This window comes from Thiovibrio frasassiensis, assembly GCF_029607905.1.
GTDB classification, from domain to species: Bacteria; Desulfobacterota; Desulfobulbia; order Desulfobulbales; family Desulfurivibrionaceae; genus Thiovibrio; species Thiovibrio frasassiensis.
The window spans coordinates 1-229,055 of the sequence record NZ_JAPHEH010000001.1 but is presented as its reverse complement, the minus strand read 5'-3'; the positions used below and the strand labels follow the sequence as shown (position 1 = coordinate 229,055).

Annotated in this window: 198 protein-coding genes, 1 tRNA gene and 1 rRNA gene (1 of these 200 running past the window's edge); 98 read left to right on the top strand and 102 right to left on the bottom strand. The window is 57.0% G+C overall.

Features of this window, described 5'->3' with window-relative positions; genetic code table 11:
• On the top strand, positions 1-645 hold the 3' portion of the coding sequence (locus OLX77_RS01000) for a GGDEF domain-containing protein (RefSeq protein ID WP_307631716.1). 387 nt of this gene lie to the left of the window's left edge; 645 of the gene's 1,032 nt are visible here — the last part of the coding sequence; its start codon lies beyond the left edge, outside the window; the stop codon is at positions 643-645.
• 346 nt (positions 646-991) lie between these two features.
• Here the strand turns inward: OLX77_RS01000 and OLX77_RS00995 are convergent, their stop codons facing one another.
• The 4 genes from OLX77_RS00995 to OLX77_RS00980 form a co-directional block, all read right to left on the bottom strand.
• On the bottom strand, positions 992-1,432 hold the full coding sequence (locus OLX77_RS00995) for a hypothetical protein (protein ID WP_307631715.1): 441 nt from the start codon (positions 1,430-1,432) through the stop codon (positions 992-994).
• An 86-nt stretch (positions 1,433-1,518) separates the two neighbouring features.
• Positions 1,519-1,935, bottom strand: coding sequence for a YkgJ family cysteine cluster protein (locus OLX77_RS00990; RefSeq protein ID WP_307631714.1), 417 nt, complete (start codon positions 1,933-1,935; stop codon positions 1,519-1,521).
• 155 nt (positions 1,936-2,090) lie between these two features.
• The gene (locus OLX77_RS00985; protein WP_307631713.1) at positions 2,091-3,137 is read right to left on the bottom strand and encodes an FRG domain-containing protein; all 1,047 of its coding nucleotides are present in this window, start codon (positions 3,135-3,137) and stop codon (positions 2,091-2,093) included.
• Positions 3,138-3,521: 384 nt separating this feature from the next.
• The gene (locus OLX77_RS00980; protein WP_307631712.1) at positions 3,522-3,965 is read right to left on the bottom strand and encodes a hypothetical protein; all 444 of its coding nucleotides are present in this window, start codon (positions 3,963-3,965) and stop codon (positions 3,522-3,524) included.
• Positions 3,966-4,244: 279 nt separating this feature from the next.
• On the opposite strand from OLX77_RS00980, the gene OLX77_RS00975 reads away from it, so the two are divergent.
• Positions 4,245-5,654, top strand: coding sequence for an MBL fold metallo-hydrolase RNA specificity domain-containing protein (locus OLX77_RS00975; protein WP_307631711.1), 1,410 nt, complete (start codon positions 4,245-4,247; stop codon positions 5,652-5,654).
• Between the two features lie 132 nt (positions 5,655-5,786).
• Here OLX77_RS00975 and OLX77_RS00970 read toward each other — a convergent pair whose 3' ends face one another.
• Both OLX77_RS00970 and OLX77_RS00965 read right to left on the bottom strand, forming a co-directional pair.
• Entirely contained in the window at positions 5,787-7,121 is a 1,335-nt protein-coding gene (locus OLX77_RS00970) for a mechanosensitive ion channel family protein (protein WP_307631710.1), read from the bottom strand.
• A gap of 45 nt (positions 7,122-7,166) precedes the next feature.
• Positions 7,167-8,408 carry an SLC13 family permease gene (locus OLX77_RS00965; protein ID WP_307631709.1) on the bottom strand — a complete coding sequence of 414 codons (1,242 nt, stop codon included), beginning with the start codon at positions 8,406-8,408 and terminating at the stop codon, positions 7,167-7,169.
• Positions 8,409-9,087: 679 nt separating this feature from the next.
• On the opposite strand from OLX77_RS00965, the gene clpB reads away from it, so the two are divergent.
• The 3 genes from clpB to OLX77_RS00950 all read left to right on the top strand — a co-directional run bounded on the left by clpB (position 9,088) and on the right by OLX77_RS00950 (position 13,541).
• Positions 9,088-11,676, top strand: a complete 2,589-nt coding sequence (gene clpB / locus OLX77_RS00960; RefSeq protein ID WP_307631708.1) for an ATP-dependent chaperone ClpB — start codon at positions 9,088-9,090, stop codon at positions 11,674-11,676.
• A gap of 283 nt (positions 11,677-11,959) precedes the next feature.
• Positions 11,960-12,499 carry a C-GCAxxG-C-C family protein gene (locus OLX77_RS00955; RefSeq protein ID WP_307631707.1) on the top strand — a complete coding sequence of 180 codons (540 nt, stop codon included), beginning with the start codon at positions 11,960-11,962 and terminating at the stop codon, positions 12,497-12,499.
• Positions 12,500-12,542: 43 nt separating this feature from the next.
• On the top strand, positions 12,543-13,541 hold the full coding sequence (locus tag OLX77_RS00950; protein ID WP_307631706.1) for a tRNA dihydrouridine synthase: 999 nt from the start codon (positions 12,543-12,545) through the stop codon (positions 13,539-13,541).
• Here OLX77_RS00950 and OLX77_RS00945 read toward each other — a convergent pair.
• The 7 genes from OLX77_RS00945 to asnS form a co-directional block, all read right to left on the bottom strand.
• Positions 13,535-14,431 carry an HDOD domain-containing protein gene (locus OLX77_RS00945; protein WP_307631705.1) on the bottom strand — a complete coding sequence of 299 codons (897 nt, stop codon included), beginning with the start codon at positions 14,429-14,431 and terminating at the stop codon, positions 13,535-13,537. The two genes, OLX77_RS00950 and OLX77_RS00945, sit on opposite strands and share 7 nt — an antisense overlap.
• A gap of 150 nt (positions 14,432-14,581) precedes the next feature.
• Complete coding sequence (locus tag OLX77_RS00940) at positions 14,582-17,275, bottom strand: cation-translocating P-type ATPase (protein ID WP_307631704.1); 2,694 nt, start codon at positions 17,273-17,275, stop codon at positions 14,582-14,584.
• On the bottom strand, positions 17,275-18,096 hold the full coding sequence (locus OLX77_RS00935; protein WP_307631703.1) for a universal stress protein: 822 nt from the start codon (positions 18,094-18,096) through the stop codon (positions 17,275-17,277). The genes OLX77_RS00940 and OLX77_RS00935 overlap by 1 nt, the downstream gene beginning before the upstream one ends.
• Positions 18,097-18,137: 41 nt before the next feature.
• Complete coding sequence (locus tag OLX77_RS00930) at positions 18,138-18,770, bottom strand: YchE family NAAT transporter (protein ID WP_307631702.1); 633 nt, start codon at positions 18,768-18,770, stop codon at positions 18,138-18,140.
• Positions 18,771-18,971: 201 nt separating this feature from the next.
• A complete protein-coding gene (locus OLX77_RS00925; RefSeq protein WP_307631701.1) occupies positions 18,972-19,172 on the bottom strand; it encodes a cold-shock protein in 201 nt (66 codons plus the stop codon).
• A gap of 186 nt (positions 19,173-19,358) precedes the next feature.
• Positions 19,359-20,153 (bottom strand): class I SAM-dependent methyltransferase, encoded by a 795-nt coding sequence (locus OLX77_RS00920; RefSeq protein ID WP_307631700.1) that lies wholly within the window; start codon positions 20,151-20,153, stop codon positions 19,359-19,361.
• Between the two features lie 8 nt (positions 20,154-20,161).
• Positions 20,162-21,553 carry an asparagine--tRNA ligase gene (asnS, locus tag OLX77_RS00915; RefSeq protein WP_307631699.1) on the bottom strand — a complete coding sequence of 464 codons (1,392 nt, stop codon included), beginning with the start codon at positions 21,551-21,553 and terminating at the stop codon, positions 20,162-20,164.
• Between the two features lie 136 nt (positions 21,554-21,689).
• Between asnS and OLX77_RS00910 the strand changes: the two genes are divergently transcribed.
• From OLX77_RS00910 to OLX77_RS00880, 7 genes are all read left to right on the top strand, one after another.
• The gene (locus OLX77_RS00910; protein WP_307631698.1) at positions 21,690-22,253 is read left to right on the top strand and encodes an isochorismatase family protein; all 564 of its coding nucleotides are present in this window, start codon (positions 21,690-21,692) and stop codon (positions 22,251-22,253) included.
• 95 nt (positions 22,254-22,348) lie between these two features.
• Positions 22,349-22,723 carry a PilZ domain-containing protein gene (locus OLX77_RS00905; RefSeq protein ID WP_307631697.1) on the top strand — a complete coding sequence of 125 codons (375 nt, stop codon included), beginning with the start codon at positions 22,349-22,351 and terminating at the stop codon, positions 22,721-22,723.
• Positions 22,724-22,847: 124 nt separating this feature from the next.
• Positions 22,848-24,476 (top strand): protein phosphatase CheZ, encoded by a 1,629-nt coding sequence (locus OLX77_RS00900; protein ID WP_307631696.1) that lies wholly within the window; start codon positions 22,848-22,850, stop codon positions 24,474-24,476.
• Positions 24,477-24,723: 247 nt separating this feature from the next.
• Complete coding sequence (locus OLX77_RS00895) at positions 24,724-25,935, top strand: MlaE family ABC transporter permease (protein ID WP_307634053.1); 1,212 nt, start codon at positions 24,724-24,726, stop codon at positions 25,933-25,935.
• 6 nt (positions 25,936-25,941) lie between these two features.
• Entirely contained in the window at positions 25,942-26,691 is a 750-nt protein-coding gene (locus tag OLX77_RS00890) for an ABC transporter ATP-binding protein (RefSeq protein WP_307631695.1), read from the top strand.
• Positions 26,692-26,833: 142 nt separating this feature from the next.
• Positions 26,834-27,811, top strand: a complete 978-nt coding sequence (locus tag OLX77_RS00885) for an MlaD family protein (protein WP_307631694.1) — start codon at positions 26,834-26,836, stop codon at positions 27,809-27,811.
• Positions 27,808-28,428 carry a PqiC family protein gene (locus OLX77_RS00880; protein ID WP_307631693.1) on the top strand — a complete coding sequence of 207 codons (621 nt, stop codon included), beginning with the start codon at positions 27,808-27,810 and terminating at the stop codon, positions 28,426-28,428. Before OLX77_RS00885 ends, OLX77_RS00880 begins: the two co-directional genes overlap by 4 nt.
• A gap of 204 nt (positions 28,429-28,632) precedes the next feature.
• On the opposite strand, the gene OLX77_RS00875 is transcribed toward OLX77_RS00880, so the two are convergent.
• On the bottom strand, positions 28,633-29,973 hold the full coding sequence (locus tag OLX77_RS00875) for a DUF6178 family protein (protein ID WP_307631692.1): 1,341 nt from the start codon (positions 29,971-29,973) through the stop codon (positions 28,633-28,635).
• A 551-nt stretch (positions 29,974-30,524) separates the two neighbouring features.
• Between OLX77_RS00875 and OLX77_RS00870 the strand changes: the two genes are divergently transcribed.
• A complete protein-coding gene (locus tag OLX77_RS00870; protein WP_307631691.1) occupies positions 30,525-31,391 on the top strand; it encodes a YihY/virulence factor BrkB family protein in 867 nt (288 codons plus the stop codon).
• A 150-nt stretch (positions 31,392-31,541) separates the two neighbouring features.
• On the opposite strand, the gene OLX77_RS00865 is transcribed toward OLX77_RS00870, so the two are convergent.
• A complete protein-coding gene (locus tag OLX77_RS00865; RefSeq protein WP_307631690.1) occupies positions 31,542-31,757 on the bottom strand; it encodes a dodecin family protein in 216 nt (71 codons plus the stop codon).
• Positions 31,758-31,960: 203 nt separating this feature from the next.
• On the opposite strand from OLX77_RS00865, the gene OLX77_RS00860 reads away from it, so the two are divergent.
• Entirely contained in the window at positions 31,961-33,124 is a 1,164-nt protein-coding gene (locus OLX77_RS00860) for an amidohydrolase family protein (RefSeq protein WP_307631689.1), read from the top strand.
• 62 nt (positions 33,125-33,186) lie between these two features.
• Here the strand turns inward: OLX77_RS00860 and OLX77_RS00855 are convergent, their stop codons facing one another.
• The 3 genes from OLX77_RS00855 to OLX77_RS00845 all read right to left on the bottom strand — a co-directional run bounded on the left by OLX77_RS00855 (position 33,187) and on the right by OLX77_RS00845 (position 34,868).
• Complete coding sequence (locus tag OLX77_RS00855) at positions 33,187-33,729, bottom strand: pyrimidine dimer DNA glycosylase/endonuclease V (protein WP_307631688.1); 543 nt, start codon at positions 33,727-33,729, stop codon at positions 33,187-33,189.
• On the bottom strand, positions 33,713-34,429 hold the full coding sequence (locus OLX77_RS00850; protein ID WP_307631687.1) for a hypothetical protein: 717 nt from the start codon (positions 34,427-34,429) through the stop codon (positions 33,713-33,715). Before OLX77_RS00850 ends, OLX77_RS00855 begins: the two co-directional genes overlap by 17 nt.
• Positions 34,430-34,793: 364 nt before the next feature.
• Positions 34,794-34,868: transfer RNA gene (locus OLX77_RS00845), tRNA-Cys, on the bottom strand.
• A 54-nt stretch (positions 34,869-34,922) separates the two neighbouring features.
• Between OLX77_RS00845 and rnc the strand changes: the two genes are divergently transcribed.
• Both rnc and OLX77_RS00835 read left to right on the top strand, forming a co-directional pair.
• Positions 34,923-35,819, top strand: coding sequence for a ribonuclease III (gene rnc, locus OLX77_RS00840; RefSeq protein WP_307631686.1), 897 nt, complete (start codon positions 34,923-34,925; stop codon positions 35,817-35,819).
• Between the two features lie 3 nt (positions 35,820-35,822).
• A complete protein-coding gene (locus OLX77_RS00835) occupies positions 35,823-36,875 on the top strand; it encodes an elongator complex protein 3 (RefSeq protein ID WP_307631685.1) in 1,053 nt (350 codons plus the stop codon).
• Positions 36,876-37,417: 542 nt separating this feature from the next.
• Here the strand turns inward: OLX77_RS00835 and OLX77_RS00830 are convergent.
• The 5 genes from OLX77_RS00830 to OLX77_RS00810 are packed head-to-tail and all read right to left on the bottom strand — an operon-like array spanning position 37,418 to position 41,351.
• Entirely contained in the window at positions 37,418-37,621 is a 204-nt protein-coding gene (locus tag OLX77_RS00830; RefSeq protein ID WP_307631684.1) for a uracil-DNA glycosylase, read from the bottom strand.
• A gap of 5 nt (positions 37,622-37,626) precedes the next feature.
• Positions 37,627-38,298: an ATPase gene (locus OLX77_RS00825; RefSeq protein WP_307631683.1), complete on the bottom strand. Its 672-nt coding sequence runs from the start codon at positions 38,296-38,298 to the stop codon at positions 37,627-37,629.
• The gene (locus OLX77_RS00820; RefSeq protein ID WP_307631682.1) at positions 38,295-39,074 is read right to left on the bottom strand and encodes a hypothetical protein; all 780 of its coding nucleotides are present in this window, start codon (positions 39,072-39,074) and stop codon (positions 38,295-38,297) included. Before OLX77_RS00820 ends, OLX77_RS00825 begins: the two co-directional genes overlap by 4 nt.
• Positions 39,075-39,084: 10 nt before the next feature.
• Entirely contained in the window at positions 39,085-40,161 is a 1,077-nt protein-coding gene (locus OLX77_RS00815) for an LptF/LptG family permease (protein ID WP_307631681.1), read from the bottom strand.
• Positions 40,158-41,351 (bottom strand): LptF/LptG family permease, encoded by a 1,194-nt coding sequence (locus OLX77_RS00810; protein ID WP_307631680.1) that lies wholly within the window; start codon positions 41,349-41,351, stop codon positions 40,158-40,160. The genes OLX77_RS00815 and OLX77_RS00810 overlap by 4 nt, the downstream gene beginning before the upstream one ends.
• Before the next feature lie 341 nt (positions 41,352-41,692).
• Here OLX77_RS00810 and OLX77_RS00805 point away from each other — a divergent pair, with 341 nt between their 5' ends.
• From OLX77_RS00805 to OLX77_RS00790, 4 genes are all read left to right on the top strand, one after another.
• Entirely contained in the window at positions 41,693-43,240 is a 1,548-nt protein-coding gene (locus tag OLX77_RS00805; protein WP_307631679.1) for an ASKHA domain-containing protein, read from the top strand.
• Between the two features lie 61 nt (positions 43,241-43,301).
• Positions 43,302-44,384, top strand: coding sequence for a DHH family phosphoesterase (locus tag OLX77_RS00800; RefSeq protein ID WP_307631678.1), 1,083 nt, complete (start codon positions 43,302-43,304; stop codon positions 44,382-44,384).
• A 159-nt stretch (positions 44,385-44,543) separates the two neighbouring features.
• The gene (locus OLX77_RS00795; protein WP_307631677.1) at positions 44,544-45,806 is read left to right on the top strand and encodes a glucose-1-phosphate adenylyltransferase family protein; all 1,263 of its coding nucleotides are present in this window, start codon (positions 44,544-44,546) and stop codon (positions 45,804-45,806) included.
• Entirely contained in the window at positions 45,803-47,068 is a 1,266-nt protein-coding gene (locus OLX77_RS00790; protein ID WP_307631676.1) for a glucose-1-phosphate adenylyltransferase family protein, read from the top strand. Before OLX77_RS00795 ends, OLX77_RS00790 begins: the two co-directional genes overlap by 4 nt.
• A 91-nt stretch (positions 47,069-47,159) precedes the next feature.
• On the opposite strand, the gene OLX77_RS00785 is transcribed toward OLX77_RS00790, so the two are convergent.
• The 5 genes from OLX77_RS00785 to trpB all read right to left on the bottom strand — a co-directional run bounded on the left by OLX77_RS00785 (position 47,160) and on the right by trpB (position 52,255).
• Complete coding sequence (locus tag OLX77_RS00785) at positions 47,160-48,080, bottom strand: HDOD domain-containing protein (protein ID WP_307631675.1); 921 nt, start codon at positions 48,078-48,080, stop codon at positions 47,160-47,162.
• Between the two features lie 150 nt (positions 48,081-48,230).
• A complete protein-coding gene (locus OLX77_RS00780; RefSeq protein WP_307631674.1) occupies positions 48,231-49,199 on the bottom strand; it encodes a PAS domain-containing protein in 969 nt (322 codons plus the stop codon).
• Between the two features lie 217 nt (positions 49,200-49,416).
• Positions 49,417-50,268, bottom strand: coding sequence for a PAS domain-containing protein (locus tag OLX77_RS00775; protein WP_307631673.1), 852 nt, complete (start codon positions 50,266-50,268; stop codon positions 49,417-49,419).
• A 3-nt stretch (positions 50,269-50,271) separates the two neighbouring features.
• A complete protein-coding gene (gene trpA, locus OLX77_RS00770) occupies positions 50,272-51,036 on the bottom strand; it encodes a tryptophan synthase subunit alpha (protein WP_307631672.1) in 765 nt (254 codons plus the stop codon).
• A complete protein-coding gene (gene trpB, locus OLX77_RS00765) occupies positions 51,023-52,255 on the bottom strand; it encodes a tryptophan synthase subunit beta (RefSeq protein ID WP_307631671.1) in 1,233 nt (410 codons plus the stop codon). Before trpB ends, trpA begins: the two co-directional genes overlap by 14 nt.
• Positions 52,256-52,727: 472 nt before the next feature.
• Here trpB and OLX77_RS00760 point away from each other — a divergent pair, with 472 nt between their 5' ends.
• The 6 genes from OLX77_RS00760 to OLX77_RS00735 are packed head-to-tail and all read left to right on the top strand — an operon-like array spanning position 52,728 to position 59,423.
• Positions 52,728-53,123: a roadblock/LC7 domain-containing protein gene (locus OLX77_RS00760; protein ID WP_307631670.1), complete on the top strand. Its 396-nt coding sequence runs from the start codon at positions 52,728-52,730 to the stop codon at positions 53,121-53,123.
• A 3-nt stretch (positions 53,124-53,126) separates the two neighbouring features.
• A complete protein-coding gene (locus tag OLX77_RS00755; protein WP_307631669.1) occupies positions 53,127-53,747 on the top strand; it encodes a GTP-binding protein in 621 nt (206 codons plus the stop codon).
• A gap of 50 nt (positions 53,748-53,797) precedes the next feature.
• Complete coding sequence (locus OLX77_RS00750) at positions 53,798-55,225, top strand: hypothetical protein (RefSeq protein WP_307631668.1); 1,428 nt, start codon at positions 53,798-53,800, stop codon at positions 55,223-55,225.
• Between the two features lie 9 nt (positions 55,226-55,234).
• Positions 55,235-57,574 (top strand): GspE/PulE family protein, encoded by a 2,340-nt coding sequence (locus OLX77_RS00745; protein ID WP_307631667.1) that lies wholly within the window; start codon positions 55,235-55,237, stop codon positions 57,572-57,574.
• Positions 57,575-57,614: 40 nt separating this feature from the next.
• Complete coding sequence (locus OLX77_RS00740; protein WP_307631666.1) at positions 57,615-58,757, top strand: response regulator; 1,143 nt, start codon at positions 57,615-57,617, stop codon at positions 58,755-58,757.
• A gap of 15 nt (positions 58,758-58,772) precedes the next feature.
• Positions 58,773-59,423, top strand: coding sequence for a DUF8082 domain-containing protein (locus OLX77_RS00735; protein ID WP_307631665.1), 651 nt, complete (start codon positions 58,773-58,775; stop codon positions 59,421-59,423).
• Positions 59,424-59,489: 66 nt separating this feature from the next.
• Here the strand turns inward: OLX77_RS00735 and OLX77_RS00730 are convergent, their stop codons facing one another.
• The 3 genes from OLX77_RS00730 to OLX77_RS00720 form a co-directional block, all read right to left on the bottom strand.
• A complete protein-coding gene (locus OLX77_RS00730; protein WP_307631664.1) occupies positions 59,490-60,398 on the bottom strand; it encodes an OmpA family protein in 909 nt (302 codons plus the stop codon).
• 4 nt (positions 60,399-60,402) lie between these two features.
• Positions 60,403-61,272: a c-type heme family protein gene (locus OLX77_RS00725; RefSeq protein ID WP_307631663.1), complete on the bottom strand. Its 870-nt coding sequence runs from the start codon at positions 61,270-61,272 to the stop codon at positions 60,403-60,405.
• A gap of 99 nt (positions 61,273-61,371) precedes the next feature.
• Positions 61,372-62,535 carry a sensor histidine kinase gene (locus OLX77_RS00720; RefSeq protein ID WP_307631662.1) on the bottom strand — a complete coding sequence of 388 codons (1,164 nt, stop codon included), beginning with the start codon at positions 62,533-62,535 and terminating at the stop codon, positions 61,372-61,374.
• A 184-nt stretch (positions 62,536-62,719) separates the two neighbouring features.
• Between OLX77_RS00720 and OLX77_RS00715 the strand changes: the two genes are divergently transcribed.
• The 3 genes from OLX77_RS00715 (at position 62,720) to OLX77_RS00705 (ending at position 68,081) form a co-directional block, all read left to right on the top strand.
• A complete protein-coding gene (locus OLX77_RS00715; protein WP_307631661.1) occupies positions 62,720-64,387 on the top strand; it encodes a hypothetical protein in 1,668 nt (555 codons plus the stop codon).
• 265 nt (positions 64,388-64,652) lie between these two features.
• Positions 64,653-66,095, top strand: a complete 1,443-nt coding sequence (locus OLX77_RS00710) for an acetyl-CoA carboxylase biotin carboxylase subunit (RefSeq protein WP_307631660.1) — start codon at positions 64,653-64,655, stop codon at positions 66,093-66,095.
• Between the two features lie 75 nt (positions 66,096-66,170).
• Complete coding sequence (locus OLX77_RS00705; RefSeq protein WP_307631659.1) at positions 66,171-68,081, top strand: biotin/lipoyl-containing protein; 1,911 nt, start codon at positions 66,171-66,173, stop codon at positions 68,079-68,081.
• A gap of 103 nt (positions 68,082-68,184) precedes the next feature.
• Here the strand turns inward: OLX77_RS00705 and OLX77_RS00700 are convergent, their stop codons facing one another.
• The gene (locus OLX77_RS00700) at positions 68,185-68,625 is read right to left on the bottom strand and encodes a PPC domain-containing DNA-binding protein (RefSeq protein WP_307631658.1); all 441 of its coding nucleotides are present in this window, start codon (positions 68,623-68,625) and stop codon (positions 68,185-68,187) included.
• A gap of 11 nt (positions 68,626-68,636) precedes the next feature.
• Positions 68,637-69,239 (bottom strand): ribosome biogenesis factor YjgA, encoded by a 603-nt coding sequence (gene yjgA, locus OLX77_RS00695; protein ID WP_307631657.1) that lies wholly within the window; start codon positions 69,237-69,239, stop codon positions 68,637-68,639.
• A 264-nt stretch (positions 69,240-69,503) separates the two neighbouring features.
• On the opposite strand from yjgA, the gene OLX77_RS00690 reads away from it, so the two are divergent.
• Together OLX77_RS00690 and OLX77_RS00685 are read left to right on the top strand one after the other, a co-directional pair.
• A complete protein-coding gene (locus OLX77_RS00690; protein WP_307631656.1) occupies positions 69,504-70,676 on the top strand; it encodes an iron-containing alcohol dehydrogenase in 1,173 nt (390 codons plus the stop codon).
• Between the two features lie 69 nt (positions 70,677-70,745).
• Entirely contained in the window at positions 70,746-71,954 is a 1,209-nt protein-coding gene (locus OLX77_RS00685; protein ID WP_307631655.1) for a DegT/DnrJ/EryC1/StrS family aminotransferase, read from the top strand.
• 86 nt (positions 71,955-72,040) lie between these two features.
• Here the strand turns inward: OLX77_RS00685 and OLX77_RS00680 are convergent, their stop codons facing one another.
• Together OLX77_RS00680 and OLX77_RS00675 are read right to left on the bottom strand one after the other, a co-directional pair.
• On the bottom strand, positions 72,041-72,487 hold the full coding sequence (locus OLX77_RS00680) for an Lcl C-terminal domain-containing protein (RefSeq protein WP_307631654.1): 447 nt from the start codon (positions 72,485-72,487) through the stop codon (positions 72,041-72,043).
• 67 nt (positions 72,488-72,554) lie between these two features.
• The gene (locus tag OLX77_RS00675; RefSeq protein WP_307631653.1) at positions 72,555-73,142 is read right to left on the bottom strand and encodes a TetR/AcrR family transcriptional regulator; all 588 of its coding nucleotides are present in this window, start codon (positions 73,140-73,142) and stop codon (positions 72,555-72,557) included.
• A 153-nt stretch (positions 73,143-73,295) separates the two neighbouring features.
• Between OLX77_RS00675 and OLX77_RS00670 the strand changes: the two genes are divergently transcribed.
• The 4 genes from OLX77_RS00670 to OLX77_RS00655 all read left to right on the top strand — a co-directional run bounded on the left by OLX77_RS00670 (position 73,296) and on the right by OLX77_RS00655 (position 80,000).
• Positions 73,296-74,189, top strand: a complete 894-nt coding sequence (locus OLX77_RS00670; RefSeq protein WP_307631652.1) for a hypothetical protein — start codon at positions 73,296-73,298, stop codon at positions 74,187-74,189.
• A gap of 237 nt (positions 74,190-74,426) precedes the next feature.
• Positions 74,427-76,610, top strand: coding sequence for an HAD-IIB family hydrolase (locus OLX77_RS00665; RefSeq protein WP_307631651.1), 2,184 nt, complete (start codon positions 74,427-74,429; stop codon positions 76,608-76,610).
• Positions 76,610-79,006, top strand: a complete 2,397-nt coding sequence (locus tag OLX77_RS00660) for a sucrose synthase (RefSeq protein ID WP_307631650.1) — start codon at positions 76,610-76,612, stop codon at positions 79,004-79,006. Before OLX77_RS00665 ends, OLX77_RS00660 begins: the two co-directional genes overlap by 1 nt.
• A 67-nt stretch (positions 79,007-79,073) precedes the next feature.
• The gene (locus OLX77_RS00655) at positions 79,074-80,000 is read left to right on the top strand and encodes a mechanosensitive ion channel family protein (protein ID WP_307631649.1); all 927 of its coding nucleotides are present in this window, start codon (positions 79,074-79,076) and stop codon (positions 79,998-80,000) included.
• On the opposite strand, the gene OLX77_RS00650 is transcribed toward OLX77_RS00655, so the two are convergent.
• Together OLX77_RS00650 and OLX77_RS00645 are read right to left on the bottom strand one after the other, a co-directional pair.
• Positions 79,985-82,714 (bottom strand): hybrid sensor histidine kinase/response regulator, encoded by a 2,730-nt coding sequence (locus OLX77_RS00650; RefSeq protein WP_307631648.1) that lies wholly within the window; start codon positions 82,712-82,714, stop codon positions 79,985-79,987. The genes OLX77_RS00655 and OLX77_RS00650 overlap by 16 nt on opposite strands.
• 208 nt (positions 82,715-82,922) lie before the next feature.
• Complete coding sequence (locus OLX77_RS00645; RefSeq protein ID WP_307631647.1) at positions 82,923-83,711, bottom strand: class I SAM-dependent methyltransferase; 789 nt, start codon at positions 83,709-83,711, stop codon at positions 82,923-82,925.
• A 152-nt stretch (positions 83,712-83,863) separates the two neighbouring features.
• Between OLX77_RS00645 and kdsB the strand changes: the two genes are divergently transcribed.
• The 3 genes from kdsB (at position 83,864) to OLX77_RS00630 (ending at position 88,124) form a co-directional block, all read left to right on the top strand.
• Positions 83,864-84,637, top strand: a complete 774-nt coding sequence (gene kdsB / locus OLX77_RS00640) for a 3-deoxy-manno-octulosonate cytidylyltransferase (RefSeq protein ID WP_307631646.1) — start codon at positions 83,864-83,866, stop codon at positions 84,635-84,637.
• A gap of 249 nt (positions 84,638-84,886) precedes the next feature.
• A complete protein-coding gene (gene mdh / locus OLX77_RS00635) occupies positions 84,887-85,816 on the top strand; it encodes a malate dehydrogenase (protein ID WP_307631645.1) in 930 nt (309 codons plus the stop codon).
• A 58-nt stretch (positions 85,817-85,874) separates the two neighbouring features.
• Positions 85,875-88,124, top strand: a complete 2,250-nt coding sequence (locus OLX77_RS00630) for a gluconeogenesis factor YvcK family protein (protein ID WP_307631644.1) — start codon at positions 85,875-85,877, stop codon at positions 88,122-88,124.
• On the opposite strand, the gene OLX77_RS00625 is transcribed toward OLX77_RS00630, so the two are convergent.
• Positions 88,109-88,672, bottom strand: a complete 564-nt coding sequence (locus OLX77_RS00625; protein WP_307631643.1) for a hypothetical protein — start codon at positions 88,670-88,672, stop codon at positions 88,109-88,111. The two genes, OLX77_RS00630 and OLX77_RS00625, sit on opposite strands and share 16 nt — an antisense overlap.
• Positions 88,673-88,978: 306 nt before the next feature.
• Between OLX77_RS00625 and OLX77_RS00620 the strand changes: the two genes are divergently transcribed.
• From OLX77_RS00620 to OLX77_RS00595, 6 genes are all read left to right on the top strand, one after another.
• Complete coding sequence (locus tag OLX77_RS00620) at positions 88,979-89,641, top strand: hypothetical protein (RefSeq protein WP_307631642.1); 663 nt, start codon at positions 88,979-88,981, stop codon at positions 89,639-89,641.
• 77 nt (positions 89,642-89,718) lie between these two features.
• Positions 89,719-90,615, top strand: coding sequence for a hypothetical protein (locus tag OLX77_RS00615; protein ID WP_307631641.1), 897 nt, complete (start codon positions 89,719-89,721; stop codon positions 90,613-90,615).
• A 523-nt stretch (positions 90,616-91,138) separates the two neighbouring features.
• Entirely contained in the window at positions 91,139-91,528 is a 390-nt protein-coding gene (locus tag OLX77_RS00610; RefSeq protein ID WP_307631640.1) for a hypothetical protein, read from the top strand.
• Between the two features lie 142 nt (positions 91,529-91,670).
• Entirely contained in the window at positions 91,671-91,847 is a 177-nt protein-coding gene (locus tag OLX77_RS00605; protein WP_307631639.1) for a hypothetical protein, read from the top strand.
• Between the two features lie 75 nt (positions 91,848-91,922).
• Complete coding sequence (gene rlmN / locus OLX77_RS00600) at positions 91,923-92,957, top strand: dual-specificity RNA methyltransferase RlmN (protein ID WP_307631638.1); 1,035 nt, start codon at positions 91,923-91,925, stop codon at positions 92,955-92,957.
• A 46-nt stretch (positions 92,958-93,003) separates the two neighbouring features.
• Positions 93,004-93,534 carry a DUF2939 domain-containing protein gene (locus OLX77_RS00595; protein ID WP_307631637.1) on the top strand — a complete coding sequence of 177 codons (531 nt, stop codon included), beginning with the start codon at positions 93,004-93,006 and terminating at the stop codon, positions 93,532-93,534.
• Between the two features lie 134 nt (positions 93,535-93,668).
• Here OLX77_RS00595 and mscL read toward each other — a convergent pair whose 3' ends face one another.
• Entirely contained in the window at positions 93,669-94,082 is a 414-nt protein-coding gene (gene mscL, locus OLX77_RS00590) for a large-conductance mechanosensitive channel protein MscL (protein ID WP_371877478.1), read from the bottom strand.
• Positions 94,083-94,281: 199 nt separating this feature from the next.
• Positions 94,282-95,448: a PAS domain-containing sensor histidine kinase gene (locus OLX77_RS00585; RefSeq protein ID WP_307631635.1), complete on the bottom strand. Its 1,167-nt coding sequence runs from the start codon at positions 95,446-95,448 to the stop codon at positions 94,282-94,284.
• A gap of 160 nt (positions 95,449-95,608) precedes the next feature.
• On the opposite strand from OLX77_RS00585, the gene OLX77_RS00580 reads away from it, so the two are divergent.
• Complete coding sequence (locus OLX77_RS00580; RefSeq protein ID WP_307631634.1) at positions 95,609-96,145, top strand: hemerythrin domain-containing protein; 537 nt, start codon at positions 95,609-95,611, stop codon at positions 96,143-96,145.
• 14 nt (positions 96,146-96,159) lie between these two features.
• On the opposite strand, the gene OLX77_RS00575 is transcribed toward OLX77_RS00580, so the two are convergent.
• The 4 genes from OLX77_RS00575 to queD all read right to left on the bottom strand — a co-directional run bounded on the left by OLX77_RS00575 (position 96,160) and on the right by queD (position 99,159).
• Positions 96,160-97,617: an SDR family oxidoreductase gene (locus tag OLX77_RS00575; RefSeq protein WP_307631633.1), complete on the bottom strand. Its 1,458-nt coding sequence runs from the start codon at positions 97,615-97,617 to the stop codon at positions 96,160-96,162.
• Between the two features lie 52 nt (positions 97,618-97,669).
• Positions 97,670-98,071, bottom strand: a complete 402-nt coding sequence (locus OLX77_RS00570) for a pyridoxamine 5'-phosphate oxidase family protein (RefSeq protein WP_307631632.1) — start codon at positions 98,069-98,071, stop codon at positions 97,670-97,672.
• Between the two features lie 70 nt (positions 98,072-98,141).
• Positions 98,142-98,798 carry a radical SAM protein gene (locus OLX77_RS00565; protein ID WP_307631631.1) on the bottom strand — a complete coding sequence of 219 codons (657 nt, stop codon included), beginning with the start codon at positions 98,796-98,798 and terminating at the stop codon, positions 98,142-98,144.
• Positions 98,788-99,159 carry a 6-carboxytetrahydropterin synthase QueD gene (gene queD / locus OLX77_RS00560; protein WP_307631630.1) on the bottom strand — a complete coding sequence of 124 codons (372 nt, stop codon included), beginning with the start codon at positions 99,157-99,159 and terminating at the stop codon, positions 98,788-98,790. Before queD ends, OLX77_RS00565 begins: the two co-directional genes overlap by 11 nt.
• A 360-nt stretch (positions 99,160-99,519) precedes the next feature.
• Between queD and OLX77_RS00555 the strand changes: the two genes are divergently transcribed.
• Complete coding sequence (locus tag OLX77_RS00555; RefSeq protein ID WP_307631629.1) at positions 99,520-100,884, top strand: DUF1015 domain-containing protein; 1,365 nt, start codon at positions 99,520-99,522, stop codon at positions 100,882-100,884.
• Between the two features lie 9 nt (positions 100,885-100,893).
• Entirely contained in the window at positions 100,894-101,628 is a 735-nt protein-coding gene (locus OLX77_RS00550) for a tRNA1(Val) (adenine(37)-N6)-methyltransferase (RefSeq protein ID WP_307631628.1), read from the top strand.
• Positions 101,629-102,060: 432 nt separating this feature from the next.
• Here the strand turns inward: OLX77_RS00550 and OLX77_RS00545 are convergent, their stop codons facing one another.
• Together OLX77_RS00545 and OLX77_RS00540 are read right to left on the bottom strand one after the other, a co-directional pair.
• On the bottom strand, positions 102,061-103,809 hold the full coding sequence (locus OLX77_RS00545; RefSeq protein ID WP_307631627.1) for a YcaO-like family protein: 1,749 nt from the start codon (positions 103,807-103,809) through the stop codon (positions 102,061-102,063).
• Positions 103,810-103,936: 127 nt separating this feature from the next.
• A complete protein-coding gene (locus OLX77_RS00540) occupies positions 103,937-104,299 on the bottom strand; it encodes a diacylglycerol kinase (protein WP_307631626.1) in 363 nt (120 codons plus the stop codon).
• A 178-nt stretch (positions 104,300-104,477) separates the two neighbouring features.
• On the opposite strand from OLX77_RS00540, the gene OLX77_RS00535 reads away from it, so the two are divergent.
• Positions 104,478-105,011: a hypothetical protein gene (locus OLX77_RS00535; RefSeq protein WP_307631625.1), complete on the top strand. Its 534-nt coding sequence runs from the start codon at positions 104,478-104,480 to the stop codon at positions 105,009-105,011.
• A 30-nt stretch (positions 105,012-105,041) separates the two neighbouring features.
• Positions 105,042-105,224: a ferredoxin gene (locus OLX77_RS00530; RefSeq protein WP_307631624.1), complete on the top strand. Its 183-nt coding sequence runs from the start codon at positions 105,042-105,044 to the stop codon at positions 105,222-105,224.
• A gap of 60 nt (positions 105,225-105,284) precedes the next feature.
• On the opposite strand, the gene OLX77_RS00525 is transcribed toward OLX77_RS00530, so the two are convergent.
• The 6 genes from OLX77_RS00525 to OLX77_RS00500 all read right to left on the bottom strand — a co-directional run bounded on the left by OLX77_RS00525 (position 105,285) and on the right by OLX77_RS00500 (position 110,901).
• Positions 105,285-106,319 (bottom strand): rod shape-determining protein, encoded by a 1,035-nt coding sequence (locus OLX77_RS00525; protein WP_307631623.1) that lies wholly within the window; start codon positions 106,317-106,319, stop codon positions 105,285-105,287.
• Between the two features lie 94 nt (positions 106,320-106,413).
• Complete coding sequence (locus tag OLX77_RS00520) at positions 106,414-106,737, bottom strand: 2Fe-2S iron-sulfur cluster-binding protein (RefSeq protein WP_307631622.1); 324 nt, start codon at positions 106,735-106,737, stop codon at positions 106,414-106,416.
• Between the two features lie 18 nt (positions 106,738-106,755).
• Positions 106,756-107,577: a potassium channel family protein gene (locus OLX77_RS00515; RefSeq protein ID WP_307631621.1), complete on the bottom strand. Its 822-nt coding sequence runs from the start codon at positions 107,575-107,577 to the stop codon at positions 106,756-106,758.
• Positions 107,574-108,986 (bottom strand): CDP-archaeol synthase, encoded by a 1,413-nt coding sequence (locus OLX77_RS00510; protein ID WP_307631620.1) that lies wholly within the window; start codon positions 108,984-108,986, stop codon positions 107,574-107,576. The genes OLX77_RS00515 and OLX77_RS00510 overlap by 4 nt, the downstream gene beginning before the upstream one ends.
• Positions 108,987-108,992: 6 nt before the next feature.
• The gene (locus tag OLX77_RS00505; protein WP_307631619.1) at positions 108,993-110,288 is read right to left on the bottom strand and encodes a radical SAM family protein; all 1,296 of its coding nucleotides are present in this window, start codon (positions 110,286-110,288) and stop codon (positions 108,993-108,995) included.
• A 118-nt stretch (positions 110,289-110,406) separates the two neighbouring features.
• Complete coding sequence (locus OLX77_RS00500; RefSeq protein ID WP_307631618.1) at positions 110,407-110,901, bottom strand: ferritin family protein; 495 nt, start codon at positions 110,899-110,901, stop codon at positions 110,407-110,409.
• Positions 110,902-111,197: 296 nt separating this feature from the next.
• Here OLX77_RS00500 and speA point away from each other — a divergent pair, with 296 nt between their 5' ends.
• Positions 111,198-113,141, top strand: a complete 1,944-nt coding sequence (speA, locus tag OLX77_RS00495) for a biosynthetic arginine decarboxylase (protein WP_307631617.1) — start codon at positions 111,198-111,200, stop codon at positions 113,139-113,141.
• A gap of 113 nt (positions 113,142-113,254) precedes the next feature.
• Here speA and OLX77_RS00490 read toward each other — a convergent pair whose 3' ends face one another.
• Entirely contained in the window at positions 113,255-113,674 is a 420-nt protein-coding gene (locus OLX77_RS00490; protein WP_307631616.1) for a hypothetical protein, read from the bottom strand.
• Positions 113,675-113,866: 192 nt separating this feature from the next.
• Here OLX77_RS00490 and OLX77_RS00485 point away from each other — a divergent pair, with 192 nt between their 5' ends.
• From OLX77_RS00485 to epmA, 8 genes are all read left to right on the top strand, one after another.
• Entirely contained in the window at positions 113,867-114,490 is a 624-nt protein-coding gene (locus OLX77_RS00485; protein ID WP_307631615.1) for a ferredoxin-like domain-containing protein, read from the top strand.
• A gap of 548 nt (positions 114,491-115,038) precedes the next feature.
• Positions 115,039-115,770 (top strand): sulfite exporter TauE/SafE family protein, encoded by a 732-nt coding sequence (locus OLX77_RS00480; RefSeq protein WP_307631614.1) that lies wholly within the window; start codon positions 115,039-115,041, stop codon positions 115,768-115,770.
• Positions 115,771-115,803: 33 nt separating this feature from the next.
• A complete protein-coding gene (locus OLX77_RS00475; protein WP_307631613.1) occupies positions 115,804-117,285 on the top strand; it encodes a carboxypeptidase M32 in 1,482 nt (493 codons plus the stop codon).
• Positions 117,286-117,453: 168 nt separating this feature from the next.
• The gene (locus OLX77_RS00470; RefSeq protein ID WP_307631612.1) at positions 117,454-119,517 is read left to right on the top strand and encodes a LysM peptidoglycan-binding domain-containing protein; all 2,064 of its coding nucleotides are present in this window, start codon (positions 117,454-117,456) and stop codon (positions 119,515-119,517) included.
• 20 nt (positions 119,518-119,537) lie between these two features.
• Positions 119,538-122,174: an aminopeptidase N gene (pepN, locus tag OLX77_RS00465; RefSeq protein WP_307631611.1), complete on the top strand. Its 2,637-nt coding sequence runs from the start codon at positions 119,538-119,540 to the stop codon at positions 122,172-122,174.
• 76 nt (positions 122,175-122,250) lie between these two features.
• Positions 122,251-122,616, top strand: a complete 366-nt coding sequence (locus tag OLX77_RS00460) for a molybdenum cofactor biosynthesis protein MoaE (protein WP_307631610.1) — start codon at positions 122,251-122,253, stop codon at positions 122,614-122,616.
• A gap of 115 nt (positions 122,617-122,731) precedes the next feature.
• Positions 122,732-123,295 carry an elongation factor P gene (efp, locus tag OLX77_RS00455; protein ID WP_307631609.1) on the top strand — a complete coding sequence of 188 codons (564 nt, stop codon included), beginning with the start codon at positions 122,732-122,734 and terminating at the stop codon, positions 123,293-123,295.
• A gap of 236 nt (positions 123,296-123,531) precedes the next feature.
• Positions 123,532-124,434 (top strand): EF-P lysine aminoacylase EpmA, encoded by a 903-nt coding sequence (gene epmA, locus OLX77_RS00450; RefSeq protein ID WP_307631608.1) that lies wholly within the window; start codon positions 123,532-123,534, stop codon positions 124,432-124,434.
• Between the two features lie 72 nt (positions 124,435-124,506).
• On the opposite strand, the gene OLX77_RS00445 is transcribed toward epmA, so the two are convergent.
• From OLX77_RS00445 to OLX77_RS00425, 5 genes are all read right to left on the bottom strand, one after another.
• Positions 124,507-125,388: a hypothetical protein gene (locus tag OLX77_RS00445; RefSeq protein WP_307631607.1), complete on the bottom strand. Its 882-nt coding sequence runs from the start codon at positions 125,386-125,388 to the stop codon at positions 124,507-124,509.
• A 76-nt stretch (positions 125,389-125,464) separates the two neighbouring features.
• Positions 125,465-126,280, bottom strand: coding sequence for a uracil-DNA glycosylase (locus tag OLX77_RS00440; protein ID WP_307631606.1), 816 nt, complete (start codon positions 126,278-126,280; stop codon positions 125,465-125,467).
• A gap of 230 nt (positions 126,281-126,510) precedes the next feature.
• Positions 126,511-129,582, bottom strand: coding sequence for a ChaN family lipoprotein (locus OLX77_RS00435; protein WP_307631605.1), 3,072 nt, complete (start codon positions 129,580-129,582; stop codon positions 126,511-126,513).
• Positions 129,518-130,852, bottom strand: a complete 1,335-nt coding sequence (gene trmFO, locus OLX77_RS00430) for a methylenetetrahydrofolate--tRNA-(uracil(54)-C(5))-methyltransferase (FADH(2)-oxidizing) TrmFO (protein WP_307631604.1) — start codon at positions 130,850-130,852, stop codon at positions 129,518-129,520. The genes OLX77_RS00435 and trmFO overlap by 65 nt, the downstream gene beginning before the upstream one ends.
• Positions 130,842-131,489, bottom strand: a complete 648-nt coding sequence (locus tag OLX77_RS00425; RefSeq protein WP_307631603.1) for an adenylate kinase — start codon at positions 131,487-131,489, stop codon at positions 130,842-130,844. Before OLX77_RS00425 ends, trmFO begins: the two co-directional genes overlap by 11 nt.
• A 436-nt stretch (positions 131,490-131,925) precedes the next feature.
• On the opposite strand from OLX77_RS00425, the gene OLX77_RS00420 reads away from it, so the two are divergent.
• Positions 131,926-132,378, top strand: a complete 453-nt coding sequence (locus OLX77_RS00420; RefSeq protein WP_307631602.1) for an Hsp20/alpha crystallin family protein — start codon at positions 131,926-131,928, stop codon at positions 132,376-132,378.
• 48 nt (positions 132,379-132,426) lie between these two features.
• Positions 132,427-132,828, top strand: a complete 402-nt coding sequence (locus OLX77_RS00415) for an Hsp20/alpha crystallin family protein (RefSeq protein WP_307631601.1) — start codon at positions 132,427-132,429, stop codon at positions 132,826-132,828.
• A gap of 177 nt (positions 132,829-133,005) precedes the next feature.
• Here the strand turns inward: OLX77_RS00415 and OLX77_RS00410 are convergent, their stop codons facing one another.
• The 12 genes from OLX77_RS00410 to OLX77_RS00355 form a co-directional block, all read right to left on the bottom strand.
• Positions 133,006-133,203 carry a ferredoxin gene (locus OLX77_RS00410; protein ID WP_307631600.1) on the bottom strand — a complete coding sequence of 66 codons (198 nt, stop codon included), beginning with the start codon at positions 133,201-133,203 and terminating at the stop codon, positions 133,006-133,008.
• A 79-nt stretch (positions 133,204-133,282) separates the two neighbouring features.
• The gene (locus tag OLX77_RS00405; RefSeq protein WP_307631599.1) at positions 133,283-133,690 is read right to left on the bottom strand and encodes a bacteriohemerythrin; all 408 of its coding nucleotides are present in this window, start codon (positions 133,688-133,690) and stop codon (positions 133,283-133,285) included.
• 23 nt (positions 133,691-133,713) lie between these two features.
• A complete protein-coding gene (locus OLX77_RS00400) occupies positions 133,714-135,447 on the bottom strand; it encodes a methyl-accepting chemotaxis protein (RefSeq protein ID WP_307631598.1) in 1,734 nt (577 codons plus the stop codon).
• A gap of 317 nt (positions 135,448-135,764) precedes the next feature.
• Positions 135,765-137,375: a methyl-accepting chemotaxis protein gene (locus OLX77_RS00395; RefSeq protein ID WP_307631597.1), complete on the bottom strand. Its 1,611-nt coding sequence runs from the start codon at positions 137,373-137,375 to the stop codon at positions 135,765-135,767.
• Between the two features lie 134 nt (positions 137,376-137,509).
• Entirely contained in the window at positions 137,510-139,192 is a 1,683-nt protein-coding gene (locus tag OLX77_RS00390) for a prephenate dehydratase domain-containing protein (RefSeq protein ID WP_307631596.1), read from the bottom strand.
• A 231-nt stretch (positions 139,193-139,423) separates the two neighbouring features.
• Positions 139,424-139,849: a response regulator gene (locus OLX77_RS00385; RefSeq protein ID WP_307631595.1), complete on the bottom strand. Its 426-nt coding sequence runs from the start codon at positions 139,847-139,849 to the stop codon at positions 139,424-139,426.
• The gene (locus tag OLX77_RS00380; protein WP_307631594.1) at positions 139,846-140,397 is read right to left on the bottom strand and encodes a chemotaxis protein CheD; all 552 of its coding nucleotides are present in this window, start codon (positions 140,395-140,397) and stop codon (positions 139,846-139,848) included. Before OLX77_RS00380 ends, OLX77_RS00385 begins: the two co-directional genes overlap by 4 nt.
• 218 nt (positions 140,398-140,615) lie before the next feature.
• Positions 140,616-140,954 carry a chemotaxis protein CheW gene (locus OLX77_RS00375; protein WP_307631593.1) on the bottom strand — a complete coding sequence of 113 codons (339 nt, stop codon included), beginning with the start codon at positions 140,952-140,954 and terminating at the stop codon, positions 140,616-140,618.
• A gap of 262 nt (positions 140,955-141,216) precedes the next feature.
• Entirely contained in the window at positions 141,217-142,530 is a 1,314-nt protein-coding gene (locus OLX77_RS00370; RefSeq protein ID WP_307631592.1) for a hybrid sensor histidine kinase/response regulator, read from the bottom strand.
• Positions 142,531-142,560: 30 nt separating this feature from the next.
• Positions 142,561-143,982, bottom strand: a complete 1,422-nt coding sequence (locus OLX77_RS00365) for a sigma-54-dependent transcriptional regulator (RefSeq protein ID WP_307631591.1) — start codon at positions 143,980-143,982, stop codon at positions 142,561-142,563.
• A 26-nt stretch (positions 143,983-144,008) separates the two neighbouring features.
• Complete coding sequence (locus tag OLX77_RS00360) at positions 144,009-144,476, bottom strand: SH3 domain-containing protein (protein WP_307631590.1); 468 nt, start codon at positions 144,474-144,476, stop codon at positions 144,009-144,011.
• Positions 144,477-144,661: 185 nt separating this feature from the next.
• On the bottom strand, positions 144,662-145,321 hold the full coding sequence (locus OLX77_RS00355) for a DUF3047 domain-containing protein (protein ID WP_307631589.1): 660 nt from the start codon (positions 145,319-145,321) through the stop codon (positions 144,662-144,664).
• 154 nt (positions 145,322-145,475) lie between these two features.
• Between OLX77_RS00355 and OLX77_RS00350 the strand changes: the two genes are divergently transcribed.
• Positions 145,476-147,245: an HD domain-containing phosphohydrolase gene (locus OLX77_RS00350; protein WP_307631588.1), complete on the top strand. Its 1,770-nt coding sequence runs from the start codon at positions 145,476-145,478 to the stop codon at positions 147,243-147,245.
• Here the strand turns inward: OLX77_RS00350 and OLX77_RS00345 are convergent.
• The 4 genes from OLX77_RS00345 to cdaA all read right to left on the bottom strand — a co-directional run bounded on the left by OLX77_RS00345 (position 147,221) and on the right by cdaA (position 151,185).
• Positions 147,221-147,958: a TlyA family RNA methyltransferase gene (locus OLX77_RS00345; protein WP_307631587.1), complete on the bottom strand. Its 738-nt coding sequence runs from the start codon at positions 147,956-147,958 to the stop codon at positions 147,221-147,223. The two genes, OLX77_RS00350 and OLX77_RS00345, sit on opposite strands and share 25 nt — an antisense overlap.
• A gap of 26 nt (positions 147,959-147,984) precedes the next feature.
• The gene (gene glmM, locus OLX77_RS00340; protein WP_307631586.1) at positions 147,985-149,343 is read right to left on the bottom strand and encodes a phosphoglucosamine mutase; all 1,359 of its coding nucleotides are present in this window, start codon (positions 149,341-149,343) and stop codon (positions 147,985-147,987) included.
• Positions 149,344-149,449: 106 nt separating this feature from the next.
• Positions 149,450-150,418 (bottom strand): CdaR family protein, encoded by a 969-nt coding sequence (locus OLX77_RS00335; protein ID WP_307631585.1) that lies wholly within the window; start codon positions 150,416-150,418, stop codon positions 149,450-149,452.
• Positions 150,394-151,185, bottom strand: coding sequence for a diadenylate cyclase CdaA (cdaA, locus tag OLX77_RS00330; protein ID WP_307631584.1), 792 nt, complete (start codon positions 151,183-151,185; stop codon positions 150,394-150,396). The genes OLX77_RS00335 and cdaA overlap by 25 nt, the downstream gene beginning before the upstream one ends.
• A gap of 385 nt (positions 151,186-151,570) precedes the next feature.
• Between cdaA and rpsT the strand changes: the two genes are divergently transcribed.
• From rpsT to OLX77_RS00300, 6 genes are all read left to right on the top strand, one after another.
• A complete protein-coding gene (rpsT, locus tag OLX77_RS00325; RefSeq protein WP_307631583.1) occupies positions 151,571-151,843 on the top strand; it encodes a 30S ribosomal protein S20 in 273 nt (90 codons plus the stop codon).
• A 221-nt stretch (positions 151,844-152,064) separates the two neighbouring features.
• A complete protein-coding gene (trpE, locus tag OLX77_RS00320; RefSeq protein WP_307631582.1) occupies positions 152,065-153,564 on the top strand; it encodes an anthranilate synthase component I in 1,500 nt (499 codons plus the stop codon).
• A 32-nt stretch (positions 153,565-153,596) separates the two neighbouring features.
• The gene (locus OLX77_RS00315; RefSeq protein ID WP_307631581.1) at positions 153,597-154,205 is read left to right on the top strand and encodes an anthranilate synthase component II; all 609 of its coding nucleotides are present in this window, start codon (positions 153,597-153,599) and stop codon (positions 154,203-154,205) included.
• Positions 154,202-155,233, top strand: a complete 1,032-nt coding sequence (gene trpD / locus OLX77_RS00310; protein ID WP_307631580.1) for an anthranilate phosphoribosyltransferase — start codon at positions 154,202-154,204, stop codon at positions 155,231-155,233. Before OLX77_RS00315 ends, trpD begins: the two co-directional genes overlap by 4 nt.
• Before the next feature lie 103 nt (positions 155,234-155,336).
• Positions 155,337-156,119 carry an indole-3-glycerol phosphate synthase TrpC gene (trpC, locus tag OLX77_RS00305; protein WP_307631579.1) on the top strand — a complete coding sequence of 261 codons (783 nt, stop codon included), beginning with the start codon at positions 155,337-155,339 and terminating at the stop codon, positions 156,117-156,119.
• A complete protein-coding gene (locus OLX77_RS00300; protein WP_307631578.1) occupies positions 156,116-156,763 on the top strand; it encodes a phosphoribosylanthranilate isomerase in 648 nt (215 codons plus the stop codon). Before trpC ends, OLX77_RS00300 begins: the two co-directional genes overlap by 4 nt.
• 30 nt (positions 156,764-156,793) lie before the next feature.
• Here the strand turns inward: OLX77_RS00300 and OLX77_RS00295 are convergent, their stop codons facing one another.
• The 4 genes from OLX77_RS00295 to OLX77_RS00280 form a co-directional block, all read right to left on the bottom strand.
• Positions 156,794-157,552 carry a hypothetical protein gene (locus OLX77_RS00295; RefSeq protein ID WP_307631577.1) on the bottom strand — a complete coding sequence of 253 codons (759 nt, stop codon included), beginning with the start codon at positions 157,550-157,552 and terminating at the stop codon, positions 156,794-156,796.
• Between the two features lie 30 nt (positions 157,553-157,582).
• Positions 157,583-159,034: a DegQ family serine endoprotease gene (locus OLX77_RS00290; protein WP_307631576.1), complete on the bottom strand. Its 1,452-nt coding sequence runs from the start codon at positions 159,032-159,034 to the stop codon at positions 157,583-157,585.
• A gap of 324 nt (positions 159,035-159,358) precedes the next feature.
• A complete protein-coding gene (locus OLX77_RS00285; protein WP_307631575.1) occupies positions 159,359-160,168 on the bottom strand; it encodes an anti-sigma factor family protein in 810 nt (269 codons plus the stop codon).
• An 11-nt stretch (positions 160,169-160,179) separates the two neighbouring features.
• Positions 160,180-160,740 carry an RNA polymerase sigma factor gene (locus OLX77_RS00280; RefSeq protein WP_307631574.1) on the bottom strand — a complete coding sequence of 187 codons (561 nt, stop codon included), beginning with the start codon at positions 160,738-160,740 and terminating at the stop codon, positions 160,180-160,182.
• Positions 160,741-161,039: 299 nt separating this feature from the next.
• Here OLX77_RS00280 and OLX77_RS00275 point away from each other — a divergent pair, with 299 nt between their 5' ends.
• On the top strand, positions 161,040-161,411 hold the full coding sequence (locus OLX77_RS00275; RefSeq protein ID WP_307631573.1) for a hypothetical protein: 372 nt from the start codon (positions 161,040-161,042) through the stop codon (positions 161,409-161,411).
• Between the two features lie 12 nt (positions 161,412-161,423).
• Here OLX77_RS00275 and OLX77_RS00270 read toward each other — a convergent pair whose 3' ends face one another.
• A complete protein-coding gene (locus tag OLX77_RS00270; protein WP_307631572.1) occupies positions 161,424-161,600 on the bottom strand; it encodes a hypothetical protein in 177 nt (58 codons plus the stop codon).
• Between the two features lie 76 nt (positions 161,601-161,676).
• On the opposite strand from OLX77_RS00270, the gene thiL reads away from it, so the two are divergent.
• Together thiL and OLX77_RS00260 are read left to right on the top strand one after the other, a co-directional pair.
• Positions 161,677-162,669, top strand: a complete 993-nt coding sequence (gene thiL, locus OLX77_RS00265) for a thiamine-phosphate kinase (RefSeq protein ID WP_307631571.1) — start codon at positions 161,677-161,679, stop codon at positions 162,667-162,669.
• Positions 162,653-163,522 (top strand): RluA family pseudouridine synthase, encoded by an 870-nt coding sequence (locus OLX77_RS00260; protein WP_307634052.1) that lies wholly within the window; start codon positions 162,653-162,655, stop codon positions 163,520-163,522. Before thiL ends, OLX77_RS00260 begins: the two co-directional genes overlap by 17 nt.
• 111 nt (positions 163,523-163,633) lie before the next feature.
• On the opposite strand, the gene mtgA is transcribed toward OLX77_RS00260, so the two are convergent.
• A complete protein-coding gene (mtgA, locus tag OLX77_RS00255; protein ID WP_307631570.1) occupies positions 163,634-164,437 on the bottom strand; it encodes a monofunctional biosynthetic peptidoglycan transglycosylase in 804 nt (267 codons plus the stop codon).
• Between the two features lie 252 nt (positions 164,438-164,689).
• Positions 164,690-167,311 (bottom strand): glycosyltransferase family 2 protein, encoded by a 2,622-nt coding sequence (locus tag OLX77_RS00250; RefSeq protein WP_307631569.1) that lies wholly within the window; start codon positions 167,309-167,311, stop codon positions 164,690-164,692.
• 426 nt (positions 167,312-167,737) lie between these two features.
• Here OLX77_RS00250 and uvrB point away from each other — a divergent pair, with 426 nt between their 5' ends.
• Together uvrB and OLX77_RS00240 are read left to right on the top strand one after the other, a co-directional pair.
• On the top strand, positions 167,738-169,735 hold the full coding sequence (gene uvrB, locus OLX77_RS00245) for an excinuclease ABC subunit UvrB (RefSeq protein ID WP_371877449.1): 1,998 nt from the start codon (positions 167,738-167,740) through the stop codon (positions 169,733-169,735).
• The gene (locus OLX77_RS00240) at positions 169,726-170,418 is read left to right on the top strand and encodes a lysophospholipid acyltransferase family protein (protein ID WP_307631567.1); all 693 of its coding nucleotides are present in this window, start codon (positions 169,726-169,728) and stop codon (positions 170,416-170,418) included. The genes uvrB and OLX77_RS00240 overlap by 10 nt, the downstream gene beginning before the upstream one ends.
• Positions 170,419-170,546: 128 nt before the next feature.
• On the opposite strand, the gene OLX77_RS00235 is transcribed toward OLX77_RS00240, so the two are convergent.
• Positions 170,547-171,227, bottom strand: a complete 681-nt coding sequence (locus OLX77_RS00235) for an adenylate kinase (RefSeq protein ID WP_307631566.1) — start codon at positions 171,225-171,227, stop codon at positions 170,547-170,549.
• Positions 171,228-171,975: 748 nt separating this feature from the next.
• Between OLX77_RS00235 and OLX77_RS00230 the strand changes: the two genes are divergently transcribed.
• Entirely contained in the window at positions 171,976-172,962 is a 987-nt protein-coding gene (locus OLX77_RS00230) for a potassium channel family protein (protein ID WP_307631565.1), read from the top strand.
• Positions 172,963-173,092: 130 nt separating this feature from the next.
• Complete coding sequence (locus OLX77_RS00225; protein ID WP_307631564.1) at positions 173,093-174,535, top strand: flagellar assembly protein A; 1,443 nt, start codon at positions 173,093-173,095, stop codon at positions 174,533-174,535.
• A gap of 29 nt (positions 174,536-174,564) precedes the next feature.
• On the opposite strand, the gene OLX77_RS00220 is transcribed toward OLX77_RS00225, so the two are convergent.
• From OLX77_RS00220 to OLX77_RS00180, 9 genes are all read right to left on the bottom strand, one after another.
• Entirely contained in the window at positions 174,565-175,047 is a 483-nt protein-coding gene (locus OLX77_RS00220; RefSeq protein ID WP_307631563.1) for a DUF3124 domain-containing protein, read from the bottom strand.
• Positions 175,044-177,044: a monovalent cation:proton antiporter family protein gene (locus OLX77_RS00215; protein ID WP_307631562.1), complete on the bottom strand. Its 2,001-nt coding sequence runs from the start codon at positions 177,042-177,044 to the stop codon at positions 175,044-175,046. Before OLX77_RS00215 ends, OLX77_RS00220 begins: the two co-directional genes overlap by 4 nt.
• A gap of 24 nt (positions 177,045-177,068) precedes the next feature.
• The gene (locus OLX77_RS00210) at positions 177,069-178,244 is read right to left on the bottom strand and encodes a pyridoxine 5'-phosphate synthase (protein WP_307631561.1); all 1,176 of its coding nucleotides are present in this window, start codon (positions 178,242-178,244) and stop codon (positions 177,069-177,071) included.
• A gap of 7 nt (positions 178,245-178,251) precedes the next feature.
• Entirely contained in the window at positions 178,252-179,238 is a 987-nt protein-coding gene (locus OLX77_RS00205; protein ID WP_307631560.1) for a PhoH family protein, read from the bottom strand.
• Positions 179,235-180,122 carry a DsbA family protein gene (locus OLX77_RS00200; protein WP_307631559.1) on the bottom strand — a complete coding sequence of 296 codons (888 nt, stop codon included), beginning with the start codon at positions 180,120-180,122 and terminating at the stop codon, positions 179,235-179,237. The genes OLX77_RS00205 and OLX77_RS00200 overlap by 4 nt, the downstream gene beginning before the upstream one ends.
• Before the next feature lie 166 nt (positions 180,123-180,288).
• Positions 180,289-181,491 (bottom strand): (Fe-S)-binding protein, encoded by a 1,203-nt coding sequence (locus OLX77_RS00195; RefSeq protein ID WP_307631558.1) that lies wholly within the window; start codon positions 181,489-181,491, stop codon positions 180,289-180,291.
• Positions 181,492-181,522: 31 nt separating this feature from the next.
• Positions 181,523-182,618 (bottom strand): peptide chain release factor 2 gene (prfB, locus tag OLX77_RS00190; RefSeq protein WP_371877448.1). Its coding sequence is split into 2 segments (ribosomal slippage): positions 181,523-182,548 and positions 182,550-182,618, totalling 1,095 coding nucleotides; the frame shifts between segments, so codons are not numbered across the junction.
• Between the two features lie 87 nt (positions 182,619-182,705).
• Positions 182,706-184,268, bottom strand: a complete 1,563-nt coding sequence (lnt, locus tag OLX77_RS00185) for an apolipoprotein N-acyltransferase (RefSeq protein ID WP_307631556.1) — start codon at positions 184,266-184,268, stop codon at positions 182,706-182,708.
• Positions 184,268-185,116 (bottom strand): hemolysin family protein, encoded by an 849-nt coding sequence (locus OLX77_RS00180; protein WP_307631555.1) that lies wholly within the window; start codon positions 185,114-185,116, stop codon positions 184,268-184,270. The genes lnt and OLX77_RS00180 overlap by 1 nt, the downstream gene beginning before the upstream one ends.
• A gap of 533 nt (positions 185,117-185,649) precedes the next feature.
• Between OLX77_RS00180 and OLX77_RS00175 the strand changes: the two genes are divergently transcribed.
• The 19 genes from OLX77_RS00175 (at position 185,650) to fbp (ending at position 213,763) form a co-directional block, all read left to right on the top strand.
• Positions 185,650-187,056, top strand: a complete 1,407-nt coding sequence (locus OLX77_RS00175) for a biotin carboxylase N-terminal domain-containing protein (protein ID WP_371877447.1) — start codon at positions 185,650-185,652, stop codon at positions 187,054-187,056.
• A gap of 36 nt (positions 187,057-187,092) precedes the next feature.
• The gene (locus OLX77_RS00170; protein ID WP_307631553.1) at positions 187,093-189,348 is read left to right on the top strand and encodes an acetyl-CoA carboxylase carboxyl transferase subunit alpha/beta; all 2,256 of its coding nucleotides are present in this window, start codon (positions 187,093-187,095) and stop codon (positions 189,346-189,348) included.
• Between the two features lie 71 nt (positions 189,349-189,419).
• Positions 189,420-190,067: a hypothetical protein gene (locus tag OLX77_RS00165; RefSeq protein ID WP_307631552.1), complete on the top strand. Its 648-nt coding sequence runs from the start codon at positions 189,420-189,422 to the stop codon at positions 190,065-190,067.
• 165 nt (positions 190,068-190,232) lie between these two features.
• Positions 190,233-191,159, top strand: a complete 927-nt coding sequence (locus OLX77_RS00160; RefSeq protein WP_307631551.1) for a biotin--[acetyl-CoA-carboxylase] ligase — start codon at positions 190,233-190,235, stop codon at positions 191,157-191,159.
• On the top strand, positions 191,159-192,004 hold the full coding sequence (locus tag OLX77_RS00155) for a glycosyltransferase family 2 protein (protein WP_307631550.1): 846 nt from the start codon (positions 191,159-191,161) through the stop codon (positions 192,002-192,004). Before OLX77_RS00160 ends, OLX77_RS00155 begins: the two co-directional genes overlap by 1 nt.
• Positions 192,005-192,295: 291 nt before the next feature.
• On the top strand, positions 192,296-194,701 hold the full coding sequence (locus tag OLX77_RS00150; RefSeq protein ID WP_307631549.1) for a methyl-accepting chemotaxis protein: 2,406 nt from the start codon (positions 192,296-192,298) through the stop codon (positions 194,699-194,701).
• 309 nt (positions 194,702-195,010) lie between these two features.
• On the top strand, positions 195,011-195,574 hold the full coding sequence (locus tag OLX77_RS00145; RefSeq protein ID WP_307631548.1) for a PDC sensor domain-containing protein: 564 nt from the start codon (positions 195,011-195,013) through the stop codon (positions 195,572-195,574).
• A gap of 57 nt (positions 195,575-195,631) precedes the next feature.
• Positions 195,632-197,755 (top strand): HAMP domain-containing methyl-accepting chemotaxis protein, encoded by a 2,124-nt coding sequence (locus OLX77_RS00140; RefSeq protein WP_307631547.1) that lies wholly within the window; start codon positions 195,632-195,634, stop codon positions 197,753-197,755.
• A 293-nt stretch (positions 197,756-198,048) separates the two neighbouring features.
• Positions 198,049-199,848, top strand: a complete 1,800-nt coding sequence (locus tag OLX77_RS00135) for a methyl-accepting chemotaxis protein (RefSeq protein WP_307631546.1) — start codon at positions 198,049-198,051, stop codon at positions 199,846-199,848.
• Between the two features lie 180 nt (positions 199,849-200,028).
• Positions 200,029-202,158 (top strand): methyl-accepting chemotaxis protein, encoded by a 2,130-nt coding sequence (locus tag OLX77_RS00130; protein WP_307631545.1) that lies wholly within the window; start codon positions 200,029-200,031, stop codon positions 202,156-202,158.
• A gap of 114 nt (positions 202,159-202,272) precedes the next feature.
• Complete coding sequence (locus OLX77_RS00125) at positions 202,273-203,916, top strand: methyl-accepting chemotaxis protein (protein ID WP_307631544.1); 1,644 nt, start codon at positions 202,273-202,275, stop codon at positions 203,914-203,916.
• Positions 203,917-203,952: 36 nt separating this feature from the next.
• On the top strand, positions 203,953-205,620 hold the full coding sequence (locus OLX77_RS00120; protein WP_307631543.1) for a methyl-accepting chemotaxis protein: 1,668 nt from the start codon (positions 203,953-203,955) through the stop codon (positions 205,618-205,620).
• Between the two features lie 44 nt (positions 205,621-205,664).
• Positions 205,665-207,755 carry a chemotaxis protein CheA gene (locus OLX77_RS00115; RefSeq protein WP_307631542.1) on the top strand — a complete coding sequence of 697 codons (2,091 nt, stop codon included), beginning with the start codon at positions 205,665-205,667 and terminating at the stop codon, positions 207,753-207,755.
• Between the two features lie 80 nt (positions 207,756-207,835).
• The gene (locus OLX77_RS00110) at positions 207,836-208,390 is read left to right on the top strand and encodes a chemotaxis protein CheW (RefSeq protein ID WP_307631541.1); all 555 of its coding nucleotides are present in this window, start codon (positions 207,836-207,838) and stop codon (positions 208,388-208,390) included.
• 28 nt (positions 208,391-208,418) lie between these two features.
• On the top strand, positions 208,419-209,303 hold the full coding sequence (locus OLX77_RS00105) for a CheR family methyltransferase (RefSeq protein ID WP_307631540.1): 885 nt from the start codon (positions 208,419-208,421) through the stop codon (positions 209,301-209,303).
• Positions 209,300-209,806, top strand: coding sequence for a chemotaxis protein CheD (locus tag OLX77_RS00100; RefSeq protein WP_307631539.1), 507 nt, complete (start codon positions 209,300-209,302; stop codon positions 209,804-209,806). The genes OLX77_RS00105 and OLX77_RS00100 overlap by 4 nt, the downstream gene beginning before the upstream one ends.
• Before the next feature lie 9 nt (positions 209,807-209,815).
• Entirely contained in the window at positions 209,816-210,877 is a 1,062-nt protein-coding gene (locus OLX77_RS00095) for a protein-glutamate methylesterase/protein-glutamine glutaminase (protein WP_307631538.1), read from the top strand.
• Between the two features lie 115 nt (positions 210,878-210,992).
• Positions 210,993-212,579, top strand: a complete 1,587-nt coding sequence (locus OLX77_RS00090) for a response regulator (protein ID WP_307631537.1) — start codon at positions 210,993-210,995, stop codon at positions 212,577-212,579.
• Positions 212,580-212,737: 158 nt separating this feature from the next.
• Positions 212,738-213,763: a class 1 fructose-bisphosphatase gene (gene fbp, locus OLX77_RS00085; RefSeq protein WP_307631536.1), complete on the top strand. Its 1,026-nt coding sequence runs from the start codon at positions 212,738-212,740 to the stop codon at positions 213,761-213,763.
• 105 nt (positions 213,764-213,868) lie between these two features.
• On the opposite strand, the gene OLX77_RS00080 is transcribed toward fbp, so the two are convergent.
• Both OLX77_RS00080 and gltX read right to left on the bottom strand, forming a co-directional pair.
• Complete coding sequence (locus tag OLX77_RS00080; protein ID WP_307631535.1) at positions 213,869-215,554, bottom strand: glutamine--tRNA ligase/YqeY domain fusion protein; 1,686 nt, start codon at positions 215,552-215,554, stop codon at positions 213,869-213,871.
• A gap of 110 nt (positions 215,555-215,664) precedes the next feature.
• Complete coding sequence (gltX, locus tag OLX77_RS00075) at positions 215,665-217,143, bottom strand: glutamate--tRNA ligase (protein ID WP_307631534.1); 1,479 nt, start codon at positions 217,141-217,143, stop codon at positions 215,665-215,667.
• A 289-nt stretch (positions 217,144-217,432) separates the two neighbouring features.
• Between gltX and OLX77_RS00070 the strand changes: the two genes are divergently transcribed.
• Positions 217,433-217,768: a hypothetical protein gene (locus OLX77_RS00070; RefSeq protein WP_307631533.1), complete on the top strand. Its 336-nt coding sequence runs from the start codon at positions 217,433-217,435 to the stop codon at positions 217,766-217,768.
• Between the two features lie 66 nt (positions 217,769-217,834).
• Here OLX77_RS00070 and era read toward each other — a convergent pair whose 3' ends face one another.
• Entirely contained in the window at positions 217,835-218,734 is a 900-nt protein-coding gene (gene era / locus OLX77_RS00065; RefSeq protein WP_307631532.1) for a GTPase Era, read from the bottom strand.
• A gap of 241 nt (positions 218,735-218,975) precedes the next feature.
• Here era and OLX77_RS00060 point away from each other — a divergent pair, with 241 nt between their 5' ends.
• Positions 218,976-220,967: a ribonuclease catalytic domain-containing protein gene (locus OLX77_RS00060; RefSeq protein WP_307631531.1), complete on the top strand. Its 1,992-nt coding sequence runs from the start codon at positions 218,976-218,978 to the stop codon at positions 220,965-220,967.
• A gap of 48 nt (positions 220,968-221,015) precedes the next feature.
• Here the strand turns inward: OLX77_RS00060 and OLX77_RS00055 are convergent, their stop codons facing one another.
• The 4 genes from OLX77_RS00055 to ychF all read right to left on the bottom strand — a co-directional run bounded on the left by OLX77_RS00055 (position 221,016) and on the right by ychF (position 223,823).
• Positions 221,016-221,186, bottom strand: a complete 171-nt coding sequence (locus OLX77_RS00055; RefSeq protein WP_307634051.1) for a dual CXXC motif small (seleno)protein — start codon at positions 221,184-221,186, stop codon at positions 221,016-221,018.
• A 15-nt stretch (positions 221,187-221,201) separates the two neighbouring features.
• The gene (gene pyrE, locus OLX77_RS00050; protein ID WP_307631530.1) at positions 221,202-221,753 is read right to left on the bottom strand and encodes an orotate phosphoribosyltransferase; all 552 of its coding nucleotides are present in this window, start codon (positions 221,751-221,753) and stop codon (positions 221,202-221,204) included.
• 74 nt (positions 221,754-221,827) lie between these two features.
• Positions 221,828-222,712: a DUF4438 domain-containing protein gene (locus OLX77_RS00045; protein ID WP_307631529.1), complete on the bottom strand. Its 885-nt coding sequence runs from the start codon at positions 222,710-222,712 to the stop codon at positions 221,828-221,830.
• A gap of 16 nt (positions 222,713-222,728) precedes the next feature.
• Entirely contained in the window at positions 222,729-223,823 is a 1,095-nt protein-coding gene (gene ychF / locus OLX77_RS00040; protein ID WP_307631528.1) for a redox-regulated ATPase YchF, read from the bottom strand.
• A gap of 145 nt (positions 223,824-223,968) precedes the next feature.
• Between ychF and OLX77_RS00035 the strand changes: the two genes are divergently transcribed.
• On the top strand, positions 223,969-224,436 hold the full coding sequence (locus OLX77_RS00035) for a DciA family protein (RefSeq protein ID WP_307631527.1): 468 nt from the start codon (positions 223,969-223,971) through the stop codon (positions 224,434-224,436).
• 147 nt (positions 224,437-224,583) lie between these two features.
• Here OLX77_RS00035 and OLX77_RS00030 read toward each other — a convergent pair whose 3' ends face one another.
• From OLX77_RS00030 to OLX77_RS00015, 4 genes are all read right to left on the bottom strand, one after another.
• On the bottom strand, positions 224,584-225,270 hold the full coding sequence (locus OLX77_RS00030) for a PilZ domain-containing protein (RefSeq protein WP_307631526.1): 687 nt from the start codon (positions 225,268-225,270) through the stop codon (positions 224,584-224,586).
• Between the two features lie 153 nt (positions 225,271-225,423).
• Positions 225,424-225,873 (bottom strand): D-aminoacyl-tRNA deacylase, encoded by a 450-nt coding sequence (dtd, locus tag OLX77_RS00025; protein ID WP_307631525.1) that lies wholly within the window; start codon positions 225,871-225,873, stop codon positions 225,424-225,426.
• A 5-nt stretch (positions 225,874-225,878) separates the two neighbouring features.
• Positions 225,879-226,640: a 16S rRNA (uracil(1498)-N(3))-methyltransferase gene (locus tag OLX77_RS00020; RefSeq protein ID WP_307631524.1), complete on the bottom strand. Its 762-nt coding sequence runs from the start codon at positions 226,638-226,640 to the stop codon at positions 225,879-225,881.
• Positions 226,641-226,646: 6 nt separating this feature from the next.
• Positions 226,647-227,567 carry a 50S ribosomal protein L11 methyltransferase gene (locus OLX77_RS00015; RefSeq protein ID WP_307631523.1) on the bottom strand — a complete coding sequence of 307 codons (921 nt, stop codon included), beginning with the start codon at positions 227,565-227,567 and terminating at the stop codon, positions 226,647-226,649.
• 167 nt (positions 227,568-227,734) lie between these two features.
• Between OLX77_RS00015 and larB the strand changes: the two genes are divergently transcribed.
• Both larB and OLX77_RS00005 read left to right on the top strand, forming a co-directional pair.
• Positions 227,735-228,517 carry a nickel pincer cofactor biosynthesis protein LarB gene (gene larB / locus OLX77_RS00010; RefSeq protein ID WP_307634050.1) on the top strand — a complete coding sequence of 261 codons (783 nt, stop codon included), beginning with the start codon at positions 227,735-227,737 and terminating at the stop codon, positions 228,515-228,517.
• A gap of 475 nt (positions 228,518-228,992) precedes the next feature.
• A 16S ribosomal RNA gene (locus tag OLX77_RS00005) occupies positions 228,993-229,055 on the top strand; the annotation flags it as partial.

Sequence of the window (229,055 nt, the reverse complement as noted above, 5' to 3'; positions counted from 1 at the left end):
GGCGTTGACCCGGCTGGGGCAAACCAGGGTTGCCTGATGCTGCTGCGCCGGAGCCCCTGCATTGAAGCGGAAGAGGCCCAGATCCTGCACGATGCCTTGGAGGTTCTGGGGGAGCCCATGCAGCGCGCCCTTATGTATGAAGATCTCTTTGCCCAGGCCCGGCGCGACATGCTCACCGGCCTTGACAACCGGCGGGTTTTTGAGGAGCGCATCGGCGCCATGCTGGAAACCGCCCGTCGCCACGGACGGCCCATCACCGTGGCCAGCATGGATCTGGATCATTTCAAGCAGATCAATGATACCCTGGGGCATGCCGCCGGGGATAACGCCTTGCAGATGGTGGCCAAGACCCTGACCTCCATGGTGCGCAACAGCGATCTCCTGGTGCGCATGGGCGGCGACGAGTTTGTTCTCGTCCTGCCCGATACCGCCTTGGAGCCGGCCCGGCTGCTGGCCGAGCGGTTGTGCAGTGCGGTGGATGGGTTGGAACTCAATGCCGGCGACGGCAGCCGTCTGGGTGTGAGTATCGGTTTGGTGCAGTGGAGTCCGGAGATGAGCAAGGACGAGTGGCTGCAGCGGGCCGATGAAGTGCTCTACCAGGCAAAAAAAGCCGGGCGTTGCCGGGTGTGTGTCGAGGCGGCGTAACCGTTCCGGGTTAGAATCTGGTCATTGTAAGGGAGGAGGCCATGACGCAACAAAAAGCCATCCATATCCTCATGCAAAGCCCTTTCTATTTTAAGTTGGAACTGGTCGCCCGCAAACTGCTGATCAAGGAGTTCTGCGCCTTGCATAACGGTTGCTGAGCTGCACCACCCCGAGACAAGAGAAGCAATCAGGCCATGGCTGGCTGGCGCGGAGGAACAATCCGCGCCAATCGGGCATGGCCTTTTTTATTGGGGTTTTACGGTGCAAAAAGAAAGGTTGAATAGGTGCGTGGCTGTCCCCCCATTAAACCCAAGGCAAATAATCATTTCGCCCGCGAGTTTACGTGTTATTTGGCCCGTTCCAGTTCAAGCAGGCCGATTTTTGAATGCTGATTTTTGTCGCCGTCATTGATCATGATGAGTTCGATGGAGCCATCGGGCAAGATCTCGCCGAGAAGAATGTCTTCATCATGGTCAACGAGGTAGAGGCGGGTGCCGTCTCTGGAAATAACCCCGGAAAAACCTTCGGTGACGGACTTTGCCGGTTTCGTAGCTTTCTTGGTATACGAGCGTTCTCCGGAAAAGAATCGCCCCTGCTGCTCCTTGATGGTCCATTTGCCGTCGGCTTCCTTGTTCGAGAAAAAACCGGTTTTTTCGTGGTGGTGCGCATAGTTTTTGGACGTCCACTTGCCGGTTAAGTCCGGCATGGATGTTTCCGCCAAGCTTGATCCTGCAAAAACAAAGAGCACGGTTACACAGAGAACAAGCGCTGGAATCAATCGTTTCATAGCCCCCTCCTGTTTACTGGTAATAAGTTTTGCGGGTGATTGAGCATTGGGACAGCCACGAATCCATTATGTCATATTTTGCGCCCTTACGGTTCCCCTAAAAAACGGCAGGCATCGATCAGCTCCGTTTCCATAAACGCCGCTTCGTGGCGGGCATGGTATTCCGCCACCAGGGTAACGATCTCGGGGTTGGGCTGGCTTTCCAGCGAGTTTTCTTTGCAGAAATGGACCCGGCAGTCGATGGGCCGGACCGGATAGATCCGGCAGAGCCCGTCCTTGCCCAGGAACTTGCAACCATCTTCGCCCGCCTCATAGAAGCGGAATCCCTTCTGCTGTGCCAAAAAACCATTGATCAATTCTGCCTCCGGCGGGGTCACGCCCGGCACGCCGCCCATGATGGAGGGATGGCAGCAGTCGGCGTTGCACTTGCCGGGACGGCCGCAGTGCATGCCGGACTTGGCTTCGATTTCTGCCAGTTGGGTCCAGAGGGCTTCCAGGGTCATTCTTGTTTTTCCTTCATACAAGGTCATTGTTTAACGTCTGAATTCACCGGCTTGCGCGATTTTTCGCGCAGGTCCGGTGGAATGATGGGTTAGCCATTCTTGCTGAAAGTTCATAATGCTTTCTCGATACGCTTCAATGCCGAAGGAAACCGAGATCACTCAATCACCATATGGTCAGCTACCCCGCGTATGCGAATACGGCTGAAATAATCCAACTTTCGCACTGCCCACTCGTCCGCAGCAGCCTGCATCACGCTTTCGTCAATATCGATAGCACGGTATTCAACGGTATAACCGGCGGCCTTCAGCGCATTACGCGCGCCAGTAACGCCCTCCGGGTGCGCTGGCAGCAGTCCTTGTTCAATGCCAAACTCAAGGGCTTGCAGGGGCAAGGTGCGGTTGGTGCGTAACGCCGCAATGTGACCGTCGAAAGGGTTATCCGGGAACAACTTCTTCCCACCATCGAACATTTCAAAGTAGTGTCGAGAAAGCGTTGGTGTGATTTCAAGCTTCTGGTGCTGTACCCATGGCATATCGTTCAGGTTCTCACCCCGGCCCAAGCGCAAAGCGAGTGCGCGTTGCGCTTCAGGTCGAGGCAGCGGCTCCAGCCCTAGCGGTAAGAAACTGCTTTGCCCTCCACGCTGCAGAATCAGTTCCCGCAAATTCACCGTGTAGAGGACTGCGACACCAGATTGGAGAGGCGAAAAGGCATCCCCCGCTTGATCGGATACACAGGTTGCGAAGAACATCGCCACATCTCGCGACCGGGAAAAATCCAGTAGTTGCGTTGGATACTGGTAATGCTGCGCAATGGCCTCAATACTCAGCGCAAAATCCAGCCCTTCAATCTGATACGCCATCAAATCACTTGTTGCCGGGTGACGATCCATCACCGCTGAAAGTTCGATGCTCTTGGCTACCCAGTAAAGGGCATCAACGTCACTCATCCCCCTGAAGATTGAAGGCCTGCACCTTGGGTAAAACTTGTTCTGCCCACGATAAAGCCTTGGCGAGAACTCTGGGCCAGGCATAAAACGGTAGCGGCCAGCCGAGGTCGCAACCGGTGTCAGCAGGTCTATTCCAAGCTCAGACACGATGCCATAACGGTTAATCCACGATTCATCGTCAGGAAAATTCATCGGCATCAATGAGTACGCATACCCCATCACAGAGAGAAGGCGCTTGCCTTGTTCAATGAGCATCAGATATGCCAGCTTTCATCGCAGAACACATTGTTTTGGCACCGCTTCAGGCCACCTTCCACTATGTCTTGAATCAGATCAAGGCGCCAATCTTCGTCGAATTGGAGCAGCCATCCGGCAGTCTTGGTGGGCATGGCTATAAGAAGGGGATAAGGTGGCTAACAATAATATTATCGAGCTAGCTCGAGTTGTTTTTTTCTGCTCGATTTTCGGCCCTTTTATGGACCTTTTTGGGCGTATGCTGAGCATTTTTTCTTTTAAATAGCCACCTATCCACCCCGTATGGGGGTGTTATAGAGCAAGCTATATAATTCCGGCTAAAAATAATCGGGATGTTATCTGTCTACCTGACACTATGGAGCAATCCAAGAACTATATCCTTGCTTATTCCTTCGTGGCGTTTCGGCAGGCTTCATCGAGGCGGACCTCGATATAGCGGATACGTTCTTCATCCCGTTCTGCAATGTCGAAACAGACAGCATCTTCACCGAGCAGACCTCCGGGAACAACGTCGCCTTTTTCTTCCGGATCAGTAATCATTTCCCCGTAAAAGCAGACGGAAAGCCATCTGGGGTTGTCCTCAATCACGTCAACCATTACGAAAAGAGATCTTTTTTTCTGGGCGGCATGAACAGCCCGGAGAGAATAGGTGACTCCGGGCCGGGCTATGAACTGGAGAGTGACACCTTCTTTTTTGCCGAGGTATTCCCGCAAACGCGTAAACACCTCTCTGTTTTTTTCAGGCGTTTCTTCCCATTCATCAATAAAAGTATTCAGTTCCGAGTCTGTTTCCCTGCCCATGTCCAATTCCTTATTCGTTGAATTCATATAATTTCAAAAAAGTTCTGATGTGTCAGCTGTCCACGCAATTTAGTCCCGGCGTAAAATAGCCGAAAAGTTATCTGTCTACCTGACGCCATGGAGCAATTCAAGAATTATATTCTTTGCCTCCGACGGAGGGCAATAAACGGGAATGGGAATCAAGTCGGTTTCCTCATCGCACCCTCTGTGTTGGAAAGGCTATTCAAGGTAAATCTTTACTTCTGTTTTTTCAGCTCCCCTTGTATGCTGAGCTAAACTCATCTTTACCAGCAAGGGAGCAGACCCATGAAACTTACCTTCCACGGCGCGGCGAAAACCGTTACCGGATCACAGCATCTCCTTGAAGTAAACGGCAAGCGCATCCTCCTTGACTGCGGGCTCTTTCAGGGCAAGCGCAAGGAGGCTTTCGAGCTCAACCGCAGCGGTTTTTGCGCGGGCAAGGATCTTGATTGCCTGATCCTCTCCCATGCCCATATCGATCACTCCGGCAACATCCCCTGTCTGGTCAAAAAAGGGTTCACCGGCGATATCATCTGCACCTCGGCCACCCGCGATCTTTGCGCGGTGATGCTCATGGATGCCGCGCATATCCAGGAACAGGATGTGGAGTTTGCCAACAAGCTGCGCAAAAAGAAGAACCAGAAGGAGTTCGAGCCCCTCTACACCAAGGAGGATGCCGTGGCCGCCATGGACCAGTTTGTCGGCATCAGCTATAATCGCAAGCGGGAGATCCTGCCCGGGGTGCACCTCACCCTGGTGGATGCCGGGCATATGATGGGCAGCGCCAACGTGATTCTCGATATCCACGATCAGGAGAAGAACCGCGATGTCCGCCTGGTGTTCAGCGGGGATATCGGGAGGAGCGGGATCCCGATCATCAATGACCCGGCCGTATTGCGCGAGGGGGCGGATATTCTCATCATGGAGTCCACCTACGGCAACCGGCAGCATCCGCCCTACCCGGAGTCGGAAAAGGAGCTGGAGCGGATCGTCAACGAGACCTACCAGCGGGGCGGCACCCTCTTGATCCCCGCCTTTGCCGTGGGGCGGACCCAGCAGCTGGTCTATGCCCTGCACCGGCTCTATTTGCAGCGCGACATCCCCAATGTCCCCATCTATGTGGACAGCCCGCTTGCCACCCGGGTGACGGATATCTTCCGGTTGCATCCCGAGACCTACGACAGCGAGATCCGGGAATTTTTATTGAAGGACAACCACAGCAACCCCTTCGGCTTTGACACCCTGCGCTACACCCAGAGCGTACAGGATTCCAAGGAGCTGAATTTCTTGCGGGAGCCGGCGATCATCATCAGCGCCAGCGGCATGATGGAGGCGGGGCGCATTCTGCATCACCTGCGCAAGCGCATCGGCGACAAGAAGAACACCATCCTGGTTACCGGCTGGCAGGCCCCCAATACCCTGGGCCGCAGGATTGTGGAAGGGGAGGAAACGGTAAAGATCTTTGGCGAGGAATTTCCGCTGCGGGCCAGGGTGGAAACTCTCACCGGCTTCAGCGGCCATGCCGACCGGGATGGGCTGCTGGCCTGGGCCGGAGCCATGCAAAAGAAGCCGACCCGTACCTTCGTGGTGCATGGCGAGGAGGAGGTGGCCACCATCTTTGCCGAGTCCCTGCGCACGGAGCTGGGCTTTCCGCAGGTTGATATCCCGGAACCGCACCAGTCTTTCGAGGTGTAAGAGCAGTTCCCGTTCGCGCTGAGCCCTGTCGAGCCTCGGTTTTCCTGTGCCTGCAGGCCTTCGACAGGGCTTAGGCCGAACGGTTTATTGAAATCGTTTCCTGTTTGTCCCGCCTCTGCGTCACGCTCCGGACTAACGATCTTGCCGGTGCCCCTCCTCTTGTCCACCCGCCATGCCCCCTGTCCCGGGGGGCATGGTTCTGATGTGCACATCCCGCTGCGGATAGGGGATCTCAATGCCCTGCTCATGAAATGCATCCCAGATATTTAAGAGAACAGCACTCTTGACATTCTTGACCCCGTTGATCGGATCGTTGATCCAGACGCCCAGTTCAAGATCAACGGAACTCTCGCCAAAGGCGACAAGCAGGCACTGGGGCGGCGGCTCCTGGATGATCCTCTCTGTCTGTCTGGCGGCCTCTTCGCAGAGGGCCATGGCCTTGCGCACATCCGCGCTGTAGGCAATGCCCACCGGCATCTTCACGCACACGGTGCTGTTGCTGAAGGACCAGTTTTCCACCTGCTGGGTGATCAGATCCTCATTGGGGATCAGGAATTCCTTGCCGTCCGGGGCAATGAGCGAGGTATAGCGTGCACCCAGGGAGTTCACCCAGCCGTAGGTTTCGCCCACGGTGATGACATCGCCCGGCTTGATGGATTTGTCCAGCAGGAGGATGATGCCGCTGATAAGGTTGGAGAAGATTTTCTGCAACCCGAAGCCGATGCCCACGCCAACCGCGCCGGTGAAAATGGTAAAGCCGGTGAGGTCGAGGCCGACGCTCCGCAACCCCACCAGGATGGCAACGGTGATGAGGGTAATCTTTGAGAGCTTTACGAAAAGGACCTGGATGGAGGGAGAGAGCGACGCATTCCCCCGGATGCGCTTTTCGAGAAGATGGGAGAGGAGCCGGGCTCCCCACAGCAGCAGTACCACGGTCAGGAAACCTGTGAGTACGGTGAGGAGGGAAATCTGCAGCTTGCCAAACTTAAGGGAAAGACGGTCGAGCAGCCTGACGGCAGGTCCCAGCAGGTCCAGGATGTTGAGGGCGGCAAGGGTCCAGGCGATAACCGTAATCAGCCTGATCCAGGCGGTGTTGTTGAAAAACAGAGAGGCGGTTTTGATCACAATCCAGACGGCGAGCAGATTGACGACAATGGTGAGCAGATCGTGCGGCCATTCGGCTTCCATGGCGACCAGCAGCGAGATGATTTGCAGGAAAAGCCAGAGCAGAGGCGTGGCCAAGGGCAGCACGGCAACGAGGAGTTGGCCGAAACGTTTTTGGGGTAGTTCGGGAGTTGAAAATCTTCGTTTGATTCTGTTGCCGAACAGAAAGGCGATCAGTAGGGCGCAGGTGATGATCAATGCTTGGACAAGGTTGTCGTAGGTCAGGACATATCGGAGCAGCCAGTCGTTGAAGAGTTCAAGTTTTTTTTCGCTGATAGTAGTGGAAAGCCAGAGGCTTTTCATAGGAGATGTTTCCATGACAGAGAGGATTCGGGATGGATTTTATCCCTACAGGAGCATGAAGAAGCGGTGCAAGTATATCAGTAAAGCCATAATGAGCAGAGAAAAAAGCGTAATCGGGATACCAGTCCTGGCGTGTTCCTGAAAGCTGATCTCGATCCGGAATTTCCTGGCCTGCTCGATGACGATGAGATTGGCGATGCTGCCGATGATGACCAGATTGCCGGCAAAGGTGCTGGACAGGGCGAGGACATACCATTGTTGCGGCACGTTCGGGTCGAGAAAGTGGACCAGGAACATGACCGCGGGCACATTGCTGACCAGATTGCTCAGGATGGTGGAGAGGGTGGTGAGGGCAAGGAGGTTGCTGAGGGTTAGGCCCTGCTGGGCCATGGCTTCCATGAGCAGGGAGGGAATATTGCGGCTGGTGATGGGGTGGAGCACGATGAACAGGGAGCAGAACAGGGTGAGCAGCTGCCAGTCCACCAGCTCCAGGATCCTCCTGGAGTGGATTTTTCTGCTGCACAGCAGGATTGCGGCCACGGTGATGGCGGAAAGTTCGCGGGGGATGGGGGTGAAGAAAAGTCCGAGCAGAACCAGGATGCCGATGAGCCCCTTGCTGGTTTGCCGGCGATCGAAAGGGGGCCAATCGGGGGTGAGTTCGACCGCCTGGGGGAATGCGGACGCAGTAAAGTCCCCATTATAGATGCGGCAGAGAATGAGATAGGCGCCAGCCAGGGCGATAAGCGTTGGCGGTCCGCACCAGAGGAGGAACCTGCCGAAATGGAGTCGGCCGACCTGACCGATCAGCATGTTTTGCGGGTTGCCGATGATGGTGGCGGCCGAGCCGATATTGCTTGCCGCCGCCAGGCCGAGGAGAAAGGGCAGGGGGTTGAACCCTTTTTTCAGCAGGACGAGGCAGAGGACCGGGGTGAAAGCTAGGCAGACAATGTCGTTGGCCAAGAGGGCGGAAAGCAGGGCCGCCGCCAGCATGCTGCTGAGGAGGAAAAGCCGGGGGCGGTCCAACAGAGTGGTGGTGCGGCCGGCGACCCAGGTGTAGAAGCCGCCCAACCGGAGCTGGGCGGAAAGCACCATCAGGGCATAGAGCAGGATGATGGTGGGCAGGTCGATGGCCGCCATGGCCTCGCTGAGCGGCACCGCGCCGCTGGCGATCATGGCGATTGCCCCCAGCAGGGCGATGCCGGTGCGGTCCAGCATCAGGCCGGGGATGCGGCCAAGGGCGACGCCGAGATAGGTGATGATGAAAATGGGTACGGCGAGATCGGGCATGTGCTATCCTGAAGATAGAGTTCAAAAACGGGACAAGTTCTATATATCCCCGAGGGGTTGGATAAGGCAAAGGGTATGTGGGGGGGAAGGGGAAAAGGTTTGTCCGGGAATAAAAGCGATGATCTCTCTGCTGTTCTCTCTTTCTTCTTTTGCGTGCCCAAAAGAAGAAACAAGAAAAGGGCACCCCAGCCAGTCCTGGCCCTGCGGGCTTCCCTCACTTCTCGACGAGGGCGGGACGCAGAAAAACTCGGGCTTCGCCCTCAGACAGTTTCTGCGTCTTTTTCCGCCCCCGTCTGTGAGGCTCGGCAGGACAAATGGGGGATTTCCCATTGGCACGCAGCCGAGCACCGGAGAGGCTGCCGAAAAGGGATTTGCACTGTTTGAGGTACCCTTGCGGGCATAAACTCCGCGAGTTTGCAAAGCCCCGGCAGCATCGAGGAGTACCCCATGCGGGGCATAAACTCCGGGTATCCCGCCATAGGCGGGACAAGAGACATAGGGGGCCTTTTCTTTGGGCAAGCAAAGAAATGAACATACCAATTCAATATCACTTATAAGCCTGTCAAAAGTTTGACGTAACTCCCCTTGACAGCGGCTGAGGGCGAGCTTACGGTAGTTGCAGAACACGGCCGGGGGGGTGCCTGGCTGATCATCTTCTTTTGTTTAAGGAGCAACGGCTATGCAGTTTGATAAATTCACGGTGAAATCACAGGAAGCGGTGCAGGCTGCCCAGCAACTGGCCCAGGGCAAAGGGCATCAGGAGATCCAGCCCGAGCATCTCATGCGGGTGCTGCTCGATCAGCCCGATGGGGTGGTGGTGCCCATCCTCCAGAAGATGGGCGTGAGTCCGGCTCTGCTCCGCCAGGAGATGGACGATCTTTTGTGCAAGCTGCCCCAGGTCAGCGGCGGCGGCTACACCCAAGCCTATGCCGGGAAACGGTTCCAGGCCTTGCTGGACCGGGCCTTCAAGGTGGCAGGCGAGATGCAGGATGAGTACGTCAGTCTGGAGCATCTCATTTTGGCGGTGCTCGACGACAAGGATTCCCCCGCCGCCCAGGCCTTTAAACGAAAAGGCATAACCCGGGAGGCATTTTTGCAGGCGCTGGTCGCCATCCGCGGCAATCAGCGGGTCACCGACCCGAACCCCGAGGAGAAGTACCAGGCTCTGGAAAAATATGCCCGCAACCTCACCGATGTGGCCCGGCAGGGCAAGCTCGACCCGGTCATCGGCCGCGATGACGAGGTGCGGCGGGTGGTCCAGGTCCTTTCCCGGCGGACCAAGAACAACCCGGTCCTGATCGGCGAGCCCGGAGTGGGCAAGACCGCCATCGTCGAGGGGCTGGCCCAGAGGATCGTCAATGGCGACGTGCCGGAAACCCTGCGCAACAAGCAGGTGTTGTCCCTCGACCTCGGCGCCTTGGTGGCCGGGGCCAAGTACCGCGGCGAGTTCGAGGACCGGCTCAAGGCGGTCTTGAAAGAGGTGCAGAAACGGGAAGGGGAGGTCATCCTTTTCATCGACGAAATCCACACCCTGGTCGGAGCCGGGGCAGCGGAAGGGGCCATGGACGCCTCCAACATGCTCAAGCCCGCCCTGGCCCGGGGCGAGCTGCACTGCGTCGGCGCCACCACCTTGAAGGAGTACCGCAAATACATCGAAAAGGATGCCGCCTTTGAGCGCCGCTTCCAGCAGGTCCTGGTGCAGGAGCCGTCGCTGGACGACACCATCGCCATCCTGCGCGGGATCAAGGAAAAATACGAGGTCCATCACGGGGTGCGGATCAAGGATTCCGCCACGGTCGCGGCGGCGACCCTGTCCAACCGCTACATCACCGACCGCTTCCTGCCGGACAAGGCCATCGACCTCATCGACGAGGCGGCCTCCCGCTTGCGGATCGAGATCGATTCCATGCCCACCGAGATCGACGAGGTGGATCGCAAGCGGATCATGTTGGAGATCGAGCGGGAGGCCTTGAAGAAGGAAAGCGATGTTGCCTCCCGGGAACGGCTGGACAAGATCGAGGCGGAGCTGGCCGAGCTCAACGAGACCCTGACCAGTATGAAGGGCCACTGGACCCTGGAGCGGGACATTATCCAGAAGATCAGGAAGATCAAGAGCGATATCGACGAGGCGCGGGTTGCCGAGCAGCAGGCCGAGCGCCAGGGCGATCTGAGCAAGGTGGCCGAGATCCGTTACGGCAGGATCGTGGAGCTGGAAAAGCAGTTGGCCGCCGAAAACACCCATCTGGCCGAGATCCAGAAGGATCGGAAGATGCTCAAGGAAGAGGTGGACGAGGAGGATGTCGCCCAGGTGGTGGCCAAGTGGACCGGCATCCCGGTGGACCGTCTGCTGCAAGGGGAAAAGGACAAGCTGGTCCATGCCGATGTTGAGCTGGCCAAAAGGGTGGTGGGCCAGAAAGAGGCGATCACCGCCGTGGCCAACGCGGTGCGCAGGGCGCGGGCCGGGCTGCAGGACCCCAACCGGCCCCTGGGCTCCTTTATCTTTTTAGGCCCCACCGGGGTGGGCAAGACCGAGCTGGCCCGGAGCCTGGCCCATTTCCTCTTTGACACCGAAAAGGCCATGATCCGTTTGGACATGTCCGAATTCATGGAAAAACATTCGGTCGCCCGTCTGATCGGCGCGCCTCCTGGCTACGTGGGCTACGAGGAGGGCGGCTATCTCACCGAGGCGGTGCGGCGGCGGCCCTATTCGGTCATCCTTTTTGACGAGATCGAAAAGGCGCATCCGGATGTGTTCAACGTCTTGCTCCAGATCCTGGATGACGGGCGGATGACCGACGGCAAGGGCAGGACCGTGGATTTCAAGAACACCATCCTGATCATGACCTCGAACCTGGGCAGCCAGATGATCATGGAGATGGGCGAGGGGAGGCGGGCGGAGATGCAGACCCAGATCGATGCCATCCTCCATGCCCAGTTCCGGCCCGAGTTCTTGAACCGGATCGACGAGATCATCATCTTCCACTCCCTTGGCAAGGAACATCTTGCCCGGATCATCGATATCCAGGTGGGGTTGCTCACCAAACGGCTGGCCGAGCAAAAGTACAGCATCAGCCTGACCGAACCGGCCAAGGAGTACCTGATCGAGGTGGGCTACGACCCGAGTTTTGGCGCTCGGCCGCTCAAGCGCGCGATCCAGCGTTATGTCCAAGACGGCTTGGCCATGAAGATTCTCGATGGCACCTTTGTCGAGGGGGATACCATCGTGGTGGACCGGGACGAGGCAGGGCTTACCTTCGGCAGGGGATAGGAAAAGGTAAAAGCAGAAGGTGCGAGGCAAAAGGGTGACCGGGATTGTGGATGATCCGGTCACCCTTTTGTGGTATATGGGGGTGGTTGTGGAAAGGGTGGAATGGTTTGGATCTGGGATCTTTTGTGGATGCGTAAGAAAGAGCCCTTCGACAGGCTCGGGACGAACGGGAGTTGTCTTGAGTTCTTGACTCTTTCCGTTCGTGCTGAGCCTGTCGAAGCACCTGTTGTTGGGGGATTTTGTTCTTTTGCGCGCCTTTTATCTTTAGTCATGGGTAGAACATATGAAAAATCAGGAAAATGCGGCACGGGTCGTTGATCTGGTCGGCCAACGTGCGGCCAACATCTTTTCGGCCCGGGGCTACTGCTGCTCCGAAACGGTGATTGTCGTCATCAACCAGGGGTTTCGCGGCGATCTCAGCCCCGAGATGGCCGTTCGTCTGGGTTCTGGGTTCTGCCACGGCATGGGCGGCGCCGGCTGCACCTGCGGCGCGCTGGCCGGGGCGGAGGTGGCCCTCAGCCTTTTTCTCGGGCCGCGGCAACCGGGGGGGATGAAGGCCAAGGAGTTTGAAAAAGTGGCCAAGGAGATGCACGACCGTTTTCGGGCTCGGTTTGCCGCCACCTGCTGCCGGGTGCTGCTCAAGCGGCGCAAGGAGAAGAACGGCGCCACCTGCAAGGAGCTGACCGTGGGCGGGGCCGAGATCGCGGCGGAATTGATTCTTGCGCAGCGGCCGGAGCTGGCGGACAAGGTCGATCTGGATTTTCTCGCCCTTCGGGAATCAAAATTGGGGACCATGGCCAAAAAGCTGCTGGGCCGGGAATAAATCATGGTCTGTTTTTTTAAAGAAATGTGCTGGAAAGCCCTGCATGGATAAGGTGCAATCCATCCGGCTGAAGGGGCTGGAAATTTCCCCCCCGCTCTTTCTGGCCCCCATGGCCGGCCTGACCCATTCCGCCCTGCGGCGGCTCATTCTGGAGCAGGGCGGCATCGGCCTCTTGTCCACCGAGATGCTCTCCGCCAAGCGGCTGCCCATGGAAAACGCGGCCCTCTCCCCCTATCTGGTCCGTGCCCCCCAGGAAATCCCCCTGTCGTATCAATTGCTGGTCAGCCGGGTGGAGGAGGTCGCCCCTGCCATTGCCAAACTGCACGCATTGCAGGCAGAGGCCATCGATCTCAATCTGGGCTGTCCGGCGCCCACCGTCCGCCGCATGGGGGCGGGCAGCCGTCTCATGGAGGAACCCGCGCTGGTGCAGACCCTGGTGGCGGCGGCGAGAAAGCAGACCGATCTGCCCCTTACCGCCAAGATCCGGCTGGGCGAAAGCCTGGATGAGGACAAACTGCGCGATTTCTGCCGGATGCTGGAGGGAGAGGGGATTGAGCTGCTTTCGGTGCATGCCAGGCTGCGGGGCGAGCCCTTCGTGCGCAAGCCGCGCTGGCCGTGGGTCGGCAAGGTGAAGAGCTGGGTGAATATCCCGGTTGTGGCCAACGGCGGGATTTTTTCGGTGGAGGACGCAAAGAATTGCCTGGCCCAATCAGGGGCGGACGGGTTGATGATCGGCCGGGCTGCTGCCATGCACCCCTGGATCTTCGCCGAGCTGACCCGCGAGGTATACGGCCATGCCGTGGAAGTGCCGGTGCTGAATAAATTGGCGCTCTATCTGCGATTTGTCGAGCTGCTGGAGGAAAGTTTTTTGCCGGAGCGGCGCTTGGGCCGTCTCAAGGAGTTCACCCATTATTTTGCCAAGAACTACCCCTTCGGGCATCATTTGGCCTCGGCTGTGCAATCCAGCGCGTCCTTGGCGGAAGCCAAGGAGCGGGCCGCTCTCTTTTTGTCCAGATACGAAGCCCCGCCCGGGGATCACTGAGCGCCGAGCTGTTCGAAGATGGCATCCTTCAGGTCGATGAGATCGTCCGGTCCCATATGCAGTTCCTGCAGTACTCCCTCGTTGAGCTCGCTCCATTCCTCGGGATCCCATTCGCCGTCGATGACCCGATCCGCCATGCCGATGGAATAGCCGAAGGTGTAAGCGATGTAGTCGGCGACCTTGATCAGGGCAATGAGTTTGCCCGGCACCTTGCCCTGACCGGAGAGATCGGAGGTGTGGTGGTGGATGATGGTCTTGCATACCGCTTCGGGCAGCGACCAGGTCTTGGCCAGCAGCCCCCCCACCACGCAGTGGTCGGAGCCGACCAGTGCGTCTTCCTCCTGAATGATGTCGCGCTTATGGCTGAGGGCGGCATGGGTGAAGGCCTTATATTCCGGGGTGCGTTTCAGCAGCATCGGGATGGCGCAGTCATGGAACAAGCCGGTCATGTACGCCATGTCCGGGGTGATATTCTCGGCGCTCAGCACGCCGCGCATCGATTTGGCCAGGGACTCCGCCGTAACCGCGGTGTGCAGGGAATGATCCCAGAAAATCTTGTCGGCCGCGGTGCCGCCGCCCAAGGCATCCTGCAGGCAGGCGGTGAGCACCACCTTGCGGAAATTTTCCAGCCCCATGTAGGTGAGGGCCTTGACAATGGATTCACACTTGCTGGCCAAACCGAAGAACGGAGAGTTGATGACGTTGATCACCTTGGCGCTGATCGAGGCGTCCTGGGTGACGAGATGGGCGATGCGGGGAAAATCGGGATGTTCGGTGCGCATTTCCTTGTTGATCTCAATGACGATGGTGGGCTGGGCCGGCAGCTTGATCTTGTTGACGATCTGCTTGGCATGATCAAGACGCTGGGCGTTGAAGTCAATAGAAGTCATGGTTACGCATTCCTTGCGGTGGGTGGAAAAGCCCTTGGCGACAACAGGCCGAATATTTTGTTTCGGCAATGGTATCACGTTTCGCGAAGGTTCCAAGGAAAAAATGGGGCAAAACCGCAGGGAGATGCGTCTGGTTGAGGCTTGAGGGTGTTAGGTTGGGAGGAGGTCTCTGTTCTTCTTGCGGCGGCGCAGCCACTTGTAGAATTCATGTGCACAAAAGAGCAGAAGGGGGAAGGGCAGCAGAATCCAGAGATCGTTCAGCGGCACCGACGCGGTGTTGAACACTCTCTGTACTTCGGGCACGTTGAGAATGGCCCAGACCCAGACCAGCTCGACCGCCATGGCCCAGAGCAGCAACCGGTTGGAGAAAAATCCCAGGTTGAAGGCGGAGAATTCCCAGCTGCGCATGGTCCAGGCATTGAGGAGCTGGCAGGAGACAGCGCCCAGCAGGGTCATGGTCATGGCCTGGCGGTGCAGGAGGGGGTCGGCAAGATCCACGGTGCCGTACTGCCAGCCGTGGAGGAGCAGGAAAGAGAGAAAGGCGGCCATGGCGGCGGTGGCCTCGATGACCCCCAGGAAAAAATAGCCCCGCAGAAAAACCTCCCGGTCGAGGATTTTCTCGTTTCTTCTCACCGGCGGCCGGTTCATGATGTTCTTTTCCGGCCGTTCGCTGCCCAGGGCCACGCCTGGGAGGATGTCCGTGCCCAGATCGATGGAAAGGATCTGGATCACCGAAAGGGGCAGGGGGATTTTCAGAAAAAACTGCAGGATGTAGGGCACGATCTCCGGTGCGTTGGAGGCGAGCACATAGGTGACGAATTTCTTGATGTTGAAATAGACGTTTCTTCCTTCTTCGATGGCAATGACGATGGAGGAGAAGTTGTCGTCGAGCAGCACCATGTCCGCCGCTTCCTTGGCCACCTCGGTGCCGGAGAGCCCCATGGCAATGCCGATGTCCGCCTTTTTGAGGGCGGGGGCATCGTTTACCCCGTCGCCGGTCATGGCCACCACCTCCCCGTTGTTCTGCAGGGCCGTGGCAATCCGCAGCTTCTGGCTGCTGGCCATGCGGGCAAAGAGCACGGTCTCTGCGGCGAGCATCTCTTCCAGCGCTTCATCGTGCAGCGCCTCAAGTTCCGGGCCGGTGACGACCCGGTCGAAAGCCATGCCGATCTGATGGGCAATGGCCGCGGCCGTGCGCGGGTTGTCCCCGGTGATCATCATGGTGCGGATGCCGGCCCCTTTGCAGGTGGCTATTGCCGCAAATACCTCGCTGCGGGGCAGATCCATGATAGCAACCAAGCCGAGCAGGGTCAGCGCCTCCTCCCTGGCCTCTGTGCCGCTGGCGACGAGCAGGACGCGGAAGGCCTGGTTTTCGAAGGTTTCCGCCCGGGCCAGGGCTTCCTGCCGCTTGTTCTCGCTCAGCGGCTGTTCTTTGCCGTCATCCCCCAAAAAGGAGGTGCATCTGGGCAGCAAGACCTCCACCGCTCCCTTGGCAAAGATCTGGATCTTTCCGTCATCCTCAAAGACAGTGGACATCATCTTGCGTTCGCTGGTGAAGATGAACTCCTGCAATTTGGTCATCTCCGGGGCGGTAATTCCTTTTTTGCGGGCGGCGGCAACAATGGCCAGCTCGGTGGGATCCCCGCGCAATCGCTCCTCGTCGATGCTGGCCCTGCAGTTGAGGATGCCGGCAGTGAGCAGTTCCGTGAGGCGCTGCTCACTGCTTTCGTTGTGCCGGGAAAAGGAGAATTCGCCCGGCTCGCGATACCCTTCCCCCGAGATGGAAATCTCCTCGCCGCCGGCAAGCCAGAGGAGCTTGGTGCTCATCTCGTTTCGCGTCAGAGTGCCGGTCTTGTCGGTGCAGATCACCGTGGCGCTGCCCAGGGTTTGCACCGAATCGAGGTTCTTGACCAGGGCGTTGTGCCGGGCCATGCGCTGGCTGGCCAGGGAGAGGGAGAGGCTGATGGTGGGGAGCAATCCTTCCGGCACGTTGGCGACAATGAGGGCCAGGGCAAAGATCGAGGCCATGAGGATTCCCTTGCCCGAGAAGAGGCCCAGGGCGAAAAAGACGCAGCCCATGAGCAGGGCGATCCCCGTGAAGATACGGGTGATGTGGATGATCTCGCGCTGCATGGGGGTGACGGTCTTGCGCACGTTCTTGGTGAGGCTGGCGATGTTGCCGAATTCCGTGGCGTTGCCCGTGGCGCTCACCACCGCGATGCCGCTGCCGGAAAGCACGGTGGTTCCGGCAAAGACCATGTTCTTTGCCTCAAGGGTCCGTCTTGCCGTGTCGGGTTGCAGTCTGCGGGCCACGGGCGCTGATTCGCCGGTGAGGGAGGAGAGGTTGAGATAGAGGGAGTTTGCCTCGAGAATTATTCCGTCCGCCGCGACCTTGTCCCCTTCTTCCAGAAGCATGATGTCGCCCGGCACCAGATCTTCCGCCTCGACCTGCACCACATCGCCATCGCGCCGCAGCGAAACCCGGACGGGGATCAGTTTGAGCAGTTCCTCCATGGCCTTGTCCGCCCGGTATTCCTGCCAGAATGTGAAGGTGGCGTTGACGATCACCGCCCCGATAATCGCGTAGCCCAAGACATCGCTGCCCTGCTTGGAGTCATAATGGTCGGCGACAAAGGAGAGGAGAGCGGCTACCTCCAGGAGAATGGCAAAAAACTGGCTGTACTGCCTGGCGTAGGCGAGCAGGTAATTTTTTTTCGCCCCCTGTTCCAGGACATTGGGCCCGAATTCCCGCAACCGCCGAGCCGCCAAGGCGGAAGAGAGCCCGTTTTCCGAACTCTTCAGCCGCTGGAGCAGGGCTTCTTTCTCCAGAGTGAAAAGCTGCATTACTTTTCATCCCGTCCATAAAAGGCGATGGTGTTCACCGGGGTGTAGCGAAAGAGACGGGCAATGGGGTTTTCTCTGAACAACAGGGGGAAGGGGGAGAGCCTTCTGCCGCCGATGATCATCAGTTGGAAGTCGTGGTGCGCCAGATGGTGCAGGATCTGATCGATCTCGTTTTCGGCCAGGGCATGCTTGATCCGCAACGGCACATCCATGAGCTTGAAGGCTTTGTTGTAATGACTGAGGTGGGCGTTGATTTTCTGGAACAGCTCCTTGGTGGTGCCGATGTCCAGTCGGGCAAGGCGTCGGTTCCCTGCAAGGGTGATGCTGTAAATCTCGGTGGCCGCGTCGAAACCCTTGGCCATGGCGCTGAGAAAGACGAATTTTTTCACCGAGAGGCGGTCTTCTTTGATGGGCAGCAGGATATTTTCGGTGCGGGTAGTTGCGCCCACATGCGCCACCCGGACAATGGCCAGGTCGGCCGGCAGGTGCAAACGGGTCAGTTTTTCGCTGAGCGAATCCTCGAAAAAGCGGGTGCGCATCCGGGTGCTGCAGAAGAGGATGTCACCATTGGTTTCCTTGAGATGGGTCTGGATGGCCGGGGCCGGCTCTCCCTGCAAAAAGATGCGTTCGGTTTTTACCTGAAACTCTTCAGCCGCTTCTTCAATGGTGGTCATGCTCGCCTCCACCTCATCCCGACTGTCATCGGGGTTGAGAACGTGGAGCAGGCCCAGGGTGTAGTTGAAGAGCGCTGCGTAGCGCAAGGCATAGAGGGCGGCGATGTCCGAGGTGACAAGGCCGTTCATTGCCGCAATGACTTTCATGGCCGGGAATCTCCTGGTTGTGGCCTGGGAAGGCCTGGAGCTTAGGGCAGATTCTGGAAGATGTTTTTCAACCCGCTGGTGATGAATTCCACGGCAATGGCGGTGAGGATGAGCCCCATGATCCGGGTGATGATGTTGATCCCGGTTTTGCCGAGTTTTTTGGTAATGTAGGGCGCGGCCAGCAGGGAAAGATAGATGGCCAGGCCGATAAGGAGAATGCCCGCGCTGGTAATCAGATAAGCAGAAAGACTTTTTGCCTTGTAGGCGTAAACGATAACCGTGCTGATGGCGCCCGGTCCGGAAAGCAGGGGGATGGCCAGGGGCACGATGGCGATGGTTTCGCGGTCCGAGGTTTCTTCGGCCTCGTCACTGGTATGTGCGGCGCGGCTTGTCTTGGCCTGGAGCATGGAGGTGGCCATGAGCAACAGGAGAATGCCGCCGCCCACCCGAAAGGAATCGACGGAAATCCCGAAAAAACGGAGGATGAGTTCGCCGCTGACCAGGGTGGTCAGGAGGATGCCGACCACGGCGATGGGAGTGATCCGGACGATCCTGGCGCGGTCTTCCGGACGGTAGCCGTCGGTGAGGCTGATGTAGATGGGGATGGCGCCAATGGGGTTGACGATGGCGAAGAGGGAGATGACGAATTTTATGTGTTCCGAAGAATCGAACATGCGCTAAATCCTGTGCGGCTCGTGTTGAGCAGGCGTTTTTCGCTCTCAAGAAAAACGCCGGAGCTTTTTTTCATTGTATAGGGGAAATCAAAGCAGTGCAAACCAGGAGATGGGTTCAGGAAAAAAAGAGGGTGCTGGGGAATAAAAAAAGGGCCTGCGCGAATGCGAGAGCCCTTGAGTGGTCTAGCGTCGGTGTTGACTTTACAGCGGTTCCACATTGGCCGCGGCAGGGCCTTTCTGGCCGTCGACAATTTCGAAACGGACGCGTTCGCCTTCCGCCAAAGTTTTGAAGCCATTCTTGTTGATTGCGGAGTAATGGACAAAAACATCCTTGCCATTATCCTGTGCGATAAAGCCAAAGCCCTTTGCTTCGTTAAACCACTTCACTGTGCCTTCAAACATGATATTCCTCCGTTCCTTGCTTGGAACCCTAACTTGAAACCCGCAGTATTCCCGGCCCATTAAAGCAAAATACCGCACAACCATCTTCGGGTTTGTGCGGTAAACTTTTTAACAAAGCTAAAAAAAATACTGCACATTGCTTACTATTTTTTTTGATACCAAAAAGGTTTTGGAATAGCAAATAAATTATTCAGGGACGCGTGGTGCCTTGTGTAGCGCCAGCAGGAGGGTGGTATGGACTCCCGGAACAAAGGGGGCGAGATCATAGTCGCCGTAGGATGCGGTCAGGGAAAAACCCTGTTCGGCAAAAATCTCCAGCCATTGCCTAAAGTCGTGGCCAAGGATCTGATAGGTGTACTCCCATTCTTCGTTGGGGAGATCTTTCCGAAAGCGCAGGTAGTAGCGTTCGGTGATATCCACCAGGCAGGAATGCGGCGGGGTGGATTTGAGGATTTCCTTGATGACCTTTGCGCCGTCGGGTTGGTCGAAGATCTGAAACTGGAACCGTTTTTTCCCTTCCAGCCCGCGGAGTTCCCGGTCCGGGATATAGAGCTGCAGGAGCAGAATCCCATCTTCAGCAAGCAGATGGCGGAGTTGATTCAGGCACCCGCGCAGACCCTCCGGGTTGGTGAGGAGATTGAAGGTGTTGTATGGGGCGATGATCGCGGCAAAGGTGGTGCGAAAGGCCAGGGCGGTTATATCCATACAGGCATAGTGCGGCGTGGCTCCCTTTGCGGCGAGAGCAGCACCGGCCAGCATGGGGAAGGAGAGATCGACGCCGGTTAGGCGATACCCCTCTGCGGCCAGAGCCCGGCTGACTCGGCCGGTGCCGCAACCCAGTTCGAGAATGGTGCGGGGGGGAGCGGGCAGGTGTTGGCGATAAAAGGGGAGATCCGCGCGGAAATTTGCCAGCTCCAGGTCATAGAGGGCGGTGTACCGCGCGTGGCCATAGATGCGGTCGGCCCGGATGTCTTGGCTCACGTCTTGGCCTAGAGAGAGGCCGAGCCAGGGGTACGGGGAAAGGGGATTACTTCGCGGATGTTGGCCATGCCGCTGACAAACTGAATCAATCGCTCAAAGCCCAGGCCGAAACCGGCGTGGGGTGCGGTGCCATAGCGGCGCAGATCGAGGTACCAGCCGTAATCCTCCCGGCTGAGGCCCTGTTCTTCCAACCGGCCGAGCAGCTGATCGTAGCGTTCTTCTCGCTGGCTGCCGCCGATGATCTCGCCGATGCCCGGCACCAGGATGTCCATGGCGGCCACGGTGGTGTCGTCGTCATTGACCCGCATGTAGAAGGGCTTGATGGCTTTGGGATAGTCGCTGACGATCAGCGGCCGCTTGAAGACCTCCTCGCAGAGGTAGCGCTCGTGTTCCGACTGGAGATCCGCGCCCCAGGATACCGGGAAGTTGAATTTCTTCCCGCAGGTCGTAAGGCGTTCGATGGCCTCGGTGTAGGTGATCCGGGCGAAATCCTGTTCCAGCACCGCAGCCAGTCGACCCTTGAGCCCCTTGTCCACGAAATTGTTGAAGAGTTCGATCTCCTCCGGGCAATGCTCCAAAACATACTGCACCAGATATTTGATGAACGATTCCGCAACCTCCATGTCCTGAGCAAGATCGCAGAAGGCCATCTCCGGCTCGACCATCCAGAACTCGGCAAGATGCCTGCTGGTATTGGAGTTTTCCGCCCGGAAGGTGGGGCCGAAGGTGTAGACGTTGCCCAGGGCCAGGCAGTAGATCTCCGCCTCCAGCTGGCCGCTCACCGTGAGGCTGGCCTGGCGGCCGAAGAAATCCTCGCTGAAATCAGTCCGTCCCTCCTTGCGGGGGACATTGTTCAGGTCCAGGGTGGTGACGGTGAACATCTCGCCCGCCCCCTCGCAGTCGCTGGTGGTAATGATCGGGGTGTGGATGTACTGAAACCCTTGCTCCTGGAAGAAGCGGTGCACCGCAAAGGAAAGGGCGCTGCGCACCCGGGCCACCGCGCCGAGGCTGTTGGTGCGGGGTCGCAGATGCCCGATTTCCCTGAGAAATTCAAAGGAATGCCGTTTCTTTTGCAGGGGATAGGTTTCCGGGTCTGCCCAGCCGTACACCTCGACCTCGGCCGCCTTGAGCTCCACATCCTGACCCTTGGCCGGCGAGGCGGCGAGCTGGCCGCTGATCCGCACCGAGCAGCCGGTGGTGAGACGGAGGATATCTTCTTGATACCGGGGCAAATTCTCTTCGGCAATGACCTGAATGTTGGCTACGCAGGAGCCGTCATTGACCTCGAGAAAGGAAAACCCCTTGCTGTCGCGGCGGGTGCGGATCCAGCCTTTGATTTCCACGGCCTGGCCGAGGGGTTGTTCCTTGAGGATCTGGCGGATGCGGCGATAGTGGCTCATGGCAGTGGTATCCGGTTGGTGCTGAAGAGTTCTTGAGAATTTTCCTAAGTATGGATAAATAATGGTTCTTTGCAATACATTTTTCCAGGTACAAGGAAATATCAGGAATGATTTTTGACGGTGAAAGGAGAAAGTAATGAGAGAAACACTCTACCGTTTGGCGCCGGAACAATGCGCCCTCTTGGTCGTGGATATCCAGGAGCGGATGATGCAGGCCATTCCGGCCAGGGACGAGGTGGTGAAGAACGCGGCGCTGCTGATGAAGGCGGCCAACATCCTTGGGGTGCCGATTCTTGCCACGACCCAGTATGCGGCCCGGATCGGCGCCTTGCTCCCGGAGATTCAGGCGGAATTGGCCGGGGTCATCCCGCTCGATAAGCTGGAGTTCGGTTGTTTTGCCAACGGGCCCATTGGGGCGGCGGCGAAGCGTTTACCCAAGGAGATCAACACCATCGTGGTCTGCGGGGTGGAAACCCATATCTGCATCTACCAGACGGTGGCCGGCGGCCTGTTGCAAGGCTACCGGATGTGGGTGCCGGCCGATGGTGTGGCCTCGCGGGTGGAGAAAAACTATGCGACCGGGCTTGCCCGGATCAGCGAGATCGGCGGCATCGTTGCCAATACGGAGATGATCATCTACGAATGGCTGCAGAAGGCGGGCACTCCGGCTTTCAAGGCTATCCTGCCGTTTATCAAATAATCGGCAGGGGGGTTGCTTATTTCCGGGAAAAACAGGTAGAACAGGAGAGGTGGCCTTGGCTGGACCGGGATCAATATGCAAGGGAAGGGCGAACTATGATGGTGCAAGAGGAGTCGAGCGAGGAGCGGCGTCAGGATGAGCGGGTGGGCAAAAACCTGCGTGTTCGTTTTACCAGGCTGGAAGATCTCCTGGCGGATATTCCTTACCGGGAAGGACAATTGCTCGATATTAGCGGGGGCGGCCTCTGTTTTATGGCGGAGGAAGCGCTGCCCCTGGGCAGTCAGTTGGTGATGGTTCTTGAGTTTCCCGGCTGGCATGCGGTGGCAGAGGGGAAATGGATCGCCACCAAGGTGGAAGAGGATGTCGGGGTGTTGCGGGCCGTCGGCATGGTCTCCTGGGTGGCGAACAGCCGGAGCAAGCCGGGCGGCTATGAAACCGGGGTCAGTTTTTCCGGGAAAGTTTCGGCCTGAATGGGCTGCGCAGTGATACGGTGTAAAATATTCAAGAAAATTGGCACCTTGCCGATGGGGTAAGAGTACCCCTCTTGTGGGGCAGGCAGGGAGCAGGCAGAGGAACAGCAGCGGGAGGCTGAGCATGTCCATGGCGGGAAAGTCGGAAGTCAATCTTGAGATAAGCGCTGGATTTTTCAGGATAGCAACAGATACGGTGGTCTATAATATAACCGTTCTTGGCGGTCAGGAAACCGGGGCCGGTCAGGTGGTACGGCATATCCTGGCCGAGGAAAAGCCGCCGGTTCCAGCCCTTGCCGGACCCGAAGCGGCACAGGTGGATGTGATCTCAGCCGTGCAGTCCGGTGGGCTTGAAGGGGATGACTACTACAAAAAGGTTTCGACCGATATCTTTAATGATATCGGAAAGTTGGCAAAAAGCTTGAGCTCGACCATGGGGGAAATCCCCCTGGAAGACCGGCGCATGAAGCGGGTGGAGCTTGATGAGGCCGGAGAAAAGATCGAGGACGCAAAAAACCAGTTGCACGATATTGTTTCCATGACGGAACGGGCCACCATGGAGATCATGGATCAGGTGGAAAAGGTCCAGAACCAGACCGATGGCGTAAAGGAGCTGCTCCTCTCCCTGAAAACCCATAGCGCTTTTCAGGCCGCGGCTGTAACGGCTGGAGAGGAAGGCGCCCAGTCCGCCGAAGCAACCCTGCAGAGCCTGCAGGAAAAAATAAGCCAGGCCAATGCGCTGATTGTTGCCATGCAGGAAGAAGGTGGCGGTGCGGCGACAGAGGAATCCTCCGCGGAGGAGGTGCTCGATCTGGCCGAGGCCGCCCCGGAAATGGTCATCCGAACCCGTTATCTTTTTTCCCTGGATACGATTTTTCAGACCATGTACGAGCTGTGTACCAACGAAACGGTGAAAACCCATATCACCGCGGCCAGGAAGAAGGCCGAGGAGATCTTTGATCACAACGGTTTTGTTGAGGCCATGGGAGAGAAGATCAAGGATATCGCCCCGGACAGCGATAATTTCTTTACCGTCCCCTTAAGTGATGTCCTCGCCGCCCTGCTTTCTTCCTGTTCTGATACAAAGACCCAGAACCTTTTGAAGAAAATGGATCTCAATCAGGGGGAGATCTTTCTGGATCAGAGCCTGCCCTTGGAAGTGCCGCCCACCGAAGAGATTGAGGAGGCCGCTCCGGCCTCGGAAGCAGCTGAGCCGGAGGCAGTTCTGCCCGAGTCGGCTGGGCCGGAAAGCGCGACGCAGGGGACTGACCCGCGGGTTGCCGAGCTTGGGGGGATGCTGGCGGAAAGTCTTGTTATGGCTGGGGAGTTGACGGAGAATCTGGCGCAAATGCGTTCCGGTGAGATTTCCGGCATGGGCCTGATGACCATTGAAGACCAGAATGAAATCTTCCAAAAGATCGAAGATGCCTTCCAGGTGGCCTCCTCCATTACCGATGATATTTCGCGGATTACCGAGGCCTTGAGTTTTCAGGATCTCTCCGGTCAGCAGATCTTGAAGATCATCAAACTGCTCACCGATTTCCAGGTTCAGCTCCTGGCCATCGTGGTTTCCTTTGGCTCCCAGTTGAAAAACAAGGAGAAGAATGCCGGGGTTACCGTGGAGGAGAGCAAGCGGATCGCCCAGGAGGATGTGGACAAGTATCTCAACTCTATGACCACCGGGGAGGTGGGGGGGGAAGGTTCCCTGGATCAGGATGCGGTAAACGATCTCTTGAAGGGCTTGGGATTTTAACAGAAGAAGAGAAAATAAGGCGGAGAAAAGGCCGGCCCTGCGGGGTCGGCCTTTTTTTTTGAGGGAAGAAACGGAACGGGGCATGACGAATCGCCCCGCTCGCGGCGACCCCTTTCCCTGGATTCGCAGAGGTGTGCGGCTATATCGACCGTAGTTCTGTTGGCACAGGCAGGAACCGGCCCCGTGTTTTCCGGTTGACAGTGTTGGGGCGATTCTCCATGATATTTATAGGGAAATATCCTGCTTGATGCAATGGGCGGTGGTTGCTTGTTTCAAACAAATTGAGCTTGGCAATGGTGCGGATGTGGCCTTCAACCGACTCCATAACAGCGGCGAAAAAAAGTGGCAGCTCGATATGCACCGCATCGGTGGTGATCTGCTGCAGGTCTCTTGTGCCGGCCGCTGGTGCCTGGATCAGGATCTGCCCGCCGCCGGGGTGATTCTGACCGAGCAGGGAGAGGACTTGCGCCGCCTTTCCTTCGATACCACGCAGCTCTCCGCCTGGGACACCGGATTTCTCGCCTTTCTCCGGACTCTGCTCAAACTCTGCGCTGAACGCGGGGTCGGCATCGATCAGGAGGGATTGCCCCAGGGGGTTCGCCGGCTCCTGGAAATGGCCGGTGCCGTTCCCGAAAAGAAGGTGGTCAAGCACCGCAACGGCAAACGGAGCCTGTTTTTTCAGGTGGGCACGGCAACGTTGGAATTTTTCCGCGGCGCGCCCGCGATGCTCTATTTTTTAGGGGAGATCACCGCCTCTTTCGGTCGATTGTTGCGGGGTCGGGCCCGGTTTCGCTTGAGCGATCTCTGGTGGGAGATCGAAGAGGTCGGGCCCCGGGCCCTGGTCATCGTCTCGGTGATCAGTTTTCTCGTCGGGCTCATTCTCGCCTATCTGGGTGCGGATCAGCTCCGGCTGGTCGGCGCCCAGATCTTCATTGCCGATCTGGTGGCCATCGGCATGGTCCGCGAAATCGGTGCCCTGATGACCGGCGTCATCATCGCCGGGCGTACCGGCGCGGCCTTCGCCGCCCAGCTCGGGACCATGCAGGTCAATGAAGAGATCGACGCCTTCAAGGCCCTGGGCATCTCGCCGGTGGATTTTCTGGTCCTGCCCCGGATCTTGGCCCTGATGCTGATGGTGCCGATCCTCACCTTCTATGCCGGTTTTGTCGGGATGTTCGCCGGGATGCTGGTTTCGACCACCATCTTTGATATCGGCATGTTCGAGTATTACACCGAAACCCTGCGCGCCTTGTCGCTCAAACATATTTTGGTGGGACTTTCCAAGGGCAGCGTCTACGGGGCCATGGTCGCCTATGCCGGCTGCCTGCGCGGCATTCAGTGCGGGAGAAGCGCCGAATCGGTGGGCGAGGCGGCAACCTCGGCGGTGGTGACCGCCATCCTGCTGATCACCATTTCGGCTTCGATTATGACCATCATCTATTACCGATTGGGAATCTAACAGGCCATGACTATCGCGCCCCAGATCGAGATCCACGACCTGACCATGGCCTATGGCGAGTTCGTCATCCAGCGGGATCTTAATTTCGTGGTCAACAAAGGGGATATCTTCGTGATCATGGGCGGGAACGGCTGCGGCAAGACGACCCTGATGCGGGCCCTGATCGGACTGCAACGCCCTGCCAAGGGCACCGTTTTCTACGATGGCGAGGATTTTTGGGGGGTGGAGCCGGAAGATCAGGAGCGGTTGAAACGGCGGCTCGGGATCATGTTTCAGGGTGGAGCCCTGTGGAGTTCCCTGACCCTGGCGGAAAATGTCGCCTTGCCGCTGAAGGAGTACACCGCGCTTTCGCCGCGCCGCATTGCGGAGATCGTTTCCTTCAAGTTGGCCCTGGTGGGGCTGGCCGGTTTTGAGGAGTTTTATCCGGCCGAGCTGAGCGGCGGCATGAAAAAACGAGCGGGTCTGGCCAGGGCCATGGCCCTCGACCCGGATATTCTGGTGATCGACGAGCCTTCTTCCGGTCTCGATCCCCTTACCGCCAGGCGTCTCGACGACCTGATTCTCGAATTGCGCGACAGTCTCGAAACGACCATTGTGGTGATCACCCATGAATTGGCCAGTATCCTCGGTATCGGCACCAATTCGGTCTATCTGGACACCGAGCGCCACACCATGATCAACACCGGCAATCCCAAAGAGGCGCTGGTTTCGGGAGACGCAAAGGTGCGCCATTTTCTCACCAGGGGGGCGGCATGAGCAGGTTGCGGAAAAAGAAGGGAGAGAACTGTGCAGCAGCGCCGCAGATGCAAGGAAAAGGCCTGCGAAGAGTGCTATTGCACCTGAGTAGGGTGATGACACAGCAGATGTGGCGCTGCTGCACAGTTCTCAGGGGGGCGGCATGAGCAGGCAGGCAAATCCCACGCTTATCGGGGCCTTTGTTCTTGGCGCCCTCATTCTCGGGGCGGTGACCACCCTGCTTCTCGCCGGGGGGCAATGGTTCCAGAAGAAAGGCCAGCATATCCTCTATTTTGAGGGGGCGGCCCAGGGTTTGCAGGTGGGGGCGCCGGTGGTTTTTCTCGGGGTCAAGGTGGGCACGGTGAAACGCATCCAGCTCGGGCTTGATACCGAAAACCATCATTTTTTGGTGCCGGTCACCATCGAGGTCGAGCCCAATATCGTCCAATCCCGCAATGGCGATAAGGTCGATCTCAGGGACCGGGAGACGATCAAGAAACTGGTGGAGCGCGGATTGCGCGCCCAGCTCAAGATGCAGAGCCTGCTTACCGGTCAGCTGTATGTTGATCTGGATTTCCATCCCGACAAGCCACCCCGCTTCATGGCCAGCGATGTTCAGTTGAGTGAAATCCCCACCATCCCGACCACGGCGGAGGAATTTGCCACCAAGCTGGAGGGGTTTCCCATGGATACCTTTCTCGCCGATCTCGCCGCCATCAGCCAAGCGCTCAATGGTATCCTCTCCTCACAGGAAGCGAGGATGATCCCGGTGCGGCTGGAGGCGACCCTTGCCCATCTGGAATCTCTGAGCGCCAAGCTCGACCACGATGGCGCCCCCGTGCTCGCCGAGATGCGCAAGGCGCTGGAAGCGGTGCGGGATGCGATGCTCAAGGTCGGCGGGGTGGCTGAGGCCGGCTCCCCCATGGCGGTCAGCCTGGGCAAGGCCAGCGAGGAGTTGGCCAAGACGGCCCAGGCCTTGCAGGGATTGGCAGGGGAAGAATCGCCGACCGTGCAGCGCCTCAATACGGCCCTGCTGGAGATCACCCGTGCAGCTCGGGCTCTGCGACTTTTGGCGGAAACCCTGGAACAGCAGCCGGAATCCCTTGTGCAGGGAAAACGGTTGCAAGGGGAGGGGAAATGAAAAACAGATCTGGCAAGTGGCAGGGGAGCTGGTTGTTATTGTTGGTCGGCGGTTTGCTGCTGGTGGCGGGCTGCGCCCGCACAGCAGCGGTCAGCTATTATCAGCTCTCGTCTCTGGAAGTATCCAGCACAGGGAAGAATGCCGACGCGACGGGCAAGCTGGTGCTCGGCATCGGCCCGGTGCAGCTGCCGGAATACCTGGCCCGGCCCCAGATCGTTACCCGGCTGACTACCCAGCGGCTGCAACTGGCCGACAACCACCGTTGGGCGGAGCCGCTCAGCGAGAATATTCCCAGGGTGTTGGGGGAAAACCTCTCGCTGCTGCTGGTTACCGACCGCATCCTGCTCCACCCCTGGCCGGCCGGCAGGGCCACGGATTATCGGCTCCTGGTGGAGGTGCTCCATTTTGAAAACGAGAGTGACGGGGCGGCTCGGCTGGTTGTGCGCTGGGCGGTCAAGGGGCGAGACGGCGGGATCGTGCTGGAGGAAAGAAAAAGCAGCTACCTGATCCCCGCTGCGAGTCAAGGGAGGGAAGGGCAGGTTGCTGCCTTAAGCGAGGCGCTGGCGAGTTTTTGCCGGGAGATTGCCCAGGAAATGAAGCCGGTGCTGGGGAAATAATGCCGAACAGGATTGGAAGGGCATTGTTTGGTGGGCGGGGATGTATCGTTTGTAACGAATCCGGAACAGCGGCCTTTCGACAGGCTCACGGCGAACGGAAGTTATCGTAAATGAATGGATATTCCGCTCATGCTGAGCCCTGTCGAAGCACCTGTCTGAACCTGTTTCAAGCCGTTACGAGGCCATGAATATGGCGCATCGCCTTTATTTCTTGAAATGATCCACCAGCCGTTTGAGCCGGACTTGGGCCGCACTGACTTCGGCCAGGGTGGCAAAGGCCCGGACGGTCTCGGCGTTGCCCGGATCAAAGCCGCCGCGCAGGGGCTGCCGCTTGAGGAGTCCGGCGACAAAGGCGCGCTCCAGCCGATCGGCGGGTTCATCGGATTGCTCCGTGTCCGCCAGGTTGTACCACTCGGCGAAACGGGGTTCCGCCATGGCCTGCCGCATTTCCTCCTGCAAGACCATGGTCGCGCCATAGCCGTGCCGGAAGAGATCGGTCATGGGCCAGATCTCCAGCAACTCCGCCGCCTTGGCCGCGGCCTCGGCCACCTCCCTCTGGCAGGGTGGTTCCTGGAGCGCTAACAGGGATTCCAAGCCGAGGGAGATGGTATCCCGCACCCGCTTCACCGTATCGGTTATCTGTTCGATATCCTGTGGCTTTTCTCCGTAGGCAATGATCGCGCTGTTGATGGCCCAAACCAGTTCCTGCTGCAAGCGGGAGAGGCTTTGGGGGTCAGTCACCAGGGTGAGCGCCCGCTGCAAGAGGGTGGTTTCCAGCAAGGGCGCGGCATAGACCGAGGGCAAGCGGGTGACCGGGCTGTCCAGCGGTTCCTGTGGGCGGGGCATTGGCTGACGGCTGGGCGGTTTGGAGAAGAGCGTGCTTGCCTCGCCCGGGTCGGCAAAGCCCAGATCCTGCATGCGGCCGCTGCGGAAGCGCAGGGCTTCTTCCTCGATCTGGGTGGGCAGATCCACCCGGACCTCGCTCATCAGCCGGTGCGTTGCGGTGGGGTCGTATTGGTACATGGCATCCAGCAGTCCAAAGGGATGGACCTTTCTTGTCTGCTCGGGGTTTTTCAGCTCCAGGAGGTAGAAGCCGTCCGGGGTCATGGCCCGGGCAGTCGTCTCGCGCGTCTCGTCCTCCGGCGGTACCTGATCGGTATCCGGATCGTAGACCGTGACGGACTGGGTGAGAAAGAGGAGCTGGAGCACATAATCCAGGGAGAGGAAGGTCTGGGCCAGGGTTTCCGGGTCGATGGCCGCAAAGGGCGCCAGCCATTCATCGAGATTTTCCACGGAAAAATCGTAGCGGGTCCAGCAATCCAGATCCAGGCAGGCCTGCAGCTGTTCATGGCTCAGTTCCCGGAGGATGGGCAGGGCTTGATCCAGGCCGAGCTCCCGGATAATGTAATACGCTTCCAGGGGTTCCAGGGTGGCGACCTCGTCGGCCAGGTCGGCGGCAACCAGAAGCCGTTCGCCCCGCCGGGTGAGGGAACGGGCGAGATCGGCACGGAAAGAGGTCAGTTCGATGATGTTGCTTTCGGTCATTTTTATGTCCATTGACGGTAATTGAAAAGGCACCACCGTAGGGAAAGGGTATGTCGCAAGGGTGGATTTAAGGAGAGTATAATACCGCAAGAATAGCCTGACGGGTATCTAATTTCTGATTGCCAAGTAATCCGGTCGCTAGAGTAAGAGGCTTTGTTCTGCTGTTCATTTCTTTGCGGAACTTTATGCCCTTTAGGGTGTAAAGAAACGAACCAAAGAAAGGGCACCCTGTGTCTCTTGTCCCGCCGAAGGCGGGATACCCGGAGTTTATGCCCCGTAGGGGTACTCCTCGATGCTGCCGGGGCTTTGCAAACTCGGCTTCGCCTCAGACAGTGCAAATCCCTTTTCGGCAGCCTCTCCGGTGCTCGGCTGCGTGCCAATGGGATTTTACAGCCATGAAAGAAAATACTTGGCTGGGATTGCTTGGTAGCCAGAAAGAAAATTGCTTGAAATTAGTTGAATCGGTGGAAAATCTTTGAATTTTCAAGCGGTTATTATAGAATGAACCGCACCAGGAGGTTCACTCCATCTCTCCTGGTTACCGGAGGTATATGAAAAAGGTTCTGCTTGCATCGTTAAAGGCCTGGCTCGATCACCGTGGTGCCAGCAAGGGTGCGGCCCTGGCCTTTTACGCCCTGTTTTCCATGACCCCCATCCTGATGCTGGCCATCGCGGTGGCCGGCTATTTTTTTGGCACCAAGGCAGCCCAGGGCGAAATCATCGCCCAGCTTCCGGTCACGGTCGGGCCCAATGGCGCGCGGGCGATTCAGGCCTTGCTGGCCGCGGCGCGCGATCCCGTTTCCGGCAAGTTTGCCAGCCTCGTGGCCGGTGTGCTCTTGCTGGTTACCGCCACCAGCGTCTTTGCCGAGCTGAAGGACAGCCTGGATGAGATCTGGGGTGCCCCGCCGACGCACCATCCCATATTCCTCAGCCTCCTGCGCACCAGACTGCTCGCCTTTGGCCTGGTGCTGATTCTCGCGTTCATGCTCCTTGCTTCCCTGGTTTGCGGCGCAGCCTTGTCCGTGCTTGCCAGCACCGTGGGGGGGATGTGGAACAGCTCCGCCCCGGTCTTTTTCTTCTTTACCTCGCTCCTTTCCTTCGGGATCACCGCCTCTCTGTTCGCGGTGATCTACAAGATGCTGCCGGAGTCGCCCCCTTCCTGGCGGGATGTCTGGGTCGGGGCCGTGGTCACCTCGGGATTGTTCTCGCTTGGCAAATATGCGGTGGGCTTGTATCTGAGCAAGAGCGGGGTGGCTTCCAGCTTCGGCGCGGCCGGCTCCTTGATCGCCCTGCTGCTCTGGGTTTATTTCTCGGCGCAGATCTTCTTTCTCGGCGCCGAATTTACCCGGCAGTATGCCTTGACCTTTGGCAGCCTCAAGGACGAGGGCGTCGATGTGGAAAAAGAGCCAGGGGAATGAGCGGGGCTGGATAAGCTATGGGCGAGACAAGAAGTCGGCAAGGGCTGGAGTCGTTATGCTTATGGTGACCAACCCATAAGTCAGTGCCGACCCCAGGTCTGCCCTTGGCCGTTCCCGGCATCCCGGGAAGATCATTGTGCGCAAGGCGGGTCAGTCGGAAACGATCTTGAAAGAAACTTTCACCCTCGCCCGAAAAGTAGTTTCTTTGCCATCCTCGCCAATTTTCATATCCAGAGTGACAACCTCCGCAATGCGCAGATCGCGCAGGGTCAGCCCTGCGGATTTGACGGCGTTCTTGGTCGCCTCTTCCCAGGAAACCGGGCTTGATCCGACCAGTTCGATGATTTTGTAAACACTCTCAGTCATGGTATTCTCCTTGTTTAAGGTTCGGGGGGAACTTCCCTGAATACGCCTGCTTGTGAACGTTACTCGGTCTAATCTCGGTACATTGGCCAAAAATCTGGGTTTGCGGTTCTGGAAACTGGTCGGCGATGCCGAACCATTGCAATATTGTATCGTGTCGGGGTGGAAAACTGAAAGTGAAATGTATAAGAAAGGAAACAATCGTCATGGCTGCAACACGATTCATAGTGGCGGGAAGCTTTATCGACGGCAGCGGCGCCCCGGTGCGCCGGAATGTCTTTTTGGAAGTTACGGACACCATTATTACCGGAATCGGCTCCGCCACAGACCTTCCCCGTAATGGCGGAGCTGCAATCGATGACTTCTCGCACTGCATCATTTTGCCGCCGCTGGTTGATTGCAGCCTCTCCCTGTCACGATCGCCCTCGGTGGACAGTACCGTGCGGCTCTCCTCGGCAGAGGGTGATTTGGCCCAAAAAGCGATCATGGTGGCGCGGCATCTCCGCGACTGCCATGCCCACGGAGTTCTGGGGGTGGCCGACAGCGATGGTACTGACTCGGTGGCACTGTCGCAAGCGGGGATGGCAGAGGGGGGCATTATCGAGATCCGTTCCTCCGGTCCTCTCTGCCCGAGCGAGGATTTCGTCAAGGTCGCTTATTCCGCGAATATCGAAGACGAGGAGGGACCGGATCCTCGGCTGAGCTATGAAGATCTTTGCCGCATTCTCCAGGAGAAAGGCGGAAGAAAGGCGGTGGTGGTGGCCAATGGCAGGCAGCAGGTGGCGGAGGCGCTTGCGGCGGGGTGCGATGCCATCGAACAGGGCTACGACATGGGCGAGGACAATCTGAGAAAAATGGCGGAGAAGGGTGTGCTGTGGATTCCCAGCGTAGTGCGGGCCAAGAACGGTTTGGACGGCGCGAGCTCCGGCGGCTCTGTATGCTGCCGTTTCTCCACCCGCTATGTGGCGCCGGGAAAGCCGCTCCCCGGCGCGGAGGATTTTTGGAAAAAGACCCTCGCCAACCAATTGGCGCAACTGCGTCTGGCTGGAAAATTTGGGGTGAAAACGGCGGTGGGCACCGGGGCCGGGAGTGTCGGCATCCTCCATGGCGAGTCGCTGGGTGAGGAGGTGAAATTGTTTCTCAAAGCTGGTTATTCACTGGAGGAGGCCATCCGCTGCGCTTCGGAAAATGGGGCGAGATTCTTCGGCATGGAGAAGCTGGGGACGCTTACGGTCGGGCGGCAGGCAACATTCCTGATTGCCAGGGGCACGCTGCAACAGCTGCCGAGAAAGCTCTCTTATTTGGAAGGTATCTATGTTGACGGTGCACCCAGCAACGCGTATCGCAAGAATCCGGTTAAGACGGGGTGATTCTTTCGTATTTGCAATGTTGCCCCGCCAGAAAATCAGGCTCCGGCCCCTGTTTCTGCCCATCAAATAACTTCCCAATTTTCAACATTGCCACGAACCTTAGTAAATAACGGGTGAACTCTTATTCTTTTGGAACCGCGCATACTTTCATGCAAGCCTGGATCTCTGAACTTAAGTTTGTTTAACAGGTGATTGAATTCGTAATCAACCTGCCCGCTAGTAACAATAATTTTACTGTTTATCCTTTTGTTTGGAATCTTACTCTTGTCGAAGTTGTATCCTCTGCTCTCGGCTTCCTCTGCAATTGCCCTCAAGTAGCTCGCAATAGCACCAACCGGATTTGAGGTGCTTTTAAACCGAACCAATTGTGGATGGTTTTTGTATCCGACTGTTTTGCCTTCCAGTACGTTTTTGGCAAGCAGGGCTTCTCTCCAAAGGGCAACAAGGCCTTTCGAGTCTAGATAGCTTGGATTAATCGACCAGAGCCTCATTTCATTTCTTCCGCAACGCTTCGCTTGAGGGGCGCGGCCAATGAACTTGACCGCGTCAGCGCCGCATAAGTTTACCGCGTCCCTCTCTAAGCGTTTGTTATCTGATGACGTCATTATTATTTGCAAACATTCTTAGGGCTTTTAACATGCCACTGTATTTTTGATTGTAGGCATCTTTATAATTTTGAGTAAAATTATCAATTTCATTCTCGGACGGAACCATCCAGTAAAAGTAGAGATGCTTTGAGTCTCTTTGATTTTTAACAACTCTATTAAATGGCGGGGCGTCACTTGCTTCAACTAAAGTAAAAAGGTTGTTGTCTTGATTATGGTTAACAATGCGACATTGCCCCGGTTCCAATTTTGGTTTTCCTACTTCATTATCTAAATATGCCTCTAGGTAAGCATTCCCAAGCATGAGGTTTTTTTCTATTCCAACAAAATTTGCTCTTTCATGATAATCGAACTGTCCAAAAGAGATTGATGCTGTAAGCATAAAATTATCAGCTATCATCCGTTTTGAAATACTTTCTATTATTTCAAGAAGGTGTCCCAGAGCAATCACTTGATTTCGAGGGTTTTCAATATCCTGTCCATTGCATCGTGAAAACAGTACGCCACAGTCAGAAATAAAAATCCCATCAACTCTGTTAGGATTTATCCTGTTTGTTTCTGAGCCTAAAACATCGTAGCCAATTTGATAGAATCTACTCAAAGCCTTGTACGCATCCTCTCTGTTCTTCATCAAAGCTTTAAAGCCAGATATATCGACAAAGGCGACAAATGTTTCTCCGTGATAATCGTCTATCGGCATATCTTTCTCCAAAATTGATTAGGCAGATAACAATAATATTATCGAGCTAGCTCGAGTTGTTTTTTTCGGCTCGATTTTTGGCCCTTTAATTGATTTTTCTGGGCAATTTCTGGGTATTTTTTGCTTAAATAGCTACCTATCCACCCCGTATGGGGGTGTTATCGAGCGAGCTATATAATTCCGGCTAAAAATAGTCGGGATGTTATCTGTCTACCTGACAAATAGGAGCAATACAAGGGTTTATTGTTTCAAGACGGTGGGTTAGGGCGGAAAAGTAGACCTGTGTTTTTGCTTGGGTGGGGGAGGGGGATTTTCAGACAAAAAAAGGGCCAGCCGTAACTGGCTGACCCTTTTGGATGTTTAATGGAGGCGGCGAGCGGATTTGAACCGCTGAATAATGGTTTTGCAGACCACTGCCTTACCACTTGGCTACGCCGCCTTTTTGGTGGGGGCAATCTTAAACGCAGATCGTTTTTTTGACAAGGGAAAATGTGTGTTCCGCGCTGCCCTGCGGCAGGCAAGGAAAAAAGGGGGAAAGCCATGCGCCGGAGCGGCTGATCCGTTGCCCTTTTTCGGCGGTTGCGGTATGGTGTTTCGTTGCCGCAAGGGCCAGCGCCCTTACCGATTACTCTTAGCCATTGCCCTAGATATCGTGACCATCAATTCCCTTACGCAAACACCGCAACCAGACCTGTACCTGCTTGAGGAAAGTCTCGGCTACGCGTTCCGTGACCGCGTCCATCTTCAGATAGCGATGGTCCACAGCTCTTACGCCTTTGAGCAGGGGCGGCAGGGCCAGAAGGACAACGAGACCCTGGAGTTTTTAGGGGACGCGGTGCTCGATCTCACCGTCGGCTACGCGCTTTTTCACCATTTCCCGGAGATGCAGGAGGGGGATCTCACCAGGCTGCGGTCGGCTCTGGTCAACGAGCGACACCTGGCCCGGATGGCAAAAGATCTCGATCTGGGCAGATTTCTCCTGCTGGGCAAGGGTGAAGAGGCCAATCTCGGCCGGGAAAAGGCCTCCATCCTTTCCTGTGCCTTTGAAGCGGTGGCCGGGGCCATTTTTCTCGATGGTGGCTATGAGGCCGCCGCCGGATTTGTTGAGCGTCATTTTATTCCCTGGTTTGACGACCGCCAGCAGAGCATGTTCCTCGCCGATGCCAAGAGTTCGCTCCAAGAGCTTTTGCAGGAGCGGTTCAACGAAGGCCCCCGCTATGTCTTGGAGGGGGATGAAGGGCCGGATCATAACAAAACCTTCCATGTCTCGGTCCGTTTCCGGGAGGAAATTCTTGGCCGGGGCAGCGCCCGCAGCAAGAAGGAAGCGGAGCAGGAAGCTGCGGCCATGGCGCTCAAGAATCTCGCCAAGCCCGGGCAGGGCACCAAGTGAGCCGTGGTTTCAGAGCGTGCTTCTTCTAACGTCATGCCATCTCCCTTTGTCATCCCCATCTTCATTGCCCATCAGGGTTGTCCCCATCAATGCCTCTTCTGTAACCAGCGCAGTATCACCGGTGCCGCCGAGGGGATGGTCGGTGGCCGCGAGGTGGCGGAGACCATCCGCACCCAGCTTGCCTGGCCCCGCCGCCATCCCGAGGCCCCGGTGCAGGTCGCCTTTTACGGGGGCAGCTTCACCGGCCTTGCCATGGATCGGCAGCGGGAATTGCTCGGCGCGGCCCAGCCCTTTCTGGCCTCGGGACAGGTTCGGGAACTGAGGCTTTCCACCCGCCCGGATTACATAACCCCGGAAATCGCCGGATTCTTGAAAGAGCAGGGAGTCGGTATCGTGGAGTTGGGCGCCCAGTCGCTGGATGACCGGGTGCTCGCGGCCAGCGGCCGGGGCCATAGCGCGGCCCAGGTCGGCATTGCGGTTGCCTGTCTGAAAGAGGCAGGGATCCGGGTGGGGCTGCAGCTCATGCTCGGATTGCCCGGCGACAGTACGACAACGGCCTTGGCCAGCGCCAGACACGCTGCGGCATTGCGCCCGGATATGGTCCGGCTCTACCCCTGCCTGGTGATCTCCGGCAGTCCCTTGGCGGAACTCTACCGCAAGGGGGAGTATCGCCCCTTGTCTCTGTTGCAGGGGGTGGCCCTGGGTGGTCGGCTCTGGTCTATTTTTACGGCGCAGGGGATTCCGGTGGTGCGCATGGGGTTGCAGCCTTCTGCATCATTGGAAGAAACGATGCTTGCCGGCCCTTACCATCCGGCCTTTGGCGAGTTGGTGCTTTCCCGGCTCTTCTTCAACCAGCTCCGCGCCGCGCTTGGAGCCCGGCCGCGCCACCAATCCCACCGATTGTCGCTTGCCAAGGCGGACGAGTCCATCTACCGGGGCAAGGGCAACGCCAATGTCAAACGGCTTGTCGCCTTGGGACTGCTTGAGGGGGTGGAAACGGTGTTTAGTGCAGACCAGCTGCGGCAGAGTGTGGTTCTTATTTCTGTTGATTCGTAACATCTCTGAGTCACAACCATTCCCACCATTCTGAGAAATCGAGGGTATTCCTTTGTTCATTTCTTTGCGGAACTTTATGCCCTTCAGGGTACAAAGAAACGAACCAGCAGCGAAGCGGCGAAGAAAGGGCACCCTGTGTCCCTTGTCCCGCCGTGGGCGGGATGCCCTGTGCTCCTCGATGCTGCTGTGGCTTTGCAAACTCGCTTCGCTCAGACAGTGCAAATCCCTTTTCGGCAGCCTCTCCGGTGCTCGGCTGCGTGCCAATGGGAATTTATTTATTCTCCCCATTTGTCCTGCCGAGCCTCGCAGACGGGGGCGGAAAAGACGCAGAAGGTAAGCGAAGACTCCGACTGTCTGAGGGCGAAGCCCGAGTTTTTCTGCGTCCCGCCATCGTCGAGAAGTGAGGGGAGCCCGCAGGGCCAGGACTGGCTGGGGTGCCTTTTTCTTGTTTCTTCTTTTGGGCACGCAAAAGAAGAAAAAGGGAACAGCAGAAAGGTTCATTCAGAAATGCTGGGAAGATGGCATCACGTCAATATGTTCTTTTACTTATGCTCGGTTTGCGTCCGCCGGTTTTTCGCGGAAAAAACCTGGCAATGGATGCCGGAGCTGGCAAACACCACCATTGAGGGATACTGCAGGGATTTGAAGCCCAAGGCCCTGCAGCCGTATGGACGCGATGCTTCGTGGGTGATGTAGAAGTGGAGGCAGGCCAGGCAGTTTGGCCGCTCTGATGCGGGTGTAGGCACCGGTTTTACCTCGGCTCGGAGTCGGAGGAGGGTGTTGCCGCGCTCGCCTCCAAGCCGCGCAGGAGTACGAAGCGGCCCAGCGGCGTGACCTGGCAGGGAAAGCTCCCCATAAAAAGTGGGTTGTCGCAGAGCCCGCCGGAGAGGTAGAGCTTGGCCGGGGAACCGGCGAAGCGGTAGGCATTGATGGCGATTCCCTTGACAAAGCGGGCCACCGCCTCGGCCACCGGGACCCCGGAGATCACCGCGTCAAAGATATCGCTCATCCCCAAGACCCCGCAGGTCACGGAAAAGGTCTGCTCCGGGACCTGGAGGTGAGCATAGTCCAAGTCATAATACCGCTCCAGCAGCTCGATGGTGAAGCCCATCGATGCCCCGCATTCCGCGTTCCACCCCATGTCCGCCAGCTTGCCGTTCTGATACTTGATAAACTTGATGTCGCGGCTGCCGCAGTCGAGCAGCACGTATTCTTCATCTCTGATCAGGGTCTCGCCGCCCCTGGCCAGGGCAATCAGCTCGTTGATATAGCGGTCGGCAAAGCGCTTTCCGTTGTGGCCGGTGGCGAGATCCACCCGCAGGCCCTTGGGCAGTTCCTTGGTGGCCATGATGGTCGGCCCACCATTCGGTGCCGCGAGATCAAGAAATTTGCAGTAGGAGGTGCCGAAATCGCCCAGGATCATGGGTGCACCCCGGAAAGCTCGAGAAAGGCCTGGACCTTGGCCCGGGCACTGCTGCTGGTGTGCACATCCACATCCAGATAGAGGGCGTGGGGGTGTTTTTTCGCCAGATAGCGGGCCAGGGCGGTTTTGGCGCAAAAGGACTGGGCGAAGAAAACCGTGGGCACCTGGGGGTTGTACAGCGCTTCCAGCTCGTGATCGGCCGGGGTCTTGTTTTCCATGCAGCGGGCCCAGCCGTAGATGTGGGTGGTTGCCGGAAAGAGATCGAGGATCGAGAAATCCCTGGGCGGCACCCCCCAGAAAGCGGCGGTGGGCAGACAGGGCTGCATCGGTTTGTCGTAGGGGGCTGCGGATTTGACCCCTGCGGTAATGGCCACCATCCGGGCGGTGAGGGGCAGGCATGCCTGGCAGAGCGGGGTGCCGTAGGCAACACTGTCCATATTCTTGGTGGAGATCACCGGAATGGGTAACGCCTCGGCCAGGATCGTTGCCGTGTGCAGGGCGCAATCGCACTTGCCCGGGCCGGTGTCCACATAGATGGCATCGAGTTCAAGGTGCAGGGCGTTGACCACGGCGGTGCGGAGGATGGCGCAGTAAACCCGGGGGAGAAAAGGGCTGGCGGTCTCGAGATCTTCGCGGACCAAGGGCTCGTCCAGGTCGTGGATGACGAGGCCATGTTCGTTCGCCGTCCGGATCACGGCCAGGGGCGGGATGCCGATGATGCCGATCTTCCGGAAGCGGCTAAGGATGGCGGCTAATGGTGCTGAATCGTGGGCCATGTCGCGGGGGTTACTGGTTGTGTTTTTTTAAGAGGAAACAGCCGAGGCCGATGGTCAGCACATGGATGGACCAGGAGGCGATGCCCGGCGGCAGTACGGCGGTCGTGGCCAGGGACTGGGTGGCGCTCCAGCCGCCCCAGGCGGCAAAGGCCAAGCCGCAACTGACCGGGATGGCCAGCGCCAGATCGCGGCCCCTGGTTTTATGCACGGAGAGCAGCACCGGGATTCCCAGAAGGAGCAGGGGAATGCCCAGGAAGGCATAGGAGAGACGGCGGTGGAATTCCACCAGCGCCTCATGGTTGGAAGCCTTGCTGTCCCTGGCCTGCCGCAGCAGCTTGGTGTAGGAAAGCTCCTCGATTTTGTATGGCGGCACAAAGAACTCCTCCGGCGCTTCGGCAAAGCCGTGGGAGAGCGTTTTAAAAAGAGAGACGGAAAAGCCCCCCTTGTCGTTGCGTTGTTTTTGCTGGCCGTTTTTGAGCAGCCAATTGCCACTCTCCCAGCTGGCGCTGTCGGCGGTGAGCATGGTGATCAAGCCGTGTTCGGCATCAAAGGCGGTAAAGGAGAAGTTGCGGAACTCGTTTTTGTTCGGGTTGGGACGGACAAAGGAATAAATCCCTTCCGTGCCCCGGAAATAGGTGCGGCCATCGCGAATGATCCCCCTGGGGATTTCACGTTTGACCTCCTCGTACCAGATGCGGTTGGTCGCGGCGGTGGTGGGGGGAAGCAGCCATTGGCCGATGGCCAGGGTGAGCAGGGTGAAAAGAGCCGCCGCGACCAGCAGTGGGCGGATGATGCGGAGAACGCTGATCCCGCTGGCCATGAGGGCCATGAATTCAAGATGCTGATTGAGGATGCCCAGGGTGATGATGCCGGCCAGCAGGAGACAGACCGGGATGAGCTGCATGTACATGAAGGGCAGCTTGAGCAGCAGGAACTGGATCGCCAGGCCGATGGTCTTTTTTGCTTCCAGGAAGTTGTCCAGCCGCTCGAAAAAATCGACGAGCAGATAGATGGCGATCAGGGAGCAGATGACCAGCACCAGGTTCTTGGCGAACTGGGCCATGAGGTAGCGATCCAGCAGCTTCATGGCAGTTTCCCTCCGATTTTGCTTCCCGGCAGTCTGGCCAGCAGGGCCAGGGCCGGCCCGCTCAGGCGGGTGAGGAAGAGGGGGACGCTCTCTTTGGCCACCTGCCGGGTGAGCATGACGGTGAAAAAAGCCATCAGGATGTTGGACAGCCAGAGACCGAGGGCGACCGGGAGATGGCCGCTTTCGGCAATGGCCCGACCGGCGGTGAACAGCACATAGTAGAGGACGAAAAACAGCAGGCCCAGCGGCACCCCCACCGGCCTGCGGCCGGGCCGGGCCAGCATGGCCAGGGGCAGACCCAGAATGGTCAGGATGAAGCCGCCCGCCGGCATGGCCATGCGGACATGGTACTCCATGAGCATGCCCATGCCGATAACGCTTTTTGCCCCATGGCGAGTCACCTGTTCCAGGAGCTGCGCCTGGCTCAGGCCGTTTTTCCCCACCTCGCTCAGGGAGGTGCCGGCGATTTCGGTGGGTGCCTTGATGGGCAGGTTGACCTGGTAGCGGTCAAAGCGGATGGTCTGAGTGATATTTTCGTTGGCCCGGTGCAGGGTGCCGTCCGCCAGGGAGAGAGTGAGCAGCATCTTCTCCGGCTGGGCGGTGAGGGTGCCGGTTTTGGCGACGATGGTCATGGGGGTATCACCGTGCCGCATGTCGGAGACATAGACCCCTTGCCATTGTCTGGTTTGTGGATCAACCGCATCGATATACAAGACAACATTGGCCAGTCCTTCGCTGAACTGCCCGGGCTGCACGCCCTGATCGATTTTTTCCTTTGCCATCTGGATAAAAAGCGTTTTCATGGCCAGGGTGCCCTGGGGAATCAGGGTGACCGCGGAAAAATAAGTGAGCAGGGAGGTGGCGAGCGCGATGACGAAAACCGGCGGCAGCAGACGAACCAGGCCGATGCCGTTGGCCTTGAGGGCCATGATCTCATTGTCGTTCACCATCCTGGTTACGGCGACAATGACCGCGGTCATGCTGGCCATGGGAATGGAAAAGAGCATCAGGTTGGGGAGCATGTAGGCGCAGAGGCGGAGGAAGTCGCCGGAGCCGACGCCGAAGTCGAAGATCATGTTCAGCAGGGGGACAAGCTTGCCGAGAAAGAGGATGGCATTGATGATGAGAAAGCTCGCGAAAAACGGGGCCAGGATCTCGGTGGCGATGTAAGTATAGAGCAATAAGGGCATGTTATAACTGTCCTGCAGCAGCGCTCTGCTTCGCAGTCTCGCTGTGCTCGCTTGGCTGTTATCGGTTTAAACGCACCGATGTATAGCGCTTAGGCCTCTGTCGCGCCTCTGCGGCAGCAGCGAAGTGGCGCTGCTGAACAGTTACAGCTCTGAGGCTATTCGTAATTTTCGACCCTGATCTGGCTCTTTACCATTGCCCATCCTGAACGTCAAGCCTGTCGCTGTTCTGATGTGCTCGGGGCTGCCCGGTCCATTTTTTTAGGGACTTTTCCCGGCAGGAGGCATAGTATATCGGGCATGATACAGAAGCCCATGAAGAATCTTTTCGGAGTTGCCCGGTTATGCTGAACGCCTTGGTGCATACCATTCCCGTGGCCGCGCTCCCTCCCAGTCTTGGCGATAATACCGGCGATCTCGATCGCTTGAAAAAGGCGCTGGCCCCGCATCTAAACGGGGCAATACCGGTGGTGCCCTATCATCGTTTGGCCAAGGTGGCCGGCCGCTTCCGCGCCGCCGGCTTTCAGGGGAGTGCGATTATTAATGTGCTCCCCGGCCCTCCGGTGCTGGTTGATTTTCTCCCCCAGCCGGTGGTGATTCTGGCCGGGATGGCCCTCGATCTGGGGACCACCCATCTCGAAGCAACCCTGCTTGATCTGGGTACCGGCGCAATCCTGGCTCGAGCAGACCTGGAAAATGGCCAGATCCGCTACGGGGCCGATATCCTCACCCGAATCCATCATGCAGCCAAAGACGAGGGGCTGGCCGAGCTGCACCGGGCAATAATCGACTCGGTCAATCAGCTGGCCGCGGAGCTTGCCGGGGCGGCCGGTCTGGCGGTGGCCGAGATCCGGGCCCTTTCCGTGTCCGGCAATACCAGTATGGTTCATTTTTTTCTCAAGATCAATCCCTACCATCTCTGCCGCGAGCCATACATTCCCATGGTCAACGCTCCGGATCCCTGTCTGGCCGGAGAATTGAACCTGGCCATCCACCCGGCCGCGCCGGTTTGGCTTTTGCCCAGCGTGGGCAGCTATTTCGGCGGGGATCTGATCTCCGGCGTGCTGGCGAGCGGGTTGGACCAGCAGACGGAGACCTGCATGCTCATTGATGTGGGTACCAATGCCGAGGTCATTGTCGGCAACCGGGAGTGGCTCATCGCCTGTGCCGGCGCTGCAGGCCCGGCCCTGGAAGGCGGCGTGGCCCGGATGGGGATGCGGGCGGGCCCCGGCGCCATCGAGCATGTGCGGATCGATCCGGACAGCGGCGAGATCCGGTATGAAACCATCGGCAAGGGCAAGCCCAAGGGGCTCTGCGGTTCCGGGCTCATCGATCTGGTGGCGGAGCTCTATCTGACCCGGCAGATCGATATCCGGGGCAAGTTCCGGCCCCAGGCTGACGGCGATCGCTTGATTCCGGGGAGCGACGGCTACCAGTTCGTGGTGGTTCCGGGCAAGGATTCGGCGGATGGCCAGCCCGTGGTGCTGGGGCAGGTGGATCTCGATGCCCTCATGCGTTCCAAGGCGGCCATGTATGCCATCCTCACCACCCTGACCAACCAGGTGGGGGTCGCTTTTGTTGATCTGCACCGGATCTATGTGGCCGGCGCTTTTGGCCGCCATATCTCGCCGAGGCAGGCCATTGTTTTGGGAATGCTGCCCGATCTGCCCCTTGCCACCTATGAACCGGTGGGCAACAGCTCCTTGGCCGGAGCCCAGCGGATCCTGCTGGAAAGCGCGGCGCGGCAACGGTGCCTGGAACTGGTGAAAAAGATCACCTACATCGAGTTGAACGTCAACCAGGAGTTCATGCTGCGTTTTTCCGGCTCCCGCTTTATTCCCCACACCGAGCATGCGCTCTTCCCTTCGGTCCCGTTCTTTGACGGGGAATAGTTTGCGAAGGGCAATTTGAAATTTATCTTTGCATGTGGTATAGGGCATCGGTTGTTTGGCGATGCACAGATCTGGGCGGACGGTTTTCGGTCTGCTTTTCATGGGCGGCGGGGATGATGGCGTGGGCATGAACGGAAAGATTGAGGTTCCTAAAAAACCGATATCCAATAAAAAGAAGACCGCCAAGGATCGCTTGCTGGAGTTCTGGGGTCTTTTTAGTAAGGAGGATGAGGTTTTGGTGGTGATCAATGCCGACCCGGACGCCATTGCCAGCGCCATGGCGGTGAAGCGTCTGCTCCGCTACCGGGTCAAAAGCGTCACCATCGCCTATCCCAACGAAATCCGCCGGCTCAACAACGTGGTTATGGTGGATCTCTTGAAGATCCCCATGGAGCGTTTGCATACGGTCAAGATCGGGAGTTTCAGCAAGAAGGTGATGCTCGATTCCCAGCCCAGTCATCTGCCCTGTTTCGAGAATATCACCTTTGACGTGGTCATTGACCACCATCCCGCCACCAAGGGGTGGGTGGCTCCTTTTGTCGATATCCGCAAGGATTTTGGCGCCACCGCTTCCATGCTTGTCGAGTACCTGCGGGCCGCAAATCTGAAGCCCTCGGTGGCCTTGGCCACCGCCCTTTTTTATGCGATCAAGGTGGATACCCGGAATTTTGAAAAAAAGGCCACCTTGGCGGACGCCATCTCCTTCCGCTATCTCTTCAATATCGCCAATCCAAACTTGGTCCGCAAGATAGAGCAATCTTCCTTCCGACGTTCGGAGCTGAATTATTTTAAGACCGCCCTCAACGAAATGAAGGTGAGCAAGCAGCGGCTCTATGCCCATCTTGGTCGGGTTCCCAGCCCGGATATGCTGGTGCTTATCGCCGATTTCCTCAATCAGGTCCATGAGGTCGCCTGGGTTTTTGTTTCCGGCATGCACAACGATAAGCTGGTGGTCATCTTCCGTTGTGACGGCTACAAGAAAAATGCCGGCCGGCTGGCGGAGAAGATGTTTAATGCGATCGGTTCCGCGGGAGGACACCGGGAAGCGGCCAGAGCCGAGGTGCCGCTCCGTAATCTCCCTGTGGAGATGCAGGATTTCTCTACCAAGACCCTGATGCGCCTCACCACCAAACATCTGCTGTAACCTCTCCTCGCCTGTCCGCTTTGGTGCGATGGGCACCAGATCTTTTGGGAAATCTTGCTCCGTTCACATTCCTCTGCTTGCTTTTTGGCGCAACCCTTTCCATAATGGACTTGCAACCAGGAACTGAAGTAGCAATTCCCCTCTTTTTTCAGGCATTCCATGAAACTGAAACCGAAGGTTCTGGCCATGATCCTTGCCGGGGGGCGCGTTGATGAGTTGAACGTGCTCACCGCCTACCGGCCCAAGTCGGCTGTCCCCTTCGGCGGTTTTGCCAGGGTGATCGATTTCGCCCTGAGCAATCTCATGCATTCCGGCCTGGAACGGGTCGCCATTCTCAGTCAGTACCGGAGCTTTTCCCTGATCAATCATATCGGGGTCGGCGCGGCTTGGGACATGACCGGGCGGTACCGTGGGGTTTCCATCCTTCCCCCTTCCCAGGGCTCGGGCCAGAGCAGCTGGTACCGTGGTTCGGCGGATGCCATCCATCAGAATCTCGATTTTATTCAGTATCACGATCCGGAAACCATTCTGGTCCTCTCCGGCGACCATGTCTACCAGATGGATTACCGGGAGATCCTCCAGTACCATCGGGAGAAGGATGCCGACCTGACCATCGCCTGCCTGCAGGTTCCCATGCCTGAGGCCAGCCGTTTCGGGGTGGCGGAGATCGACGACGAGGACGGCGAGCGCGGCGGCCGCATCCTGCAGTACCAGGAAAAACCGGTCGACCCCAAATTCAACTGGGCTTCGCTCACCGTCTACTGCTTCAGGCCCTCCGTCCTCTATGAGGTCTTGGAGGCCAATGCCCGGGAGGACGATTCCTTTGAGTTCGGCCGGGATATCCTGCCCCGGATCATGGCAAGCCAGCGGCGGGTGTTCGGTTTTAAGTTTCGCGGCTATTGGGGATACACCCGGACGGTTGATGAATATTGGCAGACCAATATGGACCTCCTGGGTCCGGAACCGAAGATCCGCCTTGCAGACTGGGGCATCCGCACCAATCTGGAGCACCGGTCGGTCCGGGACTGCCAGCCTCTCAAGGTGGGGACCGGGGCCAGCATTGAGAACAGCCTGGTCTATAACGGCTGTGTCGTGGAAGGGCGGGTGGAGAACTCCATCCTCTTTCCCGGGGTTCATGTCAAGTCCGGGGCGGAGGTGAAGAACTCCGTGCTCTTTTACGACAATGTGGTGGGACACGGGGCCATCCTCGACACGGTGGTGAGCGATGTCAACGTGACCTTCGGCGCCCGGGTTCGGGTCGGCGGTGCTGCCGGGGTGCCCCAAGGCGAGAAGGTGACCGTGATCGGCTGGAACAACCATCTCCTCGACGGCATGGTGATCGGTTCCGGCTGCACCCTGCACCCCAATCTGCGACCGGAGCAGATGGTCGGGGAAATCGGCAACGGCGAGGTGGTCCGATGATCCTAGGCGACAATACCCTGGTTCTCCTGCTGGCCGGCGGGGTCGGCAGCCGCCTCAATGTTCTGGTGCAGACCAGGGCCAAGCCGGCCGTGCCCTTTGCCGGGTTCTACCGGATCATTGATTTTTCCTTGAGTAACGTGATGAATTCGGGCTTGAGTCAGGTCGGGGTGCTCACCCAGTACAAGCCCCTTTCCCTGATGCGTCATCTCGGCACCGGCGAGGCCTGGGATTTCACCGGCCGGACCAGGGGGGTGAAGATCCTCCCCCCCCGCACCGGAGCCCATGATTCCGACTGGTACAAGGGCACCGCCGACGCGGTGCGCCAGAACATCGATTTTATCCGCGCCCACCCGGCAAAGGAAACGATCATCCTTTCCGGGGACCATATCTACCGCATGGATCTCGACGATCTGCTCCGGTTCCATCGTCGGAAGCAGGCCCAGGTGACCATCGCCATGATGGTGGTGCCGCTTTCCGAGATCCATCAGTTCGGGGCCGGGATCACCAACGATGAGGGGCGTATCATCGAATGGGAGGAAAAACCCAAGGTGCCCCGCACCGATCTGGCCTCCATGGGAATCTATGTCTTTGATACCGAATATCTGCTGCGGTTGCTTGAGGAAAATCGCGAGGAGGTGGACTTCGGCATGCATCTCATTCCCAAGGCCATCGAGCGGGATAATGTTTTTGCCTATCCTTTTCATGGCTATTGGCGGGATGTGGGTACGGTCCAGGCATACTGGGAAGCGAACATGGATCTGCTGAAAGTCGATTCCGAGATCTCCCCGCAGGCCTGGGGCATCCGGCCAAACCCCTATGCGGATCGGTTGGCGGAGGACCGCTGTCCCGCCCGCTTTGCCCAGGGTTGTGTGGTGGAAGGCTCCATGATCTCGGCCGGCTGTGTTATTGAAGGAGAGGTGCTCAATTCCGTGCTCTCGCCCGGGGTGCGGGTGGGAAAGCATGTCCGGGTCAAGGACTCCATCATCCTGCACGACTGCATTCTTGAGGAGGGGGCGGTGGTGGATCTGGCCATTCTCGATAAACGGGTCCGGGTTGGGCAGGGGGTAGTGGTGGGGCAGGGTGAGGACAAGGCAACGCCAAACAAGTCATTCCCGAAGCATCTTTACACCGGGATCACCCTGATCGGCAAGGAGGCGGAGGTGCCGGACCGGACCGTGATCGGCCGCAACTGCGTGGTGACCCCCTCCCGCAAGGGTGGGGATTTCCCTTCCCTGAACATCGCCACCGGCGAAACCATCTGATTCGTAAGGTTCGTAGGGGAGAATTGCGGGGCTGGAGATCGTGGGGGCATGCGCCCTTTTTCTCTCGGCCCTGATTTCCCCCTGCGGGGGGTCAGGGGGAGGTTCCTGCTTTCTGCGCGATCCTGGTCCTGATCTTGAGCTTGGCCAAGCCGAAACGGATGATGTTGTCCGACATTGCTTCGGCGACCTCCAGGCTTCTGTTGGCCAGGCCGAAGGCCTCCTTTTTGCTGATCCCCAGGATTGGTCCGTAGTGCAGGAGTAACTCCCCGAGTTCCAGGCTTGAGCCGTAGCAGAGGATCGAGGTCAGGCGGTTGCAGAAGGCCGCGACATTGAGGAGGTAGAGCTGGGAGTCGAATTTGTTGGTCGGCTGGGGCGGGTTCTGCCCCATGCTCAGGACGATCTTTTCGGAAAAATTCCAGAAGCGAGCGATTTCCATGCCCACCGAGGAGAAGGTGAGGTCGTTCAGCACCGTTTTCGCGGCAAATTCATCCGAGTAGCCCCGGTCGATGAGATCCTGGGCCTTGCGGTACAGCTCCGGGAGATAGACCAGGATGATGAGTTTGCCCAGCTGGTGCAGCAGGGTACAGATAAAGACCTCTTCTTCCTGCACATTGATTTTCTTGGCCCGGCAAAGAATCTTTGCCTGGGAGGCGCTGACGAAGCAGAGGGCCAGGAGCTTGCTGATCTCTTCCTTTTCAACGCCGGCCTTCAGGAAATCTTCAAACAGGGCCAGGCTGACGGCCAGTTCCTTCAGGGTGGTAAGGCCGAGGGTGGTGATGGCCCGGCTGATGTTGGAAATGGGGGCCGACCGGCTGTAGAAAGCCGAGTTGACCACCTGCAACAATTTGGTGGTCAGGGAGGCATCCTTGAGAATAACCGCAGCGATTTCTTCGGCGCTGGATTCGTCGCTGTTGAGGAGCTGGAGGAGTTCTTCAACATGGTCGGACATGGCAGGAAGCTCGCTCATGTTGACCTTGCTGAATATCTCCCTGAGAGTTTTGTCTGGGCCCATGGTTGGTATCGTATTTGTGGCGGGGTAGCGGTCTGAGCTCGGGGTGCGGCCGGATGCCGTTCTCTCTATTATAATAAATCTACCCTGTCTGCCAGGGAACTGTAAAACAAAATGTAAAAAAAAGAGCTGCGGACCAGAAATTGGCTGCGTTTACTTTTTCTTGGGGAAAACCTGGGGATGGTGTTGTTCTCCGCATTCCTCGCAGATGCCGTGGCTGAACTCCACCTCGGCGTGACTGCGAAGATAGCTCTCCAGTTGTTGCCAGGACCCGCTCTTATCCTTGATTTTTTTGCAGTAGGAACAGATGGGCAGAAGGCCGTTGAGTCTTTTTGTCTTGGTCAGGGAGGATTGTAGCTCTCGGATGAGATGTTCCTTGCCCTTCTCCGTCATCTTGCGGATGGTTACATCGTGGGTGATATTCACCACGGCGGTGACCTGACCGGTATCATCTTTTAACGGTGCCGAGGTGATCTCCAGGTGGCGTTCGCTGCCATCAATGCGGGCCACTTTTTCGTTTTTGTGGATTTCCCCGTCGTTAAAAACTTCCTCGGCATGACACGATTCGCAGCGGCTCTGTCGGCCATGGTAGATGGTGTAGCAGTTTCTGCCAAAGTTGGAGCCCCAGAGTTGCTTGGCTGTTTCGTTTTCGTAGAGAATGCTGAAGTTACGGTCGATGATGGTGCATGGCTCCCCCAGGCTGGCAAGAATCACTTCGGCCTGGGAGCTGACCATTGCCTGTAAGGGTTGCGTATTGCGGATGGCTATGATCAGCAGCTCCGGGCAAGGGAGATGCGCCTGGAGGGTGCAGATCCGGCCGGGCCCAAGAAGAAACTCTTTGTGTATTTGTGGTGTTACGGAGAGGGTGAGTTCGTGCAGCAGTGCAGGCAGAGCCAGGGTTTGGCTGAGGGATTCCGGCAGTGTCTTTCCTAGGATGTCGCCTTCTTTCAGCGAGAGTAATTCGCACAAAAGCTGGCTGGCAACCCTGCCCACAAATTCCGTGGGAGTGCCGAAGTCGTCCCTGCGGATTTCAATAACACACACAGCGCAATGGACGTCATCCAGGATTGGGTTGAAAAGCAAGGGGAGCAGGGTTAGGGGGATGTTTCCGGGGGTATTCAAGCTATACGCTCCTGTTGTATTTCTGCTTTCAATTGTACTCATGCCGGAACGTTGGAGCCGAAATTTTAGGCCGAAAGTGTCAGGCGGAAAGGGCGGTTTTTTTGCCACCGTTCCCCCCGGTTTGGTGGCAGGCTGCCGCTACGGCAGAGTTTTGCTATTAATGGAGTTGGACGTCAATAGCAATACGGGAAAAATACTGGGTCAGTGGGAATGCGTGTCAGACAAGGGAAGAGAGGTATGAGCGCAGATTGATTTTTTTACATTTGAGGCCGAGTTTAACGCGAAGTTTATCGCGGTAAAATTCTACGGTTCGGCTGGAAATATCAAGGATAGCGGCCATTTCCTTGGTGGATCTGCCTTGTTTGGTCAGTTCCGCAATCTCCAGCTCCCGGGGGGTAAGTCCGTCCAACCTGGTGGAGAGCGCCAGGCTGAAGGTGGAGGTGATTTTTTCAAGATTGTTTAATGCCACCCGTAGGTAGAGCTGCAGTTCCTCGTCCTTGGCCCGGTCCTGTATTTTGTCGAGATAGGGGATTACCAACCGTTGGAGATTGTCATGAATTCTGCGTTCGTGCTCGGCTCTGGCTTCGGCGGCTTGATGGAGGAGAAGGGTGAGGGCGTTGTTGACTTCTGTGAGTTCTCGGGCCTTGTGCTCGAGGCGGAGTTCGAGTGCCTGTAATGCACTGATGTCTCTGGAGATGCCGCGGAAACCCACCACGGTTGTTCTTGCCAATAGGGGCAGGCAGTGGGTTTCGATGGGGATGACGGTGCCGTCTTTCCGAACTCCCCGTCGCCGCCAGCCGTTTCTAGGTTTTTTGCTCAGGCGGATCTTTTCCAGGATTTGTCGTTGGGTCTCCCGATCTTCCGGGGGGATGAGCGTTTCGATGCTGTTGCAACCCAGGAGTTCCATGGGCTTATAGCCATAGAGCACAGTACAGCTTGGCGAACAATAGGTGAAATTGCCCTGTGCATCTGTTTCCCAGGCCCACTCAAGGCACAGGGCCGCAAGTTCATGGAGACGGGAGGTCTCGTTTGTCAGCGTTTTGTCGGCATCTGAGGGGCCGGCTTTCATCGTCTAGCGGAGCCCGGCGATGAAAGGGCCCACCGCCGCCGCCCCTTTTTCTTCCACCAGCCGGATGGTAGCGGTGCCGATCACGGCCAGATCGGCCTTGCCGGTCAGGATTTGCACGTCTTCCCGGCTGCTGATGCCAAAGCCCACGGCGAGCGGCAGATCCGTTGCCTTGCGGCAGCGGGCCAGGTAGTCGTCGAAGGAAGCGTCGAACTCGGTCTTGCTGCCGGTGACGCCCCGCCGGGCCACGCAGTAAATAAACCCGTCCCCATGTCCGGCCAGGGTGCGCATCCGTTCCTCGGTGGAGGTGGGGGCGAAGATCTGGATCGCGGCAAGATCAAACTCCTTCGCCAGCCGAAGATATTCCTCGCCTTCTTCGGGGGGGAGATCAGGGATGATGAAGCCTCGGATGCCGATTTCCTTTGCCTTGTGCAGGAACTCCCGCACGCCGTATTTGAAGAGGATATTATAGTAGGTCATGAACAGGAAGGGGATCTTGTGTTGTGCCGCCATCTCCGCAGCAAATGCGAGGCAGTCTGCGACCGTGGTCCCGGAGGCGATGGCTTCCTGGTTGGCCTTGATGATCATGGGGCCGTCGGCCATGGGTTCGGAAAAGGGGATCTGGAGTTCGATCACGTCCACGCCGTTTTCTACCATCTGGTGAATTACCTCACGGTTTGCCGCAAAGGATGGGTAGCCCAGCACCAGATGGGTCATGAGCAAAATATCTTTTTTGCTCCGGGCTTCCCGGAGCTGCTCAGCGAGTTGCATATTCCTCTCCTTTCTTCCGGATAAACTCCTTCCAGGACGGATCATCAAAGGCATGGGCAATGGTGAAGATGTCCTTGTCGCCCCGGCCGGACTGGTTGATAATGATAGCCTGATCGCTGGACAGCTCTCCCGCTTCCTTAAAGGCCTGGACAAAGGCATGGCTGGATTCGAGGGCCGGGATGATCCCTTCCTTTTTGATGGTCAGATCCAGCGCCGCCATGACCTCCTGGTCGGTGGCCGCGGTAAAGCGGACCCGCCCTTTTTCCCAAAGGTCGGTGAGCAGGGGAGAGACCCCGATGTAGTCAAGACCTGCGGCCACCGAATGGGTGTCGAGCATTTGACCATCGGAATCTTGGAGAAACATGGTTTTGTAGCCTTGGGCCACGCCGGGCGAAGCGTCCTGGCTGGCGAGGCGTGCTGCATGCTGGCCGGTGTCAATCCCCTTGCCGCCTGCCTCCACCCCGATCAGTTCTACCTCGGAATCAGCCAGGAAGCCCTGGAAGATCCCCATGGCGTTGGAGCCGCCGCCCACACAGGCGTAGATCCGCGCCGGAAGTTTCCCGTGGGAGGCGATGATTTGTTTCCGTGCCTCTATCCCGATGATGGACTGGAACCAAGCGACCATCTCCGGGAAGGGGTGCGGGCCGCAGACCGTGCCCATCACGTAGTGGGTGGTGTCCATATTGGAAACCCAGTCGCGGAAGGCCTCGTTGATCGCGTCCTTGAGGGTGCGGCTGCCGGTGGTGACCGGGACCACGGTGGCGCCCAGTTTTTCCATCCAGAAGACATTGGGCCGCTGGCGATGGACGTCTTCCTCGCCCATGTAAATGGTGCAGGCAAAGCCGAACTTTGCGGCCATGGTGGCGCAGGCCACCCCGTGCTGACCCGCGCCGGTTTCGGCAATGACCCTGGTCTTGCCCATCCGCTTGACCAGCAATCCTTGGCCCATGACGTTGTTGGCTTTATGCGCCCCGGTGTGGTTGAGGTCCTCGCGCTTGATGAAGATCTGGGCACCGCCGAAGTGACGGCTCAGGTTGTCGGCGTGGGTCAGGGGGGTGGGGCGGCAGGAGTACGAACTCATAAGCGCGACATATTCCTGCCAGAAGGCTGGATCTGCCTTGGCCTTGGCGTAAACCTCTCGCAGCTCCCGGAAGGTTTCGTACAGCACTTCCGGAATATAGGCGCCGCCCCATTGTCCAAAATAGCCTGGTTTGTTCATGATGAAGATCCTTGCCGCCTAACCGGCTGATTCTTTTATTTTTTCCAAAAAAGATACGATACTCCATTTTCAGGGGGTTCGACAAGGAGAGAAGAGGAGGATTGTCTAAAAAAAACAGGCGCTGTTTCCAGGTGTTCCCTCTTGCAATGCAGCAAAACGGTCTCTTTTTTTTCGGCGTGACGGTTTCCGGGCAAGGGATGGTGTCGGGATTTTTGCGTAGCAGAGTAAATTCTTCTATGCCTGCATAGTTGATTGGAATCAGTACATTATTTCTGCACGCTTTCCGCTTGACACGGGTTTTTTTTCCAGGTACACGATAGAGACGTGTTTTGCCGGAAATTCAGCAGATACACAGCGTTTCAGCCGGTTCCGAAGCTGCTTAGCGGCAGTTTTCGCCCCCCTCTGTGTGCGGCAACCTTACCTGTTTGCTGTGATGGAGCATCCAAACCCTCACCATGGGAGAAAACGGGATATGCAAGATTTTATCCTGACTGCGGAAATTCTGGAAAAAGCCAGGAATGCTATAGAAGGCTCGCTCATTCAGGCGGGTGTTCGCACCGCCTTGCTCATCGACGGGGCAGGCAATATCCTGTCCAACTGCGGACATGACTCCGATGATATCGACGCCATTTCCCTGGCCGCCTTGGCTGCGGCCAATCTGGGAGCAACCTCCCAGATCGCCAAACTGATCGGTGAGGAGGATTTTTCCCTGCTCTTTCATAAAGGGAAAAACGGGAATATCCATTTCGGGCGGATCGGCGAAGAGCTTATTCTCATCACCATTTTCGGAGAAGATGTTTCCCTCGGCCTGGTGCGCTGCCGGGTGACCGACCTGACCGATACCCTCCTGCAAATTTTTGAAGGATGACCAATGGCGCTCATTGATCTCAGCAAGAAGGAAATTCATTGCAAGATTGTCTACTACGGCCCCGGTCGATGTGGCAAGACGACCAATCTGCTCACCGTGCACAGCTCCATGGCGGATAATGCCCGGGGCAAGATGCTGACCATCGAAACCAAAGGCGACCGGACCCTGTTTTTTGACCTGCTGCCCTTGAACCTGGGGAAAATTCGAGGGTTTAATATCCGGATTCAGCTCTATACCGTGCCGGGTCAGGTCATGTATGCCGCCACCCGCAAGCTTGTTCTGAAAGGGGCCGATGGCTTGGTTTTTGTTGCCGACCCTCTTCAGGTGCGGCGGGAGCGCAACATCGAAAGTCTGGAAGACCTGCGGACGAACCTCCTGGATTACGGTCTCAAGTTGGAAGAAATTCCTTTGGTCATCCAATATAATAAACGGGATCTTGTCGGTACCCCGATCCCAACCCTGACCGTGGAAGAACTTGACGCCGATCTCAATAGCGTCTTCAAGGCAAAGACCTTTGAGGCCTCGGCCGTTACGGGGATGGGGGTCTTTGAAACCTTGCGGGAAATCAGCAAACAGACTGTGCGTTACGTCACCAATAAGCATCTGCTGCATGAGACAAAATAGGCCTGCCGGAATGTCCCGAGGTTGGCGATTTCTCAAGGAGAATGGAGTTTATGACTGACAATGCCCCCGAGCGTGATTTTCACGCCGAAATAGACGACGCCATTGACAACCTTTTTGCCCCCCATGCCGGGGCAGGGTTGGACACTCCTGTGGCCCCGGTTTCCGAAAAATCGGCGACTCCGGCGCCAGCCGTGCCGACCTCGGAAAAAGTCGTACCCGTGCCGGTCAGCCTGCTTTCCGCCGACGGAACGGATGCCTTTATCCCCTTTGAGGAAGCGCTGCTCTCCCTGGACTGGGAGATTTCAGCCGGCAATATAGAAACAGCCCGGAATGCCCTCAAGGAAATCCAGGGCTGTTTCGAGGTGGATAAGGCGGTCGCCCTGACGGAAATTTTTGCGCTCATGGACCGGTTGCTGGAGGTCATGGTCATCGCCCCGCAAAGGGTTCCCACCTCCGCCCCGAAGATCTTGCAGGAAGGGTTGCAAACCTTACGGGCCGCCGCAGGTGCCGAAGATCTCTCCCTTGTCGAGCAAACCCTGATTGACCCCACCCTTTCGGAGCTGCGTTCCGCTATCCCTAATATCCCAAAGGATTACAGCCAGTTTGGGCAGGCGGCAGCACCCAAAACGCAAAATCTCTCCGCAAGCGAGCAGAAAACCATTTCCCCCCCAACTGCTGCCGTTCGGGCGACCATCCCCCCGGTTCAGTCCGTTTCCGGGGACGAGGATTTTTTACCGGAACTTCCTGCTGCATCCGGCACCAGGGCTGCCCAGGTGCTGATTGAGGCGGTGAATGCCCATCTTGTTGTACTGGGGAAGTGTATTGCCAAACGGATTATTCCGGTTGAAAATCTTTTTGCCAAAACCCCCGGCTATGAAAAATTGCATGCCATCCACACCGAGTTGCGAGAACGGTTGGAAAAGCAAAAACAGAATCTGCTCAATGCCTTGGGCGGGGATTATCAGGCGGATGCCGCTGTTCCGGCCGAGTCTGCAAAGCCAGCCGCCTCGGCGGCCACGCCTTGTCCCTGGCAGACTGTGGCGCTTGCCACCTGGGGTGGAAAAATGGTGGGTTTTCTGCCGGAGCAGATCGTCTATGAGGATACCCCAGGGGGCAGGGTGAGAAAATGCGGCTCCTTTTTGTCCTTGAAAAATCTTAAGCGTGGTTTTTTCGGCAAAATCGGTTTGGTTGTCCGGGGTGAACTGGGTTTTCTTGAGGAAGCCATCTTGAAAACGCTGACCATTCCGGTGGCCAAAACTTCGGCTTCGGTAGAAAATGAAGCCAAGGCTGACAGCCCCCTGCTTGTCCTGTTCAAAGCCAACAGCGGCATGGCATTCTGGCTTGATGGACCGACGGAGCAGATCGATACCTCCAACGGTTGTTGCTGGGAGCCGCTGGCTGACCCCTCCACCCTGGTTGCCGGTAATCTTATGGTCAACGGGAAAAGCGTTCCGGTTATAACCTTGAGGAGCGTGTAACCGGACGGCATGGAAATGACTATCTCCATGGGTGCCAGGGAAGCCATCGAGGCAAAACTTGCCGAAGCCGACCTCTACGCCGGGCAAGGGCTGGTGGATGAGGCTCTGGCCCTGTGCGAGTCGCTGCTCGCCCAGGTCGCCAGCGATCCGATTCTCCGGGATTTGGTCGAGGAAAGGCTGGTCGTTTTGCAAACCGAACGGGGCATGGCGGCATCCGGGAGGGCCCCTTCTGCGACCGCCGGCAAGGTTTCCGAGGCTGACCGTTTCGAGAACTGCCACGGGTTGATGGTGGCAGGGTTTTACCGCGAGGCAGTGGAAGAGTTACGGGCCTTGCTCCCCACCGGTTTCAAGCCTGCCGTGGTGCATGCCCGGATCGGCGTCTGCTGTCTCCAGCTTGATAAGCCCTTTGAAGCCATTGAACATTTTGAAGCCGCAGCGAGCAAAAAAGGCGGATTCGAGCGCAAGATCGAACGTCTTCAGCTTCTCGACCAGCTTGCCCTGGCCTATGAAAGTACCGGCTCGACACCTTCCACCATCAAAACCCTGGAGGAAATGGTCGCCCTTGATCCCTCCTATCGCAACGCCGCCCAGCGACTTGCGAACCTCTCCCAGAGCACAACCAAGTATGGCCAGTTTTATGGCCTGATCCGTAACAAACTTCTGAGCCCGGATCAGTTTGATGCGGCGCGGGTCAAGGCCCGGCAGCACAATAAGACGCTGGACAGCGCTCTGCTCGGTGATTTTGGCATTGACCGAAAACAGCTTGGCGCCTCCATCAGCGAATACTATGGGTGTCCGTTTGTTGAGTTCGTTGAAACGGAAGTGCCGGAGGCGCCTGCCTGTATCCAGGGGGCAAAGGAAAGCTATTTTCGGGCCAATGTCTTTATCCCCATCGGTCAGGAGGATGGCCACATTGTTGTCCTGGTCGATAATCCCCACGACCTCGGCAAGCAGGACAATATCCGCGCTGTACTCCATGGCGCCCCCTTCCGCTTTGCTGTGGGACTCAAGGATGACATCAGCAAATTCATCGATTTTTTTTATGGGAAATACTCCCTGGATCAGGGGGCGCAGAATGTTTTCGAAGAGCTTGAGCTTGTAGAGGAGTTTGAGGGGAGCGCCGATGATGACGAGGAAGTGGGCAGTGCGGCCGATGGGGTTGTGGTACAGATGGCCAATAAGATCATCGAAGATGCGGTGGCCCGCAACGCTTCCGATATCCACATCGAATCGATGCCCGGTAAGAAGGGGACCTCGGTCCGTTTTCGGATTGACGGCATCTGTTCCCACTATAAAAATATCCCCTTTGCCTACAAGCGGTCATTGATTTCCCGCCTCAAGATTTTGGCCAAGCTTGATATCTCGGAGAAACGACTGCCCCAGGACGGTAAGATCAAGTTCAAAACCCGCCGGGGCAAGATCGAACTGCGGGTTGCCTCCCTCCCCACGCACGGAGGCAACGAGGATATGGTCTTGCGTATTCTTGCCGCCGGCTCCGCCCTGCCCCTGGAGAAAATGGGGTTGTCGGCACGCAATCTCACCGAGTTGCGCCGCCTCCTTGATCTGCCTTACGGGCTGGTTCTTGTGGTCGGCCCCACCGGTTCCGGCAAGACCACGACCCTGCACAGCGCGCTCAATTATGTCAACCGGCCGGAAAAAAAGATCTGGACCGTCGAGGACCCGGTGGAAATCGTCCAGGACGGACTGCGGCAGGTGCAGGTGGAAAACAAGATCGGGCTCGATTTTGCCAAAATCCTCAGAGCTTTTTTGCGGGCCGACCCCGATATCATCATGGTGGGCGAGACCCGGGACCAGGAAACCGCCGAGACCGTTATCGAGGCGGCGCTCACCGGCCATCTTGTTTTTTCGACCCTCCATACCAACTCCGCCCCGGAAACCGTTACCCGGCTGTTGGGCATGGGGATCGATCCCTTTAATTTCTCCGACTCGCTGCTGGGCATTCTGGCCCAGCGTTTGGTGCGGCGGCTCTGTCCGCACTGTCGGGAGGCCTACGCGCCCGATGCGGTGGAAAAAGAGCTGATTAAAGTGGAATATGGCGAGCATCCCTTGAGCCCGTTGGGCATGGCGGAGATTGAGCGGGCCACTTTGTACCGGCCGAAGGGGTGTGACAAGTGTAAAAAAACCGGTTATCTCGGGCGGCTTGCCATCCATGAACTGCTCACGGTCGATGACCAGCTGAAGCTGCTTATTGTCAAGAACAGCCCCATCGTTGAGATCCGGGATGAGGCGTTGCGGGTGGGTATGCTTACCCTCAAGCAGGACGGGATCCGCAAGGTGCTGGCGGGACAAACCGATCTCTTGCAGGTCCGGGCGGCCTGCATCAAATGAAAGCGGAAAGAATAATCGTATTGCAACAGGGGCAGTCTCTATGAAAAAAGTATTGGTTGTTGATGACGACCATGGGTTTTTGCTGAGTTTGCAGGACATGTGCCGCGAGCGGGTCGATTCCTTTGAGATCGTTACCGCGGGGAACGGGAAGGAAGCGTTGGCTGTCTTGGGCAGTCAGCCGGTGCATCTGGTGGTCACCGATTTGAAGATGCCGGAGATGGACGGCTTCGAGTTGGTCAGCCGGATGAGCAGGCTGCGCAATTCGGTGCCGGTTATTGCCATGACCGCTTTCGGCACCCCGGAAATGGAAGACCGGCTCATGAATCTGGGCGCCTTCCAATACATCGAAAAGCCTGTCGATTTTGAACTGCTGCTGCAAAAAATCAAGGATGGTCTGGCCGCAGGCGCAAAAGGACATGTCTCCGGCGTTTCATTGTCCTCTTTTCTGCAGCTCCTTGAGCTTGACCGGAAAACCTGTACCATCATGGCAAGGGCCGGCGCCCGCACCGGACTGCTTTTTTTCGAAAACGGCAGCCTGATCAACGCCTATGCCGAGCCTCTTGTCGGCTTGGACGCCGCCTTTGAGATCATCAGCTGGGAACAGGCGGAGATCGAGATTTACAATTTCTGTCAGAACCGGAAACAGACCATTGACGCTCCCCTGGGATTTATTCTCATTGAAGGGGCCCGCTTGAGCGATGAGCGGGGTGATATGCCTGCTCAGGCCGCAGGAGAGCGCGATGATGAATTTGATCACCTGGAGGATCTTGATTTCGCCACCTCGCCGTTGCCTCCTGCCGGCGCGGCCATGGCGGCGGCGTTGGCGCAGGGCGGCAGGGCAAGTCTTGAGGAGACGCTCAATGCAGTCCAGGGTGTCAACCGGGTGGTGCTTGTTGCCAAGGATGGAACCGTCAGGGTGCAGCGGAACATTGACAATAAGGAGTTTAAGCCTTTTGTGACCTATGTTGCCGTGGCGGCGGATAAAATCAGGGGGATTCTCGGCTATGGTCATCTTCCCTCCCATATCATCCTGAGTCAGGAGAAAGGCGAACAGCTGCTGATCATACCGGGAACGGAGTTGTCTGTGGGAATAGAGGTTGAGTCTGGAGTTTCCCCCACCAAGATTGTTGCGGCCATCGGCCCGGCCCTTGCCGAAGCGCAGCAGCTTGAGGCCCAGGCATAATGAGGAGCGTGTAGCATGGATGAAATTTTACAGGAAATAAAAATGCTCCCCGGTGTTCAGGGGGTTTTTGTCTCTGTCGATAAACCGGATATCGTTTTTTCTTATGTGCCCACCGGTTTTGACCATGAGACACTCAAGGCGATGGGGGTTTCCCTGCAACGTCTTTTCAAGATGAATGCCTCCTGCCAGCTCAGTGTCAATTCCGTGGAGATGCGTTTTCCCGAGGCCATGGTGCTGGTGAAGGAGATCTGCGACGGTTCTTCGCTGGTGATTCTCTGTGAGACAGAGGCAAATTTTTCGCTGATCAACATGACCAGCAATATGCTTCTTGGCGAACTTGCCCAGGGAGTGGAAAAAGTCCGTGCCAATCCCGAGGGCGCCCTGCAGGCAAACTCGGCGAAAAAGGCGGGGAGCATGGATTTTGGTCAGGCCCAGAACGAAGAGCCAATGAAAAGTGCCCTTCCCGTTTTTCAGGATGCACTGGCCAAGGCCATCGGCCCCATTGCCGCGATGATCGTCAAGGAGATCGTCGGGAAATGGTTACAGGGCGGGGCGTGCGCCGAGGAGCGTTTCCCGGAGCTGGTTGCTCTTTTCTGCCAGGAGATAGGGGACCCAGGGTTGGAAAAGGAATTTCGGGTAGAGACGCAAATGTTGCTCCCCCGTTAAGTACACGCAAAAAAGGCTTGCCCCCTCGTGAGGGAGCAAGCCTTTTTATCTCTGGCACTGCTCTTTCTATTTCAGCCGTCTGAATTCAACCCGGTTGTTTATCTTTCTGTTTTGTTCCGTGGTATTTGGCACAATGGGGTGCGTTTGTCCCAGTGCTACCACCTGCAGCTTCTTCGCCTCGATATTACAACTTTTGATCAGATAATTGCGCACCGCTTCGGCCCGCTTGCGGGAAAGGGCCATGTTGACCGCGGCATCGCCGGAGTCGTCGGTATTGCCGACCACTTCGAAGGTGGCGCCTTTGAGCTCGCGGCTCGTAAAGGCGCGGGTCCCGACGATGCTGAGTTGGTCACCCCCTTCTTCCGGTAGTTCCGCAGACTTGTTGGGGAAAAGGATCAGCAGTCTGAGGATCGTCGCTTCGATGGGGCTGATCTCTCGGTCTTTGGATTTTTCCGCGAAAAGAACGGTGGCCGCCTCTTCGGAGCTCACCGATTCGCCGCGCTGTGCCTTCAGCTTGATCCGTGCCGATTCCAGCGATTTTGCCGCCCGTTTATTGCCGGGATCTAGACCCAATCCTTTTTCATAGGAAGTTACCGCATTCTGGGCATTGTCCGTTACCATGTAGATGTCCCCCATGCCGAAAAAGGCTTTGGCCTGTTTTGGATCAAGGGTTGAGGCGGTAACATAATAAGGCAAGGCCTCCTTGTAATCGCGCAATCGTTCAAGGTTGTAGCCCTGCATGAAGTTGATCTCCGGATCTTTCGGGCACTGTTTGATGGCATCCTTCAGCAGATCGCGGCGGGCAATGGGGCTGCGTTCCTGTTGGATTTTTGCCGCAAGGCCTTTGCAATCCGCCGCCGAAGCAGGCGGCGGGAGCAGGCAGGACAGGGTCAGTCCGCAGAGCAGCAGAAGAGAGAAGGGTGTATTCTGCCGGGCTGCAGGTCGGGTCTGTTTGTTTTCGTTACCTATTGACATATGCTCACCGTTTGAGGATACGGACCATGCTCATGCGCAACCGTTCGATGGCGCTGGCCAGGGCACCGATCTCGTCATTTTGTTTGATGCTGACGCTCTCTTCCATATTCTTGCCAAGGCTGATTTCCTCGGCTTTGATGCTCAGCCGGACAATGGGATTTACCACAAAGCGGTCCATGAACAGCCAGATCCCGATCAGGGCCACCAGCAGGCAGCCTGCCCCGATGAGGTAGAGGGTGATCGCTCCCTTCCTGGCGTTGGCCAAGGCTTCTTCCACTGAAACGTAAACCACGTATGCGGCCACCGTCTCGCCATTCTTCCAGTTGTAACCGTTGGTTGAGCCGTAGATCTCAACCTGATCCTTGGGCGCATCGTTCACATCACCGTGGCAGCGCAGGCAATCCTTGCCTGCGACCTTGATGGGTTTGGCGAGATAAAAGAAGGTCTCGCCGTTGCGCTCCATGGTGCCTTCGTCCGCTTTAAGCTCCGGTTGGCCGGCGAACTTGCGGATCAGCTGGGTCTCCCATTCGTCTGCCTTGTTCGGCGGGAAGAGCGGATCAAGGGTTGCCTGTTTGAAGTTGTAGCCGGTCAGATTCTTTTTGAAGATGTCAAAGGTGCCGCGGGTGAGAACAAAGCCGGACATCAGCTCGGGGTAAAAACGATCCTTCTCGAAAACCTCCATGATGAGGGGGCGTTGTTTTTCCGTGTAAAAATCCCGGGTGGCCAGAATATAATTGAAGATCAGCTCCCCTTTGCTTTTCGCCTCCAGCATGGCGTTGCGCTTGCTGAACAGGTAGCTGGATGCCCCGATGCCCACGGTTGCGACGCCGAAAATAATTGCCATGATGATCATGAAACGTGACCGAATCCCCATCTATCTCTCCTTACAAGTGTAATTGTTCAGCAAGGTCCGGCCCAGAAAGGGCGTAAGCCTTGGTAACCGGTGGATTGTACCGTAAACACCGCATGCTCTTCAACAGGCGAAAGCGGAAGGACGCGCGTTTTCCCGGGATCTTCCGATGGCGGCATCTCCCCGCGGTGCCTTGCTCGCACTTTTGGGCAGGGTCAGGTGGAAGGTGGTGCCGATCCCCTTTTCGCTGACCAGCTCTATGCCGCAGTGCATCTGGGTCAGCATCTTTTTGGAAATAACCAGCCCCAGTCCGGTGCCATGGGGTTTGGTGGTGAAAAATGGTTTGAAGACATCGCGCGCCAATTCCTCCGACATGCCGCAGCCATTGTCGGTGATGGAGAGCAGGATGACATTGCCGCGGCTTTGGCTGCGCACCAGCAACTGCGGCTTGGGGGTTTCCGTCATGGCATCCACGGCGTTGGCGAGCAGGTTCATGGTGACATGCTGCAGGGCTCTGGGGTCCACCATGATCTGCTTTGCGTCCGGCGCGATGTCTATGCGGACCGCAACTTTTTTTGCCTGAATGTCCGCCCCCAGCAATTGCATGAGGTTGTCGAAAAACATCGCCAGGTCGACATCGCTGGTTCTGGGCGTTTCGAACATGCTGAAATTCTTGAGCGATTTGAGGAGGGTCTCCATCTTGCTGATTTCCCCGGAGATTCTGTTGAAATAGACATCGATTTCTTCCGGGGAATATTTTTTGATGTTGTTTTGCAGGACGGTGAGTGCCATCTTGATGGAATTGAGGGGGTTGCCGATCTCATGGCGGATGCCGGAGAAGAGGCAGCCGATGTTGTTCATCATTTCCGTGGCTTCGTCGATGGCGGCCAATCGGTGGCGGTCGGTGATGTCCTGAATGAAGATCGAAATGTGGCGTTGATCGCCGGGAATCTTATAGACGGTATAGCCAAGCACCCGGTGTTCATAATGGATGATGGTCTGCCGGCTTCTGGTCCGCCCCGGCTGCTGCAGGGGATCCAGGTCGCTGCACAGCAGGGCGGCGAGACCCTCGTAATCCTGGGCGGCATGGAGCGGCTCAAGAATTTTTACCGCATGGCCATTCTTGAAGAAAACCTTTTTTTCCGTGGTGTCGAGAATGATGAGGCCGGTATCGATATCCCGCAACACATCGGTAAAAATGCAGGAGGACTTGCAGAAGGACTCCTCCAGCAGTGAGGGGGGGCGGTTTCTGCTCGGCAGCAATCTGTGAAAAAGGGCTTTTATCAAAAGACACACACCATAAGGCAGAAGGAAAAAGAGGGTGGATTTTTCCCATGGTAGCAGATTTCGAGGCAAAGGCAAGCAGGGTTGACTCTTTTTCCATTTTTCTTGTGGAGGGGGAGAGTGGTTCCCGGTTATATTGCCCGGGCAATCTTGCCGCTTTTCCCGTGTGATCCATCGGAGGTTTTATATGACCGTACGTTCCTGTGTCCACCCTTCCGGGCAGTTTGTCTATGGGGTGCATGCGCCTTCATACCGGGTTGCCAACCTGCGGGAAAACGATTTTGTCGAGCCGCTCGGCGCATTGGCGGATGGCACCCCCTGTTCGAATCAGGATAATTTCCCCGAGGGCGATCTGCAGGTTGTGCAGGCGGAAACGATCTATGAGGTCGTCAACCCCCTGCCGTTTCGGGGGGTTACCTATATCAGCAGCGGTTGGGCCGCGCCAAGAGCACGCAACCCATCCTCCATCAAGTTGCCGCCGCCCAAGGCTGTCTCCATGTGTCAGGCGCTCAAGGGGCTCATGCCCGCCGGAACGGTTCAGGATGTGCAAAAAAGTTTTGCTGTTCTTCCTGAAACCGTGTTGCTGACCTTGGCCGCCACGTCCACCGATCCGGAGGATCTGGTGGCGCTGGCTGGTATGAGCTGTGAATTTTGCTGGGACGGATCAGGGGCGCCGGTCGGCCTTCGTTACGCAGCAGGCGAAAATGGTCCGGCGCGGGCAAAAATTCTCCGCCATGATCTGTTCGAGGTGGTGGTCAACAACGCCTATCTGCCCGAGATCTTTCGAAGGGTTATGGTTCTGCGGCCCGGAGTGCAGGGGGGCAGTGAAATCGTGGGCGAGTATCATGACCCGGAGCAGGGATGCCACGTTTTTGAATATCTGCGCAGCAACAGCTATATTCCCTGGGGGCATTACGCGGCAAATATGGCGGATGATGCTGTCCGCTACAGCACGGTGGATCTTGCCGCTGCCGACATGCGGGGGTTGCGGCATCTCTACTATCAACGCACCTTTCTCCGTCTTGGGGCCGAGTTGCATCTGCCCTTGCCCGTCACGCGCAAGACCATGACCGTGCGCGAACTCGAAGAACTGCGGCTTGGTGTGGTCCAAGCCCTGCAGGAAAAGGACTCCTCTGCCTTGCCCTTCACCGCCACCCTCTGGGGTTGGAACTACGGGTTTGACTTCGCAGCCAGCGGCTATCGCCTCCATGCCTCGCATCAGCAGATCCACCAGCAGTTCGCCCTGCTGCCGCGGACGGTTCCTGCCTGGCATCATGGCGGTCAAGCCGCCCTGGAACCGGTATCGAGCTACGCCTGCGGGGATCTGGTGGCGGAATTCTGTGCGCGCTACAAAGAAGAGGCCGGGTGCGATTTTTTCCCCACCTATCTTCAGGCGATCCGCAACAACAGGCGGATGGACACCATGGCAAACGAAAACACCAGCCTGGTCGTCTACGAGGACGAGCGGGTTTTGCTTTTTGTGCCCAAGGCGCAGACCTCTCAGTGGGAGTTGCAGATCATGGCCTTGGGAGAGGTGGGCAATATCCTGGAGGCGGACGCGGATACCCGCGCCTCCTTGGACCGCGCCCTGCTCATCGCCCAGCAGATTCTTGCTCTCTTGGGCGCCCGCTTGGTGAGCAGCATCGAATATTCGAGCCGGATCACGGCGAAGTCAGGAGGGCAGCGGTTGCTCTATGCGCTTCTTCCCAAACTTCCCTATTCCATGGGTGCCTTCAGCGAGGCCCAGCTGCGCTGGGTCAATGGCCATTTTCCCGAGGATTTTGCCGCGGCCTGCCGGGCCCATCTGCCCGGGGTTCTCGCTGGCCTGCAAAGCGAGAAAGGTGGTGGTGCCTGATCGTGGGAGCTCCGGCTTGCCAAGGGATTCAGCGCGGTCAGGGGTGTCCTGCCCCTCCTTATTTTTTGTGGACATAAACTGTTGCCCTTGAAAATACGGTATGGTAATTTGCAAAATTGAGTGTTCTGGCTGTGCCGTTGTTCTGGGTTCGGTTTTTCACGGTTTCATGCGGTGTTGCGTTGATTGCGCCCCCAAAGATATTTCATAATTACGGGCCGACTCGTTGGGTTTGGCCTGAAAATTGTCTTAATAATGAGGTGATTCGTTGAAGAAGAAGATCTTGATAGCCAACCGAGGTGAAATTGCCCTGCGGATCATTCGGGCGGTGCAAGAGCTTGGGCATATTGCCGTGGCTATTTATGAAACGCCGGACAAGGATGCGCTGCACATCCGTACGGCGGATGAGGCCATCTGGATTGGCGATGGTCCCCGTTGTGATTACCTGAACATCGAAAAGGTCATCGGGGTCGCCAAAAAATCTGGGGCTGATGCCATTCATCCGGGGTACGGATTTTTGGCGGAAAACCCTGATTTTGCCAAGGCTTGTGAGCACAACGGGATTATTTTCATCGGCCCGCCCTCCGATGTTATCCAGGCCTTGGGCGATAAGGTGACGGCCCGGCGGATCATGCTGGATGCCGGGATCCCCATGGTGCCCGGCACGGACAATCTGTCCGCCGGTGATGCCGGTCTCCGGGAAGCCATCGATTTTGCCGATAAATACGGCTATCCGGTTATGCTGAAAGCCACCGCCGGTGGGGGTGGGCGCGGCATCCGGCGGGTGGAAAACGAAAAGCAGTTGCGGGCCGAACTCCCCATGGCCAGAGCGGAGGCAAAGTCTGCCTTTAACAATGACGCGGTCTTTCTTGAAAAAGCAGTGATCAATCCCAAGCATGTCGAGGTCCAGATCATTGCCGACAAGGACGGCAATACCGTGCATCTGGGCTCCCGGGATTGCTCGATCCAGCGGCGGAACCAGAAGCTGGTGGAGATCGCCCCCTCGCTGATCCAGGATAAGGCTCTGGTTGACAAGATTTGCGAAACCGCGGTGACGGCGGCCAAGGCCTCGCATTATGTGAACGCGGGTACCGTGGAGTTCCTTGTTGACCGGGATTGGAAGTTTTATTTCATGGAGATCAATACCCGGGTGCAGGTGGAGCACACGGTTACCGAAATGGTCACCGGCATCGACATCGTCCGGACCCAGATCAAGCTGGCCCTGGGCAAGAACCTTTCCTTTACCCAGGATGACGTACATATCCGTGGGTTTGCCGTGGAGATGCGGATCAACGCCGAGGACCCGCAGAACAACTTCATGCCGGAGGGCGGCAAGACCGTTTCCGTCTATCGTTCACCGGGCGGCTACGGCGTGCGGTTGGATGGGTTCGTCTACCAGGGCTTCACCATCCCCAAGGTCTATGATTCGCTCCTGGTCAAGATGACCGTGTTCGGTTTTTCCTGGAGTGAAACCGTGGACAGGCTGCTTCGCTGCCTGAACAACTTTGTGATCACCGGCCCGAAAACCACGATTCCCTATTATGTGAATCTGGTGCAGGACCCGGATTTCAAGAAGGGCGATTTCGACACCTCCTTTATTGAAACCCATTCGCACCTGATCAACTATGAGGACCAAGTCAGCGAAGGCAACAAGCTGGCCCATCTCATCGCCGAGATTCATTACAAAGGGGAAAACCCCTACGCCGTCTAAGGTTAAAAATTACTTGTTGCTCCGAAAGGGCGCAAAGCGCTTTTGGTCCAACTGCAGCACTAGATAGGAGTCGTCATGGAACGCATTGTTCAAGGTATGAGTATCACTGAGGTACTCAAGAGTATGCGGCAAGCGGACGGGTATTATATTACCAATACCGCCCGGGATATGTCGCAGTCGGATTACAAGAACAGAATCCTGCTGCACACCGATCTGCTGGCCGCGCCTTCCCGCGAGGAGGCAGGTTATTTCTCTCTCGAGATCACCGGCGGCGCTTCGGTGCATGTGGATATCCTCCGCAAGCAGGTGGATCCTTTTCTCAAGCTGGAACTCTTGCGGGAAAAGATGCCCAATACCATGTTCCAGACCCTGTGCCGCGGGATCAATCTTTTCGGTTACCGCCCCTATCCGCAGAACGTGATCCGTTTCGTGGTCAAGGAATTTGCCAAATACGTCGACGTTTGGCGGGTGTTCGACTTCATGAACCACGTGCCCAACATGCAGGCGGTTTTTGAAGAGGTGCAGGCTGCCGGTAAGATCCTTGAGCCGTGCATCTGTTTTTCCACCGGTCCCGAGCACACCAACGAATTTTATGTGAAGAAGGTCCAGGAGATTCTTGACGTTACCGGGGAGGAAATGCTCCTCTGTATCAAGAACCACGGCGGCCTCGGTTCCCCCAAGCGGATCGGCGAGCTGGTGGATGCGATTCTCCAGAAGTATCCCGAGATGATCATCCACTACCATGGCCATAACACCGACGGCAACGACATCGGCCGCATCGTCTCCGCGGCCATGGCCGGGGCCAAGATTGTCGATGCCTCCGATCATGCCTTCACCGGCTATTACGGTCCGCCGCCGATCCTGAGCGTTATCCACACCCTGAAGGAATACGGGCGCACTGCCGTGGGTATCAACGAGGAGGCCATCATGGAAACCTCCGAGATCCTGCAGCCCGAGCGCAAGTACTACGAATATTTCGAATCCCAGATCAAGGGCTTTGATCCCACGGTCCAGATCCACAAACTGCCCGGCGGCGCCATGGGCAGCAGCCTCGAGCAGGCAGCCAAGGGCGGCTTTCTCGACAAGATGCCGGAGATCCTGCACAAGGAACTGCCCAAGGTGCAGATTGAGCTGGGCAACTACTGGAGCGTTACCCCCGGTTCCCAGATCCTCTGGACCACGGCGGTGAGCAATGTGCAGGGCGGCGATCGTTACGGGAACTGTTCCGGCGATCTGAAAAATCTGCTGCTCGGCAAGTATGGACCGTTTCCCTTCCGGCAGCCGCCGGATTGGATCTATGAAAAGGCCTTTGGCCCGGACTGGAAGAAGGTGCTCGAGGAGCAGGGCGGCATGGAGGCCATCGAGGATATCGATCTCGACAAGGAACGCAAGGCCCTGACCGACAAGCTGGGGTATGCGCCCACCGAGCAGCAATTGGTCACCTATCTCCAGCATCCAAACGATGCGGTAAACTTCTTCCGCTTCGAAGAGAAGTTCGGCAAGGTCTATGTGCTGCCGCCGTCCATTCTTTTCCGGCGGGGCGGGTTCAAGCTGGGAGAGTCCATTACCTTCAAGGATCATAGCGGCAAGGAGCACATCATCGAGATGGGCCCCATGCAGGAGAGTGAGGACGGGACCGAAACCAACGTCTACCTCAATATCGATCATCACCAGCGGAATTTTGTTTTTGAAAACGCGGTGGCCCAGGCTGGCGAGGCAAAAGCGGCCAAGCTGAGCAAGAAAGAGATCGAGGACCTGGCCAAGGCCGGGGATGTTCGGGCGCCTTTCACCGCCAATGTCTGTGAGATTTCCGTCAAGGAAGGGCAGGTGGTAAAGGCCGGGGAGAAGCTGGTGGTCCTTGAGGCCATGAAGATGCAAACCCCGGTAAACAGCGAAATTGATGGGGTGGTCGGTAAGATTGTCGGCAAGGTGGGTGATGCTGTGCAGCCCGGCGATGAGCTGGTCAAGGTGACCCCTGCAGCCTAAGGGCGAAGCGATTGTTTCTGTGATGTAAAGGCCGGTGCGCACATGGTGCGCACCGGCCTTTTTTGGTTACATGGTTCGCAGGGTTTGCGAAAGCAGGGAAGGATCAGACGTCAAAGGTGAGGCGGTTGAAGCCGCCCTCGGCAAACCACGGGCGGCTGGCATCGATGCCGTCCAGTTCGAAGATCAGAACCTCAAGGATCAGATAGACCTTGGTGCCCTTGCGCACGCAACCGAGAATGGTTTCGCCGTGGTGGCCCAGGGCGGCATGGAGATGGATGCGCGGTTCGGTTGCATCCCAGAAGATGGAGCCGCTGCCCAGGGTTTCCCGGGCGCCTTCTAGCTGCGCCCAGACCGGGTCCGGCGGCATGACCGGTTCCTTGGGGCCGGTGACCACCCCTGCCTCCCGCAGGCCGCCGAGGACATGGAACCAGCCGCAGCGGATGTTTTCTGTGATGATAAGCTGGCGCAGACCACCGAGAAAGTCGTCGCCTTCGTCAAAACGTACGGTGAAAACCCGTTTGATCGAGCCGCTTCGGTATTCCATGGCTGTATTCCTTATACCTCTTCCGCAGGCGGGGTTGGCTCGGCAAATTGCTGGCGCTCCATGGCGGCGTGCAGTTGCCGGAATATCTCCCTCCGATGCACGGGCTTGCGGGTGGCGGCATAGCGCAGGGCCGATTTCTGCAGGGCCTTGGGGTTCAGGGCCGGGAACCTGCGGCAGGCAGCGGGAATGGTCTCGGACTCCCAGCTTTCCGTGAGGCGTTCGTGGTTATGCCACGCTTCCTCCCGGGCTTGCAGCACTTCGGTGATGATGTCTTCCCGCAGCCGTTCCAGCTCATGGAATTCCCCGGTCTTTTTCAGGTGGGACCCCTTGCGTTCCGCGAGGAAGGCCAGGATTTCATCGGTGCCGCTTTCCCGCAGCATGCCGGCGATGTATTTGGTCTGCCGTTTCAGCGCCCCGCCTTTGAGCTCACGGGAGCTGGTCAGTTCCGCTTTCAACAGATCGTCGGCGGGCAGTTTCTTGATATGGGCCGGGGAGAGCTCAACCAGCTCCTTGGCGATCTCTTCGATGTTCTTGGCCAACCGTTTCTTTTCAGAACGGCTCACATAGATTTCTTGCGGGTCGGTATCTTTGCTGCTTGATTTTTTAGTTGCCATTCAAGTTCCCGCTACAGTAGTATTTCGCGTAACTGCTCAGCAATACCACATCTGCTTTGTCATCGGCCGGCTCATGTGCAATAGCACACTTCGTCGGCCTCTTTCGCGCATCTGCGGTATTGCTGAGCAGTTACATCTTGTGGTTTTTTTGTTCGATTCCGGCTTAGGCTGGACAGTTGCGTATTTGCAGACAGTTATCATTCATCTTGTATCCTGGGACAGTAGCATTGCCCGCAAGTTTTTTAAACAAAAAAGGGGACCACCATGATTTCCCAATCCTTTACCGTCACCCAGCCCACCCGGATCCGTTTTGGCGTGGATGCGATCAACGATCTTCCCGCCCTGGTCAAAGAGCTTGGCGGCAGCAAGGTTTTCCTGGTGGTCGATCCGGGCCTTGTCAAAGCCGGGCTGGTGGAGCGGATCACCGCCCCGCTGACCAAGGCCAAGATTGGGTTTGAACTCTACGACAAGGTCGATCCCGAGCCGGGGTTGAAATTGGCCGACAATGGCCTCAAGCTGGCCAAGAAGGCGAAATGCGATTGCGTGGTCGGTGCGGGCGGCGGTTCCGCCATGGATGTGGCCAAGGCGGTCAGTATCCTGCTCACCAACGGCGGCAAGGCCGAGGATTACCTTGGCTTGGGCAAGATCAAGAAACCAGGGGTGCCGAAGATCATGATCCCGACCAGTGCCGGGACCGGGGCCGAGGTCACCTTTACCGCCGTCTTCATCAACGAGAAAACCAAGTCCAAGGGGGGGATGAACGGCGATCCGCTGTACCCGGAGGCCGCCATCCTCGATCCGGCCCTCACCGTCTCCCTGCCGCCGCATATTACCGCGACCACCGGGGTGGACGCCCTGACCCATGCCTTGGAGGCCTTTGTCTCGACCCAGGCGCACCCCATCTCCGACATGTATGCCCTGGAGGCCATTGAGCTGATCAGCTCCAATCTGACCTTGGCCTATGCCCATGGCGGCAACCTGGAGGCCCGCTCCAACATGCTCCTCGGCAGCCTCCTTGCCGGCAAGGCCCTGGCTACGGCGGGAGTCGGGCTGGTGCATGCCATGGCCTATCCCTTGGGCGGGATGTTCGGTATCCCCCACGGGCTGGCCAACGCGGTACTGCTTCCCTATGTGATGGCCTATAATCTCATCGGCAACCCCGGCCGCTTTGCCATGCTGGCCGAGGTGATGGGCGCCAAGGTCGAGGGCTTGCCCGAGCGCGAGGCGGCCGAAGCCGGCGTGGAATTCGTCTACCGGATGAACCAGGATCTCGGCATTCCCGCAAGCCTGGCCGAGTTGAAGATTCCGGCCAAGAAGATCCCGGAGATGGCCAAGATCGCCCTCACCGTGACCCGGCCGGTGGAGAATAACCCGCGCAAGCCCTCCCTGGAGGATGTGATCCAGGTCTACGAAACGGCCATGGAAGGGTGGGGCTGAGTTGGGAAGAGTGCCCAATTAAAAGTGAAAAGTTAAAACAGATACAGGCAGCAATCAGAGGAGCGCATTATGCCCGGTTTTGAGATATTTGGCGAGGAAGAAAAAAAAGAGATCCTGGAGGTGCTGGACACCGGAGTGCTGTTCCGCTACGAGTTCCCCGAGCAGCGCAAGGGGGTGTACAAGGTCCGCACCTTTGAAGAGAAGTTCGCCGCCTATTGCGGGGTGAAGTGCGGCCAGGCCGTGACCTCCGGCACCGCGGCGCTTAAAGTTGCCATGGCTGCCTTGGGTATCGGACCCGGAGACGAGGTCATCACCCAGGGCTTCACCTTTGTTGCCACCTGGGAGGCGATTCTTGAAATCGGCGCCATCCCCGTGTTTGCCGAGGTGGACGAAACCCTGAACCTGGACCCGGCGGATCTGGAAAAGAAGATCACCGCCGAAACCAAGCTGATCATCCCGGTACACATGATGGGCGCTCCGGCGCGCATCGAAGAGATCAAAGCCATTGGAGACAAGCACGGGATACCGGTGTTGGAAGACACGGCCCAGGCCGCCGGCGCCAGCCTCAATGGCCGTCGCCTCGGCTCCTTCGGTGCCTGCGGCACCTTTTCCTTCGACCCGGTCAAGACCATGACCACCGGCGAGGGCGGGATGATCGTCACCAACGACGAAAAGCTTATGCGGGATATGTCCGAGTACCACGACCACGGCCATGACCATGCGGTCAACCCCGGCGGCCGGGGCGGCGAGGGGCGCAGCTTTATCGGCTCCAACTATCGGATGATGGAGCTGCAGGGTGCTATCGGCTTGGCTCAACTGGCCAAACTCGACGGGATCGTCGCATCCCAGCAGCAGAATAAAAAAGCCATGAAGGCGCTTGTGGCCAGGATTCCCGGGGTGACCTTCCGCACCATTCTTGACGAGAAGGGAGACAACGCCTCCTTCCTCGCCTTCTTCCTGCCGGACAAGGATAAGGCCCAGAAGGTGAAAACGGCCTTGGCGGCAGGCGGAGCCGGGGCGATCTGCTTTGCCGAAAACACCTGGCATTATTATCCCAAATGGGAGCATCTCCTGGCCGGCGCCACCTTGGCCAAATCAGGCTGGCCCTTTGTCGAGCCGGGCGGGAAAAAGCGGGTGGTCTACGATGCCCAGGCGCTGCCGAAATCGGCGGCGATCATGGATCGGCTCCTGGTCTACCCGGTGCCCATCAAGCTTTCCCAGGAGCGGCTTGGCCAGATCGCTGCGGCGGTGGAAAAGGCGGTTGCCGCGCTTTCCTGAGCCCTGTCTCGTTTGCGCACCATCAAAAATCCCCTGTCTTCGGAAACTCCGAAGCAGGGGATTTTTTGTGGAGTGGCTCTTACTGCTTAGGGCCGCACGGCCCGAACATACCCCATGGCAGATGGTGTGTACTCGCGGGACGGATCGCACTGGCTGGCGCCAATCTCCCAGGCTCCGGCCTTGCCGGCTCCATCTTTCTCGCTGGACCAGTAGCTTCCCTTGCGATCCAGGGTGCAGTCGCCTACCAGGAAGAGATCAAAGTAATAATTCAGGTCGTAGAGTTCACTGACCGTTGGCAGTCGCCAATCATTGTACCCGCCCAAGTTCAGGCTGCGGACATATTGCTCGGCCTCCGCCAGGCTGAAGGCCATGGGCCCTTTTTCGATCTGCCACATCCTCCCCGAGACCGTATCCTGGCAGATGCTGTTGTCCATGCTCTGCAAGCGCGCCTGCTGAGAGGATTTTCCGGCGCACCCCTGGAGGGAGAAGAGAGAGACGGCGAGAAGAAGTAAGGCGAGATGGGTGTGTTTCATGGCAGACCTCCTGTGGTCTTGTGGGGGCATTTGCGTCCGCCCCTGTGTTTGGTTTACGAGGGAGAAGTCACCGGTCCAGCAAGCCGGTGATGGCGGCAAGGAAATCGTTCAGGTCATTTTTTTCTTTGCTGACCCTGGAGATCATGATCGCTCCCTCCAAGGTCGCCACCACGGTTTTGGCCAAGAGGCGGGGTTGGCTGGCCGGCGGCAGCAACCCTGTTTTCCTTGCTTCCGCAAGATGCTCTTCCAGTATCTCGATCCAGCGGCTGAAAACCTCTTGGATAACCTGGGAAAAGTTCTGATTGCTGTCGGCCATCTCCAGGGCGGTGTTGCCGAACAGGCACCCCCCGACAAAATTGTTTTTTTCCTGTTCCCTAAAGATCGCCTTGCAGGAATTGATGATTTTTTCGACTGGGTCGCTCCCGGTGAGCGCTTTGGCGAGAAAGGAAAAGAATTCATCCTTGGCATCCTCAAGCACCGCGAGGCCGAGATCCTCCTTGCTGGTGAAATGGTAGTAGAGGTTCCCTTTCTTGACCCCGGTGGCCGCGATGACCGCGCTGATGCTGGTGTTGTGAAACCCCTGCGTCACGAGGATTTTCCGGGTTGTCTTCAGGATGTGCTCTCGGGTTTTCTCGCCCTTGCTGGTTGTGGACATTGCCTGCTCCTTGAGGGTAAAATAAACTGACCGTTTGGTACAATTTATCGCTGCTCCGCCTTATTGTCAAGGGCCAATCCGTCTCTTTTCTTCCCCGGACCCGATTCCCGATGCGGTATACTCATAGTGTAATCACACACTGGAGGGATTGCCATGGGGGGTGCGGTGCGTTTTCTTTTGCTCGGGGTCTGCTGCTGTCTGGTCGCATCGGTTGTGCCGGGCAGTGCCTTGGGCGGTCGGCCGGCGGAGCCGTCTTTTGCTTTGGCGCAGGGGCTTGCTGCCGCCCCATCGGAGGTCTGGCATCCGAATTCGGTGTCGCTGACGGTGTTCGGCAATGTCTCCCTTGCCGATCTCTCTCTGCCGGGTCTCGCCGTAGTGCTTGGCCTTGCCGATGGCTTCAATCCCTGCGCCATGTGGGCCTTGGTCTATCTGCTTTCCTTGCTCGTCACCTTGCAGGAGCGCAAAAAGATCTGGCTGCTGGTGGGGTCCTTTGTCCTCGCCTCGGGGGTGCTCTATTTCCTCTTTATGACCGCCTGGCTCAATGTCTTCCTCTTCATCGGTTTCTTGCGGCCGGTGACCATTGTCATCGGTTGCACCGCACTGGTGGTCGGAGTGCTGGACCTGCGCTCCTTTGTTATGACCCGGGGTGCGCCGGTCTGTGCGGTGGGCAACCCCGGATTCAAGCAGCGGACCATGGACAGGATGGAGCGCCTCGTTGCCGCGCCGGTTTCCCTGGCCTCCCTTTTGGGCGTTATTGCCCTGGCCTTTACGGTGAACACCATCGAGTTTGCCTGCTCGGCCGGATTGCCCGCCGTCTTCACCCATACCCTCTCCCTGCGGCCGCTCTCTGCGTTTCAGTACTACGGCTATATCCTGCTCTATGACTTTTTTTTCATGCTCGATGACCTCATTATTTTCTCCCTGGCCGCCTTTGCTTGTGAAACCACGCTCGGCAGCGGCTATGCCAAATACGGTAAGCTGCTGGGCGGCGTTGTCCTGAGCGGACTCGGTCTGGTTATGCTCCTTGCGCCGGAGATGTTGCGATGATCGGTTGTTTGCCTCTTCTGACCCTGCAGGCGAAATTCCGTAGCAGATAAGCGGCCTGGATAGTGTGTGCGAGAAAAGTGACAAAAAAATTCCCCCCCTGTTTGCTCAGTAATACCGGCGCAGAGAGCAGATCTTCCCCCCTCGGCCGCATGAAAAAAAAATCCTTTCCTGTTACCCTAGTATGATCCGTAGCGGGAATAGCCCTTTTCGTAAGAAACTATGACCGGGAGGTACTGTGTGAAAACGTCAGGAGTATACATCCAACTTTTTAGTGTGCATGGCTTGGTTCGGGGAACCTCCTTGGAACTTGGCCGCGATGCGGACACGGGCGGCCAGGTGAAGTATGTCCTGGAATTGGCCCGCGCCCTTGCCGCCCGAGCCGATGTTGCCCAGGTTGACCTCATCACCCGTTTGATTGTCGATAAGGGGGTTTCCCCGGATTATTCCTGCCCCATCGAGCCAATTTCGGATAAGGCGAGGATCGTTCGCATCCAGTGCGGCGGCCGCAAATACATGCGCAAGGAGCTGCTCTGGTCCCATCTCGATGAGATGGTGGATAAGACCCTGAAGTTTATCAAGAGCTCCGGCCGGGTGCCGGATGTCTTCCACGGCCATTACGCCGATGGCGGCTATGTGGCCGGCGAACTGGCGCGCATCTTCGGCTCCCCCTTTATCTTCACCGGCCACTCCATGGGGGCGCACAAGAAAAAGAAGCTGCTCTCCGAAGGGTTGACCGGCGAAGAGATCAACCGGCGCTACCATATCGACCACCGCATCTTGGTGGAAGATCGGATCATCAAGGATGCCGAGCAGATCTTCGTCAGCACCAACCACGAAATCGAGCGGCAGTACAGCCTCTATCCCAATTTCGGGGCAGGCCAATATCTGGTGAATCCGCCGGGGATCGACGTGGAGACCTTCTATCCCCATTACGCGCCGCACCTTGATGCGGATGCCGGCGACGAATCCACCCGGCAGGCCAGGGTGGTGCTGCTCCGGGAACTCCACCGTTTTTGGGTTTCCCCGGAAAAGCCTTTTATTCTCGCGCTCTGCCGCCCGGACCAGCGCAAGAACATTGCCGGCTTGATCACCGCCTACGGCGAGGACAAGGAGCTGCAGGCCATTGCCAATCTGGCGATCTTTGCCGGAATACGTAAAGATATCGCTGAAATGGAGGACAATGAGCGCAATGTCCTCACCGAGATGCTGCTCCTCATGGACCGGTACGACCTCTACGGCAAATTGGCCATCCCTAAAAAACACGACTTCTCCATCGAGGTGCCCGAGCTGTACCGGCTCTGCGCCGACAGCTATGGGGTCTTTGTCAATCCCGCCCTGGTGGAACCCTTCGGCCTGACCCTGATCGAGGCCGCCTCCTGCGGCTTGCCCATTGTCGCCACCCATGACGGCGGGCCCACCGATATCATCGCCAACTGCGACAACGGGATCCTCATCGACCCCACCAAGAGTCGGGAGATCGGCTCCGCCTGCAAAAAAATCCTGGTGGATAAAGAGTTGTGGCAGCGGTATTCGCAAAACGGCATCAATCGGGTGCAGCGCCATTATTCCTGGTCCTCGCATTGCGATCGGACCCTTGAGGCCATTGAAAAAGTTATCTCCCAGATGCCTGCCGTGCCGAAAACCCTGGAGGGTGTGAGAAAAACCGCCATCGGCAAGCGGCTTGCCGAGGTGAAACGCATGCTTATCAGCGACATCGATAATACCCTGATAGGCGATGACGCATCCCTGCAGCAGCTCCTGCCCCTGCTGAACGCCAATGTCGAGAAGCTCTGCTGGGGGGTATCCACCGGGCGTTGTCTGGCAAAAACCATTCAGATTCTTGAAGAACATGCGGTGGAGCGGCCGGATATTCTGATCTGCTCGGTGGGCACGGAAATTTACTACGGCGCCACTCTTTCCCCGGATAAAGGGTGGCACCGGCATATCGCCTATCAATGGCGGCCGGAGGTGATCAGGGAAAAACTGGGGCGTTTGGCCTTTCTGGAAATGCAGGAGCCGGAAAAACAAAAACCCTTCAAGGTCAGCTATTACATGGAAGACAATCCGGAATTGCTTGCCAGGGTGCATGAGGTTCTCCAGATCAACAAGATCCGCTATCATCTCGTCTATTCCCACGGCGAGTTTCTCGATATCCTTCCCTACCGAGCCTCCAAGGGCAAGGCGATCCGCTATCTGAGCTACAAGTGGAACATCCCCCTGGCCGATATCATGGTCTGCGGTGATTCCGGCAACGACGAATCCATGCTCCGGGGAGACACCAACGGACTGGTGGTGGCCAATTACAGCAAGGAGCTTGAGAAGCTGAAGGGAATGCGGCGGATCTATTTCAGTAACAAGGCATATGCGGCCGGAATCATCGACGGTCTGCGGCATTACGATTTCATAGGAGGAGACGATTGATGCCCGATACTCTCGCCAATTTCATTGATGAGCAGGAAATCCCCCTGCTGCTCGATTTTCTTTTTTCCATTCCCGCCCCGGAATCTTCGATCTTGCTGCGAAACGATATCCTGCTCGCTTTTGAGATCTGGGCCGGCGAACAGGGCAAGGGGGAAGAGCTCCCCGGTTCCTGGCGATTTCTGCGCAAGGTCCAGGAGATCCTTTGCCTGCAGGAAGAGCGGATTGTGGTCTATCGCCACCGGAAAGCCAGCTGCCGTATTTATGCGATCAGGCAAGAGAGCGAGCAGCTCTTGCCCCTGAGCGCCCGCAATTTTCTTGCGGTCAAGGAACGGCTGGTGAACCCCAATCTCCCCGCGCAGCAGCGGACCATGGAGTTGAATCTCGCCCCCTTTTACGATTATGGGCCAAGCCTGAAGGATCCCAATACCATCGGCCACGGCATCAAGCACCTCAACCGCTATCTCTCCACGAATCTGGCCAGTCAGCCGGATAAGTGGCAAAAGGCGTTGTATGAATTCTTGAAGCTCCACCAGCTCCATGGGGTACAGCTCCTGCTGGACGGCGGTAAAATCCGCAACGTCGAGGATCTGGAAAACGCACTGGAATACGGGATGGACATGGTGGAGCGTGCCAGCGGCCGCGAGGACATGTCCCGCTTACAAAAAAAGCTCGGGCATCTCGGATTTTTGGCTGGTTGGGGCAGCAGCCCGGAACGGATTATCGAGACCATGCATCTCTTGCAGGACATTATCGAACAGCCCAATGAGGAGACCATCGAGGAGTTTTTGGCCAGGATCCCCATGGTTTCCAAGGTTGCCCTGATCTCCCCGCACGGCTGGTTTGCCCAGGAAAATGTCCTTGGCCGGCCGGACACCGGCGGGCAGGTGGTGTACGTGCTGGATCAGGCCAAGGCCCTGGAGCAGTTTCTTGCCGAGGATCTGCGGAATTCCGGGCTGGATATCGACCCGATGATCCTCATTGTCACCCGGCTCATCCCCGAAAATGAGGGAACCACCTCAAACCAGCGGCTGGAAAAGGTGTGGCAGACCAAGAACGTCTGGATCCTGCGGGTGCCCTTCCGGGATGCGGACAACGAGGTGGTGGGGCACTGGCTTTCCCGCTTCCGGGTGTGGCCCTATCTGGACCAATTCGCCATCGATGTCGAAGAGGAGCTGCGCCAGGAATTCGGCGGCCGGCCCGATCTCATTGTGGGCAACTATTCGGACGGCAATCTGGTGGCCACCCTACTTTCTCAGAATATGGGGGTTACGCAAAGCACCATTGCCCATGCCCTGGAAAAATCAAAATATCTTTTCAGCGATCTCCATTGGGAAAATTTTGAAGGAGAATATCATTTTTCCGTGCAATTCATGGCGGATCTCATGGCCATGAACCTGGCGGATTTTATTATTTCCAGCACCTCCCAGGAGATCATCGGCACGGACCAGGTGATCGGCCAGTATGAGTCCTACCAGTTTTTTACCATGCCCGGGTTGTTGAATGTGACCAGCGGCATCAATCTTTTCCACCCCCGCTTCAACGTCATTCCGCCCGGGGTCGATCCGGCAACCTTTTTCCCGAACAGCCAACACAAAAGAAGGGACCAGAAGGCGAGCCGGGAACTGGAAGAGCTCCTCTTCGGCCGGGAGGATCAGGACTGCCTCGGCTGCCTGGCCCGGCCGGAGCTGCCGCCCATCTTCTCCATTGCCCGGCTGGACCGGATCAAGAACCTCACCGGCTTGGTCGAGGCCTACGGCAAGAACCGGGAGCTGCGGGAGCGGGCCAACCTGATTGTTATCGCCAGCGTCGTGGATCCCGAGCGTTCCCGGGACGGCGAGGAGGCGGCGGAGATCCGCAAGATGCACCGGATTCTCGAAGAGTACGACCTCCACTCCAGCGTTCGCTGGGTCGGCAAGTTGCTGGACAAGCGCGCCACCGGAGAGGCTTACCGGATCATGGCAGATCGCCAGGGCGTCTTTGTCCAGCCCGCCCTCTTCGAGGCGTTCGGCCTTACCATTCTCGAGGCCATGCATTCGGGGCTGCCGGTGTTCGTCACCATGTTCGGCGGGCCGGTGGAGATTGTCGAACACGAGAAGTCAGGCTTTCTCATCAATCCGACCAACCATGAGGCAATGTCCGCCCATCTGGCTGACTTTTTTATCCGCTGTACGGAAAGCCCCAAGTACTGGGCAACAATTGCCAAGGCCGGGCTCAAAAGGGCCCAGAGCAATTTTACCTGGGAGCTCTATTGCCGGAAATTGACCAGGCTGGCCAAGGTGCACGGTTTTTGGCGTTACTCGCAGTCCGAGCACGCCAAGACCCGCATGGCCCAATGCTGGAATCAACTGTACCATCTCTACATCAAGGCGCGCGCCGCCGCCATTGACCGCCAGTAGGGAGAGGAGTGTTCAAGAGCAATACACCCGAAGGGTTCGGGCAATCATACCTGCGGGGTAAGAGATTATGAGCTTTGTAAACGAATATCTGGGAATCATCGAATGGCAACTGCTCGCCAAGAGCAGTTTACGGGTGGTGTTCATTCTTGTTATGGCCTGGTTTTCCAGGTCGATCCTCGACAAGGTCCTGGGGAGCCTGAAAAACCGCCTCTACGAGCGGGGCTTGGCCGCGCACGAATCCCCGCTCGAGTCCGGCAAGCGGGTGGAAACCCTGATCATGCTGGTCCGCCAGGGCGCCCTCATTGTCCTCTGGCTGATCGTGGGTCTGCTCATCCTCAAGGAAATCGGCGTCGAAATCGGCCCCTTTCTCGCCAGCGCCGGCATCGTTGGCTTGGCCGTGGGGTTCGGCGGCCAGAATCTGGTCCGCGATGTCATCTCCGGGTTTTTCATTATCCTCGAAAATCAGATCCGGGTTGGGGATGTGGCGATCATCAACGGCAGCGGCGGGCTGGTGGAAGAGATCAATTTCCGCACCATCGTCTTGCGGGATCTCGGCGGGGTGGTGCACATCTTCCCCAATGGGACGATCAATACCCTCAGCAACCTCACCAAGGAATGGTCGGCCTATGTCTTCGAGATCGGGGTGGCCTATAAGGAAAATACCGATGCGGTGGTCGCGATTCTCGCGGAGGTGGGGAGGAAATTGAAAGAGGATCCGGTCATCGGCCCGATGATCCTAGAAGAACCCGAGATCTTCGGGGTGGATAAGCTGGATACCTCCGCCGTGGTTATCAAGGGGAGGATCAAAACTGTGCCGATCCAGCAGTGGGAGGTCGGTCGCGAGTTTCTCCGCCGGGTCAAGCTGGCCTTTGATGCCAGCGGCATCGAGATTCCCTTCCCGCACCAGACCTTGTATTTTGGCGAGGCAAGTAAGCCGGTGGCGGTGCAGCTGCTGGAGCGGGCGCAGTCTGGAGCCTCTTACCCTTCCGGCTGAGCCAACACCTGCCGCAACACCCTGGCCAGTTCATCGCGCAGCACCGGTTTCATCAGCAGCTTCCGGATGCCGATATCCCGGGCCTTTTCTTCATTGATGATCTCGCTGAAGCCGGTGCAGAGGACGACCGGCAGCTCCGGCCGGATGGCCATGAGCTGCTGGGCCAGCTCGGCTCCGGTCAGGTGCGGCATGGTCATATCGGTGAGCACCAGATCGAAATCAGCCGGCTGCGCCGCAAAAAGCTCCAGTGCCTGGCGGGAGTCGATGCAGGTGGTCACCCGATAGCCCAGCATCTCCAGAGTTTTCTGCATCATCTCGACAATCACCTTCTCGTCATCCACCACCAGGATGTGCTCATGCCCCCTGGGCAAGGGGGCCTGCGTTGGCGCGATTTTTTGCGCCCCTTTTTGCTCCAGACACTTGGGAAGGTAAACGTGGAAGGTCGTGCCCTTGCCCGGTTCGCTGTAAACCGTGACATGACCGCCAAGACCGGTGACAATCCCATGCACCATCGAGAGGCCCAAGCCGGTCCCTTCCCCCTTGGCCTTGGTGCTGAAGTAGGGTTCAAAGATCCGTTCCAGAAGATGATGCTCCATGCCGCAGCCGGTGTCGCTCACCTCCAGCCGCAGATAGGGGCCGGCTTTGAGATGCAGCTCGGTGATATATTCATCGCTGCCGATCTCCACCTCGGTCAGGGAAACGGCAAGGATGCCGCCGCTTTCCCGCATGGCATGGTAGGCGTTGGTGCAGAGATTCATCACCACCTGATGGATCATGGTCGGGTCGGCCAGAACCATGCCCTCGCTGGCAATATTCTGCTTGATTTCGATGGTGCTGGGCAGGGAGGAACGGAGCAGTTTGAGCGCCTCCTTGATTGCCAGGTGGATCTGGTAGGGGGTGCGTTCCTGTTCGGTCTGCCGGCTGAAGGTGAGGATCTGCTTGACCAGATCCCGTGCCCGTCTGCCTGCCTTGAGCACCTCCTGGGCCAGCTCTTTCAGCGGGCTCTCGGGGGGGAGGCTTTCGATGATGATCTCCGTATAGCCCAGCACCGGGGTGAGGATGTTGTTGAAGTCATGGGCGATGCCGCCGGCCAGGGTGCCCACCGCTTCCATCTTTTGGGCCTGCCGCAATTGCCGTTCCAGCGTTTTCAGTTCGGTGATATCCCTGGCGATATAGATAATGCTCAGCAACTCGTTGTTCGGGCCGCAAACCGCGGAGGAGGAGACGGAAAAGGTCTTGGCCAGATTCTGATGTTCAATCTCCGCGCTATGGGCGTTGAGATCCTTGGCGGTGCGCACGGCCGGGCACCCCTCGCAGGGTTGGCTGTCGCCATGGAAGAGCTCGTAGCAGAATCTTCCCTTCAACTCCTCGGGCGTAAGGCCGAGCATGTCGCAGGCCTTGCGGTTGGCCCGGAGGATGCGGAGATCCCCATCCAGGATGGTGGCGACATCGCCGATGGCGGCAAAGGTCCGTTCCCACTCCTCTTTGGCCGTAAGGAGCTCCTGTTCTCCCTTCTTGCGTTCGGTGATATCGGTGATGGTGCCCACATGGCCGACCACCTGGCCGTTGCTGTTCAGTTCCGGTCTGGTCTGCCCCCAAACCCAAGTGATTTTGCCATCCGGGCGCAGGAATCGGTATTCGGCTTGGAATTTTTTTGGTCCCTGTTCGCTCCGCTCCCACTCTGCCTTGATCCGGGCGCGGTCTTCCGGATGGAGCGCCTGGGTCCAGCCATCCCGTAAGGCCTCGGACAAAGTGAGGCCGGAAATCTCCAGCCAAAGGTCGTTGACATAGAGGCAGTCGCCCATGGCATCGGTGCGAAAGATGCCGACCGGCGCAAGTTCGGCCAGGGTGGTGTAATGGGCCTTGGCCTGATTGGTCTCGATGTTGGCTTGGCGCAAACGGAGAAATGGCTCGCGGATGCTGACCACGAAAATAGCGCGATAGATCAGGGCAAAGGCCACGATCTTGTACAGATGGCCGAGCAGATTGAAGATGTCGCTGACATCGGTATAGAGGGTGAAGACAAGTTCGCTGAGGATGGTGACCACGGCGGCGCCCGCCAGATAATCGGCCTGGATGGCTTTATGATCCCGCCACGCCTTGATCATGAAGAGCACGGCCGGGATCAGCAGCAAGCCCATGATCAGGTATTCCATGGAGATCTTGAAGGGGGTCAGTCCTTGCCCTTCGATGAAGGTGTGCGGCCAGACCTGCGGCTGGTAGAGCGCCAGCCAGAAGACCAGCCCGACCACGGAGAGATTGGCGGCCAGCAGCCAGTAGCGGAGTTGCGGCTGGCGAAATGGTGTCCAGGGCAGAAAGGTGATCGCCACCATGGTCAGGGCAAAGAGCAGACGGGCTGCCAGCCAGAAGTTCAACCCTTTTTCAGTGCCGGCCGGGGTGATAAAGTCCGGCATGCCTTTGAAGGAGAGGAGGTGGCCGAAGTCGAGGAGGCCGACGGCGAGCAGGCCGCAGGCCAGGACAAGCAAGGGAGCCGGCCGTTCGCTGCTGTAAGCATTCCAGGTGACGGCGAAGATCAAGCCGGCGATGATGATGGAAAAGGTCTCGGTCGTGATGTGTACCCACAACGCCATGATCTGGCTGCCCTGCGGCATGGCAATGGGGGGGAGCTTCCAGACCAGAATAAAGAGGAAGGTCAGGAGGAGGAGCAGGGGGCCAACCCGTCTGAAGGGGGTATTAAGGGTGGGGGTAAACATGCGCATCACCAGTCAGAGGGTATGGGCTGTCGAGCCGTGGAAAAACAGAGAAAATGAAGAATGGATGGTGGGGCAGCGGCCATGGATTCTTCTCTAGTTTCCGACAAAAAGGCACCTGTTGTCCAGATAAAAATGGCTGCATTGAGACGCGGCGGGCAGAGATGGTTTGCCTTTGCGTGCAGGCGGGTGGCGCGGGGTGTTAGGCGGTTCAGGGGGCTGGTGGCACCAGATAGACATCAAAGCGGCTATTCTTGCCGCCGAGGCTGAAGTTGGCGGCGGGTCCGGTCAGGGGCGGGGCCAAGCGGGGCCGTTTCACCACCACTCTTTTGCTGGCCACGGTCAGAGCGGCGGTGAGCAGCGCATCGCTGTCCTGGTCATCTCCCACCAGCAGCCGGATAAGCCGCATCTCTTTTTTGACCAGGGCGCTTTTGCTGCGGTGCGGGTACATGGGGTCGATGTACACCACCTCGGGTCGTTTCCCCTGCCAGTGCGTCAGGATCTCCAGGCTGTCGCCCAGCATAAGAGTGAGCCGGGCCATGATTCCGGCCAGGCTCGGCGCCGCTTGTGCCCGCGCCATCCCGTCCGCCAGCAGGGCGGCCACCACGGGAGAGCGTTCCACCATCCGCACCGTGCAGCCGAGGCTGGCGAGGATGAAGCTGTCCCGGCCCAGACCGGCGGTGAGGTCGAGCACCGATGGCGGTTGCGCCCCCTTGATGCCCACGGCCCGGGCAATCCCCTCCTTGCGGCTGCTGGTGTGCTTGCGGCGGTACTCAATGGCGCCGCCGATGAAATCAACATACAAAGGACCTTCCGCGCCCTTGTCGGTCTGGCGCAGCTCCAGCCGCTCCGGGCTCAGGGTGAGCAGCAGGGGGGGAGGCGGGGTTTCGTTTTCGTAAATCGGCAGCCCCAGCTCCGCGGCCAGGCTCGCGGCTTTCCCGGCCAGGCTCGGCTCGGCAGCACTGACGGCGATGGGGTTTTTCTCAGCGGGGCTGGTCATGGCGGCTGGCGATTGGATTCCTGGTTTGGAGGAGGGAAGGGGATGGGCGACTTTTTCCCGGTGCATCATTTCCCGTACATGGTATAGTCAAAAGGTTTTTTTGCGGGCCGGGGTTTTCCGGCCAAACAGCACCACATACAGCAGAGAAGATAATGGATACCCAGCATAAAGCACAAGCCAAAGTTGTCGCCATCATTCCGGCCCGCTACCATTCCAACCGTTTCGAGGGCAAGCCCCTGGCCAAGATCGCGGGCAAGCCCATGATCCAGCACGTCTACGAACGGGCTCGTGCGGTGGCCCTGCTCTCCCGGGTGGCGGTGGCCACCGACGACGAGCGGATCGCCGAGTGCGTCCGCTCCTTCGGCGGCGAGGTGGTGATGACCCGCTCCGACCATGTCTCCGGCACCGACCGGCTGGCCGAGGCCGCCTCCATCATGGAGATCGCTGAGCAGGACGTGGTGGTGAACATCCAGGGCGACCAGCCGCTTTTCGAGGCGGAGGTGATTGCCCAGGTCGCCACCCCGCTCCTCGAAGATCCGGCCCTGCCCATGTCCACCCTGATCTACAAGATCGTGCGCCAGGAGGAGATCACCGACCCCAACCACGTCAAGACCGTGTTCGACCGGCAGAACAACGCCCTTTATTTTTCCCGCGCCTCCATCCCCTTTCAGCGCAACCCAGAGGAGCCGGAGGTGCCCACCTACTACAAGCACCTCGGCTTTTACGCCTACCGCAAGGGGTTTCTCCTCACCTTTGTCGGGCTGCCCGAGGGGGAGTGGGAGCGGTTTGAAAAATTGGAGCAGCTGCGGGCCCTGGAATTCGGCTACCGCATCAAGGTGGTGCTCACCGCGCACGATTCCATCGAGGTGGATACCCCCCAGGATCTGGAGCGGGTGGAAGAGCTGATCCGCAGAGACGGCAAATAACGAGTTTGACCCAGCATGGTCCGGTGGGAAAATTGCAGACGATAAGAAAGTCCCTTCTCCCCCCGGAGTCCCCCTCTCCCCATGCGGGAGAGGGATAGGGTGAGGGGGAACGTGCAGAGTCTGAGGTGGTTGGCAACCTCACCCACCCCCCAACCCCCTCCCGTCGAGGGAGGGGGAGTTTAATGCGAAAAGTCAACCGGACATTATTGAGATTACCTACTGTTAACCATATAATTTGAGGGAAAAGAGATGAGAAGAAACAAGATCACCATCATCGGCGCGGGCAATGTCGGCGCCACCGCCGCCCACTGGGCCGCCAGCCGGGGCCTGGGCGATATCCTCCTGTTGGACGTGGTGGAAGGCGTGCCCCAGGGCAAGGCTCTGGATCTGCTGCAATCCGGGCCGGTGGATGGATTTTCCAACCGGATCACCGGTTCCAACGACTTCGCCGATCTGGCCGGTTCCGACGTGGTGATCATCACCGCCGGCCTGGCCCGCAAGCCGGGGATGAGCCGCGACGATCTCCTGGCCAAGAACGTGGCCATCGTCAAGTCCTGTGCCGAGCAGGTGGCCAAGCATGCCCCGGACTGCGTCTTGATCGTGGTCACCAACCCCATCGACGCCATGGTCTACACGGCCTTTAAGGTCACCGGCTTCCCCAGGGAGCGGGTGATCGGCATGGCCGGGGTCCTCGATTCCGCCCGGTACCGCACCTTCCTGGCCGAGGCCTTGGGTGTGGCGCCCCGCGACGTGAATGCGCTGGTCATGGGCATCCACGGCGACAATATGCTGCCGCTGATCCGGCTCGCCAATGTGGCGGGGGTTCCGGTCACCGACCTGTTGTCTGCAGAGGAGCTGGCGGCCATCGTCCACCGCACCCAGCACGGCGGGGCCGAGATCGTCAACCATCTCAAGACCGGCAGCGCCTTTTACACCCCGGGTTTGGCGGCGGTGGAGATGGCCGAAGCGGTGCTCACCGACAGCAAGCGGGTCTTGCCCTGTGCCGCCTATGTGGAGGGTGAGTTCGGCTTTTCCGGCTGCTTCCTCGGGGTGCCCGTGGTCTTGGGCGACAAGGGGGTTGAGCGGATCATCCAGTTCAAGCTCACCGACGAGGAACAGAAGGCCATGGCCGAGTCCGAGACGGCGGTGCGCAAGCAGATGGCTGCCACCGGTCTGTAAATAAGCGGCAAAGGTGCAAGGCGCATCGCCTTGCACCGCTTTTTCGCGGAGAAGCGTATTGACTGAATCCCTGTCCGTCAACGAGTTGATTGCCCGCCAGGCCGAGGCGCGCTTCGGTTTGCTCGATCTGCTGCCCGAGGGCGATCTGGCCGAAAAGCTCATCGCCCTGGCCCTGTCCGGCCCCCCGCCTGCCCCCCCGGGCATGGCCACGGAGCTGGCCTGTCTGACCGCCGCCCTGAACGCCACCCAGACCAAGGATGTCCGGGTGGTGGTTTTCGGCGGCGGCACCGGGCTTTCCAACCTCATCGGCGGCGACAGCCGCAATCCCCTCTGGCCCGCTGATCCCTTCCAGGGACTGAAGGAGGTTTTTCCCCAGACCCGGGCCGTGGTTTGCGTCACCGACGATGGCGGCTCCACCGGCGAGCTGCTCAAGGATCTGCCCCTCATTGCCCTGGGCGATCTCCGCCACGTGCTCCTTTCTTCCATCCGCCAGGCGCAGCTGCACCAGCAATACGATCTCGACGAGCAGGAAGCGCTCCTGGCCTGCCGGGAGATCCATGCCCTGTTCAATCACCGCTTCACTGCCCGGCCTGCTTCGTCCCGTGATCTGCTCCGCGATGCGGGCGTGGATCTGGCTTTGCTGCCCCAAGGTATGGGGCAAGGGCTTTCGCACCTGCTCGAAGCGCTGTTTTCCGAGCCCCGTTTGAACCTGCAGCTCGACCGGTCCCATTGCCTGGGTAATCTGCTCCTTGCCGCCAGTATCCTCATCCGGCATGACGAGGTGGCGGGGATCTCCCGGCTGGCGGAACTGATCGGCGCCAATCCCGAGGCGGTCTTTCCCTGCACCACCACCCCGGCCCGGCTCAAGGTGCTCTACGCCAACGGCGTGCTGGTGAGCGGCGAGTTCAAGTCGGGCCAGGTCCGGCGCGGCTATCCGGTGGACCGGGTCTTCGTGGAGTATGCCGCTGCGCCCCAGGCCCCGCCCCAGGTCCTGGCTGCCATCGCGGAGGCGGATATCATCCTCTTCGCTCCGGGCAGCCTCTTTACCAGTATCGTCCCGATCCTGCAGGTGCCGGGCATTGCCCAGGCGATCCGCGATAACCGCTGGGCGCTTAAGATGCTCGTTGCTAATCTCTGGATCCAGGCCGGGGAAACCGACATGGCCCACGACGATCAGCAAAAGCGGTTCCATGTCTCCGATCTGCTTGCCGCCTATCACCGCAACATCCCCGGCGGGATGGAGGGGTTGTTTGCCCAGATTCTCGTCCTCGGGCTGGGGGATATCCCCGGTTCTATCCTCCAGAGCTACGCCCTGGAAAACAAGGTGCCCATCTATCTCGACCGCGACAAGGTCCGAAAGATGGGTTTTGCTCCGGTGGAGGCCCGGCTGTACGATCAGGCGGATATGGAGCAGCGGCGGGTGATCCAGCATGATCCCGCCTCCCTGGCCGCGGCGGTGCGGGTGATGTGGGCGATCCGCGAATCCTTGGGGAAAACCGAAGCCAAGCGGCTTCCCGGCTCAGGCGGCGGGGTGGAGGTACTTCTCGATCCCCACGGCCAGACGGCGAGCCAGCGTTTTGGCGCGATCCGAAAACGGCTGCATGCTCTGGCCATTGCCCCGGAGCTGCAACCGGTGCTGGCCGAGATCTTCTGGCGGCACGGGGATATTCCCCTCAGCCATCTCGACGGGGTGGCGGGCATCGTTTTGCTGGATCGGGAGGAATGGGGGCGGAACCTGGCCTGGGATACCATCCTTTCGTTTTATGATCCACGGGACCGGATGATCAAGATCCGCAAGGATATCCTCGGTGAACCGGAGCAGTTTGAGGTGGGGCTGTTGATCGCCTTGGGCCAGTCATTGCTGGGCAACTATGCCAAGGAAAAACGAAGGCTGCCCGTGGAGCGGGAGGGCGAATCCTTGGGCTATGAGTTTCGCTTGCGGCTGCGGCCGGAAACGGAGTTGCGCTCTTTTTTTAGCCCGGAGGAATTGGCCCAGTTTCTCGGCCTAGTGCGGATGCGGCAGTCCACCAGCGATCCCAATCTCTATACCCGGCTGGTCAACGGCGACGAAGGGTTCACCCCGCCGGGGTTGCTCTTCGGGTTAACCTATGCCTGGTACCTGGACAACCGCCATGTCTGCCATATCGAATACAAGATGTCCATCGACCGCATGACCTCCTGCGGCCTGATCCCGGAGCAGAAACGGATCGCCGGGCGCAGACAGGCGATGATCGATTTCTTCCGCACCGTGGTCTTCCGCTACAACGCCCCGCAGTTGCAGCCTTCCGCCGCTCACGCCTTGGGCTGAATCAAGGGCAGGGGATCGATCAGCACGATGCCGGGGTTGCGCCAGAGGGTCGGCCACTCCAGCTCCGTAGCCCGCCAGCCCGGCGCCAGCCAGCCAAGGGAGAGGTGGAGATGATCCGGCGGGGCCGAAGATCCCCGCACCTTGCCTGTTGCAACCGTTGCCAGCGGTTTATCTGCACAAACCTGCGCTCCGCATTCCACCAAAGGGTGAACATGGCCATAGAGGGAAACAAGCCTCCACCCCTGCCCATCCATCACCGAATGCCGGACCACCACGGTGCTGCCGAGAAAATCGTCGAACAGCGCAATCACCTCACCATCCCAGAGCGGCGGAATCAGACCCTGCTTCGGCAGCTCCTGCCGCTGTCCATCGCGGTCTGTCAGAAAGAGCAGGTCAATACCTTCGTGCGGGGTTTGGCGGGAGCTGTGTTTCCACCACGCTTCGGTGTTCTGAAAGAGCATGCCGGGGAGGAAGAGCCAGCCGGGGCATACTCCGGCAAGGTGGTTCAGGTTCAGGAAGGTGCTGGTAAATTGGGAGTCCGGGATCATGGGTATTGGGTCAGGCGAGGAAGAAGGTGAGGTGTCGAGGCCGGTGTTTTGTTCAGGCCATTCTCAGGATAATAATCTTGAATTGCTCTATGGTGTCAGGTAGAGATATAACACCCCCGGATAATTTTAGCCGGAATTATGTAGCCAGCTCGATAACACCCCCTTGCGGGGTGGATATGTGGCTATTTAAGTGAAAAAATGCTCAAAACTTGCCCGGGAAAATCAATTAAAGGGCCAGAAATCGAGCAGAAAAAAACAACTCGAGCTAGCTCGATAATATTATTGTTAGCCTAAGAAAATAAAACTATGTCTCTCTCTTCAAAATTTATTGATTTACTTAGGGATAAGAACTGCCGAGATTTATTAATCAATAACTCGGAAGTAATATTAGACCAAATTTGCGAAGATGAACTTATTAAATCAATCCCCATAATTAGTAATTTGACCAATACAGGGAAGGCAGTATTAGCATTTAGAGATAGATATCTAATAAGAAAAATAGGAATATTCCTTAATCAAATAAATTCGGTAGACCAAGAGTCTTTAAGCAAATTTCTCGAGAAATTGGATAAAGAGGGTTACCGAAAAAAGGTTGGGGAAAAACTTCTCATACTTCTTGATAAAGCAGATGATGACGAAAAAGCCAAGGTAACAGGCGAGTTATTCAAGAGATATGTTAGTGAAGAGATATCAAAAGACACATTTGAGCTGCTGTGTGAGGCAGTTAATAAAACATTCTTTTTCAACTTACACCATTTACGCCATGGACATGTAAACCCTAACATAATGGTTGATATTGGGCCATTTTTCCTCCCGTACAGAATGGTGAAAATTGATTTAGAATATATAAAACACAATCCTGACGCACTTTTTGGAGAGCACGTAAAACCTGATCACATTAGTCAAAGCTACACGTTAACGTTCTGGGGAAAAGAACTCGTAAGAATCCTTAACGAAATATATGGCTAACAATGTGCCCCAGGGGGAAAATTTGGCCTCCGGCCAATTTTCCCTGAGCGCTGTCGTTAACTGACTAAAAGGAAAAAATGATTACCTACTCTCAACTTTGGTCAATACAGGAACCGATTCTCGCGATGGCTGGAGTCATTGAGGGCTATTTGCATTTTTCAGGCCGATTAAGGGATTGGCGGAATTTTACAGCAGATTGGTGGGTGAACTTGCAGCTTATAAAATGGAGTGATCGTGATCAAATAAACGCAAAGTTCCTCGAATTCTTTAATCTAGTATATGGTGAAAAGATATTTTCATTTCGGCGTCTAATCTCCGCGATCGTTAGCTCTATTCTTTTTACCTTTATATTTTATATTATACTCACCCGCATTTCGATATACCTCGGAGGGTTTGAATATATAGATCTCTCCAAGAATAATTACTTTTTCGAATGGCTCGGCTATTCTGATGGTGTTATCGAGAAGTTAAATCATATTTATATTGCAGCCGTTCTTTTCGACTCATCAGGCATTAATATACTCCCAGACTTCGTATCAATAGCGGAAACTGGGTGGATATTGAAAAAAGCAACAGAAAAAAACGCGAATCTTCCAGCGCTATTTATACTCGACCTGTTCTTAACTTCGCTCATTTGGTTTGCGGGGCATGCTAGTGGGACGCTCTATTCGGCATATATCCTTCCTGGAGATCTTGCTCTTTTGAGCTTGGAGTGTATAAAAAACGATTATTCCCTAATTCAAGGCAATGGAAGTGTCTGGCTTTCGTTTATATTGACTACGTACACTACATCAATTATTTGGTTTTGCTTTGTTTTTTCTATTCTTTTCATCGGGGGCGCAAAAAGGCTGTCCAAGCGTGCAGTTGTTATTCTTGAAACGAAGTGGGTTTTTGAGCTGCCAGTTTTAACCATTGTGGGGCTTCTTTGTTTATTATCCTGGCCAATATTATTTTTCGTTAGAGTAATCAGCTAACAAGGTACTGCACCCAACGCTACGGTTACTACCGCTCCCTTCGCGCGGGTGAGCACAAACGTTATGTGCAATTATGAGACAATAAACTGAAAAATTTATCTAAGCGAGTCAGGGAGATTCTTATCGAAGAAGGTATACAGGAAAGCCTTCCGTCATTTATTGGTCATAAGTCAACAAGAATCCCTTACATTCATGGTTTCCCGAAAAATTGTTGTGAGTTTGCATCATACTTGTTAGGGGCTACTGCAAATAAATTATATCCTGAAAGAAACATATTGTTGGTTACTGGCACGTATAGAAATGAAAGCCATTTTTGGCTATCTATTGACAATTTAATCTACGATATAACTATTGACCAATTTCCAGATCAATCCAAGCCATTAATCGGATCAAATGAAGAATATAACTACGGAGCAATTCCACAAAACAAAGTCAATATTATTGAGAGTTTCTCAACGTGGGATCAGCCTTGCAAAACGGATTGGCTTAATTTCATACTATTAAAAATAAACAGGATAAAAATATGAAGTATTTTCTTGCACTATTGCTGTTACTTTTAACTGTGTCTGCACATGCGGAAAATATAACTTGTTCAATAGACGGCATGTTTATGCATACAATTATTGGTTGGGATACTGTTAGCGGTAAAGCCAAACTTTCAGACTTTATAGATCGTTCTGTTGAAGGTAATCTTGTTTATTCTAGAAAGCACGATGATGGATACGCTCATAATATTATTTTTCATTTTAATAACAAAAAAACGTATGGAACTGACATGGCTGAGTTTGTTATTTACCCCAAAAATAAAAAGGGGAAGCAACAGATTCTTGGCACGGCATTTATTGTAAAAGATGGGGAAAAACATGTGGATTATTCTTATGGAATGCACGACATACAGTGCCAATCACTCTAAATGATACAGGCAATTAAAAATAATAAATGATCACATAACCAATAAATCAAGCGGTACTATGTGGACTGTGGTTCCTTGCCCATTGTTTAAAACGTTATGTTTACAAAACCAAACAAGAGAAACAGAAACGGGAACAAAACCTATGTCAAAAGATGATAACAAAGAAGTGGTCACAACCGATGAACTTGTGATGGCGCAAATGATTCGGCTCGATGCAATCGCACAGTTGCTTATTGAGAAGGGGGTTGTTTCAGAGGAAGAGTTTTATAGCAAGCTGAAGAACGTTCAGGCGCAGTATCAGAATGTTTCAGAGTCTTGAAAACAGGCTCTGTTTTGGTACTGATTCTGACGTGTCTGGCATTGGTAACATGTTGATATTGCAAAGAGATATTTCTTGAAACAATCCTTTTATGATCTGAGTTATTCTGATTTGGAAATGGTTCTCGGTCAGAATGATTTGAACCACTCGGCCGCATCAATTCTTTTTAATTGGCATTACAAGAAAAAAGAAAGTTCTCAATGCCAGGAGAAAATTGCAAAAGGCGCCTTGGCATTTTTTCAGGATAATTTCGACTTCTCTCTCCCCGAAATCGATACGGTTCATGAGTCAAAAGATCGGACCGTAAAATTTCTTTTTACGCTTCAAGACAATCACAAGATTGAGACCGTCCTTATCCCGTTTCATAATAAATATTCTATCTGTCTTTCCTCGCAGGTTGGCTGTGCGATGAATTGTTCTTTTTGCTCTACCGGAAAACAAGGTCTTAAAAGGAATTTGACCACAGGTGAGATTGTTGGCCAGTTTCTCCAGGCTTGGCGTTGGTTGGCGAAAAACAGGGTTGGAGAAGAGAGGATTTTAAATATTGTTTTTATGGGCCAGGGCGAACCGTTACATAATTTTGATGGTGTCAAAAAAGCGTGCGAAATATTCTTGTCACAACACGGCACTTCAATTGGGGTTCAAAAGATTACTATTTCCACCTCTGGTTATATCCCCGGACTTCAAAGGTGGAGTCGGGAAATCCCCGGGGTGAACCTTGCCTTGTCTCTTCATTCGCCCTTTGAAGAAAAGCGAAGCGAGCTTATTCCCATTAATCGGAAATATCCACTGGCTGAAGTGTTGGCCTGTATTGACCGGATATCTTTAAGCAGAAAACAATTTGTTACCTATGAATATATTTTGATTAAAGATTTTAATGATTCTCCTGAGGATGCTGAAAAACTGGGCACCATGCTGGCAGGGAAAAGTGCCTATATAAACCTGATTCCCTTTAACGCCTTTCCCGGATCGCAGTACAAGCGGCCGAATCTGGATACAATTGAAAAGTTTAAAGAGGTTTTGGATACGTTCAAGATCCCGACCTTAATAAGAAGTGCCAAGGGCGATGATGTCTTGGCGGCATGTGGACAACTCAATTCCGAAAATTAAACCAAAAAAGATGGCGGAAACGTCAAACAAACCAAGGATGATGAACATGAACAAAAAAATTACGAACGCTATCGCCGCACTGCTTGTCGTGCTCGTTGTATGGTTTTATTGCACCCCGTATCTCACCGTGAACGGTATGCGCTCGGCAGCCGAGGAAAAAAATGCAGCCAAGCTTTCCGGCTACGTTGATTTTCCGGCGGTAAAAGAGGACTTGAGGACAACCTTCAATGCGAAGCTCTCTGCCCAGTTGGGCAAGGAGAAGGGCGAAAATCCTTTTGCCGCCATGGGCGAAGCGATGGCCGCGGCTTTGATCAACCCGATTGTCGAGGCGTTGGTGACGCCCGAGAGTCTCGCCATTATGATGGAAGGGGATAAGGAGCAGGCGCAGCCTGCCGGGAACGAGAGCAAGTCGTCCGAGTCAAAGCCGGGTACCGAGACCTCGATGGCGTATGAGGGCTTGAATCGTTTTGTCTTTACCGTAACGCAAAAGAATGAAACCGGAGAGGCCATCGGCCTGGTCTTCCATCGCGAGGGGCTCTTTTCCTGGAAGCTCGCCGCCTTGCGCCTGCCCATTTAAGACCCGCATTCCCTGCGCAACCGTTACGCCTGCCGGTGTTTCCTGCGCTGGGCATCCCCCTATGCAAGCAGAAACAAAACCTTCGCGGCTGGCTCCGAAAAGGTTTTGTTTCTGTCTGCCAACTCTTGCATCCCTTACAGCTCCGAGGTGCACTGCGGGCAACGCACTGCCTTGAGCGGGATGGCGGAGCAGCAGTGCGGGCATTCCTTGGTGGTCGGTTCCGCGATAACCGCTTCCTCCTTTTTCTTGAGTCGGTTCATCTGCTTGATCAGCATGAAGATCGCGAAGGCCACGATGGTGAAATCCAGGATGGTGTTGATGAACACCCCGTATTTGAGGGTGATCGCCTCCGCGGTCTCGCTTTTTTCCCTGAGGGTGAGGACCAGGTTGGAAAAATCCACATTGCCCATGATTAAGCCGATCGGCGGCATGATCACGTCCTGGACCAGGGAGCTGACGATCTTGCCAAAGGCGCTGCCGATGATGATGCCGATTGCCATGTCCACCACGTTGCCGCGCATGGCAAACTCTTTGAATTCCTTCAGTATTTGCATGTTTTTCTCCTCGGGTATGGAGGTGTTGCGGGCTGCGGGTAAGCACGCAAGGGATTTGCCCTTTGCCCTTCCGGTAGTGGGGCAAAGAGCTTTAAGAAGCATCGCATTTTTTTGGGCAGGGTGTCAATCTCTCTCCCTGCCGCGTTGCACGGCAAGGTTGGTGCAGGCAGGGCGTAACCAGGGACGGCCAGCCTCAGGAAGAGGCTGCCTTGATGTTGCGGGGGCAGCGGAAGCGGAAGGTGGTGCCGTTTTCCGGCGAGGAGGTGAAGCTGACCTTGCCTTTCAGGTAGCGTTCGCCCAGCAGCTTGATGCTGTAGGTGCCCAAACCCCGCCCCGCCCCCTTGGTGGAGAAGGAGCGCTGGAAGATCTGCAATTGTATTTTTTCGGGCATGCAGCCGTGGTTATGGACCCAGAAGTCCAGGCCGTTTTCGGCCTGCTCGCAGCCGATGCGGATCATGGCCTCCGGGGGGGAGGCCTCAATGGCATTCTTGGTCATGTTGATCAGGATGCGGTGCAGGAGGCGCGGGTCGGTGAAAAATTCCGATGCCACGGCATCGGCGCTGATTTCCACCCTGCTGGTCCGGCCGTTGTCGATATTGTTGTAAAAGGCAACCACCTCCTCAAGCAGGGCAAGGCTAGCGCAGGGTTCGCCCTGCAGGTGTAGGTCGTTGTTCTCCGCCGCGGCCAGGGCGGATTGCGCCTCGACCTCATCGGCCAGCCGATGCGCATAGCGGTGCAGAACATCCTGAAACTGCCTCTTTTTTTCCTCATCCAGTTCTTTCTGGCAGAGGGTCCGGCTCATGCCCACCATGCCGGTGGCAATATTGGCCACATCGTGGAAGAAGATGCGCTCCAGGGCCCGCCGCCTTTTTTCATGGGAGATATCGGTGAGAAAAAAGAGATAGAGATTGTCGTTTCCGCCGGGAAAAGGCGCGGTCTGCACCCGGAAGTCAAAGGACTTGCCGCTGCCCGCCTGCCTGATCCGGCATTCCTGGGCATCGCCGTTTTCCGGCTGGTGCAGGAGAAGCGGGGGAGTGGCTTTGGCCGCGCCGCAGGTGGAACAGAAGACGGTGGTGCCGCAGCCCAGAACGCTTTGCACGGCACGCTCGCAAGCCAGGGCGTCCCCGGGTTTTTTCCCCAGCACCTCGGCAAGGGATGCGGCGCCAAGAAAATGCAGAAAAGCCTGGTTGGCAAAAACGATTTGCCGGGTATGATTGAGAACCAGGACAAAGCCGGGGAAGGCATTCAGAACGTCCAGCAGTTGACGGTTGCCGCCGATGGCTTGGCTCAGGTTTTCGATTTCAACCCGTGAGCAGCGCGGCTGCTGGGATGTTTCGGAAGGACAGAGGTTTTCGTTCATGTTTGGCGGCAAGGTCTTGTGTCGGTTTGGTTTTGGCTGCGGAGGTATTGTGCCGGTCTCGTGCGTTGCTGGTGCCGGTAATCTTATCCCTGCAATCTCTTTTTGCAAAGAAAAAACAATTCGATAGCCCATTGGACACCGGAAAAAAGGAGAACAGCACATGCAAGCACGCGGACCGCTCATGATAGAGCACCGGCTCATTGAACGGATGCTCGCCGTAATTCAGGACGCCCTGGTAGAGGCAGGGGAAAGCAAGAAAATCGACCCCGTGTTTGTTGACATTGCGGTTGATTTTGTCCAAACCTATGCCGACCGCGCCCACCACGGGAAGGAAGAGGATATCCTGTTTCGGGACTTGAAGACAAAGGGGCTGTCAGAGGCGGACCAACGGGTCATGGACGAACTGATTGAAGAGCATGTGTTCGGCAGGATTACAACCAAGGCGTTGGTCGAGGCAAATACCCGCTATCGAAACGGGGACTCCTCTGCCCTGGAAGAGATTGTCAGGTGTTTGCACACCCTGGTGGATTTTTATCCCAAGCATATCGAAAAAGAGGATACGGTGTTTTTCCCCGCCTCCCGTGCGTATTTTTCCGAAGCCGAGGACCAGGCGATGCTGGACGAATTCTGGGAGTTCGACCGGAAAATGATCCACGAAAAGTACAAGGCCGTGGTCGATGGCCTGGCCGGGAAATAGTCCGGGCCGCCTGTTCAGCCCCGGGGGGCGACGCTCTTGTTGGCGGCTTGCGCCACGATTTTTTCGGCAAGATTCTTGAACACCAGTTCGTGAAAGGGCAGGACCGCATACCAGTACACTCTGCCCAGCAACCCGCGCGGATGAAAATGGGCGGTCTGCACCAGCCGGTCGTCCTGGATGTCGAACTCAAGCCAGGCCTTGCCCGGCACCTTCATCTGGGCCACAAGCAGAACCCGTTTGTTTTCCTTGAGATCGGCCACCTTCCAGAAATCAAGGGCATCCCCCATCCGCAGTTCCTTCTGCTGCCTCCTCCCGCGGTTCAGGCCATAGCCGCCGCTCAGCTTGTCCAAAAAACCCCGAATCTGCCAGAGCAGATTGTAGGCGCCCCAGCCTTCGGCGCCGCCGATCCCCTTGATTGCCGCGTAGACCAGGGATCGGTCCAGCCCGTGCAGGGGGATCTCCCTCCGGTCCCGCAGGATGGGGGCGCCGGGGTTGTCCTGGTGCAGGATGTCGCAGAACGGCTCCGTGGAGCTGTCGCACCAGCGGCTGATGACCAGGTCCTGCTCCAGCTCAGCGATGGCGGCCTGCACCGCGCTTTCATAGCTGCGGGGCGTTATCTCGGGGAAATGGCGTTGGGCATGGTCGTTCTGAATAACGGTTTCCGATTTGAGCCCCTCCACCAGGGCGGCGGCCATGCGGTAGGGGATGGGGGTAAAGAGGATCAGCCAGAAGGAGGAGAGGCGCGGGCTCAGCACCGGCACCGGCAGGAGCAACCTTCGCAGCCCCATGACCTTGGCGGCCCGGAGCATCATCTCCCGAAAGCTCATGGCTTCGCCGCCGATGTCCACCACCAGATCGCCTTGGACCTTTACGGCGATGGCCGCTTCCAGATAGGCGAGCACGTCGTCCACCGCCACCGGCTGGGTGCGGGTGGTGACCCATTTCGGGGTTACCATGAGGGGCAGTTTTTGGAGCAGGTTGTAGATGATCTCGAAGCTGGCGCTGCCCGCTCCGATGATGATCCCGGCCCGAAACCAGATGGTTTGCAAGCTTTCCGGGCGGGCACTGAGGAGTTCCCCGGTTTCGATCCGGCTCAGGAGATGGCGGCTGGCGCTTTCCTTGACCCCCAACCCTCCCAGGTAGACGAGCCGCTTCACCCCGGCTGCGATGCAGGCGTCGCGGAAATTGACGGCGCTTTGCCGGTCGCGCTCTGCAAAATCCTGGCCCGAGCCCATGGAGTGGATGAGGTAGAAGGCGACCTCGATGCCGGAAAGGGCTGCGGCCAAGGCCTCGGGGCTGAAGGTGTCGCCCTCCACCACCTCAACCCTGGCGAGCACCTCGGGCCGCACCTTGTGCCGGTTGCGCACCAGCAGCCGGAGGGCTAGTTCCGGGTGGTTCAGCAGCCTGTCCTTCAGACGCCGGCCGATGTAGCCGGTGGCGCCGGTGATCAAAACCTTGCAGGGGTCGGCCATGCGGTACTCCTCGGATTGAAGGGGTCACGGCAAAAGGCGGTGGGGTTTTGGCTCAGGCAAAAGGGATCTTGGACGGGTCGTCCCCGAGCAGCGGCAGGATTTTCTCAATGTCGAAAGTGACCAGAAAGGTCGGTCCGTGTGCCTTATCTTCCGCGGCGGAGAGGTGTCTTCGCATCATGCTCTTGATTTTTTCGGCATCGGTTTCTTCTTTGGTTTTTTTCAGGAAAAGACGGACCCCGCGGGAGCTTGTTCCTTCTTCGACGAAAAGGAAGGTGGCATGGGGGTTTTCCTGCACATTCCGGTGGGAAAGCCTTTCGCGCATGATAAAGGCGACGGAGCCGTCCTCCTGAACATGGGGGGTGCTGTAGATTGCCGCATCGACTTTGCCGTCACTGCCGGCCGTGGCCAATACTCCGCGGCCGGGGGTGTTTTCAAAATAATCTTGCATCTTCATGGTGTTTTCCTTTTGAGTGTTCATTGATCCGGGACTGGAAGACAAAGGGGACGGATTTATTTTTGCGCTCTCACACCCCCCGCTTCATTCCCGGCCAGAGCAGGGTGTGGAGCTGGAGCTGGAGCCGGGCCGGGAGCCCGTCGTCCATCAGCCACTGGGCCAGTTGGGCGGGGGCAAGGGCGTCGATCACCGGGGAGAGGATCAGCTTGGCCCTTGCGGCCAAGCGGTGTTCGCTGATCATCCCCTTGGCCCAGTCGTAATCGGGGCGGGAGCTGAGCACGAATTTGAGCTCGTCCTGGGGGGTGAGCAGCTCGAGGTTGGAGAGATCCATCTTCTCGGTCATCCCGCTGTCCGGGCATTTGAGATCGACGATTTTGATCACCGCCTGCGGCACCCGACCAATGGAGAGGCTGCCGTTGGTTTCCAGCAGCACGGTGCGGCCCGCGGCAAGCAGTGCGTCCATGAGGGGATAGACCGCTTCTTGCAATAACGGCTCGCCGCCGGTGATCTCGATCAGAGCGTTGGGGTATTTGGCCGCCTCGGCGAGCAGAGCCTCAATGGTTGTGAGGCTGGCCGGTTCTTCGTAGGTGTACTTGGCGTCGCAGTAAGAGCAGCGCAGGTTGCAGCCGGAGAGCCGGAAGAAAAGGCAGGGGTAGCCCGCAAAGGACGACTCCCCCTGGATGCTGTAAAAAACCTCGGAAAGCTGCAGGGGCGGCTCACCCCTCACGGTAGGTCACGCAGCAGTTCTCTGTTTCGCAGACCGTGACGCTGTAGGGCCGGTAGCGATCACAGGTCAGCGAATCCTTGAGGGTTTCGAAGATATAGGCGGCGATGTTTTCCGAGGAGGGATTTTTGTTTTGGAAGGCCGGATGCTCGTTGAGATCGCGGTGGTCCAGATCCTCCATGATCACGTTCACCGCCTTTTTCAGGGCCTTGAAGTCGATGCCCATGCCCAGCTCGTCGAGCTCGGTGGCGCGGACGGTTACCTCCACATGCCAGTTGTGGCCGTGCGGCCGCTCGCAGTTGCCGGGATAGTTGCGCAGATGGTGGCCGGAGGAAAAATGGGTGCGGGTGAAGATATCGTACATGGGAAAACCTCTTCATTATTGGAAAAGTTCGTTTGTAAAAGAAAGCGTACCGGGTACAATGTCCACTTGAAAAAGGGACGTTTTTTTACTATGTATTGATGGCGTCGCAAAAAGTCGCCAGTTACTGCGTTGCGCTGCATTATCTCGTCACTGCGGCGTACGTGTGTACGCCTCATTCCTCGAAATTTGCGCGCCTTGTCTCTGACGATTTTTGCTTAGCCATTCCCTATGTTAACGTAATGGCATTTTCTTGAAACATAGCTATTCCCCTATGGGAAGTCAACCGGTTCATGATTGCCGGGAGCATTTGCCGACAGGTGCGGACATTCGTCCGGCCTGTCCGGGCAAGGAGAAAGAACCATGGCTTTGATTGCGCCCTTTCGCGCCCTTCGTTACAACCCTGCCAAGATCCAGAACATGGAAGAGGTGGTCACCCCGCCCTATGACGTGATCAATAATGAGGCCCAGGCCGCCTTTGCCGCCAGGAATCCCTACAACATGATCCATCTGGATCTGAGCAAGAACGTCAACGCCGAGCAGTTGACCGAAAGCCGGTACCATCAGGCCAAGGAAACCTTTGCCAAGTGGCAGGAGGAAGGGGTGCTGGTCCGCGACAACGAGCCGACCATTTACGTGTATCATACCAATTACGGACTGCCCTCGGGCGAGCGGCGTACCCGCAAGGGGCTGCTCTGTCTGGTGCAGCTGGCCGAGTTTGCCGAGGGGATCGTCAAGCCCCACGAGAAGACCTTTTCCGGCGTCACCTCCGACCGGCTCAGCCTGCTGGACACCTGCCATGCCCAGTTCAGCCCGATCTTTTCCCTGTATCCCGATGCCCAGGGGCAGATCATGACCCTGCTGGAAGGGGCTTGCTCTCCGGAGCCGTTGGCCAGCGTCACCGATCACGACGGCTGCCTCCATACCATCTGGGGGGTGACTGACCCGGCGGTCCTGGCCCAGGTCCGCGCCCTGTTTACGGATAAATCGCTCTACATTGCCGACGGCCACCACCGCTATACCACCGCCCTCCAGTTCCGTACCCTGATGCGGGAGCGGCTGGGCGAGGTTGCCGCGGACAGCCCGTATAATCACACGATGATGTATCTCTGCGGCATGGAAGATCCCGGCCTTTCCGTGCTCCCCACCCACCGTTTGGTGCGGATGCCCGAGGCGGTAAAATTGATTGACCTGATGGCAAGGCTTGCGCAGAGCTTTTCCATCGAGGAGGTTATGGACGGCTCCCGCGAGACCCTGGTGACCGAGGTGCTCTCCCGCATGTCTGAGAACTCCGGGGCGGCCACGATGTTTGGCCTGTATCACCCCCAGGAGGACCGCTGTCTGCTCCTGACCCTGCGGGAGGGCGTGATCGACGAGGCGCTCGGCGCCAAACAGCCCGCAGCCTTGCGCGAACTGGATGTGGTGATCCTCTCCGACCTCATTATCGAGGGGCTGTTGCAGCTTGATCATGATCGCTGCGTCAAGGAAGGCTTGGTGGATTATTACAGCGATTCCGATACCGGCCTCGATGTCGCGGTGAAGGAGGGCGAGAGCCGGAGCGACCGCAGCCCGCTGCTGTTTCTCATGAACCCCACCCTGGTTTCCCAGGTCAAACGGGTGGCGGACGAGGGGCTGGTCATGCCGCACAAGTCCACCTATTTTTACCCGAAACTGCTCACCGGGCTCTTGCTCAATAAGATCGTGCCCCAAGAAAAAGTTCCTTACTGACCCCAGCCTATGGGTCTTGTCGAGGAACTCAGCGAAGAGCCTCTGTTCGGGGGCAGGCTGCGTTGTCTGCAGCCCCTGCAGGGGTATCGCTTTTCCGTCGATGCCGTGCTCCTGGCCCATTTCATCACCCCGCCACCTGGCGCCCGCATCCTTGACCTGGGCGGTGGTTGCGGCATCATCTCCCTGATCCTTTCCCACCGCCATCCAGATGCCAGCCTCGTCGCTCTTGAGGTGCAGCCGCGTCTGGCCGCACTCATTCGCGGCAATGTCTTGCTCAATGGTCTGGAAAACCGGATTACGGTGCTCGAAACCGATTGCCGCGAGATTGCTTCCCTTCTGCCCGAGAACAGCTTGGACTATGTGACGGCGAATCCCCCTTACTATCCGAGCGCAAGCGGCCGGTATAACCCGGAAAGCGAACGGGCAAGAGCCCGGCACGAGATCCTGGGCGGGATTGCGGAGATGGCCCGAGCCGCATCCTATGCCTTGAAAGCCGGGGGACGGGCGGCTTTTGTTTATCCGGCGGCGCGGGAGGAGATTCTGCTTGGGGTGTTGCGGGAAAACGGAATGACGCCGCAGCGATTGCAGCGGGTGTGTCCCTATCCCGGCGCGAAGGCTGGGTTGGTGTTGGTGGAGGCGGAGAAGGATGGGGGGGAGGGTTTGGCGGTGTTGCCGGAGTTTTTTATTTGCAAGGAGAAGGGTGGGGGGTATATGGCGGCGATGGCGGCGATGTATGCGGAGTGAGAGTGTGGTTTTTTCTTCTTTTGCGTGCCCAAAAGAAGAAACAAGAAAAAGGCACCCCAGCCAGTCCTGGCCCTGCGGGCTTCCCTCACTTCTCGACGAAGGCGGGACGCTAAAAAACTCGGGCTTTGCCCTCAAACAGTTTTAGCGTCTTTTTCCGCCCCCGTCTGCGAGGCTCGGCAGGACAAATGGGGGGAAATCCCATTGGCACGCAGCCGAGCACCGGAAAAGCTGCCGAAAAGGGAGGTTGCACTGTTTGAGGCGTAAGCCGAGTTTGCAACATCCCGGCAGCTTTGAGGAGCATAGGGCCTCCCGCCAAAGGCGGGACAAGGGACACAGGGGGCCTTTTCTTCGCCGCTACGCTGCTGGTTCGTTTCTTTGGGCAAGCAAAGAAATGAACATACCAATTTAAGCCTCTATTTTGTTGAATCCCCGTCAATTACCCGTGCTTAATTCCGCCAGATGGGTCCGTGCAAACTCGATGGACGGGTCCAGATCCAGGGCCAGCTCAAAATAGCGCCTGGCCTCGTCGTTGCTGCCGAGTCTGCGGTGGTTGACCCCCAGGTTGGCGTAGTCGATGGCCGAGGCCGGGTTCAGCTCCACCGCCCGGTGGAAATGGCTGATGGCCGTCTCGTATTCATTCCGTTTGAAATAGCAGAAACCCAGCAGGTTGTGGAGGTCCGGCCGTTCGTCGTCGTATTCTCTCCCCTTGTGCAGGGCAGCGATGGCCCGGTCATACTCTCCCAGATCCTTCAGGCAGTCGCCCAGATGGGAATAGATATAGGGGACATCCTCCTCCTCCGGGTTCAGGGTCAGCGCCCGTTCCAGATGGGATACCGCCGTAGCGAGGTCTCCCTGGGCCTGCATGTTCTTGCCGAGATAGTATTCGAGGAAATAGGCGTCCGGCAGGTATTGCTGCATCTTGAGGAGCTGGGCCAGCTGTTGGTCGAGATCCGCAATCCGCTCGGTCACCAGTTTGGCGGCAAAGAGGCCCACATTGTTGATCCGGGAACGTTCCCGGAAATGGCAGCCGGGGATGATGGAGTAGATCGCCGGCACCTGCAGCTTGTCGTGCATGGTATTGATCACCAGCACCTCAAGGCCGATGCGGGAGAGGGCCGCCAGGCAGCGCTCGATCTCGACCCGCATGTTGTTGTCGGCAAGCGTAGGCATGTCGTGGATGGAGATGGCCGCTTCCACATCGGTGAGGTAGCGCACCTCGTCCATGGAGAGGGGCTTGGGCAGACCGCTGGCCACGTAATTGGCCTGGGAGTTGAAATCCCCGGCCAGTTGCGCCACCTCGGTGATCGCCCGGATCAGGGCCTTTTCCGGGTCCGGGGTGGTGCCGGCGGTATAGACGATCTCGCTGCTGGCCGGGAAGGTGGAGCGGTCGATGGCCAGGGCCGCCACCGTAGGGATGCCGGTGTCCAGGGTGAAGTCGTTGAGGTAGAGCTCGATGTTGTTCTTGCTGAATTTGTCGAGCAGCTCGCGGGCCACCGGATCGGTGACGGTGGCCGGGTCGATGGCCGGGGTGGCGAGGTGGTGGTGGTTGACCAGGGAGCAGACATGCCGCTCCACCAGTTCGCTGATCCCCTGAAGGATCGCCTCCTCAAAGGTGTTGCCCGCAGAGGGTCCGTTGAACTCGTTGATCGCGTAAAACCAGCTGAAGGGCACCAGCAGCACCTCGCCGCTGCCCAGATTGGTAGCCCAGGTCCACTGGATGGGGATATCCTCGATGAGCCGCTCCAGGGTGGCGATGTCGGTATGCTCGTCATGGACCGAGAGCAGGAGGCGCACCAGGGGGAGCAGCGGCTGGCCGGATTGTTTGAGATTGGCGTAGGTGTCGGTGATGAAATTTTCTTCATTCTGCTTGAAGGAAAAAAAGCTGAAGCGTTCGGCCAGTTCCATGCAGGCGCTGGCCTGGGACTGCTCCGGCGAGCTGCCCTTGCCCATCTGTTTCTTGTTGCCGATCACCGCCTGGGCATCCTTGCCGCAGACGCTGAAATAAACCGGGATATCCAAGCGGCCGTTGTCGATGCGGCGCACCTCTTTGAGGATGTCCAGTTGTACCTCGACAAGCCGCGCCTTGAAGCGGTTCACCGTCTCCATCGGGGAGCAGACCTTGTCCTGGTCCAGGGTATACTGTTTGAAACAGTCGGCGGGGCGGATGGGCGCGTTGTTCATGGGGCTACCTGTATCTAATATCGTAAAAACAAGACAATATGCGGCAACGGAAGAGGGGGATTATTCCCGACCGGCGGAGCGTTGTCAAGAGGCAGAGGGTGTTGCCAGGGAGGATCTTCTGCCGCGGCTAGAAAAAAAGGACCAGAATCCAGACCACCCCCACGTTGGCCAGGGCGAGAAATACGGCGGCCGAGCCCATGTCCTTGGCCCGTCCGGACAGGGCGTGGTGTTCGCCGCCGAAACGGTCCACCACCGCCTCGATGGCGCTGTTGAGGATTTCGACGATCAGCACCAGAAAGAGGGTGCCGAGCAGCAGTCCTTTTTCGACGCCGGTCTCGCCAAGCCAGAGCCCGAAGGGCGCCAGGACAAGGCAGAGTCCAAGCTCCTGCTGAAAGGCCTTTTCGTGCTTCAAGGTGGCGGCGAGTCCTGCCATGGACCAGCCGAAGGCGTTGCGAATCCGGGTGAGACCTGCGCCGCTTTTTTTCTCCATGCTGTTTTCCTCGGGTAAAGCGGTGATTGTTATGGTTGGCCCCGGTGTGAGGTTCTCTTGCCGTAAGCCGCAAAAACTGTCACAATATAGCAGGGATCTTGAAAAAGTCCATCCCCGGCTTTTTGGTGGGGCATCCGGGAGTTTCGGGGAGAGCAAAAGATTACAAAGGAGAAAGCCCATGGCTGATTGCGAGATTTTTAAGGAAGTGGAGGATTTTTACCGCATCATCCCCCTGAAGATGCTGCGCCGCACCCCGGGGGTTTTGTTCGACAACGTGCCCATGTCCTGCCTGCCCCGGATCGATGCGATCGACCGGGTGCTGCACGACAAGAGCGCGGTTTCCCCCGGGCCGGTGGGCGAGGTGGTAAGGCCCTGGTACATGCATCCCCATCAGGCCGACAACCTCATCGTTCTCTACGGCACGCGCGAGGTGGACATCTATCTGCAGGCCTACGGGATGGAGAGCTTCACCGTCACCCCCCACCAGATCCTGCAAGGCGGCAAGGTGCTCCTTGACGAACCCGCCATGCTGGTCTGGCCCCGTTATGTGTTTCACCGCATCGTCAGCGGTCCGGAAGGCTCGGCCTCGCTTAATTTTGCCGTGCATTACGAGGGGCTCGACATGCGGACCAACTTCAATATTTATGATCTCGATACGGTCTCTGGCAAGTTTAGCGTGATCCGCGAGGGGTTCCGGGATCAGGGGAAATAGTTCGGCTCGCACCATAACAAGGAGAGAATCATGGCAGCGCCAACAGTGGATCAGGATCTGTGTATCGGGTGCGGGGTGTGCGCGGAGTTGTGCCCGGCGGTTTTTGAATTGCGGGATGATAAATCGTGGGTGATCGGGCCGGATCAGTGCCATACCTGCGATTGCGAAGAGGCCGTGGTCTCATGCCCGGTCAGCGCCATTGAGATCCGCTAGCGCCTGGTAGTTCTGCCCTCCGGCTTATTGATGCAGCGCTTCCGGCGCCATTTTCGCGCCTTATGCCGGGATGCAGGGCCAGGCGATATTCTCCCACCAGTTTTCTTTTCCCTTCCAGTACTCCAGGGTCTGGATCGCCCCGTTGATCACCGAGTGCATCGGGTCCGGCGCAATCCGCACCTCAAGGCCGGTGTGTTCCCCGATCAGCCTGTCCATCCCCAGGATACAGCTGCCGCCCCCGGTGAGACAGATGCCGGACTCCACGACCTCGCAAGAGATGTTTTCCGGAAGTTTTTTGAGCCCTGTTTCGATCATCTTGAGGATTTTTGCCAGCACCGGAGCCATGGCGTCGAGGATCTCCCGGTTGTATACGGCGATGCTCACCTCCCGGCGGCGGATGATATCCATCCCCAGCACCGGGATATTCCGGCCGGGCAAGTTGTTGCCCTGCGGCAAGGCGGCAATTTCGTGGGTCAATCGTTCGGTCTCCGCGTGGGCGGGGCAGACCTTGTGCCGGGAGATGATTGCGGAGCGTATCGCTTTCTGCAGGTCGCTGCAGGCCGTGCGAGTCGCGGTGGCAAAGGCCAGTTGTCCGTCGCGGATCACGGCCATGTCGGTGACGCCTTCGCCGATGTCGATGAGTATCTGGGCGGAGGGGAGGGTCACGTCGATTCCCGCGCCGATGGCCGCGGCCCAGACCTCCGGAATAATGGCCACCTGGGCGGCGCCTGCTTCCCGGACCGCCTTGGTGAGCAGTTTCCGTTCAAGCTCCGTGGTGTCGGTGGGGGCGCAGGTCAGGGAAACCGGGTGCCGCAGGCCGGTGCGCGTGCGTTTCAGCAGGGGTTTCAGCAGGGATACAGCACTGTGGATATCAACAATCACCCCGCCGCGCAACGGGGAGGATGTGAACTGGGGGTTGAGGTAGGAGAAGTAGTCGTCCGGAGCTTGAACTTCCTGATCCTGGCGGATGTGCTGGATCAGGGACGGCTCTTCGCGGAAGTCTTCTCCCTGGCCGGCGTACACTCTGGTGTTGGCCGTGCCGAGATCAATGGCGATGCTGGGTTGGCTCAGTATTTGCCGAAAGCATGAGAGCATGGTGTCATGTCCTGGAATGGTTGCGGTACGCAAACTTTGCCGTCAGGATACCGACTCTTTTTTGAAATGGCAAGTTGTTGTTTTTGCAGTGGAATCAAGCTGTGGATCGGGGGCGGTCGTCAAGCTCCTCTTCCAGGCCCGGCAGTTCGATGCTCACGTCCCGCAGGGCATGGCTCTGGCAGGAAAGCCGCCAGCCCGCTGCGATCAAACTCTCTCCGAGGCGGGCTATCTCCGCGGGCTTTACCGGGCTCAAGTGGGCAGCGCCCGCGATCACCCGGAACCGGCAGCGCCCGCACATGGCCTTGCCGCCGCAGAGCGTCTGGATGGGGATATTCTGCATCCGGTAGTTGTTGAGCAGGCTGAAGGCAGGGTTGACGCTGACGCTGACCCCGCGATTGACGATGCTGATTTCCGGCATGGGTTTCTCCTGGGCCGTTTATTCGTAGAAGGTGGCGGAGGCTTCCGGGTTGAAGGGGTTGGTGCGCACCGACAGGGAGTAGAGGTACGGATAGTGCTGCTTGAGGTAGAGCATGTAGCTGAGCCATTGGCCCACCAAGGAACCGTAGGCCCGGTTGATGTCGCCGGTCAGGTGTTTGCTGTCCGCTTGGGGGAGGTGGTCGAAGTTGGGGCGGAAGCCGAGTTCTTCGTTGAGATGGAACACCGCCTGCAGGTGTTCGGTGAAGTTTTCGTGCTCAAGGAGAATGGGATTTTCCAGCATGTTCACCAGCGTCCGCCTCTGTCCGGCAAGAAACCCCTGCAGTTCCGGAAGATCGATGCGTTCGAGCTGCACCTCAAAGGTACACTCCCGCAGCTTCTTGGTGGCCTGCAAAAATTGCTGGTCGCTCCAATTGATGGTGATGGCGAGGCCGGCACAGAATTGTTCGCGTTGCGGGTCCGCCTGGGCGCAGAGGGAAAGGAGCCTGGTGCCCACCTCGCTGAAATAGACGCCGATGATCAGATGCAGTTTTCGGTGACGGGCCTGGCTCTCGTGGCGGCTGAGCATAACCTCCGTGGCGTTGGCGACCACGCCGAGAAAGGTGCCCGTGCCCATGAGGATGAGGAGGACGGCAAGCATCTTGCCCGTCTGGGTAACCGGGTGGATATCGCCGTAGCCCACGGTGGTGATGGTGACGATGTTGAAATAGAAGGCATCACTCAGGGAGAGGTTTTCCGTATGCATGAATCCCACGGTGCCGAAGATCATGATCAGGAACAGACCGGCCAGGAAGAAGCGGAGTCGGGCGTAGAGAGGGCTCATGGGGTATCCTTTTTGAAGATTTGGCTGTGCAGGGTAAGCACGGCGATCTCGCCGGGGCAGTTGAAGCGCAGCGGCGCGCCGGAAGCACCCACCCCCCGGCTGGTGAAGCCTTGCATGGTTTGGTATTGCCAGCGACCCTTGGCGGTGAAGCGGGGAGCGCGGCTGTTGGTGTAAATGGGTGTTCCCGAAGGCAGGCAGATCTGGCCGCCGTGGGTGTGGCCGCAAAGGTAAAGAGCCGCTTGCTGGCGGGCCCCCTCCCGGTAGGCCTCGGGCGAGTGGGCGAGCAGAATGGCGCAGGCGCCGGGCGGCACTGTACTGAAGGCCTTGGCCGGTTCATGGGTTTTGTAGTAGTTGGGATCGTCGATCCCCACCAGCCAGAGGGACTCGCCCTCCCGTTCGATTCGGGTCGCATCGTTGACCAGCATCAGTATCCCCGCCTCCTCGAAATCCGGCACCATCTCGATGCAGTCATGGTTGCCCAGCACCCCGAAGATCCCGTGTTCTGCCCGGATATGCGGCAGAAGGCGGCGCAGCTCCCTGAGGCACGGGGCGATGGGGCCGTAAGTGTGCATGCGGATGTCGCCGCCGATCAGGCAGAGGTCGAAGCGCCGTCCCGCAAGGCGGGAGAGAATCTGGTCGACCAGGCCCGATAACCCGTCGAGATGCAGGTCGGTGAGCAGCAGGATGCGGAAGCCCTCGAAGGGTTCGGGCAGGGTGGGACAGACGATGGTTTGTTCGCTCAGCTCCGGCTGGAGGGCGTTGGCAACCCCCTGATTATAGCGGCCCAAAAGCCGGAAAACCGTGGAGACCAGGACCCGGTTGTAGAGCAGGGAGGAGAGGTTGAACAAGACATGCCAGCGCGCCAGGGGCTGATGGCAGGAGCGCCATTCTCGCAGCCGCACCGTGGAGCGGACAAAACGGGGATAGTTCTCCATGGGCGGTTTAAAGAGGACATATTTCCAAAACCTGGCCCCACCATGGGCCACCGGCACAAAGATGGCCAGGGCCAGGATCGGTTGCCAGAGAGGGGCTTCGAGGTGATTGCCGAGATAAAGGGCGGGAAGCCCGGCCTCGAAGATCTGGTCCAGCACGAAGACCGATTCGCCGCTGGTAAGATTCAGTCGCCGCTTGATGAAGCTTGAGAGCAGATCGCCGGTCATGAGCAGGGAGGCGGCCACCGCCGCCACCTGCCAGGAAACCCCCAGAAGCGGGAAGAACAAGGTCCCGCCGAGAAGGCTGGCCAGGATCCCCCGGATGGTTTTGTGGGGCCCGAACAACGGCTTGTTGTCGAACCAGGTTGCCCCGTGGTCCAAAGGGCGGGCCAAGCGGTCGCCCAGGGCCAGGCTGGCCAGGGGGGGGAGCAGGTTGCCCCAGAAGAGGAAGAAAAGGATCGTGATCGCGTCGGTCATCTGGCTTCAGCGCAGGGGCGGGTTGAAATAGCCGTAACGCAAGCGGGGAAAGCGCTTTTTCAGCTCCCGCAGCCAGGCCCGGATGCCCATGGGCGGGCCACCTTCCTCGAATTGCAGGGAGTCAAAGTACCAGTCCGGGTCCATGTTGAGGTTGCGCAGCTGGAGAAAATCGGGGCTGTATTCGCTGATCAGCTCGCAGAGGGCGGCAAACTCCGCCGGATCGTCGGTGAAACCGGGAAGGATGAAATAGTTGAGCGAGACAAAGCGGCCGTGCTGTTTCATGATCCGGATCGACTGTTTGACCGAATCGAAGGTGAAGCCCTTGGGCCGGTAATAGCGCTGGTGGTACACGGGCTGCGCGCTGTTCATGCTGACCCGCAGGCTGTCCAGCCCGGCATGGGCCAACCGGTCCACGGCGGCGGGCAGGGAGGCGTTGCTGTTCAGGTTGACGGTGCCCTTGTCGGTCTGTTTGCGGATCAGGAGGATGGCCTGTTCGATGGTGTCGGCCTGGAGCAGGGGTTCTCCCTCGCAGCCCTGGCCGAAGCTGGCCACTCCGCCCTTGACCGTTTTGAGATGGGGTACGGCGATCTCGGCGATCTCCTTGGGGGTGGGGACAAAATTGATCCGGTCCTGGGTGGAGGGGCAGCAGCCCGAGGGTTGGAGGGAGATGCAGCCGAGGCACTGGGCGTTGCATACCGGCGAGGTGGGCAGCGGCGCCTCGAATTTACGCAGGAAATAGTTGATCGCCGCCGGGCAGCGGTAGGTGAGGCAGCATTTGCCCAGATGCTGGATGAGCCGGTTCTGTTCATTCTGCCGCAGCCATTGTTCGGTGCGGTGTATGAGTTTTTCCGGCTGAAAACGGTTCATCTCCTGACGCTGGTCCGGGTCGCTGCGGAAGGCGCTGACCCAGAAGCGGCCGTCGAGCCAGCCCACCGCGGTATAAGCATAGAGGGGGAGATGGGGCAGGTCGGCTTTGCTCTTTTCAAAACCGGCCCAGTGGATGGCGGTATGGGCCGGGGACATGAAGGCGGCCACCGCCTGAAGACCGGCGTGCGGATCCAGGGGGTTTTCCGCGACCAGAAGGGGCTCGCCGGTTTCCGGGTCGATGCCCACCGGGTTGCGCCCCGGCATGACAAAGAGATCGCTGCCCTCGGGCAGGGGGATCAGGTCTTCAAGGTTGGGCCGGGAAAAATGGCCGCCGCTGCGCCCTGCCATGTCGAGCTCGGGATAATCCGTGATCTCGCCGGCTGCATTGGCAAAGACCAGGCTGGGGGTTCTGTCGGGGTGTCGGCTTGGGGTCATGGTCTGCGGTCAGGTCGTGAGATATTTGTGTTGTCCGTTGCTCTACGGATGATCGTACTCACAGTCGTATAATCCATGTCCGGATATTCGGCTATCTCTTTTGGCGGGCAACCATGGGTCAATCGTGCGCTCGAACCCCTTGCGTTTTGGCGTAGAGCTTTTCCGCCAATTCCTGATGTTCCTTGGTCTCTTGGGAGAGAAAAGTCATGACATTGCGGGCCTTTTTCGTTATCCCGAAAAAATGCAAGAAGACCTCTTTTTCGATCAGGCTTCGCTCCAGGTCAATGGTGCAGACCAGCGCCTGACGGGCGTTAAAGCCATCCGTTTCCGCCTGCTTGATTTTTTTCTCAATGCTCTGCACAAAGATTTCCAGCTGAGAGGGTTTGACGCGGCCTTGGCGGAAATGCACCACCTTCTTTTCGCTGGCGACATGGAGCTGTTGGATCCAGCCGGCATGTTTCTGCTCTTCCCTGGCCAGCTTGTGCCATAACTTTCCATACTCGGGAAATTTTTGGGCAAAGATCTGGTAGAGCGAGGCCAGCAGGGTTTCCTGCTTGAGCATCAGGTCGATGATTTTGTCTTGGTATGGTTTGAGTAGGTGTGCGGTTGTCATGCTCTGCTCTCTCCGACGGTTGCTTCAGGGGCATCGCTGCTGCCCATGGAGGAGTGCAACTTCCGGTAACGGTCGAGGTTGCTTGGGGAAATGTACGGCATGGAGAGCGATTCTGCGAGCCCAAAAAGCATACATTTATGTTGGCAGAGAGAGCGGGGCGGTGTCCAGTGAATTTTTTCCGTGGACAGGAGCGGTGCGGCCGGAGGATAATCAGGCAAAAACCTATTGAGTTTCTGCGATAATTGTGTATTTTGTCCCTCTTGATTTCAGTAACAATTTCCCATGGAGGATATCAGATGCAGCAGACAGCGGAAGCAACGGCCTGGAGTATCGACAAGGCCCGGGAGCTGTATGGTATTGCCCGTTGGGGATTGCGTTATTTTGACATCAACACCAAAGGGCAGGTGACCGTCGCGCCCCTTAAGGAGCAGGGCGGCACCATTGCCATTGTTGACGTGATCAAGGAGGCGGTTGAGCAGGGCCTCCACTTTCCCATGCTCATCCGGTTTCATGATCTGTTGCGCAACCGGGTGGAGCGGATCAACAAGGCTTTCAACGACGCGATTGTCGAGCTGGAATATAAATCCATCTATCGCGGCGTCTATCCCATTAAGGTCAATCAGCTGCGCGAGGTGGTCGAGGAGATCATCGATGCGGGCAAGCCCTTCCACCATGGCCTTGAGGTCGGCTCCAAGCCGGAGCTCTACGCGGCCCTCGCTTTCCACGAAGACCGGGAAAGCCTGATCATCTGCAACGGCTACAAGGATGCCCTCTATATCAAGACCGCGCTGCTCGGCCGTAAGCTGGGCAAGAAGATCGTCCTGGTGGTGGAGAAGGTCGAGGAAGTCACCAACATTATCCGCTACGCCAAGGAACTGAAAGTGGAGCCGATGATCGGCCTTAGGGTTCGCTTGATGAGCGGCGGCAAGGGCAAGTGGGAAAAATCCACCGGCGAGGACGCCAAGTTCGGTCTCTCTACCCAGGAGATTCTCCAGGTTTCCGATCTGCTCAAAGAGGCCGATCTTGCCGATTGCCTCAAGCTCGTGCATTTCCACAGCGGCTCCCAGATCCCGGATATTCTGACGATCAAGAAGGCGGTGCGGGAAGGGGCCATGTTCTATGCCAAGATCAAGCAGATCGGCCATGCCCTGGAATACATTGATGTGGGTGGGGGCTTGGGCGTGGATTACGACGGCAGCCGCACCACCTTCCATTCCTCCATCAACTATTCCCTGAACGAATACGCCCGGGACATCGTTTACAACATCATGGATGTCTGCGATTCCCAGGGGGTCGCGCATCCGGTGATCATTAGCGAATCGGGCCGGGCCGTGGTGGCGCATCATTCCGTATTGGTGGTTGAGACCTTCGGCGACATCAAGAAGATGGAGCATGCTCGGGAGCCCGCCAAGCCGGAGATCAGCCACAAACTGGTGGAAGAGGCATGGTACAATTACACCCATGTCAATCCCAGCAATCCGCTGGAGGCTTACCACGATGCCCAGCACAACAAAGAGGAGACCCAGGTCCATTTTGAGCTGGGTCTCATCGATCTGGAAGTGAAGGCGGAGGTGGAGAAGCTTTTCTGGCTCACCGGCGCCAGGGTGCTGGAGCATTTCGTGAATGCCGAGTACAAGCCCGATGAGATTGTCGAGCTGGAGAGCAAATTTTCCGACCAGTATCTCTGTAATTTCAGTGTGTTTCAGTCCCTGCTCGATCATTGGGGGTACGGCCAGCTTTTTCCGATCATGCCCCTGCACCGGCTGAACGAAGAACCCAAACGGAGGGGGACGCTGGCCGATATCACCTGCGATTCGGACGGCACGGTCTCAAAATTCATTAATCTTTACGAGGAAGGGGTCGATACCCTGCCGCTCCATGATCTCAACGGCAAGCCCTATTATCTCGGAATTTTTCTTACCGGCGCCTATCAGGACATCATGGGCGACCTGCACAACCTTTTCGGCCGGGTCAACGAAGCCCATGTCTTCCTCGATGAGGATGAGGATGCCGGGTATTACATCGAGGAGACCATTGAGGGTACCACCATGGAAAAGGTGCTGGGTCTGGTCCAGTACACCGGTACCGATCTGAAGCGGAAGATGAAGAGTCAGGTGGACAGCGCCATCAAGGAAGACAGGCTGCGGCCCAATGAGGCCATGCGGCTTTTGGGCGAGTATGAGAAGGGGTTGAAGGGCTATACCTATCTGGACCTGAAGAAGGTCCGAAAGAAGAGCTGAGCAAAAAATAACCGATTTGGAATAAGCAAGAATCCTCAGAGGCCCACGACAGAACAAGGAAGTGGCGAAGGAACAACCGAGGTAATCGCGATGTTTCGAAGGCTGCGATTACCTCAATCCTTGGGGCGGAGGACCTTGAGTACGGATTCAACGACCTCGTAAATCTCCAGATCGTCGCCATAGACGTCCTGCACCTTGTCGTTTTCCACCAGATCCTCGCAGATGTACTGGGTCACATAGAGGCTGAGGAAGTTCGGGTCCACCACCAGCTGCCGCAGCGGGGAGATCTTGTACAGCATGTCAAACTCTTCCATGTTGGAGAGCTTTTCAAACAGTTCGTGGAAGATCTTCCGGATCGCAGTCTCGTCGGTGATCTCGAGGATCTTTTTGTCCAGGAGGCGCTGCACCATCTTGGTGGAGAGTTCATCGGCGTTCTTGTAGAGCATCTGCATCATATAGCGCCGCTCCCGCTCGCGTTTGCGGTCGATTGCGCCACCTGCCGTGTCGTTGTGAGGTCTGCTGTGACTGCCCATTTCTCTTTCTCCCGCGCCTGTTCCGAATATTATTGGATGAATTTTAGTTAAATAACGGAAAAATCCATAAAGGGAAAGGGGAAAGATAAGAGAAGTCTTGCATTCGGGTAAAAATGTTTTATGAAACTGCGGAGTAGGAGTGGTTCTTTTTAGTTTTGAACGACGAGATCTTCTGTAACAGCGAGGCGAGAGATGACAAATACCATTACGACAACACGCTTGACCATTCTGCTGCCGGCGGGCCGTCTGCCCCTGGCCATAATGGATAAGGCCAATGCGCTGGCCCAAAAATATCAGCTGGAACTCTACCTGAGCACCGCCCAGAATCTGCGGCTCATGGGGATTAAGGAAGAGGATCTGCCCGCGATCCGCGAGGAGTTGGCGGCGCTGGGCGCCCAGTTCAAGGGGCCGGGCAAGTTCCCGATCCCTAGGGTCTGCATCGGGGTGCGCGATTGCTCCATGGGCGTTGGCGATCCGGAGAGGATCTCCGCCTTGATCCTGGCGAAGTTTCAGGGGCGGGAAAAAACCAAGCAGAAATTCAAGATCGCCATCTCCGGGTGCACCCTGGCCTGTTCCGGGGTGCTCACCACGGATATCGGCATCATGGCCACCCGCAAGGGGTTTGATCTCTTTGTCGGCGGCAAGGGCGGGCCAAGCCCCAAGGTCGGCCGCAGGGTTCTGCGGGATCTGGACGAGCAGGGGGTGGTGGCTGCGGTGGCGGAGTTGGTGGAGTTCCATGATGCGCATACCGAGACCAAGCAACGGATGGTGAAGCTGATTGATCATCCGGAGTTTCCGTTTAAAGAGGTGGTGTAAAGTTCGTTCCGGAATTTTTTGTTTCGTTAGGGATTTCCGGAGAAGGGCTTGAAGATTTTCCGGTGATCTTCTTTTTCTTCTTTTGCGTGCCCAAAAGAAGAAACAAGAAAAAGGCACCCCAACCAGTCCTGGCCCTGCGGGCTTCCCTCACTTCTCGACGAGGGCGGAACGCGGAAAAACTCGGGCTTCGCCCTCAAACAATTCCCGCGTCTTTCTCCGCCCCCGTCTGCGAGGCTCGGCAGGACAAATGGGGGGAAGGGAATTTCCCATTGGCACGCAGCCGAGCACCGGAAAAGCTGCCGAAAATGGAGGTTGCACTGTTTGAGGCGAAGCCGAGTTTGCAACATCCCGGCAGCTTTGAGGAGCACAGGGCATCCCGCCACCGGCGGGACAAGGGACACAGGGGGCCTTTTCTTTGGTTCGTTTCTTTGGGCAAGCAAAGAAATGAACATACAGATTTTACGTTGTCTTTTTCTGAAGTTCTCTGGTGGGCCACGCTTTTTAAGCGGGCACAAAAATGGCCTTAACCAGGCATGATAGGTAATCCGATGGTGCAGCCCGAAATTCTCTTCGCCGTTGGCGTGCTGTTTTTCGCCTATTTCATCCGCGGCATCGCCGGCTTCGGCTCGGCCCTCATTTCCGTGCCCCTGTTGGTCATTTTTTTTCCTGTTTCCCAGGTGGTCCCCCTGATTGGGCTGCTGGACTGGCTGGCCTCGGTCAGTCAGGGGTTGCCCAACCGGCGGCTCATCCGCTGGCCTGATTTATTGCCGCTTCTGCCCTTTACCGTGTTGGGCGTTACCACCGGTCTCTATCTGCACACGGTCCTGGCCCCGGCCAATCTGCTCCTCGCCCTTTCCATCTTTGTTCTTCTCTATGCGGTGTATGCCCTGCTGCCGTTTCCGCCTCTGCATGGAGGGCGTTGGCTGGCCGGGCCTGCCGGCCTGTTTGGGGGTACGGTGGGCGCCCTCTTCGGGACCGGGGGGCCGTTTTATGTGATCTACCTGACCCTGCGTCGGCTGGATAAAACCGAGTTCCGCACCACCATCGCCACGGTTTTCGTGATCGATGGTCTCTGCAGGATCGTGGGCTTTTCCGTAAGCGGTTTTTATACCCTGCGCATTCTGGCAGTCTTTGCGGGGATTGTCCCCATTGCTGCCCTCGCCCTCTGGCTTGGCGGCCGGGTGCATCTGCGGATCAGTCATGTGGCTTTTGTCCGCTTGGTAAGCCTCATTCTCCTGGGCAGCGGGATTGCCCTGCTGCTCAAGGCAATTGCCGGCTAGCCGTCATTGCGCCATACTCAAAGGGAGTACGTTATGAAGCCCCTCGCCCAGTTACGAAAATATTCCGCCGAGCTGGTTGACCTGCACCATGCCCTGGCCCTCATGCAGTGGGATCAGGAGGTCCGCATGCCGCGCCTTGCCGGAGAAGATCGGGCCAGCCAGTTCGCCACCTTAAGCGCTTTGGTGCATCGGCGGGAGGTTGCCCCGGAGCTGGGCGGATTGCTGGCGGAGGTCGAGGCGCAAAAAGGGAACCTGTCCGTGGAGGAGTGCGCCCTGCTGCGGGTCATGCGGCGGAGCTACGAGCAGAATACCCGGCTGCCCGAGGAGTTTGTCGCCGAGTTTTCCCGCCTCACCTCCCAGGCCCAGATGCGTTGGCTTGAGGCCCGGGAACAGTCCGACTTCACCATCTTTCAACCCCTGCTGGAACGGCTGGTGGCCTTGTCCCGGCAGCAGGCCGAATATCTGGGCTATGCGGTCCACCCCTATGACGCGCTGCTCGATCTTTACGAGGAGGGCCTTACCACCGCCCAGGTGACCAGGATGTTCGGTGAGTTGCAGGCGCCCCTGGTCGCTATGGTCAAAAAGTTTGCCGGCCGCCTGACCCCCTTGTCTTTTAACGAGCCGTTTTCCCTGGCCGGTCAGGAGCAGTTTGCCGAACATCTCCTGGTGGCCATGGGGTTTGACTTCAGTCGGGGCTGTCTGGCCCGTTCAGCCCATCCGTTCACCACCACCCTGGGGCACCACGACCGGCGCATCACCAACCGCTATGCGCCCGAGAGCCTGGATTTCATCTTCGGCGCCTTGCACGAAGGCGGCCACGCTCTTTATGAGCAGGGCATAGACGAGCGGCTGGCCCACACGCATCTTGATGATGGGGTTTCCTTGGGCATCCACGAATCGCAGTCCCGCTTCTGGGAGAATGTCGTGGGTCGGGGCAACCCTTTCTGGCAGCGATTTTTCCCGGAGCTGCAGCAGGCGTTTCCTGCCCAGTTTTCCCTTTTGGGGCTTACGGAGTTTGTCCGGGGCATCAACGCGGTGACCCCGGGGCTGATTCGGGTGGATGCCGACGAGGTCACCTACAACCTCCACGTCCTGATCCGTTTCGAGATCGAAAAGGGATTGATCGAGGGGAGTGTGCAGGTTGCTGACCTGCCTGGGATCTGGCGGGAGAAATATCGGGACTATCTCGGCGTTGAGGTCCCTTCGGACGCAGAGGGGGTCTTGCAGGATATCCATTGGTCCCATGGCAGCTTCGGTTATTTCCCCACCTATACCATCGGCAATCTTGCCGCTGCCCAGATCTGGGAGGCCTATAAGCAGTATGATCCCGGCTTTCAGCAGACCCTTGCCGACGGCAATCTGAGCAAGGTTCGGGAGTGGCTGGTTCGGGAGATCCATGGCCACGGCAGCGTCTACCTGCCCGAAGCGCTCCTTGTGCGGGTAACGGGCGCACCCCTATCCGCCCAGCCGTTTCTTGCCTATCTTGAGGAAAAGTTCAGTACTTTGATCGGTTGATCCGATCCTTTGCGATGGTGCCAGGCGGCGGGTTTGCGCTCGACCGGTTTGCCTGACCATGTTGCCAGAGGCGGTGATTTTAGCGGCGAATTCCGGCAGGGAAGAGTATAATCAAATGCTTATCCGCTGCGACTACTGTGCAACAATACAAAATTCATGAGCGCTGTTATGGTACATCTTCGTTTCTTGGTAGCTGCAACGCTGCTTTTCTGCGTGTTCACCGGGGGTGTCTCCCCGGCCCGGGCCGCGCACGATCCCTTCCCCCTCTACGACTGCATCACGCCCAATGTCGCTTTTTGGCGGGACATCTACGGCAAGTATCCCTCCAGCCAGGGGGTGCTCCACGACAAGCGGAATCTCGGTATTATCTATGAGGTGCTGGATATCGAGGGGGTCTGGGAAAACGGCGCGCGGGAACGGGACCGCCAGAGGATAGAGCGGGCCAAGGAGCGGTACCTGGAAATCCTCAATACCCTGGCCTCGGGCGCTTCCCCCCAGTCCAGGGAGGAAAAACGGGTCGCCGGGCTGTTTGGCCCCCAGGCCACACCGGAGGATTTCCGGCTGGCCCAGGACAATATCCGTTTCCAGTCCGGGCAGAAGGATAATTTCCGGGAAGGCTTGATCCGTTCCGGCTCCTATCTGGCCGAGATAAAAGAGATTATGGCGAGCTACGGGGTGCCCGAGGATCTCGCCTATCTGCCCCACGTGGAGTCATCCTTCAACTACAAGGCATACAGCAAGTTCGGCGCGGCCGGGATCTGGCAGTTCACCGAATCCTCCGGCAAGCAATTTAACCTGGACGTGGATTACGCCATCGATGAGCGGCGCGACCCTCTCAAGGCTACGCACGCAGCGGCAAGAATGCTCCGCCATAATTACGAGAAGCTCGGCACCTGGCCGTTGGCGGTGACCGCCTATAATCACGGGATCAATGGGATGATGCGGGCCAAGGCGGCCAAGGGAGATTATGAAAAGATCTTCCAGGAGCATGAAAGCGGGTTGTTCAAGTTTGCTTCGCGAAATTTTTATTCGGAATTTCTTGCCGCCCGGGAGGTTGCCAAGAATTATAAACTCTATTTCGGCTCGCTTCCCATCGAGCCGCCGGTCAACAGCAAGGGTGTGGTCCTGCCCAACTATGCGTTGGTGAGCGATCTGGTCAAGCATTTGAAGGTTGATCTGGAAACCTTCAAGGGGTTGAATCCCGCCCTGCGCGAACCGGTGTACCGCGGGCAGAAACTGATTCCCAAGGGATATGAGGTGCGGGTGCCGCAGCAGGGCAAGGCAGTGCGTCTGGCGGATAATATTCCCCAGGGGATTCTCAAGGAGGATCAGGCGCAAACCACGATGTATCAAGTGCGTCAGGGAGATACCGCCTTTTCCATTGCCAAGGAGTATGGGATCAACGCCACCGATCTGTTGCGGGGCAATGGACTCGATGAACAGGCGGTGATTTGCCCCGGGCAGAATCTGCGCATCCCCAGTCCGAATGAGCGGGTGGTGCATTTGGTCGCTTCGATCAAGAAAAAAGCGGACAGTGAGCGTGTCTCCGTTGTGATTCCGGTGACCTCCGGCGAAAAGATGGCGGTGCAGGGTGGGAAAGAGCCTCCCGCTTTGCCAGTGGTCAAATTGCAGGGTGCTCCGGTTTCGCCGCCTCCGGGGCAACCGCTTAAGGCAGCCGCCGCCCCGGAAGCCCCTGTCGCCCAAGGACCGGCGAAAGTTGCCGAGCCGGTGGTGGCAAAGGCCAAGGGCGCGCAGTGTCCGTCGCTGAACCCGGCCACGGTTCTGGGCAATCTCGGGGTGGAGGTCTCCAAGAAGCAGGGCAAGAGCTATGGCACCATCCGGGTGGAGGCCGAGGAAACCCTGGGCCATTATGCCCGTTGGCTCGGGGTGCGGGCCTGGGATCTGCGCCGGCTGAACAACTTGCGCTACGAGCAGTCCCTGGCCGTGAACCAGCGGGTCAAGATCCCCCTCGGCAAGGGAAGTAAGCAGCGTTTTGAGGCCCAGCGCTATGAGTTTCATAAGGAGATGGTGGAGGATTTCTTTGCCGCCTACCGCTTGGTGGAAGGCACCCGAAACTATCGGGTGAAGCAGGGGGATACCATCTGGTCCTTGTGCCAGAACGAATTTGAACTGCCCTTCTGGTTGATTAAAAAATATAATGAATCCGTTGACTTTTCCCAGCTGAAACCGGGGGTGCGCTTGGTGGTGCCCAGGGTAGAGGCGAAGAGCTGAGTGATTCCCGGACCGATCTTATGGATAGCCAAGCCAAAACGATCCTGCTCAAGGATTACCGGCCGCCTGCGTACCTGATTGAAGAGGTGGCCCTGGCGGTGGACCTGTTCGAGGAGCGGGCCCGGGTCTGTTCCCGCCTGGTCTGCCGCCGCAACATCGGGACTGCCCCGGACGCCCCCCTTGTTCTCCAGGGGGAGGATCTGGTCCTCAAGTCCGTAGCCCTCGACGGTGTACCCCTTACCCCGGATCAGTACCGGCTCGAGGAAGAATCCCTTACCATTCCAACGGTGGGGGAGCGGTTTCTGCTTGCGGTTGAAACCGAACTCTATCCCCAGAAGAACACCTCGCTGGACGGGTTGTACCGTTCCAGCTCCAATTTCTGTACCCAGTGCGAGGCCGAGGGGTTCCGCAAGATCACCTATTTTCTCGACCGGCCCGATGTCCTGGCCCGCTACGAGGTCACCATCAGCGCCGAGCAAGAGCGCTACCCGGTGCTCCTGGCCAACGGCAACCTGGTCGAGACCGGGGTGTTGCCCGAAGGCCGCCATTACGCGCGCTGGCAGGATCCCTTTCCCAAACCCTCCTATCTCTTTGCCATGGTTGCCGGCAATCTGGTCAAGATCGCTGACACCTTCGTTACCCGCTCCGGTCGCTCGGTTGCCCTGGAGATCTATGTGCAAGCGCATAATCAGGACAAATGCGCGCATGCCATGGCTTCGCTCAAAAAGGCCATGGCGTGGGACGAAGAGACCTTTGGCTTGGAGTACGATCTCGATCAGTACATGATCGTGGCGGTGGACGATTTCAACATGGGCGCCATGGAGAACAAGGGGCTCAACCTCTTCAACTCCAAGTATGTGCTGGCCCGGCCCGATACCGCAACGGACGCGGATTACGAGGGGATCGAGGCGGTGATCGGTCATGAGTATTTCCACAACTGGACCGGCAACCGGGTTACCTGCCGGGACTGGTTTCAATTGAGCCTCAAGGAAGGGCTCACCGTGTTCCGCGACCAGCAGTTCACCGCCGATCAGGTCTCCGCCCCGGTTAAGCGCATTCACGATGTCCGGCTCCTGCGCAACGTGCAGTTTCCCGAGGACAACGGACCCATGGCCCATCCGGTGCGGCCCGATTCCTACATGGAGATCAACAACTTCTACACCGTCACCATTTATGAGAAAGGGGCCGAGATCATCCGGATGCTGCATACCCTGCTGGGTGTCGAGCTGTTCCGGCAGGGGCTTGCCCTCTATCTCACGCACCACGACGGCCGGGCCGCCACCACCGATGATTTCGTCCAGGCCATGGCTGAGGTTTCGGGCCGCGATCTGGCTCAGTTCAAGCGGTGGTACACCCAGGCCGGCACCCCGCGGTTGACGGTGCAGGGCGAGTATGACCCAGAGGCCCGGACCTATACCCTGCGCTTGGCGCAAGCGACTCCTGCCACCCCGGGCCAGCCGGAAAAGGAGCCCCTCCATATTCCGGTCGCCCTTGGCTTGCTCGATGGCCAGGGGAAAGAGATGCCACTGACCTGCCCGGAGCGGCAACCGGAGGCAGGCCGCAACCTCTTCGAGCTGCGCGAGACCCAGGAGACCATCCGCTTCAGCGGGGTACCGGAACAACCGCGCCTCTCGATTCTGCGTAATTTCTCCGCGCCGCTTAAGGTTGAGTATGGCTGTGACGAGGAAGAACTGCTCTTTCTTTTCCGCTATGATCGGGACCCCTTCAACCGCTGGGAGGCTGGGCAATGTCTGGCCAGCCGTCTGCTTCTGGGGTTGGTGGAGGATTTTCGCAAGAGTCGTCCCCTGCAGCTTGACGAAAGGTTTGTCGCGGCCTGCGGCCGCTTGCTTGCCGAAGAGGGAGGGGATAAGGGGTTCCTGGCCCTGCTGCTCACCCTGCCTTCGGAGGAGTATCTGGCCGAGCAGATGGCAGTGGTGGATGTGGAGGCAATCCACGCGGCCCGGACCTTTGCCCGGCAGACCCTGGCCCGCTCCCTGCGGCCCCAGTGGGAGCAGGGGTATGCGGCCAATCGATCCGCCGGCCCGTACCGCTACGAGCCGGAGCTGGCAGGGCAGCGGGCGCTGCGCAATCTCTGCCTTGCCTATCTGATGAGCACTGAGGACGATGCGGCGACCCAGCTCGCCCTTGCCCAGTTTCGCGGCACGGACAACATGACCGACCAGATGGCCGCTTTTGCCGGACTGGCCCATTCCGGACGGCCGGAGCGGCAGCAGGCCATCGCTGATTTTTACCAGCAATGGCAGGGGGATTCCCTGGTGCTGGACAAGTGGTTTGCCGTGCAGGCCACAGCCCCGCTGCCGGAAACCCTGGCTGCGGTGCAAGCGCTCATGGACCATCCGGCCTTTCAGCTCAAGAATCCCAACAAGGTCCGTGCCCTGCTGGGCTCGTTTGCCGCGGGGAACCCGGTTTGTTTTCATGAGGTGTCCGGCAGGGGGTATGCATTTTTGGCCGAGCAGATCCTGGCCCTGGATCCCCTCAACCCGCAGGTTGCCGCCCGTCTGGCCGCACGACTCGGGCGGGGAGCGCGCTATGATGCGGGGCGGCAAGGGTTGATGCGGACCCAACTGGAACGGATTGCTGCCATCCCCTCGTTGTCCCGGGATGTGTACGAGGTGGTGAGCAAGAGCCTGGGGTAAAAACCGGAATCTTGTGGTAAGATCATCACAATCAAAATAACCGTATCGCATAGATCAACAGAAAAGAGGTGACCAGATGGATATTTCAAAAACGATTGCCGAGATGAAGAAGAATCCCGCCTTTGCCGAGAACGTCGGCATGGTGTTGGTTCATAACGGCGTGGTCCGGGCCTGGTCGCGCAAGACCAGGGAAGGGGTGACCTCCCTTGAAGTCACCCCCGATCTGGCCAAGGTCGAGGCGATCCGTCAGGAATTTCTGAAAAAGCCCGGTATCTTCGACATCGTGATCGAGGCCAAAAGCGGCAACTTTCAGCCCGGGGACGACCTGCTGTTCATCATCGTGGCCGGCGACATTCGGGAGAATGTGAAACCGGTGCTGGGTGAGCTTTTGGACCGGATCAAGGCAGAGGCCATCGGCAAGAAAGAAGTGATGCTGGCTTAGGGGTTGTTCACGCATCAAATCTTGTAACTTCACCCTTGCAAAAATGCGGGAATCCGGTTAGTAAGGGGCCGCATAGTGTTTTATTTGACGAGACTGCCACAGGGAGAAAATAAGTATGTATTCCGCCTCAGATTTTCGCAAAGGGTTAAAGGTTCAGATCGACGGCGAACCGTATATCATGACGGATTTTTCCTTTTCCAAGCCCGGCAAGGGCCAGGCCCTGTACCGCGCCCGGTTGCGGAACATGATCACCGGCAACGCCTTTGAAAAGACCTTCCGCTCCAACGATAAGCTGGAAAAGGCCGCGCTTGAGGAGCGGACCATGCAATACCTCTACAAGCAGGGGGATGAATATTTCTTCATGGACAATGTCTCCTTTGAGCAGCTGGAGATGTCCAAGGCGCAGCTGGGCGATGCCGTCAATTTTCTCACCGACAATATGGATGTGGATGTGCTGCAGTACAACGGCCGCCCCATCGGCGTCACCCTGCCCAACTTCGTCAATCTCCTAGTCACCCAGTCGGACCCGTGGGTTAAGGGCGATACCAGCGGCAGCGACTCCAAGCCGGTGACCCTGGAAACCGGTTATGTGGTCCAAGTGCCGCCCTTTATCGAAGAAGGGGACAAGTTGCAGATCGACACCCGGACCGGGGTGTACGTCACCCGGGTCAAGGAGTAATCTGTAAACGTCCAGTAGCGCCGCATCTGCTTCGGAGTCTCGCAGGCTCGCTTACCTGTCTCGGTCTGCTCGTGTGCGATAGCACACTTCGCAGCCCTCTTCCTCGCATCTGCGGCAGCAGCGAAGCGGCGCTGCTGAACGTTTACATTCCAGTGGGGGAATTCATGTTTTCGTTTCTGGTGAATGATTATGAATAACCAGCGGGCAGATGCCCCGTTACCGCCTCTAAGATTATTATGATTCCCCTTCACGGCCTGCATCTGCGGGCCGTTCTTATTCAGGCCCTGCGCACCTTCTTCATCGACCGAGGCTATCTCGAGGTCGATACCCCCATCCGTATCCCTGCTCCTGCCCCGGAAGCCTATATCGAGCCCATCACCAGCGAGGGTTGGTTTCTGCAAACCTCGCCGGAGCTCTGCATGAAACGGCTGCTGGCTGCGGGCATCCCCAGGATTTTTCAGCTCTGCAAATGTTTCCGCAAGGGGGAGCGCGGCGACCGCCACCTGCCCGAGTTCACCATGTTGGAGTGGTACGCAGCGGGCAGTAACTACCGCGACCAGATGACGGATTGCGAGGCGCTGCTGCGTCATCTGGCTTTAGCCATTGGCAAGGGCGGGGTGCTGGAATGGCAGGGCTGCAGGATCGACCTTGGCCCGGAATGGGAGCGGCTTACAGTGGCCGAGGGTTTTCGCCGCTACGCGCCCTGCACGGTGGAGGAGGCTCTTCGTAAGGATCAATTTGACGAGCTGCTGGTGGAGTATGTGGAGCCGCATCTGGGTATGACTACGCCCACCTTTCTCTATGATTACCCGGCGGTGCTGGGCGCCTTGGCCCGGCTCTCCCCGACAGACCCATCAGTGGCCGAACGTTTCGAGCTCTACGTGGCGGGTTTGGAACTGGCCAACGGCTTTTCCGAGCTGGTCGATCCCGTGGAACAACGGGCCCGGTTTCTGACGGAGCAGGAGACGATCCGGTTGCTGGGCCGCGATCCAGGCCCCATGCCGGAGCGATTTCTGGATGGACTTGAGTTGATGCCCCCTGCTGCGGGGATTGCTCTGGGGGTGGAGCGGCTGGTCATGTTATTTGCTGGTGCGGAGCAGATCGATCAGGTGGTGAGTTTCACGCCGGAGGGGTTGTAAGGGGGAAAGCCTCATTTCTCACCGTTAAGGTCATGAGATTGGCATTGTACAACAGCGGGATAGCCAAGGCCATTAATCCTTTTTTACGAAGGCTGCAACCCAGTCGGTATAGTTCGATTCGTTTGGCATTAGCTTGGAAGCTATAGCTGCGGAGAAGTCAACCTCGGTGACGCGGGGAGCATCCTTTTTGAACCTTTTCTTGAATCCTTCAGATAACTGCTTCCCATGTTCATGTAGGTCTTTGCAAAGCAGTTTGCTGAAGAATATACCGTCATCCGTTTGGCTGTAAATGGCATCAATGGTCGCAGGGTAGTCGAGGTTCACGTGACCATCGCCATAGGGGAGGCCGAAGTACAGCGGTGGAAAATCTTGGTTGTCTTTTGGGAAGGCAGATTTATAGCCTTCAATTAATGAGTTTCTCTTTGTCAGGGACTCATTGAGGCTGTGAATTACTTGAATGAGCGTTATCACCAAATTCAGTGGTCTGCCAACCAGTGATAGTTTTTCGAAAACCACTACGCGCAGAGTATCTGTGGGCAGTGGTAGTGCCTGAAGTGTCTGGAGGTCTGCTTGAAGGGCAAACGGTGTGTCGCGTTGGATCTCCCCAGTTTGGCGTTTTCGTTTGTACTCCAGTAGCTCAGCTTTTTGAACTTCGAACCGTGACTTCAGGTCTTTGACGTGCTGTTTCTTGAGAGCAAGAAGTGAGGTGACGATCCCGAAGGCGATAGCTATTGCGGCGTTCGTATTTCTGATCTCTCGTAGTAGTTCTTCGCGATGTTTGCCGCGTTCTGCCGTTCGTTGCGCGGCCACGGCACCAGCAAACGCGCCAGCGAGCGCTCCGATGAGCGAAGTAATAAATGTCGAATTCGCGAGGTTTTTCGTGGTCTCCCAAGTAGTGCTTGCGGTAATCGATGAATACCAAGTGCAGGCTAGTTGCGATAGTTGAGTGTCCAATATGGTTCCTCCAAATTGTCAGGATAGAGCGTAGAATTGATTGTGTTTGTAAGAACACTCGTCCTGGGATGCGGGCCTAAACGGTCTGAATCTTCTTCTGAATCATCTGCAGATCCAGCCAGGTCGCCTTTTTCATCTCCGGGTTTTTCAAAAGAAATTCCGGCGAGAAGGTGGGTATCAGCGGGATGCCTTGGAACTCATGGAACCTGCCGCGCAGCTGGCTGAGGGGTTTGCTGGTGTGGAGCAGCTTCTGGGCGGTGAGCACCCCCATGGCGCAGATGATCTTTGGTTTAACGAGCATGATTTCCTTGAGCAGGAAGGGCAGGCAGGCGTCCACCTCATCTTTTTTGGGCGGCTCTGGCCCATGGCATCTGGTGAGCAGGCTCAGGTGAACGTCTGCCCGGTTCAGGCCGATGGCCCCGAGCATCTTATCGAGGAGTTGCCCCGGTTCCCCGCTCATGGGCAGGCCGGAGAGGTCGTCCGCAACAGAGGGCGTATCGCTGATGATCAGGAGCTTGACCCCGGTGGTGGTCGGACCGGTAATCGCCTGCTTTCGGCTCTGGTGTCGCTGGCAGCGTTGGCAGGCGGCGGTTTCCGCATGGAGTTCGGTCAGATTCGTATCCGGTCCGACGGCGACCTGGGGTTGCTGCGGGGCTGATGGGGTTGGGCTTGTTTTCGGCCTGGTGGGAGCTGCGGGTTGGCGTGGGGATGGGGGCGCCGCTGGTTTTGGCCCCGCAATAAACTGCGTAAGCTCCGGGGTGGTGGGGTAGCCCTCGATGCCGATTGCCTGCTGGAAGGCGACAAGCTGCCTGACATCCTGGAGAAATTCCACCGCGGCGTGCGCTGGGATCTCTTTGTCGGTTGTGGTGTAGTTCTCTTCAGGCGTGGTCATGAGCAGTCCTTGAGTTTTGCCCATTATAGCCCGGAGCAGGGGTAAGGCCAAAAGAAAAGATGGGTGAGGCTCTTGCCTCTTTCAAATTGAATCCCCCTCCCTTGACGGGAGGGGGGGGGCGGGGGTGGGTGAAGCTGGGCCTGCCGATTTTATGGCTGCGTCCCCCTCTCCCTAACCCTCCCCCGCCAGGGGGGAGGGAACTTTTGGGGTTTCGGCCGATTTGAACCCTGTTACAACCCCACCGGAATGGAAAGAATCGACTCCGGCTTGAACAAGAACCCTGATTTCCGCTTGATCTTTACCATCACCTGTTTGCCGATTTCCTTGCTAAGCAGGATGATCTTCAGATCATCGACGGTTGTCACCGGTTCGTCATCCAGGGCCAGGATGACATCTTTTTCCATAATCCCTGCCGCCCCTGCCTTGCTTTTTTCGGATAATCCTTGCACCAGCGGCCCCTCGGAGGTCTCGGCAAGCATCACCCCGAGAACCGCGGCCGGGGGCAGCTCCATGGGCTTGGAAAAGATCAGATAGTCTGCCTCGGCCTGATCAAGCTCCTCAGCCTCACTGTTCACGATGACCGCTTGGCGGATGCTCGGTATCCGGCGGGCGACCCGGGGCGGGATGGCCGTGCTCTTATCGGTATGGCCCTGGCCGGCCAGGACCACCATTCGGTGCTTCGGATGGGCGGTGAGGAAGGCGCTCACCGACTCGGCCATGGTCTCATCCCACAGGGCCTGGGCCTGGAAAAAGCCGTTGAACTGCTCAGGTCCGTTGTCGTTTTTGCTGTGCATGGCAAAGGCCTCGGCGATCCGCTCCCGGTAGCCGGGGATGGTCAGGTCGCGGTCCGTTGGGATCTTGGCGAGTTCCTCTTCGCTCAGGGAGGCTGCGCCCTCCTTGAAGACCTTGGAGACGATCCCCTTTTCCTGGTTGAGGGCCACGATGGGCAGCTTATGGCGCCGGGCAAAGTTGATGATCTCCCGGTACAACCGGTAATCGTAGCCCCATTTGGAAAAATACCCCGATTGCTTCAGGAATTCCCGTTCGTTGAGTTCCCCGGCCAGATACCGATCCAGAACCGGCTGCGCCTCGCGGCTGAACATTTCCATGCCGATGGCGAGTTTTGGGTTTTGGGCGAAGAGCGCCCGGATCACCCGCAGTTGCAGGAGGTGGTCCGCGTAACGGGTATGGCTTTCCCCCACATAGACCAGCCGTTTTTCCCCGAGCTGTTCCATGATCGCGGTAAAGGAAAGGGCCTGGGGTACGGCGATTCCCATGGGCGGGGGATCGATTGGTACCTGCAGCCCCTGGTCGCTCTCGGCGATGGTTTTGCGCTCAATCCGGCCGAGATTGAAATGGAGGGTGGTGTATTTGCCGTAATGGGGGAGCTTGGGCGTGGCTGCGGCGGTTTCCGCAGTACTGGCAGAAGAGACCACCACCGCCACTTGACCGGGGGAGAGAGGATTCTCCTGCGCCTCCAGAGTAAAGCCGGTGGCGGGCTGGCTTGGGCGGGCAAAGAGGGAGCGGGCCAATCGGCTGTCTGCGCCGAGGAAAAGCACCGACTTGCCAGCCAGATCCTTGTCGGTTACCACGTCGGCACCCTTAATTGGACAGCCGAACTCGGCAAGGAGTTCGAAGAGCGGCGCATATGTCCGCTGGTCTTCGTTTTTTGCAATAATGGCCAGTTTCTCCCGGGCGCCGAGGAAGCGCGACCAGGTGGGATGCTGTTCTTCAGGGGCCAGGGCTCGCATCAGGTCGTACTCCGGATCTCCAATTATTTGGCTGGGATAATCCGCCAGGCTGACGGTCAGCTTGGTATCGCTTCCGCTGAGGGTCACTTCGCGCCGTTGCTTGCCCTGCGCAGTGACAATATCCAGGGGCAATCGCAATCGGTAGGGTTTTTCCTGAAGTTGCTTGACGGTGAGCCCGAGTTCCATTTGCCCCTCTTTTTCCGTGAGGCTGTCCACGGCGATTTCCAACCGGGGAAGATCGGCCCGGGTGAGCCATTGGCTGAAGAACGGTTCAAGATTCTGGTGGGAGCTTTTGGAAAAACTCGCCGCCAGATCCTGCCAGCTCGCCTGTTGATTTTTAAACCGCGCATGGAAATCACGAAGCCCGGCATAAAAGGGCGCATCGCCGATCTCCCGGAGCAGCATGTGGAAGAACATGCTCGCTTTGTCGTAGCCCACGGCGCGCGCCGCCTTGTTGCCGGCGAGCAGGTGGCTGCCACCCCCGCTGAAATCATTCAGCGTCAAGGTGTTGTCCGGGGGCACATAGCTCTGGTAGTTGATGAGCTGTTGTTTTCTGAACGCCCCCTCGGCATGGCGGTCTGCGGCAAAGGCCTGATCCGCCAGATAGGTGGTCAGCCCTTCGCACCAGTTGCCCTGGCTGGGGTCCACGCCGACACTATTGCCGAACCAGCTGTGCAGCACCTCGTGGCCCAGGGAGGTCTCGGTGATGAAGGGCAGACGGATCACGGCCTGGCCGAGCAGGGTGAAAGTGGGCATGGCGTAGCCGGTGGGGAGCCGGTTTTCCACAATGCTGAACCGTTTGTAGGGGTAGGGGCCGATCAGTTCCTGGTAGCGTTTGAGGTAGCCAAGGGTTTTTTTGCGGTATTCCGCGGCCAGCTGCCGGTCTTCTTTGAAGAAATAGGAGTACAGGGTCTGGCCGGGCCCGATGGACTCCTGCTCCACCACATAGGGGCCGGCGACAAAGTTGAGGGTGGACAGGGGGTGACCGAAACGGAAGCTGACGGTGCGGATGTTCTTGCTGACGGTGCTGGTGATTTCCTCGGCTTCGGAGATGGCGGCAAACGCTTTGGGGATAGTGGCGGTGAGCGCAAAGAGACAATCGGTGTCGAGCTGCGGGTGCCAGATTCCGGTGAGGGCGATGCCGTTGGAATCAATGAGCCCGTCCATCCGCGGGTCCGTCACGGTTTTGCCATAGTGGATGGTCACTTGCTGGTCGTGGGCAGTGGGAAGAAAAGTCAGCTGCTCCGTGGGTTGAAGAGGGGTGGTGTTCAGTTGCAGCGCGGTGATTTCCAGGCCGGAGAGGGAAATGGTGGCTGTGGTGTGGGCTGGGATCGTAATGGTGGATTTGCCAGTGAGCCTGCGGCCCGTAAGGTCGAAGGCGATCTCAAGTTCTTGGCTGGGGAGCGGCGCACCGAAGGCGGCTTGGGCCACGGAGAGGATCAAGAGAAAGTTGAGCAGGAAGAGGCAGAGAAGAAATCGCGCCTGCTTAAGCCGATTCCAGATTTTCCGCGTCGCAGAACTGTTTGAGGGAAGCCAGGGCTGTTTCAGCACGGTGTTGACCTCGCAGTTTTTTGGGAAGTTTTGTTTCCCAGGCAGGGAACAGGCCGAAGTTGATGTTCGAGGGCTGGAAATGCTTGGGTTCGGTCTGGGTCAGGTGGCCGACCAGGGCGCCCATGGCAGTGTCGTTGGGCAAGGTCAGCGCCGTTTGGCCAAAAGCCAAGCGCACCGCGTTGATCCCGGCCAGCAAGCCCATGGCCGTGGATTCCACATACCCCTCCACCCCGGTGATCTGTCCGGCCAGCAAGAGGTCGGGCCGGTTTTTCACCTGCAGGCTGGGGAGCAGTACTTTGGGGCCGCAGACAAAGGTGTTGCGGTGGATGCTGCCGAGCCGGGCGAACTCCGCCTGGGCCATGCCGGGAATCAGGCGGAACACCGTCTGTTGCGCACCGTAGGTCAGCTTGGTTTGAAAGCCCACCATATTGTAGAGCAGACCGTCTTTTTTCTCCATGCGGAGCTGGACCACGGCGTACGGGTCGCGGCCGGTTCTCGGGTCGGGCAGACCCACCGGTTTCATGGGGCCGAAGCGCAGGGTGTTCTCGCCGCGCTCCATCATGATCTCGATGGGAAGACATCCCTCGAAGTATTTTTGTTCCTCGAACTCCTTGAGCGGCACCTTGTCGGCGCTGCGCATGGCCTCGATAAAGGCGGCGTATTCGTCGCGGTTCATGGGGCAGTTCAGATAGTCGCCCGGGCCGTCGTCATAGCGGGAGGCCCGGTAAACGATGGCCATGTCCAGGGAGTCGGCGGCAACGATGGGGGCGATGGCGTCGTAAAAGGCCAGATGCTCTTCCCCGGTGAGTTGGGCCAGAGATGCGGCAAGCGGTGCAGAGGTGAGCGGGCCGGAGGCCATGATCATCGGCCATTCCCCCGGGGGGGGAAGTTCGCTGACTTCTTCCCGGACCACGGTGATGGCCGGATGGTTTTCGATTTTTTCGGTGATAAATTGGGCAAAGAGGGCGCGGTCAACCGCCAGGGCCCGGCCTGCCGGAACCTGGGTATGGTCGGCCGCCGCCATGACCAGGGAGCCCAACCGCCGCATCTCTTCCTTGAGCAGGCCAACAGCGGAAGAGACATCGGCGGAGCGCAGGGAGTTGCTGCAGACCAGTTCCGCCAGCAGCGGCGACTCGTGCGCCGGGCTGAAGTGGATCGGCTTCATCTCGTGCAGCGTTACCGTGCATCCGCGCCGGGCGATCTGCCAGGCGGCCTCGCATCCCGCGAGGCCGCCGCCGATGATGGTAATCTCCGGGGTATTAGAGGCCAAGCTGTTTCTTGATGGCGTCAACCACCACATCGCTGGAGGTGCCGACGATGGATTTCAGCAAGCCTGATTTTTCGTAAAAACCTGCCAGAGGTGCGGTTTTCTCGTTGTAGGTGTCCAGACGGTGGGCAATAGCCTCCTGGGTTTCGTCCTCGCGCTGGATCGCCGGGCTGCCGCACTTGTCGCAGATGCCTTCGACCTTGGTCGGGTTGCTCTTGGTGTTGTAGATCGCCTGGCAGGAAGGGTTGGTGCAGGTTCTTCTCGTGCAGAGCCGGTCGAAGATCACATCGCGGGGCACGTCGATGGAGGCAACCATGTCCAGGGTGATATTAAGTTTTTTCAGGAGTTCGGTCAGGGCCTCGGCCTGGGGAATGGTGCGGGGGAAGCCGTCCAGTAAAAAGCCCTTGGCGCAATCGGGCTCCTGGAGGCGATTTTCCATGATCCCCATGATCAGCGAATCGGGAACTAGATCGCCGCGATTCATGTAGCCTTCCGCTTCCTTGCCCAGGGGGGTTCCGGCCTGGACCGCGCCGCGGAGAATGTCGCCGGTGGAAATCTGCACTGAGCCGTCGATGGCGGTAAGCAGTTTGGCTACGGTGCCTTTGCCGGCGCCGGGTGCGCCCAAAAGAATAAGTTTCATGGTGTTTCTCCTGTTTTCTTGTGAATGTATGCCCGCAACAGACGGCATGTGGCCGCAATAAGGGGTGGGAACTTGCCGGAACGTAATTGGTTTGGGCAAGTAGAATCCGGGTCGCAACTATACCCGATTTTTGTTCTTGAGGGTAGCGGAATCAAGATGCACTTGCAAAAATGTAAAAAAGGCACAGGTTCATACTATTGCAAAGGAGTTTCCTCGAATACCCGTTGGAATCGCTTTTTTGCGAGGCCAACAATCATCGCTGTTTCGCAAAGATGATTTCATCCATGGTATACTGTGTTGAACGAGTTTCTTTGCTGTGTTTCTGCGAAAAAAATTGTCCGATCTTGACATGCGGACAACAATTCTTATTTTGTATGTAAAGCTGATAAGCTCTGTAAAATCGGATTGTTATATATCATTCTCAAAGGAGGTGCGTATGGCGATAGTACGATTTGCCGATCAGAAATTGTTCAGAAATCCCTGGGCCGATTTTGAAAGGATGCGCAGGGAGCTGGACGCGCTTTTTCAGGGTGGTGGGCCTGAGGCAAGCGGCCGGGGCGCGGTTTTTCCTGCCTTGAATGTTTCGGAAGACCCCGCTCATCTCTATGTCCGGGCCGAGATCCCGGGGGTGGCGGCCAGCGAGGTGGAAATTTCCATCGAGGGCGATACCCTCACCATTCGGGGAGAGCGGCAAACCTGCAAGGCGGAGGAGAAATGTTCCTACCACCGGCGTGAGATTGAGTGCGGCAGATTCAGCCGGGCCATTACCCTGCCCACCAAGGTGCAGGTGGACAAGGTAGAGGCAAAGGCTGCGGACGGGATTATCACTATTACCCTGCCCAAGGCAGAGGCGGTGAAGCCGAAGCAGATCAAGGTCAATGTGGGTTGAGACAGTCTTGAGGCAGCTTTATGCCGGCTTTCTTAAAGGAGTACGCATATGACGGAAAAAGAAATGCAGATTCAGCAGAAACAGGAAGTGCAGCAGGCAGGTGAACCCACCAAGCCGGAAAAGCAGTATGTGCCCGCGGTGGATATCTTTGAAACAGCGGAAGCGGTCAATGTCCTTGCCGAGATGCCGGGGGTGGCCAAAGAAGGGGTCGAAATCGAGCTGGAAAATGAAACCCTGACCATCCGCGGGGTCATGGCCCCAGTCGTCTGCGAGGGAGAAACCGTACTTCTCCAGGAGTTTCAGCCCGGCAGCTACCTGCGTAAGTTCACGGTGGCCGAAACCATTGATCAGGAAAAGATCCAGGCCACCATGGCCGATGGGGTGCTGACCCTGGTTTTGCCTAAGTTGGCGCCAGCCAAGCCACGCAGGATTGAAGTGCGGGGAAGCTGAACGCGAAACAGCGCGCTTGTTTGAGGCAATAGAAAAGGCCATCCCGGAAAGATGGCCTTTTCTATTGGTGCTCTGTTAGCTGTTTTGGTTGAGACAAATTGTGCCGCCGGGAAAACTACCGTTCTGGGGGGGTGGGAAAACGACAGGATAAGCGGGAACACGACAGCATTGCGGGGCTCATTCTTGTTCGATTTCGATGCATTTTTCCGGACACATGGCAACGGCCCGTTCAAGTAGCTCGCTGCATTCCACGGTGTCGGAGATGGATTCTGCTTTTTCCAGGACCGTGTTCATCCGGAAAACCTCGGGGCAGATAACCACGCAGGTTTCGCAGCTATTGCAGCGGTAGGTGTCTATGTTTACCCGGCAATTCATGGGGAAGCCCGAGGGGTTGCGGAGGGAGTAGCGAGAGAGAAGTGTGTCCTCTCTCCCTCGCTACTGTGCGGAAATTCGCTTACTGAACGCCCTTGCTGTTCAGGTAGGGGCCGTATTTCTTGTCCGTTTCCATGATGTGCTTGTCCAGCCAGTTTTTCAGGAAGTTCATCACCTCGATGCTGACCGTGCTTTTTCCGCTTTGCACCTCGCCGATGAGCGCCTTAACCTTCGCCAACATCTTGCTGTGCTTCTCCTTGTGGTCCGCGGTTTCCGGGTAGGCGTGGGTGTCAAACAGCTTTTCTTCGACGGCAAAATGGGTTACGCAGTAGCTGGCCAGCTTGTTCAGTACCGGCATCAGGGCGTCTTTCCCCTTGCCCGTGAGCATGGCGTCGTTGAGTTCGTTGATCATGTCGATCAGCTGCTTGTGCTGGTCATCGATTTGCTTGATGCCAACGGAATATTTCTCCTGCCAAGTCAATAATGCCATGGTGTTTCTCCTCGGTAAAATTATTAAAAGTTTTCAAACTCATCGTCGTCAAAGGGAATGACATCCTGCGGTTTGGCGCCCTTGGGCTTTGGTGGTGTAGGGGCAGCAAGTTTTTTCACCGGCCTTGCCGGAACGGGTCTCGCTCCGCGTTTCTGCCCTTGCGGGGCAGCTTTTCTTCCACTGCCTGTATGCGTTGGCGGAGCACTGGTTTGCTTGGCGCCCACCACCTCGGCCAGGGAGTGAACCAGTTCGCTCAGCTCCTTGGCCTGGCCGGAAAGTTCCTCGCTTGCCGAGGCTGCCTCTTCGGAAATGGCGGCGTTGCCCTGGGTTACCTTGTCCACGTCGGAAACAGCCAGATTGATTTGATTGACGCCCTGGGCCTGCTCTTCGCTGGCTACGGAGATCTCCCTCGCCAGCTGGCTGACTTTCTTGACCCCGTCGACGATCTTGATCAAAATTTCCTGCACTTCCGCCGCTGATTTTACACCGTTGTCCGCATTTTTCTGGGATTCTTCAATGAGTTGCGCGGTGTTCTTGGCTGCTTCCGCGCTGCGCAGGGCTAGGGAGCGAACTTCCTCGGCGACCACGGCGAAGCCTGCGCCCGCCTCTCCGGCCCGCGCCGCTTCGACTGCGGCGTTTAAGGCCAGCAGGTTGGTCTGGAAGGCAATCTCGTCAATGGTTTTCATAATCACCGCAGTCTGGTCCGCGGATTTTTTGATGCTGGCGATGGCCTCGCTCATCCGCTCCATGCTGTTCTGGGCGACCTCGGCCGAGCTTCTGGCATTTTCCGCCATCAAGCTGGTTTGGTTCACGTTCTCGGCGTTTTGCTTGGTCATGGAAGACATCTCTTCCAGTGAGGCGGATGTTTCTTCAAGGCTCGCAGCCTGGCGGGTAGCGCCGTCGGCAAGTTCATGGCTGGCGGAAGAAACCTGGTTGGCGGCCTCCAGTAGATTGTCCGAACCCCGGGTCAGATCATTGATGATCCGGGTGACCGGCTTGATCACTGAATTCGAAACAATGCGGATCACCAGGGTGGCGAACAGCACCGCCATAACGGCAAGTCCTGCCGCAACCAGGTAGGTGGCCTTGGAGATGGAGGCGCTCAATTGCTTGTCCGCCTCGGTCAAGGATTGAATCACCTCGAAGGCGCCATGGATTTCGCCGGTTTTCCAGTTTTCCATGGGGCCGCCGGTGGGATCGGTTCCGTTGCTGGTTCCCCAAAGTTCCTGGGAATTTTTCGGATCACCGTGGCAAAGCAGGCAGGTTTCCGTGAGGCGTACCGCACGAAAATAGCGGACCGCATTGATTGTCGGGTCGATCTCGTAATATTCGTTCAGGTGCTGTTCATCCATCAGGCGGAGGGCCTTGGCCTCCAGCTCGTCCGGTTCATTCTTGGGGTTCCTGGGTGAGTGTTTCGGTACCTTGAAGGTATAGCCGCCTTCCTTTGCCTTGTTCATTGCCGCATTCCAGGCGGAAACGACCGGAACCATGGCCAGGACTTTTTCCTTTTCCCCTGCTGCCGCCAGCTCCCGAAGACGCTCGGCGGTGAACAGCCCCATCTGCCATTTTTTCTCCATCTCGTCGCGGGTGGATTCTGCGGTCAGACAAATGGCTCTTGCCTTGTCCGCAAACGCGGACAAGGTTTTTTCCTTTGATTCTCCCGAGTAGAGACGGAACAGCCCGACAATGAGCAGGGTTGGCAGCAATACGCCCACCAGAACAATTTTTCCGCGCAATGACCACTGCTTGAGGTCCATGCTCTTTCTCCTTAAAAAAATTAAAAACCGTGATTGCGTATTGTTCGGCGGAGAGGCCGTATTGTCGGCGTTTCAGATATATTAGAATAGGTTAAATTGGAAAAGATTACCAAGAGAAAAAGAGGCGTGGTAAAAAAAAGAGGCCATTTCCGAAAGGATGGAAATGGCCTCTAGATGCCGCTTGTGGCGGCGAGGAGGAGAGGGAGAAAACAAACAAAGTGAAGAAACCCAAGGGAGGGGGGTTTTAGTCTTTCACGTTGCCTATGGTATGAAGACCTCTCTTCGCTGTAAAAGTTCCCTTCTTTTTTTGGAGAGGATTAAAAATCCTCAAAATCATCGCCCATGGGGATGATATCCTCGGGCGTTGTCCCCTTTGCTGGTGGGCTGGTCTGTTTCTTTGCCGCGGGGGGGAGGGCTTTTCTGGCCGGAGGTGCTATTTTTCCGCCACGGCTCAGTGTCGCCGTGGGTGGGCGCTTCAGTCTTCTTGCGTCTGGCTGCTCTTTTGCCTGGCCTTCCGCGCCGCCCACCATGTTAAGAAGCTGCCCTACCGAGCCCTTCATCATTTCTGCCTGGGCGTTCAACTCTTCGGAGGCGGAGGCTGATTCTTCCGCGGCCGCCGCATTGCTCTGGGTCACGTTGTCGATCTCGTGGATGGCTTTGGTGACCTGGATGATGGCGTTTGCCTGCTGGCTTGCCGCTCCAGCCATCTCGGTGATGATGGTGCCGATGCGGGTGGTGGACTGGGCTGCGACATAAAACGATTCACTGGTCTCACTGACCAGGGCATTGCCGGTGTTAATTTTCTGCACCGTGCCTTCGATAAGATTCGAGGTGTTCTTGGCCGCTTCCGCAGCCCGCATGGCCAGGTTGCGAACCTCGTCGGCCACCACTGCGAATCCTGCCCCGGCCTCGCCGGCCCTCGCAGCCTCGACGGCGGCATTCAGGGCGAGAAGGTTGGTCTGGAAGGCGATCTCGTCGATGGTCTTCACAATCTTCTGGGTTTGGCTGCTGGCGGCGGAAATCTCATGCATGGAGGTGGTGAGCTTTTTCATGGATTCGTCCGCGCTCAGGATTACCTCGTTGGCCTCCTTCATCAGCTCGTCGGCCTGTCGCGCATTGTCGGCATCCTGCTTGATCATGGCCCCGACCTCTTCCAGGGAGGCGGAGGTCTCTTCCACCGCAGCTGCCTGCTGGGATGCGCCTTCCGCCAGGGTTTGGCTGGAGGAGGAAACCTCACCCGCCGCGGCGGCAACCTGCTCGGCGCCTTCATTGAGGGAGAGGCTTACCTGCTTGAGGGTTGTGGAAATCCCCCGGCCGAGAAAAAAGGCCAGGACCGTGCCGCTGACTAGAGCGAGACCGCCCAGACCCAGAGCGAGCAAGCCCAGGAGCTTGGCCCGCGCCTTGGCGCTAACCGTCCCCTCGTTTGCCTCGTCCTGAATATTTTTGTAGAGTTCTTCCAAGACCGGTTCCGCTGCCTTGGCGGCCGTCCGAAGTTTCGGCTCGATGCTCATCCGCTCATATTCAGGAGCCGTGACAATAAGCTCAAAGTTTTCCTGGTAGATCTCAATCTGGGTGCGAACCTCCCCGATGTTTTGGATCATCTTCGGTTTGTTTGCCTTTTTGGCCATGGCCTCGATGGTGTCCAGCTCGTCCGTGAGATTGAAGTAACTCTCTTTTTGCTCCTTGGCCTTGCCCTCGTTGCCGGTAAGGAGGAAGTCCTTTTCAAAACGGCGACACTTGTTGAGTTGGCTCAGGGCGGAGTTGGCACGCACGGCTATGGCCATGTCGACCTCAATAAGCTCGGTGAAGGTGGAGGTGGCCGAGGTGAGGGCGAATTGGTAGACGCCCATGAGAAGGGCGGTCAGGAAGAGTACTACCCCGAAGCCGCCGCCGATTTTTTTGCCTATTGTGACCTGTTTTTTAGACATCTATTTCCTCCGCCTAGCAGGTTAATCAGTGAAACTATTGTGGAAATTGATTTGACACCCTACACCATATAGAAAAAAAAGATACAGCGTCAAGAGTTGTTTGTGCAAAATTGTCGCAGATCATGATTTTGTTATCAGTCGCGGTTGAGCACCCGGCCCAGAGTGGCGTCCACAGCCAGGGCTTGCTGCATGCGGTCCTTGAGGAACCCCTCCCCCAAATAGCGCCGGTTCTCCTCGATCACCCCACACAGTGCTTCGATGTCGCCGGATTCAGCCAGCTCCGTGATCCTTTTGAGGTTTTCGGCAAAGCTGGTCACTATGCGGCCCCCTTGCCCGCTGGTAGACATGATCTCCCCGTAGGTGCGGGGATTCTGGCTGTGCACCCTGGCCATGGAAAGGATGGAGTAGAGCGAGGTCAGGGTGGCGTGGCTGCCGATATCCTCCGGGGGGATATTGTTCTCCTTGAGGGCCATGGCCAGAGCCACCGAGATGGAGGTGGGCAGCTTCTGGCTGACCCCCATCATCAGGTCGTGCTGGCCCGGAGCGTCGAGAGAGATCTTGGCCCCGTGCTTGTAAAGAAAGGCCTCGAACTCGCTGCTCAAAACCCCGCTCCGCACGGTGCGGACCACCGAAGCGTTCTTGTCCTTCATAGTCGCGGCCTGCGGCCCCCAGAGATTATGGACCAGCAGGACCTCGACCCCTTCTTTGCTGTGGCTCAGGGCGGTTTGCAGCACGTTTTCCGCCTCGCCCGCCAGCAGGATCAGGGCCTGGTTTTCCGCAAGCAACGGTGCGTATTCGATAATGGCCGCCGGGGTGGCGCTGATGGGAACGCAGATCACCACCACCTCCACCTGGGGAATCATCTCTTCAGGCCGCAGAACGCTGCTCCTGCCGGTGATCATGGTTTCGTAGCCTTCGCTTTTTAAGCGTTCGGCAAACCAGAGGCTCATGTCGCCGCTGCCGATAAAACCAAAGGTCTTGATACGCTTGACCCGCATGTCCACCCTGGGGAAGCTGCCAAGCACCCGCACCGATCCTGGCTCCTGGATGATTTGGTGTTCGATGCGCTCAATGGCTATGCGGACCCTCTCATCGGAAAGATGCCCTTCGAACTCAATGTAGAATTGCAGTTCCTGGCTCAGTGGGTCGGTTTCCGTCTGCATGTCGATCAGGTTGATACTGCGCTTGGTGAACTCGCTGAGAAGCTCCACCAAGATGCCGACCCGATCTTTGATCGGCGTGGTGATCATGGTTGTGGCGTCGTAGCCGGTGCGGGGGGCCGGGGCCGGACCCAGCACTGCATAGCGGGTCCGGTTATGGGGCGCGATTTCTCTGGCGCGGATGGTCAGGCCGTAGGCGCGCAACGCCTCTTCGGCCTCGATAACCCCATGGCTGACAAGCCCCTGCTCCTTGATCTCACGTACCGCCGCATCCAGATCATGTACCGAGGTCAGGGTCGCATCGGGGTAGGTGCTGGTAATGTAATCTTCACATTGCCGCAGCACCCCACTTTTGCCGAGGAGCATGGTGATCGGTTCCGTGGCGGTGAGGGTGCCCAGGGAAAGATGGATGGGCAGGACGATGTTGTCCTGCCAGAATCCTTTGTCCATGCCCTTAACCAAACGGCTGTATTCTTTGACCTGACCTTCGTGGGTGTTATAAACCGGGGCCAGGGCCAGGTCGGTCTCGTGTTCGGAAAAGGCCTTGAAGACCGCGACTAGGTTGGGGAAAAGCCTGATGGTCGCGTCCGGGTTATACTGGCGGGCAGCTTGCCAGGCGTGGGAGCCTTTCGGGCCGATGGTGGCTATGGAAACCATATGGGAGCCTGTGTGTCGTGATTGATCTTGATCCAATTTTGACGCTACGATGATTTTTTCATGAGACCATCGATATTAGCGAGATATCTATTCTTTTAGTGTGTTCGCCAAGACCGGTCAATAGCTTTTCTCTAAGAGGTGCAGAGGAGAACCGGTGATGCGGCAGGGGAGAGAAAGCAGAAAGGGTGGCAATCAGAGGCTGCCCGTGGGCGCAAAACCGGGACCTACTATTCAGGCTACGAGGGTCTGTGCTTGTGGCAGGACACTGGCGATCCGGCTCAGGACTTCTCTGGGGATAAACGGTTTGTCGATGTAGGATGCGCAGCCGCGTTTATGCAATTGCCGCAGGAGTTCTTTGTTGCCGTACCCGGTGATGACCATAATCGGGATCGAAATGCCTGCTCCCTTAAGTTTGTCGATCAGGGCAAGGCCGTCCAGTTCGGGCATCTTGAAGTCGGTGATGATCAGACTGATCGGGTGGTTGGTTGGCTGTTGCCGGATTTTTTCATAGGCGTCCCGGCCATTGCTCGTCAGGATTACATTGAAACCAGCCTGGCGCAACACGAGATGCAGGGCGAGTCGGGTGTGTTTCTCGTCTTCTGCTATCAGGATCTGTAAACCAGTCATGGCTTGGATCGGCAACACCGGGAACGTCATTGGGTCGCCTGTCTCTCCTTCATCTGTGCGCAGCTTTTTGCACTGTTGTGGGGGAGGCGTCTCACAAAAACCTCACCGGTAGCGGTATTGAAAAATATTTTGTAACCCTCTGTTCCTCCGGTTTTCTGCACGTGGGGGGCGAGGCCGAAACGGGTCAGGGCTTCAAGGGTGGCGGCAATGTTTTGTTGGCCTATGGCAGGCCCATGCGCTGCGGTTGTTCGGGGTTGAAGCACGCTGGCTCCGCCGAAAAGCTTGACTGTCAGCTCTGATGGCGTGAGACCGAAACGGCTGCGCATGGTTTCGAGCATATGGGGAACCGCTGTATCCAAATAAGGGAAATGTCCGGGTATGGGGAGTTTGCTCTGCCGGGGCAGTATGCCGTGGCAGATGGCACCGATCCGCATTTTTTCGCTGTGCAGGCAGAGGGAGATACATGAGCCGAGGATGGTGGAGACTATGCTTGCCTGTGCGGAGATCAGCAGCTGTCCGGGGGAGAGGGTGATGATTGGTAGGTCGGGGTAAGACTGCATAAAAGAGATCGGCAACATGGATGGGGCCACCCTTGTGGGGGAAGGAGGTGGGCTGGCGGCAAGCCTTGGTGTTTCGCCCTGCGCCATAGAAAATGCTCCCGGTATTTTTGTCCTTCTAAAAGCCAACTTCCTGCCAAGCCTCCGAAGAGACTTGGCAGGAAGTCTTGGACCGGCGAGGGGGGGGGACCGATCCAAATGGCTACTTGTGTAAGGCCCGTGCGGGCCATTATCTGTAATCAGTGGGTGCTGCCGACAATCAAATCATATGCGTCCGCTTCCGAATCCACCAGGGCGCCGAAGATGAGCGGCTGAGTCTGATGCATGCTTTCCGCCGAAAGGATGCAGATTTGTTCGGCAAAGCCGTTGAGGCCGCGGAGGGGGTTCACCCGTAAATCAATGACCGGCACAGTTCTGCCTCGGAAATTGATGATGCCCATAACCGTGGCGTCGGCAATGGGAAGGGCGGTTGCCGTCATCATGCCGAGGATCTCGGTGATCCGTAACGAGTCGTGCCCGTATACTCCCGGGTCAGGAATGAGCGTTGCCAGCGTGGATTTCATTGCTGATATTCCCATGGTCTCCCCTCCTGCTCAGGTGGACTGTGAACCCGTGATTTTTACCGGGGTTACTCTCTGTCTATGGAAGAAATGTGCCAGGCAGATAAAAAAGTGTGTAACTAATTGGTATTGCAATAAATATTTTTTTATGATGGCGGGCGTGGAGAAAGTGTGTGTCAAGATATCTTTATTGTGTGTGGGGAAATAGACGGCAAACGGGATGGTGCTGCGAAAACAAATATATATTGATATAAATCAATAAAAGTTGATGTCGTGGGGGTTAGGAGCGGGAGGGTATGGGGAAGACCGCTCTGGCAATGGTGCCCTTGCCGGACTGTGAGTGGAATTCAAGCCGTCCCCCATGTTCTTCCATGATTCCCGCCGAAATAGAAAGGCCGAGCCCACTGCCGCCGCCATCGCGCTTGGTGGTAAAAAACGGGTCCAGGATGCGTTTGAGATTTTTTTGGGAAATCCCGGCCCCTTGGTCTGCAATTTCCACGAAAATCGTGTCGGATTTAGGATCCTGGCCGGTGCAGACTGTCAGATGCTTGTCCGGGGAAGCGAGGGATTGGTAGGCGTTTTGTAACAGGTTGATGATGACCTGTTCGGCCCGCTGAAAATTGCCCCGCACCGGCGGCAATCCATCGCCGTAGTGGACGGTGAGATGATCGGTCGCTTTTTTGAGCGGGTTGGCAAGCAGGACCAAGGCGGCGCGGAGGGCGGTATTCAGGTCAATGTCCTGGTCCATGTCGGAGACGCCTTGCCGTGCGTAATCCCGCAGATTAAAGACGATTTTGCGGATGCGTTCCGAGCCGTCGAGAATGCCGGAAAAAAGCTCGGGGATATGCTCGCGCATCTCGGAAAAGGGGATGCCGGCTACGGGAAAATCGCCGTGTTCCTGGTAATGCTCTTCCAGGATGGGGAGGAAATCGTCCCAGGCGCGGTGGAGGATGGGGGCGTTCATGGTGATGAAATTGTTCGGGTTGTTGATTTCATGGGCTACCCCGGCGACCAGGATTCCAAGGGAGACCATCTTGTCGGCTTCGATGAGCTGTTGTCGCCGGCGTTCCGCCTCTTTTTCCGCTTTTTTCCGTGCCTTGATATCCGCCTCGAGCTGTTTGTTGATGCGGGCGAGTTCCGCTGTCCGCTTGGCAACCAATAGTTCGAGATGCTCCCGGTGCCGACTGAGTTCCTCTTGGCTCTTTTTGAGGTTTTTCAGCAGCGCCAACCGTTCCATCCCCTTGGCCAAGGAAACTTCCAGCTCCATCATGGTGATTGGCTTTTGGATATAGTTGATCGCCCCCATCTTCATGGCTTCCACGGCAATGGCAAGATCCGCCTGCCCGGAAACCACGATGCATTCAAGGTCGGGCTGGAGAGCCAAGGCCCGCTGCATAAGGACAAGGCCATCCATGTCCGGCATCATGATATCGGTGATCAGGAGATGAAAAGGGCTTTTTGCAAGAAGGGCGAGGGCGTCCGAGCTGTTGGTCGCGCCGGTTGCCGTATAGCCGTGGCGCTCGACCTGCATGGTGAGCAGTTTGAGGACCATGGGCTCATCGTCAACAACAAGTATCTTTCCTTTGCTTGCCATGGTCTGGGGAGGGACTCGTTTGGGTTGTCGTTATGGTCGGCGCTTGAGCCGCTGATTCAAGGCCTGCGGCGTTATGCCCAAGAGGAGCGCGGCACCCCGTTGGTTGTTGCTGCTTCGCCTGAGCGCTTCGGCGATGAGTGTCTGATCCGCCTCCTTCAGGGTGGGCAGTGTGTCCAACCCGGCGGCCCATGATTTTTGCGGCCCCCCCATGGTTTGGGAAGGGTGAATGCTTTCCGGCGGGCTGGCAGTGCCGAGTTCTTTGAGGAAGAAAGCCGTGGAGAGCGTGGCCCCCCGCTGGTGGCTTACCGCATCAAAGGCCAGGGCCCGCAGTTCTCGGACGTTGCCTGGGAAATCATAGCCGGCAAGCAGGGGGATGAGCGTGTCCGGGTAGCGGGGAATTTGTTTTTTGAATTCCGCCGCTGCTTGGGCAAGAAAAAAGTCCAGCAGGGCGGGGAGATCGTCCTTGCGCTCCCGCAGCGGCGGAACCTGGATGCGGTGGGTGCGCAGCCGGTAAAACAGGTCGGTTCGGAACAATCCTTTTTTGTGTTGCTGTTCCAGGTCGTGATGGGTAGCGACGAGGACCCGGGCATCCGAACGGTGGACCTGGTCGGAGCCCAAGGGGTAGTATTCGCGTTCCTCGAGAAAACGCAGGAGCTTGACCTGCGAGGGTTCGCTGAGATCGCCGATTTCGTCCAGGAAGAGGGAGCCGCCGGCTGCTTTTTCCACCAGGCCGGAGCGGCTGCGGTCCGCCCCGGTGAAGGCCCCTCGGGCATGGCCAAAGAGGGTGTCGGCAAAGATCTGCTCGTCCAGGCCGGCCACATTGACCGCCACATATTCCCCCGGCCTGCCGCTCAGATCATGGACGGCCCTGGCGATGCTCTCCTTGCCCACCCCGGTCTCTCCGGTGATCAGCACCGGCTGCCGTCCTTCGGCAATGGCTTCGCAGTATCGGAACAGGGCTTTCATCGTCTCGTTGCCCGTGATGATTTTGGAAAACACCTCCGGATGGGCGGGATCTTTTTGGAAAAAACTGCTGGCGAGCCGGGAGTTTTCCCTGCGAAGCTGTCTGACTTCAAGGGCCCGTCTGATGCTGGGCAGGAGGCGTTCGATTTCCACCGGCTTGAGCACGTAGTCAAAAGCCCCCTGCTGCATGCAGTGGACCGCGGTTTCCACCTCGTTGACCCCGGTGACGATGATGACCGGCAGGTCCGGGAAGCGTTGGCTGACATCCTTGAGGATGTCATGGCCGGAAACATGGGGCATCATCAGATCGAGAAGGATGATTTCCACGGGCTGATGCTCAAGAATGGCCGCAACCTCACGGCTCTCCTGGCAACGGATGGTGTTGTTTATGCCGTGGGAGCGAAGGGCGATATCAAAGCTGGCAAGGGTATGGGGTTCGTCGTCAACCAGGAGAACCGGGTGAAGCGGATATGGCGGGGGAGCTTTCATTCCCATGGTCTTTTAGGTCTTGAAACTCAGTTTGGCCAGAGTAGTCTGCTCGCAACCCAGCCGGTGGTCCCGTCTGCATGCTTGACCTTAACCCAGTCGCCTTCGGTCTCCAGGGGCTTGAAGACCACGCCGTGTTTGGCTGAGGCTACGAGCTCGTAGTCTATTCCTGCGCCAACGCGCAGATTGGCGGTCTCCACCTTGACAATGAGGGTTTTTTCCTTTGCCAGCAGAGAGGAGGCAATCCAGCCCGTGTCTCCTTCGTAATCCACCACCTTGGACCAGTTTCCCTGCTGATCGGTGACCTGCAGCGGAAAACCCTTGAATACCGTCCAGAGGATTTCTTTCGTGGTATCGGGGCCGGAGCGGATATTGACCCCGTCTTTTACGACACTGACGTATTCTTCTGCCATGGCGGTGGAAGCAAGCAGGCAGCTGGTGGCGCCGATCAGGATGGAAAGCAGGGACAACCGGAAAAGGAAACGTATTTTTGTCATAACGTATAGACTCCTGAGCAAGACGGTGGACAATAGTATGGTTACTACAATGCATGAAATGCTGGGCAGCTCTGAGGGTTGCACCGCACTCAAAGTAGCATCTTCGTTCGGGCAAGTCAACCGCCTCCCGGGCCTTTTGCCTGGAGGAAATCAGGCGGGGGGGCCGCAGGGCGCGGAGGGAGCGGCTAGGGGTTGTCTCTGCCGATGAAGATGGGACCGTACCAGGCGGTAACGCTCTCACCGGTGTTGTCGGTGTCGGTCATGATGGCGATGGCGCCAACCTTTGGCGGTTCGCTTTTGAAATACTTTTTGAAATCTTCATAAATGTTGCGTTCTTCGTTCAGCCACTGACCTGCGCGTCCGTTACCGCTCTCCACCGCGATCATCATGGCGTTGGCGGTAAAGGCGTTGGGCAGGGCCTCGCCCCGGGGCAGTTTGTTGGCCCAGATGTAGTTGAGCGCCTTGGTGTTCCAGAATAGAAAGGAGGGAAACACCACATAGACTCGGGCCGCATAATCGTCCCCTCCCTTGCGGCGTTCGTCCCCCTTGGTGAGGGTGCGCTCGATCTTCCAGCTCCAGCGGAGGATCGGCTGTTCCTTGGAGTCATAGGCAATTTTGTGGAAAAGGCCGGAGGCGGCACCTTTGCTCGTCGCTTTTATGTAAAATTGCTTGTCATCATGTTCTGCCGTATAATGGGTTTGTCCGGCAAAGGATTTTGTTTCCCAGCCAGGTGCCAGGCCGTTTTTGTAATCGTCAAGCACCTGTTCTCGCGGAGTGGAACTTGCTGTGGAAATGGCGAGGATAAAAAAGACCACGGTGGTCAGTAATTTGTTAACATGGAACATGATCAACGGTCCTATTTTTTCGGGGGTGTCTCCTGGGTGCTATGCTGCCGGGGAAAATAAGTATAAATTTTTAATATAATGTAAAAATGGTTGTCCTGCCACAATCGGTTGGGCAGGAAGCTGAGGATTACCGCCTTGGGCAAGGGGAAATGTCGTGGATACTCTTCCGGATAAGGCTCAATCGCGTAGGCAGCCGGCAGTAGACCTGCTCATGCAGAAGGTCGTGCGGGGGGTGGAAGAGTACCTCGGGCAGGTAATGGCCGAGGTGCCGCCTGCGGTTGTTGCCGGGCTCGCCGACCGGGTTACCCAAGAGGTTCGGGAGTTCAGCGAGGGCCAGGGAAATCATCTCTATCAGCTGGTAAAAATCGGCTTGGGGCTTTCTTCGGAAAAGAACATTGACCGGCTTTTGGAGAGGATCGTCCGCGAGGCCAGACACTTCACCAACGCCGACGGCGGAACCCTGTATATCAAGGAGGGTGCGCGGCAGGCCCTTGATTTTGCCATTGTCCAGAATGATTCGCTCAAGGTCTTTATGGGGGGAAGCGGCGAAGCCATCACTTGGCCTTCTGTGCCGCTACGCCTTAAAGGGAACCGGGAGAATCATCGGAACGTTTCGGCGCACTGCGCACTTACTGGGGCACCGGTCAATATTTCCGATGTCTATGCCGCGGAAGGGTTTGATTTTCAGGGAACCCGTGATTTTGACGCCTCCACAGGGTACCGTTCCTGCTCGATGCTGGTGATCCCCCTGCGGGATCATGAGGATGAGGTGATTGGGGTCTTGCAGCTTCTCAATGCCAAGGATCGGGAAACCGGCGCGGTTGTTTCCTTTCCCGAGCACGAGGTGGGGATGGTCATGAGCCTGGCCTCGCAGGCGGCCATTGCCCTGACCAAGATGCGGCTGGTGCGGGGGCTGGAAAATCTGCTCGATGCGTTTGTCCGGACAATCGGTGATGCCATTGACGAAAAATCCCCGTATACGGCAGGGCATGTTTACCGGGTCGCCAATCTTACCGAGGAGATTGCTTTGGAGGTTAATCGGGCCACCACCGGCAAGTTTGCTCCGATCAGTTTCAGCGCTGACGAGCTTGCCGAAATCAGGATGGCGGCCTGGCTCCATGACGTGGGGAAGATCACCACCCCGGAGCATCTCATGGACAAGGCGACGAAGCTTGAGGCCATCTTTGACCGGATAGAACTTATTCGCCACCGGGTGGAAATCTCTCGCTTGCATGATGAGTTCGCTCGCCTGGAAAATGAACCCTGCCCAAGGAGGGCAGGGAGTCCTGCGCCGCCGGTGCAAAAAGAGGGAGAGTGGCAGGAGATCATCAATTTTCTCGATACGATCAATCTGGGGGGTGAAGGCTTGTCGGAGGAGAGTATCGAGAAGGTGCGGCGCCTCGCGGGGATAACCTATGCCCTGAGCGGAATGGAGCTTCCCCTGCTCGGACCCGATGAGGTGGAGAATCTCTGCGTGCAAAAAGGCACCTTGACCGCGGCGGAACGCAAGGTGATGAACCATCACGTGGAAATGAGCATCAGAATGCTGGAGGGGTTGCCCTTTCCGAAAAAATTGAAGAATGTCCCGCTTTATGCCGGCATGCATCATGAAAAGCTGAACGGCACCGGTTATCCCCGTGGGCTTGAAAATGGCGCCATTCCCCTGCCCGCAAGGATGCTGGCCCTGGCGGATGTCCTGGAAGCGCTGACCGCCGCCGATCGGCCCTACAAGCAAGGGAAGATGCTTTCCGAAGCCATGAATATTCTGGAAGGCATGGTTGCGCGGGGGGATCTGGACGGGGATCTCTGTGATCTGGTCGTTGATTCCGGTTTGATCGTTCGCTTTGCCCAGGACCTTTCCGCCCGGCAGCGGGATGATTTTTTCTGGCGCGGCAAGCATTACTCTGTTTCGGAAACAAGGTAGATCAAAAATTCCCGGTTGCCCTTGGGGCCAAGGATCGGGGAGGGACAGACGCCTTGCGGGACGAGACCGAGCTCTCCGGCAAAATTTTCGATTTCTGCAATCACCTGGTCGTGCAGGTCGCTGTCGCGGACAACTCCGCCGGTGCCGAGCTGGCCTCTCCCGACTTCGAACTGCGGTTTGATCAGGGCCAGAACTCGGATGGTTTTGCAGAAAAGGACAAGCAGCGGCGGCAGAAGCGTTTTAAGCGAGATAAAGGAAGCGTCGATTACCGCCAGATCGAGGGGCTCTGCAAGGTCGCCGGGGTGCAGGTTTCTGGCGTTGGTTCGTTCCATGACCACTACCCGCGGATCCTGCCGCAGTTTCCAGGCCAACTGGCCATAGCCCACATCAATCGCATAGACCTTGGCGGCTCCGTGCTGCAAGAGACAATCGGTGAAGCCGCCGGTGGAGGCGCCGACATCGGCACAGATCAAGCCGGCGGGGGCGAGGTGGAAATGCTTTAGCCCCGCTGCCAGTTTGAGCCCCCCCCGACTCACATAGGGGCAGGGTTTTCCCCTCAGCCGGAGCCGGCTGTCTGCGGCAAAAAGTGAGCCGGCCTTGTCGGCCGGTTGGTCGTTCACCAGCACCTGGCCCGCGGCAATGAGGGCCTGGGCCTTTGTGAGGGTGGGGGCGAGTCCGTGCTGCAGAACAAGCTGGTCGAGTCGGCTCTTCATTAGTTTGGGTCGGCAGGGCGCTGGGGTTAGGCTTCGGCCGTATCAGCCTTGCGGATCATCTCGCAGAGTTCATCGGCCATGGCGTTGATCAGTTTGGCGTCCTTGCCCTCCACCATGACCCGGATAACCGGTTCGGTTCCGGAGGGACGCACGAGAATCCGCCCATCCGCGCCCAATTTTTTTTCCAGGCTCTTGAGCTTTTTATTGAAGCCGGCAATGGTGTTGGTGTTGATTTTTTCGGCGGTGCGGACATTCTTGAGCACCTGGGGAAAGCTTTCCATGACGGAGGCCAGTTCCGACAGGGGTTTGTGTTTTTTGATCATTACTGCCAGCAATTGCAATGCGGCGAGGATGCCGTCGCCGGTGGTGTTGTGCTCCATGAACACCAGATGGCCCGACTGTTCGCCGCCGAAATTATAGCCGGATTTACGCATCTCTTCCACCACGTACCGGTCCCCGACCTGGGTGCGGATCATGGTGCCGCCCATGCGCTGCATGGCAACCTCCAACCCGAGGTTGCTCATCACCGTGGCAACCAAGGTTTTTTTCTTCAGTTTCTTGCGGCTCATCAGGTCGGCGGCGCAGATGGCCATGATATGGTCGCCGTCAACGATGTTGCCATGCTCGTCGGAGACGATGAGCCGGTCGCCGTCGCCGTCCAGAGCGATGCCGATATCCGCTCCGAGTTCCCGGACCTTGGCGGCCATGTGTTCCGGGTGCAGGGCGCCGCAATCGCGGTTGATGTTGGTGCCGTCCGGTTCCGCCGAAAGGGTGGTGACGGTGGCGCCCAGCTCTTCAAAAACATGGGGGGCAACTCCGTAGGTGGCACCGTTGGCACAGTCGAGCACGATGTGAAAGGCGTCCAGAGTGTATTCCCGGGGGAAGGTGTTTTTCAAGAAAACGATGTAGCGGCCCTTGGCGTCATCAATCCTGGTGGCGCGGCCGACTTCCTCGGCCACCGGGTGCAGGGCCGACATTTTCTGGGAGAAGATCAGGTCCTCGATCTCCAGCTCCAGGTCGTCATGGAGCTTGAAGCCGTTGCGGGCGAAGATCTTGATGCCGTTGTCCTGGAAGGGGTTATGGGAAGCGGAGATGACCACCCCGGCGTCGGCCCGCATGCTGGTGGTGATGAAGGCAATGCCCGGCGTGGGCAGCGGCCCGACCAGGAGAACGTCCACTCCCATGGAGCAGATTCCTGCGGCCAGGGCGTTTTCGATCATGTAGCAGGAAAGACGGGTGTCCTTGCCGATGACGATCCGGTGGCCGCGGCGCATGTCCTTAACGAGAAGGGCGAGGGCCCGCCCGATCTGCATGGCGATTTCGGTGGTCATGGGATAGGTGTTCGCCACCCCCCGGACCCCATCGGTGCCGAACAACTTTCTCATGGTTTTCTCCTGCCGGACGAAAAAAAAGAACCTGGAAATAACGCTTCCGCCAATGGTCCCTCTGGCGCGGTGTCGTTGGAAGACAAGAACAGCATGGTGGCCCGGATCATTTGCCGGGGATCCTGCCAATCCTGACGGTGACGGAGGGCGGGACGGCTTCGATGATTTTTATCTGCTCCGGCGCCGTGATTTTCACCGGGAGTCTGTGGACCCCGATCGGCAGCCCGTCCGTTGAGATACTGGCCTCGATGAATTCGGCCTGATTCCCTTTACTGCTCAAGGGCAGTAGGGCGCGGACGCTGATGGTGTGTGGCTCGAAGGTCACTTTTCTCTCGGTATCCGTGCCGACAAGGTGGACAGTGATATCGGAGATGGTCTTTTCCATGGTTTTTTCTTTGATCACCACATTGGCGGTGACCACGGTCTCACCCATGAGTTCCAGGAGGGCCGGCCGGAGTTCCAGCGGGACCTGGAAGGTTTTCGATGCTTTCAGCCCGCTGATGTCGATGGGTTTAGCAATCAGCAGTTTTTCGCGACCGAGAACGGCTTTGGGGCCGGAAACCTTGATGATCGAGGGCTCCAAGACCACTCCGCCCAGTTCGTGACCATTGGCGGGGGAGCCGGTCGTTCTGGCCTGGACCGGCAACTCCTTTTCGACCAACTCGTCGATGAGCAGGGTAATGTGGGTTGGTTGGATGCGCGAAACGGTAACGCCCCGTGGAAACTGGATCGTCTCGGGTTCGTTGCGAATGACAATGGTGCCGGGGGTCGCCTTGGCAAGGTTGATGGTTCTTGAAATCCGCTGGCGGTTGATGCCGCTGATCAAGCCGCGTGGGCCGCTGACTGTGGCCTCCAGCTGTTTTTTGAACTGATTGGCGATAACCATTTCCCGCGGCAGATTGACAATCTCCACCGGAATGTACACCGTGGTATCAACCTTGTCCTCGCCCACCACGAAATACCAGAGGAGGAGGGCGAAGATCAGGGAAATGAGCTTCAATCCCCAATTGTTCGGCCAATTGAGAAAATTGGGGGTGGGGATGCGCCGGATTATTTGTTTAACCAGTTTTTCCATAAGAGAGGGGTCGTGTTTTCCTTGGGAACAAAGATTGCGTCGAGTCGGCTTCTGAGGGCGTTTTCGTCGAGATCGGAGGTCATGGCTCCGTGCTGGACCAGGGAGATCTTTTGGGTTTCCTCGGAGATAACAATGATCACCGCGTCGGTTTCCTCTGAAAGACCTATGGCTGCTCGGTGGCGGGTGCCAAGCTGTTTGCTGATGTAAGGATTTCTGGTGAGGGGGAGCAAGGCCCCGGCCGAACGGATCCGGCCGTTATGGATGATCACCGCGCCGTCGTGGAGGGGGGCGGTGGTTTGGAAAATGGTGACCAAAAGCTGCCGGCTGACAATGGCGTCAAGGCTGTGGGCGGACTCGATGTATTCATTGAGTCCTGTTTCCCGTTCGATGACGATGAGGCCGCCGATCTTGCGTTGGGCCATTTGTTGCGCCGCCCTGACAATCTCGAGCAGGATGCGGACCGTGTCTTCCTGCGGTTTGGAAAAGGTGGTTTGCCCGACCTGGGCGAGAGCCCGGCGGATATCCCGTTGGAAGATGATGATGATAATCAGGAAGATCGAGCTTAAAAAGGTGCCCAGCAACCAGTATAGGGTAAGAAACTCTAACTCTCTCGCGGCAAAATAGAGCACGACGAGGACAACGATGCCGGAGAGGATTTGCACCGCACGGGTTCCGCGGATCAGCAGCATGACACGATAGATGATGAAGGAAACAATCAGGATATCGAAGAAGTCTTGCCAGCGGAGTGATTGTGCGAATTCCAGCATCGGTGTTCTGGTTCCGTCAATAAAAATTCTAGGGTGGAGAAGGTTGAAAATATTGTGTTGTTTTTAAGGTAAACGAAAAGCAGGGTCCCAGGCAAGGGGCATGTATGAATTTTTTTAAAAAAATTGGGGAGATCGGTCATTGTCTTGTGAAAAGAAAAGTTGTTTCTTGCGAAGGACTCTCCGCGCACCCATCTGGAATATTTGAAACAGGCTGTCCAGTTGTTGCTTGACAAGGTCGGGGAATTGATTTAAATTCATGAAATTTTCCAGCATCTTTCTGTGGCGTTGTCGGGAAACGGCAACCGAACGGAAAACCTGCCAGCCGTGAAACGGCAAGGGTAGAGCGTCTTGATCAATCAACAATACAGCAAACAGGAGTTGAGAATTGGCTAATCATAAATCCGCCGAGAAAAGGAATCGTCAGAACCAGTTGCACCGGCTGCGCAATCGCTCCAACAAGACCAAGATGAAGGGTGTTGTGAAGAAGGTCCTTGAGGCCGTTGAGCTGAAATCCGGAGAGCAAGCCCAGGAAGCACTGAAGTTGGCGATCCCTATTATCGAAAAAACAGCAGTGAAAGGCTCTATCCACAAAAAAAATGCTTCCCGTAAGGTTTCCCGTTTGACCAAACGGGTAAATGCCTTGCTCGCGGCGGTCTAATAACGAGAGAGCCGGTCGTGGCTGGAGTCCTGCCTCGTTTCTTCTGCCAAGCGGGAGAAGGATTTGTGCAAGGCCCTTCCGACCAGGCTGGTTGTGCCTCTTCCGTTGTGCGCAGGGATCAAGCCTGTTATTATGGAGAGTGTTTCGCTGTGATAAAGAAAAACAAAAAAGCCATGGGACGCTAATGTTCCATGGCTTTTTTTATGAGTTGAGGATCCATCATGTTCCGACCTTCCTTGCAGGAGTTTGAACACCTGGCCGCCGATGCCGGTCTGGTGCCGATCTATCGGGAAATCGTCGCCGACCTCGATACGCCGCTGACCATTTTTGCCAAGGTGGCGGGCGGAGAATCCCACGCCTTTCTCTTTGAAAGCCTTGAGGGCGGAGAGAAATGGGGGCGATATTCCTTTATCGGTTTTGACCCCATCGTCACCATGTCAAGTCGCGGGACCCAGATTACCATCACCCGGGAAGGAAAGAGCGAGCAGCAGGAGGGAGATCCGCTTCAGGCCCTGCAAGCCTTGCTGAAATCCTTTGATGCCTGCAATGCCGAGATGGGGTGTGACTCGGAGCTGCTCCCCCGTTTTTTTGGCGGGGCCGTGGGTTTTCTGGGCTACGACATGGTCCGCTTCATGGAGCGTTTGCCCGAGCGCAATCCGCCCTTGGCTCAGTTTCCCGACAGCGCCTTCATGGTACCCCGGACTGTTTTGATCTACGACAACCTCAGGCAGCTGCTCACCGTGGTCAATCTGGTGCAGACTGCAGGAGCGCAGGATCTCCCGGCCTTGTACGCGAAAGCGCAGGCTGAGATCGAGGAGGTCATCGTTCGTCTCCAGGCCCCCATGCCGACGGAGTATCTCGGCGGTGCCGGGGTAAAGGCCAAGACCCATGCCTTCACCTCCAATATGAGTGAAGAGGCTTTTGCGGAAATGGTGGAGGCGGCCAAGGAGTATGTCCAGGCCGGCGATGTCATCCAGGTTGTTCTGTCTCAGCGGTTTCATACCAAAACAGAACTCTCTCCCTTCAAGCTCTACCGTGCCCTGCGCCATATCAATCCCAGCCCCTATCTTTTTTATCTCAAGCTCGGGGATCTGGTCCAGATCGGCTCCTCTCCGGAGATCCTGGTGCGCCTGGAGCAGGGAGATATCGAGCTCAGGCCCATTGCCGGGACGAGAAAGCGCGGCAAAACCGAGGAAGAGGACGCGGCCCTTGAGCAGGAGCTGCTGGCGGATCCCAAGGAGCGGGCCGAACATCTGATGCTCGTCGATCTGGGCCGCAACGATGTGGGGCGGGTCGCCCAGTATGGCTCGGTGGAGGTGCGCGACCTGCTGGTGGTCGAGCGGTACAGCCATGTCATGCATCTGGTTTCCGGAGTGCATGGAACCCTGGCCCCCGGCAAGGATCAGTTCGACGTCCTGCGCGCCTGCTTTCCCGCGGGCACGGTGAGCGGCGCTCCCAAGATCCGGGCCATGGAGATCATCGAAGAGCTTGAGCCCGAGCGGCGCGGGCCCTATGCCGGTTCCGTCGGCTATTTCGGCTTTTCCGGGAATATGGATTTTTGCATCACCATCCGGACTTTTGTCATGCAGGGCGATGATCTTTGGGTGCAGGCCGGTGCGGGGATTGTCGCCGATTCGGTGTCCGCCTTGGAGTATCAGGAAACCATCAACAAATCCATGGGACTGCGGCGGGCTGTGGAACTGGCGGAAAAAGAGTTTTAAACCGGTTTGCCCGGCGGAGCGCGAGAAAGCATATGATCGTTATCATCGATAATTACGACTCCTTTACCTACAACATCGTCCAGACCCTCGGGGGGATGGGCGCCGAGATGAAAATCTTCCGCAACGACGAGGTGGATATACCCTTCATCGCCTCGCTTGCCCCCGACCGGCTGCTGATCTCGCCCGGCCCCTGTTCTCCGGCCCAGGCGGGGATCTCCATTGAGGCGATTCGCTTTTTCAGTGAAAAGATTCCGGTGCTGGGGGTCTGTCTGGGGCATCAGTCCCTGGGCGAGGCCTTTGGCGGGCAAACCGTCCGGGCCGGCCGACTGATGCACGGCAAGACAAGCCCCATCACCCATGACGGGTTTGGGGTGTTCACCGGGTTGCCCAATCCTTTCGAGGCCATGCGCTACCATTCCCTGGTGGTCCGGGAATCCGACCTGCCCGAATGTCTGATGGTCTCGGCGCGTTCCGATCAGGGCGAGCTCATGGGGCTCAGGCATCGGACTCTGCCGGTGGAAGGGGTGCAATTCCATCCCGAATCCATCATGACCCCGGCCGGGGTGCAGTTGCTGAAAAACTTCCTTGATCCGGCCTACCCGGAAATTCTCGCCAGGCAGCGTAAGGAGATGGTCGCATGATGAAAGAGGCCATTGCCAAAGTGGTGGCTGGAACCGATCTGAGCGAAGCGGAGATGGTCGGGGTGATGGAGACCATCATGGACGGGGAAGCGACCCCGGCCCAGATCGGCGCCTTTATCACCGCGCTGAGGATCAAGGGCGAAACCGTGGACGAGATCACCGGCGCGGCCAGGGTGATGCGGGCCAAGGCCACCAAGGTGCATGGGGTTGGCGAGGGCGGGATTCTCGTGGATACCTGCGGCACCGGGGGCGACGCCTCCGGCACCTTCAATGTTTCCACCACCAGCGCCTTTGTCGTGGCCGCCGCCGGGGTGCCGGTGGCCAAGCACGGCAACCGTTCCGTTTCCAGCCATTGCGGCAGTGCCGACGTGCTTGAAGCCTTGGGTGTGGATCTGGGTTTAAGCGCCGAACAGATCGGGCAATCCATTCGTGAGATCGGCATCGGTTTTATGTTTGCTCCTGCCCTGCATGGGGCGATGAAGCACGCCATCGGCCCGCGCCGCGAGATCGGGATCAGGACCATCTTCAATATTCTCGGCCCCTTGACCAACCCAGCCAATGCCAATGTCCAGCTCATGGGGGTGTTTACTCCCTCCCTCACCGAAACCCTGGCCCGGGTGCTGGGCAGGCTTGGCACCCGCCGGGCCCTGGTGGTGTGCGGCGAGGGCAATCTGGATGAGATCACCATCACCGGCGCTACCAGGGTGTCCGACTGGAACAACGGCGAATTGACAACCTACACCATCCATCCCTCGGAGCTGGGCATGGCCACGGCCAGCCTGGCGGAAATCAAAGGCGGGACCACCGCGCCCGAGGCTGCGGCGCAGCTGCGGAGTGTGCTGAGCGGTAAATCAGGACCCTGTCTGGACATGGTCCTGCTCAATGCCGGCGCCGCCCTAATGGCTGCCGAACGTTGCGATGATTTGGCCGGTGGGGTCGCCCTGGCCCGTGAAGTAGTGGCCAGCGGGGCTGCGCTGAATAAGGTCGAGGCGTTGGTTGCCTTTTCCCAAGCGGTGAAAAACCCATGATTGTTGAAATCGCAACAAGCCGCGATTACAACAGTTATTGCTTGGTCGTTTTTTAATCAATGTCACGGACCTGTGCCGTGTTTTCAGTTTTTGCGAGTTTATCATGATTCTCGATACCATTGTCGCCCGGAAAAAAGAAGAAGTCGCTGCCCTCAAGGCGTGTGGCATAACCGTGCCTGAAATGGAAATCCCGCCGCCCCGCGGCTTTATCCGGGCCTTGACCGATTTTCCCGGCGTAGCCGTCATCGCCGAGGCCAAAAAGGCCTCCCCCTCCAAGGGAGTTATCCGGGCCGATTTCGATCCGGTGGCCATTGGTCGCAGCTATCTGGCCGGCGGCGCTCAGGCGATGTCGGTGCTCACCGACGTGGACTTCTTCCAGGGTTCGCTTAGCTATATCCCCGCAGTGCGGGCGGCTGTTTCTTTACCGGTGCTGCGCAAGGATTTCATCATCGATCCCCTGCAGATCCGGGAGGCGCGGGCTTACGGCGCCGATGCGATTCTTCTGATCGCCGCCATTCTCGAGACCAGTCAGATAGAAGAGTATCTGGCGCTGGCCTCCGAGCTTGGCATGGATGCCCTGGTGGAGGTGCATGACGAGGCGGAGGTCGAAAAAGCCGTGGCCGCCGGCAGCCGGTTGATCGGGGTCAATAACCGTGATCTTCGCGATTTTTCCATGGATCTGAACACCACCTTCCGCTTGCAGAAGATGATTCCGGCCGGGATTCCTCTGGTGAGTGAATCGGGCATTCGGGATCATCACGATATGGAGCGGCTTGCCGAGCATGGCGTCAGGGCCGCGTTGGTCGGGGAAACCCTGATGCGGGCCGCGGACCCAGCCGAGGCGTTGCGGACGTTGGTTTGCGATCAGGATGGGAAAAGGGTATGAACGCCAGAACGCGGATCAAGGTATGCGGGATGCGGGAGGTGGCCGAGGTCGCTGCGGTTGTCGAGGCCGGGGTGGACGCAATCGGGATGATCTTTGTCGAGCAAAGCCCCCGGTACGTTGAGCCGGAACGGGCGCGGGACATTGTTGCCAGCCTGCCGCCCTTTGTTGATGCGGTTGGAGTTTTTCTCGATCAGGACGTGGCAACGGTGAACGAGATCGTCCGCTCCTGCGGCCTGACCATGGTGCAACTGCATGGGGAAGAATCCCCTGCCTACTGCGCGGAAATCAACTGTCGGGTGATCAAGGTTTTTCGGGTGCGGCCCACGCTGAGTACGGAAGATCTGGCGCCTTATGCCGGAGTGGTTTCCGGCTTCTTGTTCGACACCTTTCACGAGAAGATCGCCGGAGGCACCGGGGACACCTTTGACTGGCATCTGCTTGAAAAATTGTCCCCGCCTCGCCCAATAATCCTGGCCGGCGGCCTCACCCCCGAGAATGTGGGTGAGGCGATCAGGCAGGCGCATCCCTTTGCGGTGGATCTCAATTCCGGGGTGGAGATCTCGCCCGGTCGTAAGGATCTTGTCAAGGTTCGGGCGGCCATTGCCCAGGTGGCGGCGGCGGACGGTGCGTACCGACAGGGCTGAGCCGAGCAAGCGGCCCAGCCCCTGCCGCAGTTATTTGGTTGCCGGAAAGAGGGTGACCACCTGCGGCGTATTGCCGATGGTCAGCGAAAGCCGCAACTCTTTTACTCCATCCGCTTCTTCCCCCGGCATTCCCGGAAAGAACAGAACCCCGTAAGCGATCTGGTTCGGCAGGATCGTCTGGTTCCTGAGGCTTTTGGAGGCAAGGTCATCCTTGATTTTTTCTCCGCTCTCGCTGTAACTCTTGGCTCCCCCGATAATCGCACCTCCGGCCGCACCAAGCACGGCGCCGGTTCCCATTGCCTCGCCGACGTTCTTGCCGGTAACCACCCCTACGGCCAGTCCGGCCAGTGCTCCGGCCGCGCCCATGAGCAACGACGGTTTTGCCGCGCCTTTGGCTGTTTCTCCAAGATCGACATGCCCTGAAGTCCGCTGATAGGTTTTTTCCAGCGAGAGAATCGGCCAGGCCCGGTTGTTGTTATCGATCAGGAAGGTCTGCTCGGGGTTGAGTTTCACCTTCTCCGGGCTGTCGTTTTGCAGGGTAAGCTGCACGGGCAGCAGGCCGGCATTGCGCGCGCCAAAGCCGAAGGCCTGCTTGGCCGCTTCATCGCTGCTGAAAGCCAGGGCGGAAATCTTGAGGCCATCGCCCACCACGATGCCGCCATTTTTGGCATCCGGCAAGTTGAGCGGGGCGACCCGGTCCTGGTAGGTGCAGCCGCTGGCTAGGCTGAGCATGCTCAGCAGGGCGGCAAAGCAACCCAGACGCTTTCCGAAACCATTTAATCTTTTCATGTTCGTTCCTTTTCCTGTCTATGGGAGGATTTATTTGAGTCTGAGACCCAAAAATCTGGTGCGGCCATCACGCTTGATAAAAAATGAAACCGTTGATTTTGCCTTTTTTCCCTTGAGTTCATTGAGGAGGTCCTTCACATCCCGGACAGGTTTTTGGTTGACCTCAAGGATCAGGTCTCCCTTGCGCAGACCTGCGTAAGCCGCAGGCGAGTAGGGTTCAACCCCGGTTACCAGGACCCCGTGCTTGTCGGTGATGCCCAGGGCCGCGGCAATCTCCGGGGTGAGGTCCTGCACCTCCAGCCCCAGGCTCTTGTTGAGGCTGTCGGCTTGTTCGCTTGCGGCAAGCTGTTCTTCGTTGAGCTTGGCAATGATTACGGGGATTTTTTTCAGTATGCCCTTCCGGTACAGAGTGATATCCGCTTTGCCTCCCACCGGAGTTTCCGCCACCAGATTCGGCAGCATGCTCATCTGGCTGATTTCCTTGCCGTTGAATTCGACAATGACATCGCCGGCTTTAATGCCGGCCTTCTCCGCCGGACTTCCCGGGGAAACCTCGCCCACCAGGGCGCCGATCGGCCGCTCAAGTTTGAACTGGGCGGCGAGTTCCGGGGTCACGGGCTGGATCATCACCCCGAGCCAGCCGCGCACCACAGTACCATGTTCTTTGAGTTGGTTGATTACATTTTTTGCCATGTTGGCCGGGATGGCGAAGCCGATGCCGATGTTGCCGCCACTGCGGCTATAGATGGCGGTGTTGATTCCGACCATCTCGCCCATGAGATTGTAAAGGGGACCGCCGGAATTGCCCGGATTGATGGAGGCATCTGTCTGAATGAAATTTTCATAGGGGCCGCTGCCCAGGGAACGTCCCTTGCCGCTGACAATTCCGGCGGTAACGGTCTGCTCAAAGCCGAAGGGGTTGCCGATGGCCATGACCCAGTCACCCACCCGCAATTTGTCCGAATCGCCGAAGGCGATTGCCGGCAAGCCATTTTTGGGCGCGATCTTGAGCAGGGCAAGGTCTGTTTTCGGGTCGCGGCCGATGATCTTGGCGTCGTATTCCTCGAAGTTGGTCAACCGCACATTGATGCTGTCGGCGTTTTCTACGACATGGTTGTTGGTAACAATATAGCCATCCTTGGAGATGATCACCCCGGAACCGAGGCTGGTCCGTTTCTGTTCCCGCTGGGGCTGATCCTGTTCATTGGGAGAGGGAAGGCCGAAAAAACGGCGGAAGGGCTCGGGGATATCCTGCCCGTTGAACATGTCATGGGGGGAGCGGGAGGCCTTAACCGTTTGGGTGGTATAGATATTGACCACGGTGGGGCTGAGTTTGTCCGCCAGATCGGCAAAGGTGGCCGGGGCGTTGCTCACTGCCCAGGTTAAGCCTGGCAGTGTCGCGAGAAGGAGTCCCATGAGCAGGAAGGCCAATAAAATTGGGGCTGGATGGCGGCGCGGGAAGGTCGGTACAGGGGAAATCATAGTGTGCTCCTTGAGGTGTTGGACAAGATAAGCATGTTGCATAGGGGTGGAGTTGGACAAGTTGCCATGCCTCTGAGTAATCAGTCATTCTTGTACGTCTGTGTTATTGTGTATATCTCTTTTTCTGGATGTCAAGCCCGGGGTGTGCGACCGTATTGAGAAAAAAAACGGGACCGCAGGAGCGAGGGGGGCTCTGCGGTCCCAGGGACACGCCCTTCTGGGGAAGAAGGGAAAGGAAGAAGAGATGCTTGGAGGATGCGCATCATAAAAAGAAAGACACGGTCTGCTTTGTAAAAGTTCCTGAAAAAAATGCAGCCATTGTTTTTATTGAAAGCGGATGGCAGCGGTCAATATCTGCTTCTCGTTCCCGAATCGTGTTTCCCCCGCTGCGGCAGGGACCAGGACGAAATGGTGGTGGCCGATGAGGTTATGGAAATCTCTCAGTTCGGACTGGGGGAGATGGACGAGGAACAGGCTGGCACTGACGCGATGGAGCTGCCAGTTCCGGTGCAACATCTCTCGGCAGAGTGTGATCCGGCTGTCGCGATCGATATCCTTGATGAGTACATGCAGGTCCGGGGATAACAGGCGGCGGGCATGATTGTCGGGAGCCGGGTGGGTCGTCAGGGGTGTCCGGGCAAGCGGCTCCAGATCTCCGCTCAGGCGCGCTTCATTATGAGAGACGGCAAACATGAGATTCGGGGCAAGCGCTGGTCGTCTGGTGGCGAGAATCTCTCCTTGCGGTAAGGAGGAGGTCCGGGCTAAAGGCGATGGGAAGATGTTTGTTTGCTGCAAGGGCGAGGAGGTGAGCATGAATCCTCCGAGCATGGCAATGGTGAATATGGCAGCGGCGGCGGGGATTGATAGGGAAAAATTCAGAGCATCGATAAAAGTCCAGGCCCGATAGAAGATACCTTTTTTTGCCAGCTTTGCGTGGATGCCCGGCAGCAGATCGCCTGGGGGAACCAGTGGTTCGAGGCTATGCACGAGGCGGAGGGTTTGCTGAAACTCCTGCCATTCCACGGCGCAGACCGGGCAGCCGAGAAGATGGTCGGTCAGGGCGCGCAGCTCTTCGCGGGCAAGGGTATTGTCCGCAAACTCGGTGAACAGCGGCTGGACTTCAGTGCATTGCATAGGCGGACCGATTACAGATGATGTTTGAGACGTTTTTTTAAGGCCAGGCGGGCCCGGTTTAGTTTGGACTTGACCGTGCCCATGGGCAGAGCAAGAATCTCACTGATTTCTTCGTACGAAAGCTCCTGCAGATCACGGAGAAGAATGACTTCTTTTTCCGCAGGCGCGAGGGAGGCAATGGCTTCCCGGACCAGACGGACGGTGTTTTGCTGTTCGTACTCTTTTTCCGGAGTGGTGCCGGAGCTTAAGTGCAAGCCGGTGTCCGGATCATCAAGGGACTGATTGCTGAAAAAACCCCGGCGGCGCAGTTTCTGGTAACGGTTCCGGCAGTGGTTCAGGGCCAGTTGGTAGAGCCAGGCCCCGAACTTGCTTTCGTCTTTCAGTTTGTCTATCTGGCGGAAGACCGTGACGAAGATGTCCTGCGCGAGATCCTTGGCCTCATCTTCCTGTTTTACATAGCCCAGAGCCAGATTATATATCTTCTTCTGATAGAGGGTCACCAGCCGGTTAAAGGCCTGCTGCTCCCCCTGGCGGAAGGCACGGACAAGTTCGGCTACTTCTTGGTATGGCATCGTGATCCGCTTGTCCTATTGGCCCAGGGCCAATTTTTCTGTATAGCGTTAAGACAACCGAGGGGCTAAAAAGTTCCCGGCAAAATGGGAATGCATCTTCTCCGCCTGTGTCAAAAGGGGAGGCGCTTGCCGGAAGCATCTTCCTGGATTAAACAAAAAAGGAGGCAAAAGAACAACAGGAAAGCGAGTTGATCCGTGGTATGTTGCTGTGGACCTGTGCTTGAAAGATTTTCCGTGATTGGGTATCTTGCTTTCCCTGGAGTGGTTGTGCCTTTATTCCCTTTTAATGAGACTATCCCATGATCGAGAAAATTGTAACTGACTTGAAAAATATATTTGTCTTCAAGGAGACGACCCAAGTCGGAGACATTGTTCTGATCGTGGCCGAACAGATCATGTATGCTCTGGTTACGGGGATTGTGAGGGACTATGCCAAGAAGGAGGAGTGGTGGCAGGTAGGTTTGCAGTTGTTGACCCTTCCTCCGCAGAAGGTGGTCTGGACTCTGCGGACCCCGCAATTCACCGGGCAGGATATATTCACCATGGGCGGCGAGCAGCGGTTCATCAAGGCCATTGATTTTGGCGGTGGCGGCGAGTTGCTTCAGAAGAACGGCAGTGGACAGATAAGTCCGGAAAAAAAGAAGCGGCCCATCCTGAAGGTAATCAAGTAGGAGCCCGGTTGTTCAGGCGCTTTTGCGGCAGCTGTTCATGACAAAGAAGTTTTCAATTCTCTCCATCATCTGCTGATAACACCCCGGACAATAGCCGTGTGAGCGCTGGTCACCGGAATTGGCACTCCGCTTGGCTGCCCAGCTGTTGTGCTTTTTTGTTTTGTGACAAACGCAGCAGATGACTTGCATGATCGTTTCCTCAGGGTTCTTTGTCTAACATATCGGGATAGCTTCAGAAAAACTTGATGAAAAAATGGTGACCCACATGGCCAGGCCCGGAGGAGAAAGAGAGATCATTGCCCGCATTCGCCAGGCGACGGGAAACTCCGACGATCTTGTGGTCGGGATCGGCGATGACTGTGCGGTGTACCGAACATCCCAGGGACGAGTCAGTCTGGTCACCACCGATACCATGGTGGCGGGGGTGCATTTTGATACCGCCTGGCATCCACCCGTTGCCCTCGGCCGGAAGGCGGCCTCCGTCAATATCAGTGATATTGCCGCCATGGGAGGCTTTCCGCGTTTCGCCCTGCTTTCCCTGGCCCTGCCCCCCGAGACCGAGAACCAATGGTTGTCTGATTTTATGGCCGGTTTTCTTGCCGTGCTCTCCGAGCATGGTGTGGTCCTGATCGGCGGGGACACGGTGCAGAGCGGGCATGAGTCCATGTTCTCCGTTACGCTGCTCGGGGAAATGGCTGAGACGGAACTGCTTACCCGAAAAGGTGCGCGCATCGGAGATGTGGTTCTGGTCAGTGGCCTTTTGGGCGAGGCGGCGGCTGGTCTTGCCTTGTGCCGGATGGGGCTGGCTCATGATCCCGGCTGGCAGACCTTGGTTGGTGCGCATCTGGATCCTGTTCCTCAGGTCGCCTTAGGCAGGGTGCTGGCCGCCAGCGGGTTGGTCCATGCCATGCAGGATCTCTCCGACGGCCTGGCCACCGATTTGGCCCATATCTGCGCAGAGAGCGGGGTCGGAGCAGTGGTGGCGGCGGAAAGGATTCCCCTTTCCCCTGTGCTCTGCAAAGCAGGGGAAACCTGCGGCCACTCTCCCCTTGATTGGGCGCTGTCCGGAGGAGAGGATTATCAGTTGCTCTTCACTGTTGGCGAGCAAGAGATGGAACCGCTCTGCAATCTGATCATGGAAAAAACCGGCCGAGAACTTTTTGCGGTGGGTCGGATTGTCGAAGGGCGGGGAGTTTTTCTTGAAGAGGCGGGCCAACGCAGGGAGATCAGCTACCGTGGCTATGAACATTTCAGATAACAGAGCGGAGACACCGCAGTTTCCGGCCCCCTTTACCATGCGGATTACCTCGGGGTCCGAGGATGTGGGTCCGGCCTGCGACCTGATCGCGGCCCGGGCCGGGCTTGCCAAGAGCCGGGTGAAAGATGCCATGTGTAAGGGGGCGGTCTGGCTGACGGGCAAGAGGGGCGGGCGGAAACATTTGCGGAAGGCAACCGCGCAATTGAGTCCTGGCGATATTCTTGATTTGTTTTACGATGCTCGCCTGCTTTCGCTAAAACCTCCGGTGGCTCAATGTCTCCACGATGCCCGCCAGTACAGTGTCTGGTTCAAGCCCGCCGGTCTGCTTGCGCAGGGAACGGATTACGGAGATCATTGCTCGCTGGTCCGTCAGGTCGAGGTCCATTTTCGCTTGAAGCGTCCGGTCTTGCCCGTGCACCGGCTCGATCGGGAGGCGGCCGGTTTGATGATTCTGGCCCACACCAAGGCGGCGGCGGCAAAACTATCCGGGTTGTTGCAGGTCAACGGTATTGACAAGCAGTACCGGGTAACCGTGCTTGGCCGTCTCGGTTCGGATTCCGGGGTGATTGACCTGCCTTTGGACCGCAAGCCAGCCATCACCCGATACATCCTCACTGCCTATGATCCAGGCAGCAATACTTCCATCGTCGAAGTCACTCTCGAGACCGGACGCCTGCATCAGATCCGTCGACATTTTGCCCTGATCGGGCACCCCGTTCTCGGCGATCCAAAGTATGGCCAAGGGAATAAAAACAGCACCGGTATGGAGTTGGTTGCCTATTGTCTTGCCTTCCGCTGCCCTTTTAGCAGGAAGGAGGTGCGGATCAATCTTGATAAACAGGAGAAAGGTTGACGATTGTTCAGAAGTGAAGAACGTCATCCCGTGGGACAATAGCGAAGCCGCAACGTTTGTGCGGTTGCTTTTGCTCTCAGGAGTCGTAAGGAATCAGTCCGCTGCGTATGGCTATTTCTTTACGGCTCTTTTTTTTGCCTTTTGGCCGAGGGGTTTGCGCAGTGATTCCGTGCCGCCCATGAGACGCATCTGCTGTTGGATATGCCAAGCCCGTTCGCTGATGTAGCCGGATGGCCGGGCTGCACTTGAGCGAAGGGGACTGGGGAGGATTGCCGCCAGAATAGCGGCTTCCGCACTATTCAGTTTGGCGGCGGATTTGTGGAAGTAAACCTTGCTGGCAGCTTCAACCCCGAAGATGCCGGGGCCGAACTCCGCCACGTTGAGGTAGACCTCGAGGATGCGGTGTTTGGGCCAGAGACCCTCGAGCAGCAGGGTGAAATAAACCTCCAGTCCCTTGCGGATGAAGCTTCGTCCCGGCCAGAGAAAGAGATTCTTGGCAACCTGTTGGGAGATGGTGCTTGCCCCATGCACCCGTTTCCGGCGCTGGTTGTGTTCCCAGGCCTTTTCGATGGCTTCAAAGTCAAAACCCATGTGGCTGAAAAATTTCTGGTCTTCGGAGGCGATTGCCGCCAGCGGCGCATAGGGAGACATCTTCTCCAGGGCAACCCACTGGTAGCGGAAGCGGTATTCCTTCTCTTTCTCCCACAGGGAAGCAACCTGTCGCTGGATCATGAGAGAACTGCAAGGCAGCGGTACCCAGCGAAAGAGGATGGTGATCGCCATGGTTCCTGCGAGGCAGAGAACAAACACCCGAAGAGCCAGACGGCAAAGCGTGCGGAGCCAACGGAAAACCCCCCTCTTTCTGGGCGGCAACTCTGAGCGGGGGGCGGCGGCTTTTTGGGGAGAGATTTGCATGGTGGGAAGAAGGCTGAAGGATCCGGCTGCTCGCTGCACTGGGGGGGCGGGTATTATTTTTTTCCGGACCAGAACGCCGATTTTTTCCTCATGGGATAAAAAACAGAATATCCGCCTCTATAGCCGATTTTTTTGACAGAGGCAAGGGGAATGGATTTCTCTAAAAATACATTCCCCTTGCCTCTGCAGGTTGGTCGTGGTTTGGTACCCCCCGGGGAAATTTCCAGAGAGAGCACGGATCGTATTCTGTCTTTACGCGTTGCTCTTTACCTCCTCCACGACCGGAGGCGGCGCAGTGATACTGCTGATGATTTTTTCTTCGGTTTTTGAAAAGCCGCTCACCATGGACATGATAACCGCCGCCAGATAGGGGATCGACTGGACCAGCAGGACCATGATCCAAACCAGCAGATCCGCGGTTTCCGACCCTTGCGACACCACGACGCAGGTGGCGGCAAGCCAGAGGGCTGCCATGATCAGCCCTTCTTCCCTCGCCGATTGCAGGGCCTGGAACAGGGCATGACGCCTGGCCCGTTTTGGGGTTCGGAAAAATGGGATGTCCTTGGTGAAAAAACCGAGGATGATCGCCTGGGAAATGGTGTGGGACAGGGAAAGTCCTGCCAGGGCCGAGGCCAGGGTCTGTCCGGCGGTGGCGCCGACCCGGGTCCGGTAGAGGTAAATCATCTTGCCCACCTTGAAAACAAAGAGGGTCAGCGGCATGATCGAGAGGATCACCAGAGGCGGGTCAATCTGGAGCGGAAAATAGACCATGCCCGTGGACCAGCCCAGGGCGGCCACGGTGAAGAACATGTTCAGGCTGTCGGCCAGCCAGGGTATCCAGCCGGCGACAAAATGATACCGCTGGCCCCTGGTGAGGGCAGTCTGCCTGCCGAAGAGCAGGGCTTTGGCATGCCGCCGCAGGATCTGCACCGCCCCGTAAGCCCAGCGGAACCGTTGTTTCTTGAAATCGACAAAGGTGTCCGGCATCAACCCCTTGCCATAACTTTTGGAAATGTAGGTGGCCTCATAGCCGCGTTCAAAGATTTTTAGACCCAGTTCCGCATCCTCGGTGATGCACCACTCCGCCCAGCCTCCAACCTCTTGCAGTACGGATTTGCGGACCATGGTCATGGTGCCGTGCTGGATGATGGCGTTGCGTTCATTGCGGGTCAGCATGCCGATATAGAAAAATCCCTTGTATTCCGCATAACACATGGCCTTGAAGAGGTTTTCTTCATCGTCCCGGTAATCCTGGGGTGCCTGGGCAATGGCCAGGGAGGGCTTGGCAAACTGGGGGGCCATGTCCTTGAGCCAGTCCGGGGTGACAATGTAATCGCTGTCAATGACCGCCAGAAGCTCTGCTTCCGGCGCGGTTTTTTCCAGGGCGAAGTTCAGCGCTCCGGCCTTGAATCCGGCCAGCGGAGCCACATGAAAGAAGCGGAACTTGGGCCCGAGTTTGAGGCAGTGTTCCTCCACCGGTTGCCAGATTGCGGGATCCTTGGTGTTGTTGTCGATGACCAGGACCTCGTAGCGGGGATAGTCCAGCTTGGCCAAGGCGTTTAGGGTTTCGATCATCATCTCGGGCGGTTCGTTGTAAGCCGGCACCTGGACGCAGACCATGGGCAGTTGGTCATCGTCCAGATGCTGCGGGGTAAATGGCCGCCGCCACTGGGAGAGCCAGGTTGCCTCGGCCCATTCGTGGGCTTCGGCCAGGAGCACCACCACCACCCCGATCATGCCGATCACCATGAGGATGCCGATGAGGATGGTGGTCGGGTTCAGGTACTGTCTGGTGTAGGTGTAAACAATCCACACCGCTCCGGTGGAGGCACCGAAAGCGATGGTGGCAAGAAAGCTTCGCCCCCTGGTGCGCAGGGTTTTGCTGTCGATGAGGAGAAAGGCGAAGGTGATGATGGCGATGATGGCCGAGATCCCTGCCAGGGTCCGCCATTCCGGAATCTTGACAATGGGTTCGGTAAAGGGGAACTTGGGTTCGCGGTTGACATCGTACACGCCCCAGTACGCACCCACCGAGCCTTCACTCCCTTGTTTCCAAGGCTGGTCAAAGGCCTCCATGACATAGTAGGTGTATTTTTCCTGTTCGGCCTTGGCCAGAAAACGGCGGAGAAAGATGGCTTCGTTGGCCGGAGAAGCCACTGCCAGCTGGCGCGTTCTCCCGTTGCTGGGCCAGCCCACCTCGCCGATGATCACCTCTTTGGCCGGGAATTTTTGCTTCAGCATGTTCATGTGCTTAACAATGTAATCAATGGACTGGGCCATTTCTATGCCTTCCCAGTAGGGCAGCATGTGGGTGGCGATGTAGTCCACGTGTTCTCCGAGCTCCGGATATTTCATCCAGATATGCCACGGTTCGGCGGTGCTCACCGGAATTTCCACCGCCTCCTGCACCCGGTCGAGATAGGCGATGAGCTGTTCCGGGGTCAGGTCGCCGCGGAGGAGCGCCTCGTTGCCGATGATGATCCGGACCACGTTCTGGTAGTTCTCCTGGGCGACCCGGATGGCGGTTGCGATTTCCACCTCGTTTCGTTCCAGGTCGTTGGTCAGCCAGGCGCCGAGGGTTACGTTGAGCCCGTATTTCCTGGCCAGACGGGGAATCTCGGCCAAGGAGCCTTCCTGGGTGTAGGTTCTCACCGCGTGGGTTCTTTTGGCCAGCAAGGCCAGATCCTCGTCGATTTCTTCTTCCGTGGGCAGGACGTGGTCAATGGCACTTTGCCACGCGCGGAACGGGGAAAAGGAAAAACCCTGGATGCGGTTGGGCCAGCGCGGCTCCTGCTCGGGCTGGTTGACAAAGGCCCAGATGCTGCTGGAAATAACCGCGATCGCTATGGCAATGAGAAGGTTTGCCCTGGTCATATGGCTCTCTTTTTGGGGAAACGTTGTTGTCGGCGCACAGGCTGCGTCCGAAGCAAGGACCGCAGTGAAAATGGATTTTTCCGCGGCCAGGCTTCTTATCTCGTTTGTTTGAAAATGTGCGGGGCTGAACCCATTTTTTTGAATAGGCCGATGGGGGGGAAAGTACTGGAAATTACCCCATGAATACTAACTCTTATACGTCTGAAGGATGGTGCTTGTCAATCCTTGTTCATGGCAAATAAATGTTTTTTCCCCTGCTGTTCCGGCGTTCTCCGGGTATTTGCAAAAAACGTTTGTTTCAGGGGGCAAAGAATGTGCTCACCCCCCCATAACTTGGGGGGCTTTTGGTATTCTTCTTCGGGAAGAGAGGAAATATGGTATATTATCGGGGTTTGCCCCTGATGCTGTCTGCCCTTGGAGATATGTTTGATGTCCTTTCAGATTGAAACCACCTATGCCCCTGCCGGAGACCAGCCGGTAGCCATCGACTTGCTCTGCCGCGGCCTGGCGGCAGGGTTGCCCCATCAGGTTCTCCTCGGGGTGACCGGCTCGGGCAAGACCTTCACCATGGCGCAGGTTATTGCCAAAACCGGCCGTCCGGCCCTGGTCATGGCTCCCAACAAGACCCTGGCCGCCCAGCTCTATTCCGAGTTCAAGGAGTTGTTTCCCAATAACGCGGTGGAGTATTTTGTCAGCTACTACGATTACTATCAGCCCGAGGCGTACATCCCCTCGTCGGACACCTATATCGAAAAGGATTCCGCCATCAACGAGGCCATCGATAAGATGCGCCACTCCGCGACCCGGGCGCTGCTCACCCGGCGGGATGTGATCATCGTCGCTTCGGTTTCCTGCATCTACGGCCTGGGCTCCCCGGAGGAGTATAAGAGCATGCATCTTTTTCTCAAGGCAGGGGAGGAATTCCCCCTTGAGGAGATGCGGCGCAGGCTGGTGCACATGCTCTATGAGCGCAACGACCTTTCCTTTCATCGCGGGACCTTCCGGGTGCGGGGCGATGTGCTGGAGATATTCCCGGCCTACGAGGAGGATCGCGCCGTCCGGGTGGAATTTTTTGGCGAGACCATTGAGGCGATCAGTATCATCGATCCCCTGCGCGGCAAGGTGCTGGAGCGGTTTTCCGAAATGACTGTTTTTCCGGGCAGCCATTTCGTCACCTCGAAGGATCGGCTGCAGCGGGCCACGGCCACAATCAAGGAGGAGCTGCAGGAGCGGCTTGTCTTTTTTTATAAAAATAATCGGCTGGTTGAGGCGCAGCGTCTTGAGCAGCGCACCATGTTCGACCTGGAGATGCTTCAGGAACTGGGGTATTGTCATGGCATCGAGAATTACAGCCGTCATTTTACCGGGTTGGCGCCGGGAGAACCGCCGCCCACCCTGCTGGACTATTTTCCCCCTGACTTTATTCTTTTTGCCGACGAATCCCATGTGACCCTCCCCCAGGTTCGGGGCATGTACCGGGGGGATCGTTCCCGCAAGGAAACCCTGACCGAGTTCGGCTTCCGCCTTCCCTCCGCCCTGGATAACCGACCCCTGATGTTCGATGAGTTCGCCAGCCGGATAGCCCAGGCGGTCTATGTCTCGGCCACCCCCGGTGATTTTGAGCTGGAAAAGGCCGAGGGAAGGGTGGTGGAGCAGCTGATCCGGCCCACCGGGCTTCTCGACCCGCGGATTCTGGTGCGGCCGGCAACCAATCAGGTGGATGATCTGCTGGAAGAGGTCAGGGTGCGGGAGGAACGCGGGGAGAGAGTCCTTATCACCACTCTGACCAAGCGGATGGCCGAGGATCTTACCGAATATTACGAGAAGCTCGGGGTGCGGGTGCGCTATCTCCATTCCGATATCAAAACCATGGAGCGGATGGAATTGATCCGCGATCTCCGCTTGGGTGAGTATCAGGTGCTGGTGGGGATCAACCTGCTCCGCGAGGGGCTGGATATCCCCGAGGTCTCTCTGGTGGCGATTCTCGACGCCGACAAGGAGGGTTTCTTGCGCAGCGCCCGCTCGCTAATCCAGACCTGCGGCCGGGCCGCCCGGAATGTCAAAGGGTTGGTGATTCTTTATGGGGACAGGATCACCGACTCCATGCGCCAGACCATGGAGGAGACAGAGCGGCGGCGGGTTATTCAGGCGGCCTACAACGAAGCCCACGGGATTACCCCGGAGAGCGTGCAGTCACGGATCAAGGATCTCATGGAGACGGTGTATGAGAAGGATTATGTGACCGTTGCGGTGGCCACCGGCGAGACAGGGCCGGCGTATGCAAGCCTGGTTGAACTGCGGCGGGAGATGAAGGCGCTGGAAAAGGAGATGCTTGCCGCAGCCAAGGAGCTTGCCTTTGAGGATGCGGCCGCCCTGCGTGATCAGCTCAAAAAATTGAAGGAAATGGAGCTTGCATGGCTGTGAAAAACGGTTTTGTCTACAGACTCTTGCTGGTTGTCGTGCCGTGGCTTTATGGTGGGCTGAGCCGGTTGCTCTTCGCCACCTGCCGGGTTCGGGTGCATGGGCGGGAAAACCTGGACCGGTGCGAGGTGCAGGCCAAGCCCTTTGTCGGGCTGTTCTGGCATTACAGCGTGTTTGTCGCGGTAGCCTTAATCTCAGGGCGCGGCCGGGGTTGGGCCGCCATGGTCAGTGCCAGCAAGGATGCCGAATTTGTCGCCCGGATTCTTGCCCGGCAAGGGGTTGTTCCCGTGCGCGGCTCACGGAGCCGGGGCGGGCTTGGTGCGCTTAAGGGCTTGATTGCTTTACTGGACCAGGGCAACAACGCGGCCATCGTTGGTGATGGCTCCCAGGGGCCACCCCGGGTAATGCAGGCCGGTGCTCTTTTGCTGGCAAGCAAAAGCGGTGCCCCGATCCTGCCTCTGGCGGTGGCGGCGGACCGCTTTTGGGCCTTTGGCAGTTGGGATCGTACTCTGTTGCCAAAGCCGTTTGCCCAGCTGCATCTCTGGTATGGCGAACCCCTGAGCGTGCCGGAAAAAGCCGGTTCGGAAGAGATCGAGCAATGTCGCCTGGAGATGGAGCATCGGCTCAACGGCTTGTATGCGCAAGCGTGGGGCGAGTTTGGCAAGGAGAGTCATGACGGCGCGTAGAGGCTGTTTTTGGCCAAGAGACATCTGCCGGTTGTGCCAGGAAGAATAAAAAAAGGAATGGGGTGAGGACACCTGTCCTCACCCCATTCCTTTTTATGTATAACGCGCTAAACGGTTGAGGCTATCGGTTAGGCCAACTGGCTCATGATGGTCTCGGTTACCGCCTTGATGGATGTGGAGCCATCCACGGAGATCACCTTGGCGCCGCCGGCTTTTTTGAAGTAATTGACCGCGGCCATGGTACCGGTCTTCTCGTCGTAGTAGATATCATGACGCTTGCCGATGGCGTCTTCGTCCTGGTCATCGGCCCGGGCACTCAAGTCGCCGCCGCATACCCGACATACCAGCTTGCCGTCTTTTTCCACGGGCTTGATGGCTTCGAAAGCGATGTGGTTGGGATGGTTGTTGTCATTGGCGCAGAGACGACGGCCCATGATCCTGTCTTTGGCGATCTGCCGGTCAAGGAGGATCTCTATGACATAGTTCAGGGGCATGTCCGCTTCTTTTAGGGCCTTGTCCAGCGCTTCGGCCTGGGCGAGAGAGCGGGGGAAACCGTCCAGGAGCCAGCCTTTGGCTTTGGATTTTTTAAGGGTCTCAAGAACCATGGGGATGGTGATCTCGTCGGGAACCAAGTCGCCGCGCTCGATGAACGCTTTGGCCTTCATGCCCAATTCGGTGCCGCCCTTGATGTGCTCGCGGAAGATGGCGCCTGATTCAATATGATCGATATTGTACTTTTCTTTGACAATGGCGCCCTGGGTGCCCTTGCCGCTTCCATTTGGCCCGAAAGCCAGAATGTTTACCGCCATGACGATTCTCCTTTATCAATACAGTGTATGTTGGCGGGAACGCCGAATGCGGCCCGCTCCATGGACATGAATGATGATTCACTCAAGGAAGAAATAGGTGCTGACTATATACCAAAAAATGGATTGAGGCCAGAAAAAATATTTTCATAAGGAAGAGGGAGAGGCATGGGCGACGAGGTGGATAGGTCGAGGCGCTGCAAGGGGTTGCAAGAAGATTTGCAGAGGGAAAAAGGAGATGTGCGGCCGACGGTTCAGCTTGCGTTATGCAGGGCGCAGAACTCTTTGATCAACAGTTTTCTGGCAGACAGTTCCAGTTTGAAATAGAAAGGGCTTTGCATGAGGATTTGGATGGCTTTTTGCGGGGTCATGGCACTCTCCTTTTACTGCATTGGCTTTTTCTCCCCTCTGCAGTGTCATTTGCTTATCTCATCGGAGGTTTTCCCTGAAAACTTGATTGGGAAACGCGGGAGCGGGGAAGAGCGCGGCATGAAAAAAAGGCCATTCTGTGGATTGTCGTTTCTTACTAATTGATACCATTGGAAAAATGCAGCATAATATGTATACGATGGTACTGTGCCTGAAGGGGAGTATGCCGTCCGAGGTAAACTATTGGTGTCATCGGGCTGGATAAAATGGCAGGAAGGTCGTGTCCGCGGCTTGCAATTGGTAAGGGGATGGCCTCAACGAACTGAGTTTGTGCCGGGACCTCACTTCAGGATTGGCAAGGCCGGAAATCTTCGAGGGGTGCATGCAAAAAATTTTTTTCGCCGTTTTCATGTTGGTTTTGATTCTATGTATCGGCACGTCCGGATACATGCTGATCGAAAACGGTTCTTTTCTCGACAGCCTGTATATGTCGGTGATCACCATCACCACGGTGGGCTATGGGGAGATTATCCCCCTGAGCCCGGCGGGAAAGTATTTCACCATCTGTCTTATTCTGGTCGGGGTTGGTTTTGTCCTCTATCTGGTGGGCGAGGTCACCGAGTCCATGGTTGAAGGTGGGTTGCGCAAGATCATGGGGAGAAACAACATGGAAAAGCGGGCGGCGGCTTTGAAAAACCACTATATCGTCTGCGGTTTTGGCCGGATCGGCAAGGTGATCTGCAAGAATCTTAAAGAAAGTAAATTCCCCTTTGTTATCGTGGAAAGTGACCCGCAGGAGGTGCAGAAGATCGATGAACTCGGGTATCTGGCCCTGCCTGGCAACGCCTCCAGCGACGAGATGCTGCTGAAAGCCGGGATAAAAGAGGCCAAGGGCTTGATCGCCGTGGTCTCCTCCGATGCGGAAAATGTCTATATCATTCTCTCCGCTCGAGGGCTCAATGCCAATCTCTTTATCATGGCCCGATCCAGCGGGGCGGAAGGCTCGGAGATCAAGCTGCTGCGGGCCGGCGCCGATAAGGTTATCTCTCCGTATTCGATCGGAGCCCAGCGCATGGCCCAGCTTGTTGTCCGGCCGACGGTGGTGGATTTTCTCGATCTCACCGTGCCTGGCGGTGAGCTGGGCTTGCGCCTCGAAGAGTTGCGGGTTTCCGCGAATTCACCTCTGGCCGGTAAGCGGCTGATGGATTCCGGCCTTCGCAAGGAGTATGATCTCATTGTCGTCGCCATCAAGAGGGAACACGGGGAGATGCACTTCAATCCCCAGCCGCAAACGTTGATCCTCCCTCAAGACATTCTGGTCGTGCTTGGTGAGCATGCACATATTGCGGCATTGGAAAAACAACTCTAATATCTCGCGGGTGTGATATATTATACCCGTTGTGAATCTGGCCAAGGTTGAAGATTTTTCTCTACTGGCCGATAGGATACGAGAAAGGGACGTAAGCTGATTTTTTATTCTTTCGTAGGTGGCAGGCGCAATGGCAAGTGAAAAACTTTTCAAAGGCGGGGTGGAGATTCAGAATGGCGCTTTTATTCTGAGGGTCACCAAGGATCGCCTCCAGGCTGTTGTTACCATGAAAGATGCCAAAGCGGGTGCGCAATTGGTCCTCGATCTGCTCCAGAAGGAACTTGCCGAGAATGGAATTATCAGCGGGATCCTGCCAACCCCGGAGTCGGCAGGAGGAGGATCGTTTATCGTGGCCAAAGGGTCGCCCCCGGTTCCCGGCGAAAATGCCAGAGTGAAAATGCATGTCAAGCCCGCCACCCCCGGACCGCAACGAGCGGATCCGGATAAGGATCAGGTGGATTTCCGCGAACTCGGCACCATTGTCAATGTCGCCAAGGATCGGCTGTTGCTGGAAAAAATAGCACCCAGTCAGGGCAAGGCCGGCCAGGATGTTTTCGGGGTCGGTATTTCGGCCAAGGCGGGAAAAGACAGCAAGCTCAAGTATGGAAAAGGCGTGACCCTCTCGCCTGACGAGATGAAGATATTTGCCGCCTTGGACGGCAAGTTCGTCATGGCCGAGGGCCGGCCCACGGTTTTTGGCGAACATGCCATTGCCGGCGATGTGGATATGAAGGTGGGAAATATCGTCTTCGGCGGCGCCAAGCTGGTGATCAGCGGGGAGGTTCTCCCCGGCTTCAGCGTTAAATGCCGCGGCGATATCTGGATCGGCCAGGGGGTTAACAATTCCTCTGTTATGGCTGGCGGTTCCTTGACTGTTATAGGTGGGGTTGTCGGGGAAGAATCGAAACTGCGGGCCAAGGGCGACATCACCGTTGATTTTGTGGAAAATGGCCCCAAGCTAGAAACCGCAAGCTATCTTCGGGTCAATGATGTGCTCCTGCAGGCGCACGCCAGTGTCGGCAAGGATGTGATCGCCACCCAGGGGAATGGGACGATCATCGGCGGCAAGATTATTGCCGCGGGCTCGGTGCATGTGAAGGAGCTGGGGTGTGAAGCCGAGGTGGTCACCGAGGTCTGTGTCGGATTGGTTCCTTCCCTGCAGATGAAGAAACAGAAAATAGAAGAGGAGCTTACCCTCTGGTCGGACCGGTTGAACGAGGTCATCAAGAACATCAGTGCCCTTGAGAAGATTAAGAAGGAAGCGGGGGCGCAATTTCCTGCAGAAAAAAGCACCCTGCTGGCCAAGTGCAAGGGGTTCATGCCCAAGGCCATGGACAAGGTCACCCTCCTGACCGAAGAAAGCCAGGCTCTGGAGTTGGAGTTGGAGCAGATGGTCAACGAGGTGGTGTATGTCTATGGCCATCTTTTTCCGGGCGTGGTGGTCAAGATAGGCAGTCTGGTTCGGACCATCACCCTTGAGGAAGAGCTGTCGGTTGTTTATTTCGACAAGGAAACCCGCCAGATTCTGGTGCGGAAGATGAGCCGAGATGAGCGGGACGCCATGCCCGCCTGAGTGTCCCCCCCCCCCCTGCTGCGGCAGAGTCAATTTTCGGTGCTGATAGCCTTGCCGCTGGAGGTGAAAGAGATTCCCTGCTGCGATTCCGCCCCGATCATGATGGTCTCGACGAATAATGGATTGACAGCCTTTGTCGAAGTCCATTCAACTATGAAGTTGGCTCCGGAACCGCCGCTTTTATCTTTCTGCGGCACAACATATCGGATTGATTCCAACGGGCCAAGGGAGACAGGCTGCTCCAGATATTTTCTGATGCGTTTCCCCTTGGTATCGTAATAATCCGCAGCGGTTATGGTGACGGGGTGTTTGGTGTCTATGTTTCGGATGCTGAGAGTCACGGTCAGCAAAAAAGGATTTTCTCTGTTGCCTACATAGATATGGGAATAGGCCGGGACATAAATAGTTTGTCCTTCTGAGAGATCCGTGCCCCCTTCGGCATGGCCGATCATGGGGGCAAGAAGCACGAGCGCAACCAGAGCCAGGAAAGACAGGCCGCGTGACTTTTTCATAGTTTCTTCTCCAGGTCGGTGTTTGACGGCAGTTGTTGCCTAAAGGTGTCCGCCATCTTCTTGAATGCGAGCCGTTCCTGCTGATTCCCCACGACCGCGACCAAATCTTCTGCTGTAAAACAGTAATCCGCTTTGGGGTTGGAGTGAAATTCTTTCTTGTGCATCACCCCCACCACCGTAGCGCCCGTTTTGCTCCGGACAGCCGCCCCCTTGATGCTTTCGCCGATCAGAGTGCTTTGCGGGTTGATCTCCACCCAGGAAATCTCCAGCAGGTTTTTGATGGTGTTCAGCTTGGTGAGGAGGTGGTAGTTCTGCTGGGAATACATCGGTGCGTACATCTGCTGCCGCACTTCGTCGGTGTATTGCTGGATAACCGGCACGGGAATTTCCAGGTGCAAAAGGGCCTGTCTCGCGATTTCGAGGCCCGCTTCCATCTCCGGCAACACAACCATGTAAACCCCGTTTTCGTAAAGAGTCCGGGTTTGCGCCACCCCCTCGGCCCTGGCAACGATATGCAGGCCGGGATTCAGGCGGTGGGCCTGTTTGACGATGGCCTGGCTGACCACCACCGAGGGAGTGGTGATGAGCAAAAGTCTGGCCGAGGTCATGTGCGAGGCCTCGATTGCCGTAAGTTGACTCATGTCTCCGTATATTACCGGGAAATTGGCGGCCTTGCATTCAAGCATCCGTTGATGGTTCAATTCGACGAGGACACAGGGGACGGAGAGTTCCGTGAGGATTCGGGCGATATGCTGGCCGACTCTGCCGCCGCCGGCGATGATCACATGGTTTGCGAGGCCGTGGCTGGGGAGGTTCTCCGTTTGCAACGGTTCTGGGCTGGAGAACCTTCTGGTAAAGGCGTAGGCGGGGGCGACCAGGATTGAGACCAGGGGGGTTGCCATCATGCTGAGCACCGATACGGACAGAACCAGGGAATAAAGATTCTGGTCAATGGCGCCACTTTCAAGGCCGACTCTGGCAAGGACAAAGGAAAACTCTCCCACCTGAAAGAGCCCGAATCCCACCGCCAGGGGAACGATGTTGCCATAGCCGAAAAGGTGGGTCAGGATGAAAAAGATCAATCCCTTGGCAAGGGCAAGCACCAGAAGCAGGGAAAGAATTTGATCCCAGTGGGCAAAGACGAATGCCGGATCGAGGAGCATGCCCACCGAGGTGAAAAACAGCAACCCGAAGATGTCCCGGAGGGGAATGATGTCGCTCAATGCCTGGTGGCCGTAATCGGATTCGCTGAGCACCATGCCGGCGATAAAGGCGCCGAAGGCGAAGGAAAGCCCGAAGAGATGGGTCGCGTATCCGATGCCCAGGCCGATTGCCGTTGTGGAGAGGATGAAGAGCTCTCTGGAGTTCCATTGGGCGACCGTGGCCAGCAGCCAGGGGAGGAGCTTCGTGCCCAGATAGAGCATCAGCACGAGAAAGATTATGGATTTGCCCACCGCCATTGCCAGCAGGGGCAAGCCTACCTCGGGATTCCCCAGCTGCGGCAGGATAATCATCATCGGAATGACCGCCAGATCCTGGACGATCAGGATGCCGATCATTACCCGGCTGGAAAGGGTGCCCATCAACCCTCTGCCGGTCAGGGTTTTGAGGGTCACCATGGTGCTGGACAGGGAAATCAGGGCGCCGAGCCAGAGGGATTGGGTCGGAGACCAGCCGAAAAATCTGCCAAGGGCAAAGCCGAAAGCGATGCTGAGCAGGATCTGGATGGGCGTGCCGAGCAGGGCGATGTTGCGGACGGGTTTGAGTTCGCTTAAGGAAAATTCCAGTCCCAGGGCAAAGAGCAGCAGGGCGACGCCGATCTCGGCCAGCAGCTCGATTTCATGGATGCCGCCGACCGTGATCCCCCCGGTGTACGGTCCCACCACGATGCCGGCGAGGATGTAGCCCAGGATCAGCGGTTGTTTGAGCCGTTGGGCAAGAAGCGCTCCCAACAGGGCCGCAACCACAATAATAACAATATCCGCCGCTATGCCCATGCAGCCATCCCGATGGTTTTTGTGCTAGCCCGCGGGTAGCAGGGCCAGCATCTCCCGCACCGCCTGATCAAGGCCAACAAAGATTGCCCGGGCCATCACCGCATGGCCGATGCTCAACTCCTCGATGGTGCCCAGAGAGGCCACCCGTCGGGTGTTGAGGTAATTGAGGCCGTGTCCGGCATTGACCCGGAGCCCCATTTCGTAAGCCTCTTCCGCCGCCGTGGCGATGAGTCCGAATTCCTTGTCCCGCAGCGCTTCCGTGGCGGCGTCACAGTACCGTCCCGTGTGGATCTCGACAAAGGTAGCGCCCACCTCATGCGCCGCGTTGATCTGCTTGGAATCCGGGTCGATGAACAGGCTCACCGGAATCCCGGCCTTATCCATGCGGGCGATGACTTCCTGCAGCTTTTTCTTCTGGCCGGCAACATTGAGCCCGCCTTCGGTGGTCAGTTCCTTGCGTTTTTCCGGAACCAGGGTGATCATGTCCGGTTTGATCTCCAGGGCAATACCGATGATCTCCTCGGTTGCCCCCATTTCCAGGTTGAGCTTGGTTTTTATGGTCTGCCGGAGCAGCCGCACGTCCCGGTCCTGGATGTGCCGCCGGTCTTCCCGGAGATGGACGACAATCCCTTGGGCTCCGGCCAGTTCGCAGAGGGATGCGGCGAAAACCGGATCCGGTTCGCTGATGCCCCTGGCCTGACGCAGGGTGGCGACGTGATCGACATTGATGGCGAGACTGACCATTTTTCCTCTCCTTTCTTCGGTTAACAATTGGCGCAAAAGCTGTTCTTCCCGTGCGGCCATGGCTAAAGCCTCATCGCGGGAGCGTTCGTGGTCAAACCCCAGCAGGTGCAACAGGCCGTGGATCAGCAGGATCGTGACCCGCTGATGGAGGGTCACCCCATCGGTCAAAGCTTCGCGGGCTGCGGTGTCCAAGGAGATGATCACATCGCCGAGGAGCTCTGCCGGAAGATGCTCCCCCCCTCCCTCCTGGATGGCAAAGGCCAGGACATTGGTCGGCCCCGACTTATTGCGGTACTGCGCGTTGAGCTGTGCCATCTCCGGGTCATCGAGAAGCAGGATGCTCAGTTCGCTCCGAGCGCAGTTGCAGAAGGCGAGCAGTCGTTCACCCCGCTGCCGGAGTTGTTCCAGGCTGATGGGAGGGGGCGTAGCTGTCTGGCTGGTGATGAGTACGGGCATGACGGCCTCAGTGTTTTCTCGGTGTTGGCCGGCGGGGCGGGGGAAGTGTTTCCTTGGCCGCATAGGCGAGGATGATCTCCTGCACCAGATGGTGGCGGACCACGTCCACCTCGGAAAAATGGTTGAAGGCGATCCCCTTGATATTCTGTAAAATTTTGGCGGCCTCGATGAGCCCTGACTGTCTATGGTCCGGCAGGTCGATCTGGGTGATATCCCCGGTGATCACGGCCTGGGAGTTGAAGCCCAGCCGGGTGAGGAACATCTTCATCTGTTCGTGCGTGGTGTTCTGGGCCTCGTCGAGGATGACAAAGGCGTTGCTCAAGGTGCGGCCGCGCATGAAGGCCAGGGGAGCGATCTCGATGGACCCTTCTTCGATCAGATCCGCGACCTTACCCCTCCCCAGCATGGAGTTCAAGGCATCGTGCAGGGGGCGCAGATAGGGGTTGACCTTCTGGGCCAGGTCGCCGGGGAGAAAGCCCAGCCGCTCACCGGCCTCCACCGCCGGACGGGCCAGGATGATGGAACGGACCTGTTTGGAGACAAAGGCGGAAACCGCCATGGCCACGGCGAGATAGGTTTTGCCGGTGCCTGCCGGACCGATGCCGAAAACAATATCGTTGTTCCGGATACTGTCGATATAGAGTTTCTGGTTGATGCTCTTGGGCGAGACCACCTTCTGCTCGGCGGTGATATACACCTTGTCGAGGAAGATTTCCTTGAGGTTCGCCTTGGGCGAGGCCTGGAGGATCCGCAGGGCATAGGCAACATCCGAGGGATATACCGGGTAGCCGGAGCGGATCAGCTCCTGGAGCTTGTTGATTGCCGAGGCCGCCAGCTCCACCTCGTGTTTTGGGCCGCTGACGGTGAGCTGGCTGCCCCGGACCTGGATGGTGACCCCGCTTCCTTTCTCGATGGCGGTGAGGTTTTTGTTCAAATCACCGTAAAGAAGCAGGGCGGTATTGTTGTCGGCAAGGGCTATCTCGCGTTTGATCAACGGGAGGCTCCGCCTTTGCTGCGCTTGCTCAGCTCCTGGGTGACCATCTGTTGCAGGTCCCTGATGTTGCGTTCTTTCAGGCGGCGGCCATTGACGAAGATGGTCGGGGTGCCACGAACCCCGGCAATTTGTGCGTCCGCCATGTCGCGTTCAAGAGCCTGCCGGCTGACCGGGGCCTTGTAATCCTTGTTGAATCGATCCAGGTCCAGGCCGAGTTTCTTGGCAAGCTCATTGTATTTGGCATCGGAAAGGGACTTCTGGTTCTCAAAGAGCAGATCATGGTATTGCCAGAACTTGCCCTGGCGGTGCGCCGCCAGGGAGGCCAGGGCGGCGGACTGTGCCTGTTTGTGCATGGCCAGGGGGAACTGCTTGAAAACGACCTTGACCTCCTTGGGGTGTTTGGCCAGGATCTCTCCAAACAGTCCACCCACGGTGCCGCAATAGGGGCACTCAAAATCGCTGAACGCGACCACCACCACCGGTGCGTTTTCCGGCCCGAGAAACGGGGCACCCTGGATGTTGATCGGCACGGAGAAATCCAGGGCAACGGTTTGAATGGTTTTATTTTTGCTGCTGGCGAGATAGACCCGGTCGGGAATGTTGGCCGCCTGCAGGCCGGAGGAGGCGATGTGGTCCATGGCCGGGTCAACGGTAACCGTGTCTTCCAGGGTACCCTTGTCGGAATAGATGAAAAGCTTGCCGCCTTCGGCCAAAACATAGGTCCATTTCCCGTCCAGGGAGGCGGCAATATCCAAGGGCGCGGCAGGGGTCTTCAAGGCGGTGCTTACCTCGGCGTCAACCCCTGCCTGGCAGGGTGTGGCGAGAATCAGAGCCGCGAAGATTATCGGGAAACAACCGAAAAGGCGTGGTGCTTTCAAAGCCATTGTTTGTATCTCCTTTTGTGGGAATCACAATATGGGCAGCCGAACCACCCGTCTGTATACTTTGGCTGAAATGGAAAGCCTGTCAGGGAACTACATTATAATGCGCGGAAAAATTACGCAAGGATCAGCAGGGGCAGGAGAAGAAATTTTTAGCCGCAATCTCTCTTTAGAGAAGCTCTGCCAGGAGAATGGCCAGGTGTCGAACCTCGGGTCGTGTCGGATCTTGCCCCAACCCCTGCTGGATCTGGGTGAGGCAGCCGGAGCAGGTGGTGGTCACCAAGTCCGGCTGGGCCAGGGCCAGCTGATTGAGCAGACGGTCCCTGATTGTCGCCGCCAGTTCCGGCTGGGCCAGATGAAACAGGCCGCCCTGGCCGCAGCATTGCGGGCCGTTGGCGAGTTCGGCCAGGCGTAGGCCGGGGATGGACCGGAGGATTTCCCGGGGCGGAGCGGTGAATTCGGGCTGAAACCTCAGATGGCAGGGATCGTGATAGACCACGGTGCGGGATTTGCCCGGCTCGGCAAAGCGGAAAGTCGGATCACCCGTTATTCCCTGCGCGACAAAGGTTGAAAATTCAAGGAGCCGCCCGGCAAAGGCCCGGGACCTTGCCTGCCATTCGGGCTCATCCGCAAAAAGCTGCGGATAGCGGCGCAGTTGGCTGTAGCAGGAGGCGCAGGAGGTCAGGATGGGCAGGGTGTTGCCGCTAAAGGCAAGGATATTTTGCTTGGCAAGCCGCTTGGCCGCAGTGATCTCTCCACCGCTTTCCGCGGCAAGTCCGCAACAGCATTGCTGCTTTGGCGCGATCGGCCGATTGGTGCTGAAGATTGCGGCGAGCCGTTCCGTTGCTTCGATAATTTCTCTGTGCAGATGGGTGGCGTAACAACCGGGGAAAAAGGCCAGAGTCGGCGGGGTGGTTGTTTCCCTTGGGGATTCTGGCAAAACAGCGGGGAGATGTGCCCTCACTTGCGGCAGGCCGAGGCGTAACCGCAGGCCGCTGTCGGCGGGTAACCGGTCAAGCAGAGGGCGGCCCAGGCTGGCGATTGCCGCCAGCAGAGTTGGGCTGCTCAGGGCCTTGCGGGTGATGGTCCTGAGCAGCAGCTGTTGCCCGGCTGTTTTCTCCAACCGTTCTCGGGCTCCAATAAAACGGGCGGGAGGATCAAGCGCCCTTGCGCACACCGAGCGACAGGCCCCGCAGAGCAGGCATTGCGAGAGAATCTCCGCGTAGGCGGTGGAGGCTTGGGCCGGATCCAGCCGTTCCAGGAGATGCAGCCTGCCGCGGGCCGAGAGCGATTCCCGCCTGCCGGCCTGAAAGACCGGGCAGACCACGGTGCAGGCGCCGCATTTTGCGCACTGGCCGGGGGAATCCGTCATGGCGTATATCCCGTTTTTTTCAAGCCGCTTCCTATCGTTGCCACAAGAGATAGGCCTTGATGAACGGATCAAGGTTGCCGTCCAAGGTGCTGTCCACGTTGCCCACCTCAAAATTGGTGCGGTGGTCCTTGATCAACCGGTAGGGCTGCATCACATAGGAGCGGATCTGGCTGCCCCAGGCGATCTCCTTTTTCTCGCCGGCGATATCCTGGTGCTGTTCCTTTTGCGCCTCACGTTCCTTTTCGTACAATCTGGCCTTGAGCATCTTCATGGCCGTGTCCTTGTTGCGGTGCTGGCTGCGTTCGTTCTGGCACTGGACCACGATGCCGGTGGGCAGATGGGTGATACGGATGGCCGAGCTGGTCTTGTTGACGTGCTGGCCGCCTGCGCCGCTGGCCCGGTAGGTGTCGATGCGCAGATCCTTGTCGTTGATGTCCACCTGGATGCTGTCGTCCAGTTCCGGAAAAATGAAGACCGAGGCAAAGGAGGTGTGCCGCCTCCCGCTGGCGTCAAAGGGGGAGATCCGCACCAGCCGGTGGATGCCCATCTCCGAGCGGAGCAAGCCATAGGCGTTATGGCCGGTGACCATGATGGTCACGCCCTTGACCCCGGCCTCATCGCCGGGCAGCAGGTCGAGGATCTCGGTGGGGAATTTCTTGGCCTCGGCCCAACGCAGATACATGCGCAGGAGGATGCTCACCCAGTCCTGGGCCTCGGTGCCGCCTGCGCCTGCGTGGATGGTGATCATGGCGTTGCTCGCATCGTGCTCGCCGGTGAACATGCACTCAAGCTCCACGGTCTCGACCCGCTCAATGAGCGCATCCAGAGCCTGACCAACCTCGGTGAGGGTCTCCTCGTCGCCTTCGGCCATGCCCATTTCGAGCAGGAGTTCCGCTTCTTCCAGCTCTGCCTGGGAGGCGTCCCATTCTTCAACAATATTCTGGATACCGCCTTGTTCCCGCTGTACCTTCTGGGCGTTTTCCTGGTTGTCCCAGAAAGCCGGGGCAAGCGTGAGCTGTTCCAGTTCCTGCAATCGTTCTCTCTTGTGATCTACCTCAAAGATGCTCCTTCAGGGAGATGAGGCGCCCCTTGAGGTTCTGGATCTTTTGTTTGAGTTCCGCAGACATGGTGTGTTCTCCTGACGCTGAATGTTGGTGTTATGAGGCTCAAGATCCGAGGAAAAGGGGGGGGATTGCCCCGTTATCCTTGAATCTTCAACCGTGTTTCCTGCTCCGCCAAAGACCGATGATGGCAAGGAAGAGACATGCCCACGGGAAAAGATATCCCCAGCGGACATAGGAGGTTTGCCCGCTCAGCAGGGCGACCGGCTGGCTGCGGGCATATTCGCTAAAGAGGGGCGAAGCGCCCTCTATCCGGCCCATGGGGTCGATGAAGGCGCTGATGCCGGTGTTGGCTGCGCGTACCAGGGTTTTTCGTGTCTCCACCGCCCGGAATACCCCCATGGCCAAATGCTGCCATGGGGCGCTCGACCGGCCGAACCAGGCATCGTTGGTGATAGTGACCAATAGATTCGCACCGGCCGCCGCCTGTTGGCGGGAAATCTCCGGGAATATGCCTTCAAAGCAGATCAATACCCCGATCCGGCTATTCTGGCAAGATAATGGTGTGTTCGAAATACCGGGGGAAAAGGCGCCCAGGGTTTCCACCAGCGGCGAGGCAAAACTCAAGATGCGGCGGAAGGGGATATATTCGCCAAAGGGGACAAGATGCTGTTTGTCGTAGCGGCCGGCGACCCGTCCGTCCGGGGAAAGCAGGAAGGCGCTGTTGGCATAGGTGAGCGGACCTGCGGCCGAGACCTTTTCCCGGTGGGGCGCTCCGGTGAGCAGATACGTTTGATATGGCCGGGTGAGTTCGCTGTGCAGCCGGAGAAAAAGCGGGTGCTCATACGGATAAAATGGCAGGGCTGTTTCCGGCCAGACGATCAGTTGCGGTTTTCTGGTGGAAAAAACCTCCTGGCTCAAGCGGAGGTAGGTATCAATGGTTTCGCGCTGAAAGTCTGGCTGCCATTTTTGATCCTGGGGGATATTGCCTTGGATCGCCGCCACCTCCATCTGTTCCGCCTGGGCCAGGATGGTCGGCAGGGACTGCATCCGCCAGAAGCTGTACCCCGAGGCCATCACTAACAGGACCGCAGCAACAGCGATAAACGCCGGATGACAGCTCATTTTGCGGCGGAGGAAGGACTTGGCAAGGGTAGCAAGCAGCACGTTTGCCAGGACCAGGAGAAAGGTGAGGCCATAATGGCCGGCAAGGTCGGCCACCTGGATAACCGGGGTAAGATTGTACTGGGTATAGGCCAGGTCCATCCAGGGGAAGCCGGTGAACAACCGGGCGCGGATCAGGTCGAGCGCTACCCAGCATGCCGGGGCGAAAAACAGTAACGGGACGCGTGCTTCTGTCTTGGCACAGAAAAAGGCGAATGCGGCCAGATAGCAGCTCATATACAGGGCAAGAAAGATCAGGGCCAGCACCGCGATGGGCAGAGGCACCTGACCATAGGTGGCCAGGACAATGACGATCCAATAAAGAAGGGGCAGGTAATACGCCAGGCCGCAGATAAGGCCGAGCAGGGCGGCGCGGCGCGGCGTTTGGCTGTCAAGGGCCCAGAAAAGGGGAGCCAGTGCTAGCCAGGCGAGCTGGGGAAGGGCAAAGGGTCCCGGCGAGGCCAAAAATAACAGAGCGCTGGAGAGCAACGCCAGCAGGGCACCCTTGCCCAAATGGCCCTGGCTTTCGGAGCGTGGGAGCAAGGAAACCATCAGTCGAGTTTGTTCTGGATTTTTACGGTGTGGATGCGCCGCCGGTCGGCGGAGACTACTTCAAAAACCAGGGAGTTGATGAGCATGGTGGCTCCCACCGGCGGCACCCGGTCAAGCTGGTGGATGATCAATCCGCCCACCGATTCGTAAGGGCCCTCCGGCAGGGTAATGCCAAAAAAGTCCTCCACTTCTTCGAGATTGACCTTGGCATCGGTGAGCAGCATGTGTTCGTTCACCACCTTCCAGCGTTTTTCCGCCTTATCGTATTCGTCGCGGATCTCGCCGACGATTTCTTCCAGCACGTCTTCCAGGGTCACCAGGCCGCGGACGCTGCCGAATTCATCGGTAACCACGGCGAGATGGCCTTTTTGGCTCTGGAAATCCTTGAGCAGGTTGACGATCTTGCGGGTGTCGAGCACGAAAAAAGCCGGTTTGACCAGTTCCGAGGCCGCCGGCATCTTGGCAGCGTTGAGGCAGAAGGGCAGCAGATCCTTGGCATGGAGGATGCCGATGATGTTGTCCGGAGAATCCTGGTAGATGGGGATTCTCGTATACCCCTCATCGGTGATCAGTTGGATGAGGTCGGCGGCCGAGACCTGAGCCTCGGCGCTGACCATGTCGCTTCTCGGGGTCATGATCTCGCGGACCAAGGTATCCCGAAACTCAAGGATACTGGAGATCATCTCCCCTTCTTCTCGGGTGATCAGTCCCTGTTCTTCCCCGTCATCGAGAAGTTCCTGTATTTCATGTTCAATGTCTTCTGTGGTGTCGGGTGCGCGGTTGATGCCAAAGAAATTGAGGATGCGCTTGAACGGTGAGTCGCCGGAGTCCGGGGCGGATGTGTCCATGTGGGGGTAAGAATCCTCTGGGGGGTATGACAACGGAGCAGGCGCATCGTTGTCGGTGAGTCCGGCGGGTTCGTCCGGGAGAAAATGTTCGTATAATCAGCGGTAACACGCTCTGGCTAAAGGAAATGGCCAGGGGTGTCAAGAAAAAAAATTGACGTTTAGCTTTAAAATCGGTATAAGAGCCACACTTTGACCATGGAATGTATGCCTTCCATGGTGCAGAATTCAAAAACAGGTTCACTATACCATAGAACACCATGCTGTTTCAACAGATTGCGCTTCACGAGATGGAGGGCTTTTTCTCCAGAGGAGAATTGAGGCAGTCGCAACAAGGCCCATTGGCCTTGCCGGTGCCTTTCCTTGTTATGAGATCATCGGAATTCATCCTTTTCATTTGCCCTGAAAATTAGTAAGAACTAGAAAAATGGAAACAACGGAAACGGCGGAATGATCGTTCTCTTTTATTTCCTTTTTGTTTTATGGGGATATGGTGACCGGTGCAGCCTGCCCCGCAACCGATATCGAGGGTTCGCTTGAAAGACAAGGTTTTGATTGCAAATCGGGGCGAGATTGCCCTGCGGATCATGGAGGCCTGTAAGGATCTGGGCCTTGATTATACCGTGATCTATACCGCGGCGGACGAGGAGTCCGAACATGTGCGCCGCAACCTGGACAGCCAGAGCAATATCCGCCGGGCCTGGCGGGTATCCGCCTATACCGATCCCAACGATATTCTTTCCGTGGCGGATCACACCAATTGCACCGCCATCCATCCCGGTTACGGCTTTTTCTCCGAGGACTTCCGTTTTGCCCGGCGGGTCACGATCCGCAACCGGCCCCTGACCTTCATCGGTCCGAAATGGGAGGTGGTCAAGGATCTTGGCGACAAGATCAATACCAAGCGGGTTGCCAACCGTTTGGGAATCCCTACCATTCCCGGGACCGACGGGCCCATCTATAATGAGATGGAGGCCGAGGACATTGCCCTCCATCTCCTGGAAACCCAGGACGGCGAGAAGATCAAGAATCCCTCCATCCTGGTCAAGGCCGCAGCCGGCGGCGGCGGTATGGGCATCGAAGAGGTCTACCAGATCGAGCAGTTCCGCCGCATCTACCGTCAGGTTCAGAACTATGCCAAACGGCAGTTCGGCGATGGCGGGGTGCTCATCGAACAGCGGATCCGCGACTTCAACCATCTTGAGGTGCAGCTGGTCTGCAGCCGGCACGGTGAGCGGGTGCATTTCGGCACCCGGAACTGTACCATCCAGAGCACCGGTCGCCAGAAGCGGCTTGAGGCCGCGCCCGGATTCGACAACTCCTGCTTCAACTACGATTTTGACGGCCAAGAGGTGTTGGACAAGGTCGTTGAATACTCGCTCAAGCTTGCCGCCCATGTTCGCTACGATAATGTCGGCACCTGGGAGTGGATCGTCACCCGGGACGGCCAGCCCTATCTCCTTGAAGTCAACACCCGAATCCAGGTGGAAAACGATGTCTCCGCCCGGGTGAGCTATATCAACAACAAACATCCCAATCTCATCCGCGAGCAGATCAGACTGGCCCTCGGCGACAAGATGGGCTATAGCCAGAAGGATATCGCCTCCCGCGGTGCGAGTATCGAGTTCCGGATCGTCGCGGAAGACACCGCCCGTGGGTTCGCCCCCTGGATCGGGACAATCTCCCGATTTTCCTATCCGAAGTACGATTGGTCTGCAGTATACAGCCATGTGCCCACCGACCGCTCCTATGCGATCCCCAGCGAGTATGATCCCAACCTGGCCTTGGCCCTGGTCTGGGGCGATACCATGGAGGAGGCAAAGGAAAGGGGGCGGAAATTTCTGGCGGAGGTGGCCATCGAAGGCAGCAATGCCGCCGGTGGCCAGATCATGACCAACCTTCCCTATCTTCAAGAAAACATAGCCCGATTGCTCACCTTTTGATGAGCCAGCAGTTTAAACGGCGCAGGTAATTACTTTATGGAAGATTTACGAAAGCGGCTGCTTAAGACGGAAGAACGCACCAACTACCTGAGTCAGATCAAGGATGGTGTTGAGTGGGGGAATCTCTCCGGCCTGCGTGAAAAATTTGTCACTCTGCGGGACAGGTTCTATGACTACACGGAAGAGGAGTTGTCCAAGGAGATCGGACTGTTAGAGGAGTCTCTCTGCTTTCTGGAAGCCCGCTGCGAAGAGACCCTGACCTCCATGGATCGGGTGCGCATTGTCCGGAACCCGCACCGCTTTTCCCTGAAAGACATCCTTGAGAATGTCTATGAGGATTACACCGAACTTGGCGGCGCCGAGGAGGTCAGCATCGATCCCTCCATGGTCGCGGCCCGGGCGAGTATCATGCGGCGGGTGAAAAACAAGTCGGTCATGCAGCAGGTCATGGTCATCGGCCACGAGAAGGGGCATGGCGAGGAATACCGTAACGGCGGTTGTTCCAAGCCCTGGGGCAACGAAAAGGCCCTCCGCTACATGCGGGTGGCCGAGACCGAAGGCATCCCCATCCATTTTTATATCTTCACCCCCGGCTCTTTTCCGGTGGAGGATTATCCCGGCGCCGGCCAGCAGATTGCGCGGAATCTCTACGCCATGGCCAAGCTGCGGGTGCCGATGATTTCCGTTACCTCGGAAGGCGGTTCCGGCGGGGCCGAGGCGGTGGGCATGGCCGATGTTCGGCTGATGTTTTCCCATGGCTACTACTCGGTTATCTCCCCGGAAGGTGCGGCAGCCATCGAAGGCAAGATCCGCGAGGGCGAGAAGATGCCCAAGGAACTGGTGGAGGCCTGTGCCGAAAATCTGCACATTACCGCGGCGGAAAACCTCAAGCTCGGAACCATCGACCGGATTGTCTACGAGCCGCCCCTGGGGGCAAAACGGGACGATTTCGGCTTTTTCCGACAGCTCAAGAGCGAGATCATCCGGGCCACCGACGAGGTGGTTTTGAAAACCAAGAGCCTCAGGGCTTTTCGTGCCTATGAATTGACGATGAAGAAGGCGGGGGATCAGGTTGTTGAAGAACCCCATATCGAGATTTCCTGGGATCTCAACGAGGATGAAGTCAAGCGGCTGCTCAGCTACCGCTCGAAGAAATACCGGGCCATGTCCTGTAAGGCTTATTCCGAAGAGGGCTCGGCCTGTTCCGCCTTCTGCCAGAAGGCGAAAAAAAGTATCGCCAAGCTGTACTACAGCTTCCGCTATGATCTGCTGAAGAGTCAGCAGAAGCAGGTGAAAAAGGTGTTCCAGGATGTGTCCGGAGAAGGATCTGTGTTGCTCAAGCAGGTTTCCTCACCGATCACCGCGGCCTATGATTTTATTGCACGAAAACCAGGCGTACGTCCGGGCAAACCTCCGGCCGCAGCCAGCGGTAGCGGTGAAGATCCCATCGAATTCGGAGATGTCTATACCAGTCCGCTGGCCAATGAGGATCGGACGGTGACCTGTCCCAATACCGAAAAACAAGGGTGCAAGGATCTCTGGGTCCCCGACCTCTACGGCGAATTCGGCGGAGTTTGCGAAAATTGCGGGCACCATTTCCCCTTGGAATATCAGTGGTATCTCAAGCATCTCTTTGATCCGGATTCCATTCGGGAGTTCAATTCCGGGGTCTGCGCGGGCAATCCCTTGGTGTATCCGGGTTTTGAAAAGCGATTGCAGGCCGCCATTGCCAAAACAGGGCGGAAAAGTGGTATTATCACCTTCGACGCCAGGGTCATGGGCGTTGATCTGGTGGTGGCCATGCTCTACAGCGATTTTCGAAACGGGACCGTAGGCGCCGCCGAAGGCGAAAAATTCGTGCGCGCCTGTGAATCGGCCAAGCTGAAGCGGCGGCCCCTGCTTTCCTATGTGCACACCACCGGCGGCATCCGCATCCACGAGGGAACTCTGGGTGTGGTGCAAATGCCCAAGTGTACCATGGCGGTGCGGGAATACATCGACTCCGGTGGCTTGTATATTGTGGTGTACGATAACAATTCCTACGCCGGTCCGGTGGCGAGTTTTCTCGGCTGTTCACCGTATCAGTTTGCCATCCGCTCAAGCCGGGTTGGGTTTGCCGGGCCTCGGGTTATCCGCGATACCACAGGTGAGGACATTCCGCCCGATTACCATAACGCCCGCAACGCTTTGCAGCGTGGCCATATCCAAGGTATCTGGGATCGTCGGGAGTTCCGGCGTAACCTGCATAAGTCCCTGCTGACCATGGGCGGCGGTAATCTGTACTACAGGTGATGCACTCTCAGCTGCAGGCTCCGGCCGGCAGCTGAGAGATGTTCAATCAAACAGTTTCATAACGGTTTGCGATGACTCACGAAATAGATTTCGACGCAATAATTGGCAAGTATCGTTCCGATCCTTTTGACTATATGGACGTGTGTACCATCCATACCGGTCAGGTTCGATTCCGGGTACGGCAAGATGCCGCGGTGGAGGGACCGTCCGGAGAGTGGCACCATATCCGGGGGACCCTTCTCTATGAAATGACGCGGGAGGGGAATCAGAAAAAGATTTTTTCTTCGAGCAACGGGGTGGTTTCTTTTATCCGCGATGACTTGGAAGGGCAGTTTGTCGAAGCGGGCGAGAAGATTCTCACCATCCGCCATCCGTTAAAAAAACGTGAAATCATAGAGAATATCCTCCGTCAGGTCTTGGAGCCTTTTAACGCTCCTGAGCGGGCCAAGTATTTCTTTTCCCTCGAGCTGCAGGCCAAGATAGACAAGCACGGCCAGCGGGGGGTTTCCATTAAGCCCGGCGACGAGATCCTCACCATGTCCCTGATGAAACGCGACACCCCGGTCTATTATGCTGGGGAGCCGGGGATTATCCATTCCGTTTATTTTCAGCCCGGGGTCAGTGTCTCCCAGGGCGAGCCGTTGCTGGGCATTTGTTCCCAAGAGAAATTGCCCATGATCCAGAAGATCATCACCCGCGTCAAGGCTGAATGGGAGTAACCGTCCAGCAGCACCACATCTGCCTTGTCATCGGCCTGCTCGTGTGCAATAGCACACTTCGCAGGCCTCTTCCGCGCATCTGCGGCAGCAGCGAAGCGGCGCTGCTGAAAGGTTACTCTTTCGGAGATGCTTAAGCCTGTTTTTTATGTCAGCTAACTAGATATTATGGTTGCGCCTCTTTCCTTTCAAACCATCCGCCAGCTTATCTCCGACGTGGAGATTCCTTCCCGCTTGGGTCACTATCCCGCCGAGCTCGTCCAGGCCGTGTACCGGTATGGTGCCCCGGTGGGCAGCACCATTCTGCATCTGCCCCAGGCCGATCGGCTGATGCCTCTTGCCCGGCAGCGGATCAACGAGGATGAAACCCGCGGCCACTCCTGTCCCAGCGGCATGGCCTTTCTCGCCGATGAACTCACCGGGAGCCGGGGCCGGTTTCAGCGGTCCTGGTATGCTCCGCCCGGGGGGCTCTGGCTGACTCTGGTCATGGCCAACACCCTCCTGCCTGAAAGCATGCGTCTCTACCCCCTTGCCGCCGGCATGGCCTGTTGCGAGGCGATCCGGAGTTATGGCATTGATGCGCGGGTCAAGTGGGTCAATGATGTGCATGTGTCCGGGCGAAAGATTTGCGGGGTGCTGTGCGAATCCTTTACCAGCTCCACCTTTGCCGAAGAATATGTGCTGATCGGGGTGGGGCTTAACGTCAACAACCTGCCCTTTCCCGCCGAGTTGGGGGCAACGGCCGTTTCCATGAAGGAGATTCTTGGTTGCGACACCGAGCTGACTTCTTTTGCCGCCCGGCTGTTGGCCAAGTTTTCCTGGTCTTTCGGGCTGCTCTGCCATGACGAGGCGCAACGTCTGGCTGCGGACGACGGGTCCGGGGCGCAACTCCCCGATAGCCTGCTCCTTGCTGGTTGGCGTGAACTGAGCGACAGCGTGGGGCGCAAGGTCTGGTTTGGCTTTGATGTGCAGCGGCAGCCCCAGTATCAGGCGGAGGTGCTGGGCCTTGCCCCGGATGGAGGGATCGTTCTTCGTCATTTGGAGAGCGGGGGGGAGATCGTCGAACATTCCGGGGAATTGTTGTATATTGATTAATGGCCTCTCCAAGCACCCCAGTCTCCGTCATCATCCCCACCCATAATCGGGCCGGCTTTCTATCCCGGGCCATTGATTCGGTCCTTGCTCAAACCTATAGTAATTTTGAACTCATTGTGGTGGACGATGGCTCCACCGACGCAACCCAGGCCTTGCTCGCTTCTTACGGCAAGGCTCTTGTAACTCTGCGTCAGGAAAACCGGGGTCCGGCTGCGGCCAGAAACGCCGGGATCAGGGCGGCTCGTCATTCCCTGCTCGCCTTTCTCGATTCCGACGACCAGTTCACCCGCAACAAGCTCTTTCTCCAGGCCGCGGCCATGGAGGCGCAGCCGGATCTGCTCATCTCCCATACCCAGGAAACCTGGTTTTGCAACGGCCAGCATCGCAATCAGAAAAAGCGGCACGCCAAGGAGGGCGGCGATATCTTTGCCCGCAGTCTGGAGCTGTGTGTGGTGGGCATGTCCACAGTCATGGTCAGGCGGGAATTGTTCGAGCGAATCGGCCTGTTGGATGAAAGCTTTCCCTGCTGCGAGGATTACGAACTGTGGCTCAGGGCCAGTGTCGGCCACTCTTTTCTTTTGGTTGAAGCGCCCCTGACCGTCAAACATGGCGGCAGGCAAGATCAGGTTTCGATGCAGTTTCGAACCGGTATGGACCGTTTTCGTCTCCGGGCCATCGAAAAGCTTCTTTCTTCCAGCCCTCTCACCTCGGCGCAATTTCGCCTGGCGAGTGAAGAGCTGGTCCGCAAGGCCGTGCTATACGGAAATGGTTGCCTCAAGCATGGCCGCTCTGAAGAAGGGCACCGCGCCCGTGCTCTTGCCGCGCGGTATTCTCCCCTCGTATAATTTTCCTATCTTTTTGCTGCATCTTTTGTGTTTGACTTTCCCGCTTAAATTACCATAGCATGAGGCATAGGTCTTTGTACTTATACGGATATGTTCGTCCAGACGAGGCCTGATATGGGCTTCGCTTTCGCAAAGCAGAGAAAGGGGCGGCTCCTTCGTTCAATGGGCGGTTGCTTCTATGGTCTAAGAAAAAATCAAGTCCTCGCATTGAATCGCAAATTAACGGCGGCCGACTAAAGGGATGACTGGCGCGGCTGTCTCACATCAAGATTAGAGTGTTATGGATGGAAAATGAAAAAAAACATTAGAAATAAAATGCTGTTCGCCTTTGGCGGGGTCTGTGTTTTGCTGTTGTTCCAGTTGGTCCTGAATATTTTTCTTCAGGCCAGAGTGGTTCGCTCCGTGACCTATGCCCGAGATGTGGGCTATGCCGGAAATGAGTTAACCATGAACCTTAAGTACGACTTGTCGGATGTGGCCTTGTGGATTACCGACATTTCGGCGACTCGGGGGCTTGACGGATTAAATGACGGTCTCAAAAAGGCTGAACATTCGGCCAATCTTTTTCATAAGCATATTCAGGAATTGATGGAGCTATATCCCGGCGAGAAAAAACAATTGGAGGAGGTGGACCACTCTTTCAGTAAATTTTATGAAAAAAATGTCTGGATGGCAGGGCAGTATATCAAAGGGGGGCCGGAACTCGGAAACAAGTCCATGGCCGAGGTAGATGCCTACGCCGATGAAATTCATAGCCGCATCAGCGAAATCGAGAGGAAGATGGAGGCTGAATCCGTCGCGGCCATGCAGGGAGCCATGGATGCGATCCAGATGAATAATATGATCGGGGGGGGGCTTTCGCTTGGGGTTATCCTCTTCACTTTGATTCTTGCTTGGCTTTTTTCCGGGAGGATCGCTTCGGCACTCGGGACGCTGATTGGTGTTGCCCAGCAAATCGCGGCCGGGAACACCGGGGTTCGGATCGATACCACTGCCACCGATGAGTTTGGTGTCCTTCAGGGCGCCATGGCAAAAATGGTGGCGGCGATTAATTCTGTGTCCAAGGAGGTTGCCGTGGTTTCCCGGGCGGCAATGGAAGGCAAGCTCAGCATCCGCGCCGATGCGGCCCAACACCAGGGCGATTTTAAAAAGATCGTCGAAGGAATCAACAATACCATGTCCAGGTTGGTGGGACTGCTGGACAGTATGCCAACTCCGGCCATGATCATCGATAATGATTTTAATGTCCAGTACATGAACGAACTGGGCGCTAAGGTCGGCGCCAAGACTCAGGCCCAGTTGGTCGGGACCAAATGTTTTGATCACTTCAAAACCTCGGATTGCAAGACCGAGCGTTGTGCTTGCGGCCAGGCGATGAGGAGTGCCCAGGATGCTACTTCTGAAACAGATGCCCATCCAGGAAACTTGGATCTTGATATTACTTACAGTGCCACGCCTCTTCGTGATGAAGAAGGTAAAATCATTGGCGCCTTTGAGGTGGTGACTGATCAGACCGCGGTTAAGAAAGCTGCGCGGGTGGCGGAAAAAATTGCGAATTATCAATCCATCGAAACACAGAAGCTGGTCGAAAGTCTCAAAAAGATCGCCGAAGGCGATATCTCGCTGGCAATTGATACCGAGCCTGCTGATTCCGATACCGCGCCGGTGAAACAGATTTTTGACGGCATAGGCTCGGCCGTGGGCGCATTGATCGACGCCTTGAACGAGATCACCGGCGCGGCTCGCGAGATAGCAGAGGGGAATCTGCTGGTAAAACTGAAAAAGCGCGGCGCCCAGGATGATTTGATTCAGGCCTTGCAGGACATGGTTGAAAAACTCAAAGAGATTATCACCGATGTACGCGGCGCCGCGGATCAGGTTGCCTCTGGCAGTCAAGAATTGAGCAGCAGTTCCCAGCAGGTCTCACAGGGGGCCAGCGAACAGGCGGCCTCGGTGGAGGAGATTTCTTCTTCCATGGAAGAGTTAGCCAGTACCGTGGCGCAGACTGCGGACCATGCCCGGCAGACGGCGTCGCTTTCCAATAAGGCCGCTGCCGATGCCGTGGATGGAGGCAAGGCAGTGGTGGAAACCGTGGCAGCCATGCAGCTCATTGCTAATAAGATCGAGCTGATTGAGGAGATTGCACGGCAGACCAACCTGCTGGCACTGAATGCCGCCATTGAGGCGGCCCGGGCCGGGGAACATGGCAAGGGCTTTGCGGTGGTTGCCGCCGAGGTGAGGAAACTTGCGGAGAGAAGTCAGTATTCCGCCCAGGAGATCAAGGGGGTTGCAAGTGCCAGTGTGGAAACCGCTTCCAATGCCGGCAAGCTTATCAACGAGATCGTGCCGCAGATCCAGAAAACCGCGGAGCTGGTCCATGAGATCGATGCCGCCAGTAACGAGCAGGCTCGGGGCATTGATGAGAACGCCCGGGCCATTCAGCAGTTTGACCAGGTGATTCAATCCAATAGCGCGGCCGCTGAGGAGATGGCCTCCACCAGCGAGGAGTTGACCGCACAGGCCGCCCATCTGCAGGAAACCATTGCTTTTTTCAAGGTGGATACCGAGGTCAAGGTGCGTCAGCCGGGGAGATCTCTGCCTTTGCCGGCCCCGCGAGCGAAAAAGACCTCTTTGCAAGGTAAAGGTGTCAAGCTCTCCCTGCCTGCTGGCGGGGAAGGGGATTTTGAGCGGTATTAGGTTTTTTTGTTTTTCAAAATAAAGGTTGGTTGCAAGGGAGGGGTGCACTCTATGGTGTTGCCCCTCTTTTTTTTTTGACTTTCTTTTTTCTCCCAGCCTATACTAACGAATAGTCAATTCCATCATTGTTGTTCTCTGATGTTTTTGTAGAAAATTAGCAGATGTCTTCGTTGTTTTATGGATCGCTATCCGTTGTCTTGTTTTGGCGGATTGTGAATCGTAGGCAAGGCTGTTTGGTTGCAGGGGGGCTTGCTGCCGTTGGTGAAACGTTTTTTCTTTCTAACCCTTATTGAAAAAGAGGAAGATGTCATGAAAAAAATAATCGTTGCAAGTGTGTTCGGGATTGCTGTGATGTTGACTGCCGGAAGCGTTTTTGCCGCGGAAAAAGCTCCGCAGAAGGTTATTGATCTGGCCAACACAGAGTTGGTGAAATTGGGCTCGGATCCGGCAATTGTTCAGGCGGTGAAGGCGGAAAATGCCAAGGGTAAGACCCTTGCCCAAATTAAGGAGAAGGATGTCAAATGGATGGCTACTCCTGGGGTCGTAGACTACATGAAGGCTCTGATGGACAATCCTTGCGGCAAACGGCTTAAGGAGATTCGGAAATCGGCGCCTTATTATGCGGAGCTTTTTGTCATGGATAACCTTGGCGCCAATGTCTGCATGAGCGATAAAACATCCGACTATTGGCAGGGTGACGAGCCGAAGTTCACTGAATCCTACAAAGGGGGCAAGGGGGCGGTGCATGTTGGCGACGTTAAGTTCGATGACAGCACCCAGGCCTATACTGTTCAGGTATCCGTGCCTGTCAAGGATGGCGCAGCAGTGATCGGTGCCATGACCATCGGTATTGACATGGACAAGCTGAAATAACTGGTCGGCCGAGTATGGTGCCCCCACTGCTAATCAACATTTTGCGAGGTTTCTGTAATGATCCGCTTGTCTGATATGAAGGTCGCGTCCAAGCTTACTCTTTGTTTTACCGTAATGATCCTGTTCATGGCCGTTATCGGTGGAGGAGGCTATGTTGGCCTGAGCCAACTCGATAAAAATCTCCTTGATATCTCTGAAAAGAGGATGCCCGCCAATAATTATCTGCTTTCGGCTGACCGGGATCTGCAGCAGCTTCTCGTGGCCGAACGGTCAATGATTTTTGCCAGTACCGAAACGGATGTTTTTAAGCAGCTGGTTAAGGAGTATGAGGAAAATCTCGGCCAGGTCGTCCAACGGATGGGTAAGTACAAGGCGCTTGCCCAGACGCCCAAGGAAAAGGAGCTGCTGGCTCAATTTGATAAGTCTTTTGCCGTTTGGCAGACTATTTCCCGTCAGGTTGTCAACGGCAGGGTGGAGGATACCCGCGAGGGGCGAAACCTTGCCTTGGATCTGACCTTGGGGCAGGCAAAAGCTCGGTTCGAGGAGATGCGGGGCATCATCGACAAACTGCAGGACCTCAATGGTACCTATATCGAGAAGGCACAGGCGGATGCTGTCCGGACCTATAATGTGGCGGTGATCATGCTGGCGTCTGTGATCGGCGGTGGCGCCTGTATTGCAATCCTGCTCGCCCTGCTGGTCAGCAGAAATATAACCGTTCCTCTGGCTAGGGCGTTGGAGGTGAATGAGCGTCTTGCCCTTGGTGATACGGAACTGCAGATTCAGGTGGATCGGAAGGATGAGGTGGGTGCCATGCTAGGCGCCATGGCTAAGGTGGTGGAAAACTTTAAGGCCACAGCCCGGGTGGCCGGGCAGATCGCCCTGGGTGATCTGGAGGTTAAGGTCCAGACCCTTTCCGAGAAGGACGAGTTGGGCAAGGCACTGGCCAAAATGGTGGAGAGCCTGAGGAATACAGCCAAAGAGGCAGAAGAGGTTGCTCTCGGCAATCTCAATTTCGAGGTGGAGCTGTTATCGGATAAGGATGTCTTGGGCCAGGCCCATCAGAAGATGCTGCAAAGTCTGCGGGCCAAGGTCAGGTTTGCGGAGGAGATTGCCCTCGGGGATCTTTCCCTTGATTTTACTCCTGGAGAAAAAGACGTGCTGGGCAAGGCCCTGGTTAAAATGATCGATAACCTCAGGCACATGGCGGACGATATCGAGAAAATTGCCGGCGGCGATTTGACCGTGAAGATCCGAGTGCATTCCGACAAGGATGCCTTTGGTCTGGCTCTGTCCGCCATGGTTGAAAAGGTTAAGGCTATCATCCATGATGTGCGAATGGCTGCGGATCAGGTTGCAGCGGGCAGTCAGGAATTGAGTGGAAGTTCTCAGCAGGTTTCCCAGGGAGCGAGTGAACAGGCGGCTGCGGTGGAGGAGATCTCTTCCGCCATGGAAGAACTGGCCAGTACCGTATCCCAAACCGCTGATCACGCTCGGCAGACCGCAGCCATTTCCACCAAGGCTGCAGCCGATGCCGTGGAGGGCGGCAAGGCGGTGGAGGAAACCGTGGTGGCGATGCAACATATTGCCGAAAAGATCGAGTTGATTGAGGAGATCGCTCGGCAAACCAACCTGCTGGCCTTGAACGCCGCCATCGAAGCGGCCCGGGCCGGAGAACACGGCAAGGGTTTTGCCGTAGTCGCCGCCGAGGTACGGAAGCTTGCCGAACGCAGTCAGCATTCCGCCCAAGAGATCAAGGGGGTTGCCAGTGCCAGTGTGGCAACGGCTTCCGGTGCCGGAAGGCTCATCAATGAGATCGTGCCGCAGATCCAGAAAACGGCGGAGCTGGTCCATGAAATAGACGCAGCCAGTAACGAGCAGGCCAGGGGCATTGACGAAAATGCCCGCGCCATCCAGCAGTTTGACCAAGTGATCCAGGCCAATAGCGCGGCTGCCGAAGAGATGGCCTCCACCAGCGAGCAACTTACGGCACAGGCGGCTCAGTTGCAGGAGAGCATTAGTTTTTTCAAGGTGGATGGTGAAGGCAGTCCCCGTCCGCAGGGGCGGCCCATGTCGGTTACTGCTAGTCCGGCTGGGGCAAAAATAGCAGCCCCCAAGGGGAAAGGGGTGAAACTCTCCCTGCCAATCGGCGGCAATGATGGCGATTTCGAGCGTTATTGATCTCTTCTGTTGTTTTGAAGTGTTATTCGAGATGCCCTCCTCGTGAGGGCATTTTTTTGTACGGTTCTGATTCGGTCTCGCATTGTCGTCCCAAACGTCTCTGGTTGTTCTATAAGCGCTCTTGAGTTGAGATCGCTTATAGTGATGTTTTTTGTTTTTTTGATTCAAGGCGACCGAGCGAGTGCTCTGCTTTTTATCCTTTGACCTGATTTCTTTCCCATGCGTATAATTATTTAATGTCGGTAGTTGTAGGAAGTTATATTCGATGGTGCAGGACGGACTAGGAGTGGCGCATGTTGAAAGCAAGATTTGGGAATATGGGAATCGCGGCAAAATTAAATCTTGCCATTGTCGCAGTGGTACTGCTGCTCATGCTCGGCATGACCGTGGCGATCAATGCTTCGGTGCATAACGCTTTGACTGTTCAGGGGGATGCCTTTGTCAACACCCTGAAAGAGCAGCAGAAAGAACAAGAAGAATTGTTGCGGCAGAATCTTGTTCTGAAAGGGAAATCCTTTGCCGACATGCTGGCCAGGGTTGGCCAGGATCTTATCCTCAACTATGAGTACGCCTTTCTCGAGAAAATCGTCCAGAGCGCGGCCAATGATCCGGATGTTGCCTTCATCGTCTTCCATGACAAGGACGGGAAGCCTATCACCACCTCAAGTGTCAGGCCTGAAGCTTTTTCTGCCAAAAATATCTTGGAAAAAGAAATTGTGGCCGGAGAGCAAAAGGTTGGCTCCGTGGTCATCGGTCTGGATTACGCGGCGGTTGAGAAAAACATCGAGAAGACTGTTGCCCACGGCAATCAGGTGATCGCAGCGGCTCAGCAGAGGCAAAAGGATTCTCTGTTGCGCATTGGCATGAGCATCGTCGGATTCGCCGCCGTAGTGGTTCTGCTTATTGGCGCTATCGTTTATTACGCCGTTCGTCGCATGATCAAGCCCCTAAAGCAGGCGGTCGCCAATGTGCGGCGGGTCGCCAAGGGAGATCTTGATGTGCAAATCGTCAGTACCAGCGGGGATGAAATTGGCCAGATGTGTGTGGCCATGAGCAGTATGGTGCAAAATCTCAGGGCAACGGCGGCAATGGCCGGGCAGATCGCCTTGGGCAATTTGGATGTGCAGGTGAATATTCTTTCCGAGAAAGATCTTATGGGTAAATCCTTGGCCAAGATGGTGGAAAATTTACGGGTCAAGGCAGAGCAAATCGAAAAAGGAGATCTTGGTTCAAAGGTGGAGCTCCTTTCTGAGAATGATATGTTTGGTAAGTCGCTGTCCGCTTTATTTCAAAAGCTCCGCCAGATTATCGGGGAGGTGCAGAGTGCGGCCGATCAGGTTGTCTCCGGCAGTCAGGAACTGAGCAGCAGCGCGCAGCAGGTTTCGCAGGGGACCAGCCGACAGGCTGCAGCGGTGGAACAGATTTCCGCCTCCATGGAAGAGTTGGCCAGCACCGTGGCCCAGACCGCCGATCATGCCCGCCAGACCGCGGCTATCGCCACCAAAGCCTCTGCCGATGCGGTTGAGGGCGGGAAAGTAGTGTTGGAGACCGTTTCTGCCATGCAGCATATTGCGGAAAAAATTGGATTTATTGAAGAGATCGCCCGCCAGACCAACCTGCTGGCCTTGAACGCGGCCATCGAGGCGGCCCGGGCTGGAGAGCACGGCAAGGGCTTTGCCGTTGTTTCCGCGGAGGTAAGAAAGCTTGCCGAACGGAGTCAGGCTTCGGCCCAAGAGATCAAGGGGGTTGCCAATGCCAGTGTGGAAACCGCCGGGAATGCGGGCAGGCTGATCAATGAGATCGTGCCGCAGATCCAGAAAACCGCGGAACTGGTTCATGAAATCGATGCGGCCAGCAACGAACAGGCTCGGGGCATCGATGAGAACGCCCGCGCCATCCAACAGTTTGATCAGGTAATCCAGGCCAACAGCGCGGCTGCCGAGGAAATGGCCTCGACCAGCGAGGAGTTGGCCGCTCAGGCTTCACATCTTCAGGACTCAATCTCATTTTTCAAATTACACAATGAAGGGGAGAATGTTTTGCCGGAGCAGGATGATGAGATCTGCGATGAGAAGTATATGCTGGAACACTGATTTGTTCTGTGATTTCTCTGAGTTAAATGGTTGTTGGGGTGTGGGGACAAATGAGCTGGTTCTATAAGCAAAGATCTTTGCGCGAAGAATTTCCCAAAGCTATTCCTGGAGGGCTGCATGTTTAAAAATATCAGCATAAAAGCGAAAATCTTAGTTCTCGTCCTGAGCGGAATTTTGCTGATGACTCTGTTTAATATGGGCAAGCAGTATGTCGATTTCGACAAGACCTTGGCTTCGGCAAAAAAGACCCGGGCAGCCAGGGTAAGGGCTACCTTTAATAATTCTCTTGCGCAGCAACTCCAGAATCTTTCTCTGGCCATGGAAACCTTGACGATGAACAAAGAGGTCGTCCGTTTGTTTGCCGAAGGCAATAGAGAAGCCTTGGTTCAGGATTTGGCGAAATATAATGAAAAGCTCAAGAAGGAATACGATATTGCCCAGTTCCAATTCCACACCCCCCCGGCCACCAGTTTTTTAAGGCTGCACAAGCCCGAAAAATTCGGGGATGATCTTTCCGCTTTTCGCAGTACGGTTGTCGAGGCCAATCAGAGCAAAAAAAACGTTGTCGGCCTCGAAGTCGGTGTCGGTGGCCCTGGCTTACGTGTGGTCTTTCCTGTTTCCTATGAAAACAACTATGTCGGTACGGTTGAATTCGGCGGCTCAATCAGTGGCTTACTGAACAATCTCAAAGAAACATTTGGCATAGAATATGGCATAGGCATCCGCCCCGAGGTATTTAAAAAAGCACAACGTCCAGAGAAGAAGGAGACCGATGTCCTCGCCGACAATCTGGTTTTTTATGTAACTTCCTCTGAGCTTGCCAAGAGCATCATCGGCACCTATATGGCCGGTAAAGATGAATATAAGATCAACGGGAAGCTCTTTATTACCTACCCGTTGCAGTTGACGGATTATCAGGGACAGGAAATCGGCTCTATTCTGGTCATGGACGACGTGCAGGATATTGTGGACGATTTGCAAAAAAAATTAATCGCGAATCTGGGCATCAATCTCATGATTGCGGCCATCATCCTTGCAGCTCTCTTTTTCTTTATTCGCAAAGCGTTTCTCCCCATTAATGGCGCCGTCGTCACTTTTGATCGGATTGCCGAGGGCGATCTGACCGTAGATATAAAGGTGGATAGGCAAGATGAGGTTTCGCAGATGTTGGTGGCCATGAAAAACATGGTGGCAAACCTCCAGAAGACCGCGCAGATGGCCGAGCAAATTGCCTTGGGTGATCTTGATGTCAAGGTGACCGTGCTGTCCGACAAAGACGTTCTGGGGAAATCTCTTGCCAAGATGGTCGAGAACCTGAAGCTGACCGCAGCCAACGCGGAAATGATAGCTAACGGGAACCTCATGGTTGATGTCAAACTCCTTTCCGACAAAGACGCCCTGGGCAGGTCACTGGCCGCGATGATACAAAAATTGCGGCAGGTTATCAGCGATGTGCGGGCAGCGGCCGATCAGGTCGCCTCCGGCAGTCAGGAGTTGAGTTCCAGCTCGGAGCAGGTCTCTCAGGGAGCCAGCGAGCAGGCCGCTTCGGTGGAGGAGATTTCCGCTTCCATGGAGGAATTGGCCAGCACTGTGGCCCAGACTGCCGATCATGCCCGACAGACCGCGGCTATTTCCAACAGGACGGCCGCTGATGCCGTTGAGGGCGGAAAGGCGGTGGCGGAAACCGTTTCTGCCATGCGGCATATTGCCGAAAAGATTGAGTTGATTGAAGAGATTGCCCGGCAGACGAATCTTCTCGCTTTGAACGCCGCAATCGAGGCGGCCAGGGCCGGCGAGCACGGCAAGGGCTTCGCCGTGGTCGCCGCCGAGGTGCGCAAGCTTGCCGAACGCAGCCAGGTGTCGGCCCAAGAGATCAAGGGGGTGGCTTCGATTAGCGTGGAAACCGCCACCAATGCGGGCAATTTGATCAACGATATCCTGCCCCAGATCCAGAAAACCGCCGAATTGGTGCATGAGATCGATGCGGCCAGCAACGAACAGGCCCGTGGCATTGATGAAAATGCCCGCGCCATCCAGCAGTTTGATCAGGTGATCCAGTCCAACAGTGCCGCGGCCGAGGAGATGGCTTCCACAAGCGAGGAACTGACTGCCCAGGCAGCGCAGATGCAGGAAGCCATCGCTTTTTTCAAGACTGAGAGAGTAAGAGCACAAAGCAAACCGCAGGTGCAAGAACGCCGTCCTTTGCCGCAGTCCGGCACACATGCGAAGAAGGGCGGGGCACAGCAAACGCGGACGGGGGTAAAGCTTACCTTGCCTGAGGGCAACGAGGGAGACTTCGAGCGTTATTAAGGGAAATATGTTTCCATCTGAGCACAATATGATCCGGGGGGGAATCCATTGTCGCTTTGTCGTCACGGGGACAAATTTGCAAAGCAGGAAACCATAGGGACAGGAGAGTGGAAAATGTTACAAGACATGAATCTTAGCAAGCGATTGAGCTTTGGCTTCTCGGTGTTGGTGGTGATCATGGCGGTCCTGATCTGGATCGGCGCCACCGGGATGGCCAAGATTATGGGCGAGATGAGGGTGCTTGTTGAAGTCAATTCGGTGCGGATAACGGAACTCAGCAGCGCGGACAAGGAAATCGCCAATATCGCCATCAATGTCCGTAACATTATCCTGACCTCCAGTCCGGAAAAACAAAAGGAGTACCAGGGGCGGATCGCCAAGTTTCGTGAAGGGTATGAAAAGAGCCTGAAAAAGATGGAGGAGCTGACCAGTGCCAACGATACCAAGGGCCATGAACTGATAGTCAAGATTAAGGAAGCCAATAAGACCTTGCGGGGCCTGAATGACAAGATCATCGAGCTTGCCACCACCGGCAAGGATGCCGAGGCAGAGCAGATACGCACCAAGGAGGGCGGCCCGGCGGAACGCGCCGTGCAGGGGTATTTTGACAACCTGATAGCGCACAATCTGGATCGTAATGCCGCTCGTTACGAGGAGGGTACCAATGTTTTCCACACCTCCCGTAATCTCATGTTCGGCCTGGGCGGGGGTGCGCTTCTGTTGAGTATCGGCATTGCTCTATTCCTCACCCGTTCGATTCTGCGCCAGCTTGGCGCCGATCCCAAGGATGTCCGTGACGTCGCCAATATGGTGGCGATCGGCGATTTTTCCAGCAACCTTACCCTTGCCACCGGCGATACCAGCAGCGTCATGGCCGCTATGAAGACAATGGTCGATGCCCTTGCTCGCATCACCGTCAACGCTAAGCAGGTTTCCCAGGGGGCCAGCGAGCAGGCCGCTTCCGTGGAAGAGATCTCCTCGTCCATGGAAGAACTTGCCAGTACCGTGGCCCAAACCGCTGACAATGCCCGGCAAACCTCAGCCATTGCCACCAAGACCGCGACCGATGCCGGAGCCGGTGGCAAGGCGGTGGCGGAAACCGTGGAAGCCATGCAGCATATCGCGGAAAAAATCGAACTCATCGAAGAGATTGCACGCCAGACCAACCTGCTGGCCTTGAACGCCGCCATTGAGGCGGCTCGGGCCGGGGAGCACGGCAAGGGCTTTGCTGTGGTGGCTGCCGAGGTGCGCAAGCTTGCAGAGCGGAGCCAGGTGTCGGCCCAAGAGATCAAGGGCGTAGCCACCGCCAGCGTGGCCACTGCCATGAATGCCGGTAGGCTGATCAACGAAATACTTCCCCAGATCCAGAGAACCGCCGAGCTGGTGCAGGAGATCGATGCGGCCAGCAACGAGCAGGCCAGAGGAATCGAGGAGAATTCCAAGGCCATCGAGCAGTTTGATTCGGTTATTCAGTCCAACAGTGCGGCGGCCGAGGAAATGGCCTCCACCAGCGAAGAATTGACCGCGCAAGCATCTCAGATGTTGGAAACAATCGCCTTTTTCAAGTTGGATGAGGCAGGAGGGCAAAGGCATCAGGCAATTGTCTCCGGTTCGGGGGGCCAGAGATTAGCGAAAGCTCCTTTGGCCTTGTCTCATATAAAGAAAGCGAAGCAGGGATATTCAGGCGGTGGCAAGCAGACTTCTCCTGCAGGAGCGAGCATAGCCTTGGATGATCACAAGGATTTTGAGCGTTATTAGGTAGGGGGTAAAATTTTACACCCTAAAGGAGCGTAAATGAAAAAGAATATCAGAAACAAGATGCTGTTCGCTTTTGGCGGGGTTTGTCTGGTTCTGGTGATCCAGCTCTTGGTGAACGGCTTTTTTCAGGGCAGGGTGACCAGCAGCGTGGAAGAGGCCAGGGACAAGGGGTATGGCGGCAACGAGTTGGCCATGAACATCAAGCTTGAGATGCTCCTGGTGCAGGAAATATTCACCGACGCCAGCGCGGTGCGCAGCGCCGAGTCGCTGGCCGAAGCCCACAAGGATGCCGCGGAGCATGCCGTCCGCTTTCGGGAACATGCCGAAGCGCTGAAGGCGCTTCATCCTGAAAATCGCAGCGAGATTGAGGAGGCCGAGAAGTGGTTCGGGGAACTTTTTGAAAAAGGCAAGCGCACCGCAGAGCTCTATGTGAAAGGGGATTTGGCTCTGGCTACCAAGGCGATGGATGAGTTCGACGCAGCAGCCGAGGAGCTTGGCAAGCGGGTGGACCGGATTGAGGAGGAGATGGAGAATGAGGCGACAAACGGTATTGCCAATGCGCTTTCCACCATCAAGCTGGCCAATATTGTCAGTATTATTTTGGGCAGCGCCATTATTGTTTTTACCATAATCCTGGCTTTTGTTTTTTCCGGCAGGATCGCTTCGGCCCTTGGCAAGATGGTCGGCATTGCCCAGCGGATTGCCGATGGCGATTTGTCCCATACCAAGATGGAAGGCAACAAGGAGGATGAGATAGGGCAGTTGGCCGAGGCCTTGGAAGCCATGGTACTGAAACTCCGGGAGATTATCCAGAATGTGCGTAGTGCGGCGGATCAGGTCGCGGCGGGCAGCCAGGAGTTGAGCAGCAGCTCGGAACAGGTTTCCCAGGGCGCCAGCGAGCAGGCGGCCTCGGTCGAGGAGATATCCTCTTCCATGGAGGAACTTGCCAGCACTGTTGCCCAGACCGCCGACAATGCCCGGCAAACCTCTGCCATTGCCAGTAAGACCGCGATTGATGCCGAGGCCGGTGGCCAGGTGGTCGCAGAAACCGTAAAAGCCATGCAGCATATCGCCGAGAAGATCGAGCTTATTGAGGAGATAGCCCGCCAGACCAATCTGTTGGCTTTGAATGCCGCCATCGAGGCGGCCCGGGCCGGGGAACATGGCAAGGGTTTTGCTGTGGTCGCCGCCGAGGTGCGCAAGCTTGCGGAACGCAGTCAGGTTTCGGCCCAGGAGATCAAGGGGGTTGCTTCGGCCAGTGTGGCCACCGCTACCAACGCCGGCAGGCTGATCAACGATATTATCCCCCAGATCCAGAAAACCGCCGAATTGGTCCAAGAGATAGATGGCGCCTCCAATGAGCAGGCTCGGGGGATTGAGGAAAATACCAAGGCCATCGACCAGTTTGATCAGGTTATCCAGTCCAACAGTGCGGCTGCCGAGGAGATGGCCTCAACCAGCGAGGAATTGACCGCCCAAGCAGCTCAGCTTCAGGATGCCATTGGTTTCTTTAAGGTGGATGAAGCCGGGGTGAAAACGCATATTGCCGCCGGGGGGGCTAGCGGCTACCGGAAGCCTGGACGCGTCGCCCTGGCCCTGCCCGCTGGCAAAAGAGCAGGCTACCATGAGGAGAAAGCCGGCAGCAGGAAAGAGGGTGGGAAGAAAATCTCCCTGGATGATTCCAATGAATTTGAACGTTATTAACCGCGATGTTTGTGAAATACTGCTGAACAGGAAAGGGGTAGACCATGGCGGATTCTGAATACGCTGAAATTTTTCGAGAAGAGGCGGGTGAACTCCTTGAGGAGCTGGAAACCTCTCTGCTGGAGTTGGAGAAGGATCCGGCCGATCTCAAGATAGTGAGCCGCGTTTTTCGGGCGATGCACACGATCAAAGGCTCTGGGGCGATGTTCGGCTTTGATGACATTGCAGGATTCACCCATCATGTGGAAACTGCGCTGGACAAGGTTCGGGACGGGTCGGTGCCGGTGAGCACGGAGTTGATCGATTTGACCCTGGCCTCCAGGGATCATATCCGTGCCCTGCTCGATGCCGCGACCGGCGGTGGAGAAGCGGACCCCACCGAGGGGGAGCGGATCATTGTTGCATTGCAGGTTCTGGTCGGCGGCGGCATGCCGCTTGCCAAGCAAGCGGCTTCTGCTCCGCAGGTTTCTGAAGAGGAAAAAGATCCCACCCTGGGAAGGCGCAGCCATTATCGCATTTCCGTTAAGCCGACCCCTGAGTTTTTTGTCGGCGGCAGTACCATGGAAGCGTTGCTTGCCGAGCTTGACACGCTCGGGGAAAGCACGGCCTTTATGGATGCGGAGCAGGAGGATGGCGGCGCTCTCATCCTCCTTACCACCGACAAGGGAGTCAACGCCATCGAGGATGTGCTGGTGTTTGCCGAGTCCAGCTGTAGGGTTACGGTGACGGTCCTTGCCGTGGAAGGGGAGGAGGAGCTGGAAGAGCACAAGAAGCTTGGCGAGATCCTCTTGGAACAGGGGGAAATCTCCGCCGAGGATTTGAAAACGGTGCTTGACCGGCAGAAGCCTCTGGGGGAACTGCTGGTTGGAGAGAAGCTTGTCTCGCGCACCAGTGTCGACGCAGCGCTTGCCGAACAGAAACTGGTGCGGGAATCCAAGGAAAAGGCGACGGTTGCCAAGGGTGCGGAAAGTATCCGGGTTGCCTCGGAAAAACTGGATCAGCTCATCAATCTGGTGGGTGAATTGGTTGTCACCCAGGCCCGACTTACCCAGGTTGCCAGTCAGCACAAGGAATCCGAGCTTGTCGAGCCGGTGGAAGAGGTGGAGCGGCTTACCGCCGAACTGCGGGATTGTGTGCTCAACATCCGCATGCTGCCCATCGGTACCACCTTTGTGAAATTCAAGCGGCTGGTCAGGGATCTTTCCGCCGAGCTTGGCAAGGAAGTGGTCATGGTCACTGCGGGGGCCGAGACCGAGCTTGACAAGAATGTGATAGACCAACTGGGCGACCCCATGGTCCATTTGATTAGGAACAGCATCGACCATGGGATCGAGTTGCCGGAGGAGCGGGAGCGGGCAGGAAAGCCGCGCAAGGGCACGATTTCTCTTGCTGCGCACCATTCCGGGGCCAATGTCGTCATCACCGTTACCGATGACGGTAAGGGGCTTGATGCGGAAAGAATTCGGCAGAAGGCGATGGAAAAAGGGCTGTTCCGTGCCGACACGGAACCGAGCGAACAGGAGATATGGAATACCATTTTTATGCCGGGATTGTCCACGGCCAAGACCGTTACCAGCGTCTCCGGTCGCGGGGTGGGCATGGACGTGGTGAAAAGCACGGTTGACGCCCTCAAGGGATCAGTTTCCGTGACCCACAGCATTAAGGGGCAGGGCACCACGATCACCATCATGTTGCCTCTGACCCTTGCCATTATTGACGGTCTGCTGGTAAAGGCCGGGGAAACGCATTTTGTTCTGCCCCTTTCCCAGGTGGAGGAGTGTGTGGAGCTTACCATGGAGGATATCGCCAGGTTCCATAATCGGCGGATGCTGCCGGTGCGGGATCAGCTTGTGCCCTATGTGCGGCTGCGGGACTTCTTTGCCATTCCCGGAGAAAGACCTGTGCGGGAACAGATGGTGATCAGCCGAATCAACGGCGAGCGATTCGGACTGGTGCTTGACGGTGTGGTGGGAGAGCACCAGACGGTTTTGAAATCACTTGGCTGGGTGTACCGGCATGCCACCGGGCTTTCCGGCTCGACAATTTTGGGCAACGGGCATGTTGCCCTGATCCTTGACGTGACCAATGTGATGCAATGCGCTCGTCAGGAAGAGCATAACACTCTTATCAACTGAAGAAATGATATTAGGCTGTCGGATTCCGTTGTTGGGCTGGGGCTGGATCTGGCGGATAAAAAGCACATGGGAGAGAAAACATGAGTGCAAAAAAGGAAACGGTTCAGTCGCAGGCCACGCAATATCTCACCTTCATGCTTCGGGAGGAGGGGTTTGCCATAGAAATTTCCAAGGTCAGGGAGGTGCTTGATGTCACCACCATGACCAGGATTCCTCGGATGCCCGAGTATCTGAGTGGAGTTATCAACCTGCGCGGCAATGTGGTGCCGGTTATGGATCTCGGCTTGAAGCTGGGAATGGGCAGCATTGAGTATTGCAAGAACACCTGCATCATGATCGTGGAGCTGGAGGTGGATGCCAACCTGGTGGAGATGGGGGTGCTGACCGACTCCGTGCAGATGGTTCTTGATCTGAATCCGGAAGACATCGAGTCTGTTCCCAAAATGGGAACCAACCTGAACACTGAGTTTATCAAGGGCATGGGACGGCAGAGCGAGGAGAAATTTTTGATCATTCTCGATATCGACAAAGTTTTGGCCAGTGAGGGCGAAGCAGCCCTGCGGGAAATAGACAGCATCGCTTCGACCCACTCCGTTGCCGCCAACCCCGAAGAATCTGTCGGCGCGGAAGCATAGCCGTCAGAAAGCTGAATCTGGGGAACGCATGACATTATTTGGAAATCAGGGGATAGCGGGGGACAGGGCCGTGCATTCGCCGGTCTTGTCCGATCGGGATTTTAATCGCTTCAGTGCCTTCATTTACGAAACCTGCGGCATCAAGCTGCCTCCCATCAAAAAGACCATGCTTTCCGCCCGGTTGCAGAAGCGGTTACGGCAGCTGCACCTGGATTCCTTCTCCGCCTATCTCGATTACGTACTAAGCCCCGATGGTCAGGCCCAGGAGCTGTGCCATATGATCGATGTGGTCAGCACCAATAAGACCGATTTTTTTCGGGAGGCAAAGCATTTTGATGTGATGAACACCATTACCCTCCCCGACTATGTGCAGCGGATGACCCATCAATCCCACAAAATCCTTCGGGTCTGGAGCGCTGGCTGTTCCAGCGGAGAGGAGCCCTACACCCTGGCCATGGTCCTGGAGGAATTTTTTTCCAAATATCCGGGCCTTGATTATTCCATTTTGGCAACGGATATCTGCACCGAGGTGCTTGCCAAGGCGGAAGAGGCGGTCTATACCGATGAAGTGGTGGCCCCGGTTTCCCTGATGCTGCGCAACAAGTATTTGATGCGGGGAAAAGGTTCGCACAAGGGATTTCATCGGGTTGTCCCGGAGCTCCGGCGCAAGGTAAAGTTCAAGCGGCTTAATTTTATGGACCGCGATTTCGGCATTGAGCAGAAGATGGATCTCATCTTTTGCCGCAACGTAATCATCTATTTTGACCGGAAAACCCAGTGTGCACTGTTTGAAAAATTTTATCGGCAGCTTTCTCCCAAAGGGTATCTCTTCACCGGGCATTCGGAAACCCTGGAAGGCATAGGCGACCGAATGGAACGGGTTGCGGCGGCGGTGTATCGGTGTTGTAAATGAAGAACCTTCTGGATACGGATCTTCCTGTGGTGAACCTGCATCCCGGCGAGCTCTTTGTCGCCCAGGAGCCGACCCTGATCACCACCCTTCTTGGCTCCTGTGTCTCGGTGTGCCTGTTTTGTCCCAAACAGAAAACCGGCGCCATGTGCCATGGGGTGATGCCGGTCCGCTCTGATCTGAAGATCGAGGACAGCTTTCGCTTTGTGGACACTTCGGTGCGGTACATGGTTGAGATTCTCACCCACGGCGATGTTTTGTGTCCCAACGCCGGGTTGGTGGCTAAGATCTTTGGCGGCGCGGATGTTCTTGATGTCCGTTTCGGCCCGATGACCGATGGCAGGAGCATTGGTTCGATGAATATCACGGCGGCACGGGAGGCTTTGGCACGCTACCACGTTCCCGTCTCGGTGGAAAAGGTGGGCGGCGTGCATGGCTGCAAGCTGTTTTTCTATACCCATACCGGAGACGTTTTGCTGAGACGTATCCCACGATCATTTGATTAGGGAGAAGCGATGGGAAGAAAAATTAGGGTTCTGATTGTTGACGATTCCGCGGTAGTGCGGCAGACATTGACCGATACACTTGAGTCGGATCCGCATATCGAGGTGATGGGGGCGGCCCGAGATCCATACGTTGCTGCGGATTATATCGCCAAAGAGGTGCCGGACGTCATCGTGCTGGATGTAGAGATGCCGCGGATGGACGGGATCACCTTTCTGCACAAGATTATGAGCCAGCATCCCATCCCGGTGGTCATGTGCTCCACTCTCACGGAAAAAGGGGCGGAAACCACGCTCAAGGCCTTGGAGTATGGGGCCATCGATATCATTCAGAAGCCAAAGCTTGGAACCAAGCAGTTCATCGAGGAATCGAGGATTCGGATCTGTGATGCGGTCAAGGCTGCATCCAGAGTTATGGTCAAGCGTATTGCCGCTAGGCCCCATCCCGTAGAAAAAAAACTCACCGCCGATGTCATGATGGCCCCGCCTCCGCTCAAGGCTATGATGCAGACCACGGAACAGGTGGTGGCGGTGGGCGCTTCGACCGGGGGCACCGAAGCCCTGCGGATATTTCTTGAAGCGCTGCCTGGCGATTGTTCCGGCATTGTCATTGTCCAACACATGCCCGAGGGCTTTACCCGCGCTTTTGCCGAGCGCTTAAACGGGCTCTGCCAGATCCGGGTCAAGGAAGCGCAGGATGGCGACACCGTGTTGCGCGGTCAGGCCCTTATTGCCCCAGGCAACCGGCATATGATGCTGAAGCGAAGCGGCGCCCGGTATTTCGTGGAGATCAAGGACGGCCCCTTGGTGTGCCGGCATCGGCCGTCGGTGGATGTGCTTTTCCGTTCCACCGCCCGCTATGCTGGGAAAAATGCCATCGGTGTCATTATGACCGGTATGGGCGATGATGGGGCGCGGGGGATGGCCGAGATGCATCAGGCCGGGGCCTACACCATCGCCCAGGACGAGGCGTCTTGTGTGGTTTTCGGCATGCCCAAGGAGGCCATCGCCCTTGGCGGGGTGGAGAAGATTCTTCCCCTTGCGAGAATTGCTCCCATGATTGTGGGCAAATAAAAAAAAGATTCTAAAATGAGACCCGGTGTAATAGTATATCAATGAAGCAAACAGACAGTTTTTATTTGGACGGTCTGGGCAAGCGACCTAAAGATAACGTGCGAGAAGGAGCACCATGGATCTCTTAAATGATTTTGCTCAAAAAGATATGATCGAACAGATCATCTGTCTGGATGAGATCAAGGAGTCCAGGTTGGTGGAAGCCATCCCGGCCCTGTTGAATATGTATGCCAACCCCCTTGGTGATCAGGCGGTTGATGAGATGGTGTATCATACCCTTTTTGATTTGCTTGCCGGGCGGGAGCAGGAGATTATCGCTGGCTTGGCCCATGAATCAGAGGCTGTCCGTCTTCTTTGTATTCGTCGGGCTGCCGACGGCGGCTCTTACCTTCTTAAGGATGCCCTGGTAAAGCTTCTTGGTTCCGCAACGGACAGCGAGGTGATCTCCGAGGTCATTCGGGCTTTGGTCAACTATAAGGAAGGCGGTTTAACGGAAATTTTGCTGCCTTATCTCAAACATGAGGATTATTCCGTTGTTGCCTGGGCCATGCGCGGTCTTACCGGTACGCATGACCCAAAAGTCTGTGATGCTTTGATGACTCTGGTTTCCGAGAGCAGGGAGGTTCAGAGCGTTGATGTCGGATGCGATTTACGTACCGCCTTGGCGGTGGAAAACCTCGCCAGTTTCCCCGTCGAGACCACCTCCGGGTTTCTCATCGGCTTTATCCATCATGGCAATCCTTCGTTTCGGCGGGTTGTCATCTCCACCCTTGCCGGAATGGGGGAAGACATCCTGCCCGATCTGGAAAAATGTCTTGAAACCGGGGATAAAGACGAAAAAATCATGGCGGCCAATGTTATCGGCATGACCGGGAAAAAACGGGGCGCCGACATCCTGGTTGCCCATCTGGAAAGTGCCGGGGACGCCAATCTGAAATTTGCCATTTATGAGGCGTTGGGCCGGATCAGCTCCATGCGCAGTGTGATCGGTTTGACCGATGGTCTTGCCGAAGGGGACGATCTTGTGCTCATTGCCGTGATGACCGCCCTTGATCATCAATGCAACCCCGGGGTCGTTAAGGTTTTGAACGAGACCATTGCCAGGGGTGACGCCCAAAGCGGGCGAGTGCTTTCCGCCCTTATTACCTCCCACGCCCGACAGCTCTTTGCCGCTCTCTATAAAGATGGTGGGCAGCGTGGCACATTGCTTTCCGCCGTGCGGAAATCCGGCGATCATGAGGCCATCGGCGCTTTTCGGGCGGAACTTGCCAAGATCGGCGGGGAGCAAGCTGCCAAGGACATTCAGTTCTTGAGCCTCGCTGATGTCGGAGCCAAAGAGAAACGCATTCTTGCCGCGGATGACTCCAAGGCCATGTTGTTTTTCTATAAGGGTGTTGCTGCTGATCTCGGCATGGAATTGGTCACGGTGGAAGATGGGAAAAAGGCCTTTGATTATCTCCAGATAGATAGCGAGTTTGACCTGATCATCACCGATATGAACATGCCCAATATGGATGGCATTGAACTGACCCGGGAGATCAGAAAAAAGGCGGAATGGGCCGCGATTCCGGTGCTGATGGCAACCACCGAATCGGAAAAAACCCAGGCGGAACTGGCCCGGCAGGCAGGGGTGACGGATTTTATCACCAAGCCTTTTTCCAAGGATGATTTTAAGGCGAAGGTCGGCCAGATGTTTGCCTGATATTTGTCTCAGGAGTTCAAAACAAAAAGAGTCTGCCCCCGGGCAGACTCTTTTTGTTTGACCCGGAAGGGTTTCTTCCGTAGTATTCCACTGGGCATGCGCCCAACCAACCCAGCCACCGTGCTGAACCTTTTATCTGATCCTGTGTGGGGAGCAAAATGAGTAAGCCGTATGGAATTACCGTAAGCCGACATATTATGGACAGCCAGCGCCTGCATCCCGAGGCAACCGGTGATCTCTCCGGTCTGCTCAGTGAATTGATCGTGGCTGCCAAAACGATCAACGCCGAAGTCAATATGGCTGGCTTGGCGGATGTTTTGGGGATGGCCGGGAAGACGAACATCCAGGGCGAACATGTCCAGAAGCTTGATGATCTGGCCAATAATACCATCAAGCGCCGTATGGCCCGGTGCGGGTATGTCTGTGTGATGACCTCCGAGGAGGAGGCGGATATCATTCCGGTGGCCGAGGGGAGCGCGGGTAAATATACCCTGGCCTTTGATCCGCTGGACGGCTCATCCAATATCGATGTCAATGTGAGCATCGGCACCATCTTTTCCATCCATCGGCGCATATCCGCCAACGATCTCACCCCCCAGGGCGATGAAGCCGATCTCTTGCAAAAAGGGAGGGAGCAGGTAGCTGCCGGGTATATCATCTACGGTTCCAGTACCATGATGGTCTTTACCACCGGAGAGGGGGTGCACGGCTTTACTCTGGATCCCAGCGTGGGTGAATTCTACCTGTCGCATCCTGATATCCGGATCCCCGAGCGGAGCAGGTATTTCAGTGTCAACGAGGGGAATTACAACTTTTGGGATAATGGGGTGCAAAGGTTTGTCGATTATCTGAAGGAAAATGATAAGGAAACCGGGCGGCCTTACAGTGCCCGGTATATCGGTTCCCTGGTCGCGGATTTTCACCGCAATCTCATTGCCGGCGGAATTTTTCTCTATCCGCGCGATAACCGGAATCCGGCCAAGCCACATGGCAAGCTGCGGTTGCTCTACGAGGCAGCGCCCTTGGCGTTTTTGGTGGAACAGGCCGGAGGACGTGCCATTACCGATGAAGGGATGAATATCATGGATATTGAGCCAACATCTTTGCACCAGCGAGTGCCGCTGGTCATCGGCTCCCGCCATGAAGTGGATTTGTACGAAGAATTTGTCGCGGGGACACGCTGAAATTTTCGAGTTGTACCGTCTCGCTCAAGGCTGAACGAAAAAACGGCTGACGCAGGGGGGAATTCCCGCGTCAGCCGTTTTTTTCCCCCCTTGAACCGATTGTCTTTATCCTTTCGCCTTCTCTTTTTCCCAGGTGTCACGCAAGGTGACGGTCCGGTTGAACACGGGGCGGCCATCCTTGGAATCTTTGCTGTCCACGCAGAAATAGCCCTGCCGTTCGAATTGGTAATGGCTGCCGGGCTGGGCCTTGGCCAGGCTTGGTTCGACCAGACAATTGTTCAGGACTACCAGGGATTCCGGATTGACAAAGGTTTTGAAGTCGGCCTCCCCGGCATCCGGGCTTTCTTCGGTAAAGAGCCGGTCGTAGAGGCGCACCTCCGCAGGCACTCCATGGGCAACAGAGACCCAGTGGATGGTGCCCTTGACCTTGCGGCCATCCGGGGCGGAGCCTCCCAGGGTCTCGGGGTCATAGGTGCAATGCAGTTCGAGGATCTCGCCGGTGGCCTCGTCCTTGACCACCTTTTCGCATTTGATGAAATAGGCATAGCGCAACCGCACCTCCCGTCCGGGAGCCAGGCGGAAGAATTTCTTCGCCGGCTCCTCCATGAAATCTTCCCGTTCGATATACACCTCCCTGCCGAAGGGTACCTGGCGTTCCCCCAGCTCCGGCTTCTGCGGGTGGTTCTGGGCCGTGAGATTTTGCGTGTCTCCTTCCGGATAGTTGGTGATCACCACCTTGAGCGGAGCCAGCACCCCCATGACCCGGACGGCGCTTTCGTTGAGATCCTCACGGACACAGTGCTCCAGCAGGGCCATATCCACCACGCTGTCCTTTTTGGCAACGCCGATCTTATCGCAGAAGCTGCGCAGGGCTGCCGGGGTATAGCCGCGGCGGCGGATGCCCGAGAGGGTCGGCATCCGGGGGTCGTCCCAGCCGGAAACATGCCCGTCGTTGACCAGCTGCAGGAGCTTGCGTTTGCTGACCACGGTGTAGCTCAGGTTTAAGCGGGCGAATTCGATCTGCCGCGGGTGGCAAGGGGCAGGCAGGTTGTCGAGGGTCCAGTCGTAGAGCGGTCGGTGGTCGGCAAACTCCAGGGTGCAGAGCGAGTGGGTAACCCCTTCCAGCGCATCGGAAATGGGATGGGTGTAATCGTACATCGGGTAGATGCACCAGGTGTTGCCGGTCCGGTGGTGGCTGGCATGCAGGATGCGGTAAAGCACCGGATCGCGCATGTTCATGTTGCCCGAGGCCATATCGATTTTTGCCCGGAGCACCCGGGTGCCATCGGGGAATTCGCCGGCCCGCATGCGACGGAACAGATCGAGGTTTTCGGCAACCGGCCGATCCCGGTATGGGCTGTTCTTGCCTGGTTCGGTGAGGGTGCCGCGGTAGCTGCGGGTTTCTTCGGCGGAAAGATCGCAGATATAGGCCTTGCCGGTGGTGATCAGATGCTCGGCGTATTCGTAGAGTTGGCCGAAATAATCCGAGGCGAAGTAGAGATGCTCTCCCCAGTCAAAGCCCAGCCAGCGGACATTGTCCTTGATGGACTCGACATACTCCTGCTCTTCCTTGGTCGGATTGGTGTCATCGAAGCGGAGATGACAGCGGGCCCCTGTGTTTTCCTTGGCGATGCCGAAGTTGAGGCAGATGGATTTGGCATGGCCGATGTGGAGATAGCCGTTGGGTTCCGGCGGGAAGCGGGTGACGATCTGGTCGTGCTTGCCGGTGGCAAGGTCGTCGGCGATGATGGTGCGAATGAAGTCCTTTGACTGAATTTCGTCGCTTGTCATGTGTTTATTTCCCGTATAGTTTTTGGTCACGTGTCAGTCATCGGCAGCAGTGCCGATAAATCCACGGCAGAAGAGGAAAGAAGCATTTTTTTTGTTCTGCCGTGGCTGTTTTATACGAAGTATTTTGCCACATCTCGCAGTCGGGACACAACCCGTTGCTTGCCGATCTGGGCAAAGACCTCGAACATACTCGGGCCCTTTACCTGGCCGGTGATCACCGCCCGAGCGCCGTTGACCAGCACCCCCACCTTAACGCCGAGTTCCTCGGCAAACTCCCGGCAGACCCGTTCCGTCTCGTCGTGGCTGAGTTCCGGCAGGGCTTCGAAGCGGTCGGCCAGCTTGGGCAGCCATTCCTTGAGGTCCGGGTGCTTCAGGACATTTTTAGCAAGGGCTGTTTCATCCATGACAAAATCATCGGCAAACCAGGCCCGGCCCAGGGAGGCAAAATCCTTCAAGGTGTGGAATCGCTCCCTGGTCATGTCCAGGGTTTTCAGGAACCAGGCTCTTTTCTCGCCATCGTAGGCCGCATCCCACAGCCCTTCTTTTTGGAACTCCACCTTGACCAGGGCGCCGATCTCCTCGATGGGCATGGTACGCAGGTAATGACCATTGATGTTGATCGCCTTGGGATCGGTGAAAAACTTGGGATCGTCCTTGCGGTAGTTGAAGATGGAGTTGGAGCGGGTGATGCCGGAAAGATCGAAGGCCTCGATGAGCTCTTCCCGCGAAAAGATCTCGCGGTCGTCAGGGGTGGACCAGCCGAGCAGGACAAGAAAATTTGCCAAAGCCCAAGGAAGAAACCCCTGTTCCCGGTAAAACTGCACCGAGACAATCTCGCCGTGGCTGCGCTTGGAGATCTTTGCCTTGTTCAGGTCAAGGGTGAGCGGCATGTGGGCGAAGATCGGCAACTCTGCGCCCAAGGCCCGGTAAAGCAGGATCTGGCGCGGGGTGTTGCTTAAGCCGTCCTGGCCGCGGATAACATGGGTGATGCGGTCACGGATATCGTCCACCACGTTGCAGAGCAGATAGAGGGGCAACCCATTGGAGCGGACGATGACGAAATCCTCGATATCCTCATAGGCTCGTTCAACCCGGCCATAGACCTGATCGTCAAACCCGACCTTGCCCGGTTCCTGCGGCACCTTGAAGCGAATAACATAGGGGAGACCCTGTGCTTCTTTTCCCTTAACCTCTTCGGCGCTGAGTTTGCGGCAGGTGCCGTCGTATCGGTAGTCACCCTTGGCTGCGGCGGCGGCTTCCCGTTTGGCCTCGAGTGTTTCCTTGCTGCAAAAACACTTGTAGGCATTGCCGTCGGCCAGGAGTCTTTGCGCTGCAGCCACATGTTCCTTGGCATATTCCGACTGAAAGTAGGGGCCTTCATCCCAAGTTACCCCGAGCCACTCCAGGCCGTCGAGGATTCCTTGGATGGACTCTTGGGTGGAGCGTTCCGTGTCCGTATCTTCGATGCGCAAGACCAGCTTTCCCCCGTGTTTGCGGGCAAACAGCCAGTTGTAGATGGCGGTCCTGGCTCCGCCGATATGGAGATAGCCGGTCGGGCTGGGTGGAAAGCGTACTCGGACCTCGGTCATGATATTCTCCTTGCAAAAAAAAATGAGCAACGCGGAACAGGCTTTGCATTGCGGACAGATCGTATTCAAGCTGTGTTTTATATATCGTTTTACAGGGTTATTCAAGAGGATGCTTGGGAAAAAGCACGAGAATTCAGGCTGGGTGGTGGGCGGGATTGTCTTATTTGCCCATGATGGATTGCTTTACCTTTAATAATAATTATTGTATAATATAAATGTAACTATCCGCTGGCACTTTGTCCGCGCCGTTACAAAGAAAGAGTTGTTTATGCACACGGGAGGAAGAACAATGCCTATAGATCCCAGCGCCACTTCAGTACAGACCAATGTAAGGACAGAGCGGCCTGTTTCTCCGTACGCCGGATCGGAAGGAGAAAAGAAATCAAAAAACAACCGCTCGGAGTCCGGTCAGACCAGTCAGGCCTCTCCCGATGTCGTTGCCAGGATTTCCGCTGCCGCCCTACAGGCCTCCAGGGCTCTTACCCAGGCAGGGCAAGCCGCGGACCAGGCCGGGCCGGAAGAATCGGTGCGCGAGTCGGAAAGGCGGGAGCCCCAGGCAAGACAGCCCCAGGAACAAAGAGCCCGGACGGAACAGCGCTCACGCGGGATAAACGTGGTTGTCTGAACTGTAAAAAAATAGAAAGGTTGCACGGGGGCGATTCTCAGGAATCGCCCCCTTTTTTTTGCGCTGTTAAAAACCAAGCTCCCTCAGGAATCGCGGGTCGCTGGTCCAATCTTTTTGCACCTTCACCCAAAGTTTGAGCAGCACGTGCTGGTCAAGGAGGATCTCGATGTCTTTTCGGGCGGCCTGGCCGAGCTGCTTGAGTTTGCTGCCGTGCTTGCCGATGATGATCCCTTTTTGCGAATCCTTTTCCACGTAGATGGTGGCATGGATCGTGATCAATTGTTTGGCCGTGTTTTCCTTGAAGCTCTCGATCGTCACCGCGGTTGAATAGGGGATTTCCTGGCCGGTTTGTAAAAAGATCTTTTCCCGGATAATCTCCGCGACAATGAACCGTTCGGTGGCATCGGTGGGGATGTCCTCGGGATAGAGACGCGGCCCGGTGGGAAGCAGGGGGCAGAGCTCCTGGATCACCAAGTCGATGCCGTCGCTCGCCTTGGCCGAGAGGGGCAGGATGGTATGGAAAGGGTACAGCTCCTTGTAGGTGGAGATGATGGGCAGCAGCTTTTCCTTGTCGATGAGGTCCATCTTATTGAGCAGCAACAGTACCGGTTTGTCGATGCCATCCAGGCAGCTGGTCGGGGTATTGCCCGTATGCGGCAAGGGCATGGTAACGTCAACCATGAAAATAATGGCGTCCACATCGGCCAAGCTGCCGAGGGCAATCTTTACCATCTCAAGGTTTAAGGGGCTTCTCGCCCTGTGGATGCCGGGGGTGTCCAGCATAACGATCTGGTAGTCCGGGCCATTGACGATGCCGAGGATCCGGTTGCGGGTGGTCTGGGGCTTGGGCGAGACAATGGAGATCTTCTGGCCGAGCAGGCTGTTCAGTAGGGTGGATTTGCCCACGTTGGGCGGCCCGATGAGGGCGACAACGCCTGATTTGACTTGTTCTGGGGAGCTGTTCATGGGTGCGGTTGCGCTCGTGTGTGTTGATAGGGGAAAAACACATAATTACATACCAGTTTTCCTGATTTTCCGCACCCTCTCTCTTATTTGCGGCCACGGAAAAAGATGACAACCCCCGGAATAGCTGGTACACATTGGCCAGTTTCTCCCCGCTATCAATCAACAGTGCACCTCGAATTTTTCCCAATGAATTTCGGATAAAAGTTCGGCGCGCGTTCTTAATATTACAAGGAAATAGTACATGGCTTTGCTGGGCGCAATTATTGAATATATGGAGCAGGGCAGGTTTATCTGTGCCATGGTTCTTGACGAGGACAGCAAGCGGTTGCGCCTTATCAATCAAAACGGCAGGGAGGTGAATCTCCCCCTGTCGCGCGTGCTGCACCAATCCGCAAAACGCCATGCTCTTTCCCTCAACCGGGATGAACAGCTCCGGCTGCTCAAGGAGGCGGACCAGGTCCGCCAAGCCATGGTGGGTCAGATCGATTTGGCCGAGATCTGGCAATTGGCCAGCGAAGAGGAAGGGGGCAATTTCAGCCCTGCGTTCCTTGCCGAACTGGCCTTTGGCGAGGATGCCACGGATAATCATGTCGCCGCCTTTCTCCGTTCCATCTTTGTGGATCGTCTTTATTTTAAATACAAGGAAGGTTTGGTCCTTGCCCATAGCCCGGAGGCTGTTGCTGCGCTCCGTCTGAAACAGGAAAGGGAAAGGGAGCAGGAGGCCCTAATGAGCACCGGGGCCATGGGGCTCAAGCATCTTTGGGAGGGGGAGAGCACAGCGGTATGGGAGGAGCGCGATCGCTGCCTCAGCCTATTGGGGGACTACTATCTTTTTGGCAGCGAGGCCGAAGAGAGCGAGCTTGCCAGGGAGCTTTTGAAAAAAGCCGGGCTCACCGGTCCGCATGATGTCTACCATCTTTTGATCAAGGCCGGAGTCTGGCAAGCCCATGAGAATGTGGCCTTGCTCCGGTATCGCATTCCGGTTGACTTTTCCGAGGAAATTGCCGCTGCCGCCCAAGTGTCCGAGCCCGTGGCCGAGGAACTGGTCGGCAGGAACCGGCGGGATTTTCGGGAGCTGCCTCTGCTCACCATCGATGGCGAGTCAACCCGTGATTATGACGATGCCCTGCATATCGAGCGGCGCGGCGATAATTTTCTGGTGGGTATCCATATCTCCGACGTGGCCCATTACGTTGCGCCTGGGACCCCCATTTACGAAGAAGCGGCCCGGCGGATGACCTCCCTCTATTTTCCCGAGACCCAGATCCCCATGCTGCCGAGATCGCTCTCGGAGGGGGTGTGCAGTCTGGTCGCCGGAAAAGCACGGGCGGCTGTTAGTGCCATGGTTCTGCTCTCCCCCCAGGGCGAGGTGGTGGAGTTCGATCTAATCCCGAGTCTGGTTACGGTGAAGCGGCAGTTGAGCTACCCCGAGGCGGAAAGATTGGTGGCGGGCGGCGACTGGGAGTTGCAAACGCTTGCCCGGCTCAGCGAACAGCTCAAGCAGCGGCGCATTGAAAAAGGGGCGCTGCTCCTGCCGGTGCCGGATGTGAATATCAGTATTGATGCGGAAGGGAAGGTTGCGGTGGCCCTCTCCCCGGTGGATACCATCTCCCGCAGTCTGGTGGCGGAGTTCATGGTCCTGGCCAACACCCTCTCCGCCCAATTTGTCGCGGATCGTCAAGCGCCCGGCCTTTTCCGGGCTCAGGACGAGCCCCATCAGCGATTGATCGGTGGGGGGGAGAAGGATCTCTTCTCCATTTTCCGGCAGCGCAAGCAGTTGAAACCAGGCGAGCTCCTGGTCTATCCCAAGCCCCACAGCGGGGTCGGCGCCATGCAGTACACCACGGTTACTTCCCCTATCCGGAGGTTTCTCGATCTGGTCATGCAGCATCAGATCAAACAGTTGCTCAGTGGCCGGGGCGCGATGTTTTCCGCGGACGAACTTGCAGGGGTTGCCGGGGATATCAGTAAGGTGCTCTCCAAGGTCAATCAGGTGCGGCGCACGCGGCACCGTTACTGGCTGCTCAGGTATCTGGAGCAGAAGGTCGGGGGGAGGATTGAGGCGTTGCTGGTTAATAAGGGGCCGAAACGGATCAACCTGACCTTGCTTGATTGTCTCTTGGATGCGGACATGCCGCCGAGTCAGTCCGTGTCGGCAAAGCCTGGGGATGTCACGACCGTGCGGGTGGCCAAGGTCGACGCCTTGGATAATGTGCTGCGCTTGGAGTGGTAACCGAGGGAAAGGTGAGAGCTGAAAGGCAAAAGGTGTAATGCTTGCCTTTCAGTCGTAGATGATGCAGGTCCAGCGGGAGAGGATCTCTTCGGTCTCCTCGTCCAGTTGGTCGGCCACCTCGTGGACTTGGTATTCGTGGCCGCATTTTTGGCACCGCATCCGGATCCTCCGGCAGGACCGGGACACTTCCAGCCTGCCCTTGCATTGCTTGCACTGCATTGCCATTTTTCAGTCCTATTGCAGCAGGGTGTGCCGGGTGAAGATGGCTTCCAGCCGGTAGCCCTTCTCGGCCAATGCCTCGGCCCCGCCTTCCAGTCGGTCCACCACGGTCACCACCAAGCCGACCTTAAACCCAGCCGCCTCCACCCGCTCGATTACCGTGAGCAGGGTACCGCCGGTGGTGACCACATCCTCCAGCAGGGCAACGGTGCAGCCCGGAACCATGTTGCTCAACCCCTCAATGTACTGCCCGGTGCCATGGCCCTTGGATTCCTTTCTGACGATAAAGGCGGGAATGGGGGCCTGCTCCAGATGGCTTACCACCGAAACCGCCGTGACTAGAGGATCGGCGCCCAGGGTCATGCCGCCCACCGCATCGATCTTTTGCGGGTTGTTGCGGATGATCTCGAAGATCAGCTTGCCGCAAAGATAGGCGCCTTCCGCAGACAGAGTGGTCTGTTTGCCGTCGATGTAAAAATCCGATTCCCTGCCCGAAGAGAGCGTGAACTTCCCATGGCGGTATGATTTGGCCAGCAGCAGCTGCTTGAGTTGGTCGGTGTTGTTCATGGGATATCCTCTTGTTTTTGTGGCAGTTGCACGGATCAAAATATACTTTTTGTCTTATTGCTTGGTGTTTGGGTTTATTTCATCTTGGCAAAATAGGTGACCAGGTTCGCCTTGGCGCTGATCTGCGGCACCAACAACCCCTCTTTCGAGGTCATGGCGATCATCACTCCAGGTCCGTGCCCGGCCAGCACGCAGCTGGCGTGGACGACAATGCCGATGACCACGCCGCCGGTTTTGTAGATCCGACCATAGGTGGCGTCCGCATCCAGGATGGCGACAAAATCCCCCAAACGCAGGTCGGAGAGGCCGTATTCCTCAACAATCCCCTGGTCGAACATCTGGATGTCATAGTCGCCGCTGTGGCTGTGGGAGGCGCCGATGCCCGAACCCATGATCTTGGCGGGGATGGTATGGGTCACCGGCACCTGCAGTCTGGAGTTGTTGAGTTTCCTTAAGGGCATTGCCGCCACTAGGCCCGGGTCCAGGTTCATTACCTTGATCCCTGGGAAATCAGGCAGGTTCAGGCCGCAACCGTACGCCTTGATCTGGATCTTATCGCCGATGGTGAGGCGTTCCAGGATCTCCGGGGAAAAATCCACCAGCACATGTTCGATGCCGCCATGCTTGCCGGTTACCCGGCCGGTTTCGCCCTTGGCGTCGCCGGAAACCACCTTGGCGCTATTGCCCACGCAGGAAAACTGGTTCAGGGCCCGGTTGGGTCCGGGCTGTCCTTGGATCTGGGTGAAGTTGCTGATGGAAACAGCGGGCTCCACATGGTCGCCGAATTTCTCCCCGGCCAGATCCCCGATCCGCAGGTTGTAGGTGATGCCGCCCACCCCTGGGTACACGTCCGAATGTCCGTCCGGGTTGATCCGGTAGGGATTGATCCCGCTCTGGGGCGAGGTGATTTCCCCGATCACCGACTGGCAGACCAGCTGCTCCGTATTGGTTTTGATCATAGTCTTGTGCCCCGAGCTACACGTTGAAGCGGAAATTCATGCAGTCGCCGTCCTGAACCACATACTCCTTGCCTTCCAACCGCAGCAGCCCTTTTTCCCTCGCCTTGGCCTCGCCGCCGCAAGCGACGAAATCCGCGTAGGAGATGACCTCGGCCCGGATAAAACCGCGTTCGAAATCGGTGTGGATCACTGCTGCGGCTTGCGGGGCCTTGGTGCCGCGCTTGATGGTCCAGGCCCGGGTTTCCTTTTCGCCCACGGTGAAATAGTTGATCAAGCCCAGCAGTTCGTAGCCGGCCTTAATCAAACGGTTCAGCCCGGGTTCCTCAAGGCCGAGATCGGCCAGAAAATCCTGGCGCTCGTCCACGCTCAGGGCGCTCAGTTCCTCTTCTATCGCCCCGGAGATCATGACCACGGAAGCGTTTTCCGCCGCAGCTGCCTTGCGGAGTGCATCCACCCACTGGTTGCCGGTGTTGATCTCCGCCTCGCTGACGTTGGCCACATAGAGAACGGGTTTGGCGGTGAGGAGGCAGAGCTCCTTCATCAGTTTTTCGCCCGTATCGTCGAGTTGGGCGGCCCGAGCCGGTTTGCCGTCATTGAGCAGTCCGTACAGCCCTTCCAGAACAACCAGCTGCGCCTTGAAGGCTGCGTCCCCGGATTTCGCCTGGGAGGCGGTCTTGTTCATCCGCCGGCTCACGGTGTCCAGATCGCAGAGGATCAGTTCGGTGTTGATCACCTCTCGGTCGCGCAGGGGATCGACGCTGCCGTCGACATGCACGATGTTGTCGTCTTCAAAGCAGCGGACCACGTGGGCAATGGCGTCCACCTGGCGGATATGGCCCAGGAACTGGTTGCCCAACCCTTCGCCCTTGCTGGCTCCGCTCACCAAACCGGCGATATCGACGAATTCCATCTGGGCGTTGACCTTGACCTTGGTTTTGGCCATCTCGGCAAGGATATCGAGTCGGGCGTCGGGTACCGGCACCATGCCCACATTGGGTTCGATGGTGCAGAACGGGTAATTGGCCGATTCGATGCCTGCGGAGGTGAGAGCGTTGAAGATGGTCGATTTGCCGACATTGGGCAGGCCGACGATGCCACAGCGAAAGCCCATGGAAAGTCCTTGTTGTATGGTTCAATAAAAAGAGTAGTCAGGAGATGACCGAAATTTGTGAGCAGTATATAATGATTTCTTTGCAATGCGGCAAGGGTTGTTTACAATCAAGGAACTAAATTACACACAATCAGGCACAATTACCATGGCTGTTCCAGAAAAAATCATCCGGATAGATTCGCTGTTTGCCGAGCTTTTCAAGAAAAGGCAATGGGACAAGCGTTTGGCCCTGCACGCCGTTTTTCGGAACTGGCCGGAGGTTGTCGGTGCTGAGATTGCGGAACGCACCGCACCGCAGGTGATTCGCGGCACGGTGCTGTGGATCGCGGTTTCCGACTCGGTTTGGATGCAGCAGCTGCATCTGCAAAAGCAGATGCTGCTCGAGCATATTAATGCGAAGGTGGGGGGCTCTGAGAAAATAAGCGATATCCGTTTTCAGATAGACGCCGCCCTTGGTGAGGAAAAGATGGTTGTTCGCAGCCCGCAGCCGCCTGCCTCTCCGCAGCCGGTTGACCCGGAGGAGCAGAAAGGTTTTGAGCGGTTGATCGGGGCTATCGTTGATGCGGAGTTGCGCACGCGTCTGCTTGCCCTCTGGCGGAAAGCCCATAGGTAAGGCAAATTGGGCGCGAAAGCTGTTGTTTATCGTTTTACATTGACGTTCCAGTAAGCTTCTTGGACGCGGAATCTTTCACGCAGGGGGCGTATGCAGTGACTATCCCGAGCATGCGCAACTGCAAGGAAGAGGATGGAGCTGAGGGGCTCAGGTCGCGTTTGGCGGGGAATCTTCGATGGAGCAAATGGATAGGTAGCGTTCGAGGTTTTCCCGATCAGTGCCCTTCAGCGTGAAATGAACGCCGAATTCCCGGGTTTCCTGGTCAATTTCGGTGATTCGTCGGACAATGGCTTCCGGTGCGGTAGCTTTTTCTTCGAAATCGCCAAATTTTAAGCGGAGGGTCATGCTGAGCGGGCTGAGTTTGTCCCCCTTCTGGATGTGTTGGGAAAATTTCCCCACCACCCGTGCCCCCTCAATGGAAATATTCTTTATGATGCCGTGATTGAGATACTGGCTTGCCTTGCGGGTGAAGGTGGCAACGGAGCGGGGACTTGTCACGTAGCGGGGATATTTTCTCCGCTGGATGGTGATAATTGAGGAGGGGAAGAGTACTCCCAGTTCGCTGCTGGTTTCCAGCATGGGAGAGGTGTGGAATCCTCGCATGGGCTGATTCTGGTGTTGATACAGGAGCAGGCACGGGTCTTGGGGAGACTGAAAAGGACTCTCTTTGGCAAGCAGAAGAAGTCTCGCCCCCTCTTTGATGAAGATCTCGGAAGGTGTGAGTTTTTGCGGATTCAGCCCCTTTTGGAAAAGGGTTACCGGGATGCGCTGGCCGACAATCCTGATTATTTCTTCTCCGACGACCTTTGGGTCGTCGGACCAAAGCTCCTGCATATAAAACTCCTTGCTGCTGTACAACCAAAAAATGTCCGGGCGTGAATTGCGTCTTGCGTCTGGCTGGTCTTTTGTAAACTTATATAGCTATATTTCTATCGCTTGTAAAGCAGGCGTTACAAAATATGGGGAGATGGGGATGAGCACCTGTGGCTAGAATTGTTTCTCTGTGTCCAGGAGCAGGGTTACCGGCCCGTTGTTTACCAAGGTTACGTCCATCATGGCCTGAAATTTGCCAGTGGCCACGGTGATTTTTTTTGTGCGGATTTCGCGGATAAACTGTTCGTAAAGATGCGCTGCCTCAGCGGGTGGCGCGGCCGTGGAGTAGGAAGGGCGCCTTCCCTTGCGACAGTCGCCGAATAGGGTGAACTGGGAAACCACCAATATCTCGCCCTGCACTTCAAGCAACGAAAGGTTCATGAGCCCTTGGGTGTCTTCAAAGATGCGGAGATTGGCAATCTTGTCGGCCAGGAGCGCGGCATCTTGCTCCGCGTCATTTTTCCCTACGCCGAGAAGAACAAGGAGTCCCGGCCCGATGGCGCCGCAGATTTCTCCATCGACATGAACAGAGGCTTGGCTAACCCTTTGGACAACGGCGCGCATGAGGTCTACTCCAGATTTCCGGAGGGAACCGGGTCGAGGTTGCCCAGGGTAAACTGCAAGATGGCTGTTGCCGCAAGGGTTGCCGTTTCGGCCCGCAGAATCCTCGGTCCTAAGGAGACCGGAGTAAAACCTTCTTGTCGGGCGCAGGCAACCTCTGCCTCGCTGAACCCTCCCTCCGGTCCGAGGAGGAAAAATACCGAGCGGTAATTGTTTTTCGGAGTGGCAAGCGCCTCATGCAATGTGTGCTTGCTTTCGTCTTCCCAGAAGATCAGTCGTATGTCACAAGGCGGGGGGTGGCTTATGAGATCGGGTAATTCTCTGGGTTCATGGAGTTCCGGTGGTTTGGCCCGATTGCATTGCTTGCAGGCCTCAAGAACGATGCGTTGCCAACGTTCCGCCTGTGTTTCTCTTTGCGGTTTGTGGCTTCCGTGTTCCGAGTAAAAGGGCCAGACGGTATCAACCCCCATCTCCGTCGTCTTTTGTAGGATGAGCTCCATTTTCTGGCCCTTGAGCAGTGCTTGGCCCAGATGGAGCCGGACCTTGGGCGGAAGATCATGACTTTGCGCGATGATGGTCGCGGTCACCCGATCTTTGTGGAGCTGTTTGATAAGCGCTTGGTAGCGTGCGCCGGTTCCGTCAAAAAAGGTAATGGGATCGCCGGGGGAAAGCCTGAGGACGTTCCGGAGGTGATGGGCTTCCGGCCCCGTCAGCTGCGCGGTTTCTCCGGTGATATCTGCTGGGTTTATGAAGAAGCGACGGAGGCTCATGGGTGTTTATGGCCGGGCGAAGAGAAGAGCGCTCCATTCCCCTTCTGCCTTGGTTTCTTGATGTGTCAGGCCAAGAGCGGTATAGGCGGCCCGGATATTGTCCGTCTGGGGTCCGGTCAGGATCCCTGCCATGATCAGCCTTCCGTTTGGGGCCAGATGCGCGGCAAGGGCGTTGGCAAGTTCAATGAGGGTATCATGAATGATATTGGCGATGACCAGATCGAATTGTTGTGGGATGTCTTGCAGGGTAACATCGTTTGCTTTAATGATGGGAAACAGGTTGTTGCGGAGGATGTTTTCCTCCGCAACCGCCACGGCTTCCGGGTCATTGTCGATGGCCAACACCTCCTGGGCGCCAAAAAGAGCGGCGGCCATGGCCAGGATGCCCGTGCCGGTGCCGACATCGAGAACGGTTTTCGGGGCGGTTTCATGGCCGTGAAAAAGCGCCTCGATGAATTCAAGGGCCAGCTTGGTGCTGGCATGATGGCCGGTGCCAAAGGCCATGCCCGGATCCATTTCGATAATCTTTTCGCCGGGGCCGGGCTGGTATGATTCCCAGGTGGGCTTGATGACAAGGTGGGCTGTGATCGGTAGGGGTTTGAAGCCTTCCTTCCAGGTTTTGTTCCAGTCTTCATCGGGAACGATTTCTGTCGCGAGGCGGGTGTTTTCCTCTCCAGGGTTGAGGAAGGCGAGTTCCGCGAGGTAGTCGGTAATGGTTTTCAGCACCTCGGTGGCTTGGGGGGTATTTTCCAGATAGCCGACAATCTGTTCCTGGGCCGGATTGGTTGCCGCGATGGGAATCTGCTCCACTCCGCCGGTCTGCTCGCAGATGAAATCGGCAATGGGGTCTGAGATGGTCTCGCTGGCGGTGATGGTGATTCGGATCCAGGATTTTAAGGGGGTATGTGCTTGTTTTTTTGCTGGCATCAGGAATCCTATGGGGAATAGACGATTGTATGGAAATATGCCGGAGACTGTATCGAAGTGCGTTACTGTACCGGATGCTGTATGCTCAGGCAAGAGGTAGTTGCGGTACAGGCGTGGATTACGATTGTGCCCCTTTCATATCTATATAAGGTGTCGGGTTTGACGTGATGGACGAAAAAAAGATACAGGAACTTCTTGAAAAGGTGAGTTGCGGGGGAAGCACTGTTGCCGAGGCCTTGGCGGAATTGAAGAATTTTCCTGCCGAGATGCTCTCCTGTGCGCATCTCGATCATCATCGGCGGTTGCGGACAGGGGTGCCGGAAGTAGTTTATGGTGAAAATAAGAACGCCAGTCAGATCGCGGATATATTAAAAAAACTGCTCCAGTTTTCTCCTGCGGTTATGGCAACGCGGGTGAGTCATGCTAAGGGGGCGGCGGTTTGCCTGGAGCTTCCTGGGCTTGTGTATCATGAAGCCGCTCGGATGTTGACTGCGCAGTTGGCAGCAATACCGCCGGAGGGTGATGGGGGGGCAGGCCTGGTTTTGGTGCTTACCGCCGGAACCTCAGATATCCCTGTGGCGGAAGAGGCCTATGTAACCTTGCGTTGCTTGGGGAATACGGTTGAGCGGTTCTATGATGTCGGGGTGGCCGGAATTCATCGGCTGCTTTCCCGGCGGGACCTTCTCGAGAAGGCAGGAATATTGATCGTTGTCGCCGGCATGGAAGGAGCTCTTCCCAGTGTAGTTGGGGGGCTGGTGGATAAACCCATTATCGCGGTGCCCACCAGTGTTGGCTATGGAACAGGTTTTGGAGGTATTGCCGCGCTCTTGGGCATGCTCAACAGCTGTGCTCCTGGGGTGGCGGTTGTTAATATTGATAACGGTTTTGGCGCTGCGTGCATGGCCTCACGTATCAGTAAGCAAATCAACGGGCACTCCGGGGGGGTATGATCTTTTTTTTGGGCAATAACCCGAATTCTGGGTGCCTGAATAACTGCGCAGCCATCCAGAATCCCGGCAGGACCTGCGGCTTGCTTTTGGTGGCGTCGCAGAAAATCAAGGAGTTACGGCGCATGTTCTCTGGGTGTTTGTTTTTTTGAATATTTCCGCATTATTGCTGTTGACAAGGGGTGGCTCTTCGGCTATTTTGGCCCCCGAACGATAACCCAACACCAAGACGAGCGGGTTAGAAAAACGTCATAAAACATCTTGACGGGCTCTGGTGTTTCGGTTATCTTGTTTTTTTCCCACTCGTTGGGTAGCCTCGGTTTCCGGGGCGCAGCGATCATTGAAAACTGAATAGTGAAGAAAGTAAAAGATGGGCCCCAAGAAACCGGAGCTTCGGCTTCGGGGAGTTTTATTGCATTAAAGAGATCAAGATCTCGGTATAAAGAAGAGTGGGTTCTTCGGAACCTGTTCAGATATTAAACTGGAGAGTTTGATCCTGGCTCAGATTGAACGCTGGCGGCGTGCTTAACACATGCAAGTC

Excerpts from the sequence above, each read along its gene's own strand:
- OLX77_RS00500 (WP_307631618.1), bottom strand. The coding sequence starts at position 110,901 with ATGACAACCGCACACCTACTCAAACCATACCAAGACAAAATCATCGAC.
- queD (WP_307631630.1), bottom strand. The coding sequence starts at position 99,159 with ATGTACGATATCTTCACCCGCACCCATTTTTCCTCCGGCCACCATCTG.
- OLX77_RS00200 (WP_307631559.1), bottom strand. The coding sequence starts at position 180,122 with ATGGCTTTGAAAGCACCACGCCTTTTCGGTTGTTTCCCGATAATCTTC.
- OLX77_RS00865 (WP_307631690.1), bottom strand. The coding sequence starts at position 31,757 with ATGACTGAGAGTGTTTACAAAATCATCGAACTGGTCGGATCAAGCCCG.
- trpA (WP_307631672.1), bottom strand. The coding sequence starts at position 51,036 with ATGCAACTCGCTGAGCAGCTCCGGGAAGCCCGGAGCAAAAAAGATATT.
- OLX77_RS00505 (WP_307631619.1), bottom strand. The coding sequence starts at position 110,288 with ATGACCCCAAGCCGACACCCCGACAGAACCCCCAGCCTGGTCTTTGCC.
- OLX77_RS00680 (WP_307631654.1), bottom strand. The coding sequence starts at position 72,487 with ATGAAACACACCCATCTCGCCTTACTTCTTCTCGCCGTCTCTCTCTTC.
- OLX77_RS00210 (WP_307631561.1), bottom strand. The coding sequence starts at position 178,244 with ATGCCCGTACTCATCACCAGCCAGACAGCTACGCCCCCTCCCATCAGC.
- OLX77_RS00740 (WP_307631666.1), top strand. The coding sequence starts at position 57,615 with ATGAAAAAAGTATTGGTTGTTGATGACGACCATGGGTTTTTGCTGAGT.
- OLX77_RS00150 (WP_307631549.1), top strand. The coding sequence starts at position 192,296 with ATGAAAAAAAACATTAGAAATAAAATGCTGTTCGCCTTTGGCGGGGTC.
- OLX77_RS00400 (WP_307631598.1), bottom strand. The coding sequence starts at position 135,447 with ATGGACCTCAAGCAGTGGTCATTGCGCGGAAAAATTGTTCTGGTGGGC.
- OLX77_RS00035 (WP_307631527.1), top strand. The coding sequence starts at position 223,969 with ATGGCTGTTCCAGAAAAAATCATCCGGATAGATTCGCTGTTTGCCGAG.
- OLX77_RS00270 (WP_307631572.1), bottom strand. The coding sequence starts at position 161,600 with ATGCAAGTCATCTGCTGCGTTTGTCACAAAACAAAAAAGCACAACAGC.
- pepN (WP_307631611.1), top strand. The coding sequence starts at position 119,538 with ATGGATAGCCAAGCCAAAACGATCCTGCTCAAGGATTACCGGCCGCCT.
- mdh (WP_307631645.1), top strand. The coding sequence starts at position 84,887 with ATGAGAAGAAACAAGATCACCATCATCGGCGCGGGCAATGTCGGCGCC.
- OLX77_RS00045 (WP_307631529.1), bottom strand. The coding sequence starts at position 222,712 with ATGATCAAAACCAATACGGAGCAGCTGGTCTGCCAGTCGGTGATCGGG.
- OLX77_RS00275 (WP_307631573.1), top strand. The coding sequence starts at position 161,040 with ATGATCGAGAAAATTGTAACTGACTTGAAAAATATATTTGTCTTCAAG.
- OLX77_RS00145 (WP_307631548.1), top strand. The coding sequence starts at position 195,011 with ATGAAAAAAATAATCGTTGCAAGTGTGTTCGGGATTGCTGTGATGTTG.
- OLX77_RS00585 (WP_307631635.1), bottom strand. The coding sequence starts at position 95,448 with ATGAACGAAAACCTCTGTCCTTCCGAAACATCCCAGCAGCCGCGCTGC.
- OLX77_RS00980 (WP_307631712.1), bottom strand. The coding sequence starts at position 3,965 with ATGAATTCAACGAATAAGGAATTGGACATGGGCAGGGAAACAGACTCG.
- OLX77_RS00440 (WP_307631606.1), bottom strand. The coding sequence starts at position 126,280 with ATGACCACGCCTGAAGAGAACTACACCACAACCGACAAAGAGATCCCA.
- OLX77_RS00985 (WP_307631713.1), bottom strand. The coding sequence starts at position 3,137 with ATGCTCATTGAACAAGGCAAGCGCCTTCTCTCTGTGATGGGGTATGCG.
- OLX77_RS00285 (WP_307631575.1), bottom strand. The coding sequence starts at position 160,168 with ATGCAATGCACTGAAGTCCAGCCGCTGTTCACCGAGTTTGCGGACAAT.
- OLX77_RS00550 (WP_307631628.1), top strand. The coding sequence starts at position 100,894 with ATGGGTCTTGTCGAGGAACTCAGCGAAGAGCCTCTGTTCGGGGGCAGG.
- OLX77_RS00880 (WP_307631693.1), top strand. The coding sequence starts at position 27,808 with ATGAAAAACAGATCTGGCAAGTGGCAGGGGAGCTGGTTGTTATTGTTG.
- OLX77_RS00385 (WP_307631595.1), bottom strand. The coding sequence starts at position 139,849 with ATGACGTTCCCGGTGTTGCCGATCCAAGCCATGACTGGTTTACAGATC.
- kdsB (WP_307631646.1), top strand. The coding sequence starts at position 83,864 with ATGGATACCCAGCATAAAGCACAAGCCAAAGTTGTCGCCATCATTCCG.
- OLX77_RS00775 (WP_307631673.1), bottom strand. The coding sequence starts at position 50,268 with ATGAAAGCCGGCCCCTCAGATGCCGACAAAACGCTGACAAACGAGACC.
- glmM (WP_307631586.1), bottom strand. The coding sequence starts at position 149,343 with ATGAGAAAGTTGTTCGGCACCGATGGGGTCCGGGGGGTGGCGAACACC.
- OLX77_RS00060 (WP_307631531.1), top strand. The coding sequence starts at position 218,976 with ATGGCTTTGCTGGGCGCAATTATTGAATATATGGAGCAGGGCAGGTTT.
- OLX77_RS00750 (WP_307631668.1), top strand. The coding sequence starts at position 53,798 with ATGACTGACAATGCCCCCGAGCGTGATTTTCACGCCGAAATAGACGAC.
- speA (WP_307631617.1), top strand. The coding sequence starts at position 111,198 with ATGCAGCAGACAGCGGAAGCAACGGCCTGGAGTATCGACAAGGCCCGG.
- OLX77_RS00645 (WP_307631647.1), bottom strand. The coding sequence starts at position 83,711 with ATGACCAGCCCCGCTGAGAAAAACCCCATCGCCGTCAGTGCTGCCGAG.
- OLX77_RS00115 (WP_307631542.1), top strand. The coding sequence starts at position 205,665 with ATGGCGGATTCTGAATACGCTGAAATTTTTCGAGAAGAGGCGGGTGAA.
- OLX77_RS00900 (WP_307631696.1), top strand. The coding sequence starts at position 22,848 with ATGTCCATGGCGGGAAAGTCGGAAGTCAATCTTGAGATAAGCGCTGGA.
- OLX77_RS00015 (WP_307631523.1), bottom strand. The coding sequence starts at position 227,567 with ATGCCAGCAAAAAAACAAGCACATACCCCCTTAAAATCCTGGATCCGA.
- OLX77_RS00685 (WP_307631655.1), top strand. The coding sequence starts at position 70,746 with ATGCCCGGTTTTGAGATATTTGGCGAGGAAGAAAAAAAAGAGATCCTG.
- OLX77_RS00180 (WP_307631555.1), bottom strand. The coding sequence starts at position 185,116 with ATGGACACATCCGCCCCGGACTCCGGCGACTCACCGTTCAAGCGCATC.
- OLX77_RS00995 (WP_307631715.1), bottom strand. The coding sequence starts at position 1,432 with ATGAAACGATTGATTCCAGCGCTTGTTCTCTGTGTAACCGTGCTCTTT.
- OLX77_RS00250 (WP_307631569.1), bottom strand. The coding sequence starts at position 167,311 with ATGACCAGGGCAAACCTTCTCATTGCCATAGCGATCGCGGTTATTTCC.
- OLX77_RS00790 (WP_307631676.1), top strand. The coding sequence starts at position 45,803 with ATGATCCTAGGCGACAATACCCTGGTTCTCCTGCTGGCCGGCGGGGTC.
- OLX77_RS00925 (WP_307631701.1), bottom strand. The coding sequence starts at position 19,172 with ATGTTTGAAGGCACAGTGAAGTGGTTTAACGAAGCAAAGGGCTTTGGC.
- thiL (WP_307631571.1), top strand. The coding sequence starts at position 161,677 with ATGGCCAGGCCCGGAGGAGAAAGAGAGATCATTGCCCGCATTCGCCAG.
- OLX77_RS00615 (WP_307631641.1), top strand. The coding sequence starts at position 89,719 with ATGATTACCTACTCTCAACTTTGGTCAATACAGGAACCGATTCTCGCG.
- OLX77_RS00395 (WP_307631597.1), bottom strand. The coding sequence starts at position 137,375 with ATGTCTAAAAAACAGGTCACAATAGGCAAAAAAATCGGCGGCGGCTTC.
- OLX77_RS00105 (WP_307631540.1), top strand. The coding sequence starts at position 208,419 with ATGACATTATTTGGAAATCAGGGGATAGCGGGGGACAGGGCCGTGCAT.
- dtd (WP_307631525.1), bottom strand. The coding sequence starts at position 225,873 with ATGCGCGCCGTTGTCCAAAGGGTTAGCCAAGCCTCTGTTCATGTCGAT.
- OLX77_RS00165 (WP_307631552.1), top strand. The coding sequence starts at position 189,420 with ATGACTCACGAAATAGATTTCGACGCAATAATTGGCAAGTATCGTTCC.
- OLX77_RS00410 (WP_307631600.1), bottom strand. The coding sequence starts at position 133,203 with ATGAATTGCCGGGTAAACATAGACACCTACCGCTGCAATAGCTGCGAA.
- OLX77_RS00530 (WP_307631624.1), top strand. The coding sequence starts at position 105,042 with ATGGCAGCGCCAACAGTGGATCAGGATCTGTGTATCGGGTGCGGGGTG.
- OLX77_RS00525 (WP_307631623.1), bottom strand. The coding sequence starts at position 106,319 with ATGCTCTCATGCTTTCGGCAAATACTGAGCCAACCCAGCATCGCCATT.
- OLX77_RS00950 (WP_307631706.1), top strand. The coding sequence starts at position 12,543 with ATGGATAAGGTGCAATCCATCCGGCTGAAGGGGCTGGAAATTTCCCCC.
- OLX77_RS00360 (WP_307631590.1), bottom strand. The coding sequence starts at position 144,476 with ATGACAAAAATACGTTTCCTTTTCCGGTTGTCCCTGCTTTCCATCCTG.
- OLX77_RS00700 (WP_307631658.1), bottom strand. The coding sequence starts at position 68,625 with ATGGAATACCGAAGCGGCTCGATCAAACGGGTTTTCACCGTACGTTTT.
- OLX77_RS00930 (WP_307631702.1), bottom strand. The coding sequence starts at position 18,770 with ATGTTCGATTCTTCGGAACACATAAAATTCGTCATCTCCCTCTTCGCC.
- OLX77_RS00885 (WP_307631694.1), top strand. The coding sequence starts at position 26,834 with ATGAGCAGGCAGGCAAATCCCACGCTTATCGGGGCCTTTGTTCTTGGC.
- OLX77_RS00235 (WP_307631566.1), bottom strand. The coding sequence starts at position 171,227 with ATGGCGGTAAACATTCTGGCTTTCGGGCCAAATGGAAGCGGCAAGGGC.
- OLX77_RS00745 (WP_307631667.1), top strand. The coding sequence starts at position 55,235 with ATGGAAATGACTATCTCCATGGGTGCCAGGGAAGCCATCGAGGCAAAA.
- ychF (WP_307631528.1), bottom strand. The coding sequence starts at position 223,823 with ATGGGCTTTCGCTGTGGCATCGTCGGCCTGCCCAATGTCGGCAAATCG.
- OLX77_RS00605 (WP_307631639.1), top strand. The coding sequence starts at position 91,671 with ATGTCAAAAGATGATAACAAAGAAGTGGTCACAACCGATGAACTTGTG.
- OLX77_RS00160 (WP_307631551.1), top strand. The coding sequence starts at position 190,233 with ATGGTTGCGCCTCTTTCCTTTCAAACCATCCGCCAGCTTATCTCCGAC.
- OLX77_RS00610 (WP_307631640.1), top strand. The coding sequence starts at position 91,139 with ATGAAGTATTTTCTTGCACTATTGCTGTTACTTTTAACTGTGTCTGCA.
- epmA (WP_307631608.1), top strand. The coding sequence starts at position 123,532 with ATGATTCCCCTTCACGGCCTGCATCTGCGGGCCGTTCTTATTCAGGCC.
- OLX77_RS00365 (WP_307631591.1), bottom strand. The coding sequence starts at position 143,982 with ATGAAAGCTCCCCCGCCATATCCGCTTCACCCGGTTCTCCTGGTTGAC.
- OLX77_RS00785 (WP_307631675.1), bottom strand. The coding sequence starts at position 48,080 with ATGGGCCCAGACAAAACTCTCAGGGAGATATTCAGCAAGGTCAACATG.
- OLX77_RS00905 (WP_307631697.1), top strand. The coding sequence starts at position 22,349 with ATGATGGTGCAAGAGGAGTCGAGCGAGGAGCGGCGTCAGGATGAGCGG.
- OLX77_RS00375 (WP_307631593.1), bottom strand. The coding sequence starts at position 140,954 with ATGGGAATATCAGCAATGAAATCCACGCTGGCAACGCTCATTCCTGAC.
- OLX77_RS00595 (WP_307631637.1), top strand. The coding sequence starts at position 93,004 with ATGAACAAAAAAATTACGAACGCTATCGCCGCACTGCTTGTCGTGCTC.
- OLX77_RS00100 (WP_307631539.1), top strand. The coding sequence starts at position 209,300 with ATGAAGAACCTTCTGGATACGGATCTTCCTGTGGTGAACCTGCATCCC.
- OLX77_RS00795 (WP_307631677.1), top strand. The coding sequence starts at position 44,544 with ATGAAACTGAAACCGAAGGTTCTGGCCATGATCCTTGCCGGGGGGCGC.
- OLX77_RS00405 (WP_307631599.1), bottom strand. The coding sequence starts at position 133,690 with ATGGCATTATTGACTTGGCAGGAGAAATATTCCGTTGGCATCAAGCAA.
- efp (WP_307631609.1), top strand. The coding sequence starts at position 122,732 with ATGTATTCCGCCTCAGATTTTCGCAAAGGGTTAAAGGTTCAGATCGAC.
- OLX77_RS00660 (WP_307631650.1), top strand. The coding sequence starts at position 76,610 with ATGCCCGATACTCTCGCCAATTTCATTGATGAGCAGGAAATCCCCCTG.
- OLX77_RS00345 (WP_307631587.1), bottom strand. The coding sequence starts at position 147,958 with ATGAAGAGCCGACTCGACCAGCTTGTTCTGCAGCACGGACTCGCCCCC.
- OLX77_RS00030 (WP_307631526.1), bottom strand. The coding sequence starts at position 225,270 with ATGCAGGAGCTTTGGTCCGACGACCCAAAGGTCGTCGGAGAAGAAATA.
- OLX77_RS00850 (WP_307631687.1), bottom strand. The coding sequence starts at position 34,429 with ATGCCGATAGACGATTATCACGGAGAAACATTTGTCGCCTTTGTCGAT.
- OLX77_RS00110 (WP_307631541.1), top strand. The coding sequence starts at position 207,836 with ATGAGTGCAAAAAAGGAAACGGTTCAGTCGCAGGCCACGCAATATCTC.
- OLX77_RS00510 (WP_307631620.1), bottom strand. The coding sequence starts at position 108,986 with ATGACCGACGCGATCACGATCCTTTTCTTCCTCTTCTGGGGCAACCTG.
- OLX77_RS00730 (WP_307631664.1), bottom strand. The coding sequence starts at position 60,398 with ATGTCAATAGGTAACGAAAACAAACAGACCCGACCTGCAGCCCGGCAG.
- OLX77_RS00420 (WP_307631602.1), top strand. The coding sequence starts at position 131,926 with ATGGCGATAGTACGATTTGCCGATCAGAAATTGTTCAGAAATCCCTGG.
- OLX77_RS00555 (WP_307631629.1), top strand. The coding sequence starts at position 99,520 with ATGGCTTTGATTGCGCCCTTTCGCGCCCTTCGTTACAACCCTGCCAAG.
- asnS (WP_307631699.1), bottom strand. The coding sequence starts at position 21,553 with ATGAGCCACTATCGCCGCATCCGCCAGATCCTCAAGGAACAACCCCTC.
- OLX77_RS00690 (WP_307631656.1), top strand. The coding sequence starts at position 69,504 with ATGATTTCCCAATCCTTTACCGTCACCCAGCCCACCCGGATCCGTTTT.
- trpC (WP_307631579.1), top strand. The coding sequence starts at position 155,337 with ATGATTCTCGATACCATTGTCGCCCGGAAAAAAGAAGAAGTCGCTGCC.
- OLX77_RS00860 (WP_307631689.1), top strand. The coding sequence starts at position 31,961 with ATGGCTGCAACACGATTCATAGTGGCGGGAAGCTTTATCGACGGCAGC.
- OLX77_RS00315 (WP_307631581.1), top strand. The coding sequence starts at position 153,597 with ATGATCGTTATCATCGATAATTACGACTCCTTTACCTACAACATCGTC.
- OLX77_RS00945 (WP_307631705.1), bottom strand. The coding sequence starts at position 14,431 with ATGACTTCTATTGACTTCAACGCCCAGCGTCTTGATCATGCCAAGCAG.
- OLX77_RS00935 (WP_307631703.1), bottom strand. The coding sequence starts at position 18,096 with ATGAAAGTCATTGCGGCAATGAACGGCCTTGTCACCTCGGACATCGCC.
- OLX77_RS00855 (WP_307631688.1), bottom strand. The coding sequence starts at position 33,729 with ATGACGTCATCAGATAACAAACGCTTAGAGAGGGACGCGGTAAACTTA.
- OLX77_RS00735 (WP_307631665.1), top strand. The coding sequence starts at position 58,773 with ATGGATGAAATTTTACAGGAAATAAAAATGCTCCCCGGTGTTCAGGGG.
- OLX77_RS00370 (WP_307631592.1), bottom strand. The coding sequence starts at position 142,530 with ATGGCAAGCAAAGGAAAGATACTTGTTGTTGACGATGAGCCCATGGTC.
- era (WP_307631532.1), bottom strand. The coding sequence starts at position 218,734 with ATGAACAGCTCCCCAGAACAAGTCAAATCAGGCGTTGTCGCCCTCATC.
- OLX77_RS00870 (WP_307631691.1), top strand. The coding sequence starts at position 30,525 with ATGAAAAAGGTTCTGCTTGCATCGTTAAAGGCCTGGCTCGATCACCGT.
- OLX77_RS00965 (WP_307631709.1), bottom strand. The coding sequence starts at position 8,408 with ATGCCCGATCTCGCCGTACCCATTTTCATCATCACCTATCTCGGCGTC.
- OLX77_RS00670 (WP_307631652.1), top strand. The coding sequence starts at position 73,296 with ATGGGGGGTGCGGTGCGTTTTCTTTTGCTCGGGGTCTGCTGCTGTCTG.
- OLX77_RS00380 (WP_307631594.1), bottom strand. The coding sequence starts at position 140,397 with ATGTTGCCGATCTCTTTTATGCAGTCTTACCCCGACCTACCAATCATC.
- OLX77_RS00940 (WP_307631704.1), bottom strand. The coding sequence starts at position 17,275 with ATGCAGCTTTTCACTCTGGAGAAAGAAGCCCTGCTCCAGCGGCTGAAG.
- OLX77_RS00910 (WP_307631698.1), top strand. The coding sequence starts at position 21,690 with ATGAGAGAAACACTCTACCGTTTGGCGCCGGAACAATGCGCCCTCTTG.
- OLX77_RS00755 (WP_307631669.1), top strand. The coding sequence starts at position 53,127 with ATGGCGCTCATTGATCTCAGCAAGAAGGAAATTCATTGCAAGATTGTC.
- OLX77_RS00570 (WP_307631632.1), bottom strand. The coding sequence starts at position 98,071 with ATGAAGATGCAAGATTATTTTGAAAACACCCCCGGCCGCGGAGTATTG.
- OLX77_RS00760 (WP_307631670.1), top strand. The coding sequence starts at position 52,728 with ATGCAAGATTTTATCCTGACTGCGGAAATTCTGGAAAAAGCCAGGAAT.
- OLX77_RS00170 (WP_307631553.1), top strand. The coding sequence starts at position 187,093 with ATGGAAGATTTACGAAAGCGGCTGCTTAAGACGGAAGAACGCACCAAC.
- cdaA (WP_307631584.1), bottom strand. The coding sequence starts at position 151,185 with ATGCTGGAATTCGCACAATCACTCCGCTGGCAAGACTTCTTCGATATC.
- OLX77_RS00240 (WP_307631567.1), top strand. The coding sequence starts at position 169,726 with ATGGCTGTGAAAAACGGTTTTGTCTACAGACTCTTGCTGGTTGTCGTG.
- OLX77_RS00215 (WP_307631562.1), bottom strand. The coding sequence starts at position 177,044 with ATGGGCATAGCGGCGGATATTGTTATTATTGTGGTTGCGGCCCTGTTG.
- OLX77_RS00300 (WP_307631578.1), top strand. The coding sequence starts at position 156,116 with ATGAACGCCAGAACGCGGATCAAGGTATGCGGGATGCGGGAGGTGGCC.
- OLX77_RS00890 (WP_307631695.1), top strand. The coding sequence starts at position 25,942 with ATGACTATCGCGCCCCAGATCGAGATCCACGACCTGACCATGGCCTAT.
- OLX77_RS00975 (WP_307631711.1), top strand. The coding sequence starts at position 4,245 with ATGAAACTTACCTTCCACGGCGCGGCGAAAACCGTTACCGGATCACAG.
- OLX77_RS00620 (WP_307631642.1), top strand. The coding sequence starts at position 88,979 with ATGTCTCTCTCTTCAAAATTTATTGATTTACTTAGGGATAAGAACTGC.
- OLX77_RS00535 (WP_307631625.1), top strand. The coding sequence starts at position 104,478 with ATGGCTGATTGCGAGATTTTTAAGGAAGTGGAGGATTTTTACCGCATC.
- clpB (WP_307631708.1), top strand. The coding sequence starts at position 9,088 with ATGCAGTTTGATAAATTCACGGTGAAATCACAGGAAGCGGTGCAGGCT.
- OLX77_RS00135 (WP_307631546.1), top strand. The coding sequence starts at position 198,049 with ATGTTGAAAGCAAGATTTGGGAATATGGGAATCGCGGCAAAATTAAAT.
- OLX77_RS00990 (WP_307631714.1), bottom strand. The coding sequence starts at position 1,935 with ATGACCCTGGAAGCCCTCTGGACCCAACTGGCAGAAATCGAAGCCAAG.
- OLX77_RS00295 (WP_307631577.1), bottom strand. The coding sequence starts at position 157,552 with ATGAAAAGATTAAATGGTTTCGGAAAGCGTCTGGGTTGCTTTGCCGCC.
- OLX77_RS00335 (WP_307631585.1), bottom strand. The coding sequence starts at position 150,418 with ATGGAAAAACTGGTTAAACAAATAATCCGGCGCATCCCCACCCCCAAT.
- OLX77_RS00480 (WP_307631614.1), top strand. The coding sequence starts at position 115,039 with ATGGTGCAGCCCGAAATTCTCTTCGCCGTTGGCGTGCTGTTTTTCGCC.
- OLX77_RS00355 (WP_307631589.1), bottom strand. The coding sequence starts at position 145,321 with ATGTTCCATGTTAACAAATTACTGACCACCGTGGTCTTTTTTATCCTC.
- OLX77_RS00810 (WP_307631680.1), bottom strand. The coding sequence starts at position 41,351 with ATGCCCTTATTGCTCTATACTTACATCGCCACCGAGATCCTGGCCCCG.
- OLX77_RS00120 (WP_307631543.1), top strand. The coding sequence starts at position 203,953 with ATGAAAAAGAATATCAGAAACAAGATGCTGTTCGCTTTTGGCGGGGTT.
- OLX77_RS00575 (WP_307631633.1), bottom strand. The coding sequence starts at position 97,617 with ATGGCCGACCCCTGCAAGGTTTTGATCACCGGCGCCACCGGCTACATC.
- OLX77_RS00650 (WP_307631648.1), bottom strand. The coding sequence starts at position 82,714 with ATGTTTACCCCCACCCTTAATACCCCCTTCAGACGGGTTGGCCCCCTG.
- OLX77_RS00490 (WP_307631616.1), bottom strand. The coding sequence starts at position 113,674 with ATGGGCAGTCACAGCAGACCTCACAACGACACGGCAGGTGGCGCAATC.
- OLX77_RS00540 (WP_307631626.1), bottom strand. The coding sequence starts at position 104,299 with ATGGAGAAAAAAAGCGGCGCAGGTCTCACCCGGATTCGCAACGCCTTC.
- OLX77_RS00725 (WP_307631663.1), bottom strand. The coding sequence starts at position 61,272 with ATGGGGATTCGGTCACGTTTCATGATCATCATGGCAATTATTTTCGGC.
- OLX77_RS00485 (WP_307631615.1), top strand. The coding sequence starts at position 113,867 with ATGACAAATACCATTACGACAACACGCTTGACCATTCTGCTGCCGGCG.
- trpE (WP_307631582.1), top strand. The coding sequence starts at position 152,065 with ATGTTCCGACCTTCCTTGCAGGAGTTTGAACACCTGGCCGCCGATGCC.
- OLX77_RS00090 (WP_307631537.1), top strand. The coding sequence starts at position 210,993 with ATGGATCTCTTAAATGATTTTGCTCAAAAAGATATGATCGAACAGATC.
- OLX77_RS00825 (WP_307631683.1), bottom strand. The coding sequence starts at position 38,298 with ATGATCCTGGGCGATTTCGGCACCTCCTACTGCAAATTTCTTGATCTC.
- fbp (WP_307631536.1), top strand. The coding sequence starts at position 212,738 with ATGAGTAAGCCGTATGGAATTACCGTAAGCCGACATATTATGGACAGC.
- larB (WP_307634050.1), top strand. The coding sequence starts at position 227,735 with ATGGACGAAAAAAAGATACAGGAACTTCTTGAAAAGGTGAGTTGCGGG.
- OLX77_RS00815 (WP_307631681.1), bottom strand. The coding sequence starts at position 40,161 with ATGAAGCTGCTGGATCGCTACCTCATGGCCCAGTTCGCCAAGAACCTG.
- OLX77_RS00820 (WP_307631682.1), bottom strand. The coding sequence starts at position 39,074 with ATGGCCCACGATTCAGCACCATTAGCCGCCATCCTTAGCCGCTTCCGG.
- OLX77_RS00140 (WP_307631547.1), top strand. The coding sequence starts at position 195,632 with ATGATCCGCTTGTCTGATATGAAGGTCGCGTCCAAGCTTACTCTTTGT.
- mtgA (WP_307631570.1), bottom strand. The coding sequence starts at position 164,437 with ATGCAAATCTCTCCCCAAAAAGCCGCCGCCCCCCGCTCAGAGTTGCCG.
- OLX77_RS00800 (WP_307631678.1), top strand. The coding sequence starts at position 43,302 with ATGCACAGATCTGGGCGGACGGTTTTCGGTCTGCTTTTCATGGGCGGC.
- OLX77_RS00280 (WP_307631574.1), bottom strand. The coding sequence starts at position 160,740 with ATGCCATACCAAGAAGTAGCCGAACTTGTCCGTGCCTTCCGCCAGGGG.
- OLX77_RS00070 (WP_307631533.1), top strand. The coding sequence starts at position 217,433 with ATGCCTATAGATCCCAGCGCCACTTCAGTACAGACCAATGTAAGGACA.
- OLX77_RS00545 (WP_307631627.1), bottom strand. The coding sequence starts at position 103,809 with ATGAACAACGCGCCCATCCGCCCCGCCGACTGTTTCAAACAGTATACC.
- OLX77_RS00460 (WP_307631610.1), top strand. The coding sequence starts at position 122,251 with ATGGATATTTCAAAAACGATTGCCGAGATGAAGAAGAATCCCGCCTTT.
- OLX77_RS00425 (WP_307631603.1), bottom strand. The coding sequence starts at position 131,489 with ATGAAACTTATTCTTTTGGGCGCACCCGGCGCCGGCAAAGGCACCGTA.
- OLX77_RS00225 (WP_307631564.1), top strand. The coding sequence starts at position 173,093 with ATGGCAAGTGAAAAACTTTTCAAAGGCGGGGTGGAGATTCAGAATGGC.
- OLX77_RS00515 (WP_307631621.1), bottom strand. The coding sequence starts at position 107,577 with ATGAGCCCTCTCTACGCCCGACTCCGCTTCTTCCTGGCCGGTCTGTTC.
- pyrE (WP_307631530.1), bottom strand. The coding sequence starts at position 221,753 with ATGAACAACACCGACCAACTCAAGCAGCTGCTGCTGGCCAAATCATAC.
- OLX77_RS00220 (WP_307631563.1), bottom strand. The coding sequence starts at position 175,047 with ATGAAAAAGTCACGCGGCCTGTCTTTCCTGGCTCTGGTTGCGCTCGTG.
- OLX77_RS00705 (WP_307631659.1), top strand. The coding sequence starts at position 66,171 with ATGGAACGCATTGTTCAAGGTATGAGTATCACTGAGGTACTCAAGAGT.
- OLX77_RS00470 (WP_307631612.1), top strand. The coding sequence starts at position 117,454 with ATGGTACATCTTCGTTTCTTGGTAGCTGCAACGCTGCTTTTCTGCGTG.
- OLX77_RS00970 (WP_307631710.1), bottom strand. The coding sequence starts at position 7,121 with ATGAAAAGCCTCTGGCTTTCCACTACTATCAGCGAAAAAAAACTTGAA.
- OLX77_RS00875 (WP_307631692.1), bottom strand. The coding sequence starts at position 29,973 with ATGACCGAAAGCAACATCATCGAACTGACCTCTTTCCGTGCCGATCTC.
- OLX77_RS00675 (WP_307631653.1), bottom strand. The coding sequence starts at position 73,142 with ATGTCCACAACCAGCAAGGGCGAGAAAACCCGAGAGCACATCCTGAAG.
- OLX77_RS00625 (WP_307631643.1), bottom strand. The coding sequence starts at position 88,672 with ATGATCCCGGACTCCCAATTTACCAGCACCTTCCTGAACCTGAACCAC.
- OLX77_RS00520 (WP_307631622.1), bottom strand. The coding sequence starts at position 106,737 with ATGCCGGAAATCAGCATCGTCAATCGCGGGGTCAGCGTCAGCGTCAAC.
- OLX77_RS00580 (WP_307631634.1), top strand. The coding sequence starts at position 95,609 with ATGCAAGCACGCGGACCGCTCATGATAGAGCACCGGCTCATTGAACGG.
- OLX77_RS00020 (WP_307631524.1), bottom strand. The coding sequence starts at position 226,640 with ATGAGCCTCCGTCGCTTCTTCATAAACCCAGCAGATATCACCGGAGAA.
- OLX77_RS00805 (WP_307631679.1), top strand. The coding sequence starts at position 41,693 with ATGCTGAACGCCTTGGTGCATACCATTCCCGTGGCCGCGCTCCCTCCC.
- trpB (WP_307631671.1), bottom strand. The coding sequence starts at position 52,255 with ATGAACAAACCAGGCTATTTTGGACAATGGGGCGGCGCCTATATTCCG.
- OLX77_RS00415 (WP_307631601.1), top strand. The coding sequence starts at position 132,427 with ATGACGGAAAAAGAAATGCAGATTCAGCAGAAACAGGAAGTGCAGCAG.
- yjgA (WP_307631657.1), bottom strand. The coding sequence starts at position 69,239 with ATGGCAACTAAAAAATCAAGCAGCAAAGATACCGACCCGCAAGAAATC.
- OLX77_RS00655 (WP_307631649.1), top strand. The coding sequence starts at position 79,074 with ATGAGCTTTGTAAACGAATATCTGGGAATCATCGAATGGCAACTGCTC.
- lnt (WP_307631556.1), bottom strand. The coding sequence starts at position 184,268 with ATGGTTTCCTTGCTCCCACGCTCCGAAAGCCAGGGCCATTTGGGCAAG.
- OLX77_RS00055 (WP_307634051.1), bottom strand. The coding sequence starts at position 221,186 with ATGCAGTGCAAGCAATGCAAGGGCAGGCTGGAAGTGTCCCGGTCCTGC.
- trpD (WP_307631580.1), top strand. The coding sequence starts at position 154,202 with ATGATGAAAGAGGCCATTGCCAAAGTGGTGGCTGGAACCGATCTGAGC.
- OLX77_RS00195 (WP_307631558.1), bottom strand. The coding sequence starts at position 181,491 with ATGACGGATTCCCCCGGCCAGTGCGCAAAATGCGGCGCCTGCACCGTG.
- OLX77_RS00715 (WP_307631661.1), top strand. The coding sequence starts at position 62,720 with ATGACCGTACGTTCCTGTGTCCACCCTTCCGGGCAGTTTGTCTATGGG.
- OLX77_RS00390 (WP_307631596.1), bottom strand. The coding sequence starts at position 139,192 with ATGGTTTCCATAGCCACCATCGGCCCGAAAGGCTCCCACGCCTGGCAA.
- OLX77_RS00130 (WP_307631545.1), top strand. The coding sequence starts at position 200,029 with ATGACTCTGTTTAATATGGGCAAGCAGTATGTCGATTTCGACAAGACC.
- OLX77_RS00290 (WP_307631576.1), bottom strand. The coding sequence starts at position 159,034 with ATGATTTCCCCTGTACCGACCTTCCCGCGCCGCCATCCAGCCCCAATT.
- OLX77_RS00955 (WP_307631707.1), top strand. The coding sequence starts at position 11,960 with ATGAAAAATCAGGAAAATGCGGCACGGGTCGTTGATCTGGTCGGCCAA.
- OLX77_RS00895 (WP_307634053.1), top strand. The coding sequence starts at position 24,724 with ATGCAATGGGCGGTGGTTGCTTGTTTCAAACAAATTGAGCTTGGCAAT.
- OLX77_RS00080 (WP_307631535.1), bottom strand. The coding sequence starts at position 215,554 with ATGACAAGCGACGAAATTCAGTCAAAGGACTTCATTCGCACCATCATC.
- OLX77_RS00095 (WP_307631538.1), top strand. The coding sequence starts at position 209,816 with ATGGGAAGAAAAATTAGGGTTCTGATTGTTGACGATTCCGCGGTAGTG.
- OLX77_RS00475 (WP_307631613.1), top strand. The coding sequence starts at position 115,804 with ATGAAGCCCCTCGCCCAGTTACGAAAATATTCCGCCGAGCTGGTTGAC.
- gltX (WP_307631534.1), bottom strand. The coding sequence starts at position 217,143 with ATGACCGAGGTCCGAGTACGCTTTCCACCCAGCCCGACCGGCTATCTC.
- OLX77_RS00155 (WP_307631550.1), top strand. The coding sequence starts at position 191,159 with ATGGCCTCTCCAAGCACCCCAGTCTCCGTCATCATCCCCACCCATAAT.
- OLX77_RS00230 (WP_307631565.1), top strand. The coding sequence starts at position 171,976 with ATGCAAAAAATTTTTTTCGCCGTTTTCATGTTGGTTTTGATTCTATGT.
- OLX77_RS00260 (WP_307634052.1), top strand. The coding sequence starts at position 162,653 with ATGAACATTTCAGATAACAGAGCGGAGACACCGCAGTTTCCGGCCCCC.
- OLX77_RS00125 (WP_307631544.1), top strand. The coding sequence starts at position 202,273 with ATGTTACAAGACATGAATCTTAGCAAGCGATTGAGCTTTGGCTTCTCG.